Here is a 226,300-nt window from a genome sequence, read left to right on the forward strand (position 1 = left end):
GGCCGGCTGGGCGGCGGCCCTGCAGCAGCCGTCGGTCCGTGGCCTGGCGATCGGTCGGTCCCTGCTGTACCCCGCCGGGGGCGATGTCGCCGCCGCCGTCGACGCCGCCGTCTCCCTGCTCGGCACGGCGACCCCGTCCGAGGAGACGTCGACACGATGACCGACACCGACCGTTACGTGCGCCGCGCAGCAGACCCCTCGGGCGGTGCGCCGATCGCCGCCGTCACCCCGGAGTCCGCCGGCTGGGGCTACAGCGGCCTCGAGGTGCGCGAGCTGGGCGCCGGTGCGACGTGGAACCGGGAGCTCGCCGGTGAGGAGGCGGTGCTCCTGCCGCTGCGCGGTGGTGTGCACCTGCTGGTCACCGGGCCGGAGCAGTGCGAGGTGGACCTGGCCGGCCGTGCCGGCGTCTTCGCAGGTCCGTCCGACTTCGCCTACGTCCCGGTCGGCTCGCGCGTGACCGTCACCGCAGGTCCCGGCGGGGCACGGGTCGCCCTGGCCTCGTCGCGGGCCGAGCGCGTGCGGCCGTTGCGCGTCGTGCCGCGCGACGAGGTGCGGATCGACCTGCGCGGTGCCGGGTCGTGCAGCCGCCAGGTGAACAACTACACGATCGCAACCGACGTGGAGGTGGACCACCTGCTGGTCTGCGAGGTGGTCACCCCCGGCGGGAACTGGTCGTCCTACCCGCCGCACAAGCACGACGAGCACTCCGAGGCCGAGCGGGTGCTCGAGGAGATCTACTACTTCGAGGTCGCCGACGGACCGGACGGGCCCGGGACGGGCTACCACCGCACCTACGGCACGCCCGACCGCCCGATCGACGTCCTCGCCGAGGTGCGGACCGGCGACACCGCGCTGGTGCCGCACGGCTTCCACGGTCCGTGCATGGCCACCCCCGGCTACGACCTGTACTACCTCAACGTGATGGCCGGCCCGTCCACCGACGGTCGGTGGCTGGCCGTCGACGACCCCGCGGTGGCGTGGGTCCGCGGGACCTGGGTGAACCAGGCCGTCGACCCCCGGTTGCCGTGCTCCGTCACCAGCCCCACGCCCAGCCCCGCCCACGGCGTCCATGCCGACGCCCCGATCCACGAGGACCGCCGATGAACGCGACCGCCGATCCGCGGAGCCCACGGCCTGGCACGGTCCGGCTCACCGTCGGGCAGGCACTCGTCCGCTTCCTCGCGCACCAGTGGAGCGAGCGGGACGGCCACCGCCAGAAGCTGTTCGCCGGCTGCTTCGGCATCTTCGGGCACGGCAACGTCGCCGGGCTGGGCCAGGGCCTGCTGCAGGCGCACGCCGAGGCCGCCGACGCCGGCTACGGCCCCGGTTCGCCGCTGGGTGAGCACGGGCCCGACGAGCTGCCGTACCTGCTCGGCCGCAACGAGCAGGCGATGGTGCACACCGCCGTCGCCTACGCCCGCACCCGGGAGCGCCTGCAGACGTTCGCGGTGACGGCGTCGATCGGCCCGGGCTCGACCAACATGATCACGGGTGCGGCCCTCGCCACGGTGGACCACATCCCGGTGCTGCTGCTGCCGTCGGACGTGTTCGCCAACCGGGTCCCCGACCCGGTCCTCCAGCAGCTCGAGCACCCGCTCGGCCCCGACGTCACGGTCAACGACGCGTTCCGCCCGGTCTCCCGGTTCTTCGACAGGATCTGGCGTCCCGAGCAGCTGCTCGCCTCCGCACCCCAGGCGATGCGCGTGCTCACCGACCCGGCCGAGACCGGGGCCGTCACGCTCGCGCTGCCGCAGGACGTCCAGGCGGAGGCGTTCGACTGGCCGGAGGAGTTCTTCGCCGACCGGGTCTGGTACGTCGCACGGCAACGCCCGGACGCGTCGGCGGTCGCCCGCGCCGCCGAGGTGATCAGGTCGGCGGAGCGGCCCCTGGTCGTGGCGGGCGGCGGCGTCGTCTACTCCGGCGCCTCGGAGCAGCTGCGCGCCTTCGCGGCCGCGACGGGCATCCCGGTCGCCGACACCCAGGCCGGCAAGGGCGCGATCAGCTGGGACCACCCGCAGGCGGTGGGCGGCGTCGGCGCCACCGGCGCGGCATCCGCCAACGCGCTCGCCCTCGACGCCGACGTGGTGATCGGCATCGGCACGCGGTACACCGACTTCACGACGGCCAGCCACACCGTGTTCGGCAACCCCGACGTCCGGTTCGTGAACCTCAACGTGGCGGCGTTCGACGCGGCCAAGCACGCCGCGACGATGGTCGTCGCCGACGCCCGCGAGGCGCTGGTCGAGCTGACCGCCGCCCTGGACGGCTACCGGACCACGGACGCCTACCAGGCCCGGGCCGCCGCCGAGGTGGCGGCGTGGCAGCGGGTGACCGACGAGTGCTACCACCTCGGCCACGGGCCGCTGCCGGCCCAGACCGAGGTGTTCGGCGCGCTCAACGAGCTGATGGGCGACGACGACATCCTGATCAACGCCGCCGGGTCGATGCCGGGTGACTTGCAGTGCCTGTGGCGGGCCAGGACACCGGTCGGGTACCACCTGGAGTACGGCTACTCGTGCATGGGCTACGAGGTGCCGGCCGCGCTCGGCGCCAAGCTGGCACGCCCCGAGTCCGAGGTCGTGGCGATCGTCGGCGACGGCGGCTACCAGATGATGCCGACCGAGATCGCGACGTTGGTGTCCGAGCGGGTCAAGGTGATCCTCGTCCTGCTGCAGAACCACGGCTTCGCGTCGATCGGCGCGCTGTCGGAGTCGCGCGGCTCGCAGCGGTTCGGCACCCGGTACCGGATGCGGAACCCGCAGACCGGGCTTCTCGACGGTGAGCCGGTGCCGGTGGACCTCGTCAAGAACGCCGAGAGCCTCGGCGCCCGGGTGCTCGTCGCGCACGGCATCGACGACTTCCGTCGCGCGTACGCCGAGGCCGTCGCCTCGGACGTCACCACGGTGATCCACATCGAGACCGACCTGCTCGGGCCCAACCCTCCCGGCACGGCGTGGTGGGACGTGCCGGTCGCGGCGGTCTCCACCCTGGCCAGCACGCAGCGCGCGCGGGCCGAGTACGACGAGGCGCGCGTCCCGCAACGCCGCTACCTGTGACCCTCTCGACGGCAGTTCCGAGGAGTGAGCCCTGATGACGACCACCATCACGCACTGGATCGACGGAGAGCCGTTCGTGGGCGACCACGCCGCGACGTCGCCGGTCTACAACCCCGCGACCGGTGACGTCGTCGCCGAGCTGGCGCTCGCCGCCCCGGCGGACGTCGACCGGGTGGTCGCCAGCGCCGCCGCCGCGTTCGAGACCTGGTCGCAGGTGCCGCTCGGCAAGCGCAGCGCGATCCTGTTCCGCTTCCGCGAGCTCCTGGTCGAGCACACCGACGAGCTCGCGGCGATCGTCACGCGGGAGCACGGGAAGGTGATCTCGGACGCCAAGGGCGAGATCGCCCGCGGCCTGGAGGTCGTCGAGTTCGCGTGCGGCATCCCGCAGCTGCTCAAGGGCGAGTTCTCGGAGCAGGCGGCGACCGGCATCGACGTGTACTCCTTCCGCCAGCCCGTCGGCGTGGTGGCGGGGATCACGCCGTTCAACTTCCCGGTGATGATCCCGCTGTGGATGAGCCCCGTCGCGATCGCGACCGGCAACACGTTCATCCTCAAGCCGCCGGACCGCGACCCGAGCGCCGGCATGTTCATCGCCGAGCTGTGGAAGGAGGCGGGCCTGCCGGACGGCGTCTTCAGCGTGGTGCACGGAACGCCGGACGTGGTCGGCCGCCTGCTGACCCACCCCGACGTGGCCGCGGTGTCGTTCGTCGGCTCCACCCCGACGGCGAAGCACATCTACAAGACCGCGATCGAGCACGGCAAGCGGTGCCAGGCGCTCGGCGCGGCGAAGAACCACGGCATCGTGCTCGCCGATGCGGACCTCGAGAATGCGGCGAACAGCCTCGTCGCCGCCGCGTTCGGCGCCGCCGGCGAACGGTGCATGGCGCTGCCCGTCGCGCTCGTGCAGGAGGAGGTCGCCGACCAGCTGATCGCCCTGGTGGCCGACCGCGCCCGAGCGGTCCGGGTGCTGCCGGGCGACCACCCCGACTCCGACATGGGGCCGATCATCTCCGCGCAGTCCAGGGCCCGGATCACGTCGCTGATCGACTCGGCCGAGGCCGAGGGGGCGAAGATCCTGGTCGACGGCCGGGACACGGTCGTCCCGGGGTCCGAGGGCGGCTGGTTCCTCGGCCCGACGGTGATCGACGGTGTCCACCCGGAGATGACGATCAACCGGCAGGAGGTCTTCGGGCCGGTCCTGGAGGTCATCCGGATCTCGGGTCTGGAGGAGGGCATCGCGCTGATCAACGCGAACCCGTACGGCAACGGCACCGCGCTGTTCACGTCGTCGGGCGAGGCGGCCAGGACGTTCAAGCGCGCGGTGCAGGTGGGCATGGTGGGGATCAACGTGCCGATCCCGGTGCCCGTCGCGTGGCACTCGTTCGGCGGCTGGAAGGACTCGCTGATCGGCGAGAGCCACATGTACGGGCCGGAGGGCGTCCGGTTCTTCACGCGCGCCAAGGTGGTCACCGAGCGTTGGCTGCCGCAGCCCGACGCGGTGTCGTTCCACTTCTCGGGAGATGCGCAGAAGTAGCGGCTCACGCACGGGGCCGCAGGGCGGCCGACCGGCGGCCCCGTCGGGTCCGCCACCCCGGGTGCGCAGCCGCGATCGGAGTAGGGTCGAGACTGTAAATGTAAGGACAATTGCTTGACAGGTCATGTCCGCCGGCGCCACGATGGGCGCCGTGCAGGACGCGTCGCCCGCACCCGCACCCACCCCCTCGCACGTCTTGGAGCCGTCATGAGCAAGGCCCGCAACACCGATCCGCGGTACAGCAAGCTCACGATCGGCGTCTGCCCCGACCAGTGGGGTGTGTGGTTCCCGGACGACGAGAAGCAGATCCCCTGGGAGAAGGCGCTGGCCGAGATGGCGGAGGCCGGCTTCGAGTACATGGAGACCGGGCCGTACGGCTACTTCCCCAAGGACGCCCGGCAGCTGCAGAAGGTCATGGACGACAACGGCTTCACCGTGGTCGCCGGCACCGGCTGGGGCATCCTGCACAAGGCTGACGCGTGGGCCGAGACGGAGAAGACCTTCCGCGCGATCGCGGAGACCCATGCCGCGGTCGGCGCGGAGTACATCGTGCACCTGCCCCCGATGTTCCGGGACGAGAAGACGTGGGAGTTCACCGACGACCGCGTGCTCTCGCCCGAGGCGTGGAGCCTGTACGTCGAGAACGCCAACAGGCTCGGCCAGATCCTCAAGGACGAGTACGGCCTGAAGATGGTGCTGCACCCGCACGGCGACAGCCACATCGAGACGCCGGACGACATCCACCGGGTGTTCGAGGCGACGGACCCGACCTACGTGAACCTGTGCCTGGACACCGGCCACATCGTGTACGGCGGCGGTGACCCGCTGGAGATGATCAAGAGGTACCCCGAGCGCATCTCCTACGTGCACATCAAGGCGTTCGACGTGGAGCTCACGCGCGAGGCGCACGAGAAGGACTGGCCCTTCGGCGAGGCCGTCGCACGCGGCCTCTCGGTCCGGCCGCCGGCCGGCGCCCCGGACATGAAGAGCCTGGTCGACGCCCTCGCCGGCCTCGACAAGGAGCTGTACGTCATCTGCGAGCAGGACCTGTACCCCTGCGACCCGCGGCTCCCGCTGCCCAACGCCGTGATGACCCGCCAGTTCCTCGCGTCCTGCGGCCTCGGTCTGCTCTGAGCCGTCCACCACCCAGAAGGACTGACGAACATGCTCAGGTTCGCGATCATCGGCGCCGGTCGGATCGGTGTCGTGCACGCGCAGGCCATCGCCTCGCACCCCGACGCCGAGCTGGTGCTGGTCGCCGACCCGTTCGGCGACGCGGCCGCTCGGCTCGCCTCCGCGCACGGCGCCCGCTCCACGACCGTCGTCGACGACGTCTTCGCCGACGACAACGTCGACGCCGTCGTCGTCGGGTCGCCGACCCCGTTCCACGTCGAGCAGATCGTCGCGGGCGTCGAGGCCGGCAAGGCGGTGCTCGCCGAGAAGCCGGTCGACCTGGACATCGAGCGCGTGGACCGCTGCCTGGCCGCGGTCGGTGACCGCGCCGATCGCGTCATGGTGGGCTTCAACCGGCGGTTCGACCCGGGCTTCGCGGAGGTCAAGGCGCGGATCGAGCGCGGCGAGATCGGGCCGCTCGAGCAGCTGACGATCATCAGCCGCGACCCGCAGGCCCCACCGGCGTCGTACGTCGCGCAGTCGGGCGGGATCTTCCGCGACATGACGATCCACGACCTCGACATGGCACGGTTCATGCTCGGGGAGGTGGTCGAGGTCTCCGCGGTGGGCCAGAACCTCGATCCCGAGATCCAGGCCGCGGGCGACTTCGACGGGGCGGTGCTCACCCTGCGCGCCGCCTCCGGCGCCCTGGCCACGATCATCAACAGTCGGCACTGCGCCACCGGGTACGACCAGCGCCTGGAGGCGTTCGGGCCGTACGGGTCGTTGCGAGCCGAGAACCACACGGCGACCCAGGTGCGGTACTTCGGCTCTCGGACCTCCGATGCCGCGGGCCCCTACCTGGACTTCTTCCTGCAGCGGTACGCCCAGGCCTATCGGGCCGAGCTCGACCACTTCGTGAAGTCCATCGTGCAGGGCACCAGCCCGTCTCCGTCGCTGCTCGACGGGCGCGAGGCGCTGGTGCTCGCCGATGCGGCCACGTTGAGCGCCACCAAGGGGCAGCCGGTCAGGATCGACCGACGTGGGTGAGGTCGTTCGGCGCGGTGCCGAGTGGGCCGCGTTGCCGCCGGCGGTGGACGTGGCGGACAGCTCGGCGGGACTGGCGGCGGTGGACGCGGTGATCGCGGCCGGGCCGTTCCGGGACAGCTGGGAGTCGCTGGCGGCCTACCAGCCGCCTCGGTGGTACCTGGACGCGAAGTTCGGGGTCTTCCTGCACTGGGGCGTCTTCTCGGTCCCCGCCTTCCACAACGAGTGGTACTCGCGGGAGATGTACCGGGCGGGCACGCCGGAGTTCGAGCACCACGTGGCGACGTACGGACCGCAGGACGAGTTCGGGTACAAGGACTTCATCCCGTCGTTCACGATGGAGCAGTTCGATCCGGACGAGTGGGTGGCGTTGTTCCGCCGTGCCGGCGCGCAGTTCGTGGTGCCCGTGGCCGAGCACCACGACGGGTTCGCGATGTACGAGACGGACCGGTCCCGGTGGAAGGCCACGGCGATGGGTCCGCGCCGGGATGTGCTCGGTGACCTGCTCGATGCCACGCGGCGTGGCTGGCTGGTGGCCGGGGCGTCGTCGCACCGTGCCGAGCACTGGTTCTTCATGAACGGTGGTGCGCGGTTCGACTCGGATGTGCTGGACCCGGCGTTCGTGGACTTCTACGGACCGGCCCAGCGGGAGGAGACCGCGCCGAACGAGCAGTTCCTCGAGGACTGGCTGCTGCGGACGGTGGAGGTCATCGACCGGTACCGGCCGCAGGTGCTGTGGTTCGACTGGTGGATCGAGCAGCCGGCGTTCGAGCCCTACGTGCGCAAGCTGGCGGCGTACTACTACAACCGCGCCGCCCAGTGGGGCCGCGAGGTGGTCATCAACTACAAGTGGACGGCGTTCGCGGACGGAAGTGCGGTGTACGACGTCGAGCGGGGCTCGATCGCCGGGATCCGCCCGCAGGTGTGGCAGAACGACACGTCGGTCTCGCGCAGCTCCTGGGGCTGGGTCGAGGACCACGACTACAAGTCGGTGGCCGACCTGGTCGGCGAGCTGGCCGACGTCGTGGCGAAGAACGGGATCCTGCTGCTGAACGTGGGGCCCACCCCGCAGGGCACCATCCCCGCGGCCGAGCAGGAGCTCCTGGAAGGCGTCGGCGCGTGGTTGTCGCGCAACGGGGAGGCGATCTACGGCACGCGGCCGTGGGCGGTGGCCGGTGAGGGGCCCACGGCGGTGCCCGTCGGGTCGTTCGTCGACCACGAGGCCACGGCCTACACCTCGGCGGACGTGCGGTTCACCTCGCGCACGGACGTCACGGGCGACCACGTCTACGCCATCGTGCTGCGGCGGCCCGCCGACGGGACGGCGCGCATCGAGTCGTTCGGGTCCGGTCGGGGACTGCTGACCCGGGGGATCCGCGAGGTGACCGTGCTGGGCCAGGCGGGTGTGCCGCAGTGGCGGCAGGACCATGCCGCGCTGACCGTGGACCTCGGCCCTGCCCCCGACGGTGGGGAGCTCACCGATGTCGGCGTGGTGGTCAAGGTCTCCCTCGACGCGGAAGCCGCACGCCGGCGCACCGACGTGGTCCACGGCTGACGTCGTCGTCGTGGAGCGCGACCCCAAGGGGCGACGCCCTGGTCGGTGACCCCACGCCCTGCCGGGGATGAGCCGCGAGCCGGATCTGCACGCGTGCGGCGCCCTCCGATAGGATCCCGGCAGGTTCACGCCACCGTGGTGCGCGTCAGCACCGACCAACGTGACCCGTACGGCCCCACCGTCCGCGCCTGGCATCACCGGACAGCGTCTCGCTCTCCGCGCCAGTGCCCGCGGTTCTGATCTGCCCGAGCTGTCGGCGCCGGTCACCGAGTCCCTCGGTGGCAGCGGCGCACACCTGCGCGGCGATCGTCGGGCGCCGTGGGTCCGCGTCGGGTCGGCCCGTTGACCCACGTGTGGGTGCACCGCGAAGGAGGAGATGTGGCCCGAGCAGGCCAGCGCGGTCAGGGCGCCACCCGGAGCGATGCCGGACGCGCCCGCAACGACTCCGGTCGTCCCCGGACCGACTCCGGGGCGCCACGGCGCCGCGGCCCGCGCCCGGACCAGCAGGGGATCATCCCGGTGCTGGCGGAGGTGGCCGGTGAGGTGGAGCGCGCCGTGCAGCGGCCGCCCATCCGCCCGTCGACCCGCACCAAGTTCCAGGTGGTGGCGCTGCTGGTGCGCGAGGAGCGCGCTCGCACCATGGCCGACGCGACCCTGGGCCCGTCGCGACGCGGCGAGCAGCTCAAGCGCCTGGACGGGGTGGCGACGATGCTGGCCCGCATCGCCGCCCGCGACACCTCCCTGCTGCACCTGCTGGACGACGACGCCCGCGTCTCCGACGGCGCCCGCGCCTACAAGGCGCAGCTGATGCGGGCCGGTGGCCTCGAGGTGCCCGACGAGCCCGAGCCGACCCCGCCGCCCGCCCCGGCGCCGACCGTCGAGAAGCGGGTGATCCCGCAGTCGGTGCTGTCCCACCAGCTGTCCAACCCGTTCCTCGCTCCCGACTACTCGGCGGCCGCCCAGCGCATCGCCGTCAAACCGCGCCGGCTGGCCGGCTGGGAGCTGCTGGAGCCGCTGTTCCGCTCGTTCGAGGAGGCGTCGGCCGGCGCGCCCGCGTGCATGCCGCTGCCCGAGCCGCGGTTCGTGCCGCTTCCCCCCGGGCGGCAGCTGATGCCGCACCAGGCCGGGGTGGTCGCGGCCGCCGCCGGTGGGCACCGCACCTTCCTGCTGGCCGACGAGCCCGGCCTCGGCAAGACGGCGCAGGCGCTGGTCGCCGCGCAGGTGACCAACTCGTACCCGCTGCTGGTGGTGGTGCCCAACGTCGTCAAGACGAACTGGGCCCACGAGGTGGGCATGTGGACCCCGCTGCGCCGCGCGACCGTGGTCCACGGAGACGGTGACACGGTCGACGCCTTCGCCGACGTGGTGATCGTCAACTACGAGATCCTCGACCGGCACGTCGGCTGGATGGGCGACTTCGGCTTCCGCGGGATGATCGTCGACGAGGCCCACTTCATCAAGAACAAGGGCTCGCAGCGCTCCCAGAACGTGCTGGCTGTGTCGCAGCGCATCCGTGAACGCATCGCGCGTCCGCTGCTGATGGCCCTCACCGGCACCCCGCTGATCAACGACATCGAGGACTTCCGGGCCATCTGGCAGTTCCTCGGCTGGATCGACGACACCAAGCCGCTCGGCTCGCTGATGGCGGCGCTCGAGGAGACCGAGCTGACGCCGGCCGACCGCGGGTTCTCGTCCGCCGCGCGGACCGCCGTGATCGAGCAGGGCATCGTCCGACGCCGCAAGGTCGACGTGGTGGCGGACATCCCCGCCCGCCGGGTGGCCGACCTGCCCGTCGAGCTCGACGGGGCCATCGGACGGTCCATCCGCGCCGCCGAGGCCGCCCTCGCCCAGCGCATGGTGGCGCACTACCGGTCGGCGGTGGCGTCGCGCACCGTCGGCCACCCGGGACGCACCGTGGAGGGCCTCGACCTGGAGCTGGTGCGCCGCGTGGCCGCCGCCGAGCTCAAGGACTCCAGCGAGAAGTCCACCGGCGACAACGTGTTCACCATGGTGCGGCGCATCGGCCAGGCGAAGGCCGGGCTCGCCGCCGACTACACCGCACAGCTGGCCCGCAACGTCGGCAAGGTCGTCTTCTTCGCCAAGCACATCGACGTGATGGACCAGGCCGAGCAGACCTTTGCCGACCGGGGGATCCGCTACGCGTCAATCCGCGGCGAGCAGACGCCCCGGGTGCGCGCCAAGAACATCAAGGCGTTCACCGAGGACCCGGAGGTGCAGGTCGTCGTCTGCTCCCTGACGGCCGCCGGCGTGGGGATCAACCTGCAGGTGGCGTCCAACATGGTGCTGGCCGAGCTGTCCTGGACCGACGCCGAGCAGACGCAGGCCATCGACCGCATCCACCGCATCGGGCAGTCCGAGCCGGTCACCGCCTGGCGCATCATCGCCGCGCAGACCATCGACGCGAAGATCGCCGAGCTGATCGACCAGAAGTCGGGGCTCGCGGCGCGGGCGCTGGACGGGGCGGGGGAGCAGGAGGGCTCGGCGTCGGCCGACGTGCAGCTGGAGGCCCTGGTCAGCCTGCTGACGGACGCGCTGGCGGCGGAGGGGCTGGGCTGACGCCACGCCTCACGCGTGCCGGAACATCCGTTCGACGTAGGGCATCTCGAGCTTGTGGCAGGCGATGAGGATCCGGTCGTCACCGTCGAGGCACTCGAGCACCTCCGAGCCGGGCGGCATCTGCTTGTGGTCGTCCCGCCTCGCCGAGCGCCGCTCGCGGACCACGAGCCGGTCGATGGGGATATCCCGTCGTGTCACCGGCACACCACGGTCGGCATCGAAGCCAAGTGCGGTTGGGGTGACGACGAGGAAACCGCCCCCGGCTCGGCAGTAGGGCCGAGTTCCGAGCACCCAGCCGGGGAACACGGCGTCGCGCCGTGCGGCCACGGCCCGTGCCGTGCGTCGAGCGCGGGCCTTCACCTGCCAGCCCGTCACGGTCTGCCCGAACAAGAAGCCCGCCAGGAACTGCAGCAGCACGTCAACCACGGCTCACCTCGCGTCCACGGCGTTCATGCTCAGTCAGTCCGGAATGCCGAAGAGGCTGCGGAGCGGGTGGGCGGAACCCGGGCTAGACATAGGGCAACTCCCGACCTCCGATTGCCTTGCGCCGCCGATAGGAGCGCAGGAACACCGCCGCGACCGCAGCGGGCCAGAGCAGCACCCCGACCAGGCACATCCACCACCACCGGTGACCCGTCTGAAAGAAGAATGCCGCTGCAATGGTGAAAGCGGTTGCGCCCGTCGCACCGGCTCCCAGCCACAGCCGACCTTCCAGAAAACCCCGGAACTTCCTCGGTCGGAGCCGCAGAGCCAACGCATACTCATTGGCGCCGAGTGCGACCCAGACCGCTCGGGCCAGCTCCACGAGCTGGGGATCGTCGTCCAGCCGCATCAGCTGCACCGTCGTCTGCCACAGCGTCCACGAAGTGCCGAGGGCTGAGACTTCTAGAACGTCCAGACGCGCCCGCTGGTCGTCGTCCGCTCGACCTCGGACCTCGTCTCGCAGGGCCCGGTAGCGCGCCGACACCTCGCCAGCACCGAGGCCGTCGCGGGCTCGAGGAGAGGTCGCGCGGCCTTCCGGTCGGCCGTACGCCAGGGCGCTGCAGACCAGGACGTCAGAGCGCTGCGGGATCTCCCACCTCTCGACGGGCGGCACGACGAACACGCAGTCACGCTAGACGGCACAGCCCGCGTCAGCGGGGCTCGTCAGGCGCCTCGATGTGGTGATTCTTTGCTGCTAACCAGCAAACCGCCGCTGGATATCTGCGTAGCTCAGGGCGCCGTCGAGGAAGCCGAGGGTGCCGGTGTCGAGGAGCTCGCGGCCGGCGCGTTCCAGGAGGCTGTAGGCGGCACGCGCCAGGCTGCCGCCCAGGCTGATCCGCTTCACACCGAGCGAGAAGAGGGTCGGCGCGTCGATGGTGCTGGCCAGGCCGGCCACCACGTTGAGCGGTGCCGGGATGGCCGCGGCGAGGCGTCGGATCGTGTCGGCCTCGACGACACCGGGCACGAAGATGCAGTCCGCGCCCGCCTCGAGGTAGCGGTGGGCCCGCTCGACCGTCCGGTCGAACGGGTCGTCGGTGGCGCCGACGAAGTAGGTGTCCGTCCGGGCGTTCAGCACGAAGCTGCCGCGGGGAGCGGCGGCCCGGGCGGCGGCGACCCGCTCGACGGCGGGTTCGAGGTCGAACAGCCGGCCGTCGGCGGCGTCCTCGAGGTTGCCGCCCACAGCCCCGAGCTCCACGGCACGCGCCACCGTGGCGGCCACGTCGTCGGGCGTATCGCCGTAGCCCGACTCCAGGTCGGCGGTGACCGGGACGTCGACCGCTTCGACGATCCGGGCGACGTGGGTCAGCATCGTGTCCCGGTCGGTGGCGCCGCCGTCGGGCACCCCGAGCGACCAGGCGATCCCCGCGCTCGTCGTCGCGATGGCCGGGAAGCCCAGCTGGGCGAGGATGCGCGCCGAGCCGGCGTCCCACGCGTTGGGGAGCACGAAGCCCGGGCCGGTGTGCAGGGCGAGGAACGTGGCGGCCTTCTCGGCAGAGCTCTGGGCGGTCATCGCGCCATCGTCCGCGCCGGGGGCTCGGCGCGGAAGTCCCCGCAGGCGCGTCACAACCCGGAGTCCCGCCGACCCCTGTCCAGCGGCTTCGTCGTCCCGCATGCTGAGCCCATGCCGGACATATCGCCCCTGGTCGGACGGCAGGACACGATGCGCCGGCTGACCGCGCTTCTGGACGGGGTGCCGGAACGCGGCCGCATGGCGGCGCTGATCGGCGAGGCGGGCGTCGGCAAGAGCGCGCTGCAGGCGGCCACCGTCGAGGAGGCACGGGCTCGCGGGTTCCGGGTGCTGGGTGCGCGGGGCAGCGAGTCGGAGTCGCACCTGCCGTTCGCCAGCCTGCACCAGGTGCTGCGCCCGCTGCTGGGCGAGGCTGCGCAGCTGCCGGTGCGGCAGCGGGAGGCGCTGCTGTCCGGGTTCGGGATGAGCGACGTCGACGTGCCGGACCGGTTCCTCATGTCCCTGGCCGCGCTGGAGCTGGTCGCGGCGCACGCGCAGGACGCACCGGTGCTGGTGTCGCTGGAGGACCTGCACTGGATGGACGAGCCGTCGTTGGACGTCGTCTCGTTCATCGCCCGACGTATCGAGGGCGAGCCGGTGCTGATGCTGGCGTCGGTGCGCAGCGGCACCAGCCCCCTGGCCGACGACGCGTCGATCGAGTGGCTGCACGTCGATGGGTTGGACGACTCGTCGGCCGCCGCGCTGATCACGGCGCGAGCGCCGGGCCTGGACCCTGCCCTGCGCGAGCGCGTGCTGCGAGAGGCGGGCGGCAACCCGCTGGCGCTGCTGGAGTTCCCGGTGGCGATGGCGTCGGGGCGGTTCGGCTGGACGGAGCTGTCCGACGAGCTGCCGATGACCACCCGGCTCGAGCGGGCGTTCGCCTCTCGCGTGCAGCACCTGCCGGAGGTGACCCGCACGGTGCTGGCGGTCGCCGCGCTGGAGGACGGGACGGACCTGGTCGAGATCCTCGCCGCGGCGTCGGTGCTGACCGGGGCGCCGGTGGACGTCGCGGCGTGCGAGCCAGCGCTCGCGTCCGGGCTTCTGGTCTCCGACGGCACGTCGGTCGAGTTCGCACATCCCCTGGTCAGGTCGGCGTTGCGGCACGCGATGTCCCCGTCGCGCAGGCAGCAGGTGCACGGCGCGCTGGCGCAGGCGCTCCAGGGCCGCCATCGCGACCGGGCCGCCTGGCACCGGGCGTCGGCCGCGGGCACGCCCGACGAGCAGGTGGCCGGCGACCTTGTGCTCGCGGCCGAAGGAGCCGTGCGGCGCGGCGCGCTCGGGTCGGCGGTGACGTGGCTGCTGCGCGCAGCGACGCTCAGTCCCGACGACGCGCTGCGCGGGGCACGGCTGCTGCGCGCCGCCGAGCTCGCCTTCGAGCTGGGCCGGGCCGGTCAGGTCGAGGAGATCCGACGGCAGGTGGACCGGGAGTCACTGCAGCCGGGGGACCGGTCCCGGCTGGTGTGGCTGGAGGGGGTGTTCGACGACGGCGCCTCCGCCGATCCGGCACAGGTGCGCAGGCTGGTCGGGTACGCGCAGGAGGCACTGGCCGAGCACGACGTGGACCTGGCGTTCCAGCTGCTGCTCGGCGCCGGGCGCCGGGCGTGGTGGGGCGAGCCCGGTGCGGACGTGCGGCACGAGATCGTCGTCACCGCGCTGTCCGCCGGCCTGCCGGACGGTGACCCGCGGGTGCTGGCCGTCCTCGCGCTCGCCGAGCCGATCGAGCACGGTCCCGCGGTGCTGCGGCACCTGGCCACGATGGTCGACGACCCCGCGCAGCCGGACGTCGCGGCGACCCTCGCCATCGCCGCGTTCTGCGTGGGCGACCTGCGCCGTGCGCTGAGGCTGCTGACCGCACCCGTGGACGCGCTGCGCTCGCAGAGCCGGCTGAGCCTGCTGGCCGAGGCGCTCGCGATCCGCTCCTGGTCGGCGCTGTACCAGGGGGACTTCGACCTGGTCACCTCGGCGGACGAGGCGATGCGGCTGGCCGACCAGACCGGGCGCTCGCTGTGGGGCGCGGCAGGACGGATCGGCATCGCGGCCCTCGGTGCGGTGCGGGACGGCCTGCCGTCGGACGGCGCCGACGCCGCCCTGCTCGCCGAGGCGGAGGGGGTGGCGCTGCGGCCGGCGGTGCCGATGTCGACCCTGCTCGCGGCCGTCCAGCTGGCCCGGGGTGTGGCCGAGCTCGGCGCGGGACGGCACGAGCACGCGTATCGGCAGCTGCGACGGGTGTTCGAGCCGGGCGACCCGGCCCACCACCAGGTCCAGCAGATCTGGACGCTGGGTTACCTGGCAGACGCCGCGGTGACGACGGGTCACGGGGACGACGCCCGCAGGCTGCTCACCGAGCTCGAGGTGCTCACCGGTCACGACGCCTCGCCCGCCACGGCCGTCGCGCTGGAGTACTCCCGCGCGGTGCTGGCGGACGACGAGGCAGCCGACCCGCTCTTCCGACTCGCCCTCGAGGGCGCCGCCCGGGGGTCGAGGTGGCACCGGGCCCGGGTCGAGCTGGCCTACGGCTCCTGGCTGCGCCGGCAGCGGCGTGTGGTCGAATCCCGAACCTTGCTGCGCGACGCCCGGACCGCCTTCGAGGGGCTGGGCACGCGCGCCTGGGCCGAGCGTGCAGACCAGGAGCTGCGCGCCACCGGCGAGCCGGGCCGGCGGCCTGGCGTCGACGCCGCCGAGATGCTCTCCGCGCAGGAGTCCGAGATCGCGCGGCTGGCCGCCGAGGGCCTGTCCAACCGCGAGATCGCGCAGCGCCTGTACCTCTCGCACCGCACCGTCGGCTCGCACCTGTACCGGATCTTCCCCAAGCTCGGCGTCACCTCACGCGTTCAGCTGGGGTCGGTGCTCGCCGCGACGCGAGTTGGATGACGCAGGCACGGCCCGCTCCCGCCGGGTCCGATGCGGCCTCGGGTGCAGTCGTCTGACTGAAGCCCGGTCCGGTGCGCCGTTCCTAGCGTCGTCGCCATGCCCCGCTCGCGCGGAGCGGGCGATCGCAGGAAGGGCTGATCATGGCGACTCCGGTGCTGTTCATCCACGGGCTGTGGCTCCACGCGTCGTCGTGGGAGCCGTGGCTGCATCTGTTCCGCGACAACGGCTACGAGCCCCTCGCCCCCGGCTGGCCCGGCGACGGTGAGACGATCGAGGCGTCCCGCGCCAACGCCGACTCCATCGGCGACCACGGCATCGACGACGTGACCGAGCACTTCGCCTCGATCATCGCGACCCTCCCGGAGAAGCCGATCCTGATCGGCCACTCCTTCGGCGGGATGATCGCGCAGAAGTTGCTGGGCCGGGACCTCGGCGTCGCGGCCGTCGCCATCGACGCCGCGCAGATCAAGGGCGTGCTGCCCCTCCCGCTCTCCGCGCTGCGCGCCACCCTGCCGGTGTTCAAGAACCCGGCCAACCGGCACCGCGCCGTCTCGCTGACCAGCGAGCAGTTCCGGTTCGCCTTCGCCAATGCCGTCTCGGAGAAGGAGTCCGACGAGCTGTTCGCCCACTGGACCATCCCGGCTCCCGGCAAGCCGCTGTTCGAGGCGGCGTCGGCCAACTTCGACCCGCACTCGCCGGCCAAGGTCGCCACCGAGAACCAGAACCGTGGCCCCCTGCTGCTGATCACGGGCGGCAAGGACCACACGGTGCCCGAGGCCGTCACCCGCGCCACCCTCAAGCAGTACCGGCACTCCGACGCCGTCACCGACTTCCTCGAGTTCGAGGACCGGTCGCACTCGCTGACCATCGACTCGGGCTGGCGGGACGTGGCCGACGCCTCGCTGGCGTGGCTGCAGAAGCAGGGGCTGTGAACCTCGACCTGGCCGGCAAGGCCGTGGTGGTCACCGGTGCCAGCAAGGGGATCGGGTTGGCCGTGGCGCAGGCCTTCGCGGCGGAGGGCGCACGGGTGGTGGCGGGCGCGCGGTCGACGAGCCCCGAGCTGGCGGCCATCGGTGAGCAGGACGACGTGGCCGTGGTGCTGGGCGACCTCACCACCGTCGCCGGGTGCGACGCGCTGGTCGCGGAGGCCGAGCAGCGGTTCGGCGGGGTGGACGTGCTGGTGAACAACATCGGCGGCGTGCGTCCGCGCACCGAGGGCTTCCTGGCGGTGTCCGACGACGACTGGCGGTGGTCCTGGGAGATCAACCTGCTGTCCGCGGTCCGCGCAACCCGGTCGGCGCTGCCGGCCCTGCTGCGGCGGGCGCCCTCGACCGTGGTCACCGTCTGCTCGGTGAACGCCGCGCTGCCGGACCCGGGCGTCATCGACTACAGCGCCGCCAAGGCCGCCCTGCGCTCGTTCAGCAAGTCGCTGTCCAAGGAGCTGGGGCCGCGCGGGGTGCGGGTGAACACCGTCAGCCCGGGGCCGGTGGAGACCTCGCTGTGGCTGGGCACCGGCGGGGTCGCGGACACCCTGTCCCACGCGCAGGGGCTCGATCCGCAGGCGGTGCGCGCCGCGGCGGTGGCCGGGACGCCGACCGAGCGGTTCACCCACCCGGAGGAGGTCGCCGCGGTGGTGACGTTCCTGGCCTCGAGCGCCGCCGGCAACATCACCGGTGCGGACGTGCTGATCGACGGGGGACTGGTCACCACGATCTGAGCCGGAGCTCGGCCAAGCCGGCCGTCACGCCTCGTCGGCGGTGACGGCCGGCCCGGAGGTCTCGTGGATCGGCGGCCCGTCCACGGCGCAGCTGTAGCGCTCGTGCGCGACCGGGGCGGGCGGCGTGGCGCCGGCGCGGGGGTTCCGGATGGTCAGCGCGGCGGTCGCGCCGCCGACGATCAGCAGCCCCGCGCAGATGGCCATCGCCACACGGAAGCCCTCGTGGAACGACGCCGGGTTCGTGTAGTCGGCACCGGAGATGCCCGCCAGTGCCGGCAGCACGGCGATGGCCAGCAGGCCGCCGGTGCGGGCCACGGCGTTGTTCACGCCGGACGCGACGCCGGCATCGCGGTCCGCCGCGGCGGCCAGCACCGTGGCGGTCAGGGGAGCCACCATCACGGCCAGGCCCAGACCCAGCAGGGTCACCGCCGGCAGCACCTGCGTGAGGTAGGCGCTGTGCAGGCCGAGGCGCAGCATCAGCAGCACGCCCGCGGCCGCCACCAGCGGACCTGCGGTCATCTGCAATCGGGGGCCGATCTTCGTCGCCACCGCCCCGGACCTCGCCGAGAGCAGCAGCATCAGCGCCGTGACGGGCAGCAGCGCGGCCCCGGCCAGCAGCGGCGAGAAGCCGGCCACCACCTGCAGGTTCACCACCAGCAGGAAGAACACGCCGCCCAGCGCCGCGTAGACGGTGAAGGTCACCAGGTTGGCGGCGGTGAACTGCCGGTCGGCGAACAGCCGGGGCGGCAGCATCGGGTGGTGGCTGCGTCGTTCCGTCAGCCAGAACCCGACCAGGGCCACCAGCCCCGCCGCGCCCAGCAGCTGCACGCTGACCGACCAGCCGGCCGCTGCGCTGGTCAGGGCGTAGGTCAGCGCACCGAGTCCGACGGCGACGAGCACCGCGCCCTGCACGTCGAGCCGGGTGTCGGCATCGGGGTCGCGGGACTCCGGCACGTGCCGTCGCGCGATCACCACCACCCCCGCGGCGAGCGGCACGTTGATCAGGAAGATCCACCGCCACCCCGGCCCGGCCACCAGGTAGCCGCCGACGAACGGCGCCAGCGCGGCCGCCACCCCGCTGAACCCGGACCACACGCCGATCGCCTTGGCCCGGTCGTCCTGCACGAACGACGACGAGATCAGCGACAGGCTGCCCGGCGTCAGCAGCGCCGCGCCGACGCCCTGCAGCGCCCGCACCGCCACCAGCACCCCGATGTTCGGCGCCAGCGCGCACAGCATCGACGCCGCCGCGAACCACACGACGCCGATCAGGAACACGCGCCGCCGCCCGAACCGGTCCCCGAGCGCCCCGGCCAGCAGGATCAGCGCCGCCAGCGTCAGCGTGTAGGCGTTGACGGTCCACTGCAGCCCGCTGAACCCGGCACCGAGGTCGCGGCCCATGCGCGGCAGCGCCACGTTGACCACCGTCGCGTCGATCCCGGCCAGCGCCGAGCCGAGCACCGTGGCGACCAGCACCCAGCGACCGGCCGGCGCCGCGAGCGTGAGCCGGGTGGCGGCGGGCTGGTCCACGGACACGGTGCGAGCTCCTTCGGCTGAGGGTCGCTCCCATCGTGCGCGACGGACGCCTCGATGGACAGCAAATGGGAAGGCGATCCTTAGTCGGCTCGTCGTAGGGTGCGACGCATGGCGTCTCGCATCTCCGAGCTGGTCATCGACTGCCACGACCCCAAGCTGCTGGCCGACTTCTGGTGCCAGGTGCTGGGGTTCCGAGTGCTCGAGGAGGAGGACGGCTACGTCGAGATCGGCCCGGAGGAGGGGTTCGGCGGTCTGCAGCCGACCTTGATCTTCAGCCCGACGACGGAGCCGAAGACCACCAAGCTCCGCCTGCACATCGACGTCAACCCCGTCGGCGTCGACCAGGACGCGGAGCTGGAGCGGCTGCTGGCCCTCGGGGCGCGGCCGGCGGACATCGGCCAGACGGGCGAGGAGTCGTGGCACGTGCTGCAGGACCCGGAGGGCAACGAGTTCTGCCTGCTGCGCCGCCGGCTCAGCTGACGCACCGCCCAGCGGCGACCCGGACCAGCCTCAGTTCTCCCGCTCGAGCAGCACCACGCCATCGGCAGCATCGACAGTCCGATAGCCGTGAGCCCGCGCGGTCGCGACGAGCTCGACGAGCCCGTCACCGTCGACGGGGTACTGGCGAACGATCGACGTATCGGCCACGACGAACCGGGCCCGCGACTGCTCGAGCGGCAGGATGCCGAGCAGGCTCACGTCCGCGCGGCCGGTGAGCTGGGGGGCCAGCGAGTTGGACGCCGCAACCGTGACGCCGTCGGGGATGCGCGCGAGGAGGTCGCGCGCGGCGCGTTCATGGGGGCTCGGCCGCCACAGCCCCGGTGTGGTGAGCTGCATCAGCGGCGACTGCGTGAGCAGCACCGCCGTAGCGACGACGCTCGCCCACAGCACGCCCCGCTGGCGCGCGGCCGTCCACCGCGTGCCGCGTCGCAATCGCACGAGCCCGTCGACGAAGGCCGCCGTGACGACGGGCACGAGTACCGCGTCGTAGTGGAAGGCCGTCCCCCAGTACTGGGGATTGTCGGAAAGGAACCGCCACGCCAGCGTCGGCACGGTGATCAGCACGAGCGGTGAGCGCAGGGCGAGAAATGCGGTGGGCAGCAGAAGCAGCACCACCGTGGTGATCTTGAGATGGTTCGAGAACAGCGCGCCGGCCTGCGTCATCACGGTCTCGAGGTCGAGCTGCCGGGTGTATTGATTCACACCCGCCGGATTCATTTCCGGGATGACGACCAGGGTCTCCAGCGCCGTGGCGGCCACGCCGAACAGCGCCGTCCCCGTGCCGAGACGGCGACCATCGGCCCTGCGGCCGAGGACGGCGACGAGCACGCCGATTCCCGTGACGGTGAGTCCGAGGTCTTCCTTGACGAGCACAAGAGGCGCGGCCCACAGCGTTGCCGCCCGCCATCGGCCACGTCCCAGAGCGGTCATGGCGAAGGCGAGAAGCGGCACGGCGAAGGCGATCTCGTGGAAGTCGAACGCGACCGCGTGCCAGAGGCCGCATGCGAGTCCGTAGCTCGACGACACGACGATCGCGGCCGGCGCACCGAGGGTCTGCGCCGCCCAGCGCGCGAGCGGCACCACGCCCACGGCGAGCAGCACAGCCTGCGCGACGAGCAGGGTCTCGGCACGCGGCACCGCCGCGTAGACGGGAGCCAGCAGGACGAGGACCGGCGAGAAGTGGTCGCCGAGCAACGGGTAGTCCACGCCCTTGAGCAGCGAGGTGGGCAGCCGTCCCTCGGCGTACGAGCGCACGCCCTGCTCGAAGATGCCGAGGTCGTAGCCGCTGGTCCGCAGCCGCGCATGCCGCAGCAGCGCCAGCGTCGAGAACAGCCCGGCGAGAACAACCGCGCTCGTCCAGGCGACGAGCGCCGGCGCGCGGACCGATCGCTGCGCCGGGGAGCTGACCGACAGGGTGGACGCCATGACGTGCACGTTCCGGCCGGTGTGCTGTTGCCTGGCTGACGGTCCCTGACGTCGGCGTCAGGATCGCCCCTCGGCGCGGTGTCACACTGGGCTGTGCGCATTCTGGTCGTCGACGACGAGCGGGCATTTGCCGACATCCTGGCGACCGGCCTCACCGCCGAGGGCTTCGCGGTGGACACCGCATACGACGGACGTTCGGGATATCTGCTGGCCGCGACGGGCGCGTACACCGCCATTGTGCTGGATGTGATGATGCCGCAGATGAACGGCTTTGCCGTGTGCGCACGGCTGCGCGCTGAAGGTATTGCCACACCGGTGATCGTGCTCACCGCGAAACAAGGCGAGTACGACGAGATCGAGGCACTGCAGAGCGGCGCCGACGACTACCTCCGCAAGCCCTTCCGTTATCCCGTTCTGGTCGCCCGGCTGCACGCCCTGCTGCGGCGCCCAGCGGCGATCGCCGACGGGATCGTGACGGTGGGCGACCTCGTCGTGGATGCGGCTCGCCGCCGGGTGAGCCGGGGTGCGGATGCCATCGAGGTCGTCGGCCGCGAGTGGACCATCCTCGAGACGCTCGCGCGCGCCGCCGGCACGGTCGTGTCCAAGGAGGAGCTGCTGCTCGAGGCCTGGCCCGGGGAGGCCGACGACGTCAACCTCGTGGAAGCACGGGTGAGCTCGTTGCGACGCAAGATCGACGCTCCGTTCGGTCGCCAGTCGCTGCAGACCGTGCGCGGCGCCGGCTACCGGCTCGTCGACGACCGGGCGCAGCGGTGAGACGGCTCCGGCTGCCGATCGCCGCCCGGATCGCGCTGGCGGCCGGGCTGCTCGCGGCTGTCCTGCTGACGGCCGGCGCGTTCGCGGTGCGCGCCGCGATCCACGCGGCCCAGCTGCGGTCGACCCAGCAGCTCGCAACGGTGGAGGCCACGCAGATCACGGACGCCATCGGCACGGGCGTCCACCTGTACGGCCTGTTCGGCTCCTTGCCGTACCAGCTGGTCCGCAACGACGGGGCGGTGATCGCCGTAGCTCCCGAGGCCGAGAACGCGGTGGTCCCGCCTCCGTCCACCGAGTCCCCGCAGACGGCGGGCGAGGTGTGGCACGTCGACCCGGCGACCGCGGCCGGTGCCCGGGTCGCCGTCAGCAGCACGCTCCGCGCCTCGAGCATGACCGGCGTGGCCGACGAGGACCTGCCCGGTGGCGCCGCTGACAGGAGCACCACGGTGTACCGGGCCTACGTCTTCGTGACGCCGGCGGCGGCGAACCGGGTGGTGGCCTCGCTCGATCCGTTCCTCTGGGGCGGCGTCGTCCTCGCCGTGGCGCTCATCGCGGTGACCGCGGCAACCGCGACCCGGCGTGCGCTGCGCCCGGTGGAGCAGATGCGGGTCGTCGCCGACGGCATCGCCGGCGCGCCGGACGGCGCCCGCCTCACCGAGCCCGAGGCGCCCGACGAGCTGCGCGCCCTCGCCACCACCCTGAACGCGATGCTGACCCGCATCGACGACGCCACCGTTCGGCAGCAGCGGTTCATCGCGGATGCCGCGCACGAGCTGCGCAGCCCCCTCGCCGCTCTCCTCGCGGCGATCGAGGTCGGCCGTGCCCACCCCGACGCCCTCCCGCCCGAGCGCACCCTCGCCAGCGTCGAGACACAGGCCCGACGCCTCGCGGACCTCGCCGAGGAGCTCCTCGACCTGGCATCCGCGACCGGCGCGGCACAGGACAGCGGGGAGGTCTGCGACGCCGCGGAGGTGGTTCGCGACGTCGTCGCCGGACGGACGCTGCGGGTGCCCGTCGACGTCTCCGCACCGGAGACAGCCCCCGTGCGCATCGCGGCCGGCGCGCTGGCCCGCATCGTGGGCAACCTCCTCGACAACGCCGTGCGCCACGCCGCCACCCGCGTCGACATCGCCGTGACCGTCGACGATGCCGTACACATCGTCGTCACCAACGACGGCGAACCTGTCTCCGCTGCCGACGCGGAGCGGATCTTCGAACCGTTCGTACGCCTCGACGCCTCGCGCTCCCGCGACACCGGGAGCACAGGTCTGGGTCTGACCATCTCCCGCGAGCTGGTGACGCGTGCCGGCGGAACAGTGGAGCTGAGCCGGATCTCGCCCACCACGTTCACCGTCCAGCTGCCGCTCGCGCAGGACGGCTAGCCGGAGGGGCCGGGGCGCTGTCAGCCGGCCAGTCCGAGCCAGGCGGCGATCAGCGGGCCGGCCACGGGTGCGGAGTAGACGCTCTGGTGGCCGACGCCGGTCGGGTAGTCGGTGGTCACCGGGTGGCCGGCGCCGGTCAGCGCGGCGGCGAGCTGTTCGGTGGACGTGGCCGGGACCGTGGTGTCGGCGGTGCCGTGGATCAGCAGCACCGGCAGCTGGGGTCGCTGGGTGGCGAGAGCGACGGGGTTGGCGGCGGCGATCTGCGCGGCGGTGTGCCGGCCGGGGCCGAGCAGGTCGGACGCCAGGGCGCCGAGGTGGTCGACGTCGTAGGGCCCGGCCAGCCCGACGAGGCGGTCCGGCGCGACCGGCGGGTCGGCGCAGCCGGAGCCGAACGAGCCCGGCGTCAGCGCGACGACGGCCGCGAGCTGCGCACCTGCGGAGTGCCCGACGATCACCACGTCACCGACGTCCACTCCGGACCGGCGGGTGCGGGCGACCGCGTCGGCCACGTCGCACGCCACGTCCTGCGCCGGCACGGGGAAGTAGGCCCCGTCCGACGACGTCCGGTACGTCACCGTCACCACCGCGGCGCCGCGCTGGGACAGCCAGGTGGCCAGGCCGGTCAGCCCGGTCGGGTCGGCCGACGTCCAGCCGCCGCCGGGCACCAGGACGATCAGCGGCGTCTTCCCTGGTCGGGCGTTGGCGGGCGGGAAGAGGTGCGAGGACTGGGCCGGGTCGAAGGACACGGTGGGGGTCGGGGGAGTGGCGGGCCGGGAGCCGTCGTCGGACGGGCTGCACGCCGCGATGCCTGCCGCGACCAGCGCCAGTGCCAGCAATGCGCCAGTCGCGCGGTGACCGATCCACTTCTCGCGCGACGAGCGCACTGGCGCCCTCCGCCAAACCGCGGCGCTCGCGGACTCGATGCCCATCCGACCCACCGGCCTCCGGACGTCCAGGGCCTGCCGCGGACGTCAGACGGCGTCCGTCGACTCCCAGTCTGGCTGCTCCTGGCGCAGACCGGTGAGCAGCAGCGTGACGATGCGGCGCACGTCGTAGTCGGGGTCGCGGATGGTCCACGCGACCAGGTCGCCGACCGCCCGCAGCAGCTCGTAGGGCCGGATGTTGGCCACCACCTCGCCGGACTCGCGCGCCTCATCGAGCAGGTCGGACAGCACCGGCAGCAGCCGGTCCAGGAACAGCTGGTGCAGGGCTGTCAGCCCAGGGGCGTCGCCCTGCCACACGTTGCCCAGCCCGTGCTTGGTGCCCAGGAAGTCCACGTACCGGTGCACCCACGCCAGCAGCGCGACGAACGGTGACGGAGCCGATGCCAGCAGCGCCGGACCGGCGTCCGCGCACTCGTCGATCTGGTGCCGGTAGACGGCCACCATCAGGTCCGCCCGGGTGGAGAAGTGCCGGTACAGGGTCCCCATGCCGACGCCGGCTGCCGCGGCGACCTCGCGGACGGGGGCGTCGACGCCGGACGCGCCGAACACCCGGGAGGCGGCGTCGACGATCGCTCGCTCGTTGCGCTCCACATCGGCGCGGCGCCGAGGGGTCGCGGGTTCGGGTGTCGGGGAGGTCACGAGGTCATCGTCCCATGGTGCGGCGTCTGAGCGGAGCGACGCTCCGGATCGGCTTGCAAAGCGGAGCGGCGCTCCGTAACGTGAGCGGAGCGACGCTCCACTTCGCCGTCGCAATCCTGCTCAGCTCGGAGGAACGCTCATGTCCGCAGCCCCCACCGCCACCAGCCCGGCGGCCCAGACCATCTCCGTCAAGCCCGTCGTCCTGCCCGCGCCCGACCGTGGCGACGACGTGCAGGTGCGCGTATCCGCGCCCGTGACCGGCAGGGACCTGCCGGTGATCGTCTTCGCCCACGGCTTCGGCGGCTCGATGACCTTCTACGACCCGCTGGTCGACCACTGGACCGCCAGCGGCTTCGTCGTCGTCCAGCCGACCTTCCTCGACTCCGCGACGCTCGGCGTCACGCCCGACGACCCCCGGTACCCGGACATCTGGCGGATCCGGGTCGACGACCTCGAGCGCGTCATCGACCAGCTCGACACCCTGCTGGCCGCGGTTCCCGGCCTGCCGGAGCGCGTCGACACCGACCGCCTCGCCGCCGCCGGCCACTCGTGGGGCGGCCAGAGCGTCGGCATGCTGCTCGGCGCGCGCGTGCTCGGTGCAGACGGGCAGCCCGGCGAGGACCGCACCGACCCGCGGATCAAGGCGGGCGTGCTGCTGGCCACCACCGGCCTCGGTGGCGACGACCTGACGCCGTTCGCCCGGGACAACTTCGGCTTCATGAGCCCGGACTTCAGCGGGCTGGCCACGCCGTCGCTGGTCGTCTGGGGCGACCACGACCAGTCGGCCCTGTCGACCCGCGGCCCGGACTGGTTCACGGACGTCTACCGCCTGAGCCCCGGCGCGCGGAGCCTGCTCACGTTGTTCGGTGCCGAGCACTCGCTCGGCGGCATCCACGGCTACCGCGCGTCGGACACGACTGACGAGAACCCGGCGATGGTCTCCCTGGTCGCGCGCACCTCGGCGGCGTTCCTGACGACGGCGCTCGGCGTGGACCCCGCCGCGTGGGGCGGACAGGTCGCGGCGCTCGATGCCGAGGCGGAGCCGGTGGGCCGCATCGAGTCGAGGTAGCACCGCCGGAACGCGGCCGCGACCGATCCGCAGCTGCGATGTCCACATATGTAGTCACCGCAGCTGTGTCTACATATGTGGACATCCAGCGCGCCGTCCCCGCTCGGCTGTTGGAAGTGGCGTTCCCTACTGAGGAGGAACCTGCTCGCACGGGCGGCGCGCTGCGTGGGTCGTGCAGTTCGCCGGCTGACTCGCGGCGTCGAGAATCCGATAGGGGCGGCGGATCACGGCCGAACGGGTGATAAGGAGCAGTGTTGCTCTGACCGGAACGCCAAATTGGCCGAGATGCAGTGAAACGTGGCTAACGTGCTGATCGTGAGTGTGCCGACGCCGCCAAATTGGTACCCCGACCCTCAGAACCCGGCCCTCGTTCGTTGGTGGGACGGTCAGCGCTGGACCGAGCATGTGCAGCCAACGGCACCGGTGCCGATGCCGGCTCAGGCGATGCCGGCTCAGCCGGTGAGCCCGGCCCCAGCCTTCGCGCAAGCCCCAGTCGCAGCTGGAAGCGGCGCTGACGGTGCTCGCCGCAAGGTCGGACTCTTCGGGGCCAGGGCAGCCGCTCGTGATCTCGCCACGGAGAACGATCACCTCAGATCAGCGCTCGACGAGTGCGGCGGTCTCGAACTCGCCGAGATCCGTCTGCGAACTGCGCAGGAGCGGATGGAGCTCGAGCGCCTTGCAGCGCAGGTGAAGGGCGCGCAGGACGAGCTCGACCAGCTTCGGCGTCAGTTGGTGGACGTCCGCAACGCGATCGATGTGCAGGAGTTCGGGCTCTACGACTTCGAGCACCCAGCCGAGGCGTCGGCGCGGCTGGGTGCTGACCTCTCCGCAGTGCGCGTCGACATCCGCAACTGTGCCGTGGCGAAGCGGGCCACAAGTGCGGTGTCGAACTTCACGTTCAACAACTCCGCGGCGAAGGGACGGCAGTTCGTCAACGAGATGTCGAAGATGATGCTTGCCGCGTACAACGCTGAGGCCGAGAACGCGATCAAGACGGTCAGGGCCGGTGGCCTGAGCACAGCGAAGGCTCGGTTAGAAAAGGCCGCGGAACGGGTTGCCAAAAATGGCCAGATGATCTCCTTGCACATCACGCCGGAGTACCACCGGCTACGAGTGCGTGAGCTTGAGCTTGCTGCTCGACACATGGCCGCTCTGCAGGCGGAGAAGGAAGCGGAGCGGGCTCATCGTGAAGAGCTCCGCGAAGCAAAGCGCGCAGAGGAGGAGCTGCGTAGGGAGCGGGAAAAGCTCGACAAGGAGCGCGAGCACTACACCAATGCCCTGGCCGCGCTCATCGCGCGCGGGGACGAGTGGGTCTGCTGCACGGATAGGTGACAGCGGGTCTCAGGCGGCGAGTGCGACCTGAGTGTTCATGATGGTCTCGAACTCGATGGGTGTCAGGCGCCCGAGCCTTTGTTGGCGTCGGCGGCGGTGGTAGGTCCTTTCGATCCAGGTGATGATCGCGATGCGCAGGTCCTGGCGGGTGGCCCAGCGACGCCGGTTCAGGACGTTCTTCTGCAGCAGCGAGAAGAAGCTCTCCATGGCGGCGTTGTCGCCAGCAGAGGCGACCTGGCCCATCGAGCCGACCAGGTCGTGGTGAGCCAGGACGCGGGCCACCTTCCGGCTTCGAAACTGGCTGCCTCGGTCCGAGTGCACCACGCACCCAGCGACGTCGCGTCGCCGCTGCACGGCGCTGACCAGTGCATTCACCGCGATCTGGGAGGTCATGCGATCACTGATCGAGTACCCCACGATCCGGTTGGAGAACACGTCCTTGATCGCGCAGAGGTAGATCTTGCCCTCGGCGGTGGGGTGCTCGGTGATGTCCCACAGCCATAGCCGGTTCGGCCCGTCGGCTCGGAACTGGCGCAGCACGAGGTCGTCGTGGGCCGGCGGGCCGGCCTTCTTGCCGCCTCGGGAACGCTTCTTTCCGAACACGGACCACCAGCCATTGCTCGAGCAGATCCGCCACACCGTGCGGTCGCAGGCGACCATCCCGGCCCGGGCCGCCTCGTCGGCCAGGAGTCGGTGACCGAACTCCGGGTCGTCGAGGTGGGCGTCGAACAGGGTGTTGGCCAGATGCGCCTGCTCGAGCTCACGAGAGGTCACGGGTGCGGCAAGCCAGCGGTAGTACGGCTGCCTGGCGAGCTTGAGAACCCGACACGTCACCGCGACGGGCACCCCGTCGACGGCGAGCTCACTCACGAGCGGGTAGAGCCTTTTCCCGGCAGATTCGCCTGGGACAAGTACGCCGCCGCGCGGCGCAGCACCTCGTTCTCCTGCTCCAGAAGACGGATGCGACGGTTGGCCTCGCGCAGCTCGGTCGACTCCGACCGGGTCACGCCCGGACGGTTGCCGTCCTCGACATCGGCATCACGCAGCCAGTTGCGCAGACACGACTCGGCGATCCCGAAGTCGGCCGCGACCTGCTTGAGCGGAGCCTCACCGCGTCGGGCAACCGCCACGACGTCCCGGCGGAACTCCATCGGATAGGGCCTGGGCACGGTGCACATCCTTCCAGCGGGGACCCTCGTCCCCACAGGTCAGGTGTCACCTATCCGTGCAGCAGACCCAGTCGGGTGCCGCGGAGCTTCGCGCGAGGCTCGAGGAGATCGACAAGTCCATCGCCGACGTCGACTATCGAGCCGCGAACGTTCGCGCGGGCTACGTCTACGTGATCTCCAACCTGGGCTCCATGGGCGAGCGAGTCGTCAAGATCGGGATGACGCGGCGGCTCGACCCCATGGACCGGATCCGGGAGCTGTCTGACGCCTCGGTCCCGTTCAACTTCGACGTGCACGCACTCTTCTTCTCCGAGGACGCGTATGGCGTCGAGGCGATGCTCCACCGGCATTTCGCCGACCAGCGGGTCAATCGGATCAACCTGCGGCGCGAGTTCTTCTACGCGACGGCCGCCGAAGTGCTCGAGGCACTGCGTGAGCACAACGTCGCGGTCGTCGAGTACCGGACCGAGGCGGCTGCCGACGAGTTCCGGGCGTCGCGTGAGATCGCCATGAGCGAGGTGGCGGTGCGCTGAGGCGTCACGATGCCCCATGCACTAGTCCGATAGCTGAGCCTACTGCGGCCATCAGCGCACTGGTGGCCAGCAGTGCCCAGCTCCAGACGGCCCCGTAGACGCGCCCATAGGCGCGTGCTTCGGAGGGGCTCTCATGCTTGAGTTCATCCAGGATGCGTCGATGCTCTCTCCTTCGCATCGGGTGGAGCAGGGACGGCTGCGAATCATGCAATTCGCGAATCGCAACCGCCGATCGGAACTCCGAGTCGCGCTCGGAAAGCTCCCGAAGTGTCGACATTGCTTGCCGAATGGTTGCTATGAGAGCGAACACTGCCGCGACGAGGGTCCACACCGGGTTGACCTTTCCAGGGTGACGGCGCTATGCAGGAGCGGCTCGCCGCGCTCCGGCCTGACCTGGCGAGGTCGAGCGAGGGAGTAACGCTGCTCCTGTTGCGGCCTCCCCAGACCCCTCCGAGACTGGCGAGCGACGGCTGCGGTAACCGCGGGCCGTCGTCCCCCTCGCAGGACAGGCCCTCACAGGACGGGTAGGTGAGCCGTGGTCTCCAAGCAGACGGTCCTCGACCTGCTGGACAAGGGCCTCGACTACCACCAGATCGCGGCGCGCACCGGCATCTCGGCGGGGACGGCCTACCTGATCGCGACAGGCATGCCGGCGGACGGCGGCGACTCGTACACGCAGGAGATGCGCCAGCGGCCTGGGGCGTTCCAGTCCCGGAGCCAGCTGCTGGTGCACCAGGCGGAGGAGAACCCCACGACCAAGCCCGAGGTGGGGGAGTGGATCAAGGAGCGTCTGGCCGCCGACACGCAGATGCGTGCCGCCGGGCAGACCGCCACGCACGGCTGACCGCACGGCCCCACGTCGGCCGCGCAGCGGCGGGCGCCAGGGCGGGAACCAGAAGGAGACCGCAGTGAAGCAACTCCCGCTGATCCAGTCCTGGCCGGTGGTCCGGCAGCTCACCGGTGACGACCGCGCCGGCAAGGCGTCGGCCGCCAGGTCCGCGAAGACGGCCAATCTGAAGGCGCGCACCCAGACGGCCGACCGCGTCGTGAAGTCCGTCTGCCCGTACTGCGCCGTCGGCTGCGGTCAGAACGTGTTCGTCAAGGACGGCAAGGTCATCCAGATCGAGGGCGACCCCGACTCGCCCGTCAGCCGCGGGCGGCTGTGCCCCAAGGGTTCCGCGAGCCTGCAGCTGACCACCGGCGACGCCCGCCTGCACACCGTCCTCTACCGACCGCCGTACGCCACCGACTGGCAGCAGCTGTCCCTCGACGAGGCGATGCGCATGGTCGCCGAGCGCGTCGTCAAGACCCGGGCGGACACGTGGGAGGACGAGAAGGACGGCAAGAAGACCCGCCGGACGATGGGGATCGCCAGCCTCGGCGGCGCGACGCTGGACAACGAGGAGAACTACCTCATCAAGAAGCTGTTCACCTCGCTCGGCATCGTGCAGGTGGAGAACCAGGCACGCGTGTGCCACAGCTCCACGGTCGTCGGGCTGGGCACCAGCTTCGGCCGCGGCGGCTCGACGATGTTCCTGCAGGACCTGCAGCACGCGGACTGCATCGTCATCGAGGGCTCGAACTTCGCCGAGGCCCACCCCGTGGGCTTCCAGTGGGTGGTCGAGGCCAAGGCGCGCGGCGCCAAGATCATCCACGTCGACCCGCGGTTCACGCGCACGTCGGCGATGGCGGACCTGCACGTGCCGCTGCGGGTGGGCACGGACATTGCGTTCATCGGTGCGCTGATCAACCACGTGCTGAGCACGGGCTCGTACTTCAAGGAGTACGTCGAGAACTACACCAACGCGTCCACCCTGGTCAGCGAGGACTTCCAGGACACCGAGGACCTGGACGGGCTGTTCTCCGGGTTCGACGAGCAGAAGCGCTCGTACTCCTTCGAGACGTGGGAGTACGAGGGCGCGTCGGCGGCGCCGGCATCCGGGATGCGCGACAAGACGCCGGGCCAGGAGGAGGCCGAGGAGGGCGGCGGCTCCGACGGGTCCGCGCCTCCCGACATCCAGAGCGCCGGCCGCGGCGAGCAGCACGGCTCCGGCGGCACCGCGATGGAGGGCCAGCCGCACACCGACCCCACCCTGCAGGACCCGCGCTGCGTGCTGAACGTGCTCAAGCGGCACTACGCCCGGTACACGCCGGAGATGGTCGAGGAGGTGTGCGGCATCCCCAAGGAGACGTTCTTCGAGGTGGCGCAGGCCCTGATCGAGAACTCCGGCCGCGAGCGGACCACCTCGTTCGCCTACGCCGTCGGGTGGACGCAGCACAGCGCGGGCTCCCAGTTCATCCGGGCCGCGTGCGTGCTGCAGCTGCTGCTGGGCAACGTCGGACGTCCCGGCGGCGGGATCATGGCGCTGCGCGGGCACGCGTCCATCCAGGGCTCCAGCGACATCCCCACCCTGTTCAACCTGCTGCCCGGCTACCTGCCGATGCCGTACGCGCACCACCAGATCGACCTGAAGAGCTTCATCCAGGCCGACGCGGCCCGGAAGGGCTTCTGGGCCAACATGGAGAGCTACATGGTGAGCCTCCTCAAGGCGTGGTGGGGGCCCGCGGCGACACCGTCCAACGACTTCTGCTTCGACTACCTGCCCCGGCTGACCGGCAGCCACTCCACCTACGACACGGTGATGGAGCAGATCGCCGGACGGTGCAAGGGGTACTTCCTGCTCGGGGAGAACCCGGCGGTCGGGTCCGCGAACGCGACGATGCAGCGCCTCGGCATGGCCAACCTCGACTGGCTGGTGGTGCGCGACTTCTCGCTGATCGAGAGCGCGACGTGGTGGAAGGACGGGCCGGAGATCGCGTCCGGCGAGCTGACGACGACGGACATCGCCACCGAGGTGTTCGTCTTCCCGGCCGCCGCGCACACCGAGAAGGCCGGCAGCTTCACCAACACCAACCGGATGCTGCAGTGGCGGCACAAGGCCGTGGAGCCCGAGGGCGACGCCCGCAGCGACCTGTGGTTCATGTTCCACCTGGGCCGGATCATCCGGGAGATGCTGGCCGGCTCCACCGAGCAGCGCGACCGGCCGATCCTCGACCTGACCTGGGACTACCCGACCGAGGGCCCGACGGCCGAGCCGATGGGCGAGGCGGTGCTGGCCGAGATCAACGGGTGGGACTCCACCGGCAAGCAGCTGTCGACGTACATGGACCTGAAGGAGGACGGGTCGACGGCGTGCGGCTGCTGGATCTACGCCGGCGTCTACGCCGACGGCGTCAACCAGGCGGCCCGTCGCAAGCCCGGCAGCGAGCAGGACTGGGTGGCTGCCGAGTGGGGCTGGACCTGGCCGCTGAACCGCCACATCCTGTACAACCGCGCATCCGCGGCCCCGGACGGCACACCGTGGAGCGAGCGGAAGAAGCTCGTGTGGTGGGACGCCGACGCCGGGAAGTGGTCGGGGTTCGACGTGCCCGACTTCGAGCCGAAGAAGTCGCCGGACTACCGGCCGCCGGCGGGCGCGCAGGGCATCGAGGCGCTGTCCGGCATCGACCCGTTCATCATGCAGGCGGACGGCAAGGGCTGGCTGTACGCACCGGCGGGCGTGGTCGACGGACCGATGCCCGCGCACTACGAGCCGCAGGACTCGCCGGTGCAGAACGCCCTGTACGGGCAGCAGCGCAACCCTGCCCGGCTCGTGTTCCCCGCGGAGCACAACCGCTACCAGCCCTCCGGTGACACCCCGGGGTCGGACGTGTACCCGTTCCTGGTCACCACCTACCGGCTCACCGAGCACTTCACCGCGGGCGGCATGAGCCGGTGGCAGCCGTACCTGGCCGAGCTGCAGCCGGAGCTGTTCTGCGAGGTGTCCCCGGAGCTGGCCGCCGAGCGTGGGCTGACCCACGGCGGCTGGGCGACGCTGGTCACGGCGCGCGGCGCCATCGAGGCCCGCGTGATGGTCACCCACCGCATGCGACCGCTGCGGATCCAGGGCCGGATGGTCGACCAGATCGGCATCCCGTACCACTTCGGGCCCAACGGGCTGGTGGCCGGCGACGCGGTGAACGAGCTGTCCGCGATCGTGCTCGACCCCAGCTCGCACATCCAGGAGGTCAAGGCGTTCGCGGCGGACATCCGCCCGGGACGACGGCCGCAGGGCGCCGGACGGCCGGCGCTGGTGCGCGAGTACCAGGAGCGGGCGGGCGTCACCGCCTCGACCGGGACGGAGATCTGACATGGCGTTCGACCTGTCCGCGCTCGGCAGCTTCCTGCGCAGCGACGACCCGCCGCACGCCGGCGGGTACGAGGACCCGGCGCCGCGCGTCGGCTTCTTCACCGACACCTCCGTCTGCATCGGCTGCAAGGCCTGCGAGGTGGCCTGCAAGGAGTGGAACGCGATCCCGGAGGACGGGCTGACGTTCACCGGCATGTCCTACGACAACTCCGAGCACCTGGGCGCGAGCACGTGGCGGCACGTGGCGTTCATCGAGCAGCAACGGCCGATGGGCGCGCCGTCCGCGGGTGGCGGCGCGGGGACGACGACGGTGGACCTCGGGATGCCGACGATGCCGGCGGCCGCGGGGTCGTCGTCGGCCGACGAGGCGCTGGGCGGCGACGGCGACCGCACCGGGATGCGCTGGCTGATGGCGTCCGACGTCTGCAAGCACTGCACGCACGCCGCCTGCCTGGACGTCTGCCCCACCGGCGCGCTGTTCCGCACGGAGTTCGGCACGGTCGTCGTGCAGGAGGACGTGTGCAACGGCTGCGGCTACTGCGTCTCGGCCTGCCCGTACGGCGTGATCGAGACCCGCAAGGACGACGGCCGGGCCTGGAAGTGCACCATGTGCTACGACCGGCTCGGGGCGGGCCAGGAGCCGGCATGTGCCAAGGCGTGCCCGACGGACTCGATCCAGTTCGGCGACCTGGACGAGCTGCGGGTGCGTGCCCAGGCCCGCGTGGAGCAGCTGCACGAGGCCGGCGTGCCGGAGGCGCGGCTGTACGGGGCCGACCCGAACGACGGCGTCGGCGGCGACGGCGCGTTCTTCCTGCTGCTCGACGAGCCCGAGGTGTACGGGCTGCCGCCGGACCCGGTGGTCACCACGCGCGACCTGCCGGTGATGTGGCGCAACGCCGCGCTCGCGGCCGGGGCGCTGCTGACCGGCCTCGCGGCGACGTTCCTGGGGAGGAAGCGATGAGCGACGGCGGGTTCGGCGGGCGGTTCGGTGGCGGTGGCGGTGGCCGGCACAAGCGCCGCGGCGGCGGCCGTGGCGGCGAGGAGCTCATGGTTCCCGAGGCCGAGTTCACCTCGTACTACGGCCGTCCGATCCTGCACAAGCCCAAGTGGGAGCCGCTCGACATCGCCGGGTACCTGTTCCTCGGCGGGCTGGCGGGCAGCTCGTCGGTGCTCGCTGCCGGGGCGACCGCGACGGGCCGTCCAGCATTGGCGCGGGCCTGCAAGGTCGGCTCGCTGGTGGCCATCTCCGGCTCGGTGGTCGCGCTGGTGCACGACCTGGGCCGGCCCGAGCGGTTCACCAACATGCTGCGGACCGTCAAGCCGTCGTCCCCCATGAGCATCGGCTCGTGGATCCTGTCCGCCTACGGCCCGGCGGCCGGCATCGCCGCCGTCACCAGCGTCACCGGCTGGTTCCCGCGGATCGGTCGCCTTGCGACGTTCGCCGCCGCGGCAACCGGTCCCGCGGTCGCCGCGTACACCGCACCGCTGATCGCGGACACCGCGGTGCCGACCTGGCACGCCGGCCACGCCGAGCTGCCCTTCCTGTTCGTCAGCTCGGGCGCCACCGCGGCCGGCGGTCTCGGCATGCTGGCCGCGCCGGTGTCCCAGGCGGGTCCGGCACGTCGAGCCGCCCTGGTCGGAGGCCTGACCGAGGTGGCCATCACCCGCTACATGGAGCGGCGCATGGGACTGCCGGGGGAGACCCTGCGGCAGGGCCGGGCCGGCACGCTGATGCGCGCGGCCGAGGCGCTGAGCGTCGGTGGTGCGCTGGTGGGCGGGATCGGTGGGCGCTGGTCGCGGGCTGCGGCGGTGGTCGGCGGCCTGGCGGCGATGGCCGGGTCCGCGTGCACGCGGTTCGGGATCTTCGAGGCGGGGGTCGCCTCGACGCAGGACCCGAAGTACGTGGTGCAGCCGCAGCGGGAACGGCTCAACGAGCGTGCGGCGCAGGCGGCGGGCTCGTCGTCGGGCGCCACGCGCGCAGGTGGGAAGGCGGACGAATGGGCCGCCTGACCTCGCGGGTCCCCGTGGTGCGCATGACGGTCGGGGACGACGGCACGACGTCGATCGGCCGGCCCGACACCGTGGTCGCCGAGGAGCCGCTGGAGATCCGCGTCGGCGGGCAGGCCATCAGCGTCACCATGCGCACCCCCGGTCACGACTTCGAGCTGGTCGCGGGCTTCCTGGTCACCGAGGGGCTCATCAGCTCCGTCGAGCACATCCGCACGCAGCGGTACTGCGCCGGCGCGACCGACGAGGGCGTGAACACCTACAACGTGGTGGACGTCTCCGTCACCGTGCCGGTGGTCCCGCGGGACGTCGCCCGGTCCTTCTACACGACGAGCTCGTGCGGCATCTGCGGCAAGGCGAGCATCGACGCGATCCGCGCCCGGTCGGCCTTCCCACGGGTATCGCCCTCCGAGGGCGCGGCCCTGGACCCGGCGCTCGTCGTGACGTTGCCCGACCGGCTGCGCGCTGCCCAGCGCCTGTTCGACGACACTGGCGGCCTGCACGCCGCGGCGCTGTTCGCCCTGGACGGCACCCTGCTGTGCGTGCGCGAGGACGTCGGCCGCCACAACGCCGTCGACAAGGTGGTCGGCTGGGCGCTGCTCGAGGGTCGGCTGCCGCTGCGCGACACGGTGCTGCAGGTCAGCGGCCGCGCGTCCTTCGAACTCGTGCAGAAGGCGCACCTGGCGGGGATCCCGGTGCTGAGCGCGGTGAGCGCGCCGTCGAGTCTGGCGGTCGAGCTGGCCGACGAGGTGGGGATGACGCTGCTGGGCTTCGTCCGGCCGCCGACGTTCAACGTCTACACGGGCGCCGACCGCCTGCGCTCTGCCGGGAACAGCTCCACCGTGGCCACGGGTGCGGAGCTCCGGCCGGCGTCCTGACTGAACACCGGGTGTGAGCGGGGGTGTTGTTGAAGGCTCACTGCCTAGCCTTCAACAAGGGGTGCCGCTAGTGAAGGCTAGGCGAGCGCCTGCGTCCGGCCGAGCCCGCTATGCGCGGAGGCTTCGCAGGCCGGTGCGGAGCTCGTCGACCAGGATCTCCGGCTGCTCGAGGGCGGCGAAGTGTCCGCCCCGCTCGGCCTCGCCGAAGTGGATCAGGTTGCTGTAGGTGTCCTCGACCCACGTTCGCGGCAGTCGCGGGATGTCGCGCGGGAACACGGTGACCGCCACGGGCAGGGTCAGCTTCGGGCCCGCCATGGTCGCCGTCCGGTTCTCCCAGTAGATGCGGGCCGATGACGCCGCGCTGTTGGTGAACCAGTAGAGCGAGATCGTGTCGAGCATGGCGTCGACGCTCAGCGCGTCCTCGGCGAGCCCCTTGTTGTCCGTCTTCGACTGGAACTTCTCGTAGATCCACGCCGCCTGGCCGGCCGGCGAGTCGGCGAGTGCGAATCCCACCGTCTCCGGCTTGGTGCCCTGCACGTGGTTGGACCCGCCGAGGGGGCCGCTGTAGAACGCGAGCCCGTCCACCGCGCGGCGCTCTTCGGGGGTCAGCGTCTCGGGGATCGGGTCCGGGAACGCGTAAGGCGTGCTCAGGTGGATCCCGAGCAGGCCGTCCGGCTGCATCACGCCGAGCTCGGTGGTGACCACGGCTCCCCAGTCGCCGCCGTGCGCCGCCCAGCGCGAGTAGCCGAGCCGCCGCATCAGCTCGGCCCACGCGCGGGCGATCCGGGACGCGTTCCAGCCGGGTTCGCTCGGCTTGCCGGAGAACCCGCACCCCGGGAGCGAGGGGATGACGACGTCGAACGAATCGGCGACGTCGCCACCGAATGCGACAGGGTCCGTCAGTGGCCCGATCAGGCCCAGGAAGTCCGCGACCGTGCTCGGCCAGCCGTGCGTCAGCAGCAGCGGCAAGGCGCCGGGGTTCTTCGACCTGACGTGGAGGAAGTGGATGTCCAGCCCGTCGATGGTCGTCAGGAACTGCGGATAGGTGTTGAGCGCGGACTCGAACCGGCGCCAGTCGTACTCGTGCTGCCAGGCGGCGACGAGGGACCGGGCGTTGTCCAGGCGGACGCCCTGCGACCAGTCGCCGACGGTCTCCCGGTCGGGCCAGCGGGTCCGTGCCAGTCGCTCGCGGAGGTCGTCGAGCTCCGCGTCCGGGACGTCGACACGGAACGGGCGGACGTCGGCCGCTGCGGCAGGGGTTGTGGTCATCTGGCGGCTCTCCTCGACTCTGGTGCACGCCGGGACCGGCATTGCACACCGGTGTGCAGAGTAGGTCCGTTGCACACGGGTGTGCAATCCTTGAGCCGTGCAGAACGAGTCCTCGGGCCCTCGCCGCGACACGCGAGACCGGATCCTCGACGCGGCGGTCGAGGTGCTCGGCGCGAGCCCGGACGCCGGCATGGGCGAGGTCGCCTCGGCCGCCGGTGTGGTCCGGCGGACCGTCTACGGCTACTTCCCGTCCCGGTCCGACCTGGTGCTGGCGCTCGCGCGGCGCGCGGTGGACGAGATCGAGGCTGTCCTGGCCGAGGAGGCCCCGGCCGACAAGGCGGCTGACGTGGCGTGGGCGGACTTCGTCGCCCGCCTCTGGCCGTTGGTGCACCGCTACCGGGTGATGGTGGTGCTCCGGCGGGGCGAGTTCGGCGAGAACATCCACGTTCTCCTCGGGCAGGTGGAACGCGCACTCGCCGACCTGGTCCGACGAGGCCAGGACGCGGGGGTGTTCGGACACCACCTGCCGGCCGGCATCCTCAGCCAGACCGCCTGGTCCGCCGTCTTCACCATCGCCGACGACGCGCCGTCCCGGGACGTCGACGCCGCCGCGGTCACCGTGGCCACCCTGCTGCTGCTGGGAGTCCCACAGTCGCGCGCGACGGCCCTGGCCGCGCGCTCCGGCAGCTAGGCGAGCGTCTGCGTCCCCAGTACGATCGCCAGCTCCAGCCGCTCGGCATCGTCGGACCCCGGCTCGGCCGTGTAGACCATGATCCGCAGGTCGTCGCCGGCGACGACGAGGGTGTCGCAGTCCACCGTGATCGGCCCGACCGTCGGGTGGTCGATCACCTTGTGCCGGGAGCGCTCGGCCGGCATGGGGTCCGGGGCGGTGTCCCACAGCTCGACGAACCACGGGCTCGCGGCGCGCAGGTCGGCGAGCAACCGGCGAATCCCCTGGTCGGCGGGGTAGCGGGCGGCCGTCATGCGCAGGTCGGCGACGAGCCCGGCGACCTGCTCGTCGTGCTCGGCCTGCGTCTGGCGGGCGCGCGACGGCGGCCCGACGACGTTGCGCCACACCCCGTTCCGTTCGTTGCCGCGCAGCGCCGACGTCTCGCCCATCAGCGCGTCGTACGGTGCGTTCGCGACGACCAGGTTCCAGGCGGCGTCGTAGACGACGAGCGGGATCCCGACGAAGCGGTCCAGCAGCCGCTGCACGCTGGCGGTGATCCGCGTCGGGACTATGCCGGGGCCGGGGGCCGAGAGGCCGGCCAGGCGGAACAGCAGCTCCCGCTCCGCGTCGGACAGCCGCAGGCTGCGGGCCAGAGCCTCGACCACCTGGGACGACGGCGACGTCGCACGGCCCTGCTCGAGGCGCGTCAGGTAGTCGACGGAGATGCCGGCCAGTCCCGCGAGCTCCTCACGGCGCAGACCGGGCGCGCGGCGACGGCCGCCGAGCCGCACGCCGACCGACTCGGGTGCGACCCGCTCGCGCCACCGGCGCACCGCCCGGCCGAACTCCCACTCCTCCACGGTGCGAGTCTGGGCCTGCGGCGCTGCCCTGTCGTGGCCCTGACAGTCCTACGAACGCCAGGCGACTGCCTACCGGCGCACGCGGATCGCAGGCTCGGGGCATGACAACAACGCTCATCACCGGGGCCAACAAGAGCCTCGGCAAGGAGACCGCCCGCATCCTGCTCGACGCGGGCCACACCGTCTGGATCGGGTCCCGCGACGAGGCCCGCGGCCGCGCCGCCGCCGACGAGCTGGGCGCACGGTTCGTCCAGCTCGACGTCACCGACGACGCGTCGGTCGCGTCGGCGTTCGCGACGATCGCGGAGTCCGGCACCGGCCTCGACGTGCTGGTGAACAACGCGGGCATCGCCAAGCGCGTGCCCGGCAACCCCATGGAGGAGGCGCTGGACGGCCCCAGCGTGCTCGAGGTGTTCGACACCAACGCCGTCGGCATCGTCCGGGTGACGCAGGCGGCGCTCCCGCTGCTGCGGCAGTCTGCCAACCCGGTCGTCGTCAACGTGTCGAGCGCACTCGGCTCCTTCTGGGCGACGCACGAGCCGTCCCGGCCGGCCTCCCACTTCGTCTCGATCGCCTACGGCTCCAGCAAGGCGGCCGTCTCGATGCTCACCGTCCAGTACGCGATGGCCTACCCGGACATCAAGGTGAACGCCGTCGAGCCGGGCATCACGGCGACCGAGCTGGGCGGCGGCAGCGTCGAGGACCACCCGGGACGGCCGGCCACCGAGAGCGCCGCTGTGGTGGCGCGGCTGGCGATGATCGGCGCCGACGGGCCGACCGGCACGTTCCAGGAGGACCTCGGCGAGCTGGGCTGGTAGCCGCGGGCGGGGTGCCGACGGGCCCGGCTCGTCGGCGCCCCAGCCCGGCCACGTAGATTCGCCGGGTGCCATCCGCTGAGCGTCCCGAGCCGTTCGCCGCCACCGTCGTCCGCGCGGAGCAGCTGAGCCGCTCGATGCGTCGAGTGGTGCTGGGCGGTCCCGGCCTGGCCGGGTTCGCGCCGAACGGCTACGCCGACCAGTACGTGAAGCTGCTGTTCCCGCGGCCGGGTCAGGACCGGCCGGCGCGGCGGACGTACACGGTGCGGGCGTGGGACGCGGGCGCCGGCGAGCTGACCGTCGACGTCGCGGTGCACGGTGCCGACGGGCGGGCCGGGCCGTGGGCGGTGGCGGCGCAGCCCGGTGACCAGGTGCTGCTCACCGGGCCCGGTGGTGGGTACAGCCCCGAGCCGTCGACCGACTGGCACCTGCTGATCGGCGACGAGAGCTCGCTGCCGGCGATCGCGGTGGCGGTCGAGCGGCTGGCCGTCGGGGCGGTGGCACGCGTGCTGATCGAGGTGGACGGGCCGGACGACGAGGTGCCCCTGGCGGTGGCGTCCGGTGCAGACGCGCAGGTCGTGTGGCTGCACCGGGACGGCCGGCCGCGCGGCGAGCTGCTGGTCGAGACGGTGACGGCGATGGCGTTCCCCGCCGGTGACCCGCAGGTGTTCCTGCACGGGGAGGCCGGGTTCGTCCGCACGCTGCGGCGGCACCTGCTCGCCGACCGGCACGTGCCCCGCGAGCGGGCGGCGTCCGTCTCCGGTTACTGGCGGCTCGGCCGGGACGACGAGGGCTGGCGGGCCGAGAAGCCGCAGTGGAAGGCCGAGGTCGAGGCGGACGTCCCGACCAGCTGAGGGCGCCGCGCTGCTCGGCGCCTGTGCCGCCCCGCCCCGTCAGGCGAGTCCCGGCACCAGCAGCAGCTTGCCGCGCGCCTGGTTGCTGCGGCTCAGCTCCAGGGCGTCGCGCCACCGCTCGAGCGGGAACGTCCGCGCGATCGGCACGCTGAACCGTCCTTGCCCGGCGAGCCCGACGAACTCGGCGAGCCCGTCGACCGGGTGCGACCAGTCCTCGTGGAAGCTGTCCCGCACGCCGAGCGCGGGCGCGTGCTCGATGTCGGTGATGGTCAGCACGTGCTGCGGCTCGCCGCCCGCCGCCGCGACCAGCTCGGGCAGCACGCCAGTGACCGGCGCGGTGTCGAGCACCAGGTCGACGGGGCCACCCACCGCGGCCCGCACCCGGTCGGCCAGCCCGGGGCCGTACGAGATGACGGTGGCACCCAGCTGCTCCAGCGCGGGGGTGTGCGTGGGGCCGGCGGTGGCGACGACCTGCAGGCCGCGCACCAGCGCGATCTGCACGGCGGCGAACCCGATGGTGGTCCCCGCGCCGCTGACCAGGAGCGTCGTGCCCGGCTCGAGGCCGAGCAGCGACAGGTGCCGGTAGGCGGTGTCGATCGCCATCGGCAGGGCGGCGGCCTCCGTCAGGTCCAGGCCGGCGGGGACCGGCACCCAGCGGTTCATCACCGCGCGGTCGGAGGCCCCGGCGGTGGTGGACTCGCGCCAGTCGGCGGTGCCGACGACGAGGTCGCCGATCGCGACGCCGGTGACGTCCGGACCGACCGCGTCGACCGTGCCGGACACGTCGATGCCGATGCCGCGCGGCAGCAGGCTGGCGAACAGCCCGCCGCACAGCGCCCAGTCGGCCGGCGCCAGGCCGCAGGCGTGGACGGTGACGCGGATTCGACCGGGGCCGGGCTCGGGGACGGGCACCGTCTCCAGCCGCAGGACGTCGGCGGCGTCCCCGTACTCGTGGAAGCGCACGGTGCGCATGGTGCGTGCTGCGGGGGTGGGCTCGACGGGCATGGCGGTCTCGCTCTCGTCATGACGGGGACCAGTAAAGTGGAGCGCGTTCCGGTTGCACGACGAGCGTAGCGCATAAGTGGAGCATGATCCGTTTGAGTGAGAACCTCGGCCTGCGTGCCGATGCCGTCCGCAACCGCGACGTGCTGCTCCAGGCCGCGACCAGGGCGTTCGCCTCCGCCGACGCCGAGCCGTCCATGCGGGCGATCGCCCGCGAGGCCGGTGTGGGCATCGCCACGCTGTACCGGCACTTCCCGACGCGAGAGTCGCTGGTCGACGCGGTCTACCGCGACCAGGTGGACCGGCTGACCCGCGGCGCCGACCAGCTGCTCGCCGAGCACCCGCCGGCCGACGCCCTGCGCCTCTGGATGGACCTGTTCGGCGACTGGCTGGTCACCAAGCACGGCATGGTCGACACCCTGCGGGAGATGATCGACGCTGGCTCTCTCGCGCACGTCGAGACCCGCGACCAGCTGCTCGACGCCGTCACGACGATCCTCGACGCCGGCCGGGACGCCGGTGACCTCCGCGCGGACGTGCGCGCGGACGACGTGGCAGCCGCCCTGATCGGCGTGTTCACGGTGGTGGGCAGTGCCGCGCGGGAAGGGCAGGGCGCCCGGCTGCTCGACCTGCTGATGGACGGCCTGCGTCCCCACCGCGCGCCGTCGGCGCCCTCCGACTGACGGCGCCGGCTCCGCGCCGGCCGCCCTTCAGCGGTCCGTCAGACCCACCAGGTCGAGCCGGGCGAGGCGTTCCGGGTCCGCCAGGATGTCGATCTCGACGATCACGTCCCCCCGCACGGCCACGCTGAGCAGCGAGAACGGCGTGCCGTCCCGCACGCCGAGCAGTCCGGGCCTGCCGTTCACCAGCACCGGCCGGGCGTGCACGGCCAGCGAGGCGAACCGGAGCGCCTGACGCGCCACTGCGGGCGCGCCGTGCACCAGCTGCGACGGTCCCAGCGGCCCGCTGCCCGCGTCGGCACGGAGCACCACGTCGGGGTCGAGGACGGCGAGCAGCCCGTCGAGGTCACCCTCGCGGGACGCCGCGAGGAAGGCGTCGACCACCTGCCGGTGCCGTCGGAAGTCGACCCGCCCGCTCGGCTCGGCGCCCCGGACGCGTCGTCGCGCGCGGCTGGCCAGCTGCTTGGCGGCGGCGGGGGTGCGGTCGAGGATCGTCGCGACCTGGTCGAACGGCACGGCGAAGACGTCGTGCAGGACGAACGCGAGCCGCTCGGCGGGCGACAGGGTGTCGAGCACCACGAGCAGCGCGAGACCGACCGAGTCGGCCGCCACGGCCTGCTCCTCCGGACCGGTCCGCGGCGCCTGGGTGACCACCGGGTCGGGCAGGTGGACGTCGAGCGGGTCCTCGCGTCGGGTCTGCCGGGTCCGCAGCATGTCGAGGCACACGCGGCCGACCACGGTGGTGAGCCAGCCGCCGAGGTTGCGGATCTCGTCCGGGTCCGAGCGCGCCAGCCGCAGCCAGGTCTCCTGCACCGCGTCGTCGGCGTCGCTCAGCGAGCCGAGCATCCGGTACGCCACCGCGTGCAGGTGCCCGCGCTGCGCCTCGAAGGCCGCTGCCAGCCCGTCGCCGTCGTCCACCGTCACCTTCCTTCGTCACCTTCTCTCGTCACCGTCCGTCATCACGGTGACGAACCGCACGCCCTCAAGGTGACACCAAGGAGCCAGATGGACGAGAACCACACCGCCACGGACGACGCACCCGCCGCCGAGGTCCGGGCCCGGACGCTGCCGGTGCAGCGGCTGGTGAACCGCCTGGTTCGCGGGCTGCTGGCCACGCCGCTGGTGTGCCGGGTGGTGGGCCGCAGGCTGATCACGCTGTACGTGGTGGGCCGCAAGACCGGGCGCCGCTACACCGTCCCCGTCGCCTACGTCCCGCACGAGGGTGCGCTGCTGGTGGGCACGCCCTTCGGCTGGGCGCGCAACCTGCGCAGCGGCGAGACGGTCGAGGTCCGGCTGAAGGGCCGACGGCGGTCGGCGGACGTGGAGGTGGTCACCGACGAGCCCGGTGTGGTCGCCGCGTACGCGCTGATGGCCGGCCTCAACCACCAGTTCGCCTCGTTCAACCGCATCGGCCTCGACGCGGCCGGGAACCCCGACCCGGTGGACCTGCACCTGGCGTGGGCCGCAGGCGCACGGGCGATCAGGCTCACACCCACCCCGGAGCGGCGGCCCTGACGGCGGGCGCAGCCGGCGGTCGGCCGGGAGATGCCGCTCAGCGCCCGACGGGCCGGCGGCCGCGGGTGCTCTCCCGGACGACCAGGCGGTGGGGGATCACCACGTCGCGCGGCCCTTCGGCGGCGCCGTCGATCCGCTCGAGCAGCCGGTCGACCACCGTGGCGGCCAGCGCGCCCTTGTCCGGGGCCACCGTCGACAGTGACGGGATCATGTGCCGGGCCTCCGGGATGTCGTCGATGCCGATCACGGCCACGTCGCCCGGCACCGAGTAGCCGAGCTCGGCCAGCCGGCGCATCGCGCCGATCGCCAGCTCGTCGTTGAAGCACACCAGCGCGTCCGGCACCGTCTCGCGCTGCAGCAGGGCGTCCACCGCCGCCGCGCCGTCGGCCCACTCGTAGGTGTCCACCGCGACCGGCGCGGGCACCTCGAGGCCGGCGTCGGTCAACGCCGTGCAGAAGCCGCGGTAGCGCAGCTGCGACGTGCCGGCCAGCGGGTCGTCCTGGTAGCCGACGGCCGCGACGCGGCGGCGCCCCAGGCCGATGACGTGCGTCGTCGCGTCCCGCGCCACCGCCTCGTTGTCCACCGCGACGTGGTCGGCCGGCCCGTCCCCGATCCGCTCGCCGAGCAGCACGATCGGGCCGCGGGGAGCGGCGTCCCGGACGTCGTCAGCGTTGAGGGCGAGCGGGCTGATCACGGTGCCGTCCGACAGTCGCGGCGGAACGCCGTTGAGCACGTCGACCTCACGCGCGCGCAGGCCCTCCGTCTCCTCGATGAGCACGGTGTAGTCGCGGGCGGCGGCGGCCTCGATGATCAGGTGCGCCAGCTCGGCGAAGTACGGGGCGGCGATGTTGGGGATGGCCAGCGTCAGCAGGCCGGTGCGGCCCGAGCGCAGCGAGCGGGCGGTCAGGTTGGGCTGGTAGCCGAGCTCGGCCATCGCGGCCTGCACCCGCAGCCGGGTCTCGGGGGCGACCTTGGGCCGGTTGTGGACAACGTTGGAAACGGTCTTCGGAGACACGCCGGCCCGCGCGGCGACGTCCTTCACGCTGGCTGCCATCGCTGATCCGTCTCCTTCGACGCGCCCCTGGGAGCGGTCGGCGTCGTCTCTCCCCTGGTCAGGCGAGCGTAGCGCGCTCTTGGTCGTGCGGGGCCGCCGCCTCGCTGCCGGATCGTTATCTTCGGCCCGGTTGACCGATCGTCGGAGGTCAGTGCATCCTTGGTTCCAACGTTGGAACTGGTTCTCGATGAGGAGAGATCATGTTTGGACGGCACAAGGCCGTGGCCACCATGCTGGTCGGCGCGGCAGCGCTCGCACTCGCCGGCTGCAGCAGCGGCGGTAGCTCCGCCTCGTCGAGCAGCGGCAGCGCCGGTGGTGGAGGCACCACCGAGCTGACGTTCTGGACGGGCCTGACCGGCCCCGACCGCCCGGCGGTGGAGCACATCGTCGACGGGTTCAACTCGTCGCAGTCCAAGGTGCACGTCACCATGCAGATCACGCCGTGGGACGTGCTGTACCAGAAGCTGCTGCCGGCGTACGGCTCGGGCAACGGGCCCGACCTGATCGGCATCGACAGCAACCAGATCCCGGTGTACGCGAGCAAGAGCGTGATCCAGCCCCTGGACGCGCTGCTCGGCTCCGACGGAGTGGACAAGTCCACGCTGGTGGGCCCCGCGGTGGACGCCGGCAAGTACAAGGGCAAGATCTACGGCCTGCCCATCGAGAACACCCCCGTGCTCCTCTACTACAACAAGAAGGAGTTCACGGCGGCCGGCCTCGACCCGACCAAGCCGCCGACGACGTGGGACGAGTGGATCGCCGACGCGAAGAAGCTCACCACCGGCTCCGGTCCGGACGGCAAGCCGACCCAGTACGGCATGGCGCTCGGCGTGCACGACACCATCGAGGTGCTGCCCATCCTGATGTGGCAGAACGGCGGCGGCATCGCGTCGGACGACGGCAGCCAGGTGCTGCTCAACAGCGACGCCACCAAGAAGGTCGCCTTGCAGTGGGCCGGCCTGGTGGCCAACGACCACATCTCGCCCGTCGGCCTCTCGGGGGCTGACGCCGACAAGCTGATCTCCGCCGGCACGGCTGCGATGGAGGTCAACGGCCCGTGGGCCACCACCGGCTACAAGAACGCCGGCATCGACTACGGCCTGGCCATGGTGCCCACCGGCCCCAACGGCCAGCAGATCACGCTCGGCAACACGACGAGCCTCGCGCTGAGCGCCAAGGCGAACAAGGCGAAGACCGACGCGGCCACGCAGTTCTACAAGTACTGGACCACCGTGGACTCGCAGACCTACTTCGCGCTGAACACCGGATTCCCGCCGGTCACCACCAACGTGCCGGACTCGGCGCTGGCGTCGAACCCGGACGTCGCGATGTTCTCCAAGTACGCCAAGTACGCGCGCAGCCTGGCTCCCGGCCAGCCGAACTTCGCCTCGATCCAGGGCGAGGTGTTCGACCCGGCCATGGAGAAGATCGAGAACGACCCCAGCTCGGTCAACGCGACGCTCGACGCCGCAGCCGGTCAGCTGAAGTCGCTGCTGCAGAAGAACAGCTGACGCCCGAACCGTGACCCGTGGGGGCCGCCCGGCAGCGGCCCCCACGGGTACCGACCGCACGGGTCCGCAGCGGACCCGTCCTCGATCGCTGTCGCAAGGAGCACCTGCCATGACGTCGTTGCTCGGTGAGCGCCCGGCCGGGACCGGGACCGCAGCTCCGGTGCCGGTCCGCCGGCGCAACGGTCTGCGGCGACGGCAGGCGCTGCGCGCGTACGGGTTCATCGCCCCGTCCGTCGTGATCCTCGGCGCCTTCATGGCGTGGCCGTTGGTCTCGTCCCTGCGGCTGTCGTTCTTCGACAGCTCCCAGTTCGGCGCCGACACGTTCGTCGGCCTGGACAACTACCGCTCGCTGCTGGGCGACCAGGTGTTCCGCGGCGACCTGTTCCGCACGCTGCTGTACGCCGTCGTCGTCACCCCGGTGACCGTGGGGCTCGCGGTGCTGTTCGCCGTGATGCTCAACCGCAGGCTCGCAGGCCGGTCGTTCTTCCGGGCGGCGATCTTCGTGCCCGCCGTGCTGTCGCTCGGCGTGATGTCGATCGCGTGGGACTTCCTGTTCGACCCGAACATCGGCCTGCTGCCGCACTGGCTGGGGCCGCTCGGCGTCTCGTTCGGCAACGGCGCCGCCGACCCGCACCTCGCACTGATCTACGTGATGGTGGTCGGCATCTGGAAGAACGTCGGCTTCTACATGGTGATGTACCTGGCGGGCCTGGCGACCATCCCCAAGGAGCTGTACGAGGCGGCCGAGGTGGACGGTGCCCGGCCCTGGCAGAAGTTCCGGTCCATCACCTGGCCGCTGCTGGCCAACACGTCGGCCTTCGTCTTCGTCATCGCCGCGATCGCCTCGTTGCAGGCGTTCGACCAGGTGTACGTGATGACGCGCGGCGGCCCCTTCTTCCAGAGCGAGACGCTCGTCTACCTGATCTACCGCAAGGGCTTCCAGGACTTCCAGTTCGGGTACGCCTCGGCCGTGTCCTGGGTGCTGCTGGTGATCGTGCTGATCGTCAGCGTCGCGCAGAACGCCTTCTTCTCCCGCCGGCAGGTGACGTACTGATGACCGACGTGTCCGTGGACGCCCCCACGCTGTCCCTGCCCGAGCCCGGCCCCGTCGCCGAGCGCCGGCACGGCCTGTCCGGCACCGCCTTGCGCGTGCTGCTCTACGTCTCGCTCGCGGTGGTGGCCTTCGCGGTGCTGCTGCCGGTGATCTGGATGCTGCTCAGCTCCGTCAAGCCGGAGCACGACATCCTGGCGCACCCCGCGCAGCTGTGGCCGACGCACCTGACGTTCACCAACTACTCCGAGGTGTTCAAGCAGATCCCGTTCCTGCGGCAGTTCGGCAACACCGTCCTGTTCGCCGGCGCCGTGACCCTGTTCTCGCTGTTCTTCGACTCGATGACCGGCTATGCGCTGGCCCGCCTGGAGTTCCCGGGCAAGCGGCTGCTGTTCCTGGCGGTGCTGCTGTTCCTCATGCTGCCGGCTCAGGTGACGCTGGTGCCCGTCTACCAGCTGCTCAGCCACCTGCACCTGGTGAACACGTTCCCCGGGCTGATCATCCCGAGAGCCACCAATGCGTTCGGCATCTTCTTCATGCGGCAGTTCTTCCTCGGCATCCCCAACGACATGAGCGAGGCCGCGCGGATCGACGGCGCGGGGGAGTTCCGCATCTACTCGCGCATCGTGCTGCCGCTGGCCATGCCGGCGCTGCTGACGCTGGGCCTGTTCCACCTGATGTTCAACTGGAACGACCTGCTGTGGCCCCTGGTGCTCACCACCGACACCGCGATGCAGACGCTGCCCGCCGGCCTGGCGATGTTCATGGGCCAGCACGTGGTGGAGTACGGCCTGCTGATGGCCGGCGCGACCATGGCGATGGTGCCGATGCTGCTGGCCTTCGTGGTGGTGCAGCGCCGGTTCATCGAGGGCATCGCCACGACGGGGCTGAAGTGACCGGGGCTGGGGCCTCTTTCGGGGCCGGGGCCCGCGGCGCCGGGCGCGCGTTCGACGACGGCGCCCTGCACTTCGCCGTCGGCATCGAGGACACCTTCGTCCCGCAGGTGCGCCCTGGGCACCGCGCGCTCGACGAGTACGAGCTCACGGACCACTACCGGCTGTGGCGCTCCGACATCGACCTGGCCGCCGACAGCGGCGCGGACGCGATCCGGTACGGCGTGCCCTGGTACCGGGTGGAGCCCGAGCCCGGCCGGTTCGTGTGGGACTGGTTCGACCCGGTGGTGGACCACCTCCTGGAGCGCGGGCTGGTGCCGATCGTCGACCTGGTGCACTACGGCACGCCGCTGTGGCTGGACAACGCCGCGATCAACGCGTCCTACCCGGAACGCGTCGCGGCCTACGCGTACGCCGTGGCCTCCCGGTACGCCGACCGCCTGCACGTCTACACGCCCGCCAACGAGCCCGCGGTGAACGCCGAGTGGTGCGGCGAGACGGCCGCCTGGCCGCCGTACCTCACGGGTCCGGACGGCTGGACCAAGGTGGCGACGGGCGTCGCGCGGGGCATCGTGCTCACGCAGCAGGCCGTCGCCGCGGCCGTGGCGGCGCCGACGTTCGTGCACGTCGAGGCGGCGTTCCGCTACGAGCTGGCCGACGGCGCGCCGGACGAGGTGGTCGAGGCGACCCGGCTGCGCGCCCAGCGCGACCTGCTGATCGAGGACCTGGTGTGCGGCCTGGTCGACGGCGACCACCCGCTGGTGCCGTTCCTGCACCGGCACGGGGTCAGCGACGCCACCCTCGACTGGCACGGGGCCCTCCCGATGCCGCCGGACGTGATGGGCGTGAACTTCTACCCGCACCTGTCGACCGGCGTCGTCGAGGCGGACGTCAGCCGCGAGGCGCCGGCGCGCGGGCGCAGCGGCGCGGACGGGCTGGAGGAGGTGCTGCGGCGGTTCCACGACCGCTACGGCCGGCCCGTGTTCCTGACGGAGACCAGCAGCCGCGGGGACGCGGCCGCGCACCTCGCGTGGCTCGAGGAGTCGGTGACCCGCATCGTCGAGCTGCGGGCCGCCGGGCTGCCCGTCGTCGGCTACACGTGGTTCCCGCTGTTCGACCTGCTCGACTGGTCGTACCGCACCGGCACCGGACCGGCCGCCCAGTACCTGGAGCCGCTCGGCCTGTACCGGCTGTCGCCCGACCCCGCCGACGAGCTCCGCCGCGAGCACACCGCCGCCGTCGACCGCTTCCGGCAGCTCGCCACCACGTACGGCCCCGCCGGCCGACCCACCCCAGCCCACCCGACCGAGGGATCGAGAGCATGAGCAAGGCAAGGATCGTCGTCGACCCGCAGTTCACCGTCGCCCCCGTGGACCGGCGGCTGTTCGGCTCGTTCGTCGAGCACATGGGCCGCTGCGTCTACACCGGCATCTACGAGCCGGAGCACCCCTTGGCCGACCAGGACGGGTTCCGCAAGGACGTGCTCGCGCTGACCGGCGAGCTCGGCGTCTCGACCATCCGGTACCCGGGCGGCAACTTCGTCTCCAACTACCGGTGGGAGGACGGCGTCGGGCCCAAGGAGCAGCGGCCGGTGCGGCGCGACCTGGCGTGGCGGTCCATCGAGACCAACCAGTTCGGCATCGACGAGTTCGTCGACTGGTCCCGCCGGGCCGGAGTGGAGCCGATGGTGGCGGTGAACCTGGGCACGCGCGGCGTCGCCGAGGCCGTCGACCTGCTCGAGTACTGCAACAGCGAGCCGGGCACGGCGCTCGCAGACCAGCGGGTGGCCAACGGGCACGCCGAACCGCACGACGTGAGGCTGTGGTGCCTGGGCAACGAGATGGACGGTCCGTGGCAGATCGGCCACAAGACGGCCGAGGAGTACGGGCGGCTGGCGCAGGAGACCGGCAAGGCGATGAAGCGCCTGGACCCGAGCATCGAGCTGGTCGCGTGCGGGTCGAGCAACTCGCAGATGCCCACGTTCGGCAGCTGGGAGTCCACCGTCCTGGAGCACTGCTACGACGTCGTCGACTACATCTCCCTGCACGCGTACTACGAGCAGCACGGGGACGACGTCGCCAGCTACCTGGCCTCCGGCGTGGACATGGACCGGTTCATCGAGGCGGTGGCCGCCACCGCCGACGCGGTGGGCGCCCGGCTGCAGAGCCGCAAGCGGCTGCGCCTGTCCTTCGACGAGTGGAACGTGTGGTTCCAGGGCGAGTTCGGCGGCGAGGACTCCTTGGACTGGGCCGTCGCGCCGCAGATCATCGAGAACGACTTCGGCGTGGTGGACGCCGTGGTGGTCGGCGGCCTGCTCGTCTCGCTGCTCAAGCACGCCGACCGGGTGGGCGTCGCTTGCCTCGCCCAGCTGGTCAACGTGATCGCCCCCATCCGCACGGAGCCGGGCGGTCGGTCGTGGCGGCAGCCGATCTTCGCTCCGTTCGCGCTCACCGCCGAGGGCGCGCAGGGCGTGGTGCTGCGGACGGCGGCCGAGGGCCCGACGATCACGACGGCCGAGTTCGGCGAGATCCCGACGGTGGACACCGTGGCGACGTGGGACGCAGGCAGCGGCACCGTCAGCGTGTTCGCCGTCAACCGGTCGCCGGAGGAGTCGGTGCGGCTGACCGTCGCCACGCAGGGCCTGCCATCGGTGCGCACCGCGACCGCGGTGCAGATGGCGGTGGGCGGCGCCGGTGCCGCGGCAGGTTCGGACGAGTCCGCGTGGAGCCCGCGCGAGACGGCGGTCGAGCTGTCCGAGGAGGGTGCCGCGATCGAGCTGGCCCCCGGCTCGTGGACCCGGGTGACGCTGGTCGCCTGATCAGACGCGTGCCGGGCGGCGACACCTGGGCCGGCCTTCCCGCGGACGTCGTCGCCCACCTCTTGACGATCACCAGGAGGGACGGCGATCTTCAAGCACCGACCGACGTGCGAGGGGGCTCTGGTGATGGCCGACGTGCAGCTGGTGGACCGGATCAGGACGGCGCTGGCCGGGCGTGACGTCCGTGAGGTGCCGATGTTCGGCGGGGTCTCCTTCATGGTGGACGGCCGCCTGGTCGCGGCGTCGCGCCGCCAGGGGGACCTGCTGGTGCGGATCGATCCCGCCCGCCGCGACGAGCTGTGCTCGCGGCCCGGCGCCGCGCCGGCGGTGATGGGGACGGGTCGGCGCATGGGCGACGCGTGGCTGGCCGTCGCGGGTGAGCAGCTCGATGGTGACGGTCTGGACCAGTGGCTCGCCGTCGCCCTGGACGGGGGCGCCCGCTCCGCCGGGGCCTGAGGGGCGACGCGCCGCAGGTCAGCCGCGCGCGGCGACGATCCGGTCGAGCACCGCGTACGTGGCCGACGGCTGCTCGAGGTGCGGCAGGTGGCCTGCCGCGGGGACGACGACGAGCGCGGCGCCGGTGCCGAACGAGTCCGCGTACGCGCGGCCGTACGCCGGTGTGACGATCCGGTCGCTCTCGCCCCACACCACCGTGGTCGGTGTCGCGACGGAGCGGAGGCGGTCGCGCAGCGACGGGTCGTGCATGTAGGGGTCGCCGGCCAGGGCCTGCATCGTCGTCCGGTTGCCGCCCATCCGGGCGAGCTCCGCGGCCGGCAGCGTCGCCGGGTCGGTGAAGAACCGGTCGCTGTCGTGGAAGCTGTGCTCGGCCACGCCCCGGGCGTCCAGGGCGAAGAAGTCGGTGATCGGCTCGCCCGGGACGTCGATCCCCACGGCGTCGACCAGCACCAGATGGGCGATGCGCCCCTCGGCGTCGTGCGCCGCCAGCTCCGCACCGATCCACCCGCCGAGCGACGAGCCGACGACCACCACGTCGCGCAGGTCGAGTTGCCGCAGCAGGCCGCTGTACAGCAGGGCGATGTCGGCGAGCGAGGCGATGCTTTCCGGGCGCGGTGTCCCGTCCCAGCCCGGGTGCGTCGGCGCGAGCACGTGGGCGTGCTCGCCGAGGTGGGTGGCCAGGCCGAGGACCGTGGGCAGGCCGCCACCGCCGTGCAGGAGGAGCACCGGTCGCCCGCTGCCGGCCTCAGCGAGGCGGAGCGTTGCGCCGCTGGCGAGGGTGACCGTCCGCGACGGCACCAAGGTCGGCGCAGGGCTGCCCGGTGCCGCACCCAGTGCCGAGACGGAGGTGGACGGGGTGGTGGGGAAGGGCTGCGTCGTCATGCGCCGACCGTAAATCAACACATTGATATCAACAAGTTGATACTACGATCGTCCCGTGATCACGTCCCTCCAGCGGCTCGGCCAGAGCCTCAAGCGCGCGCAGTGGCGCGACCACCGGACCATGGACACCGCCCTGCGCGCGGTCGGCGTGAGCCTGGTGCAGTGGGACGTGCTGCGGGCGATCGACTCGAACCCGGATGCCTCGGGGCACGAGCTGGCCGGCATGACGTTCATGAGCGACCAGGCGTTCGCGACACTCTCGGCGCGGCTGCTGCGCGCCGGGCTGATCGAGCGCAGCTCGGGGGGAGGTCGTCGCCTGCACCACGCGCTGACGGCGGAGGGTCGCAGGCTGCTCGACGAGGGTGGCCGGGTGGTGGAGAAGGAGCTCGACGAGCTGTTCGCCCCGCTGGACGCCGCGCAGCGCAGCCAGCTCCAGGACCTGCTGGACGCGCTGACCGGCACGGGACCGGCCACCCGCTGATCTCCTACTACCTTCGAAGATAGTATCGTCAAAGGTAGTGACTCAGCGGAGGGGTGCGATGAGCGGCTTCGTCGGACGGACGCGAGAGCTTGGCCTGCTGAGCGAGCAGCTGGATGCGGTACGGAGGGGTGGCCGCGACGCACGTGGTGCCGCCGTGCTCCTCAGGGGCAGGCGGCGGGTCGGGAAGAGCAGGCTCGTCGAGGAGCTCGCCGCCCGGAGCGAGGTGCCGTACGTCGTGTTCCAGGCGGCGAAGGGTGCTGGTCCGGAACGCGAGTACGCCGAGCTGGCGACGGCCGTGGCAGCCTCGACGCTGCCCGACGCCTCACTGGCTGCCGACAACCGGCCGGCGACGCTCACCGCGGCGCTGACTCTGCTCGCCGCGGCCCTGCCGGACGATCGCCCGTCGATCGTCGTGCTGGACGAGGTGCCGTGGCTGCTGGAGGGCATCGCGGGCGGGGCCGGCGAGCTGCAGCGCGTCTGGGACCGGATGCTGTCACGCAAGCCGGTGCTCCTGATGCTGCTCGGGTCGGACCTGTCGATGATGGAGGCGCTCACCGCACCCGACGCCCCGTTCCACGGCCGCGGTACCGAGATGGTGCTGGAGCCGCTCAGCCCGGCGGACGTCGCCGGGATGACGGGGCTCGACGCGATGGCGGCGTTCGACGCGTACCTGATCACCGGTGGGCTGCCGCTGGTCGCTCAGGAGTGGCGCAAGGGCGAGTCGCCGACGCACTTCCTGCGGCGCTCGTTCGGCTCACCCCTGAGCGCCCTGGTCACCACAGGTGCACGGGTGCTCGACGGCGAGTTCCGGGAGGGTGAGCTGGCGCGCCGGGTGCTCTCCGCGATCGGCAGCGGCGAGGCGGCGTTCGGCACCATCCAGCGAGCCGCCGGCGGAGACGGACCACTGCAGCCGGGCTCGCTCGCGCGGGTTCTCGGTTCGCTGACAGCGCGGCGCGTGGTGGCGCAGGACCTGCCGCTGTCGACGGCGCGGAACAAGGATCCGCGGTACAGGATCGCGGACCCGGCGCTGCGCTTCTGGCTGCGGTTCGTCGAACCGGCGCTCGCCGAGGTGGACCGGGGCCGTCCCGACCTCGCAGCCGCTCGGGTCGGCGCCGGCTACGAGGCCTGGCGCGGCCGGGCGATCGAACCCGTCGTCCGGGAGGCGTTGCTCCGGCTGCTCGTCGGCACCCCGTGGGACGACGTGCACGAGGTCGGTGGTTGGTGGCCACGCGGCAACGTGCCCGAGGTCGACCTGGTCGGTGCAGATCGGCGGCCGGCCCGCAGCGTCCGGTTCGCCGGGACCGTCAAGTGGCGTCCAGGCCCGCTCGACCGACGAGACGTCGACGTCCTCGCTCGCGACGCGGTCGCGGTGCCAGGTGCGGATGCCGGCACGGCCCTGGTGGCCGTGTGCCCGGGCGGCGCCGTGGAGGATCGCCGACTCGCGCGGGTATGGACGGCGGAGGACCTCCTGGAGGCCTGGAGCTAGGGAGCTGCACGTGGATCGCGGCTGGCCCCGGCCGCGCCGCCCGGGCTGTTCCCGCGTGGTTCAGAAGCGGAACGGGACCGGGATGGGTCCGCAGCAGCAGACGCCCTCACCGTGCAGGCGGGCCGGCGTGATCATCAGCGCGGCGCGGTAGCAGAGCGCCAGCTGTGCCAGCGTCGGCAGGACGGCGCCGAGCGCGCCTCGGGTGCGGACGGCCTCCCGCGCCGCCGCCGAGCACGACCGGCCGCCCGTGACGACTCGGGCCGCGCACGACCAGCCCTTCCGCGGCGAGATCGAGCGCTGGTACCAGCCGATGGCGGCGTCTGCGGCTCGGGCGAGGGGACTCATCGTTCGACGGTACGGAGGTGGTGGCGACGACGCACCCGGACCGCGTCGACCGGCCGGGCCCGGCGGCTGGCCAACCACGACGCGCGACAGCGTGGGCGGGCGCCTGCAGAATCGCGACGTGATCTCCGACCCCACGTCATCCGCGTCCGAGGTCGAGGCCCTGCTGGTCGGCGGCCCGACCCTGCTCCTCCGACTGGGCGGCGTCACGCTGCTCACCGACCCGACCTTCGACGAACCGCGCACCTACGAGGCGCCGCGGCCGCTGACCAAGCTGACCGGCCCGGCGGTGGGCCCCGACGACCTCGGTCCGGTGGACGCCGTGCTGCTGTCCCACGACCAGCACTTCGACAACCTGGACGTGTCCGGCCGCGCCTTCCTCGACCGCGTCCCGCTGGTGCTGTCCACACCCGCCGCGGCAGGGAGGATCGAGCACGTCACCGGCCTGGCGCCGTGGGAACGAACGACGGTCGGTCCGCTCGCCGTGACGGCCCTCCCGGCCCGGCACGGTCCGGTTGGCGCCGAGACGCTGTCCGGCGACGTCACCGGCTTCCTGCTGCAGGGCGACGGCCTGCCCACGGTGTACGTGTCGGGCGACAACGCCGGGGTGGACGTCGTCGAGCAGATCGCCGGGCGCATCGGGCGGGTGGACGTCGCCGTGCTGTTCGTCGGCGCCGCCAACGTCGGTCGGTTCGGCGCCGAGCCGGTGACGCTGAGCGGGGAGCGGGCGGCGCGCGTCGCGGCCCTGCTGGACCCCTCCGTCGTGGTGCCGGTGCACGCCGAGGGCTGGGAGCACTTCACCGAGGGGGTAGGCGAGGTGGTGACGGCCTTCGAGGCGGCCGGCATCGGAGACCGGCTGCGGGTGCTGACCCCGGGAGCGCCCACCGCGCTGTAGCGCGGGACGTCAGACGGTGCTGGACTCCCGGACGACGATGCGGAAGTCCGGCGCCACCATGCGGCCGGGAGCGGCGTCGGTGGTGCCCATGATCCGCTCGAGCAGCATGGCGACGGCCAGCTCGGCGATCTGCCGGCGTCCGGGGTCGACGGTCGACAGGCTGGGGTAGGAGTAACGGCCCTCGTCGATGTCGTCGAACCCGATGACGGCGACGTCCGCCGGCATGCGCAGCCCCCGCTCGTGCAGGGCGCGCATCGCGCCGAGCGCCAGGTCGTCGTTCATCGCGAAGACGGCGTCGAACACCGTGCCCGAGCGCAGCAGCTCCCACATCGCCGCCGCCCCGTGGTGCCGGTCCCACACGTCGATCGGCACCACCAGCTCGTCCGGCGTCGCCAGCCCCGCCGCCTCGAGCGCCGCCCGGTACCCGTCCCGGCGCAGGGACGCCGTGGTGCCCTGCTCGGCCGGGTGGGCGCCGAGCAGCACGATCCGGGTGCGGCCGCCGTCGATGAGGTGGGTGGTGGCGGCACGCGCGGCGGCCTCGTGCTGCATGGTCAGGTGGTCCGCCTCGTCGAGCAGGGGCTGGCCGAGCACGACGACGGGGCGGCCGAGCGCGATGTCCTTCGCGTCGTCCCGGGTCAGTCCCAGGGGACTGATCAGCGTGCCGTCGGTGAGGGCCAGCCGAGGGTCGCGCAGCAGCTCGCGCTCCCGTTCCCGGCGGCCACCGGTCTGCTCGACCAGCACCACGTAGCCCTCGGCACCAGCCGCGCGGATCACGTCGTCCGCCAGCTGCGCGAAGTACGACTGGTTCAGCTCCGGCACGGCGAGGCCGATCACCCCGCTGCGTCCGGACCGGAGGTTGCGCGCGACGAGGTTCGGGCGGTAGCCCACCGCGGCGATCGCATCCATGACGCGCTTGCGGGTGGTCTCGCGCACGTGGGGGTGGTTGCGGATCACGTTGGAGACGGTGGAGAAGGAGACCCCCGCGGCGGCCGCGACGTCGTGCAGGGTCGGCGCGCCGTCTCCGGCTCGAGTGCTGTCTGTCACGCCCAGAGGTTATAACGTTGCAAGCCGTAGTGGCACCGGATCGCTGACTGAGCTCGTTGCCAGGGCGGCGGCCCTCCGTAGACCGTGGCCAGCTCTGTGGCCGAGGTGACATGCGGGAACGGCAAGCCCGCGCGACGATGAGGAGCACCTCGACCGCATAGCGTCCCGGCGCTCCGTTGACACCTCCCGAGGCGGTGGCTACAGTCCCGTTCAAACGTTGCAATTGCAACGTTGTAAACCGACGATCGACGAAGTGGTCGATCCGAGAGAGGCCTTCGATGAAGAACACCGTCGCGACACTCGCGGTCGTCACCCTCGGTGCGGCCGTCGCACTCACCGGGTGCTCGGGCCCGGCCGGCTCCTCCAGCACAGCCTCGGCGGGTCCCGTGAACCTGACGTTCTGGCACGGCTACACCGAGGCCGACGGCAAGGTCCTCGACAAGATCGTCCAGGACTTCAACGCGTCCCAGAGCGGCGTCAAGATCACGACGACCACCAAGACGTGGGCCGTCATCGGCGACACCCTGCTGCCCGCGCTCTCCGCCAAGCAGGGGCCGGACATCGTGGCCCTCCCGGCGGAGAACCTGCCCGTCTATGCCGCCAAGGGCGCCTTCGCCAAGCTCGACGACTTCTACTCCAGCGCCACCACCACGAGCGCGTCGCTCAACCCGAACGCGGTCGAGATGGAGAAGGTGAACGGCGCGTACTACGGCGTGCCCACCGGCTTCGTCCCCCTGTCGGTGATCTACAACAAGGCCCTGTTCGCCAAGGCGGGCATCAGCACCTTCCCCACCACGTGGGACGAGTGGGTGGCCGACGCCAAGAAGCTGACGGTCGACCAGAACAACGACGGCACCCCTGAGCAGTACGGGCTCGCGCTGCCGGACCACGCCACCGTCGGCAACGGCGTGTGGGCCAGCCTGTTCTACGGCAACGGCGGCGCCCTGGTGGACGGCACCAAGTCGGTGGTGGACTCCGACGCCAACGTGCAGACCCTGACCTACTGGGCCAAGGCCGTCACGCAGGACAAGATCTCGCCGACCGGTCTGGACGGCGTCGCGTCGGACAAGCTGTTCTCCTCCGGCAAGGCCGCGATGGAGATCGGGGGCCCGTGGATGGCGAGCGTCGCCACCGAGAACAAGATCGACTACGGCATCGCCGGCATCCCGGCCGGACCGAAGGGTCAGGGCGCCTCGGCCATCGGCATCTCCGCGGCGGTGACCACCCAGGCCGGTGCCGCCAAGAAGGCCGCTGCCGAGAAGTTCTTCGACTACCTGTTCTCCAAGGACGTCGCCACCCAGTGGTCGCTCGGCTCCGGCTGGCCCCCGCTGCGGACCGACATCCCGTCGAGCGCGGTCTCGTCCAACCCCGTCGTCGCCTCGCTCACCGAGATCGCCGGTACCGCCAAGCCGCTGCTGCCCGGCGTCGCCACCAGCAGCGACATCCTCAAGTCGGTGGACGAGGCCACCCAGAAGGCGTTGGCCGGAGGCGACCCCGCGGCTCTGCTGAAGACCGCCTCCACCGCTGTCCAGCAGTCGCTGGCCGGCTGAGCCGACGCACCCGCGGTGGCCGTCGTCCTGACGACGACGGGCCGGCGGCCACCGCCCCTCCCCAGGAGAACCACCATGGCCACATCCACCCGCACCCGCGGTCCACGGGTGTCCTACCGGGCACCCGCACCGCTCGGCGGTCGACCGGTCGCAGCCGGGCACCAGACCCGCGTCGCCGTGTTGTTCATGGCGCCGGCGCTGGTGATCCTGCTCGCGTTCGTCGCCTGGCCGATGATCTCCGCGCTGCGCCTGTCGTTCACCGACGCCAGCGGCTTCGGCGCCGAGAGCTGGGTGGGCCTGGCGAACTACGTCCGCATCTTCACGGACCACAAGATCCTGGCCACGCTCGGCAGCACGGCCCTCTACACGGTGCTGTTCACGCCGGTGGCCCTGGTCGGCGCCCTGGCGCTGGCCCTGCTGCTGACCAACCGCTCGCTGATCGGGCGCAACGTGTTCCGGACCGCGCTGTTCGTGCCGTTCATCGTGTCGCTGGCCGTGGCGGCGTTCGCGTGGAGCTACCTGCTCGACCCGCAGATCGGGCTGCTGACGTACTGGCTGCGCGGCCTGGGCCTGCACGTGGGCAACGTGCTGCAGGACCCGACGTGGGCGATGCCGACCGTGGTGCTGGTCGCCGTCTGGAAGAACGTCGGCTTCTACATGGTGATCTTCATCGCCGGCCTGCAGGAGATCCCGGTGGCGCTGTACGAGGCGGCCAAGCTCGACGGTGCCGGCGCCTGGCGGCGGTTCTGGAACGTGACGCTGCCGCAGCTGAGCAGCACCCTGGCCTTCGTCGTCGTCTTCGCGATGATCGCTGCCCTGCAGGCGTTCGACCAGATCTACGTGATGACCAGCGGCGGCCCCTACCGCAGCACCCAGACGGTGGTCATGGAGATCTACCAGGAGGGCTTCAAGAAGCTCGACCTCGGTATGGCGACGGCGCTGTCCTACGTGCTGCTGCTGGCGACGCTGGTGCTCTCCCTGGTCCAGCTCCGGTTCTTCGGCAGGCGCGAGAAGGACGTGGCCTGATGAGCGCCGTCACGTCCTCCCAGCGCCGGTTCAGCCGGCTCCAGTCGAGCCGCGCCGGCTCGCGCTGGCTGGTCCTCGCCGCGGTCAGCGTGCTGACCCTCCTGGTGCTGCTGCCCGTCCTGGTCATCGTCTTCACGGCGTTCAAGCCGACCGCGGAGATCAACGCGTTCCCGCCCACCCTGCTGCCGGGCTCGTGGACGCTGGCCAACTTCGGCCGCATCTTCACCGACCTGCCGTTCGCCCGGCTGTGCCTGAACAGCTTCGTGTTCGCCGGCGGGGTCACCGTGTTCGCCCTGGTGTTCGACTCGCTGGCGGCGTACGCGCTGGCGCGGCTCGACTTCCGCGGCAACCGGGTGCTGCTGGTGGCGATCGTCGCGAGCCTGATGATCCCGTTCCAGGCGACGCTGATCCCCGTCTACCAGCTGGTCGCCCAGCTCGGCTGGGTGAACACCTTCGCGGGGATGATCGTGCCGCGGGCGGCCGACGCGTTCGGCATCTTCTTCCTGCGGCAGTTCTTCGTCTCGCTGCCGCGGGACCTGGACAGCGCCGCGCGGATCGACGGCGCGAGCGAGCTGCGGATCTTCCGCTCGATCGTGCTGCCCAACGCCGTCCCGGCGCTGATGACGCTGGCCATCTTCACGTTCGTGAACAACTGGAACGACCTGCTGTGGCCGCTCGTGTTCACCACCACGCCGGAGATGGGCACCATCACCTCGGGGCTGACGCTGCTCACGGGACCGAGCGGGATCGTGCCCTACGGCACGATGATGGCCGGCTCGCTGATCGCCGTGCTGCCGCTCGCCGTGCTGTTCCTCGTCATGCAGCGCCGCTTCATCGAGTCCGTCGCCACCACGGGGCTCAAGTGAGCGCCCGCTGGTTCGCCGACGGACGGCTGCACTTCGCACTCGGGATCGAGGACACCTTCGTGCCGCAGAGCCGGCCGGGGGAGCGGGCGGTCGACGAGTACGTGCTCACCGAGCACGACAGGCGGTACGCCGCCGACTTCGCGCTCGCGGCCGGCGCGGGTGCGGACCTGCTGCGCTGGGGTGTGCCGTGGTACCGGGTGAACCCCGAGCGCGGCAGCTGGGACTGGTCGTGGACCGACCGGGCGGTGGACGCCCTGCTCGGCGCCGGGCTACGGCCGATCGTCGACCTGCTGCACTACGGCACGCCGCTGTGGCTGGAGGACCAGTTCGCCAACCCGGACTACCCCAAGCACGTCGCGGAGTACGCGCAGCGGATCGCCGAGCGGTTCGGCGACAGGGTCAGCGACTGGACGCCCGTGAACGAGCCCACGGTGCACGCCCTGTTCTGCGGGGAGTACGGCTACTGGCCGCCCTACCTGACCGGTGCCGACGGGTTCGCCACCGTGGCGCTGAACATCGCCCGCGGGTTCGTCGCAACGCAGCAGGCGATCCGGGAGGTCGCCGGGCCCGGGGCCACGTTCGTGCACGTCGACGCGGCGATGAGCTTCGTCGGCGATGACCATGCGCCCGAGCACCGCGAGGAGGCGACGCGGCTGCGGCACCAGGTGCACCTGGTCGAGGACCTGGTCACCGGCCGGGTGGACGACGCGCACCCGCTGCGTGGGCTGCTGGCGGCGGCGAGCGACGAGGAGCTGGCGTGGTTCACCGCCAACGCCGTCCAGCCCGACGTGATGGGCGTCAACTACTACCCCCGGCACTCCACCGAGCTGTTCGAGGCGGGGGTGCGGCACGTCGGCGGCTTCTCCGACCCGCGGCCGAGCGTGGACCGGGGGACCGACGGGCTGCGCGAGGCGGTGCTGGCGTACGCCGAGCGGTACGGCGCCCCGGTGATGATCACCGAGACGTGCGTGACCGCGACGGTGGCCGAGCGGCTGCGGTGGCTGGACGAGTCCGTCGCACTGGCCGACACGCTGCGCGACGAGGGCGTCGACCTCGTCGGCTACACGTGGTGGCCGCTGTTCGACATGTACGAGTGGACGTGGCGGCACACCGACCGGCCGCGCGCCGACCACCTGCTGACCATGGGGCTGTACGACCTCGTCGAGAGCGCCGACGGCCTGCTGCGGGTGCAGAACCCGGTGGCCGACCGCTACCGCGAGCACGCCCTGCGGCACTGAGTCGCGCTGCCGGTCAGAGGCCCTGCCAGTCCGGCTTCGCGGCGTACGTGCTGCGGAAGTAGTCGGCCAGCTGCAGCCGCCCGGCGGCCGCCGGGTCCACCAGCACGCTCACGTGGGGGTGGTGCTGCAGCACGGTGCCCGGCCACATGGCGCTGACGGGACCCTCGACCAGGTGGTGCACCGCCTCCGCCTTGGCGTACCCGGTGGCGATCAGCACGACGTGCCGGGCGGACATGATCGTGGCCAGCCCCTGGGTCAGGCAGTGCCGCGGCACCTGGTCGATGTCCCCGCCGAAGAACCGGGCGTTGTCGCCGCGGGTCTGCTCGGTCAGGGTCTTGATGCGCGTCCGCGAGGCCAGCGACGACCCCGGCTCGTTGAACCCGATGTGCCCGTCGGAGCCGATACCGAGGATCTGCAGGTCGACACCGCCCGCCGCGACGATCGCCGCCTCGTACTCGGCGCAGGAGGTCACGACGTCGGCCGCGAGCCCGTCCGGACCCCGCACCGCTCCGGGCGCGAAGTCGACGCGGGACACGATCTCCCGGTCGATCACGTTGCGATAGCTCTCCGGGTGGTCGGCCGGCAGGCCCACGTACTCGTCGAGAGTAAAGCCCCGCGCCTGCGCGAACGACAGGCGGCCGGCCTGGTACCGCCGCACCAGCTCGTCGTAGATGCCCAGCGGGCTCGACCCGGTGGCCAGGCCCAGCACGGCGGTCGGTTTGGCGGCCAGCAGCTGCTCGATCGCGTCGGCGGCCAGGCCGGCCAGCTCGTCGGGAGCGGCGATGACGACTTCCATGGCAGGTCTCTCTCTCGGCTCTAGGGGAGGGGTGGGCCCGGTCAGGGGGTGACGACGACGCCGGCGCGCCAGACGGTGATCGGCCGGAGCTGGTCGTCGACCACCACGACGTCCGCCCGCCGGCCCGCCTCGAGCGCGCCGATCGACGGGTCGCCGAGCACGGTCGCCGGCGTGGTGGACGCGGCGCGCACCGCGTCGACCAGCGGCACGCCGCCCGCCACGGTGGTGCGCACCACGTCGAGCAGGTGCGCCGTGCCCCCCGCGATCGACCCGCCGTGGGCCAGCCGTGCGACGCCGTGCTCCACCGAGACGTCCAGCGAGCCGAGGCGGTAGGCGCCGTCCGGCATGCCGGCGGCGGCCATCGCATCGGTCACCAGCGCGACGTTGTCGGCACCGACCAGGCCGATGATGCTGGTCACCAGCTCGGGCGCGACGTGCGTGCCGTCACCGATCAGCTCGAGCACCGCCTCGCCGCGCGCAGCCGCGAGCAGGTAGGCCGGGATCGGCCCGGGGTTGCGGTGGTCGAGCGGCCGCATGCCGTTGAACAGGTGCGTCACCGTCGGACGCCCGGACCGTGCCGGCCCGGCTCCCAGCCGCCGCCGCGCATCGTCGAGCGCGGCCGTCGTCTGCGCCCAGCTGGCGTCGGAGTGCCCGAAGCTCGGCAGCGCACCGTTGCTGACCAGCGCGTCGACCACGCCACCGTCGCCCGGGACGCCGGCCAGCTCCGGTGCGACCGTCATGGTGACCAGGTGCCCGCCGGCGAGCTTGGCCAGCTCGGTGGTCAGGTCGGCGTCCGGCGCCTGGATCAGCTCCGGGTCCTGCGCGCCGCAGCGCACGGTGGAGACGAACGGCCCCTCGAGGTGGATGCCGGCGATCTCCCCGGCGTCGGCCAGCCCCGCCAGCACCTCGACCCGCTGCCGCAACGTCTCCGGCGCAGCCGTGACCAGGGACGCGACCAGCGTCGTCGTCCCGTGGGCGCGGTGCTCGCGGACCGCCACCATCGCCTCCTCGGCCGTCGCCGAGTCCGGGAAGCTCGCGCCTCCGCCGCCGTGGTCGTGCACGTCGACCAGCCCGGGCAGCAGCGTGGCCGGGTTCGCGTCCGCCTCCGGGACGTCGGACCAGCCGGCCGCGGCGGCCGCCTCGGCCTCCCCGACCCAGGCGATCAGGCCGTCGCGCAGCACGACGAGCCCGTCGGCGATCACCTCCGCCGGGGTGACGACGCGGCCGCGAAGGAACGTCGGTGCGCTGGGCTCGGACCGGTTCTCGGACCTGTGCTCGGACATGGCGGGTGTCAGACCTCCGTGGTGACCGTCGGGACGACGCTCGTCTCGATCGTGGTGCTGAGGGTGTGGCGCTCGCCGGGGGCGAGCTCGATGGCTGCGGGGCCGACGTTGGCCGCCTCGACGCAGAGCATGCTCGTCCAGCCGTCGTCGTCGATGTCGGCCGTGGCTCGGGCGCCGTCCTGCCAGGGGTTCCACACGACGGTGCTCGCCGAGCCGCGCTTGGTCACCTGGGTCCACCGGCCGCCGGCATCGACGACCATCACCGGCTTCAGCGCGCCGGGGTAGATCCGGTCGGTCTCACCCGTCAGGCGCAGCGCGTCGGGGTCGCCGGGGCGCTCGGCGCCGTCGGCCGTCTTGTCGACGTACGGGACGTCCTCGAGGCCGGTGACCTCGGTCGTGGTGACGTCGGTGACGGCGAGGTAGGTGTGCAGCGCCTCCTCGTAGCGGAACGGCTGGTCGCCGGTGTTGGTCACCTCGAGCGCGACCGTCAGCCGCGCGCCGACCACCACCGTGCACACCGCCTCGAAGGGGTGCGGCCAGGCGGAGGACCGCGTCTGGTCCGAGTCGCGCAGCGACAGGCGGACCGTGACGTCGGCGCCGTCGCCCTCCGCACCGTCCAGCGTCCACAGGGCGGTGCGGGCGAACCCGTGCCGCGGCGCGTCCGGATGGTCGGCCAGCGGGCCGAACCACGGGAAGCAGACGGGGATGCCACCGCGGATCGCCGAGTCGGGGGTGAATCGGCTCAGCGAGCTCATCCAGAGGGCGGGCGGCTGACCGTGCCGTCCCCAGGCCGTGACGTGGGCGCCGTGCAACGAGATCACGGCCCAGCCGTCGGGTCCGTCGACGTGCAGCATCGGCAGCGGGCCGCTGGCGTCGAGCCGGACGGATGCAGGGAGGGTGGTCATGCGCTGGGCTCCTCGGTCGGGATGCGGGCGACGGCGTCGGCCAGCCCCGTGAGGTCGGGGACGGTCTGGTCGGCGCCGGCGGCCCGCAGGTGCTCGGACGGATGGCCCGTGGTCACCCCGATCACCAGGCCGACTCCAGCCTGCCGCGCCGAGGCGATGCCCGCAGGGGTGTCCTCGACCGCCACCAGCCCGGCCGGGTCGAGGCCCAGCAGCTGCGCGCCGCGGCGGAACGGTTCCGGGTCCGGCTTGCCGCTGGCGCAGTCCTCGGCCGTGACCAGACCGATGCCGGTCGGGTCGACCTCCAGCCACTCCAGCGCCGCGAGCGTCCAGTCGCGCCCGGCGGACGTGACGACGGCGACGGGGACACCACGGGACACGCAGGCCGTGAGCAGCCGGGCGGCGCCGGGGACCGCCTGGGGCTGGACGTCGAGCGTCGCGAGCACGTCGAGCACGTCCTGCCGCAGCCGCTCCGGGTCCTCGTCGCCCCACGGCCCGGCCAGGCTGGCGAACACCTCGTGCGCGCGGCGGCCGGCGAAGGCGCGAACGACGACGTCGTCGACCTGCCAGCCGCGGCTCGCGAAGTACAACCGGTACGCCTGCTGGTTGGCCGCCTCGGTCAGCACCAGCGTGCCGTCGAGGTCGACCAGCAGACCCGCCTGCGGTCCCGCCAGCCAGGCTGCGAGCCCGGCTGCGAGCCCCGAGGTGGCCGGCTCTCGGCTCAGCTCCACTCGAACAGCGCCGCCCCGGAGCGGATGTCGGCCCCCGCGGTAACCAGCTCGGTCAGCTGCTCACGCTTCGCGTCGAGCGCCACCACCGGGCACATCGGCGACCGCCCGCCGGCCTCCACCTCGGCCGGGTTCCAGCTGACCACCACGTCACCGGCCTTCACCACGTCGCCCTCCTTGGCGTGCAGCGTGAAGCCGGCGCCGCCCAGCTGGACGGTGTCCAGCCCGAGGTGCACCAGCGCCGAGTGCTGCGCGTCCGCGGTGACGACGAAGGCGTGGGCGTGCAGCTTGACGATCGTGCCGTCGATCGGCGCGATCGCGTCGACCACCCCGTCCCGCACCGGGTCGATCGCCAGGCCGGGCCCGACGAGCTCGCCGCCGAACACCGGGTCCGGCACGTCCGCCATCGCCCGCACCACGCCGCTGACCGGTGCGAGCACCGTCAGGGGCTCCGACATCAGCGCAGGTCCCCGATCTCGGAGGCGAGCGTGTCCGCCTCGGGGCCGACGACCACCTGCACCGCGTTGCCGGACCGCACCACGCCGTAGCTGCCGTTGGCCTTCAGCGCCGCCTCGTCGACCAGGGACGGGTCGACCACCTCGACGCGCAGCCGGGTGATGCACGGCTCCAGCTCGACGAGGTTGTCCGCCCCGCCGAGCGCCGCGAGGATGTTCTCCGCCTTGCTCATCTCGATCTCCTTGCTGACCGACTTGCTGGTGACCACGGCCGTGGGCCGCCTGTCCGGACTGTTCAGAGCAGCTCTTCGAGGTCCGACGCGATGATGTCGACGTTGGGCCCCATCACCACCTGCACCACGTGGCCGGAGATCATCACGCCGTGCGCGCCGGCCGCGCGCAGCGCCTTGACGTCCACGGCCGCGGTCTCGTGCACCTCCGACCGCAGGCGGGTGGTGCAGGGCTCGATCTCGATGATGTTGCCCACCCCGCCGAGCGCCGCGAGGATCTCCGCCGCCTGCGCCCGTTCGCCGTACCGCTGGTCGTCCGTGCCCACACTGCCCTCGCTCATGACAGGACCTCCGCCGTCGCAGGTTGTGCCGCTCGCTCCGCCGCGCCGCGCTTGGGGGTGAGCGCGGGCTTCGGTGCACGCAGCGGCACCCAGAGCACGTAGCGGTCGGCCCGGTAGGTCGACCGTGAGTACACGCAGGCCGTCTCGCCCGCGAAGGTCCGTCGGGTCACCCGCAGCACCGCGCGGCCGGTCGGCACGCCGAGCAGCTCGGCGTCGCCCGTGTCGACCTCCGCCGCCGAGACGACGTCCTCGCCCCAGTCCGGCTCGAGGCCGCGGCGGCGCAGCTCGCCGTAGATGCTCTCCGGCAGGGGGCCGTCGAAGAAGCCGGGCACCAGCTGGCACGGCAGCCACGACTGCTCGATCGCCATCGGCTCGCCGTCGGCCAGGCGCACCCGGTGCAGGGAGAACACGCGCTCACCCGGCAGGATGTCGAGGGCGTCGGCGATGTCCGGCGTGGCGGCGACCACCTCGGCGGACAGCACCTTCGACGCCGGCTCCATGCCGCGTCGCTGCATCTCCTCGCCGAAGGACGCCAGCCGCACCTCGAGGTCGACCTTGGTGGGGGCGACGAACGTGCCACGACCCTGCTCCCGGGCCAGCAGACCCTCGACGACGAGCGCGTCGACGGCCTGCCGCACGGTCATGCGCGAGACGCCGAACTGGTCGCACAGGATGCGCTCGGACGGGATGGCGTCACCCGGTGCGAGCTCGTGGGTGACCAGGGAGCGCAGGTAGTCGCGCACCCGCACGTACTTCAGAACGGAGCGACCCACCCTCGTCCCCTCGTCGCGACTGGTCTGGACGGTGCGAAGCCTGCCGCTCTTGACACCGTGCGCGCCATTCCATCATGGTTGCGGGCAACTGGTCCAGACATCTAGCGCACTAGTCCGGACGAGTGTCCCGTCGCCGACGACGGACCGCCGGCGCGACCGGCCACCCGCACAGCCACACGCACGGCCACACGCAACGACATGCACACGATGACGAGCACACGACGAGGAGTGCACCTGTCATGACAGCCACCACCGCCCCTGCGACCCGCGAGAAGCGCGGGATCCCCGGCCTCGCGCAGCTGCAGCGCGTCGGCCGATCGCTCATGCTGCCGATCGCCTCGCTGCCCGCTGCGGCGCTGCTGCTCCGGCTCGGGCAGCCGGACATGCTGGGTGCCGACGGGCTCGGCAAGCACGCGACCTGGCTGCAGCCCGTGGCCGACGTGCTCGGCGCGGCGGGCAACGCCCTGTTCGCCAACCTGGCCCTGCTGTTCGCGATCGGTGTCGCCGTCGGGTACGCCCGCAAGTCGGACGGGTCCACCGGCCTGGCGGCGGTGATCGGGTACCTGGTCTTCAAGGGTGTCACGGACGCCTTGTCGCCGTACATCCTCGGTAAGCCGAAGACGGGTGCCACGCAGGAGCTGATCAACTACAACGTCCTCGGTGGCATCGTGATCGGCCTGGTCGCGGCCCTGATGTACCAGCGATACTCCCGGATCAAGCTGCCGCCCTACCTCGCGTTCTTCGGCGGCCGACGGTTCGTCCCGATCGTGACGGCAGGCGCCTCGATCGTCGTCGGCGTCATCGCGTCGCTCATCTACCCGTGGTTCAACACCGGCCTGACCGCCGTCGGCAACTGGGTCACCGGCTCCACGATCCTCGGTGCCTTCGTCTACGGCACCGCCAACCGGTTGCTCATCCCGTTCGGCCTCCACCACCTGCTCAACTCGCTGCCGTGGTTCCAGTTCGGCTCGTACACCGACGCCACGGGTGCGGTGTGGAACGGCGACATCCGTCGCTTCCTGCACGGCGACCCGACTGCCGGCACGTTCATGACCGGCTTCTTCCCGATCATGATGTTCGCGCTCCCCGCCGCCGCCCTCGCCTTCGTGCACACCGCCAAGTCGAGCAAGCGCAAGGTGATCGCCGGCATCATGGGCTCGGCCGCGCTCGTCTCGTTCGTCACCGGCGTGACCGAGCCGCTCGAGTTCTCGTTCCTGTTCCTCGCCTACCCGCTGTACGTCATCCACGCCGTGCTCACGGGCACGTCCTTGGCGCTCGTCAACTGGTTGGGCATCCACGACGGGTTCGGCTTCTCCGCGGGCGCGATCGACTACCTGCTGAACTTCCGCATCGCGCAGAAGCCGCTGTGGATCATTCCCATCGGGCTGGTCTACGCCGTCATCTACTACTTCCTGTTCCGCTGGGTGATCACCAGGTGGAACCTGCGGACGCCGGGCCGTGAGGACGATGACGCGGTTGCCGACTCGAACAACATCCTGGTCGACCAGCCGGACGACGAGCCGGTGAGGAAGACGACCACCGCTGCGCCGGCCGCGCCGGCAGGGGGCGGCGCGACCGTCTAGCGAGGGCCGCCACAGACGAACGCCCGGCCGGGGACCGCTGCCCCGGCCGGGCGTCGTCGTGCGGGGTGCACCGGTCAGCCGGCGGACTCCAGGTACTGCACCAGCGCGTCGAGCGACGCATCGGCAGCTGCATCGTCGCTGGCCAGGATCACCTCGTCCCCGGGGCCTGCGCCCAGGCCCATCACGCTGAGGATGCTCGAGGCCGGCACGGGGTCGCCGTCGGCCTTGCGGATGGTGACCGCGACCGGCTGCTGCGCCGCGAGGTTGACGAACAGGGCGGCGGGACGGGCGTGGAGGCCTTCGGCGATGGCGACGACGGCACGGCGTTCGGGCATGGGCACCTCCGTTGGTGTGGTCCGGCGACGCGCCGGTGCGAGTGGTCTAGACCACCATAACGGACGGTGTCGCGGGTGACCACCGCGGGCTGACCACCTGGTCGGGCCCGCCGGGCGCGCTGTCGGTGGTGGCGCCTACGGTCGCGCCATGGTCTTCGCCAACGCAGGCACTCTCGGCACCGTCCCTGGCAGGCGCGACGAGCTGGTCGCTCACCTCACCCGGCGCAGCGATGCACTGGCTTCGCTCGGCTGCCTGCTCTACGAGGTGGGCGTGAACGACCAGGACCCGGACACCGTGTTCGTCGTCGAGCTCTGGGAGAGCGCCGCGGCGCACCGGGCGTCTCTGGAGCAGCCGGACGTCCAGGCGTCCATCGCCGCGGCGCGGCCGCTGCTCTCCGGGCAGTTCGGCGGCTTCGGGTTCGACGTCGTCGGCTCGCCTTTGCACGACTGACGCCCACCCGGTCGATCCAGGGTCAGTACTCGCCCTTGATGACGAAGAACGAGCCGCGGATGGTGCCCGCCAGCTTCGACCGCTGCCGCGCGAACTTGAACGCCGACAGCTCCTCGGGCACGTCCATGCCGTCGGACAGCTTGAAGCCGACAGCGCGCTTGCCGGCGTCCGCGACGGTCCACAGCACGTTGATGGACAGCCCCGACTCGTAGAAGACGTACGTCCAGCGGACGCCCTCGACCTCGAAGTCGGTGGCCTCGAGGGCGGGGGAGGCGATCACGATGCCGCGCTCGTCGGCCAGGATCCGTGCGACCCGCTCGACGGCGTCGTGCGCCTCGGCGGCGGGCTCGACGGTGAACACGTGCTGGTACTTGTTCCGGAAGTACCGCGCCTCGTTGGCGCGCAGCCCGGCGAGCGCGTCCGCCACCGGGGACGACTCGAGGCCGACGGTGGAGACGTTCTCGAAGTCGACGACGTACGGCACGGGTACCTCCGGTGGTGCTAGCGGTGAGGGCAGCCTAACGACCGCCGTACCGCCGGGGTGCCGAGCGCGCGGGCGCACCCGGAGGCCGTCACGCCATTCCGTAGCCCTCGCGGGGCACCGTGAGCGGCGCCGGGGCGACCGGCGCGGCGGGGCGCCGGCGGTGGGCGACGTGGACGAACCACAGCAGCACCGCCACGCCGGCCGTGGCGATCACCAGGTGGACGGTCACGGACGTCGAGCCGTCCCAGGTGGCCTGCAGCAGGACGGCGGCGACGAACGTGCCGACGAACGCCAGCACGGCACGCCCGCGGCGGGGCGCCGACGGGATGCGCCACAGCATCGCCACCACCATGCCGGTCCAGGCGATGTGGCAGGCCGGTGCCAGCAGGCCGCGCAGCAGCAGGGTGCTGTCCACCGCCGCGATGCTCCGGGCGGCGAGCAGCGTCTGGAACCCGTACCCCATCGTCTCCAGGGTGGCGAAGCCCATCCCCGACGCGATGCCGATCACCACGCCGTGGCGCGGGTCGTGGGGTCGCACGACGAGGAACACGAGGAAGGGCACGAGCAGCTTGGCCGACTCCTCGGCCAGCCCGACCGTGGTCATCGGCACGGTGCCGAGCCGCCGCAGGGCGCTGTACTCCAGGATCCCGGCGGTGACGGTGCCCGCGAGACCGCCGACGATTGCGACGAACGTCACCAGCGGGACGCGCACAGGTGGTACGCGACCGCCCTCGACGGCGAACACCAGCACGCTGATCGGCACCGTGATGGCGCCGATCAGCAGGAGCGACGGGAAGAAGTTGATGTTCTGGGTGGCGACCATGGTGCGCAGCACGATCACGTAGGCCACGACGCCCAGCACCAGGATGGCCAGCCACGACCAGCGGCGCAGCGCCGGCGGCGCGGTCCAGCCGCCGGTGGTCATCGGGGTGCGGCCCTCCAGCGGGACAGGGGCGATCCGGTCGTCGTCCGGTGCGGCCACGTCGTCCTCCAGTCGATCGACCGGTGCTCCTGCGTCGAGCGTGGTGACCCGGACGTCGGACGGCAAGCGCTGGCCTGCACAGCGCCCGCGACAGTCGCTCACCCGGTGGCGTAGGCGAGCTCGAGGTGGTCGTGGTGGTCGCCCCAGGTGAGGTCGAGCGACCAGCAGCCGGGGGCGGGCAGGTCGATGGTGGACGGTCCCAGACCGCCCTCGACCGCGCGGGTGGCCGTCATTCCGGTGGCCGTCAGGGTGGCGCGGATCTGCAGGGGTGTCCCGACGGGGGAGGCCACCCGGGGGACCCAGAGGATCTTGTTGTTCCGACCGGCCACCGGCGGGGCCACCAGCGGGTCGTGGGTCGCCCACAGGATCGCGACGATGTCCCCGGCGTCACTGAGCACGTACGGCACGGGGACGTCGGGCGGGGTGAAGCCGCCCCGCGCCCAGGTGGGCAGCGGCACCGGGGAGTAGTCGGTGCGGCAGCCGGCGTCGGACGGAACGGCTGACGCCGCGGCGGACGGCGCGCCGGCGCTGCCCGCCGACGGTGCCGAGGTCGCGGTCGAGGAACCGGCCGGCGGCGTCGGGGACGAGGTGGAGCCGCCGGCGGTGCAGCCGGCGAGCAGGAGCCCGCCCACCAGCAGGCTCGGCAGGAGACTGGACAGGACCACGGACGTCGGCCGTCCCATGACGGGAGGCTACGTCCGTCCCGTCCGGATCTCGATGGGCAGAGCACGCGCGGGGCGCTGCCCGGACTAGCCCAGCCGCGGCAGGGTCTGGTCGTGGAGCAGGACGCCGCGGAACGGGTCGCCGCGCTCGGCGATCCGGTCGAGCACCGTGCGGACGGTGAACGCGTCGGGGCGCAGCCAGTCCTCGTCCAGCTCGTCCCAGGTGATCGGCGTCGACACCGGGGCACCGGCCGCCGGGCGCGGGCTGTACGGAGCGACCAGCGTCTTGTTGATCGCGTTCTGGGTGTAGTCGAGGCGCGCCTTGCCGCCGCGCTCGCGGACCTCCCAGCGCCAGCTGACCAGGTCCGGGATCACCGCGCCGACCGTGCGGGACACCCGCTCCACCCAGTCGCGGGTCTCGTCGAACGACGGTCCCTCCGTGATCGGGATCCACACTTGGATGCCGCGCCGGCCGGTCAGCTTGGGGTAGGCGCGCACCTTGAGGTGGGCGAGGGCGTCCCGGTGCAGGCGAGCCATCGCCAGCAGGTCCTCCCAGCGCGTCGAGGTGCCGGGGTCCAGGTCGACCATCGCGTACGACGGGTTGTGCGGGTGCGACGTCGTCGAGGTCCAGGCGTGCCACTCCAGGCCACCGAAGTTGGCGGCCCAGACGAGGGCGGCGGGCTCGTCGACCACCAGGTACGTCGTCGTCTCGCCCTCGTCGGCCTCCGGGTTGTCCCAGCGGGTCAGCCAGTCGGGGGCGTGGTCGGGCAGCTGCTTGTGCCAGAAGCCCGGCTTGTCGGCGCCCTGCGGGTAGCGGTGCAGGTTGAGCGGCCGGCCGGTGAGGTAGGGGAGCACCACCGGGCCGATCCGGGCGGCGTAACGCAGCAGGTCGCGCTTGGTGACCGGCGGCTCGCCGGCGCGGCCCGGGAACAGCACCTTGTCGAGGTTGGTGACCTTCAGCGCGCGGCCGTGCACGTGCCAGGTGCCGCCGGTGCCGAGGGCGTCGAGCTCGGCGAGCTCGTCGGGCGTGGGGTGGGACAGGTCGACGGTCCGAAGGTCCACCTCGGCCTCCGCGGCGGGGACGCCCGAGCGCCACAGGCGGTCCGGGTCGGCGGCGACCTCGTCGTTGGTGCGGCCCGACAGCACCGAGGTGGGGTGGTCCTCCGCGTCCCAGCCGTCGGACGCGAACTCGTCGTGCTTGTGCAGCAGCAGCCACTGCTCCTTGCCGCCGGTGTCCGCGGCACCCGTGCGGACCAGGACGAACGTGCCGCGCAGCCGCTCGCCGTGCAGCGTGGCGTGCAGCTCGCCGGCGGCGACGGCTGCCACCGGGTCCTCGCCGGGGTTCGGCTCCCACGTGCCGGCGTCCCACACGATCACGTCGCCCCCTCCGTACTGGCCGGCCGGGATCACGCCCTCGAAGTGCTCGTACTCCATCGGGTGGTCCTCGACGTGCACCGCCATCCGCCGGACCCCCGGGTCGAGGGTCGGTCCCTTGGGCACCGCCCAGCTGGCCAGCACGCCGTCCATCTCGAGGCGGAAGTCGTAGTGGAGGCGGCGGGCGCGGTGGCGCTGGACGACGAAGCGGCGGGCGCTGGGCGCCGCGGCATCGGGTGTCGTGGCGGCAGACGCGTCCCGGCTGGTGTCGCCCGACGGCTCCGGCGTCCGGTCGAAGTGCCGCTTGGCGCGGTACCGGCCGAGCCGCTGCTCGGCGTCGTCGTGCGAGTCCGCGTCGTCGTGCGCGCGTGCCATCTGCCTCACCGCCCTGGTCAGCCGGGTTGCGGCACCAGGCTCGCGCCCGAGCCCGTGACCCGCACCCCGACACGTTCGCTGCTGGCACCACCGCACCGGCCCGACCCACCCCGGGTGGACACCGTAAGGTCGCGCCCGGCGCGGACGCAGCCGAGATGAGCACATTCGACGCGAGACGAGCACTTCGGTGTGCCCATCTCGCGTCAAAGTGCCCATCTCGCCCGGGGGCGTGGGGATAGGAGGTGGGGCGCGCGGGGCGGGTGCGCGGTCAGGCGGTGATGCGGCGGGACGGCCACCACATCGACCGGCCCAGCTCCTGGCCGAGCGCGGGCACCAGCAGCGACCGCACCAGCACGGTGTCCAGCAGCACGCCGAACGCGACGATGAACGCCAGCTGCAGCAGGAACAGGATGGGGATCACCGCCAGCGCGGCGAAGGTGGCGGCCAGCACCACGCCGGCGGAGGTGATCACCCCGCCGGTGATCGCCAGGCCGCGCGTCATGCCCGTGCGTGCGCCGGCGTGCAGCGCCTCCTCCCGCACGCGGGTCATGAGGAAGATGTTGTAGTCGATGCCCAGCGCGACCAGGAAGACGAACCCGAACAGGGGCACGGCGGGGTCGGCACCGGGCAGCTTCAGCACGTGGTTGAACACCAGCGCCGAGACGCCGAGGGTCGCGCCGAACGACAGCACCACCGTGCCGACCAGCAGCAACGGGGCGACGACCGCCCGCAGCAGCAGCACCAGGATCACCAGGATCACCACCAGGACCAGCGGGATGATCAGGTTCCGGTCGTGCACCGAGGCGTCGTCGGAGTCGACCGCGGTGGCCGTCGCGCCGCCGACCAGGACGTCGCCGCCCAGCGCGGTGCGCAGCTGGCGCACCGTGCGCTCGGCGGCGGCGGAGTCGGGGGCGTCCTTGAGCGTCGCCTCGAGCAGCACGTCACCGTTCGCCACCGTCGGCGCGGGCGCCGGCGTGCCGGGGATCACCGGCTGCACGCCGTCGGCCGTCACCGGCGCCTGACCGCTCGGCGAGGCGGCGCTCACCACGGCGACGGACTGCACACCGGGCGTGGCCAGCAGCGTCGCGGTGGTCGGCTGCAGCCGGTCCGAGGCGACGATCACCTGCACCGGGCTCCCGGAGCCGCCGGGGAAGTGCTGGGCGAGCTCCTGCTGACCGGTGCGCGCCTCCGAGTGCCCCAGCACCAGGTCGCTCGACGGGACGCCGGACGCCCGCAGCTGCAGCACCCCGGCGCTCGCGGCCAGCAGCACCACCACACCGACCACCCACACGGGCCGGGCACGCCGGACGACGAACCGCGGGACCCGCGCCCACAGGCCGCGCGTCGGCACGGGGTCGGCGCCGGCGGCGTCGGGCGCGTACCGCGGACGGCGCGGCCAGAAGGCGGCCCGGCCCAGCAGCAGGAGCAGCGACGGCAGCAGGGTGAACGCCGCGAGCATCGCGAACACGATGCCGACGGCCGCGATCGGGCCCAGCGCGCGGTTCGACTGCAGGTCGGACAGCAGCAGCATCAGCAGACCGGCGATCACCGTGCCGCCCGAGGCGAGGATCGGCTCGAACGCCCCGCGCAGGGCCGCCCGCGTCGCGTCCCACCGGTGCTCGTGCGCGCGCAGCGCCTCGCGGTAGCGGGAGACGTACAGCAGCGAGTAGTCCGTGGCGGCGCCGATCACCAGGATGAACAGGATCCCCTGGGTCTGACCGCTCAGCGGGAACACCCCGGCCTTGGCGATCCACCACACGGTGAACAGGGCGGCCGTCAGCGCGAACGTGCTGGTCAGCAGCACCACCAGCGGGAGCAGCGGCGACCGGTAGACCACCACCAGGATCACGAGCACGGCCGCCACGGCGACCAGCAGCAGGATGCCGTCGATCCCGCCGAAGGCCGTCACCAGGTCGCCGGTGAACCCCGCCGGTCCCGTGACGTACGCGGTGGTGCCGGACGGCACCAGGCCCGGCAGCGCCGACCGCATGGCGGCGACGGTGTCCGCGACCGCCGCCGACGCCTTGACCGGGACGAACAGCTGGGCCGCGGTGCCGTCCTGGGACACGATCGGCGGGCTCGGCTGGCCCGACACGCCCTGGATGCCGGCCAGGGCCTTCGGCACGGTGGCGAGCTGCGTCTTCTGCGCGTCGGTCAGCGGCGAGCCGGCGGTGACCAGCACCACCGCCGGGATGGTGTCGCCGCCGAGGAACTGCGGCAGCCGCTCCTGCACGCGGGTCGCCTGCGCGCTGGTCGGCAGGTACGCCGTCGGCTCGTTGGACGACACCTCGGCGATCCGGCCGAAGTACGGGCCGCCGACGCCGCCGACGGCCAGCCACACCAGCACCAGCACCACCGGCAGCACGATGCGCAGCGTGCGGGTGCCCCGGCCGGGACCGGTGGTGCGGGCGGACGTCATGCGGGTCTCCTCGGTGATGCCCTGGGCGCCCGATCGGGTGACGGGGCCGGGCGGTGGGGTCGAGCTCGGGGGCGGGGTCGACGTACGGACGCGGGTCATCGGTTCATCCCGATCGCGATGAGGATCAGGGTGACGGCGAACCCCACCAGGTAGTTCACCAGCAGGAACCGCCGCCAGCCACGGTTCGCGGTGCCGGACTCGCTGTCGGGAACCGAGCGGAACGGCCACGCCAGCGCCAGGTACGGGATCACCAGCGGAGCGGCCAGCACCCCCGGGAAGGGCTCGAGCAGCAGCAGCGCCCCGGCCGCCGCCCACAGCGTCAGCGACAGCCGGACCGTCCGGGCCGCACCGAGCACGGTGGCCACCGACCCGATGCCGGCCTCGCGGTCCGGCACCACGTCCTGCACCGCGCCGAACGCCTGCGCCGCGACGCCCCACAGGAAGAACGCCACCAGGGCCACCACCGCCGGACGGCTCCACGCGCCGCCCGCCAGCACCAGGCCGTACACGGCCGGGCTGGTGAAGTGGGTGCTCGACGTCAGCGAGTCCAGCACCGGCCGCTCCTTGAACCGGAGCCCCGGCACCGAGTACGCGGCCACCGCGAACAGCGACACCGCCAGCACCACCCACGACGCCGGCCCGCCCAGCAGCACCAGCGCGACGACGAACGGCACGCACGTCACCACGGCCGCCACCAGCGTGGCCCGGTGCACCCCCGGTTCGAGCAGCGCCCCCTCGACACCGCCCTTGCGGGGGTTCGCCGCGTCGGACGCGTAGTCGAACACGTCGTTGATCCCGTACATCGCCAGGTTGTACGGAACCAGGAAGAAGAGCGTGCCGATCACCCATCGGACGTCCACGTGCCCGCCGGCCAGCAGGTAGGCCGCCCCGAAGGGGTAGGCCGTGTTGACCCAGCTCAGCGGGCGGGACGCCGCCAGCAGCCGCGGCACCAGAGGTGGCAGCAGCGGTCTACGCGTGGTCAGCACGGGTCCTCCTGCGGGTCAGCTCCCACACGGCCGGCAGCAGCACGGCGGCGGCGAGGGGGTAGGAGAAGTCCTCGACGGGCGCGCGGCCGATCGCCAGCCCCGAGGCGTGCAGGCGGGAGTAGTCGTCGACGCCCGCAGCGAGCATCACGTTGTCGAAGACGGCGGTCAGCGCGACCAGCGCCACGGCGGCGACGAGGGTCGGGACGAGGGGGATGCGGCGGCCGGCTCGTCGGGCGGCCACGGTGGCGACCAGGCGCACGACGACGGCGAACGCGACCAGGCCGAGCGCCAGCTGGGGGTACGTCATGGCCGGCCCCCGGCGTGCAGTGCGGCGCTGCGCTCGCCGTGGGCGACCTGCGCACGGCCGGCGCGCACCCCGGTCCGAGCCCCCGCGACCAGCCGCTCCGAGCCGGTGACCAGCACCATCGCCAGGTAGCAGAGGAACGCCAGGAACACCGGTTCCTCCAGCGGCAGCTCCGGCGCCAGCAGCACGCCCGTCATCACCCGGGTGGGCGCCCGGAAGAACAGCCCGTTCGCGATGCCCACCGCGTCGGCCGCGAGCAGCACCACGAGCCCGCTGACCAGCACGATCGCCGCCCGTCGGGCGTCCTGCCACACGAACAGCCGCCAGCGCCGGTCCACCAGCGCGACGCCGGCCGCCGACACGAGCAACGACCCCAGGTACGCGAACCTCATGCCGGCACCCTCGCCGGCACGGGCAGCGGCGCGGCGGTCCGGTCCCCGCGCACCCGCTTGGCCACCAGCTCGGCGCTGATCAGGCACATCGGCACGCCGATGCCCGGGATGGTGCTGGCGCCCGTGAACAGCAGGCCGGACACCCGTCGGGACGCGTTCGGCGACCGGAGGAAGGCGCTCTGCCGCAGCGTGTGCGCCGGCCCCAGCGCGCTGCCGGACCACGACTGCAGGTCGGTGGCGAAGTCGCCAGGGGCGACGGTGCGCCGCACCACCACCCGGTCGGCGAGGTCGTGCGCGCCGGTCCATGTGGCGATCTGCTCGATGGTGCGGTCGACGAACCCCTCGACGCGCTGGTCACCGGCGCCCTCGATCCCGCCGTGCCCGATGCCCGGGTCGGCCGGGACCGGCACGAGGACGAACAGGTTCTCGTGGTCGGCGGGTGCCACCGTCGGGTCGGTGGCGCTCGGCTTGCCGATGTACAACGACGGGTTCGCGGGCAGGCCCCGACCGCGGGACAGAGCGGCGAAACCGCCGTCCCAGTCGTCCGCCAGCAGCAGCGTGTGGTGCGCCAGCTCCGGCAGCCGTCCGCGGACCCCGAGCATCGCCAGCACGGCACCGGGGCCGGGGTCCTTGTGCCGCCACCACCGCTCGTCGTGGTCCCGGTTCGGGGCGTCCAGCAGCATGGTCTGGGTGTGGTGCAGGTCGGCACCGGAGACCACCAGCTCCGCCTCCACCCGGTGCTCCACCCCGAGCCCGTCCCGGTACAGCACGCCGCGAACGGCGCCGTCCTTGACCAGGATCCGGTGCACCCGCGCGCCCGTGACCAGGCGCGCACCGGCGCAGGCCGCCAGGTCGGCGATCGTCTGGATCACCCGGGCGAACCCGCCGTCCGGGTACCGCACGTCGTCGTTCACGTCGAGGTGGCTCATCAGGTGGTACATGCTCGGCACCCGCATGGGCGACCCGCCGAGGAACACCGCGGGGTAGCCGAGCAACCGTCGCACGCGGGAGTCGCTGGTCCGGGTGCGGATCTCGGCGTCCAGCGACCGGGTCAGCAGGCGCGCCAGGCGCGGGAGCCGTCCGAGCAGTGCGGGGTCCAGGAACGGGCCCACCGAGTCGAAGGAGCTGTAGAGGAACTTCTCCAGCGCCAGCCGGTACGTCTCGCCGGCGGAGTCGAAGTACGCGTCCAGGCGGTCGGCCGAGCCGGGATCCAGCGCGGTGAGCGCCGCCCGTGCCTCCGGACCGCCGGCCGGCAGGTCGAACGGCACCGGGTCGCCCTCGAAGTACGCCCGGTACCCGGGGTCGAGCCGGCGAAGGGTCAGCTGCTCGTCGGCGGAGGTGCCCATCAGCCGGTAGAAGTGGTCGAACACCTCGGGCATCAGGTACCAGGACGGTCCGGTGTCGAACCGGAACCCTCCGGACTCCCACGAGCCGGCGCGGCCACCGAGCTGCGGCAACGCCTCGAGCAGCGTCACCTGGTGCCCGTCGGCCGCGAGCAGGGCAGCGGTCGCCAGCCCCGACACGCCGCCGCCGATCACGACGGTGTCCAGCGGCCGGCTCATGACAGCGCCCCGGTGTTCAGCGAGGGCGCGAGCGTCCACCGCAGGGCGAGCGCCAGCTTCACGGGCGCGGGGACGGACACTCGGGTGCTCGCCAGGCGGGAGGCGGGCGTCCGCTCGAGCCGACGCAGCAGCTCGCCGAACAGGGCGGTGGCCACCAGCACCGGGCGGCGGCAGTCGCCGGGCAGGTACCGGACCGCGGCGCGGGCTGCCCGCAGGTCGGCCCGGATGTCGTCGACGACGGCCGTCTTCTGCTCGTCCGTCAGGCCGGAGCCCGACACCCCGGGCAGGTACGAGCGACCCAGCTGCCCGCGGTCGTGCGCCACGTCCCGCAGGAAGTTCACCTTCTGGAAGGCGGCGCCCAGCCGGGCGGCACCCTCGTCGAGCCGCGCTGCGGTCTCCGCCGCCACCGGCCTCCCAGCCAGGAACACCCGCAGGCACATCAGCCCCACCACCTCGGCAGACCCGTGCACGTACGTCCGGTACTCGGCCTCGTCGAAGGCCACGTGGTCCAGGTCGCGCCGCATCGAGGCGAAGAACGCCCTGGTCAGCGCGGGTTCCATGGCGGCCTCGCGGGCGACCGCCGCGAAGGCGTGCACCACCAGGTTCGCGCTGAACCCCGTCGCCACCGCGCGCTCCGTCTCGCGCTCCAGCTCGTCGAGCACCCGTGCCCGGGCGGCGCGGTCCAGCCCCGCCTCGGCCGCCGTGCCGTCCACGATCTCGTCGGCGATCCGCACCAGCGCGTAGATCGAGGCGATCGCCGCCCGGCACCGGCGGGGGAACAGGCTGGTCGCCAGCCGGAACGACGTGGAGTACCGGCGGATCACCGGTGCCGCGGCCACGCGCGCGGTGCGGTCGTACAGCGCCAGGCCCGTCTGGCGGCTCATGACCGTCGCTCCGCCGCACGCTCCGCCTCGGCGGCGAGCAGCCGGGCCAGGGCGGCCGGCAGGTCGGCGCCGGCGATCAGGGTCAGCGCGGCGTCCCGCTCGTCGTGGACCTCCTGCTCCAGCCGGGCCCGCGCACCGGACGCCTCGAGAGCCGCCCGCAGCACCTCCGCACCGACCTCGTCCAGGTCCTCCCGGCCGAACAGGTGCGCTGCCGCCGACCACTCCGCGGTGCCGCGCGCGTACGCCACCAGCAGGGTCTGCTTGCCCTCCCGCAGGTCGTTCGAGCAGCTCTTGCCGGTCTCCGCCGCGCTGCCGAACACTCCCAGCAGGTCGTCGCGCATCTGGAACACCAGGCCCAGGCGGTGGCCGATCGCGCCGAGGCGGTCGCCGAGCCACTCCGGGGCACCGGCCAGCAGCGCGGCGGCGCGCAGCGGCAGCTCGAGGGAGTAGTGGGCGGTCTTGTCGGCCATCAGCCGGCGGATGTCCGACGGCGCCGGGGCGGCGAGCCCGGCGGCGTACGTCACGTCGGCCAGCTCGCCGGCGGCGGCGCGGTAGACGCTCTCGTCCACCAGCTCGACCAGGGCCGTGCGGCGGGCGTGGTCGAGCTCGAGCCGGGCGGTGATCCGCAGGGCCGACGTCAGCAGCAGGTCCCCGGCGAGCAGCGCCGCCTGCTCACCCCAGCGCCGGGCGGGGTGCTCGGGCAGCCCCTCGGCACGGGCGGCCTGCTCGAACGCACCGACCACGTTCAGCACGCCGCGCCGCTCCACGTCGCCGTCGATCACGTCGTCGTGCACCAGCAGGGCCGTGTGCAGCAGCTCTACCGCGACGGCGAGCTCGACGGCCGGCTCCAGCCGGGTGCCGCCCAGGTGCAGGAACGTCGCGAGCAGCAGGCGGGGCCGCAGCCGCTTGCCGCCCTGCGTCATGGTGCGCACCGCCCGCCACAGCTGCTCGTAGTGCGGCCCGTGCGCCCTGGAACGGCGCAGCGCCTCGTCGAGCACCAGGTCCAGGCGCCGCTCGACCTCCGCCATCGCCGCGGCGAGGTTGGGCAGCACCAGCGGGGCGGCCGGGCGTGCGACGGGCTCGACGAGCGGGGCGGAGGCCGCGAGGTCGTGGGTCATACCGGGTTCTCCCTGGTGAAGTTGTGCAGCTGGTCGATCTGCAGCGCGAACCACGGGCTGAAGGCCCAGGGCGCCAGGTGCACGGCGGCGGACAGGCGGGCGGGGTCGACCCACACCGCCTCCATCACCTCGTCCGGGTGCGGCACGACGAGGGACGACGTGACAGCCGAGAAGACGGGGCACACCTCGTTCTCCACGACGCCCGAGGCGTCCACGGCGAGGTACCGGAAGTCGGGGAGCTCGGCGTGGAGTCCCTCGACCTCCACGCCGAGCTCGAGCCGTCCGTGCCGGCGGACGGCGTCCTCGAGCTGCTCACCCGGCCCCGGGTGACCGCAGAACGAGTTGGTCCACACCCCCGGCCACGTCCGCTTGGACAGCGCCCGACGGGACACGAGCAGCCGCCCGGAGGTGTCGTACAGGTAGCAGGAGAAGGCCAGGTGCAGCGGCGTGTCGGCACCGTGCACCTGCGCCTTGGGCGCCGTGCCGATCGGGGTGCCGTCCTCGGACAGCAGCACGACCTCGTCCATCGTTCGTCTCATTTCGCTAGCCAGGTGAGAAGTAAGGTAGGCGAGATACTTCCATTCGGCTAGTGTTTCTCGCGTGCCGGATGACGAACCGATCACCGAGATCGCCCTCGGCTTCCACGACCCGCGCGTGGTGGACCGGGGTGGGCGGCTGGTGCACACGTCGGGGCTTCCCGATGCGGAGGTGGGTCAGGTGGTCCGGGTGATGGACGCGCTGTTCCGCTGGCGCGAGGCCGAGCAGCGGTCCAGCCGCGCCTCGCGGGCATTCATGCAGCTGGGCGAGACGGACATGAAGGCGCTGCGGTTCGTCATCGTCCGCACCGAGCAGGGGCACCACGTCACCGCCCGGGAGATCGCCGACCACCTGGGCATCTCCAGCGCGTCCACCACCAAGCTGCTCGACCGCCTCGAGGCGGGCGGGCACATCCGGCGCACGCCGCACCCGACCGACCGGCGTGCGATCGCGGTGGTGGTCACCGCCGAGACCCGTCGTGCTGCCGAGCAGACGGTCGGGCGGGAGCACGCGCGCCGGTTCCAGGTCGCAGCCGCGCTGACGCCCGACGAGCGGGAGACGGTGATCCGGTTCCTCGACGCGCTCAGCGCCACCACCACGCCGGACGAGGGGACCGGGGCGGAGGCGGACGGCACCGGACCGCCGGCCGAGGGCTGACCCGCCGGGGTGGCAGCACTGCAGGGCCTGCTCGTCTCCTGCTGACCGGGCGGATCCGACCGGCTGATCCCCCTGGTCGGGGGCTTGCGCCGCTGACCTGCACCGGTCGACGATCGAAGCGCCCGCCGACGGGCTCGCCGACGGTCTCTGTGCGGCAGTCGCGAAGGTGGTCGGCGTGGATCGCAGGGGCGCGTCCGTGCGCACGTTCGGCGTCGAGGAGGAGTTCCTGCTCATCGACCCGCAGTCCGGTTGCGCCGTCCCGGCGGCGCCCCAGGTGCTGGCGGGGGTGGACGACGTGCCGGCCTGGTCCGACGAGTCGGGGGACGACCCGCAACCGGGCGCCCCGCCGACCTGCCCCCGGCGCAGCGAGCTCACCATGGAGCTGCAGCAGCAGATGCTCGAGGTGGCCACGCCACCACGGACCGAGCTGGCCACGCTCGCGGACGATCTGCACCGGCTGCGCCGCACCGCCGATGCCGCCGCGCGCCGAGCCGGGCTCCGGGTGGCGGCCCTCGGCACGTCGCCGCTACCGGCGCGGCCGCGCATCAGCCCGTCGCCGCGGTACCAGGCGATCGGCCGTGCACTCGCCATCGCCTGCGACGAGCAGCTGACCTGCGGCTGCCACGTGCACGTCGCGGTCGGCTCGCCCGACGAGGGCGTCGCGGTGCTGGACCGCATCCGGCCCTGGCTCCCGGTGGTCGCGGCCGTCGCCACCAACTCGCCGTTCTGGAACGGCGTCGACACCGGGTACGCCAGCTACCGGACCCAGTCGTGGAGCCGGTGGCCGGGGACGGGGCCGACGGAGGTGTTCGGCTCGGCCGCTGCGTACCGCCGGCTGGTGGACGACATGATCGGCACGGGCACCCTGCTGGACGAGGGGATGGTCTACTTCGACGCCCGGCTGTCCCGGCGGTACCCGACGGTCGAGGTGCGCGTCGCCGACGTGTGCCTGGACGTGGCGGACGCCGTGCTGGTCGCGGCGCTGTGCCGGGCGCTGGTCGACACGGCGGCCGGCGAGTGGCGCGCCGGTGCTGCGGCGTCGGGCGAGCCCGCCGCGCTGCTGCGGCTGGCGTCCTGGCGGTCCAGCCGGTCCGGCACAGACGGCGACCTGGTGGATCCGCGCACCCACCGGCTCCGTCCGGCCGCCGACGTGCTGGTCGGGCTGGTGGGCCACGTCGAGGCCGCGCTGCACGCCAACGGCGACCTGGACGTGGTGCGCGAGTCGATCCGGCGCGTCGTGGCGCAGGGCACCGGTGCGCGCGCGCAGCGGGAGTCGGTGGCCCGGCACGGCCGGCTGGACGCGATGGTGCTGGAGGCCGTCGAGCGCACCTGCGCGTGAGGTGGGGCCCCGCCCACGCCACCGGTGCGCCCGCTCACTAGGCTGGAGCTGCGCTCCGGCGCAGGCGCCGGGTGCGAGCCGGCCGCTCGACCGACTCACCGATCGCCACAGGCGGGAGGACAGGTCGTGAGCATCTCCAGTGCCGATCAGAAGGAATCGTCCGGGCGGATCGTCGTCGGCGTCGACGGGTCCGCCTCCTCCAAGGCCGCGCTGCAGTGGGCGGTGGCCCAGGGCCGGCTCACGGGGCAGCCGGTCGAGGCGGTGATGTCCTGGGACTACCCGGTGAACTACGCGGTCGCCGCCCTCGGCACGTTCGAGTGGGCCGGCAGCGCGACGCTGGCCCTCGAGAACGCCGTCAAGGACGTGCTCCAGGGCGACGAGGCGGTGCACGTGCGGCAGCGGGTGGAGCAGGGGCACGCGGCACGGGTGCTGCTCGACGCAGCCCGTGACGCGGGGCTCGTCGTGGTCGGCAGCCGCGGGCACGGCGGGTTCACCGGTCTGCTGCTCGGTTCCGTGAGCCAGCACGTGGTCACGCATGCGCACTGCCCGGTGGTCGTGGTGCACGCGCCGGCCGTCACTCACGGGACGACGGAGGCCTGAGGCCCTCGCGGCCGGGCGGCCCTCCGGACCCGGCCGCCACCGGTCGCGGCCGGGTCCGGAGGGCTGATGCCGCTCGGGTGATTCGCCGCTGAGTGCCGCATCCGCGTGCGCTCGCCTGGCTAGGGTCGCGCCATGTCCGCGCCGCAGCCGCCTGTCGCCGAGCTGTCCGACGACGACGTCGTCCGTCTCTTCACCACTCTGACCGTCGGGTTCGCCGGCGGTCTGGTACTCGTCCTGGGGATCGGCGTGCTGTTCCTCGTGCCCGGCGCGCCGCTGGGCACGACGGGTGCCGCCGTCGGCGTCGGGCTCGCGGTCGTGTCGTGGTTCGGCAGCCGCTGGGTCGCGGGGTGGGCAGCCTCGAACGCCGCGCGCAGCGCCCGGCTGCGTTCGCGTGCCTCGAACGGCGAGCAGGCGACCCCGGTCGCGGGCCGCTCCGACGGTGCGAACGGCGTCGCCCGAACCATCGCCTTCATCGGGATCGGCGTCGCAGAGTTTCCCGGGCTCATCGGGCTCGTCATCGGCCTGCAGCTGCACGACATCGGGCCGTTCGTGATCGCGCTGCCGGTCGCGGTGGCCGCGGTGGTCCTCAACGCGTCCGGACCGGGCGCGATGCGGCGGCACCTGCAGCGGGTGCGCTCGGGGCGGACCGACTAGAGGTCGTTGCCGGCGTAGGACTGGTTGAAGCTCTTGTTGGCCAGGGGGAAGTCCGGGACGATCGTGTCCGCAAGCGCGACCGGCAGCGCCGGCCACGTGAAGAACGACGGGTCGACGATCGCGGCCCTGGTCAGCCGGCCGGCGGCGTCCAGCTCGACACGGTGGCACGCGGTGCCGCGCCAGGCCTCGACGAGCGCGAGCCCGTGGGCGGCGGGGGTCGGGACGTCGTCGTCGACCGGCTCTGCGCCGGCTGCGTACTCCGCGCCGGCTGCGTCGTCCGCGGGCGCCCGGAGGTCCGGGGTGGCCGCACCGGTGCCGAGGTGCCCGCCGAGCCTGTCGACGAGGTCGGCGATCAGGGCGGCGCCGACCGCCACCTCGTCGGCGCGCACCGTGAACCGCGCCATCGCGTCGCCGGTCTCGGCCGTGCACACCTGGAACGACGTGCCGAGATCGACGAACGGGTGGTCGCGACGAGCGTCCACGTCCAGCCCGCTGGCCCGCGCGACGTAGCCGAGCACGCCCATCTCGGCAGCCTGCTGGCGGTGCAGCACGGCCGTCCCCGTGAACCGATCCACCAGCACGGCAGTGCCCAGGGCGATGCGGACCAGCTCGGCCACCTCGGCGGCGACGGAGCGGACCAGCTCGACGTCCGGCAGCGCCCGCAACCCGGCCGAGCCGATCCCGATGCCGCCGCGCAGCAGCCGATGCCCGGTGACCAGGGCGTTCGACCGGAGCAGCTGCTCGCGCAGCCGCAGCGTGTGGGTCTGCAGGATGCCGAGGCCGACGTCGTTGGCCATCGCGCCGAGGTCGGCGACGTGGCAGTGCAGCCGCTCGAGCTCCAGCAAAAGCGCGCGCACCAGCCGGTCCTGCTCGCCGACCTCGATGCCGAGCGCGTCCTCCACCGCCATCGCGAACGTCAGCGCGTGCCCCACGGCGGTGTCGCCGCTGATCCGCTCGGTCAGGGGCAGCGCCTGCTCCGGCGTCCGTCCCTGCAGGTGCTTCTCCAGGCCACGGTGGACGAACCACAGTCGGGCCTTCATCCGGACGATGGTCTCCCCGACCACCGAGAACCTGAAGTGACCCGGCTCGATCATCCCGGCGTGCACCGGCCCGACTGGGATCTCGTAGACGCCCTGGCCCTCGACCGGCACGAAGGCGAAGCCGCTCTCGTCCGGACCGAACGCCGGGTCGGTCGCGGCGTCCCCACGCATCGGGTACCAGCCGGCGGGCCAGTGGGCGTGCCGGGTCAGGCGCCGGGGACGCACGTGGTCGCGGGGCTCGATGCCAAAGCCGTCGCGGATGGCGCGCTCGAACCGGCCGGCCGGGAACGAGATCGTGGACAGGGACGGGACCCACGCGTCGTCGCGCGGCACGGCGACGGTCAGCTCGGTGCGCCGGTCGGTGGCCGGGTCGGCGAACGCGTAGACCACGCGGAAGCCGGGGGCGCCGTCGTCGTGCGCGTCGACCAGGGCGAGGCGGTGGCCGGCCGCGAGGTGGGCCTCGACCTGGGCGGGCAGCTCCGCGCGGGTCACGGTGCGGGCGTCGCGCGCCGGGGCGGCCGGGTCCGGTGCAGCGGGGTCGAGTGCAGCGGGGTCGGGTGCGGTGGGGGAGGACGGCTCCACCGGGCTCGTCGGACGAGGCGCGGTCATGACAGCCCCAGCACGGCGGCCGCCCGCGTCAGCACGTCACCGACCGGCGTGGCGACGAACCCGATCACCGCCGTGGTGCCCAGCGCCAGGACCAGCGGCAGCACGGGGCCGCGGTCGGCGCCGTGGGCCTGTGGTGGGGCCGGCGCCGGGGCCAGCGTGGCGACCGCGACCGGCGCCGACCCGTCGGGTGCGGAGGTGGTCGTCGTCGTGCGCTCGTCGTGAACCGCGTGCGCCTGGTCGGGCGGGCGCTGCGCCGGACCGAGCGTCATCGCCGCCGTTGCGCGGACCAGGCCCGCGACCACCACCAGCAGCAGCGCCACGACCAGGGCCATCGCCCAGCCGAGCCCCGCCCGCCAGCCGGCCAGCACGATCGCGACCTCGGAGAAGAACAGCGCGAACGGCGGGAAGCCGAGCAGTGCGGCCATCCCGACGACCAGCGGCACCGCCAGGTCGGCACGGCGGCTCAGCAGGCCGCGGACCTCGGCGATCGTCGTCGTGCCCTCCGATGCCAGCATCCGCCCCGCCACCACGAACAGGCTCGCCTTGGCCAGGCCGTGCCCGATCAGGTGCAGCAGCACCGCGGCCAGCGCCACCGGACCGCCCACGGCGGCCCCCACCGCGAGGACGCCCATGTGCTCGATGCTCGAGTACGCGAGCATCCGCTTGTGGTCCCGCTGCCGCAGGATCAGCGCGCCGGCGACGGCGAGCGAACCGAGGCCGGCCGTCAGCAGCAGTCCCCGCACCAGTCCGGGCCCGATCACCACGGCGGCAATCGCGCGCACCCGCAGGATCGCGTAGAACGCGACGGCCAGCAGCACACCGGACATCAGCCCCGACACCGGCGCCGGCGCCTGGCTGTGGGCGTCCGGCAGCCACGAGTGCATCGGCGCCAGCCCCGCCTTGGTCGCGAACCCCAGCACCGCCAGCCCGGCGGCCACCTTCACCAGCGCGGGGTCCAGCGGCAGCTCACCGCTGACCAGCCGGGTCCAGGACAGGGTCGGCTCGCCGGCGCTGCGGCTCGCGGCGTACAGCAGCACGGTGCCGAGCAGGGCGATCGCGATGCCGACCGAGCCGAGCACCACGTACTTCCATGCCGCCTCGAGGGAGCGGGCGCCGCCGCGGTGGCCCACCAGGAAGGCGGTGGCGATGGTGGTCGCCTCGACGGCCACCCACAGCACCCCGAGGTTGTCCGTGGTGACGGCGATCGCCATCGCACCGAGGAACACGCACACCAGGGCGGCGTAGCGGCGCTCGCTGCGGGTGGCTCCGGACCCGTGCGCGGACGCCGCTGGGGACGTCCGCGGCTCCAGTCCCGCCCAGGTGGCGGTCAGGCCGACGGCGCCGACCACCGTGAGCATCAGGGCGGACAGCGCATCGGCGCGCAGCAGGTCGCCGCCGAGCGTCGGGACGGCACCGCGGTGCCGTAGCAGCGCGACGCCGGTCGCCAGCAGGATCGCGCTGACCAGCACGCCCGACAGGCGGGTGGTCGCCGCGGACAGCGCGGCGAGGGGACGCGCGCCGGGTCGCGGCCCAGCGAGGCTCGGCACGGCCGGTCGCGGTGCGGCGGCCGCCAGCCCCGCGAGGAGGGCCGCAACCGGTGGCAGAAGCAGGAGCAGACCCATCAGTCCCTCAGCTCCGTCATCGAGTCGAGCGTGGTGGACCCGACCTGGGCGTGGATGCGTCGGGACAGCACCGCGAGGATCAGCACCACCAGCAGCACGTCGGACGAGATGCCGAGCTCCACCGCGAACGGCACGCCCGCCGCCGTCAGGAACGCGACGGTCGCGATGCCGTTGTCCAGCACCAGGAAGCCGACCAGCTGCGACATCGCGCGGCGCCGGCCGACCAGCAGCAGGAAGCCGATCAGCACCATCGCGATGCCGACCGGCACGGCGAAGGCGGCCGGGCCGGCGGTCCCCGCGGGGGTCGGCGCACCGGTGTGCTCCGCGACACCCTCCGAGATCGGCCGGCTGACCAGGTACGCGACCGTGGTGAGCAGCGCGACCAGCACCAGGCCGGCCGTCGGGTTGAGGCGTGGACCGTCCTCCCGGGCCGCGTCGCCGGCCTCGATCCCGGCGCGCAGCCGGCGGCCGAGCACCCACGGCAGCAGCCAGCCGCGGAGCGCCAGCACCAGGACGGCGACCAGCAGCAGCTCGGCGCGGGACGTGCCGGGTCCCCCGGACAGGCCGATGGTGGTCGCGAGGGCCGCCAGCGCGACGCCCTGCAGCATCAGCAGGCGCACCTGTGCCGACAGGTCGCGCCGCCAGACCAGCAGCACGGAGGTGACCAGCAGGGCGCCTGCGGTCAGCGCCACCACCTGCGTGGCGACGGACCCGGACGGGGACATGGCGACCTCTCGGACGGCGTTCATGCGGCGGCGCTCATGCGACGGCGGCTCAGGCGACCAGGTACGACGCGGTGACGGCGAGGAAGGCCAGCACGAACGAGCCGGCCAGCAGCTCCGGCACCCGGAACAGGCGCAGCTTGGCCATGCCCACCTCGGCGGTGGCCAGCAGGGCGGCGAGCAGCGCGAGCTTGCCGGCCAGCGCCAGGGTGCCCAGCAGCAGCGGTCCGGCGCCGACCGTCGCCGCGACGCCCCACGGCAGCAGCAGGTTGCCGACCAGCCCCAGCAGCACCGACAGCCGCAGCCACGACGCGAGGTCCACCCAGGCCAGGTCGCGGCCCGACTGCTCCAGCACCATCGCCTCGTGGATCATCGTCAGCTCGAGGTGCGTGGACGGGTTGTCGATCGGCAGCCGTCCCGTCTCGGCGAGCACCACGATGCCCAGCGCCACCACGGCCAGCACGCCGGCGGGGGAGATGATGCCGGCCGGGTGGTCGCGGCGCGCCGCGACGATCAGCGGCAGCGCCGAGCTGCCCACCGGGATGGACAGGGCGTACACCGACACCAGCACGGTCGGCTCCACCAGCGCCGCGATGGTCATGTGCCGGCTGGACCCCATGCCGCCGAACGCCGAGCCGGCGTCGAGCCCCAGCAGCGCGATCGCCACCGTGCCGAGCAGCAGCACGGACACCACCACGAACAGGTCGCCGGGCACCAGCGCGACCGGCACCGCGCCGACCGACGGCACCAGCGCGGCCAGCAGCAGGCTCGAGACGAGCAGCACCAGCGGGGCGGCCACCGTGACGACGCTGGTGCCCGCGGCGCGCAGCGGCGTCTTGGCCAGCAGCTTGCGCAGGTCCCGCCACGGCTGGAGCACGCCGGGGCCGGCGCGGCCCTCGAGCCGAGCCCTCGTCTGGCGCGTCACGCCGATCACCAGGGGCGCGAACGCGACGGCGACCAGCACCTGCACCAGGGCGAGCAGCAGCGCGGTGCCGCTCATACGACCACCACCAGCAGCACCGCGACCAGGGCGGTGAACGAGAACGCGAGGTAGCGGTGGATCGACCCGTTCTGCACCCGGCGGGCGCGGTCGGCCAGGGCGTCCGCAGCGCGGACCAGGGGCCGGTACAGCCGCGCCTCCACCACGTCGTCCACGCGCTGGGCGAAGCGGACGCGCTCCGCCAGGTACGCCGACTCCGCGACGTGGGTGACCACCACGTCCCGGGAGGGCTGCAGCGCGTCGTCGAAGATGCGCATCACCGGCTCGGCGTAGGACGTGGCGTTGTACTGCATGCGGGGGCTGGTGCGGACGCCGCCGCAGCCCCAGCCGAGCACGTCGGTGGTGGCGGGCCGCCGCCGGGCCAGCACCAGCGTGACCACCAGCGCGGGCACCGCGACACCGACACCGAGGCCCAGCAGGGCGACCGGGCTCAGCACCGCGCCCACCCCGCGCAGCTCCACGCCACCCAGGCCCACGGTCCGCACGGCACCGTCCACGCCCGCCGCGGCCGCAAGCACCCGTGCCAGCGGCCCCGGCAGCACCCCGAGGCCGACGACGCCGACCGCGCCGGCCAGCATCGCGACCCGCATGCTCCACGGCCCCTCCTGCGCGCCGAGCACCGCCACCGACCGGGCGCGAGCCAGGAACCCGATGCCGAACGCCTTGACGAAGGTGACCAGCGCCAGCCCCGCGGTCAGCGCCAGTGCGGCGAGCGCCAACGGGATCGCGACGGCCACCACGCGGTCCGCCGGTCGAGCCGAGTGGATCAGCGCCTGCAGCAGCGTCCACTCCGCGACGAACCCGCCGGTCACGGGCAGCGCCGCCGCCCCGAGCGCGCCGATGCCGAACGTCGCCGCCGTCCACGGCATCGCGTGCACCAGGCCGCCGAGCCGGTCCAGGTCCCGTTCACCGGTGGCGCGCAGCACCGCACCGGCCCCGAGGAACAGCGTCGCCTTGAACGCGGCGTGGCTGACCAGCAGCAGCAAGGCCGCCAGCAGTGCGGCGCTCGCGGCACCGGGCACGTGGTGGGTGGTCAGCAGCATCGCGGTGCCGAGGGCGACGGCGACCAGGCCGAGGTTCTCCGACGTCGAGTAGGCGAGCAGCCGCTTGAGGTCGGTGGCGACCCCGGCCTGCAGGATGCCGTACACCGCCGAGACGGCACCCAGGCCGATCAGCAGCACGCCCCACCACGTCGGGCCGCCGGGCAGCAGCCGTACGCCGACCAGCAGCAGGCCGTACGCACCCAGCGACACCATCGCGGCGCTCATCAGGGCGGACGCGTGGCTCGGTGCCTCCGGGTGGGCGCGCGGCAGCCACACGTGCAGCGGCACCAGGCCGGCCTTCGCGGCGAAGCCGACGACGAGCAGGACGAACGCGCCGGTCGCCGCGGCGCCCGTCGGCCGCGCGGCCGCCATCGCGGCGAACTGCGTCGACCCGGTTGCGGCGGAGAGCGCGGCAAACCCGGCGAGGATCAGCACGAGGCTGAGGTGCGTCATCACGGCGTACCAGACGGCCGCGTCGCGCACGGTGGCGCGGTGGGCGTGCTCGGCGAGCACCAGGACGGTCGACGCCGCGGCCATCAGCTCCCAGGCGAGCAGGAAGCCGACGACGTCGCCGGCGGCCGGCACCAGCTGCATGCCGAGCAGGAACAGGGCGAGCGCGGCCCACTGGGTGCGCGACGCCGAGGCGCCGTGCGCGTAGCCGATCGCGTAGACCGAGGCGACCACTCCGACGGCGCCGACCAGCACCATCAGCAGCCCGCCCAACCGGTCGGGCGCCAGCACCATCGGCGGCAGGGGGAGTGCGGTGGCGACGTGCACCGTCACCGTGCGGCCGCCGAGCACCAGCGCGCCCGTCACCGCTCCGGCGGCTCCCAGGGCCGCGCACAGGGCACCCGCCAGCACGTTGCGGACGCGCCCGCGGGTGCCGATCGCCGCCACGACGGCGCACGCCGCCAGCACCACCTGCGCCAGCAGACCCCACGCCACGGCGCTCATCGGCCGGTGACCTGCCGCAGCGCGGCGACGATGTCCGCCGGGGCCGGAGGGCAGCCCGGCACCGACAGGTCGACCGGGACCACGTCGGATGCAGCCCCGACCACGCCGTAGGCGCCGCGGAACATCCCGCAGTCGCGGGCGCAGTCCCCGACGGCCAGCACCACGCGGGGCCGCGGGGTCGCCTCGACGGTCAGCCGCAGCGGCTCGGCCATGTTCCGGGTCACCACGCCGGTGACCAGCACCGCGTCGGCATGCCGCGGGGAGGCGACCAGGCGGGCGCCGTAGCGCTCGGCGTCGTAGACGGGGCCGAAGGCGGCGGCCAGCTCGATCTCGCAGCCGTTGCACGAGCCGGCGTCGACGTGCCGCACCTGGACGCTGCCGCGCAGCTCGCGGGGGAGGTCGCGAGCGGGGAGGTCGTCCGCCGACGCGGTCGGAGAGCCGTCGGCCCCCTGCGCCGACGGCTGCTCCGAGGGTGCGGCGGGCGCCGGCTCGGCGATCCGGCCGGTGCGCCGGATCAGCCGGGCCAGGTCCACCAGGCTCATGCGCGCACGGACCCCTGGTCGGTCGCCGGTGCCGCGCCGTCCTCGAGCTCCGCCTTGAGGTTCTGCTGCTCGGTCAGCAGGTCCGCCAGCAGCCGCCGGGCGATGCGCAGCAGCTCCGACACCGCCGGCAGGCTGGCGGCGTAGACCACCTCGCCACCCTCGCGCCGCTGGCTGACCAGGCCGGCCCGGCGCAGCACCGCGAGCTGCTGCGACAGGTTGGACTGCTCGATGTCGATGCTGGCCAGCAGCTCGTGCACAGGGCGGTCGCGCTCGGCAAGCAGCTCCAGCACGCGGATCCGTGCGGGGTGCCCGAGGGTGCGGAACAGCTCGGCCTTGACCTTGTAGAGCTCGCTCACGGCACCTCCTCGCTCGGGCGACGGCTGGACGACTCGCGCACGTTAGCAGAACAAAGAATCTTCAAGTCGCCTCGTCTCAGCAGTCCGCGTATCCACGTCAGCACCGGCCGGCTCCTTCCGAGCACCTGGACATCCGCTGCCAGGAGGCGTGCCGGTCGCGCCGGCACCGTCGCGGAGGACGGTTCCCATGCCCCTGTCCATGCAGGCCATCTCGATCATCGGGCGGCTGCACCCCGAGATCTTCGACATCCTCGGCACGCCGACCGCCGCGGTCGGCCGCTACCGCTCCCGCTTCGACCAGGTCGCGCTCAACCCCCAGCCGCTGCCTCCGGGACCGCCGGAGGCCCTGGTCACGGGCGTGCGCGCCGCCGCCGAGCTGGTGCGGCTGGCGTCCACGGCGCACCAGCTCGGGGTCGCCTTCGACGCCGACCCCGACGACTGGTGCGGCACCCCGCCGCACGTCCCGATCCCGTGGCCGTACCCGCCGATCACGCAGGACCCCGACCCGCACCCGTGGCTGGTCTACAACCTCGGCGTCGCGCTGGGGCTGGAGCTGTCGGCGTCCGTCTGGTCCGGGCTGCGCTCCGAGGCGGCGCTGAACGCCGTCCACGACGGGGCGCTCTCCTACGCGCAGAAGGCGGGGGAGCAGTCCCGGACGCTGTAGGGACGGCGGGCGGTGGCGCGGCGGCACGAGCCGCGTCACCACCGGCGTCGCCGGGGCCATCCCGAGGGGCGCTCGCTGCCGCCTGCGGGTGAGCGTGGGCGGCGATCGTTACCGTGCGCGCATGGCTGACGAGCTTCCGGAGCTGGTGGTCGCCGACCAGCAGGCGTGGCACGCGTGGCTCGCCGAGCACGCGGACGACGGGCGGGGCGTGTGGCTGGTGCTCGCGAAGAAGGGCAGCACCGCGCCGACGAGCCTGACCTACGACCAGGCGCTGGACGAGGCGCTGTGCCAGGGCTGGATCGACGGCCAGCTCAGACGGCGGGACGCCGCGACGTACCAGCAGCGGTTCACCCCACGCCTCGCCCGTAGCCCGTGGTCCCGGCGGAACACCACCCTGGTCGCCCGCCTGCTCGAGGAAGGCCGGATGCGACCGCGCGGGCTCGCCGAGGTGGAGCGGGCACGTGCCGACGGACGCTGGGACGCGGCGTACGCCGGTGCCGCCGGCAGCGAGGTCCCGCCAGACCTCGCGGCTGCGCTGGCGGCCGACCCCGACGCCGCACGCACCTTTGCCGGGCTGAGCAGCCAGAACCGCTTCGCGATCCTCTACCGCCTGGGCGCGGCCAAGCGCGCCGAGACGCGCGAGCGCCGCATCCGTGAGTTCGTCGCGATGCTCGCCCGCGGCGAGACGCCCCACCCGCAGGGGCGACGTGTCGGGGAGGCCAGCGCCGGCGCCCAGGACTGAGGCTGCCGGCCTCAGCCCACGCGGAACCGCTCGACGAGCCGGTCCATCAGCGCGTCCACGCGCTCGTCGACCACCCGGCGCGCCGGGTCCTCGTCGTGCCAGGCGACGATCTCGCGCGCACCCTGCTCGAACGGCACGGTGGTGACGAAGTCCGGCACCAGCGACCGCAGCTTGGACGTGTCGAACACGGACGACCACGTCTTGTCGCCCAGCAGCGACGCGCCCCACTCGGGGTCCACGGCGGCGATCTGGTCCGACGGCACGTGCACGATGCGCGCCTCGGTGCCGGCCGCCGTCGCGAGCGCCTGCGCGATCTGGTCCCAGGTCAGCACGTCGTCACCGGTGATGGTGAACGCCTCGCCCAGCGTGCGGGTGTGCCCCAGCAGGGGGACGAACCCACGGGCGAAGTCGGTGTGGTGCGTCAGGGTCCACAGCGACGAGCCGTCACCGTGCACCACCACCTCCTGGCCCCGGCGCATGCGCTCGACGAAGGTCCAGCCGCCGTCCATCGGCACCAGCGTGCGGTCGTACGTGTGCGACGGGCGGATCACCGTCACGGGGAAGCCGCGGTCCCGGTAGGCCTGAGTCAGCACGTCCTCGCACGCGATCTTGTTGCGGCTGTACTCCCAGTGCGGGTTGCGCAGCGGTGTGGACTCCCGGATCGGCAGGCGCAGGGCCGGCGTCTGGTAGGCCGACGCCGAGCTGATGAAGACGTACTGACCGGTGCGACCCTCGAACAGGTCGATGTCGGTGCGGACGTGCTCCGGGGTGAAGGCCACCCAGTCGACCACCGCGTCGAACTGCCGGTCGCCGAGCGCGTCGCGCACCGACTGCGGGTCGCGGATGTCCGCCACCACCGACTCGACGCCCTCCGGCAGCGGCCGCCGGCCCGTCCCGCGGTTCAGCACCGCCAGCTCGACGCCGCGGGCGACGGCCAGCTCGGTGCAGGCGGAGCTGATGACGCCGGTGCCGCCGACGAACAGGACGCGCAGCGCTGACATAGGGCTCTCCTCAGGGATGGTGACCGGTCCGGTCGACGCCTCGACGGCTCAGAACCTCGACGGCTCGGGACCAGTCTCCCGTACCTGCCGTGGCGCGCAGCCCGGCGTCAGTCGCGCTCCAGGCGCGTCACGCCCCGGCCGGGGTGCCACGACTCGACCGCCAGCCGCGTCCCCGTCTGGTCCATGCCCGTCCAGACGACCTCCAGCACGTCCGCGCGGAACAGGTCTCCCGGCAGGCCGTCGTCGGGCAGCGGACCCTCGTACACCGCCCGACCGGCGATCTTCGCCTCGCCCACCCAGCCCGCGGGACTCTCGCCCGGAGGGTCGATCGTCGGACCGTGCAGCGCGAAGCGCGGGTCCCGGCGCAGGTCGGCGCTCTTCAGGGAGCCCGGCATCGAGCCGAACCTCAGCTCACCGCCCTCGAACCAGCACTCGATGCCGCTGATCCGTGGGGACCCGTCGGCCCGCAGCGTCGCGATCGTCTTGTGCCGGCGCGCGCCCGTCGCCGTGTCCAGCGCCGCCCGCGCGCGGGCCGCCAGGGCCGGCGCCTGCTTCTCGATCTCGCTCCAGCTCGCCATCCCGGCAGCATGCCCGCGACCACCGACACGCCCCGACGCGCACCGTCGCGCGTCCCCGCGACCTGTCCGGGCGTCCGTCAGCGCGCGGCCCGCCCCGGTCCGACCTCAGCGCCCGGCCCGCCCCGGCCCGGTTTCAGCGTCCGGCCCGCCCCGGCCGCGGAAGCGGCGCGATCGCCGTGTTCTGCAGGTGCTCGTAGACCACCGACGTGCGCACGTCGGCCACCTCGGGCCGCTCGGTCAGCCGGTCGATGACGAAGGCGTACAGGCTCTCGTTGTCCGGCACGGCCACGTGCACGATGAAGTCCTCGGTGCCCGTGGTGACGAACACGCCCAGGGTGTCCGGCAGGCGGCTCACCCAGTCCCGGAACGCCTCGATGTTGCGGCGCGACGGCGGCCGGATGCGGACGGCGATCAGCGCCTGCACGCCGCGGCCGATCGCCGCGAGGTCCACGTCGAGGGTCGCGCCACGGATCACGCCGCGCTCGCGCAGCGCACGGGTGCGGTCCAGGGCGGTGGTCGGGGCGACGCCCACCATCGCGGCGACCTCCCGGTTGGTGCGCCGTGCATCGGACTGCAGCGCGGCCAGGATCGCCGTATCAAGTTCGTCCAGGTGCGGCTGTAGCGTCACCTGGCCGAGAGTAGTACGGATCACTCGCTCGCATGGCGTACATCTGCATACGCTTCGACGCCATGAGTGCAGATGCATCGGACGAGCAGCACATCACCGTCGGCTTCCGTCCTGGGGAGATCGACACCGCCGCCCCTACGCGGGCGGCCCGTCTCAAGTGGGTGATCGTCGTGGACGGGGCCCTCCCGGCAGGGCGCGCCGTGAACGCCGCCGCCTGTGTCGCAGCGGCCACCTCGCCGGCGGTCACCGGGCTGCTCGGCGGCCCCGCGGTGGACGCGGCGGGGTCCGAGCACGTCGGGCTGCCCTGGGCGGGGTGCTCCGTGCTGGCCGCCGACGGCGCGGCGCTGGTCCGCATCCGCGAGCGAGCGGCCGCGTCGCCGGACGTCTTCGTGGCCGACATGCCGGTGAGCGCCCAGCTGACCCGGGTGTACGACGAGTACCTCGAGGTCGTCGCCGCCCAGGCGTCGGAGGACATCGTCTACGCCGCCGTGGGCCTGGTCGGCCCGCGGAACCGCGTCGACCGCATCGTCGGCCGGCTGCCGCTGCTCTGAGCGAACGCCAGGCGGGCGCTTGCTGTGCATCGGCGACCTGCGGGAATGCACCGGCAGCCGGCCCGGTTGGCGCGAGTCGTGACAACTCTCGGACTCATCGGCTCCGGCCACATCGGTTCCCAGCTCGCCCGTCTCGCCGTCCGCAACGGCTACGACGTCGTCCTCAGCAACTCCCGTGGCCCGGCCTCGCTGGCCGGCCTGGTGCAGGAGCTCGGCCCGCAGGCCCGCGCCGGCACTCCGGACGAGGCGGCGGCCGCCGGAGACCTGGTCGTGGTGACCATCCCGCTGCACGCGCTCGACACCGTCCCGGTCGAGCCGCTGGCCGGCAAGGTGGTGATCGACACGAACAACTACTACCCGCAGCGCGACGGTCAGATCGCCGAGCTGGACGACGAGTCCACCACCGTCTCGGAGCTGCTGGCCCGGCACCTTCCCCAGTCCCAGGTGGTGAAGGCGTTCAACCACATTCTCGCCTCGGAGCTGACCACCGACGGCTCGCCCGCCGGCACGCCCGGCCGGCGTGCTCTGGTGGTCGCCGGTGACGACGAGGCCGCGCGGCGGCGGGTGATCGACCTGCTCGACGAGTTCGGCTTCGACACCGTCGAGCTCGACTCGCTGGCCGAGGGCTGGCGCATCCAGCGGGACACCCCCGGCTACGGGGCACGCCGGGACGCCGCGCAGCTGCGCGCGGACCTGGCCGCCGCCAAGCGCTACCGGGACATGTGACCCGGCGCTGACAGCAGCCCGCTGGCAGCAGCCCGCTCACAGCAGCCTGACGTGACGACGCCCGGTACCGAGAAGCTCGGTACCGGGCGCCGCGTCGTGCGGCCAGCTGCTACTGGCGAGTCTCCTGGACGTTCTCCTTGGCCTGCACGGCCTCGTCCTTCAGGTCGGATGCCGCCTGGCTGCCGTGCTCCCTCAGCTGTCCGGCCGCCTGCGTCGCCGCGTCCTTGACGGCCTGACCGGCCTCGAGCGCCGGGTCCTTGAGGTGCTGCGCCACCTCGCTGGCCGTGGCCTTGGCCTCCTCGGTCAGGTCCGCGGCCTGCTCCTTGACGGCGAGCGCCGCGCGCTGCTCCGGCTTGGTCGCGGGCACCAGGGAGGACGCGAGCCAGCCGACCCCGAAGGCGATCAGGCCGGCGGCCAGCGGGTTGCCCTCCGTCTGGCGGGCCACCGTGTGCGGCAGGCCGGTGACGGCGTCGCCGGCCGACGAGAGCGCGTCGCCGGACGACGAGGACACGTCCCCAGCGGTGTCGCTCACCTTGTGGGCGGCGTCGCGGGCGGTCCCCATCACGCGGGACTTCAGCGACGTGGCGCCGGCACGCACCCTGGTGGCCTGCCGGTGCGCGATGCTGCCGGGGCTCACCTTGTCGCCGAGTGCGTCGACGTCGTAGCTGAGCTCGGCGCGGGTGCGCTCGATGTCCGCGCGGATGCGGTCCGGGTCGTTGGTGGTCATCGGTTCTTCTCCTCGTGTCCGGCGAGAGCGTTCGGGATCTTCTTGGCCGTGTCGGTGGTCTGCTGCAGACCCGACATGCGGCGCAGCTCGGCGCGGCCGCGGGCCGCGAGCACCGCGCCGATCACCGCCCAGATGACGGCGACCACCACGGCGGCCCAGCCGTGGCCCATCGCGGAGCCGAGGCCCCACCACAGCGCGATCGACAGGAACAGCAGCACCATGTGGCCGGCGACGCCGGCGCCGGCGAACATGCCCGCGCCCTTGCCCGCGTTCTTCGCCGACTGCTGGAGCTCGGCGCGGGCGAGGGCGACCTCCTGGCGCATGAGCGTAGAGACGTCCCGGGTGATGTCCGACAGCAGGTCGCCGAGCGACGGGGCTGCGGTCGCCTCGGCCTCGGCGCGGGCCTGGGCGGCCTCAGCCTGAGCCTGCGCCGCGGCCTCGTCCAGGTTCATCGCCAGCCCTCCTCGTTCCGGGCCTGAGCCGCCGGGTCGACGGTGGGGTCGGTCGCCCGGTCCGCGCGCAGCGGCGCGTCGAGCGGGTCGGCCGTCTCCTCGGCGCCCGTGCCGTAGCCGGCCTCGTCGTAGCCGCGCTGGTCGTAGGTGGTCCGCTCGTCGCCCGACTCGTCATGGCCCGCCGCGTCGAGCGGGCCGCCGCTCGCCGCCGGTGCGGTCTCGTACGCCGTCGTCCCCAGGTCGGTGACGCCCGACCCGTAGCCGGCCGCGTACCCCGCGCCCTGCCCGTGGCCCGCGCCCTGCCCGTGGCCCGCGCCCTGCCCGTACCCGGCGCCCGCCTGCTCCACGCCGGTGGGCGGCCAGGCGGTGACCCGCTCCGGCACACCGGCCGCGCGGTGGCTGGGGGACGTGCGGCCGGCCGAGCCGCTCGTGGTGCCGCCGCCGGGCTCGTCCGCGTCCTTCAGACCGCGCGTCAGCCGACCCGCGAGCACGCCGGCGCCGGCCGCGATGGCCAGGAAGGCGCCGGGACGACGACGGGCGAACTCCTTGACCTCGTCGAGCACGCTGCCCGGCTCGCGGTCCTCGAACCACTGCGCCAGGTCGTTGGTACGCGACGCGACCTGCCGCGCCACGTCGGAGGCCAGGCCGCCTTCGGTGGAGCTGTCGGCCATCGAGCCGAGCTCCTGCCCGAAGCTGCGCAGCCCGCCGGCCAGGCGCTGCTGCTGCTCGTACGCCTGCGCCGTCAGCTCCACGCGCGCCTCGTCCATCAGGTCGCGCGCCTGCCGGGTGGCCTCGCCGGCCACCGACTTCGCCTGGTCCACGCCCTCGCCGACCAGGTTGCTGCCCTTCTCCTTCGCCGAGCTCGCGACGCCCATCGCCTCGTCCCTCGCGACGGCCGCCGTCTCGCCGCCGGCGCTGCCCGTCTCGCCGGAAGAGGCGACGGACGGCAGCTGGGTGGTGGGCTGGTCGTCGGCGGGCCAGCTGCCGCCGGACGACGCTCCCGTGCCCGGGGTCCCGTAGTCGTACGTCATGACATCTCCTCGCAGGTGGGCGAGGGCGCGCCGTAGGGACGGCCGTGCCCTCGATCGGTCGTGGAGGGGCTCGACGGAGGTGTCCGCGCGCTCGGCGGCGCGCCGTGTCCGTGAACCACCGGGCCGTCGACGGCTTTCCTGCGCCGACGCCCGCACCCCCGGCGGGGACGCCGGCTGGTCGTTTCACGGTAGGCACGAGCGTGTCGAGCCCGCCACCGGAACGGGGCACAGCCGGACGACCTCGCCGCCGTCGCATGGACAGGCCCGCAGACGGGTGGCGGGCCGGGCCGCCGGGCCGCACTGTGGTGCGATGCCGCCGCTCGCCGACGCCGACGACAGCCGCTGCCAGCCGTTGGCCGCGCTGAGCGCCGCGCTGCACGAGCGCGCCGCGGTGGAGCCGGCGCTGCAGGCGTGGGCCGCCGCGGTGCCGGCCTTCCTCCGGGTCCGGGTCGAGGTGCGGCTGCGACTGACGTGTCGGGACGGGCGCGTGGTGCAGGTGAGCAGCGGCGGTGACGAGCGGCGGTCGGCGGGCGAGCGCGGCGGAGACGGCTCGACGGTGGGAACCGAGCTGGCGCCGCACCCCGGCTGGCTGGTCGACGAGGCCCTGGGGGGCGCGGCGGCGCTCGCACCGCCCGGCTACCCCGCGGGTGCGGTCCTGGGTGGGCCGGTGGTCGGCGGTGGTGCGCTGCTGGTGATGCTGCTCGGCACCTCACCGGTGGACTGGGACCACGGCCTGGGCACGGTGGCGCGGGCCGCGGTCGACGACCTGCGGGCGGTGCTGGGCCTGGCCGTCGGCCTGGAGGAGGCGGTGCTGTCCGCCCAGGACGCGGACGCGGTGCTCCGCTCCCGCGCCGTGATCGACCAGGCGGTCGGCGTGGTGATGGCGCACCACGGCTGCGGTGCGGATCAGGCGATGGAGCGGCTGCGGCGGGCCTCGCAGCGCAGCGGCGTACCGCTGGCGAGGCTGGCCGCCCGGCTGCTCACGGACGTGTCGGGCAGCCCGCCCGCGGAGCCCGGAGGGTTCGAGATGCGACGCGCGGCGTCGGCCTGAACCGGACGCTCGGCGGACGGCCCGCGGCGTCCAGCGGTGGAGGGCCTGCCAGCGGGGGACGGCACACCCCCGACGTCTGCCGCGGTCAGCCTCGCGGGCGGTACGGCCCGGTGCTCGCGCGGACCTGCAGCGTGGTGCCGACCACCACGTGCTCGCGCGACACGTCGACGTGGTCGCGCACCTGCGCCAGCAGCAGGCGCACCAGCTCCGACCCGATGGTGCGGAAGTCCTGGCGCACCGTGGTCAGCGGCGGCCAGAGGAACTCGGTGAGCGCCGCGTCGTCGAACCCGACCACCGAGACGTCCTCCGGCACGCGCACCCCACGCTCGTGCAGCGCTCGCATCAGGCCGGCGGCCATCTCGTCGTTCGCGCTGTAGACGGCCGTGACGGACGGGTCGTCGGCGATCTGCGCGCCGAGGGCGTAGCCGGACTGCGGCGTCCAGTCACCGCGGAGCACGGGCGGCACCGGCCGGCCGGCACGGCGCAGCGTCTCCTGCCAGGTCTCCTCGCGCTGCACGGCGGGCGCGGAGTCCGCCGGTCCGGCGATGTGGTGCACCGTCGGGTGGCCCAGGCCGAGCAGGTGCTCGACCGCCGAGCGCGAGCCGCCGATCTGGTCCGACCCGACGGCGGCGTGGTGCCCGACGAACCGCGAGTCGGAGACCACCACCGGCATGCCGGGCGGCAGGGCGAGGTCGGTGGGGGTCGCCACCTCCGCTCGGATGACGATGAGACCGTCGACCGCCTGGTGCCGCAGGCGCGTCGCGGCCTCCGACACGTCGGCGGGGGAGACCACGTCGACCAGGGCGACCGTGTAGCCCTCGGCACGGGCGGCCTCGACGACCCCTTCGATGGTCCGCGACTCGCCGGTGCGGGCGAACCGGTGCGCGACCAGGCCGATCGTCTCGAAGCTGCCGTTGCGCAGCGCCCGGGCCGCTGTGTTGGGCGCGTAGCCGAGCATGGCCATGGCGGACTGCACGCGTTCGCGGGTCGCGGGGCGCACGGCGTCCGACCCGTTGGCGACGCGCGAGACGGTGATCGGGGCGACGCCGGCGAGGCGCGCGACGTCGCCGATGGACGCCCGCGGCGGCTGCGGTGCGCCGGCTGCCCCCTGAGGACCTGCGGCCATGCCGGGAGCATAGCCATGGTGACGTGCGCATCGCCGTTCCGGGGAGGGTGAGTCCGACGAAGCCGTTATCGCACCGTGACCGCAAGGGGGTTGCAGATGACAACGTGACCATCTAGGTTCGACCTCGCTTGGTAACGTCACCAATGTCGGTGACCGGCAGACCGGAGACAAAGGTGTCAGCAGCTGTCGTCCTCACGGACGTGGGCCCCGCGACGTCCCTGCCCCGCAGGCGGCGCTCCCTCGCGGGGCTGTGGTTCGTCGTCCCGTTCCTCGCGGTGTTCCTGTTCGTGCTCGTGGTGCCGGTGCTCTACTCGCTCTACCTGTCCGTGTTCCAGGACAAGCTGATCGGCGGCCGCAGCTTCGTCGGGCTCGCCAACTACTCGCAGCTGTTCTCCGACCCGAAGTTCTGGGACGGGCTCGGCCGGGTGGCGCTGTTCCTCGCGGTGCAGGTGCCGGTGATGCTGGGCCTGGCCCTGGTCGCCGCACTGGCGATCGACTCCGGCCGGCTGCACGGGGCGCCGTTCTTCCGCATGTCCGTGTTCCTGCCGTACGCGGTGCCCGGCGTCGTCGCCGTGCTCATGTGGGGCTTCATGTACGGCGACCAGTTCGGCCTGGCCGGGAACATCAACAAGCTGGTGGGCCACGAGCTGCTCACCCCGCTGAGCCCGCAGTGGATCCTCGTCGCGATCGGCAACATCGTGACCTGGGAGTTCGTGGGCTACAACATGCTGATCTTCTACTCGGCGCTGCGCTCGGTGCCGTCCGACCTCTACGAGGCCGCGGCGATCGACGGCGCCGGCGCCTGGCGCGTCGTGTTCAGCATCAAGCTGCCGGCGCTCCGGCAGGCGATCGTCATCGCGACGATCTTCTCGATCATCGGCTCGTTCCAGCTGTTCAACGAGCCCAACATCCTGCGCACGCTGATCCCGTCGGTGATCGCGACCTACTTCACGCCGAACATGTACGCGTACAACCTGTCCTTCGCGGGGCAGCAGTACGCATACGCGGCGACCCTCGCGATCGTCATGGGGGTGGTCACCGCGGTGATCGCCTACGTGGTCCAGCTGCGCGGCTCCCGGGAGGCGAACCGCTGATGGCCACCACGACGATCGACCCCACGGCACCCCGGACGGCCGGCACCGACGCCGGCTCGGCCCGCGCGCGGCGCGCCCGCCGGTCCCGCGCGGCGGGCCCCTTCGGCGGTCCGTCCGTCCGGCTGACGCTGGTGATGGTGCTGTTCGCGCTCTACGCGCTGGCGCCGCTGGCCTGGCTGGTGATCAACGCCAGCAAGACGCAGCAGTCGATGTTCGACTCGTTCGGCCTGTGGTTCGCCGGCAGGTTCGCGCTGCTGGACAACCTGCACCAGGTGCTGACGTACGACGGCGGCATCTACGTGCGCTGGCTCGCCAACACGATCCTGTACGTGGTGGTCGGGGCCGGCGGCGCGACGGTGCTGGCGACGCTGGCCGGGTACGGGCTGGCCAAGTACGACTTCCCCGGCAAGCGGGCGGTGTTCGCCACGGTGCTCGGCGCCATCGCGATCCCCGGGACCGCGCTCGCGGTGCCGACGTTCCTCATGTTCAGCCAGCTGCACCTGACCAACACGATCTGGGCGGTGATCGTCCCGTCGCTGGTCTCGCCGTTCGGGCTCTACCTCGTCTGGGTCTACGCGCTCGACGCCGTGCCGACCGAGATCCTCGAGGCCGCCCGGATCGACGGCTCCGGCGAGCTGCGCACGTTCCTGACGATCGGGCTGCGGCTGCTGACACCGGGTGTGGTGACCGTCGCGCTGTTCGCGGTGGTGGCCACCTGGAACAACTACTTCCTGCCGCTGATCATGCTCAACGACCCGAACCTGTTCCCGCTGACCATCGGCCTGCAGCAGTGGAACCTCCGGGCCACCGGCGTCAACGCGACGCCGATCTACAACCTGGTGATCTCGGGGTCGCTGCTGGCCATCGTCCCGGTCGTCGCGATCTTCCTGGCCCTGCAGCGCTACTGGCAGTCGGGCCTGGCCGCCGGGAGCGTCAAGGCCTGACCTGTCGCGAACCCGTCACGACCGCACGGTGCCCGACCCCCGGTCCTCGTGCGGCCGCACCTTCCCGCAACCCCGTCCCCGCAACCCCCTCCCGCAAGTCCCGCACGTCCCCTCGCACGACGATGTGAAAGGAAGTGTCATGTCCCTGCACCCCCGTCGCCGCCTGCGCGGCGCAGCCGTCCTCGCGGCTGGTGTCGTGGTCGGCCTCGCACTGGCCGCCTGCTCCTCCTCCGGTGGTTCGTCCGGCGGCAGCACGTCCGCCGGTGGCGCCGCTGGCGGCTCGGCCGCGCTGGACGCCGCCCTCTCCAAGGGTGGCGAGCTCACCTACTGGACGTGGACGCCGTCCGCCAAGGCGCAGGTCGCCGCCTTCGAGCAGGCGTACCCGAACGTCAAGGTGAACCTGGTGGACACCGGCGGTGCCGGCGACAACAACACCAAGCTGCAGAACGCGATCAAGGCAGGTTCCGGTGCGCCGGACGTGGTGCAGGTCGAGTACCAGTCGCTGCTGCAGTTCGTGCTGCCCAAGGACCTGGTCGACCTGACCAAGTACGGCTTCGGGGACCTGAAGAGCAAGTACTCGGCGTCGACGTGGGGCGCGGTCACCGGCGCCAACGGCATCTGGGGTCTGCCCCAGGACTCCGGACCGATGGCCCTCTTCTACAACAAGACGGTGTTCGACAAGTACGGCCTCACCGTGCCGAAGACGTGGGACGACTACATCGCCGAGGCGAAGAAGCTGCACGCGGCGGACCCGACCAAGTTCTTCGTCAACGACACCGGTGACGCGGGCATGACCACGTCGCTCATCTGGCAGGCCGGTGGCCGTCCGTTCAAGTCGGACGGCGAGAAGGTCTCCATCAACCTGCAGGACCCGGGCAGCAAGAAGTTCGCGGACATGTGGAACCAGCTCAACGAGGGTGGCCTGCTGGGCAACATCCCCGGCTGGAGCGACCAGTGGTTCAAGGCACTGGGTGACGGCACCATCGCCACGCTGGTCACCGGCGGCTGGATGCCCGGTGTGTTCGAGGCCAGCGTCCCGGCCGGCAAGGGCCAGTGGCGGGTGGCGCCGATGCCGACGTTCGGCAGCGACACCGCGACCGCGGAGAACGGCGGCTCGACGGAGGTCGTGGTCAAGCAGTCCAAGAACCCTGAGCTCGCCGCGGCGTTCCTGCGCTGGCTGAACTCCGACCCGGCCTCGGTGAAGGTGTTCCTCGCCTCCGGCGGCTTCCCGGCCACCACGGCGGACCTCGAGTCGGCCGACTTCCAGGGCAAGACCGACGACTACTTCGGTGGCCAGCAGGTCAACAAGGTGATCGTCGACTCGTCGAAGAACGTCGGCACCGGCTGGCAGTACCTGCCGTGGCAGTCGTACGCGAACAGCATCTTCAGCGACACCGTCGGCAAGGCGTTCCTGAACAAGTCCGACATCAACGAGGGCCTCAAGGCCTGGCAGGACCAGAACGTCACCTACGGCAAGGCGCAGGGCTTCACGGTGACGGCCGGCTGACCCGAGTCCGACCGGCGGGGGTGGGCCGGCTTCTCGGCCCACCCCCGCGCCCGTCCTTGATCAACTCCCCTCCAGCGACGGAGCACCCGTGCCCACGTTCACCATCGGCGACGCCGACTTCCTGCTCGACGGCAGCCCCGTCCGGCTGCTGTCCGGCGCGCTGCACTACCCCCGGATCCACCCGGGGCAGTGGCGGGACCGCATCGTCAAGGCCCGTCAGCTGGGGCTGAACACCATCGAGACCTACGTCTTCTGGAACGAGCACAGCCCCGAGCCGGACGTGTTCGACACCTCCGGCCGCCTCGACCTGGTGCGGTTCCTGCAGCTGGTCGCCGACGAGGGCATGCACGCGATCGTCCGGCCGGGGCCGTACGCCTGCGCCGAGTGGGACAACGGCGGCCTGCCGGCGTGGCTGACGTCGGACCCGCAGGTGGGCCTGCGCCGGTCCGAGCCGCACTACCTGAAGGCCGTCACCGAGTACCTGATCCGGGTGTACGACCTGGTCGCGCCGCTGCAGGTCGACCGAGGCGGCCCGGTGGTGCTGGTGCAGGTGGAGAACGAGTACGGCGCCTACGGGGACGACGCGGCCTACCTGCAGGCGCTGGTGGACGTGACCCGCGACGCCGGGATCATCGTCCCGCTGATCACCGTCGACCAGCCCGAGCCGGAGATGCTGCAGAACGGCTCGCTGCCCACGCTGCACCGCACCGGCTCGTTCGGCGGCCGCGCGGCCGAGCGCCTGGCCACCCTGCGCCAGCACCAGCCGACCGGTCCGCTGATGTGCAGCGAGTTCTGGTGCGGCTGGTTCGACCACTGGGGCGACCGGCACCACACCGCGCCGCCGGACGCCTCCGCCGCCGAGCTGGACGCGATCCTGTCCGCCGGTGCCTCCGTCAACGTCTACATGGTGCACGGCGGCACCAGCTTCGGGCTGACGTCCGGCGCCAACGACAAGGGCGTCTACCAGCCGACCGTCACCAGCTACGACTACGACGCCCCGCTCGACGAGGCGGGGAACCCCACGGCCAAGTTCTGGGCCTTCCGCGAGGTGATCGCGCGGTACGCGCCGGTGCCCGACGACGTGCCTGCGGCGGCCGTGCCGGCACCCGAGCTGACCGTGCCGCTCCGCCCGGTGTCCCCGCTGCGGACCGCCGCCGAGGCCGTCGGCCCGTGGCTGGTGGTCGACGCGGACCGGGACGCGCCGCCGACGTTCGACGAGCTGCGCCACTGGCGCGGCCTGGCGTTCCAGCGCGCGTGGCTGCCGAGGGCCGCCACCGAGCGCGTGCTGGCGGTCGGCGAGGTGCGGGACCGCGTCCAGGTGTGGCTGGACGGCCGACCCGTCGGCGTGCTCGCACGCGACCACCACGACCGGACGCTGGTGCTGCCCGCGGGCGGCGGCGAGCTGCTGCTGCTGGTCGAGGACCAGGGGCGCGTCGGCTACGGGCCGCGGCTCGGCGAGGTCAAGGGCGTGCTGGGGCCCGTGACGGTCGGCGGCGTTCCGGTACGCGGCTGGCAGTCGCTGGTGGTGGAGCACGACGCGCTCGCCGCGACGGTGTCGGCGCAGGCTGCGGGTGACGGCACGACGGTGGCTGACGGCACGACGGTGGCTGACGGCACGACGCTGGCGCCCGACCTGGCCGGCCCCGTGCTGGCGCACGCCACGTTCATGCTCGACGAGCCGGCCGACCTGTTCCTCGACACCACCGGCTGGGGCAAGGGCATGGCCTGGGTCAACGGCTGGCCGCTCGGCCGGTACTGGAGCCGCGGACCGCAGCACACCCTCTACGTCCCGGCGCCGGCCACCCGTGCCGGCCGCAACGACCTGGTGGTGCTGGAGCTCGGGATCGCAGCACCGGTCGCGCGGTTCGTCGCCCGTCCTGACCTGGGCCACACGGAGGCCTGACCCCCACCCTTCCCCGGCCCCGCGGGACCACCGACCTGAACGACGCACGAGGAGACACACGCATGGAGCTCACCCCCCGCCGCCTGCGGTTCGGCGGCGACTACAACCCGGAGCAGTGGCCGTCCGACGTCTGGGACGAGGACGTCACGCTGATGAAGCAGGCCGGTGTCACCACCGCCACCGTCGCCGTGTTCGCGTGGGCGCGCCTCGAGCCGTACCCGGGGCTGTACGACACCGCGTGGCTGGACGACGTGCTCGACCGGCTGCACGCTGGCGGGGTGCGCGTGCTGCTGGCCACCGCGACCGCGTCCCCGCCGGTGTGGCTGGCGCGGGACTTCCCGGACACGCTGCCCGTCTCCGAGAACGGGGTGCGGCTCGAGTTCGGCTCGCGGCAGCAGTACAGCCCCGCGTCGGCCACGTACCGCGAGCACGCGCTGCGCCTGGTCGAGATGCTGGCGCAGCGGTACGGCGAGCACCCGGCGGTCGAGGGCTGGCACGTGAACAACGAGTACGGCTGCCACGTGCCGTACTCGTACGACGAGGAGTCGGCGGCGGCGTTCCGCACCTGGTTGCAGGCGCGGTACGGGACCGTCGAGGAGCTGAACCGGGCGTGGGGCACCGCGTTCTGGTCGCAGCTGTACACGTCGTTCGACCAGGTGGAGCCGCCGCGCGCGGCGCCGACGTTCCGCAACCCCACCCAGCTGCTCGACTGGGACCGGTTCGGCTCGGACACGCTGCTGGCCCTGCACCGCGCCGAGCTGGAGGTGCTGCGCCGGGTCACCCCGGACCTGCCGGTGACCACCAACTTCATGGGGTTCTTCCCGCACACCGACTACTGGGCCTGGGCGCCGCACGTCGACGTCGTGTCCGACGACGCCTACCCGGACCCGGCCGACCCGCTCGCCCACGTCCGGCTGGCCGCGCAGCGCGACCTGGTGCGCTCGCTGCGTGCCGGCCAGCCGTGGCTGCTGATGGAGTCCGCCCCGTCGGCCGTGAACTGGCGCGGACGGAACCTGCCGAAGGCGCCAGGCCTGCACCGTGTGCACTCGCTGCAGGCCGTCGCGCGCGGCGCGGACGGCGTGCTGCACTTCCAGTGGCGGCAGGCGGAGGCCGGTGCCGAGAAGTTCCACTCGGCGCTGGTGCCGCACGCCGGCCCGGACTCGCGGTTGTTCCGCGAGTCGGTGGCGCTCGGTGCCGAGCTCGCCGCACTGTCCGACGACGTGGTCGGCACGCGGGTGCCGGCGCGGGTGGCGATGGTGTTCGACTGGGACTCCTGGCACGCGCTGTCGCAGCCGGCGGTGCCCGCGACGATCGACTACGTCGACACGTTCCTGTCCTGGTACGCGCCCTTCCTGCGGCGCGGCGTGACCGTGGATCTGCTGCCGCGCGATGCCGACGCGGCCCGGTTGGCGGCGTACGACCTGGTGGTGGTCCCTGCGCTGCACGTCGCGGCGGACGACGACCTCGGGGCGCTCGACGCGTACGTCCGCGGTGGCGGCCACCTGGTGGTCACCTACCTGTCCGCCGTGCTGGACCCGGACCTGCACGCCCGGCTGGGCGGGTACCTCGGGGCGCTGCGCGACACGCTCGGCGTGCGGGTGACCGAGATCGCGCCGGCCGGGCGCGCCGTCGCGCTCGTCGGTGACGTCGCCGGTGCCGCGGGGGAGTGGAACGACGCCGTCGAGGTGTCCACCGCCCGGGTGGTGGCCGCCTACTCCGACGGGTTCGCCGCCGGTGACCCCGCGGTGACGCGCAACGAGCACGGCACCGGCGTCGGCTGGTACGTCGGCACCCAGCCGTCCGTGGCGCTGCTGGACGAGCTGGCGGCGCGCTGGCTCGACGAGGCGGGCGTGCCCACGCTGCTGACCGAGCCGGTCGACGGTGTGGAGGCGGTGGTGCGAGGCGGCCTGCTCTTCGTGCTCAACCACACCGGTGAGGCGGTCGACGTGCCGCTGACCAGCGGCATCGTGCACGTGCCCGCCCGGGACGTGGTGATCCGCCCGGCCTGACCGGCCGAGCGGCGATGAGCCGAGCCGCTTCCTCGGGTCTACGTCGGGTGGGGCGGTGCACACGGCACCGTCCCACCGGACGAAGGAGCGGCGATGCCGTCGACGGTCGGCTCGGTCCGGACGCGGGACGGCGTCACGCTCGGCGTCGAGCAGCTCGGGGACCCGGCAGCACCGCTCGTGCTGCTCGCCGGTGGCCCGACGATGCTCTCGTGGCCGGACGCCCTGTGCGAGGCCCTCGCTCGCGGCGGGCGCCACGTGGTGCGCTACGACCTGCGCGACGCCGGCGCGTCGACCACCGTCGACCCGGAGGCGCCCGCCTACACGCTGCGCACCCTCGCCGCCGACGCCGCCGCGCTCGCCCGTGAGCTCGACGACAGGCCGGCCCACCTCGGCGGCATCGGCGTCGGCGGGATGGTCGCGCAGGTCGCGGCGCTCGACCACCCGGACGCATTCCGCGCACTGACGCTCGTGGGCACCCGGCCGGTCGCGCCGGGCCCGCCCGACGACGACCTGCCGGACCACGACGCCGGGACGACCACGCGACGGCTCTCGCTCCCCGTGCCCGACTGGTCCGACCGCGCCGCCGTCACGGACTTCGCCGCAGCCCGCGCGGCCGTCCTCGGCGACGACCCGGAGGCCGCGCGGGCGACCGCCGGGCGGATCTTCGACCGGGCGGCCAGCACGGAGCCTGCCGTCCAGCTCGCCAACCACCTCGGCACCGTCTTCTCCCGGCTCGACTGCCGGCCGCGCTGGCGCGAACGGCTCCCGGAGCTGGCGATCCCCGCGCTCGTGGTGCACGGGCGCCGGGACCGGTTCTTCCCGGTCGGCAACGGCGAGGCGCTCGCGCGCGACATCCCCGGCGCCCGGCTGCTCGTGCTGGACGAGGTCGCGACGGCCCTCCCGGACGCCGTCGCCGACGAGGTCGCCGCCGCGATGCTCGCGCTGGACCCTGCGTGACGCCTCAGTCCTCCCGGGACTCGCGCACGCTCAGTCCTCGCGGGACTCCCGCACGCTCAGTCCTCGCGGGACTCCCGCACCCGGGCGACCAGCTGCGTCGGGCTGACGAACCGCAGCGCCACGATCAGGATCACCATCATCGTCGCGGTGTAGACGACGGCCATCGCCGAGATCAGCTGCCGCGCCTCACCGCCGCCCGCGGCGGTCATGGCCCGGTAGATCGCGACCACCAGCGTGTCCGTCCCCGGACCGGACACCAGGAACGTCAGGTCGAACATGCCGACCGTCCGGACCAGCACCAGGATCGACGACGCGAGCACGCCGGGCACCAGCAGCGGGAACAGGATCTTGGTGAACACCTGCCGCATGCGGGCGCCGGACATCCGGGCCGCACTCTCGATCGCGGGGTTGATCTGCTCGATGAACGGCGTCATGGTCATGATCACGAACGGCACGGACGGCACCAGGTTGACCAGGATCACCGCGGTCAGCGTCCGGGACAGGTCCAGGTTGTACATCACGGTCGCCAGCGGGATGCCGTAGGTGATGGGTGGCATCAGCACCGGCAGCAGGAACAGCAGGGTGACGGCGCGCTTGAACGGGAAGTTGCGCCGCGCCAGCAGGTAGGCGGCCGGCACGCCGACCACCACCGAGACGACGATCACCGCAGCCGCGACGCCGAGCGTCACGCCGATGATCTGCGTCATTCCGTACTGGTCCCAGGCGCCCTTGTACCAGCTGCTGCTCCAGCTCTCCGGCAGCCAGCCGCGGAACCACGACTTGCCGAACGAGTCGACGACGACGCTGACCAGGATCCCGATCAGCAGCACGAAGAACGCCGCGGTGGCGGCCCACACCACCCATGTGGTGGGCGAGGCGACCAGCGACCGCTCACCGGGCACCCGGGCGGCGTCCCGTGCCTTCACCTTCTTGGTGGATGCGGGGTCGGTCCCCGGCGTCACCACGGTCTGGGCGGCCATCAGCCCTTCCCTCCGGTCGAGCCCTTGTAGAGGAACGACCTCCACAGCAGCACCAGCGCGATCACCAGCAGCTCGACCACGCCCATCATCAGGGCGATCGTCGAGGCCATCGGGTAGTCCGTCTGCTCACCGAACGCGCGGTAGGCCATCAGCGCCATCACGCGGGTGGCACCGCTGGCGTCACCGACCAGGCGGGCCGACGGGAAGACGCTGAACGCGAGGACGAACGTGAGGATGAACGTCGTCGCGAGCCCCGGGGCCAGCAGCGGAAGCACCACCCGCCGGAACCGCTGGCCCCAGCCCGCGCCCATCGTCTTCGCCGCCGCCTCGATCGAGGGGTCGATGCCGGACAGGTACGACGAGATCAGCAGGAACGCGAACGGGAAGCCCGAGATCACCAGCGACAGGAACACGCCGACGTAGTTGTTCACCAGGTGCAGCGGATCGTGGATCACGCCGACCTGGATGAGGAACCGGTTGAGCCACCCCTGCCGGCCGGCGAAGATCAGCAGGCCCTGCGCGGTGAGCACCGTGCCGAGCGTGATGGGCAGCACCAGCAGCGTGGTCAGCAGCTTCTTCCCGCGGAACCTCTTGCGCAGCTTGAACGCCATCGGCACCGACGCCAGCACGTTGAACAGGGCCGCGGGCAGCGCCAGCCGCATGGTCAGCCACACGGAGTTGAAGACGAACGGGTCCTTGAAGAACGCCAGGTAGTTGGCCAGGACCCCGCCGCCCCACTGCTCCTGGGTGGCGGGCGTCGGCTGGAACGTCAGGCCGATGCCGTAGGAGAACGGGTAGACGAACAGCCCGATCGCGATCACCAGCGCCGGCAGCAGCATCAGCAGCGACACGTCGATGCCGCGCTCGGCGAGCCGGTGCCGCAGGCTGGCCGTCGACCGGGTGCGCCCGGGCGGCCGTCCCGCGGTCGCGGAGCTCATCGGCGCACCTCGAGCAGCTCGCTCTCCTCCTCGGAGAGCCCGCCGGCGCCCTGCAGCGCCAGCGGGTAGACGAGCACGCGCGCCGGGTCGGCGGTGAGCTCGACGGTGCTGCCGACGGCCGGCGCGTGGTCGGACCGCACGTGCAGCAGCTGCCCGCCGGGGGTGGTGACCCCGACGGCGAACTCGCGGCCGTGGTACTCGACCACGGAGACGGTCGCCTTGGCGGAGTTGCCGCCGCGCACGGGCAGCGACGGTGACACCACCACGAGGTCCTCGGGCCGGATCGCCGCCCGCACCGCCGTGCCGGCTGCGACCGCGCCCACGGCCGTGCCGTGCAGCACGACCCCGTTGCCGGCCACGGTCACGTTCGGACCGTCCACCGACACCACGTCGAGGTCCACCAGGTTCCGGTAGCCCATGAAGTCGGCCACGTGCCAGTTCGCCGGGTGGTTGTGCAGCTCCTCGGGCGTGCCGATCTGCTGCACGCGCCCCTCACGGAGCACCACCAGCCGGTCGGCCATCGACAGGGCCTCCTCCTGGTCGTGCGTGACGTAGATCGTCGTCAACCCCAGCGACTGGTGCAGGCGGCGGATCTCGGTGCGCATCTCCAGCCGGAGCTTGGCGTCGAGGTTGGACAGCGGCTCGTCCATCAGCACCAGCCGGGGCTCCATCACCACGGCCCGCGCGATCGCCACCCGCTGCTGCTGGCCGCCGGACAGCTGACCGGGCAGCTTGGTGGCGTGCTGCTCGAGCTTGACCAGGGCGATCGCCTCGGCCACGCGGCGCTTCAGCTCCGCCTTGGGCACCTTGCGCATCTGCAGCCCGAAGGCGATGTTCTTCTCCACCGTCAGGTGCGGGAACAGCGCGTAGTTCTGGAACACCATGCCGAAGTCGCGGTTCTCCGCGGCGACGGTGTCCACCCGCGTGCCGTCCACCAGGATCTGGCCGTGGGTGAGCGGGAGCAGCCCCGCGAGGCAGTTCAGCGCCGTGGACTTCCCGCAGCCCGACGGCCCGAGCAGGGCGATGAACTCGCCCGCCCGGACCGTCAGGTCGAGGCCCACCAGCGCGTCCACGCCACCGAAGCTGCGACCGACACCTCGGAGCTCGAGGGACTGGAACTTGCTGGCAGTGATCGTCATGGTTACTTCGCCTTGAACTTCCCGGAGCCGACCTCGCGGTCCCAGATGTCGAACGCCTTGACCATCTGGTCCGGGGTGAGCGGCACGGCCTTGGGCATCTTGTCGATCAGGGCGTCGTACCAGTCACGGCCGAAGTCCTTGATGGTCTGCTGGCTCTTGGCGGGGGCCTTGTCGAGCGTGGCGCCCTTCACGGCGGGCCCGGGGTAGAAGTACCCGGTGTCGTAGGCCATCGCGTTGACCTCGGGCGTCAGCATGTACTGCAGCAGGTTGAGGATCGCGGACACCTTGTCGGCGCTCTGGCCCTTGGGGATCACGGCGTAGTGCGCGTCCGTCACCCAGGTGAAGCTGTCGAACGGCGCCGCGGCGATCGTCTTCGGCTCCTGGCCCAGGGCGCGGGGGTTGATGTCCCAGCCCGTGGTGGTGGGCACCATCGACCACGTGCCGTCGGCCATGTTGGAGATCACCTGGCCGGTGCCCGTCGGGTAGGTGCTGATCGTCGAGCCGAGGTCCTTCAGGTAGGCCCATGTCTTGTCCCAGCCGTTGACCGGGTCCGACGGGTCCTTGTCACCGAGCATGTACGGCAGGCCCATCAGGAAGGTGCGGCCCGGGCCGGAGTTGGCGGGGCGGGCGTAGCCGAACTTGCCGGGGTGCGCCTTGGCCCACGCGAGCAGCGCCTCCGGCGTCTTCGGGACGTCGGTGACGACGGCGGGGTCGTACTGCAGCAGCGGGCCCGACGGGTAGTACGTGGTGACCACGCCGAAGCCCTGCGCCAGGTCCTGCATCTTGGCGGCCGGGTCGAGGTAGTTCTTCATGTTGGACAGCTGCGACGCGTAGTCCTTGGCGATCGGGATCCACAGGTTCTGCCCGATGCCGGCGGACAGCCCGTCCGTCCCGGTCATCACCAGGTCGACCTTGAGGTTCTTGCTGTCGACCTGCGGCTTGATGGTGCCGACCAGGTCGGGGGCGCCGGCGCTCTCCCACTTGACCGAGCTGATGATGTCCGGGTGCGCCTTGACGAAGGCGTCGACCATCGGGCCGGTCAGCTTCTGGTTGCCGGCGACGTCGAGGATGTCGAGCGTCACCGGGGCGGACGGCTTGGCCGGCACGCCGCCGGCCGTGGCCGCCGCCGCCCCGGTCCCCGCCGAGGACGACCCGGTCTTCGGGGCGGCACAGGCGGTGAGTGCGAGCCCGAGGACCAGGAGCCCGGCACCGAGCCGGGCAGAGGTGTGCTTTCTCATGGACAGCCTTCTCTCTGGAGTAGACCGGGCCTCGTCGCCCGGATGCTGCCGTCGGTGTGGAACGAGCGGTCGAGCAGTCAGGCGGTGTCGCGCAGGCTCTCGCTGCTACGGCGAGGAGCCGTGGAGTCACGCACGACCAGCTGGAACGACAGGTCGTGGTGGTGGGTGGGCGGCTGGTCGGGGTGCCGCAGCAGGGAGACGAGCACGTCCGCTCCGGCGCGCCCGCAGTTGACCAGCGGGATGCCGACGCTGGTCAGCGCCGGCGAGCTCAGGGCGGACATCGGGATGTTGTCGACGCCGACCACCGAGATGTCGTCCGGCACCTGCACGCCGCGCTGCTTCAGCCGGTCGAGCAGGCCGAAGGCGACCAGGTCGTTGTACGCCAGCGCGGCGCTCGCACCGGACGCGATGAGCAGGTCACCGGCGGCGATCCCGCCGGAGACGTAGGGCTGGAACGAGCCGAGGTCCACCAGCTCGGTGTCCGGGTGCTCCGCGACGATGGCGCGCGCCGCGGTCAGCCGGGCCCGGTTGGACCACGACGCGGCCGGGCCGCCGACGTAGGCGATGGTGCGGTGGCCGAGTGCCCGCAGGTGCTCCAGGGCGAGCCGGACGCCCTCGAGGTTGTCGATCAGCACGGCGGGCAAGGAGCCGCAGCGCCGGTTGACCAGCACCAGCGTGGTCTCGGTGGCGAGTGCGGCCAGCACGTCGTCGGGGGAGCGCGGCGAGCACATGACCACGCCGTCGACCGTGCGGGACATCTCCCGCACCAGGTCCGCCTCCTGCGAGGGGTCCTCGTCGGAGTCGGCGATCACCACGCCGTAGCCGGCCGCACGGGCCCGGGCCTGCACACCCTTGGTCACCGAGGAGAAGAACGGGTTCTCCAGGTCGGGGACGATCAGCCCGATCGTGCCGGTGCGGCCCGTGATCAGGCCCCGGGCGGCCGGGTTCGGACGGTAGCCGAGCATGCGGGCCGTCTCGAGCACCTTCGCCAACGTCTCGGGGGCGAGGTCGTCCGGCCGCGAGAGGGCCCGCGACACGGTGGAGACGGACACCCCGGCCACCCGGGCCACGTCCCGCGCGCTGACCGCCACAGGCTCACCTCCGTTGGTGCCTCCCGCCACGGGTGTGGCTGCGCCGAGTATGCAAACGTGTTCATCACCACGTCAAGAGGTGACGTGCTAGTGACGCCCGAAACGTGACCTCCACGAAGGCGCGGCACTAAAGAAGCAGGTCAGAGGCCAATATGGGCACGAACCGTCGATCCGGTGCTACGTTCGCCGCTGTTGCACAACATGCGCATCGTGTTTCAACGAGGAGACGCCATGGCAGCGGATCGACTCCTGGTCCTGCGTCCGGACGACGACGTCGCGATCGCCACCGCCGACCTGCCGGCGGGGACCCGCCTCACGGTCGGGGACACCACGCTGGTGCTGCCCGGCGACGTGCCGCGCAGTCACAAGCTCGCGCTGCGCGCCGTGCCGGCGGGCGGCGTCGTGCACAAGTACGGGCAGTCCATCGGCCGGGCGACGGCCGACATCGCGCCCGGCGACCACGTGCACACCCACAACCTCGGCATGGACGACACCGTCCGCGCCCACGAGTTCGGCACGGTGCACGCCACGCTCCCCACCCCGCCGGAGGGTCGGACGTTCGACGGCTACCGCCGGGCCGACGGCCGCGCGGGCACCCGCAACTACGTCGCGATCGTCACGTCGGTCAACTGCTCGGCGTCGACGGCCAAGATGATCGCCGACCAGGTCCGCGGACCCGCGGCGCTGGCGGCCTACCCCCACGTCGACGGCGTGATCGCGCTGACCCACGGCAGCGGCTGCGGCCTGGTGCCCGGCAGCGAGGGGGCGAACGCCCTGGTGCGCACGCTGCGGGGGTACGCGCGGCACCCCAACGTCGGCGGAGTGCTGGTGCTGGGCCTGGGCTGCGAGATGGTGCCGGTTCAGTCGCTGGTCGACGGGCTCGACCTGCCGTCGGACACGCTGGTGCACACGCTGACCATCCAGGACACGGGCGGCGTACGGGCCACGGTGCGCGAGGGCGTGGCGCAGATCATGGCGATGCTGCCGGTGCTCGAGGAGCGCCGCCGGGAGCCCGTCCCGATCAGCGAGCTGGTGCTCGGGCTCAACTGCGGCGGCTCGGACGGCTACTCCGGCATCACCGCCAACCCGGCGCTGGGGCGCGCCTCCGACCTGCTGGTCGCCGCCGGCGGCACGTCGGTGCTCGCCGAGACGCCCGAGGTGTTCGGCGCCGAGCACCTGCTGACCCGGCGCGCGGTGTCCGAGCAGGTGGGGCGCAGGCTGCTCGACCGGCTGGACTGGTGGCAGGGGTACGCGGCGGCCGGCGGCGGCACGCTGGACAACAACCCGTCGCCGGGCAACAAGGCGGGCGGCCTGACGACGATCCTCGAGAAGTCGCTCGGCGCCGTGGCGAAGGGCGGCCAGGCCGACCTGTCGGCGGTGGTCGAGTACGCCGAGCCGATCACCAGCCGCGGGCTGGTGTTCATGGACACGCCGGGGTACGACCCGGTCTCCGTCACGGGCATCGTCGCCGGCGGCGCCACGGTGGTCTGCTTCACCACCGGCCGCGGGTCCGTGTTCGGCTGCCGTCCGGCGCCGTCCATCAAGCTCGCCACGAACACCGAGATGTTCGAGCGCATGTCCGACGACATGGACGTCAACTGCGGTCGGATCGTCGACGGCACCGCCACGCTGGAGCAGGTGGGCGACGAGATCTTCGAGCGGATCATCGCCGTCGCCTCCGGGCAGGAGACCGTCAGCGAAGGCCTCGACCTGGGGCAGGAGGAGTTCGTGCCCTGGCAGCTGGGCACCGTCACCTGACCGTCACGTCGTCGCCGGCCCGTCGTCGGCACCCTGCAGCCCCCCACCAGCCCTCCCGTGCGAAAGGCCGCACCGATGCCCACCCCCACCGCCGGCCTGGTCGTCCACCCCGACCGCCTGCTGCCCGTCGACCCGTCCGTCCGCGGCCTCGCCCGGACGCTGTACGAGGCGGTGCGCGACCTCCCGCTCGTCTCCCCGCACGGCCACGTCGACCCCCGGATGCTGCTCGACGACGTGCCGTTCGCCGACCCTGCGGCGCTCTTCGTCACCCCGGACCACTACGTGACGCGCCTGCTGCACGCGTCGGGCGTCCCGCTCGAGGACCTCGGTGTGGGCCAGGGACCGTTGGACGAGGCCGCCGCGCGGAACGTCTGGCGGCTGCTGTGCACGCACTGGTCGGTGTTCCGCGGCACGCCGGTGCGGTACTGGCTGGAGTCGGAGCTGTCGGAGCTGTTCGACGTGACCGTGCGCCCCTCCGCCGAGACGGCCGACGAGATCTACGACCAGCTCGCCTCGCGGCTGGCCACGCCGGGGTACCGGCCGCGGGCCCTGTTCGACCGGTTCCGGCTCGACGTGCTGGCCACCACGGACGACCCCTGCGACGACCTGTCGGTGCACGACGCGCTGGCCGCGGACCCGACGTTCCGGGGCCGCGTGATCCCCACGTTCCGGCCTGACCGGTACCTGGAGTCGGCCGAGCCCGGCTGGGCGGACGCCGTGCGTCGGCTGGGGTCGGTGGCGGACGTCGACACCTCCACCTACGCCGGGTGGGTCACCGCGATGGAGGCCCGCCGCCGGTACTTCGTCGAGCACGGCGCGCGCTCTGCCGACCACGCGCACGTCGACGCCGGCACGTACCCGCTGGAGCCGACGGAGGCGGAGCGGATCTACTCCGCGGCGCTCGCGGGCTCGGCGACGTCCGACGAGTCCGTCGCGCTGCGCCGGCACATGCTGCTGGAGATGGCCCGGATGGCCTGCGACGACGGCCTGACCATGACGCTCCACACCGGCGTGCTGCGCGGCCACCACACGCCGTCCAAGCTGCGGTTCGGCCCGGACACCGGCCACGACATCCCGCTGCGCGGCGACTTCACCGAGCCCCTGCGGCCCCTGCTCGAGCGGTTCGGCACGCACCCCGACCTCAACCTCGTGCTGTTCACGCTGGACGAGACGGTGTTCTCCCGTGAGCTGGCGCCGCTCGCCGGCTTCTACCCGGCGGTGTACGTCGGGGCGCCGTGGTGGTTCCTCGACGCCCCCGACTCGATCCGCCGGTGGCGGTCCGCGATCACCGAGACGATCGGCTTCTCGCGCACCGCCGGGTTCATCGACGACACCCGGGCGTTCTGCTCGATCCCCGCGCGGCACGACATGTCGCGGCGGCTGGACGCCGGGTTCCTGGCGCAGCTGGTCGCGGAGCACCGCCTCGAGGAGGACGAGGCGATGGACACCGCGATCGACCTGGTCGCCGGCCGGGCGCGCGAGGTGTTCAAGCTGTGAGCGAGCTCGTCCGCAGCACCCCGGCTCCGCCGGTGCGGCACGTGCACCTGGGGCTCGGCAACTTCTTCCGCGCCCATCAGGCCTGGTACACCGCGCACGCGAGCGACGGTGGCGAGTGGGGGATCGCGGCGTTCACGGGGCGGTCGCCGGACCTGGCGCGGGCCATGGCCGCGCAGGACGGCCTGTACACCCTGGTGACGCGCGGACCGGAGCGCGACGAGTTCGAGGTGGTGCCTGCCGTGGCGCGGGCACATGCGGCGGACGAGCACGACGCCTGGCTCGGCTACCTCGCGGACCCGACGGTGCAGGTGGTGACGACGACGGTCACCGAGGCGGGATACGTGCGTGACGCCGCCGGCGATCCCGACGTCGGCCGGCCGGAGCTGGCCGCGGACCTCGAGACGCTCCGCCGCGACCCGACCTCGCTGGTGCGCACCGCGCCCGCGCGCCTGGTCGCGGGGCTGCTGGCTCGTCGTCGGGCGGACGCCGGACCGCTGACCGTGGTGCCGTGCGACAACCTGCCGGACAACGGTGCCGCGGTCGCCCGCGTGGTGCTCGGCCTCGCCGAGCAGGTGGACCCCGCGCTGCGGTCGTGGATCGAGGAGTCGGTCGGGTTCGCGACGACGATGGTCGACCGCATCACGCCCGAGCCCACCGCGGCGGACGCGGCGGCCGTGGCCGCCGGCACCGGCGTGCAGGACCGGGCTCCCGTGGTCACCGAACCGTTCACCGAGTGGGTGCTCAGCGGCCGGTTCGCCGCCGGCCGTCCCGCCTGGCAGGACGCCGGGGCGACGTTCACCACCGACGTGGCGCCGTTCGAGCAGCGCAAGCTGTGGCTGCTGAACGGGGCCCACTCGATGCTGGCCTATGCGGCCTCGCTCCGCGGGCACGTCACCGTCGCCGACGCGATGCGCGACGAGGTGTGCCGCGCGTGGATCGAGGAGTGGTGGGACGCCGCCTCCCCGCACCTGACCCTCCCCGCCGCCGACGTCGCCGCCTACCGGACGGCGCTGACCGACCGGTTCGCCAACCCGCGGATGGCGCACCGGCTCGACCAGATCGCGTTCGACGGTTCCCAGAAGCTGCCCATCCGCACGCTGCCCGTGCTGCGCCTCGAGCTGGCCGCGGGCCGGCTGCCCGTCGGTGCCGTCCGACCGCTCGCCGCGTGGGTGTGCCACCTGCGCGGGCACGGTGCGGCGGTGACGGACGCCCGGCTCGAGGAGCTGTCGCCCCTGGTCGGCGGCACGCTGCGGGACGCGGCGGCCCGTGTCCTCGGTCTGCTCGCCCCCGACCTCGCGGCCCACGGAACGGTGGTCGACGCCGTCGTCGACCAGGCCCAGGAGCTGGAGTCCGTCGCGGTCGGCCGGCGGCCCGTCCCCGATCCCGCCCCGTGACGCCGGCTCATCCCCGAGGTGAGCACATCGCACTGAGGTGAGCACGTTGAGGTGCTCATCTCGGTGCGGAGGTGCTCACCTCGCGGGTTGGTGCTACGTGCGCGGCGCCGGCGGCAGGTCGACGCCGGCCGGGACCTCCTCCGGCCAGACGAGCAGTACCGCGCACGGCGCGTGGTCCACCACGTACCGGGTCACCTTGCTCAGGCTGTGCGGACCCCGTTCGGTGCGGACCCCGTCGCGGGCGCAGATCAGCAGGTCCGCACCGGCGCAGGCGTCCAGCACCGCCGTCTCGGTGCGACCGTGCAGCTGCAGCACCTCCGGGCCTGCGCCGGGGTCGCCCGCACCGCCGGGCCGGCCGCCGAGCCGGGCCGCCGCCGCGGCGAGCAACCCGCTCCCCGCCTCGTCGAGCGGGTTGCCGGTACGCCCGCCACCGGGCCGGTCGTCGGGCCGTCGTCGTCCGCGGCCCATCAGCCCCAGCGGGCCGCCCTCCCACCCGGCCTCGGTGTCCTCGTCGAGCACGTGCACCAGGCGCACGTCGGTGAGGCCGAGCCCCGCCGCCGCGTCGACGCACGCCTCCCAGGTGCCCTCCATCAGCCAGACGACCGCCCTCATCGCACGCCTCCGATCCGCACCGACACCCACAGCGCCACCACCGCCAGCACCAGCGTCACCGGCACGGTCGCCAGCCCCAGCCGCACGAACACCGACGTGGACGGCGCCTTGCCGTGGCCGTGCAGCACTTGCCGCCACAGCAGCGTGGCCAGCGACCCCACGTAGGTCAGGTTCGGGCCGATGTTCAGGCCCAGCAACGTCGCCAGCACCAGCGCCGGGGAGTGCGCCACCACGGGCACCAGCACCAGCGTCGCAGGCAGGTTGTTCAGCACGTTCGCCGCCACCGCCGCGAGCCCGGCCGCCAGCAGCAGCCCCGGCAGGTCGGCACGCGTCGGCACCAGGTGCGCCAGCCCGCTGCCGAGCGGCCCGAGCCGCACGCCCAGCACCACCACGCCGAGGGCCAGCACGAACAGCAGGAACACCGGGTTGGCCGCGTGCACCAGCCGACGCACCGTCGGAACCGGTGTGTGCCGCAGGTTCCGCGCCGCCAGCACGACGACGGCGACCACCGCGACCAGCGCCGGCGGCACGCCGATCGGCTCGGCGGCGGCGAACCCGACCAGCGCCGCGCCCAGCACCACCAGGGCGAACACCGGCGCCGGACCCACCTCGACCGGCGTCGCGTGCACGGGCGTGCGCAGGTCGGAGCGGAAGAACATCCGGAAGACGACGTACTCCGCGACCACCGTCACCACCCACGGCAGCGCCATCAACGCACTGAATCCCGCGAACGACAGCCCGGCGGCACCGAAGGCCAGCAGGTTGGTCAGGTTCGACACCGGCAGCAGCGTCGAGGCGGAGTTCGCCAGGTGGGTGGAGGCGTAGACGCCGGGACGCGGCCGTGCGCGGATGGCGGTGGCGGCGGCCAGCACGACGGGCGTCAGCAGCACCACGGTGGCGTCCAGGCTCAGCACCGCGGTGGTCGCCGCGGCCACCACGAACACGGCGCCGAGCAGCCGCGGCGCCGAGCCGTTCGACGCCCGCGCCATCCGTTCACCGGCCCACGTGAACACGCCGTGCGCGCGGGCCTGCTCCGCCAGCGCCAGGATCGCCGCGAGGAACCCGACGGTCGGCGCGAGCCCGGAGATCTCGTCCCACGCCGCACGCCAGGGCACCAGCCCGACCACCAGCACCAGCACCGCCGCCGGCACCGCGGCCACCGCCTCGGGAAGGCCGCGCGGGCGGCTGACGGCGAACCCGAGCACCAGGGCGAGGACGACGACGGCAGTCGTCGCGCCGAGCGCAGAGGCCGCTGTCACACCGCACACCTTCGCGGCATCTGGCGCGATCCGCACCTCCGTCCGCGGCGAGCCGCGGCACGCGGAGCACGCACCGCACCAGGGCCGATGCGGCGGGCCGCTCACTAGGGTCGGTGCATGGGCCACCGGCTCGTGCACCTGCTGCCCGGGGTGGGCGTCGCGCGGGGCTACCGGCGCGCGTGGCTGCGCGAGGACCTCACCGCCGGCGTCGCCGTCACCGCCCTGCTGATCCCGGCCGGCATGGGGTACGCGCAGGCCGCCGGGCTCCCACCGCAGGCCGGGCTGTACGCGACCGTCGTCCCCCTGCTGGTGTACGCGCTGGTCGGTCCGTCGCGCGTCCTGGTGCTCGGTCCGGACTCGTCGCTCGCGCCGATCATCGCCGCAGCGGTGGTGCCGCTCGCGCTCGGCGACGACCGCCGGTCGATGGCCCTGGGCGGCGCGCTCGCGCTCCTGGTCGGTGCCGTGCTGGTGCTCGGCGGCGTGCTGCGGCTGGGTCTGGTGACCGACCTGCTCTCCAAACCGATCCGCATCGGCTACCTCAACGGCATCGCGCTGGTGGTGGTGGTCGGTCAGCTGCCCAAGCTGCTCGGCTTCTCCATCGGCACGGACTCGCCGCTGCAGCAGGTGGCGGAGACGGCCCACGGGATAGCCGACGGCCGCACCGAGGCGACGGCGCTCGCGTTCGGTCTCGGTTCCCTCGTGGTGATCCTCGGCCTGCGGCTGCTCGCCGGCCGCCGGGTGGTCGGCCGGATCCCCGGCGTGCTGGTCGCCGTCGTCGTCTCGACGGCGCTGGTGGCCGCCCTCGGCTGGCGCGCTCGGCTGCCGGTGGTCGGGGCGCTGCCGGCCGGCCTGCCCGCACCGGCCCTCACCGGCATCACGTGGCACGACGTCGGCTCGCTGACCGGGCCGGCGCTCGGCATCGCGCTGATCGCGTTCGCCGACACCGGCGTGCTGTCCCGCACGCTGGCCGCCCGGCGGGGCGACTCGGTGGACGGCAGCCACGAGATGGGTGCGATCGGGGTGGCCAACCTGGCGAGCGGGCTCACCGGGGGGTTCCCCGTGTCGGCGTCGTCGTCGCGCAGCGCCGTCGCGGAGCAGGCCGGCGGCCGCACGCAGCTGGTCGGGGTGGTCGGTGCGCTGCTGGTCACGGCGTTCGTGCTCGCCGCGCCGCGCGTGACGAGCTACCTCCCGTCGGCGACGCTGGCCGCGGTGGTGATCGTCGCCGCGGCCGGGCTGGTGGACGTGCCGGGCTTCGTGCGGCTGCTGCGGACCAGCCCGGTGGAGGGGCTCCTGTCGCTGGCCGCCCTCGGCGGGATCGTCCTGGTCGGCGTGCTGCGCGGCATCGTCGTCGCCGTCGCGCTGTCGTTCCTCGCCTTCGTGCAGCAGGCGTGGCGGCCGTACCGCGCCGAGCTCGGGCTGGTGCCGGGCGTCCGCGGCTACCACGACGTCAGCCGCAACCCCGCGGCCGAGCGGATCCCCGGGCTGGTGATCGTCCGGTTCGACGCTCCGCTGTTCTTCGCCAACGGGCGGATCTTCGACGACTACGTGCGCTCGGTCGTGGACGGCGCGCCCGGCCAGGTGCACACGGTGATCCTCGCCGCCGAGCCGATCACCGACGTCGACGCCACGGCGGTGGACGAGCTGGTCGAGCTCGACGACCACCTCGCCTCCCGCGGCATCCGGCTGGTGATCGCCGAGATGAAGGACCCGGTCCGCGACCGGCTGCACCGGCTGGGGCTCGACCGGCGCTTCGGCCCGGACCGGTTCGCCCCGACCGTGGGGGCGGCCGTGGACGACGTCACCGGGCGGTTCCGCAACGACCTCGGCTGAGGCCTCTCGGTGGGAGGTCAGAACCGCCGGTCGACCCGGTCCGCCGGCGTCCGGCCGTCCGGGTCGTACACCCAGCGGTAGAACGGCTCGGCCCACAGCCGGTCCACCACGCTGATGTGCCCCGGCCGGTACGCGCGCACGCGTCCCGGCGGTCGCGGTCCTCGTCGTCCACCCGCGTACCAGCCGTCGAGGGCGCCGGCCGCCCGCCGATACGCCTCGAACCAGGCAACCGGATCGTCCAGGTCGTCGGGTGCCGCCGCGCCCAGGTGCTCCGCGGCGAGCTCCACCCGCAGCGAGCGAGCGGTGCCCGTGGTGGTGCCCTCCACGAAGGCGGCGCTGAGCTCGCTGTCGTGCGTCCACGACCGCCGGTTGGCGTTGTCCGACCCGATGCACGCCCAGGCGTCGTCCACCACGCAGACCTTGGCGTGCACGTAGATCGGCGTCCCGGCCTCGTTCTCCACGCCGTAGATCCCCACCCGCCGGCCGCCGGTCCGCCGCAGCAGCCGCAGCGCGTGCAGCCGGCCCAGCTCGGTGGGCACCTCGGCGTCGCGCCCGCCCTGGTCGGCGTGCAGGGGCACGATCACCACCAGCCGCAGGTCCGGCGACCGCCGCAGCGCCCGGGCGAACGCCGCCGCGACGTCCGCCGACCACAGGTACTGGTCCTCGAGGTACACCAGGCGACGGGCCTGTCCCAGCGCGGAGATGTAGCCGCGGGCCACCGAGCGCTCCCCGCGGCGGGCGAACGGGTAGGGCGGGAACCGCGGGGGATAGGTGCGCAGCAGCTGCACGGCCGCAGTGCCGCAGGGCTCCGGGTCCGGGTGCTGCGGGGGCAGCGGCCGCACGCGGGTGCGGGTGCCGCGCAGCAGGTCCTCGAGCCGGCGCAGCGGGTTCAGCGTCAGCGGTGTCGCGTCCTGCCAGCGCTCGCGGAACACCGCCTCGGCGTCGCCGACGGCCGGACCCTGGACCTGCAGCTGCACGTCGTGCCACGGCGGGGTCGGCCCGTACACCGGCGCCATCTCCACCGGCTGCGGGTCGCCGTGGTGCGCCTCGTCGTCGTGCCGGCTGTGGCACAGGTCGATGCCGCCGATGAAGGCGACGTCGTCCTGCGGCCGGTCGCGGTGCCGCAGCACCACCAGCTTCTGGTGGTGGGACCCCAGCGGACGCACCCGCATGTCCAGCAGGCACTGCCCGCCGGCCGCCTCGATCTCCTCACCGAGGTGCCGGTTCTGCGCCGCGCTGAACCGGAACCGGTCCCAGTGCGACCGCCACACCAGCCCGCGCACGTCCACGCCGCGTGCGGCGGCGGCCGCGAACACCGGTCCCACCTCGGTGCCGGGACCGCCCAGCCGCTCGTCCGGGTCGCCGCGCCAGTCGGTGAACAGCAGCAGGTCCCCGTCGCCCATCGCCTGGACGGCGGCGAGCAGCGCCGCGAAGTACGCCGAGCCGTGCACCAGAGGAGTCACCTCGTTGCCGAGGGTCCACGCGCGGCCGTCGGCGTGCCGGCTGTCCAGCACGGTATCCGGGTTGCCGCGGTCCTCCGCGGAGAGGAACCAGTGCTCCGGGTCGGTGCCCGGCTCCGCCTCGAACGCCGTCGACGGGCCCTGCTCACGCGACGTCACCGACACCGACCTCCTCGCCCCGAGCCTGGCGCCAGCGTAGGGAACCCGCCGCCGACCGGCCCGTCCACGTGCGAGCAGGGACCAACGTCCGTCCCGGGATCGCAACATGCGTAATACCTTACGTACATGACATCCCGGACCGACGAGGAGGCCGAGGTCTTCGGACGCCTCTTCGTGCTCGGCCAGCACCTCACCCGTCGCGCCGACGAGGCACTGCGGCCGTTGGGCCTCACCAGCAAGCAGTGGCTCCTGCTCGCAGTCCTGGTGAAGGGATTCCCCGGTGCGGCACCGACCCTGACCGAGACGGCCGCCGCCTATGGCACCTCCCGGCAGAACGTGAAGCAGGTCGCGCTCCAGCTGGCGGATCGGGGCCTCGTCGAGCTCGTCGCCGACCCCCAGGACGGTCGGGCCACCCGGCTCGCCCTGCTCCCTCGGGTGGCGATGCTGGACGAGCCGGCGGTGGCGGAACGGCACGCCGGTCTGCTGCGGGACATGTTCTCGGTGCTGGACGACGCCGAGCTGGCGACGCTGACCTCGATGGTCGGACGGTGCATCGACCACCTGGCCGGCACGGAGGTGGCCCGATGACGCACGCAACCGCGTCCGCGCGCCGCACCGATGTCCGGCCGCGTCCGTGGCTGGGTCGGGCTGTTCGCGGCCTCGTCGGCACCGCGCTCCTGCTGCACGGCGCGCTGCACCTGCTCGGTGCTGCGTCCGGCCTCCTCGGACAGCGCGTCGAGAGCCTGCATCGGGTGTCCGGACCCGCGGTCGGCGCGCTGTGGCTGGTCGCGGGCGCCCTCGTCATGGCGGCCGCGGTCGGGCTGCTCGCCGGTCGACGCCGCTGGTGGACGGTGGGCGCCGCCGCGCTGCTCGTCTCCCCGGTGGCGGTCCTCACCGACTGGTCCGAGGCGTCGTTCGGTACGGCGGCCAACCTGCTCCTGCTGCTCGCGGTGGCGCACGGCTGGGCTGCCGAGGGCCCCCGCAGCCGGCGCGAGCGCTTCCGCCGCGCGGCCGCATCGGCCCTGGCAGGACCGCCGGCTGCCGCGGGCGGTGACAGGAGGCCCGGCCCCGGCGTCCACCCCGGCGTCGTCGTCACCGAGCACGACCTCGCCGCCCTGCCGCCGGCGCTGGCCACGTACCTCCGCCGCTCGGGCGCCGTTGGCCAGCCTCACGTCCGTGCCGTCCGGGCGCAGCTGACCGGCCGCATCCGCGGGGGTCCGACGCACCCGTGGATGCCCTTCACCGTCGAGCAGGTCGACACCGTCGGTGCGTCGATGCAGCGCCACTTCCGCATGGACGCCGTGATGCGCGGCCTCCCGGTCGACGTGCTGCACACCTTCGCCGACGGGCACGCCGCGATGGAGGTCGCGCTGTGCTCGGTGCTGCCGCTGGTGAACCGGCACGGCCCGGACCTCGACCGCGCCGAGACGGTCACCCTGTTCAACGACCTGTGCGTGCTCGCCCCGGCCGCCCTGCTGGACGTGCCGGTCGTCTGGCGGCAGCGGGATCCGCACCGGGTCAGCGGCGTGTTCACCCACGGCAGCCACACGGTGCAGGCCGACCTGCTGTTCGACGCTGACGGCGACCTGGTCGACTTCGTCTCGGACGACCGTCTCGAGGCGAACCCGGACGGCACCTTCGTGCCCCGCGGGTGGTCCACCCCGCTGCGCGCCCACCGCGACTTCGGCGGGCGGCGGCTCCCGGCGACCGGTGAGGCGTGGTGGCACACCGCCGATCCGGACGGCTCGTTCTGCTACATCGAGCTGACGGTGCGCACGCTGGTCACGCTCGGCGCGGGCGAGACGGCCCACGTCCTGGTCGGCACGGGGGAGTAGCGTCGCCGGGCACGGCTGGCGGGGTCGACGCCGTGCCGCTCCCGCGGGACGCTCGTCGTGACCCCTCCTCGTCACCCCGCAAGGACCGTCACATGCCTGCCCTGCACCAGCGCTACCTCTCCGAGACCGTGGGCGCCGAGGGCCATCCCACCTCCTTCTCGCTGACCTGCCCGCCGGACTTCAGCTTCGGGTACGACGTCGTCGACGAGCTGGCGCGGCGCAGCCCGGACAAGCGCGCTCTGCGCTGGACCGACGACTCGGGCGCGGTGGCTGAGTACACGTTCGCCGACATCGCGCGGCTGTCCGACCAGGCAGCGTCGTACTTCCAGCAGGCCGGGGTCCGCAAGGGCGACCGGGTGCTGCTCATCCTCAAGCGCCACCCCCAGTTCTGGTGGGCGATCGTCGGTCTGCACAAGATCGGCGCGGTGGCGGTGCCGGCCACCAACCAGCTGAAGACCCACGACCTGCTCTACCGCCTGCGCAAGGCAGCGATCCGCGCGGTCGTCTGCACCCAGGAGGGCGACGTCGCCGCGGCGGTCGACGAGGCCGCTGCCGACCTGGGCATCGGCCTGATCCGGGCGGCGGTCCACGGGGCACGCGAGGGCTGGGACGACTTCGACGCCGGCGTCGCCGCCGCACCGCCGTTCGTCGCCCCGACGGGTACCGACCGCCCAATCGCGAAGGACCCGCTGCTGCTCTACTTCACCTCCGGCACCACCGCCGAGCCCAAGATGGTGCTGCACGACCACAGCTACCCGATCGCGCACATCCCCACGGCCAGGTACTGGCAGCACGTCGACCCGGACGGCCTGCACCTGACCGTCAGCGAGACCGGCTGGGCCAAGTCGGTGTGGGGCAAGCTCTACGGGCAGTGGCTGATGGAGGCCGCGGTCGACGTCTACGACTTCGACCGGTTCGACCCCAGGAAGATGCTCCAGCACCTGCACGACGCGCAGGTGACCACGTTCTGCGCCCCGCCGACCATCTACCGGTTCCTGGTCGCCGAGGACCTGTCCGGCTACGACCTGTCGAACCTGCGGCACGCGACCACCGCCGGCGAGGCGATGAACCCGGTGGTGGCCGAGAAGTTCCGGGGCCTGACCGGCCTGGAGCTCAAGGAGGGCTACGGCCAGACGGAGATGACGCTCGCGGCGTTCACCGCCTACTGGCAGCCGGCCCGCCCGGGCTCGATGGGCACCCCGTCGCCGGCCTACGACGTGGTGCTGCTCCGCGAGGACGGCACCGTCGCGGCACCGGGGGAGGAGGGCGAGATCTGCGTCCGGGCCGACCGCGACGCCCGCCCGCTCGGCCTGTTCCTGGGCTACGCCGACGACGACGTGATCACCGACACCGCCTGGCACGACGGGTACTACCACACGCACGACCTGGCGACGGCGGACGCCGACGGCTACCTCTGGTACGTCGGCCGCACCGACGACATGATCAAGACCTCGGGCTACCGCGTCGGCCCGTTCGAGGTCGAGTCGATCGTGCACGACCACCCCGCCGTCCGGGAGTGCGCCATCACGGGCGTCCCGGACGAGATCCGCGGCGTGGTGATCAAGGCGACCATCGTCCTGGCGGAGCCGTACACGGCGTCCACCGACCTGGCGCACGAGATCCAGCAGTTCGTGAAGTCCCGCACGGCGCCGTACAAGTACCCCCGCGTCGTCGAGTTCGTCGACGTCCTGCCCAAGACGATCTCGGGCAAGATCCGCCGGGTCGAGCTCCGCGGCCGCTGAGCGCGCCGGCGGGCGTGAGCGCGCCCGCCGCTAGGGTGTGCGCCATGCAGCCCGACGGCGTCGACGGGGACGCCCCCGCCAGCCGCGGCGCCGCGCGCCCGGCGCGCCTCTCCCCGCTGTCGGCCGTGCTCGGCGCCGTGCTGCAGGCCCGTGAGCCCGTCTCCCGCGCCCAGATCGCCGCCTCGCTCGGGCTGTCCCGCGGCACCGTCTCCGGCATCGCGGACCAGCTCCTCTCCGCCGGGCTGGTCCGCGAGCTCGATCCGGTGCTGGTCGGTCGTGCCGGCCGGCCGGCGGTGCCGCTGGCCGGTGCCCTCGGCACGGTGGCCGGCCTCGGCATGGAGGTGAACGTCGACTACTACGGCCTGCGCGCGGTGGACCTCGCCGGGCGTGTCCTGTTCGAGCAGGTGGTCGACGAGGACCTGCGCGGCAGCGACCCGGAGGTCGCCCTGGGCCGCCTCGCCGACCTGGCAGGAAGGGTGATCCTGGACCTGCAGGAGGCGGGGCTGCGCGTCGCGGGGACGGCGCTGGCGCTGCCCGGCCTGGTCAACCGGGTCACCGGTCCGTTGCGGTACGCGCCCAACCTGGGCTGGCGCGACGTGGACGTCGTCCGGCTGATGTCCCGGCACCCGGTGCTGGCCGCCTTCCCGCCCAGCCTGGCGAACGAGGCGAACCTGGCCGCCCGGGCCGAGGCGTGGGCACGTCGGGGCCGGGTGGCGCCGTCGTTCTTCTACGTCTCCGGCGAGCTCGGCATCGGTGGCGCGATCGTCCTCGAGGGCGAGATCTTCGCGGGCCGGCACGGGTGGAGCGGTGAGATCGGGCACGTGGTGGTCGAACCCGCGCTCGGTGCGGAGCGGGGTGGCCTCGAGGCGCTCGCCGGCCAGGCGCTGATGCTGCGGGCGGCCGGCATGCCGGTCGGAGCGACGATCGCCGATCTCGCGGCTGCTGCCGAGCGTGGCGAGGCCCAACCGTTGGCGGCGGTCCGGGACGCCGGTCGGATGCTCGGCACCGCGCTCGCGGCGGCGGCGAACATCCTCGACATCGGCGAGGTGGTGCTGGGCGGCAGCTTCGGTCAGCTGTTCGACCACCTGCACGGCCAGGTCGAGGACTGCCTGCAGCAGATGGTGATCTTCGCCCCCTGGTCCACACCGGCCGTGACGCGCGCCCGCGCCGGGGAGCTGCCCGCGATGGCAGGCGGCGCGCTGACCGTCCTGCGGAGCGTCGTGGACGACGCCGAGGCCTGGGTCGCCTGACCCCGTCGCGGCCACCGTTGCCGCATTGTGACCTTGGCGAGCCGTCGAAGCGTTGTCCGACCCTGTCCGACGATGGTTTAGTTCTGCCCGACAACAAAAAGGGGTTCCGGTCGGCACGCGCCGCCGAGCCCCCACGACGGCGGCCCGCGACGGAGCGGCGCCGTGCACCCGACCGGGGGGTCCGGTCGGTGTTGTGAGAGGTCAGGACGACGATGACGTTGACACGGACCAAGCTGGTCGCGGTCGTGATGGGTGCGGCTCTCGCGCTCGCCTCGGTCGCGGGATGCAGCAGCACCCGCAGCAACAACACTCCCGCCGGGGGCGCCACCTCGGCGAACGCGGCGGGCACCCTGGTCGGCATCGCGATGCCGACCAAGAGCCTCGAGCGGTGGAACCGTGACGGTGCCCACCTGGAGGACCTGCTGAAGAAGGCCGGCTACCAGACCAGCCTGCAGTACGCCGACAACAAGGTGGACCAGCAGGTCACGCAGCTGCAGAACATGATCAACCAGGGCGCCAAGGTCCTGGTCATCGCCTCCATCGACGGCAAGGCGCTCGGCCCGGTGCTGCAGCAGGCTGCGGACAAGGGCGCGAAGGTGATCGCGTACGACCGCCTGATCAACGAGTCCCCGAACGTCGACTACTACGCCACGTTCGACAACTACAAGGTCGGTCAGCTGCAGGGCCAGTTCATCGAGACGGCCCTCGGTCTGAAGGACGGCAAGGGTCCGTTCAACCTCGAGCCCTTCGCCGGTTCGCCCGACGACAACAACGCCAAGTTCTTCTTCTCCGGCGCCTGGGACGTGCTGAACCCCTACGTCCAGTCCGGCAAGCTCGTCGTGCCCTCCGGCAAGGCCCCGAAGACGGACGCCGACTGGACCTCGATCGGCATCCAGGAGTGGAAGTCCGAGACGGCTCAGTCCGAGATGCAGAACCGCATCAACTCGTTCTACGCGGGCGGCAAGAAGATCCAGGTCGTCCTGTCCCCGAACGACTCCCTCGCGCTGGGCATCGCCCAGGCCCTCGACGCGGCCGGCTACAAGCCGGGTTCCGACTGGCCCGTGCTGACCGGCCAGGACGCCGACAAGGCGAACGTCCTGAACATGCTCCAGGGCAAGCAGTCCATGACGGTCTGGAAGGACACCCGGGCGCTCGGTGACGAGGTCGCCAAGATGGTCGACCAGGTGGTCAAGGGCCAGACCGTTGACGTCAACGACACCAAGACGTACGACAACGGCAAGAAGGTCGTCCCGACCTACCTGCTCGCGCCGCAGGTGGTCACCAAGGACACGGTGAAGAAGTCGCTGGTGGACTCCGGGTTCTACTCCGCCTCCGACCTCGGTCTGTGACGTCGCGCGCCGCCGGTCCGCAGCACGCGGGCCGGCGGCGCCCGTCCGTCCCGGCAGCCCTACCGGAGTGAGGAACTCATGGAGCAGAGCACCATCCTCGAGATGCGCGGCATCACCAAGCGCTTCCCGGGTGTCATCGCGCTGAACGACGTCAACCTCGCGGTCACCCGCGGCGAGGTGCACGCGATCTGCGGCGAGAACGGTGCGGGCAAGTCGACCCTGATGAAGGTCCTGTCAGGGGTCTACCCGCACGGCAGCTACGAGGGCGAGATCGTCTTCGACGGCGAGCCGGTGGAGTTCCGCGGCATCCGCGACTCCGAGCGCAAGGGCATCGTCATCATCCACCAGGAGCTCGCGCTCAGCCCGTACCTGTCGCTCGCCGAGAACATCTTCCTCGGCAACGAGCGCAGCCGGCGCGGCGTCGTGGACTGGAACAGGACGAACTCCGAGGCGGCCCGGCTCCTGCGGCGCGTCGGGCTCACCGAGCCCCCGGACACCCGCGTCACCGACATCGGCGTGGGCAAGCAGCAGCTGGTGGAGATCGCCAAGGCGCTGTCCAAGGAGGTCAAGCTCCTCATCCTCGACGAGCCGACGGCCGCGCTGAACGACGAGGACAGCGACCACCTGCTCGACCTGATCCGCGGCCTGCGGGACGACGGCATCACCTCGATCATCATCAGCCACAAGCTCAACGAGCTCGAGGCGATCGCGGACTCCACGACGGTGATCCGGGACGGGCGCACCATCGAGACGCTCGACATGCACGGTGCGGAGCCGGTGACCCAGGACCGCCTGATCCGGGGCATGGTCGGCCGCGCGCTCGACCACCGGTTCCCGGAGCACACGCCGACGATCGGCGAGGAGGTGCTCCGCATCGAGGACTGGACGGTCCACCACCCGATCGACCGGCAGCGCGTCGTGGTGCGCAACGCGTCGGTGAACGTGCGGCGCGGCGAGATCGTCGGGCTCGCCGGGCTGATGGGTGCCGGCCGGACCGAGCTCGCGATGAGCGTGTTCGGCCGCCGGTACGGCGCCGGCATCTCGGGTCGGGTCTACAAGAACGGCGCGGAGGTGGACACCTCCACGGTGCCGGCCGCCATCCGGGCCGGCATCGCGTACGCCACCGAGGACCGCAAGCGGTACGGCCTCAACCTCATCGACACCATCCAGCACAACGTGAGCGCGTCGGCGCTGGGCAAGGTCGCCCGCTGGGGCGTCGTCGACAAGAACGTGGAGCTCGCCACGGCGGAGCGGTTCCGCAAGGAGCTGGCCGTCAAGTCGCCCACCGTGGCGGCCCTGGTCGGCAAGCTCTCGGGTGGCAACCAGCAGAAGGTCGTCCTGAGCAAGTGGATCTTCGCCGACCCGGACGTGCTGATCCTGGACGAGCCCACCCGCGGCATCGACATCGGCGCCAAGTTCGAGATCTACACGATCGTGAACCGGCTGGCGGACGAGGGGAAGGCCGTCATCCTCATCTCCTCCGAGCTGCCCGAGCTCATCGGCGTCTGCGACCGCATCTACACGCTCAGTCAGGGCAGCGTCACCGGCGAGGTCGCCAGGGCGGACGCGACCCAGGAGCACCTCATGCACCTCATGACCATGGACAAGAACGGGATCACGCGATGAGCACGCAAACGACGCCCCTGACGGGCGCGGTCGAGGGTGAGGCGACCCGGGGCTCGGCACTGGGCAGCAGCGTCCGGCAGTACGGGATCTTCGGCGCGCTCGTCGTCCTCCTGCTGCTGTTCCAGGTCCTCACGCACGGCAAGCTGCTGTTGGCCAACAACGTCGCGAGCCTGTTCCAGCAGAACGCGTACGTGATCATCCTGGCCATCGGCATGCTGATGGTGATCGTCGCCGGGCACATCGACCTGTCGGTCGGCTCGATGGTGGCGTTCATCGGTGGCGTGGTGGCGCTCTCCATGCGGGACCTGCACCTGCCCTGGCTGGTCGCGGTGCTCGTCGGCATCCTGGTGGGCGCCCTCGCCGGCGCCTGGCAGGGGTTCTGGGTCGCCTACGTCGGCATACCCGCCTTCATCGTCACGCTGGCGGGGATGCTGCTGTTCCGAGGCCTGGCCATCGTCATGGTGGGCGAGACCGTCGCGGGGCTGCCGAACGGCTACATCAAGATCTCCAACGGCTTCGTGCCCAACTGGCTCGGGTTCGCCGGCAACCTCGACGCGGTCACGCTGGCGATCGGCGCCATCGGCGTCGCGGCGGTGGTGCTCACGCAGGTGCGGTCGCGGATGGCCAAGCGCAAGCACGGGCTGCACGTGGAGTCCGGCATGGCATTCGTGGCCAAGAACCTCCTGGTGGCGGTCGCCATCGGCGCTCTGACCGTGGTGCTGTCGCTCAGCTCCGGCGGCACGCCCATCGTGCTGGTGATCATCGGGCTGCTGGTGATCGCGTACTCGTTCGTCATGGGCAACACCGTGTTCGGGCGGCGCATCTACGCGATCGGCGGCAACCGGCCCGCGGCGATCCTGTCCGGCGTCAACACGCGGGCGGTGGACTTCTCGATCTTCGTGAACATCGGCGCGCTGACCGGTATCGCGGCGATCGTCAACTCCTCGCGTGCGGGCGCCGCGGTCGCGTCGGCGGGCAACGGGTACGAGCTCGACGCGATCGCGGCCTGCTTCATCGGCGGGGCGGCGGTGACCGGCGGGATCGGGCGCATCTCCGGGGCCATCGTCGGTGCGCTGATCATGGGCGTGCTCAACATGGGCCTGTCGATCATGGCGGTGAACTCCGCCTGGCAGATGGCGATCAAGGGCCTGGTGCTCCTGGCCGCCGTCGCCTTCGACCTGGTCAACAAGCGGCGCGCAGGCACTCTGTAGCCGAGCGCAACGCGGCGGCGGTGCGCACCGGGGGAACAGCGGCTCCCGGTGCGCACCGCCGTTCGCTTTCACCGTCCGGTGCCCGTGGCTGAGCGCCGGACCGTCGGCGCCGCGCCGCGCCGGACGCGCGCCGCTGCGCCGGCTCAGTCGACGGGCGAGACGCGGATGAGGTTCCCGTCGGGGTCGGCCACGACGAAGGTGCGGCCGAACACGTCGTCGTGCGGCTCCTCCACCACGGCGGCGCCCTTCGCGGTCCACCGGGCGAAGAGCTCGTCGACTGCGGCCGCCGAGCCGGGCACCATCAGGCCGAGCTCCGACGTCCGCGGGGTGGCGGGCGTCGCGTTCTCGCTGCGTCCCGTCCACACCGCGAAGAGGACGCCGGGGGCCACGGGGAAGGCCACGTACCGCGGGCTGGTGAACACCGGCTCGACGTCGAACAGGTCGCGGTAGAAGGCCGTGGCGGCCGCGGCGTCGCGCACGTAGACGAGGAACAGGTTCGGTGCCGGCATCGGGACTCCTCGTGAGGGGTTCGGGTCATGCGCCAGCAGACCACCGAGCGACGACATCCGTCTGCCTGAGAAGCGGCACCGCTCTGGGGCCCGGCTCGTCGGAGTAGGGCTGTCGGCGACAAAATACCCCTGGGGGTATACTGGACTCTCGTCCACGTCGCCCAGGAGGACCGCCATGAGCTTCGCCCTCTCCACCACCGTCGACCTCGACTTCGACCGCACCGTCGCCGCGCTGCGCGAGGCGCTGGCCGCCCAGGGGTTCGGCATCCTCACCGAGGTGGACCTGTCCGGCACGCTCAAGGCGAAGCTCGACGTCGACGTGCCGCGGCAGCTGCTGCTGGGTGCGTGCAACCCCTCGTTCGCGCACCGCGCGCTGCAGGTCGAGGAGCACGTCGGCCTGCTGCTGCCGTGCTCGCTGACCGTGACGGCGGTCGCGGACGGCACGACGCGGGTCGAGGCCATGGAGCCGCAGGCGATGGTCCAGCTCACCGGCAACGCAGCCCTGCAGCCCGTGGCCGACGAGGTGCGGGACCGGCTCGCCGCGGTGCTCACCGTGCTGCCCACCACAGCAGGCCGCACCGTGTGACGCCGCGCCGGCGGGGCCGCGCCGACCGCGGCTCTCGCCCAGCAGTTCCCCAGGGTGCCGGGGTACCCTAGGAAGATTCGGGACCTTAGGCCCAACATTCTGTGGGGGTTGCCTCCCGTCGATCCGGAGGGGACTCCATGGACACCCAGATCATCGCGACCGCCGCACCGCCCGCGACCACCAACCGCGAACGGCAGCTGAGCGAGTTCACCGCGCTGGCCAAGTCCGTCCAGGAGTCCGGCCTGATGCGCCGTCGCCTGGGCTGGTACTGGACGCAGTTCGCGGTGCTGACCTTCGCGCTGCTCGGCACCGTCGCGGCGTTCGTGCTGATCGGCCACTCGTGGTGGCAGCTGGCGATCGCGGCCGCGCTGGCGGTGCTGCTCGGGCAGGTGATGTTCCTCGGCCACGACGCCGCACACCGGCAGATCTTCGCCTCGGGCAAGTGGAACGACTGGGGCAGCCTGGTCATCGCCAACCTCTACGCCGGCATGAGCTACGGCTGGTGGCAGCACAAGCACTCGCGGCACCACGCGAAGCCGAACCAGGTCGGCGCCGACCCGGACATCGAGATGGACGTGCTCGCCTTCCACAACGAGGACGGCCCGCGCCCCGTCCGCACCGGGCTGCGCCGCTGGTTCCGCGAGCACCAGGGGTGGTTCTTCTTCCCGCTGCTGCTCCTGGAAGGCCTCAACCTGCACCTGTCCGGCGTCAAGACGATCTTCGGCCGCGCGCCCGTGAAGCGGCGGCCGGTGGAGATCGCCTTCATCACGGCGCGGCTCGGCGGGTACCTCGGGCTCGTCTTCTGGTTGCTGCCGTTCGGGATGGCGGTCGCCTTCCTGGCCGTACAGCTGGGGCTCTTCGGCCTGTACATGGGCATGGTGTTCGCGCCCAACCACAAGGGCATGCCGATCGTGCCGCGCGACGCGAGGATCGACTTCCTGCGCCGCCAGGTGCTGATGAGCCGCAACATCCGCGGCGGTCGCATCACCGACATCGCGATGGGTGGGCTGAACTACCAGATCGAGCACCACCTGTTCCCGAGCATGCCGCGGCCGCACCTGCGCAAGGTGCAGCCGCTGGTGCGGGAGTTCTGCCGGTCGCACGGCATCCACTACACGGAGACGAGCGCCGTCCGCTCCTACCGGACCGTGGTGCAGTACCTCAACCGGGTGGGCCTGGGAGCGCGCGACCCGTTCGAGTGCCCCATGACGGCCCAGTTCCGGGTGGCCCGCTGACGCAGCGGTAGTCGACGGGCGGTCGCCCGGCTCGGCGTTCGGGTGAATCGCGCAGATCGCCCGTCGTTCGGGTCACTGAGCGGCTGCGTCGATGCCACGCTCTGCGCGTCAGCCGTGGGCGCACGGGCCCTTGCGGCGACGACCGTTCGCAGGGGGACCGCATGATCATCTGGGGCTGGCGCGCCTTCAAGGCGCTGATCGCGACCGGCGTCTTCTACTGCCCACGGTGCCTGGGGGACCGGACGTACCGGCACCTCGCCGCTCGTCGGTGGTTCACGCTGTTCTTCATCCCCGTCGTCCCGCTGGAGCGGCTGGGCACCTTCGTCCAGTGCGACGCGTGCCACGGCACGTTCACGGAGGTGGCCCTGGAGGCGCCGACCGTCGCCGTGTTCGAGCACACGCTGGGTCTGGCGGCGCGGGCCTCGGTGGCGCACCTGGTGTCCCGGCTGAGCCCGACCCCGCAGGTGGTCGCCCTCGCCTGCGCGGCCCTGCGCGACCGTCCCGGCGTGGCGCAGCCGTACGACGAGCACCGGCTGCGGGCCGACGTCAACGCCTTCGCCGACCGGCGGACGGCGCTGACCTACGTGGCACCGCTCGCGGCCACCATGTCGATCGACGGCCGCGAGGACTTCGTCCGGCGGCTGGTGCTGCTCGGCGCCCGCCTGTCGCCCACCGACCGGCTGCGCGAGCCGGTGTCCGCGATCGCCGCGGAGCTGCAGCTGAGCCCCGCCCATGTCGCGGGGATCCGCGAGCAGGTCGAGGCCGGGATGCCGACCGGGGGGCTGGCGTGATCACGGCGGCTCCGCCCGGCGGTGCGGACACCGTCTTCAACGCTCCGCCCGGGTGGCTGACGCCCGCCGGCTTCGACCCGCGACGGGGCCACCTGCCGGACCCGACCTGGCCGGCGGCCCCCGCCGGGTGGCAGTTCTGGGTCGCCCGACCGCAGCCGCGCGGGCTGGTGCCCGCCCTGAAGCGCGGGTGGTGGGGCCCCGCGGTGGGTGGTGCGGTGGTGGTGCTCCTCGTCCTGGTGGCACTGCTCCACGGTCCGTCCTCACCGACCGACGGGGTCGGGTCGTGCTGGACCGAGGGGAGCGGCGGCAGGCTGACCTCCGTCGACTGCTCCTCCAGCCGCGCGATGTACCGCGTGTCCTCGGTGGTCGCGCGGCCCGAGCTCTGCTCGAAGCCCTCGCCCGGCTACCTCGACGGTGCCACCGGGTTCGAGTGCCTCACTGCCATGTCCTGAGCCCCGGGTCAGCGGAGGGTGAGCCAGAGGCCGAGGCCCGCGGCGGCGAGCCCGAGCAGAGCCATGCCGACGGCGTGCAGCACCGCCTCGACCGCCGGGCGTGACCCCGTGGCCAGCCGGACCGCCTCGACGCTGGCCGTGCTGAACGTGGTGTAGCCGCCCAGGAAGCCGGTGCCGAGCACCACCTTCTCGTCCGACAGGCCGGGGTACCGCATCGCGAGGCCCGTCAGCGCGCCGAGCAGCAGCGCGCCCGACACGTTGATCACCACGGTGCCGAGCGGGAAGGGCAGGCGGTTGTGGCGGCCCACGACGCCGTCGACGACGAAGCGGGTCGCGGCACCCAGACCGCCCGCCAGCGCCAGCAGCACGGGGATCATGCCGGCCTCCGCACCAGCGCCCGCGCGGCGAGGATGCCGACCAGAGCCGCGAGCACCCCGGCGGCGACGCTGCCCGCGACGTACGCCGTCGCCAGCCCGACGCGGCCGGCCCGGATCAGCAGGTCCGACTCGACCATGAAGGTGCTGTAGGTGGTGTACCCGCCCATCACCCCGGTGCCGATGCCGAGCCGCAGGGCCCGACGCCAGCCGTGGTCCGGACCGCTGCGGGCCAGCGACTCGAGCAGCAGGCCGAGCAGCAGGGAGCCGGTGACGTTGATCCAGAACGTCGTCCAGGGGAACGTCCCGGTGGCGACGGGGTGCAGGCGGCCCAGTTCCCAGCGCGCGGTGGTGCCGACCGCTCCGCCCAGCACCACCAGTCCCAGCAGACCGGGCCGGCGGTACGCCGGCCGCAGGTGCGCGGGCGGCGTCACCTCCACAACGGCGTCTTCCAGTCGACGACGCCCAGCGGGACGACGAGCACGGGCCGGTGCTGGTGGTGGGACAGCTGCACGGCGACCGAGCCCTCGAGGAACTCCCGCACCCGCGCGCCGCGACCGGGGGCGCGCGTGCCGACCACGATCGCGGCGGCGTCCACCGCGCGAGCCAGGTGGGTCAGGGAACGGTCGGGCCGCCCGGCCAGGTACCGGAACTCCCACGGCACGCCGGTGCCGTCCATCACGCGGGTCAACGTCTCGACGATCTGGATCCGCCGGTCCTCCCAGCGGTCGTCGACGGTGTCCGGGTCCACCTCGCCGTGCCGCACGGTGCCGTCCGGGAACTCCTCGAGGACGAACCGGGTGGTGTCGACGTAGGCGAAGTACAGAGGCGGGTTGCCGGCCGCCTGCGACCAGGAGATGGCGGTCAGCGCCACCAGCTCCGGCTGGCCGGGCACGATCGCGACCACGATCGGGTGGCCGGCGAACGGCGTCATCCTCGACGGGCTCGGCTGCGGGACCTCGTGCGCGTTCATCGGCACCAGCCTGGCACTGCGCCGGGTCGGGGGCGACACTCGTCTGACCGGCGTCTTCATCGAATCTTCGCAATCGCGACCGGGCGGCCTTCGCGCACGGGGCGGACGCTGGACGTGGAGGACGGCCGACGAGCGCCGTCCGCGAGCACGACGGAGACCGAAGATGATGTGGTACGGAGGCGGCATGCACGCCGGGCTGTGGGTGGCGATGGGCCTGTTCTGGCTGCTGCTGATCGCGGCGATCATCTGGTTGGTGGTGCAGCTGGCGACGTCCGGCCGCCGCGGCGCGCCACCCGTGCACCGTCCGTGGGGGCCCGGTCCGTGGGGTCGCGCGCCGTACGGGCAGGCGCCGGGAGCGCAGGGGCCGTGGACGCAGGGGTCGGAGTCGCCGTTCGAGGTGCTCGACCGGCGCCTGGCCACCGGTGAGATCGACGTGGACACGTACCGGCAGCTGCGCGCGGCGCTGCTCGAGTCGCGGGGCGGCCAGCCATGAGCACCGTTCCTCCCACCGAGCCGGTGCCGACCACACCGGAGCCGGGCACGGCCCGGCCGGCTGCGGCGGGGCCGGCCGGAGCCGGCCCGTCGGCCGTTGGTTCGACGCCGACCGGTGCAGCGCCCGCGGCGGCGGGTTCCGCTCCGGCCCCGGCTGCGGCCGGAACCGGCCCCGGGTTCGGCCCGGCACGCCGGCGCGGTCCGCTGATCGCGGCCCTGGTCGTCGCCGTCGTCCTGCTGATCGGCTCGGTCGGCGCGACCGTGGCCTGGGCGGGCTTCAGCGCCGTGAGCGACCGGGGTGTGCTGCGCCCGTGGGACGGGATGCCCGGCATGCACCGTGGCTGGGACCGGGACGGGCAGCCGTACCAGGGCGTGCAGCCCGGTCAGCGCAACGGGCAGGGCGGTGGCTGGCGGGGAACCGGGCCGGGCGTCGGGCCCGGGTACGGTCCGGGGTCAGGTCGGGGGTCCGGTCCGGGCTTCGGTCCGGGCTTCGGTCCGGGCATGCACCGCGGCTACGGCCCGGCGCCCGTGCCCAGCCCGTCGGCGTCGCCGTCCAGCTGAACCGAGGGCCTTCGGCGCGCGCCGTCAGCGCGCCAGCGGCAGTCGCAGCGTGAAGGTGGATCCCTGGCCGGGTCCGGGTGAGGACGCGACCAGGGATCCACCGTGCGCGTGCGCGATGCCGCGGGCGATGGTGAGCCCGATGCCGGTGCCCGCCCGAGCGACACCGGGTCCCGCCGGACCTGGTGCCCGGTAGAACCGCTCGAACACCCGCTCGAGGTCGCCCTCGGCCAGCCCGACGCCGGTGTCGCTCACCTCGATCACCGCCTCGTGGCCCTCCGGTCGTGCGAGCACCCGTACCTGCCCGCCGGGAGGGGTGGCGGCCAGGGCGTTGCCGACCAGGTTGGTCACCACCTGGGCGATCCGGTCGCCGTCGCCGTCCACCAGCAGCGCCCAGCCGGCCGACTCGGTCTTCAGGTCCAGGCCGGCGTCGTGCAGCTGCGGCCGCAGCCGCTCGGCGGCCCCGATGGCGACGGCGGCGACGTCGACGCGGGTGACGCGCAGGCCGAGGCGGCCCTCCTCGGCCCGGGACAGCGCTCCGAGGTCCTCAGAGAGGCGCCGCAGCCGGCGCAGCTCGCCGGACAGCTCGGCGAACAGCTCCGGCTCGGGGGTGAACACCCCGTCCTGCAGCCCCTCGACGTAGCCGTCGAGCACGGTCAGCGGCGTGCGCATCTCGTGGGCGACCTCGCCCAGCAGGCGCATCCGGCGGCCCTCCGTCTCGGCCAGCCGTGCCGCCAGGGCGTTGACGTCGTTGGCCACCCGGGCCAGCTCCGCCTCGCGGGGCGGGGGCACCGGCTCGTCGTACCGACCGGCGGCGATGCGGTGCGCCGCCGCTGACAGGTCGTCCAGCGGACGCAGCAGCCGCCATGACGACCACGCACCCGCGGCGATCGCCACCGCGAGCGCCACGACGACACCGATGGCCAGGCCGTGGTTCGACGCCCCGACCGCGAAGTCCCGCGAGACGTGCGGGTCCCACGGCGGCATGCGGCCCGCCATCATGCCGACGCGGGCGTCGTACAGGTGCGGCGTCAGCACGCGGGTGACCAGGTACGCCGTCACGGCTCCGGTGAGCGCGACGAGCGTGTGGCTCAGCAGCAGGCGGGTGGACAGGCGCCTCATGACGGCCTCCCGACGAACTTGTACCCGACGCCCCGCACCGTCGCGATGAACCGTGGCGCGCTGACGTCGTCGGCCAGCAGCCGCCGCAGGCTGCGCACGTGCACGTCGACCACCCTCTCGTCCCCGTAGAAGTCGTCACCCCACACCCGTTCGAGCAGCTGCCGACGGGAGAAGACGCGGCCGGGGGAGCGTGCCAGCGCCCCGAGCAGGTCGAACTCGAGGGCCGACGGTGTCACCGGACGGTCGTCCACCGTCACCTCGCGGGCCGCGAGGTCCACGGTCAGCCGGTCGAAGCGCAGGCGCTCCGCGTCCGGCTCGTCGTCCCGCGCCCGTCGCAGGACGGCCTTGACGCGGGCCACCACCTCGCGGGGGCTGAACGGCTTGGTGACGTAGTCGTCGGCGCCGACGGCCAGGCCGACCAGCGTGTCCGCCTCCTCGGCACGGGCTGTCACCAGCACCACGCCGACGCCCGAGGTGGCACGGATGCGCCGCAGCACCTCGAGGCCGTCGACATCGGGCAGCATCACGTCCAGCAGCACCACGTCGGGCCGGTCCCGGCGCAGCTCGGCCAGCGCGTCGGTCCCCGTCCCGGCCTCGACCACGGCGAACCCGTCGGCCTCGAGGTAGGCGCGCAGCACCCGGCGGATGCCCGCCTCGTCGTCCACCACCAGCACACGCCTGGCCACGTCATCCTCCGGACGGCGCCGGCCGCCGGATGCGGAGGGGTGCCGTGCTGCCGAGCATGCCGGGCGCGGCCCCGGCTGACCAGGAAGCCCCGCTGTGAGCCGGGCGTCGACGTCAGTCGAGCACGCCCTCCAGGCCCTTCTCGTACGGGCGGATGTCGGCGGCCCGGCCCGCACCGACCTTCTTCACCCAGTGCGCGTCGGCCAGCACCGCGCGGCCCAGGCCGACCAGGTCGAGCTCGCCCCGCTCCAGCTCCTCGACCAGCGGCGCGAGGCTGAGGGTCTCCTGGCCCTCGGTCTCCGCTCCCATGAACGGCGCGGAGACGCCCACCGAGCCGAGGGCGATCACCGGCCGGCCGGTCAGCTCCTTGGTCCAGCCGGCGAGGGTGCGGCCCGACCCCTCGAAGGCGGGCAGCCAGTAGCGGCGGGTGGAGACGTGGAACAGGTCGACGCCGGCTTCCGTCAGCGGGACCAGCACCTGTGCCAGCTCGTCGGGCGTCGTCGCGATGCTCGCGTCGTAGTGCCCGCCCTTCCACTGCGAGAAGCGGAAGCTGATCGGGTACCCGGGGCCGACGGCGTCACGGATGGCCGCCACCACCTCGGCGGCGAGGCGGACCCGGTTGGCGGCCGGGCCGCCGTAGGAGTCGGTGCGCTGGTTGGTCCGCTCCCACAGGAACTGGTCCAGCAGGTAGCCGTGGGCGCCGTGCACCTCGACGCCGTCGAACCCGACCGTCTTGGCGTCCGCGGCCGCGCGCGCGAACGCGTCGACGACGGCGGCGATGGTGGCGGTGCTGGCCGGTTCACCCACGGTGCGTCCGGCGGCGTCGATGCCCGACGGGCTCACCACGGGGGCTGCCGGCACCGGGTCGCAGCCGGCCCGACGCGTCGCGCCGAGGTGCCACAGCTGGGGGAAGATGCGCGCGCCCTGCGCGTGCACGCCTTCGACGACGGCGCGCCACCCGGCCAGCGCACGCTCGCCGTACAGGTGCGGCACGCGGGACGAGCTGCCGGCCGACGGCTCGTCGACGTAGGTGCCCTCGGTCACGATCAGGCCGAGCGACGCCGCGCGGCGGGCGTAGTACGCGGCGACGTCGGCGCCGGGCACGCCCTCGGGGGAGAACGCCCGGGTCATCGGCGCCATGACGAAGCGGTTGCGCAGCGTCAGCCCGGGAACCGGCTCGACCGGGGTGAACAGGGGCCCGGGGTCGACGCCGTCCAGCAGGGTGCTGACCAGGGCGGACGGGTGGGACTGCAGCTGGGTCACGAGAGGTCCTTCGGACTCGAGAGGCGCCGGTGGGCCGGCGCGGGTCGTTCTGCCGCGGGCGCGGCCCGCGGATGGTGCTGGCTGGGCGACGCTAGTCCACGTCCGGGGCGGATCGGCCGCACGGTGCCGTCGCGGGGTGTGAGGTGCGTCTCAGCCACCACCCCGGCCGGGGCGGGGGACGGGTCGCGGCCCAGCCGGCTGCCCGGGCGGACGTCGGTGGGCGGTGCTTGGATCGCTGCCGTGAGGATCACGGTGACAGGCGCATGGGGCAAGGCGGGTCGCGCGGTGGTGGCGGACCTGCTGGAGCACGGCTACGAGGTGGTGGCCACCGACCTGGCGGGGGTGGCGGGGGAGAACGAGGAGCTGGGCACCGACCTGGTGGTCGCCGACCTGACCGACTACGGCCAGGCGCTCGAGGTGCTCGCGGGTTCGGACGCCGTCGTCCACCTGGGCAACATCCCGGCACCGGGCCGCGCCACCGGGCCGGAGACGCTCAACCGGAACACGGCGGCCAACTCCAACGTGTTCCTCGCGGCGGCCCGCCTCGGGCTGAGCAAGGTGGTGTGGGCCTCGAGCGAGACGACGCTCGGCCTGCCGTTCGACGTCCCGCCGCGTTACGCACCGGTCGACGAGGCGCACTTCCCCGTACCGACCAGCACGTATGCCCTGTCGAAGGTGCTCGGTGAGCAGACCGCCGAGCACGTGGCGGCGTGGTCGGGCATCCCCTTCGTCGGGCTGCGGCTGTCCAACATCCACCGTCCGGAGGACTACGCGCGGGTGCCGGGGTACTGGAGCGACCTCGGCTCCCGCCGCTGGAACCTGTGGGGCTACGTGGACGTGCGGGACGTCGCCGCCGCCTGCCGGCTGGGCATCGAGCGGCCGACCACCGGATCGCAGAACGTGATCATCGCGGCGGCCGACACGATCATGAACACGCCCTCGGCGGAGCTGATGGCGGCCGTGTTCCCCGAGGTGCCGCTGACCCGGCCGCTGGAGGGGTTCGAGACGCTCCTGGCGATCGACGCCGCCCGTGACCTGCTCGGCTACGCCCCCGCGCACTCGTGGCGCCACCACGTGGGCTGACGGGTCGGTCAGTCGGTCGGGCTGCCCGCCGGGACGGCGTCCTCGAGCACCAGCCGCTCGTCGACCAGCGAGTCGGCCACCAGCTCGTCGAGCGGCGGCTCCGCCTCGGCCGTCGGGTCCACCGCCGCCGGGGCGAGCCGGTAGGCGGCCAGGCCGGTCAGCAGCGCCACCAGGTGCCCGAGGTCGGTGAACGTCACGGGCGGGTGCCCCGGCGCCCAGAACGGGAACGTGAAGTCGGCCAGCGCCACGGTGACGTAGAGCGCCTGCCAGCGCGGCGGGAACCGGTGCGCCAGGATCCCGAGGGCCCCGGCCATCGCGTAGCTGACGCCGTAGTCGAGCACCACCTCGGCGCTGGCCGGCGCCAGCCCGTGCGCCACCTGAATCGCCACCACGCCCTGGCTGATCAGCGTTCCGACCACGTGGGCGCCGAACAGCACGGCGAACCAGCGAACGGTGCCCAGCCACCGCTCGACCGTCCAGCTGACGCTCCCCAGCACCAGCAGCAGCCACCACACCGCGTGGCCGTCCCACAGCGCGGAGTCGACCAGCACGCGCACGGGCTGGTGCGACAGGTTGGTCAGGTTGGTCGAGGCGGCCAGCAGCCGGTCGCCGAGCTGCTGGTCGCTCAGCTCCTCGCCGAGCACGCCGGTGACCACCAGGGCCGTGAGCCACAGCAGGGTCCCGGGCACGCGGAGCAGACCGCCGAGCACGGTGGCGACGGTCGGCGGCCGAGCGGCGAGCCGAGCCCGCAGGGAGCTCAGCACGTCGCGTCGGCGCGCACGGGGACGTCCGTCGCAGCCGGGTGCAGGTCGGTTCGGCGGCCGGGACCGCCGTCGGGAGCGGCCACCGGCCGCGTCAGCACGAGCACCAGCCGCACCATCGTGTCGCGCGCCTCCGGCTCCTCGTGCAGGGAACGGCCTGCGCGGATCGCTCGCTGCAGCATGTCCTGGTAGAGGTCGCCCAGCAGCCGGACGGCCACCCCGTCGGGCAGGACGAACCGCCGACCGGCCAGGTCGAGCGCGCGCCCGACGATCGCGAGGAGCGAGGTCTCGAACGCCTCCTCGTGCGCGGCGAACGCCCCGGCGACCTCAGGGTCGCGCAGCGACATCAGCCTGAACTCGTGGTCGATCAGGCACCAGGTCCGGTCGTCCAGCGGACCGGTGAAGAAGTCCAGCATCAGGTCGCCCAGACCGGCCTCGTCGATCGGGCCCGTCACCGCCTCGAGCCGCGGCCGGAGCCGGTCGACCTTCAGGGCGAGTGCGGCGAGCTGCAGGCTGTGCTGGCGCTCCATCAGGGCGGCGAACAGCTCCTCCTTCGTCGTGAAGTTGGAGTAGAAGGCGCCGCGCGTGAACCCTGCACGCTCGCAGACCTCCTCGACGGTGCTGGCGTGCACACCCTGCTCGGCGAACACCTCGTAGGCAGCGTCGAGCAGCCGGTCGCGCGTGCGCTGCCGGCGGGGGGTCAGCAGGACGTCGGCGGGGGTCGAGATGAGGGTCACCTCCAGCGGGCGTTTGGCGTGGAGCCAGTCTATCCAATACGTTGATGTATCGGATACATCGGCGTATCGATCCCTGCTCACCCGCCACCCAGGAGCCGTCGTGTCCTCGTTGCTCTACCGGCTCGGCCGCTGGTCGTTCGGCGCCCGCGTGCGCGTGGTCCTGGCCTGGCTCGCGATCCTCCTGCTGGCCCTGGGCGGCGCGAAGCTGCTGTCGAAGGGCACCGACAACACCTTCTCCATCCCGGGTACCGAGTCCGGCACCGCGATGGACGCGCTGAAGCACACGTTCCCGCAGGTCAGCGGCTCAACGGCGCGACTCGTGGTCGTCGCGCCGCCCGGCATGACGGTGCGGGACGACGCCGTGCGCAAGCCGGTCGAGGACGCGGTGACCACGCTCAAGACCATCAGCCAGGTCTCCGCCGTCAGCGACCCGTTCGGCACCCAGGTGACCGGCGGCGTGTCCGACGACGGGTCCGCCGCGGTGGTCACCGTGCAGATGGACGGCCAGAGCATCACCATCACGGACGCCACCCGCTCGGCGTTGATCGCCGAGGAGAGCGCGCTGCGCGCAGCACTGCCGGCCGGCTCGACGGCCGAGCTCGGCGGCGACATCTTCTCGGTGCGGCTGCCCACCGTCAGCTCGACAGAGGCGCTCGGCGTGCTGGTCGCGCTCGGCGTGCTGGTGGTGACCTTCGGCTCGTTCCTCGCCGCCGGCATGCCGCTGGTGACGGCGCTGCTGGGCGTCGGCATCTCCACGCTGGGCATCTCGATCGCGACGCGGTTCGCGACCATCTCCTCGACCACCCCGATGCTGGCGCTGATGCTCGGACTGGCCGTCGGCATCGACTACGCGCTGTTCATCGTGTCCCGGCACCAGTCGCAGCTGCGCGCCGGCATCGAGGCGCGCGAGTCGGTGGCGCGAGCGTTGGCCACAGCCGGGTCCGCCGTCGTGTTCGCCGGGCTGACGGTGATGATCGCGCTGGTGGGGCTCGCCGTGGCCGGCATCCCGTTCCTCACCGTGATGGGGGTGGCGGCCGCCGTCGCCGTGGGGCTCGCGGTGCTGATCGCGCTGACGCTGACGCCGGCGCTGCTCGGCTTCGCCGGCGACCGGGTGCGGCCCGGGTACCGACGGGAGCGGCGTGCCGCGCGGCGCGCGGCCAGGGCCGGCGCGACGGCGGGCGCGCCGGCGACGGAAGGGGCGACCAGCCACGGGACGACGGCCGACCGGACGACGACGGACGGCGCGGCCGCCGACCGGAGCACGGTGGCCCCTGCGGCCGCGCCCGGCCGGGCCGCCCACGCCGCGGCCCCCGAGCAGTCGGTCGCCGGCGAGCAGCCCGTCGCCACCGCGCACCTGGCCGGCGAGCAGGTGCACCAGAACCGCTTCTTCCTCGGCTGGGTGCGGGCCGTCACCCGCTTCCCGATCGTCACCATCCTGCTGGTCGTCATCGGCCTGGGTGCCGTCGCGCTGCCCGCCCTGGACCTGCGGCTGGCCCTGCCGGACGCCGGCACGCAGCCGAAGGACTCCCGCGGCCGGATCACCTACGACCTGCTTGCGGAGCACTTCGGTCCCGGCTACAACGGCCCGCTGATCGTGACGGGCACCATCGTCGGGTCCACGGACCCGCTGGGCCTGATGGCGAACCTGAAGAAGGAGATCGAGGCGCTGCCGGGCGTGGCCTCCGTCCCGCTCGCGACGCCCAACCAGGACGCGACCACGGGGATCGTCCAGGTGGTCCCCACCGGCGGGCCGGACTCGCAGGCGACCAAGGACCTGGTCGCGGCGATCCGCGCCAAGCACGACTACTTCCGCAGCACGTACGGCGTGGACCTGTCCGTCACCGGGGTCACCGCGGTGCAGATCGACATCTCCGACCGGCTGGGCCGGGCCCTGCTGCCGTTCGGCCTCCTGGTGGTCGGCCTCTCGTTCGTGCTGCTCACCATGGTGTTCCGGTCGCTGTGGGTGCCGCTGAAGGCGACGGCGGGGTACCTGCTCTCCGTGGTGGCCGCGTTCGGCGTGGTCGCGATGGTGTTCGAGAAGGGCTGGGGCGCCAGCCTGCTGGGCCTGGACCGGACGATGCCGGTGATCAGCTTCATGCCGATCGTGCTGATGGGCGTGCTGTTCGGCCTGGCGATGGACTACGAGGTGTTCCTCGTCTCCCGGATGCGGGAGGACTACGTGCACGGCGGGGACGCGCGCGCCGCGGTGCGCAGCGGGTTCACCGCCTCGGCCGTGGTGGTCACCGCCGCCGCGACCATCATGTTCTCGGTGTTCGCCGCCTTCGTCCCCGAAGGTGACGTCAACATCAAGCCGATCGCGCTGGGCCTGGCGGCCGGGGTGTTCGTGGACGCCTTCGTCGTCCGCATGACCCTCGTTCCCGCGGTGCTCCAGCTGCTCGGCGACCGGGCCTGGCACATGCCGCGCTGGCTCGACCGGGTGCTGCCGAGCTTCGACGTCGAGGGCGAGGGGCTCGCCTCCGAGCTCGCGCTGGCCCAGTGGCCGGAGCCGGGTGCCGACGACGCGGTGGCGGCCGCCGGGCTGCGGCTGGACCGGCCGGACGGGTGGCCGCTGTACGACGGCGTCTCCGTCCGGCTCGCCACCGGCGGTGCGCTCGTCGTCGCCGGACCGCACCGCAGCGGCCGCACCGCCTTGCTGCTCACCATCGCCGGCCGCGCGCACGCCGACGCGGGGACGCTCAAGGTGGCCGGTCTGGTCGCACCGGTGCGGGCCCGGGACATCCGTCGCGCCGTCGCGTTCGCCCGGCTGGCGCGAGCGACCGACCCGGTGGACGAGCTGCGCCAGGCGTTCGCGGCCCGCACGCCCGTCGTCGCGATCGACGACCTCGACGCCGTCGGCGACCCGGTGCTCCGCAGGGCGGTGCACGACGAGCTCGCGTTCGAGCTGCGCACGGCCGCCGGGGAGGGTCGCCCGCTGTCCCTGGTCGTCAGCGCGCAGACGGTCGACGCCGTCGGCGGGCTGCTGCCGATGCCGCCCACCGCCACGGTCACGCTGGCCGCCGCCCCCGAGCTTGCGAAGGTGCTCTGAGATGTCGAACCCCCTCGACGCCCTGCTGCGGCCGGAACGTGCCCGGACCAGCGGCCGCGCCACCTGGTTCACCGTGCTCGGCCTGGTGCTGGTGCCGCTGACGATCGGCGGGCTGCTGACCTGGGCGCTGTGGCAGCCCACCCAGCGGCTCAACCGGGTGCAGGCCGCGGTGGTGAACCTCGACACGCCCGTGACGATCAAGGGTCAGACGGTGCCGCTCGGCCGGCAGCTCGCCGCGGGGCTCGTCACGTCCGACGGGGCGTCGAGCCCCGCGCCGGGCGCCACCGGGACGCCGTCGCCGGCCGCCACCGCGAACCCGACGCCGAGCGCCTCCGCCACGCCGGGCGCCGTGGTCAGGAACGTCTCCGGCTCCGACTCGTCGGGCAACTTCACGTGGGTGGTCACCAACGCCGACGACGCCGCCGCCGGGCTCGCCGACGGCCGGTTCGCCACCGTGGTCACCATCCCGTCGAACTTCTCCGCGGCCGCCACGTCGACCGCCGACGCCGCCCACGCTGTGCGCGCCACCATCGACGTCAAGGTCTCCGACCGGTCCAAGATCGCCGACTCGGCCGTCGCGCAGGCGGTGACCAGCACCGCGGTGCGGGTCCTCGGCCAGCAGCTGACCACGGCGTACCTGCAGAACGTGCTGGTCGGGTTCAGCACGCTGCACGACAAGCTCGGCGAGGCGTCCGACGGTGCCACCAAGCTGGCGACGGGTGCGCAGAGCCTGTCCACCGGCGCGCAGCAGCTGGCGTCCGGCGCCGGCCAGGTGGGCACCGGGGCACAGTCGCTCGCCTCCGGGACGGCGCAGCTGGCGACGGGGATCGGCGCGCTGCAGACCGGTGCGGGCTCGCTGTCCGGCGGTGCCACCTCGCTGGCGTCGGGTGTGCGGCAGGTGTCGGGCGGGGCGTCGTCGCTGGCGTCCGGGCTGGACCAGCTCGCGGCGCAGACGTCGTCCGCCGCGGCGACCGCCAAGGAGGCCGTGCCGGGTGCTCAGGCGTTCGCGTCGGGGCTGCAGCAGCTGTCCGACGGGGTGAACGGGCCGACCGGGCTCGCGGCCGGGGCGTCGTCGCTGTCGACCGGGGCAGCGGGCCTCCAGTCGGGCTTCTCCGGGTTCCTGACCCAGCTCAGCGGTTGGGCGTCGACGTGCGCGAGCAGCACCGACCCGGTCGCCCGGGCCACGGCGTGCCAGACGCTGCAGGGTGCGATCGCCGCCCAGCAGAGCACGACGCCGCCGGCGACCGGCCAGCAGCCGTCCCTGACGTACTCGATCGGTGCTCTCGCGCAAGGGGCGGCGGGACTCGACGCTGCCCTCAACACCGGGGTCGGCGGCCAGCCCGCCCTGAAGACCAGCGTCCAGCAGCTGGCCGCGGGCGGCACGCAGCTCGCGGACGGTGCGGGGGCGTCCGCCAGCGGTCTGCAGACGATCGCCGGCTACCTCCAGCAGTCCGCGTCTGGCGCCCACCAGCTCGCATCGGGTGCCGCGCAGGCCGCGTCGGGTGCGTCGTCCCTGGCCAGCGGTGCGTCCCAGCTCTCCGCCGGTGCGGGCAAGGCCGCGGGGGCCGCCGGCCAGGTGTCGTCGGGCGCGAGCGCGCTCGCCTCGGGGGCGCAGCAGGTGTCCTCGGGTGCGGGACAGCTGGGCTCGGGTGCCGGCAGCCTCGGCACCGGCGCCAGCAGCCTCGCAACGGGCCTCGGGCAGGCGGCGTCGCAGCTGCCCACGCAGACGAGCGACCAGGCCAAGGCGCTGGCCGACGTCGTGGCCGACCCGGTGTCGACCACCGGCGCCAGCACCGAGCTGTTCGGCTCGAGCATCGTCCCGTTCCTCCTGGCGGTGGCCCTGTGGCTCGGCGGGCTCGCCACGTTCCTGGTGCTCGGCGCCTGGCCGGCGCGGGCGCTGGGCTCCACCCGCTCGTCGCTGGCGCTGGCGCTGCGCGCCTTCGCGCCGGGTGCGCTGATCGGCGTGGTGCAGGGCGTCCTGCTGACCGTCGCGATGGCCGGTGCGCTGCACCTGTCGCCCGGCCGGTGGGTCGCGCTCGGCGGCACAGCCGCGCTGGCCGGTGTCGCGTTCGCCGCGGTGAACCAGGGGCTGGTGGCGCTGCTGCGCGGCGTGGGCCGGTTCGCCTCGGTGGTGATCGCGGTGGTCGCGCTGGCCACCGTCGTGGTGTCCACCGTGCCGGCCGTGCTCGAGTCGCTGTTCGGGCTGCTGCCGCCGGCACCGGCGCTCTCGGCGATGCAGGCCGTGACCACCGGGTCGGGCAGCATCGCGGGACCCGTCGCGCTGCTGGTCGTGTGGACGGTGGTCGGCATCGGCCTGACGGTGTCCGCGATCGCGCGGCACCGTGTGGTGCCCGCCGGTCAGCTGGCGCGCTGGGCACGCGCCGCCTGAGCACACCGTCGGGCTCGCCGGGCGCGTCGACCCGGGGGCCGACGCCCCGCACGCTCAGCCGCGCGGAGGCGCCGCGTCTCCTCGAGCGGCCGGCTCAGCCGCGCCGGTCCCGGCGTCGGCGGTCCCACGCCTCACGCAACGGCGGCACCACGACGCCGCGAGCCGCCATCTCGGCGCGCGTGCGCGTGCGGGTGACCAGGACGCCGGCCAGCGAGACCGCCCACGGCACGGCGACGAGCGCGAGGCCGGCGCGGTAGTCGCCGAGGGTGTAGTGGCCGCCGGGGTTGCGGGCGTCGAGCACGATGCCGACGCCGAGCATCACCAGCACGCCGGCGATGAAGCCGCCCGCGTTGGCCAGGCCCTGCGCGCTGCCGAGCCGCTCCGGCGGGTTGGAGGTGGCGGCGAAGTCCAGGCCGATCACCGACGCGGGGCCGCCCAGCGAGATCAGGACGACGAAGGCCACCAGCACGGCGAACGGCCGCGGCGTGCTGGGCACCAGCACCAGCAGCCAGCCCGCGGCGACGCCACCCGCCACCACGAGCACGGCCCACGAGCGCCGCAGGGGGTGCCGTGCGGTGAACTCGCCGATCAGCGGCCCGGCGACGATGGCGACCAGCACGTTCAGCGCCAGCATCGAGCTCGCCTTGGTCGGGCTCAGCCCCTGTCCCTGCACCAGGAAGGGGTAGCCCCACATCAGGCCGAACACGTTGATGCTGAAACCGCCGAGCATGTGCGACCAGAAGCCGAGCCAGGTGCCGTGGGCGCGCAGCGTCGGCACCAACCCGGCCGCGGTCCCGGACCGGGACATCGGCGCGGACGTGCCGGCCGGCCGGTCCCGGACGCCGAGCACCGCTGCGACGACGCCGAGCCCGCCGAGGCCGGCGAGCGCGCCGAACGCCGGCTCCCACCCGTACCGGTGCAGCAGGAACGCGAAGGGGATGGCGGAGACGATCTGACCGAGCTGGCCGGCGATGCCGGTCAGCTGGGTGAGCAGCGGCACGAGCCGCCGGGGGAACCACGCGGCGACCAGCCGGACGGCCGAGACGAAGATCATCGAGTCGCCCGCACCGATCAGCACCCGGGCCGCCAGCGCGGTGGGCACCCCGTGGCTCAGCGTCATGCCGAGCTGGCCCACCGCCATGGTCACCGAACCGGTGGTGAGCAGCGCGCGGGGTCCGAACCGGTCGAGCGCGATGCCGACCGGCACCTGCGCGGCCGCGTAGACGCTGAGCTGGATCACCACGAACAGCGACAGCACCGTGGCGGCCACCCCGAACCGGCTCTGCGCCGCCAGCCCCGCGACACCGAACGACGAGCGGTGCGCCACGGCCACCACGTAGACCAGCAGACCGGCCGACCAGACGAGCCACGCGCGGCCCCTGCCGACGGTGGACCTGGCACCTGCAGCTGGTACGGACCCGGCCACGACCCACCCTCGTCTCGGAACGCGCCATGGTACCCAGCGGCCGGCGTCGTCCCCGGGGGAGGGCGTGCAACCGAACGATTCGGATGCATGGATCTCACCCGCACTGGACATTTGACCAACTGGCGCCCCGGGGCGCACACTCGTCCCTGACGGTGCGCATCGCCTGCCCCCTGCGCGGTGCGCACCGTCTCTCACGTCCGAAGAGCGGGACGGGCCCGGCAGCCCGTCCCGCTCTTCGCGTCTCCGGGCCCTGGACCCGCGCAGTCTCACCCGTTCCGGCGCCCGCACGCGGTCGGCGTGCCACCGCAGCGGGCCGCAGGCGCCGGGCTACCGTGCCAGCGTGACCGTTCCCGCGCGCACCCCCGGCACGGGCGCCGTTCCCGTCACCGGGCGGCCCGACGCAACCGACGGCTCCGCGGAGCCCTCGGTGGCCCTGGTCGCACCCCCGTCGCCCACCGAGCTGGTCGAGGGTGCCGTCGCGACGTGGCGCGCGGCGCTGGTGGACTCCGCAGGCGGCTCGACCCTGGTGGACGTCGAGGAGCTGGGCGACGCGGCTCTGGACCTGTCCGCCGCGCACCCCTCCGGGATGGCTCAGCTGTTCGCCGGACGCTCGACGCGGCTGTCCAACCTGGTGCGCGAGGGTGCCGCCCTGGCCGTCGCACGCCGTCGCGCCCGGGCGGTCAGCGCCCGCGCCTCCGTCTACGGCCAGCACTACGGCATCGCCGCGACGTCGCTGGCCATCGGCATCGCCACCTGGACCGAGCGCTCGGCACGTGACGTCGCGAACGACGACGTGGCCGCCCTGGCGGCCGTCACCCGCCGCATCCCGATCGCCGAGCGCACCGGCGGAGCCCGGCCGTCGACGGCCGAGCCGGCCGACGCGGCGACCACCGAACCGCCGCGGCCCCGCGTGGTGCGCGCGCCCGTGCTGCTCCGGCCGGTGACGCTGACCGCCCGCGGCGCGGGGGAGGCGGACTACGAGCTCACCCTCGAGCCGACGGTCGACGTCAACCCGGTGCTGGCCCGGGCGCTGCGAGCCCGCGGTGCCCTGCTCGACCCGGGCGCCGTCGCACGCGGCACCTTCGCCAACGGCGGCTTCGACCCCCGTGGCGCCCTGCACCGGCTGACGTCCCTCGGCGAGGCGGTGCTCGAGGGGTTCACGCTGACCGAGCGTGTGGTGGTCGGCACGTTCGTGCACCCCGGTCAGGTGCTGGTCGACGACCTCGACGCGCTGGCCGGCACCCTCGACCGGCACGAGCTGGTGGCGGCGCTCGCGGGGGTGGACGAGGACACGGCTCGGCTGCAGCGGCCGTTGCCGGCGCAGGTGCCGGGGGACCGGGACCCGCAGCTGGACCGCGGCGTCGGCGACCTCGACCCCGACCAGCAGCACGTGCTCGACGTCGTGGCCACCGGCGCCCACCTCTTCGTCGACGCCCCTGCGGGGGCCGACGTCACCGGCACGGTCGCGGCGCTCGTCGCCGACGCGGCTGCCACCGGCCGCAGCGTGCTGTACGTGCCCGGCCACCGCCGCGCGGCCGCTGCCCTGGGCCAGCGGCTGGCCGAGGTCGGTGCCGGCGACCTGCTGCTCGACGTGGCACCCGAGGCCGGCTGGCGCACCTCCGTCGCCCACCGGCTGCTGGCCGCCATGACGCTCGAGCCGCCGGCCGTCGACGGTGCCGCGGCACGGGAGCTGTCCGACGCCCTCGTGGAGCACCGGGAAGCGCTGCGCGGGTACGTCCGCGGTCTGCACGCGCCCCGCCAGCCGTGGGGCGTCTCCGCGTACGACGCGCTGCAGCACCTCGCTCGGCTGACCTCCAGCCGTCCGGCTCCGCGCACCACCGTCCGCCTGGCCCCCGAGGTCGCGCGCCTCCTGGACGCCGACGCCCGGGCGGCGAGCGGCACCGCGCTGGCGCGGGCCGCCGAGCTCGGGGCGTTCACGCTCCGACCCGGCGACACCCCCTGGTTCGGCGCCGACGTGCGCACCCCCGCCGATGCGCAGGTGGTGCTGCACCGTCTGGACCGGCTGCTGGACGGCACGTTGCCAGGAGTGCTGGAGCGCGCGGGGCAGGTGGCGGCCGAGACCGGGCTGACCCCGCCGGCCACCCTGGGCGCGTGGGGTGAGCAGCTGCGGATGCTCGACGAGGTCCGTGCCGCGCTCGACGTGTTCCAGCCGCTCGTCTTCGAGCGCACCGCTGCGGACCTGGTCGCCGCGACCGCCACCAAGCAGTGGCGCGAGGAGCGCGGCATCGAGATGGGCTACTGGCTGCGCCGTCGCCTGCGCAAGCAGGCCAAGGACATGCTGCGGCCCGGGCGGCCGGTCGCGGACCTGCACGCCGAGCTGATCGCCGTGCAGCGCCGCCGCGAGCTGTGGCAGACGCACTGCCCCGCCGGTGGGTGGCCGCGGCTGCCCGACGGTCTGGAGCTGGTCGAGGAGGAGTACGCCGCGGTCCGGGCCGACCTGGACGCGCTCGAGCGGGTGCTGGCCGGGACACCGGCCGGCGGGGGACTGCTCGACCTGCCCATCTCCGCCCTGGTGGAGCGGCTCGGCCGGTTGCGTGCCACCTCGGACGCGCTCGACAGCCTGCCCGAGCGGACGTCGCTGATCGCCGGCCTGCGCGGCGCCGGCCTCGGCGAGCTGGTGGACGACCTCTCCGCGCGTCGCGTCAGCGCGGACCTCGCGCCGACCGAGCTGGACCTGGCGTGGTGGAGCACCGTCTTCGAGCAGATCCTGGCGGCAGACCCGGCACTGGCCGGCTACGACGGCGCCACCCTCGGTGCGCTGTCCGCCCGGTACGCCGAGCTGGACCGCGCCCACGTCGCCGCTCTCGCGGCACCCGTCCGGGCGGCCGTCGTCGGCCAGATGAGCGCGGCGCTGCGCAGCTACCGCGACCAGGCCGAGGCGCTGTTCGGCGAGCTGGTCGAGGACCGGCTGACCTCGCTGCGCGACGCCGTGGTGCGGTTCCCTGACGTCGCCCGGCGGCTGCGGCCGGTGCTGGCCGCGAGCCCCATGCTGGTGCCGCAGGTGCTGCCGCCGACCCGCACCGTCGACCTGGTGGTGCTGGACGCCGTCGGGCACCTGCCGGTCGAGGCGACTCTCGCCGCGATCGGGCGCGGGCGTCAGGTGGTCGTCGTCGGCGACGCGCGGTGCGCCTCCGGGAGCGCCCTGCGCGAGCTGTCGCGCGTGCTGCCGTCCGTCGCCCTGCGCGCCGACGCCAGTCGTCGCGACCCCTGGCTCACCGCCTTCCTGGCGGGCCACGGCTACGCCGGCGTGCTGAGCCCGACGCCGCTGCCGGACGCGACGCCCCTGGTCGGCCTGCACCTCGTGGATGGCACGGCTCTGCCGGACGTCGAGTCGGGCATCGTCGACTCCACGCCGGAGGAGGTGCAGGCCGTCGTCGAGCTGGTGGTCGAGCACGCGCTGAGCCGGCCGGAGGAGTCGCTCGCGGTGGTCACCGTGACGCCGCGGCATGCGGACGCCATCCGCGAGGTGGTGATGTCCGAGGCGCGCGACAACCCGGCGCTGGCGGCGTTCTTCGGATCGGGCCGCCCGGAGCCCTTCGTGGTGGTGGACCTGGTGAACGTGGCCGGCCTTCGCCGTGAGGCCGTGATCCTGTCCGTCGGGCTGGGCCGCACCCCGCACCGGCGGGTGCTGCACTCGTTCGGCGCCGTCAGCGCTCCGGGCGGTGACGGGCTGCTGCTCGACGCCCTCGGCTCGGGGCGGCACCGGCTCACCGTCGTGTCCTGCTTCGCCGCCGCCGACCTCGACCCCGAGCGGGTCCGGGGTGCCGGACCGCACCTGCTCGCCGACCTGCTGGCGTTCGCGGACGCGCGCGGTCGGCGGGAGGCGGACCCGCTGGTGCCGTTCGGCGGCGCGCGGGTCGGGGACGACGAGGGCGCGGCGGTCGTGGCCGCCGACGAGGAGCACGGCAGCTCCGACGACGGTGGACCGACCGGCTCCGAGCCCGGAGCGGTCGGTGCCGAGAAGGGCGGTGCCGCAGACGAGCCGTCCGGCGACGCCGACCGGCTGGTGCTGGACCTGGCCGAGCGGCTGTGGCGGCACGGCCTGGTGGTCGAGGTCGACCACGGGCTGCCCGGCGGCGTCCGGCTGCCCCTGGCCGTCGGCCACCCGGCCGTGCCGGACCGGCTGCTGGTCGCCGTGCTGACGGACGACGAGGCCTACGTCGACGAGCCGAGCGTGCGGGTCCGTGACCGGCTGGTGCCCGAGCGGCTCGAACGCCTCGGCTGGTCGGTGCTGCGGGTGTGGTCCGCGGCCGCCTTCCTCGACCCGCAGGCCGAGGTGGACCGGATCCGTCGCGCCGTCCACGCCGCGCTGCCGGTCCCGGAGCAGCTGCCCACGTCCCCGCGGGTCGTGCCGGCCGTGCGTGACCAGGACGACGAGCCCGCGGAGCTGGCACCTGCGCCCACCGCGCCCGTCCCGGCGCCCGCGACGGGCGTCGACGACGCGGACCAGGGCGAGCCCGCAGCGCCCGTGACCGGCAGGGACGATGCAGCGGACCAGGCGCCGGCAGCGCACGAGGCTCCGGAGGAGGCTTCTGCGTCGGCCACGGCCGAACGGACTCCGGCCATCGAGCTTCCCCAGCCGTTCAGCCCGGACGGCACCGCACCGCGCACGGCGCCCGTCCGGGTCAGGACCGGTGTGCTGCACGCCGTGCCGGCAGCCACTCCGGTGCAGCTGGCGCTTGCCGTACCGAGCCGGCCTCGGCCGGACATCCGGCGCGGGCTGCCGATCGGCGCCTACAGCGACGACGAGCTGGACGAGCTGGTCGACTGGCTGCGCTCCGACGGCCAGGAGCGGAGCCGTGACGAGCTCGGTGACGCCCTGCGGGCCGAGCTGGGCATCACCCGACGAAACCACCGGATCGACACGGCGGTCCGCGCCGCGGTGACCCGCGCTCTGAGCTGACGGTCACGGCCGCCGTCACGGCGGGTGGGATCATCGACGGGTGGAGCAGCGACGGCGGACGGGCGGCCGCCGTGCCGTGCGCCCCGCCGGGACCGTCGGAGGCGACGAGCGGTGGCTGAGGTCCACCGTCCCGGCGCCGGCGGTGACATCGTCGGGTGCCCCGCCGGACCGGTCCACGGCAGTCCCGTCCACGGCGGACCCGTCCACGGTGGAGATGGCCACGGCGGAGACGGCCACGGTGGAGGCGGCCGCGGAACCGGCCCTGCCGCGGAGGTCGCTCGACGACAGCGACCTCGGTTGGGGTGACCGCGCGGACGACTCCAACGACGAACGGTTGCAGCAGAACCGTCCTCCGCACTGGTAGGCCGCGTCACCGCGTCACGGCACCACGACGGCTGACAGGTCGGCCGTCCCGGCCGCGCCGGCCAGTGCGGCCGCCTCCTCCGGCTGGACGGCGAGCATCAGCGGTACGGACGCCGACGCCTCACCCGAACCGCCGAGCAGCCCTGAGCCACGGTCCTGAGCCGCCGGCGCAGGGAGGACGAGCGCGCCCCTCGCGACCGCGCTGCCCGGCCCGGCCTGCGCCGAGGCGGCCAGCACGTCGACCCGGTCGCCGGGCTGCAGCAGCGTCGCGACGGCACCGTCCGCAAGGCGGACGGCGGCGACCACGGTGCCCGGTGGACCGGTCAACCGGCCGCCGGTCAGCACCCCGGGGACCAGCGGCAGGCCGGCCGGCACCGGTACGGCCGTGCGCTGACCGACCACCGAGGCATGCCCGGCGGCCCGGGCACCCGCCACCGCGGTGTCCGGGGGGACCGCCGCAGTCCGCACGTCGGCATCCGTCAGGACGGTGCCGGCCGGTACGTCGTGCGCCGCGACCAGCACGTCGACGGTGGCCGGTGGCTCCGGGCGGAGCTGACCGACCGCCACCGCCGCCGCGAGACCGAGCGCCACCGCGGCGAACGGGACGCGCGCCCGCCACAGCAGGATGCGCAGGCGCCGCCGCCAGGGCGGCCGGCGGAAGGTCAGTGCGGGTGGCGGTGGCAGGACTCGACGGGGCACGCGGCGACGCTAGGCGGAGCCGGTTGCGGTGCGGTGTGCAGGTGGCCGCCGTGCGACGGTGGCGGCCGCCAGGCGGGCTGTGGGTCGCTCGCTCCAGGTGCTCCGTGCTGGGCCGGCCGGGCGGTGGTCCGTCGGTCCGGCAGCGGTGCCGTCGGCCGGGACGTGGCGCCGCCGGTCAGGCCGCCGTCCCGCCGGTCAGGCCGTGCGGCCGAGGGTCACGCTGAGGCGGCCTTCGCCGTGCTGGACGTGCTGGACGTGCTGGACGGCGCGGGCGACGACGAGGCGCCGCCCGTCGAGCCACCGCTCGACGTCGTCGTTCCCGCCGAGGACGAGCCGCTGCCGGAGTCGGAACCGGCCGACGCGGAGCTGCCACCGGCCGACGCCCCGGCGCTCACCGGCTCCTTCGTCGTGCGTCCGCCCTTGCCGCCCGTCCGCGCGTCGTTGCGGTAGAAGCCGGAGCCCTTGAACACCACGCCGACCGGCGAGAACACCTTGCGCAGCTTCCCGGAGCACTCGGGGCACACGGTGAGGGCCTCGTCGCTGAACGACTGGTGGATGTCGAAGGCGTGGCCGCAGGCGGTGCAGGTGTAGGCGTACGTGGGCACTGGCTCGTCTCCCGGGGTCGAGGTCCCGATGGGAATGTGTCACCGACGGTCTCGGTGACACCCAGCAGAGCGCAGATCTGGCACTCCGCATTCCCGAGTGCCAGATTCTACCCCGGGTCGCCGAGCACGCCCGCGGGCTAACCTGCCCACGTGGCCCGTCCTCGAGTCGTCCGCACGGCACTCGTGACCGTCGCGGCGATCGTCGTGCTGGTGCTCGTGGCCGTGGTGGTCGGCGGCGTCGTGGTGCTGCGCCGACCGCTGCCCACGTCGTCGGGCACGCTCTCGCTGCCCGGGCTGACCAGGCCGGTCACCGTCACCCGGGACGCGCGCGGCGTGCCGACCATCACCGCGACCAGCGCGACGGACCTGTTCCGGGCGCAGGGCTTCGTCGCGGCGCAGGACCGGTTCTTCCAGATGGACTACCGCCGGCACGTCACGGCAGGCCGGCTGTCGGAGCTGGTCGGCGCGGACGCGCGTGCGCTCGAGGCCGACAAGGTGGTGCGGACGCTCGGCTGGCACCGTGTAGCCGAGCAGGAGTGGGGTCTGCTGGACGCGACGACCCAGTCGTACCTGACCGCGTACGCCGAGGGCGTGAACTCCTACCTCGCCAGCCGGGACCCGGGTTCGATCGCCGTGGAGTACACCGTGCTGGGGCTGCGCGTGCAGGTCGCGCAGCCCGAGCCGTGGCAGCCGGTGGACTCGCTCGCGTGGCTGAAGGCGATGGCGTGGGACCTGCGCAGCAACTACGAGGACGAGCTCGGACGGGCCCGGGCCTACCGCACCATCGGCGACGTCGGGAAGGTCGACGAGCTCTTCCCGCCGTACCCGCAGCAGCAGAACGCCCCGATCCTGCCCTCAGGTGGCGACGCGACCGTGGTCCCCGCGGTGGCACGCGCGCAGCTGCCGCTCGGCGACGGTCAGGCGCAGGACGCGTTCGCCGCGGCGGACCGGGCGCTGACGGCGGTCCCCGTGCTGCTCGGCACGGGCGCCGCCACGGGGTCCAACTCGTGGGCGGTGTCTGGTGCGCACACCGCCTCGGGCAAGCCGATCCTGGCGAACGACCCGCACCTCGAGCTGACCGCGCCGGGCATCTGGTCCCAGGTGGGCCTGCGCTGCCAGCAGGTGAGCGCGGACTGCCCGTTCGACGTCTCCGGGTTCGGTTTCGCCGGGATGCCGGGCGTGGTGATCGGTCACGACGCGCGGCTGGCGTGGGGCCTGACCAACATGGGCGCGGACGTGACCGACCTGTTCCTCGAGCGCGTCGACGACCGCTCCGGGACCCAGCTGGTGAACGGCGCGCAGGTGCCGCTGCAGGTGCGGCACGAGACGATCCGGGTCAACGGCGGCAACGACGTGGACCTCGTCGTCCGCACGACGACGCACGGCCCGATCATCTCCGACGTGCTCGACCTGTCCGGAGCCACGTCGGCGCCGACGCCCGACCGGTCGACCTCCGCCTTCCAGGTGTCGCTCGGCTGGACGGCCAGCACGCCGGGCCGGACGGCGGAGGCGATCTTCCGCCTCGACGCCGCCGCCACGGCTGCCGACGTCGCGGCCGCCGCCGCGCTGTTCGACGTACCGGCGCAGAACATCGTCTTCGCCACCACCGACGGGCACATCGGCTACCAGGCGCCGGGTCGGATCCCCATCCGCGAGACCGTGCCCGGTGACGTGCCGTCCGACGGCTCCTGGCCGCGCCCGGGCTGGGACAGCGCCTACGACTGGCAGGGCTGGGTGCCGTCGGCGCAGCTGCCGCACGTGCTCGACCCACCCGAGGGCTTCGTCGTCGCGGCCAACCAGGCGGTGCTCCCGCAGGGCACCGGTCCGTTCCTGACCGCCGACTACGACATGGGCTACCGCTCGCAGCGCATCCGCACCCTGCTGACCCAGCAGATCGCCGCCGGCAAGAAGATCGACATCGCCTCGACGCAGGCCGTGCAGGACGACACGCACAGCCCGATGGCCGACGTGCTGCTGCCGGCACTGCTCAAGGTCGACCTCGGCTCGGGCTTCGAGGCCGACGGCCAGCGCCTGCTGCGCACCTGGGACGGTTCGATGTCCTCGGACTCGGCCGCCGCCGCGTACTTCGCCGCGGTCTGGAACAACGTGCTGCGCCTGACCTTCGCCGACGACCTGCCCGACCACGACGCGCCGACCAACGACTCCCGCTGGATCGAGGTGATGCGGCACGTCGTCGACGCCCCCGACTCGCCGTGGTGGGACGACCGCTCCACCCTCGGCGTCGTCGAGGGGCGCGACGGGGTGCTGCGCAACGCGATGATCGCCGCACGGCAGCAGCTGACCGCGCAGCTGGGGGTGCGGGCGGACGAGTGGCGGTGGGGACTGCTGCACCAGGTGCGGCTGGAGCACCCGCTGCTCGGCGGTGCCGGTCAGCCAGGGGTGCTCCGCGGGGCGGTCAACCCGGCGGCGCAGCAGGTCGGCGGCGGCTCGTCGTCGGTCGACGCGACCGGCTGGGACCCGTCGACCGGGGGGTTCGCCGTCACCGCCGGCCCGTCGATGCGCATGGTGGTCGACCTGGCGGACCTGGACTCCTCGACGTGGGTCGACCTGACCGGCACCTCAGGGCATCCGGCCAGCCCGCACTACTCCGACCAGCTGTCCACCTGGGCCGCCGGGCGGCAGTTCCCGTGGCCGTTCTCGGCGGCCGCCACGCAGGCGGACGCGAGGTCGCGGCTCACGCTGCAGCCGTCGGCCTGACGAACCAGCGGGTACCGGTCGGCGTCGCGACCCCGTCCACCCGGCGGTCGTGCGCTGCGCGGGGGATCGGCTCGACGTCCGCGTCGTGCACCTCGTCGGCGTAGGTGAGCGCGATGACGGCGGCGTCCGGGCGCGCGTGCGCCAGCGCCCGGTCGTACCAGCCGCCGCCCTGGCCCAGCCGGTTGCCGTCGGTGTCCACCGCGAGCGCCGGCACCAGCACCACGTCGGCCTCGGCGAGCGCCTGCGCGCCGAGGGAGGGGCCGCTCGGCTCCGGCGGTCGCCCGGGCGCCCGCTCCAGAAGGTCGTCGGCTCCCGCGTAGTCCGCCCAGTCGCGCTGCAGACCCGTGCCCAGCACGGGCAGCAGCACCCGGACGCCCCGCTGCTCCAGCAGCTCGAGCAGCGGGCCGGTGCTGGGCTCGCCCGGCCGGGCGGCGTACAGCGACACGCAGCGTGCCGCATCGACCGCCGGGATGGCGACCACCACCTCGGCCAGCGCGCGCGCGTCCTCCTCGCGGTGCCGGGCGGACCGGTGAGCGCGCGCGGTGCGGATCCGCAGGCGCCAACGCTCCTTGAGCTGTTCGATCTCGTCCTCGTCCTCCGGCACGTGCAGTCCGGGCGAGGCGGCGTTGCTCATGACGACAGTGTCCCAAACCTGCGGCCGGACGAGTGACACCGCGCGGCGTCCCAGCCGTCGATCACCTGCGGTACCGGCGGTGGGCACCGGGGCGAGGTCGGACGCGGGGCAGAATGCCCCGCATGAGATCGGTCCAGGACCAGCTGGCTGCCGTGATGTCCGCGGTGGGACCGGTCGCCCCGCTCGACGTGGTGCTGCACGACGCGATGGGCGCCATCCTCGCCGAGGACGTCGCGGCGACGGTGTCCGTGCCGCCCGTGGCGGTGGCGGCGCTCGACGGGTACGCGGTGGCAGCCGCCGACGTGGCCCCCGGCGGGTCGGCGCTGCCCGTGGCGGTGGACCTGCGGGCGGCGTCCGTGCCGGGGCTGCGGCACGTCCAGGGGCAGGCGATACGGGTCGCGTCCGGCGCGCCGCTGCCGTGGGGAGCCGATGCGGTGGTGCCCGTCGAGGCGTCCGACCGGGGCACCGCGACCGTGCAGCTGGCGGGTGGCGTGCGGCCCGGGCAGCACGTGCGGCTGACGGGGGCCGACGTGCCGGCCGGCCAGGTGGTGCTGCGAGCGGGCACGCGGCTCGGTGCGCGGCAGCTGGCGCTCGCCGCGGCGATGGGACGCGGCCGGCTGCGGGTGCACCCGACGCCCCGCGTGGTGCTGCTGGCGGTGGGGGACGAGCTGGTCGAGCCGCCGACCAAGGGGCCGGCACCGACGTCGGCCGGGGACGGCCGCGTGTTCGAGGCCGACGGGCACGGGCTGGAGGCCGCGGTGCGGGACGCCGGCGCGCACGCCGTCCGCGTCGGGGTGCTGCCGGACGACCGCGCGCTCCTGCGCGAGGCGCTCGAGGACCAGCTGGTCCGTGCCGACCTGGTGCTGATCGCCGGCGGGCTGTCCGAGCTGGTGCACGACCCGGTCAAGGACGTGCTGGCCACGCTCGGCGGCGTCCGGCTGGACCACGTGGCCATGACGCCGGGCCCGCGGCACGCCTTCGGGTCGGTGGGCGGTGAGCTAGGGCGCGACCGGTCGATCCCGCTGTTCGCGCTGCCGGGTCACCCCGTGGCGGCGCAGGTGGCGTTCGAGGTGTTCGTCCGGCCGGCGCTGCGGCAGATGGCGGGGCACACCGAGGTGTTCCGTCCGTCGGTCGCCGCCGCCGTCGACACGGGGTGGACGTCGCCCCCCGGGCTGCGCCAGTTCGTGCCGGCCACCGTGCTCGGCGCCCCGGAGGAGGGGTACCGTGCCACGCCGCTGGGTGATCCGGCGGCTCCGTCGATCCTCGGTCTGGCGCAGGCGAACGCCCTGGCCGTGGTGCCGGAGGCGGACGTCGTCGTGCACCGCGGACAGGTGGTGCACTGCATGGTCCTGGAGGGTTGATGGCACCGGGGTGGCCGGCCGTGCTGACCGAGGGCGACGTGCGGCTGCGGCCGATGCGGCGTTCCGACCAGCGGGCCTGGATGAACCTGCGCGCGGTGAACGCCGGCTGGCTCGAACCGTGGGACGCGACCAGCCCCGTGCCGGTCCAGGGACCGCGGCCGACGTTCGGGCAGTTCGTCCGGTCGCTGTCCGCACAGGCACGGGAGGGGTCGGCGCTGCCGTTCGCGGTCGACTACGCCGGTGAGCTGGTGGGGCAGCTGACGGTCTCGTCGATCATCTACGGCTCCCTGCGCTCGGCGGCCATCGGCTACTGGGTGTCCGAGCACGTCGCCGGTCGGGGGATCACGCCGACCGCCGTCGCGCTGGCCACCGACCACTGCTTCACCGAGCTGGGCCTGCACCGCGTCGAGGTGAACATCCGGCCCGAGAACGGGCCGTCGCTGCGCGTGGTCGAGAAGCTGGGCCTGCGCGACGAGGGCCTGCGCAAGCGGTACCTGCACATCCGCGGCTCGTGGGCCGACCACCGCACGTTCGCCCTGACGGTGGAGGAGGTGCCCGACGGGCTGCTGGGGCGCTGGCGCCGCTACCAGGCGGCGCACCCGCGCTGACTGGCCCCGACGCGGGCCCCGACACGGGCACCGACCTGGCGCCGACACGCCGCCCGCGTGCCCGGCCGTCACGCGAGGGCCCCCTACCGTCTAGACGTGAACGATCTCGCAGGCCCGGTGGCGCTCGCGCTGGTGGGCCTGTGGGTGGCGTACCTGGTGCCGGGCAAGCTGCGGCACCGTCAGCAGCTGCTCGAGTCGCGGGTGGACGACCGGTACTCCGAGGCGCTCCGCGTGGTCGCGGTGACCGCCGGGGACGCAGGGGCCGACGACCGCAGGTCGACCCGGGTGCTGCGCACCGCGCGGGCGTCTGCACCAGGCACCGGGCACGCAGGCACGACGGGGTTGCTGACCCCGGGCAAGGGCACCCCGGCGCTGGTCGCCGGCGCAGGGACTGGAGGCAGCACCGTGGACCGACCGCACGCCACGCCGGAGCGCACCACCGCCGACGCCGCCCGCCGCGCCGCCCAGGCGCGCGCCGCGAGGACCGCCGCCGCCGCGCGTCGTGCCGCGGCAGCTCGGCGCCGTGCCGTGCTGGCCGGCGTCCTCGTCGTCGCCACCGCAGCGGGGTGGGGCGTCGTCGCGCTGGTGCCCTCGGTCGGCCTGCTGGCCGGTGCGGTGCCGACCGTGCTGCTGGCCGGCGTGCTGGGACTCGGTCGCCGCGCCGTGGTGTCCGGTCGGCGTGCCGATGCCGAGCTCGCCGGGCAGATCGCCGAGCAGGAGCGACGCGCGTCCGCGCCCCACAGCGGGGCGACCAGGGCAGTCGCCGCGGCGCGCCGAGCGGGTGCGACGACGGGTGCGCAGGCCGTGACTGCGGCCGCTGCGCCCGCCGCGCCGGCCCGGACCGCCCGCAGCACCGCCGAGCAGCCTGCGGTCACCGGACGTGCGGTGCACCCGTCGGACACCTCGACCCAGATGTTCTCCACGATCGTGGAGGACCGCGGGGAGCGGGGCCGGTCGGTGCGGCACGCGACCGGTGCCGTGCCCACGGTCGAGCCGGAGCCCGCGTCGGAGACCACGGACGCGTCCGACGACCGGTGGCAGCCCATCCCGGTGCCGCGACCGACCTACACGATGAAGCCCGCGGCCCCGCGCCGGGAGCCGGTGGCGCTCGGCGACGTCGAGGCGTCGACCGCCGTACGCCCGGCGGACGCGCCTGCGCCTGCAGTCGCTGGGACTGCCTCGACGGCGGACGACGGGGAGATCCGCACCCCCGTGGCGCCGGTGCAGACGACCGGCAGCATCGACCTCAACGCGGTGCTGGCGAAGCGGCGCGCAGCGGGGGAGTGAGCCCGCGGAACTGAGCTCCCCGGGCTCGGCGGCGCACCCCTGCGGCGGTGTTCGTCCGCCGCGCGGTGGGTGCTAATCTGTAGCCCGCTTCAAGGGGCTGTGGCGCAGTTGGTAGCGCGTCTCGTTCGCAATGAGAAGGTCAGGGGTTCGAATCCCCTCAGCTCCACCCCGACGCGGAACCCCGTCTGACCAGCGACAAGCTGACGGTCAGGCGGGGTCCTCTGCGTTCAGGCGGCCCTGCTCCGAGCGTGCACGTGCGGTCGTCGGCACGGTGCACGACCGTGTCGTTCACCGGCGGATCGTCCCGCAGAGGTGCTCGGCCGCATCCCGAACCGTCCGTCACCACTGACCGCTCCGCCCGGGCACGCAGCGCCGCGACGGACCAGTCGAGCGCAGGGGCCAGGGCCTCCGGAGCCGGCCAGCCGTTGACGACGGCGAGGAGCTCGACGTACCGGTCCCTGCGCGGGTCGTTGACGGTCTCCAGCCGATGCAGCAGCCGATCGCGCAGGTCCGCGTCGTTCGCACGGCCGCAGACCTGCGCGTACTGCGCCGCGAGCGCCGCGACGATCGGGTCCGCACCTGCCGAGGTCGGGTCGATGCCGGTTGCGAGGGCCGGGCGGACCAGGTCGCGCGCGACCGCCGCCGCGTCGCGGCGCGGGACCGTAGTACCCGTGAGCGCCCGGTCCGCCGCCAGCTCCTCCGCCATGCGTCGCAGGCCGGCGCGGAAGCCCGGGTCCAGCGCCAGCTCGGCCAGCTCGACCCACGCGCGAGCCTGCTCGACGTCGGGATCGTCCGGCAGGCCGGGGGTCATCGAGCGCCTGACTCCCGCGAAGACGGGGTCGGAACCCAGACCGCCGAAGACGGCGTCGAGGAAGCCGCCGACCAGGTCTCGGCGCTCCGCCTCGGAGAGGCGGACCAGCTGCTGCAGCACCGCGGCGTCCTCCGGACCCAGCCCCCGCTCCGCCACCACGCTCAGCACCGCCTGCCGCAGCCGCAGCACGCGGACCTGCACCGCCAGCGCCTCGGCGTGCGCCGCGGCCACCTCGGCCAGGGAGAGCTTGCGGTCGACGACCTCGTGGATGGTGGGCAGGTCCAGGCCCAGCTCGCGCAGCGTCCGCACGAGGTCCAGGCGCGCGACGGCGCCGTCGTCGTACCGGCGGTAGCCGGCGGCGCTGCGGTCCGTCGGTGGCACGATGCCGCGGTCGGAGTAGAACCGCACCGTCTTGACCGTGAGACCGGACCGCCGGGCGAGCTCGCCGATGGAGTGGAGCCTGTCGCCGTCCATGCCCCTACCTTGCGGTCTCCCCCTGCGGGAGGCTCAAGCCCTCCTTGCTCGCTGTCAGTCGGGGTGCTCGAGTGCAGCGCGCCGTCTGCGCGTCTGGCGGCGTGTGCCGCGCTGCTGGCTCAGGGAGCGACGCCGAAGCCGGCTCGGCGTGTGGGGCACCAGGGGTTGGTGCACTGGCGCACGCGCGGCGGCTCGGGTGCGGTGGTGTCGTCGTCGTCGGCGGCCGCGGACGCGGTCTGACGTGCCTCCGCGTCCGGGGCGGCGGGTGTCGCCTCCGGGGTGCCCGGCGGCGCGGGGACCAGACGGACCGGCCAGTGGCACCAGGAGCACGGCGGCGGCTTCGGTTCGGGGCCCATGCGCACGACGGTAGCGTCCGCAGCGGCGGCTACCGTGTGGTCCGTGACGGGCGCCGGGACGATCGCAGAGGTGCTGCGGGCTGTCGACCTGCTCGGTGTGGCGGCCAACGCGCTGCTCGGCGGGGCCGTCGCGCGGCGGCACAACCTGGACCCGGTGGGGTTCGCCGTGCTGGCCATCCTGTCCGGGCTCGGCGGCGGTCTGCTGCGCGACGTGCTGCTGCAGAAGGGGCCGCCGGTCGCGCTGACCGACTACTCGTACCTGGTGACGGCCCTGGTGGCGGCGGGCGTCGCCTTCGCCGTCCGGTTCGAGGGACGCACCTGGGACCGGGTGTTCCCGGTGGTCGACGCGCTGGCGCTGGGCGCATGGTCGGCGGTAGGTGCGCAGAAGACGCTGCTGAGCGGCCTGAGCTGGCTCCCGGCGATCCTGCTCGGCACGGTCACGGCCGTCGGCGGCGGTGCGATCCGGGACATCGCGGTGTCCCGCGTGCCGGCGATCTTCGGCGGGAACACGCTCTACGCGACGTGGGCGCTGGTGGGGTCCGCGGTGATGGTCGGGGTCCAGGGGTTGGGCCGTCCGGTGGTGGGGCTCGTGGCCGCGACCGTGGTGGCTGCCGTCGGCGTGCTGATCTCGAGGTGGCGCGGCTGGATGCTGCCGCACGGCGTGCTGTTCGACCGCAGCGGCCGGCCCCTGCGCCGGCGGGTGCGGCGCTGACCGGTCGTCCCGGTCGCGCTGCCCGGCAGTCACAGCAACGAGTCGTCGTACGGAGCGGTCAGCTCACCTCCGGCGTCGCCGGTGTTCACCACGCCGCGCGGCTCGAGCAGCAGGGCGTGGGTCTCCTCGTCGGCCACCGGGCAGTGCTCGACCCCCCGGGGCACCACGTACAGCTGACCGGGCCCGAGCTCCACCCCACCGTCGCGGAGCTGGATCCGCAGGTGCCCGCGCAGCACCAGGAACAGCTCGTCCGTCTCGTCGTGCCGGTGCCAGACGAACTCGCCGTGCATCTTGACCAGCTTGACCTCGTCGTCGTTCATGCGGGCGACGACCTTGGGCGACCAGAGGTCGGTGATCAGGGAGAGCTTGTGCTCCAGGTCGACGGCGGTCTCGACGGCGCTCATGCGCGCCAGCCTGCCAGCAGGCTCCGACACCGCCACTCGGACCGTCAGCCGGCGATGCCGTCGAGCACCGCCAGCTCGTCGGCCGGCAGCTGCAGGCCCGCGGCCGCTACGTTCTCGCGCAGGTGCGCCACCGTCGAGGTGCCGGGGATCAGCAGGACGTTGGGCGAGCGCTGCAGCAGCCAGGCGAGAGCGACGGCCATGGGGGTCGCCTCCAGCCGCGTGGCCACCTCCTGCAGCGCGGTGGACTGCAGCGGCGTGAAGCCGCCCAGCGGGAAGAACGGCACGAAGGCGATGCCCTGGTCTGCGGTCAGGTCGACCAGCGCGTCGTCCTGGCGCTGCGCAAGGTTGTAGAGGTTCTGGACGCACACCACCGGGACGATCTCCTGGGCCTGCGCGAGCTGCTCGGCGGTGACGTTGCTCAGCCCGACGTGACGGACCAGGCCCTGCTGCACCAGCCCGGCCATCGCCTCCACCTGCTCGGCGATCGAGCCCGCCTGGGTGCTCTCCGGGATGCCGACTCGCACGTTGACCACGTCCAGCACGTCGAGGCCCAGGTGCCGGAGGTTGTCGTGGACCTGGGCGCGGAGGTCCTCCGGCGTGCGGGCCAGGATCCATCCGCCCTGGTCGTCGCGCACGGCCCCGACCTTGGTGACGATGTGCAGGTCGTCGGGGTAGGGCGACAGCGCCTCGCGGATCAGCTCGTTGGCCACGCGCGGACCGTAGAAGTCGGCCGTGTCGATGTGACGGATACCGAGCTCGACGGCGGTGCGGAGCACGGCGAGCGCCTCCGCGCGGTCCCGCGGCGGGCCGACGACCCCGGGGCCGGGGAGCTGCATGGCGCCGTAGCCGACGCGGGTCAGCTCGAGGTCGCCGGCACGGTAGATGCCGCCGGGCAGCTGCTGCGGGGTGGGTGCGGTCAGGGACATGGTGCCTTCCTGCTCGTCCGCCGGTTGCGGCGAGCGGCACCACGGTCCGTGCGCAGCGCCCGACGCACCAGGGCCTCGGCCATCCGGGGATCGGCAGACCCACGGTCGGGGGACGCGGCCGCGCTCCTAGCATGGACGGGTGACCGGTTCGTGGTTGCCGACGTTGGTGGTGCTCGCCGCGCTCGCGTTCTGGGTCTACGCGCTGGTCGACTTCAGCCGCACGCCGGAACGTGACGTCGCCACGTTCCCCCGGTCCGTCTGGCTGGTGCTGCTGGTGCTCGGCAGCGTGGTCGGCGCCGTGGCCTGGTTCGCGGTCGGCCGGCCTGCGCCGCGACGCCCGCACTGAGGCACGTCCACAGGTTCCGTTCGTCGGACGTTCGGCTGCCGCTCACCTGTTCGTCTCCCGCTCGGCATTCGCTGTGCCGGTGCGGCCTGCGCGGCCGTACGTCCTTCGAGGGATGGAGCAGGGATGAACCGGACGACGATCGGCGGGGCCGCCGCGCTCGCGGTGGTGGCGCTCGTGGTCAGCGCCTCCGCCGCCAGCGCGGAACCGACCCGCGGTGGCCGTGCGCCGCAGCAGCACGTGCTGCTGCTCAGCGTGGACGGGCTGCACCAGAGCGACCTGGACTGGTACGTGCGGCAGCACCCCGGGTCGGCGCTCGCCCGCCTGGTGCACACCGGGACCAGCTACACCCAGGCCAGCACGCCGGTGCCGTCGGACTCCTTCCCCGGCATGGTCGGCCAGGTGACGGGCGGCAACCCGAAGACCACCGGCGTGTACTACGACGACACCTGGAACCGGGCGCTGCTGCCCGCGGGCACCACCAGCTGCACCGGCGTGGCGCCGGGCGCGGAGGTCTCGTACACCGAGGCCGCGGACCGCAACCAGAGCGCCCTCGACGCCGGTCAGGGCCTGTCCGGCCTGCCGGGCAGCATCCTGTCGATGACGGGCACGCCCGCCACGCTGCTCGACCCGGCGACGCTGCCGGTGGACCCGACGACCTGCGCGCCGGTGTACCCGCACCAGTACCTCAAGGTGAACACGGTGTTCGAGGTGGCCAAGCAGGCGGGGCTGCGGACCGCCTGGTCGGACAAGCACCCGGCGTACGAGATCCTGTCCGGCCCGTCCGGCAAGGGGATCGACGACCTGTTCACGCCCGAGATCAACAGCGACGCCACCGGCTACGCCGCCGGTGCCGACTGGACCAAGGACAACGCCGCGACGCAGCAGTACGACGGCTACAAGGTGCAGGCCGTGCTCAACGAGATCGACGGCTACGACCACGCCCGCACGACGAAGGTCGGCGCGCCCGCCGTCTTCGGCATGAACTTCCAGTCGGTGTCGACGGCGCAGAAGCTGCCGAAGTCCGACGGGCTGGCCGGTGGCTACCTCGCCGACGGCGTGACGCCCGGGCCGCTGCTGAGCAAGGCGCTCGACTTCGTCGACGCGTCGGTCGGGTCGTTCACGCACGAGATCGACCGGCAGGGGCTGAAGGGCAGCACCACGGTGATCCTGTCCGCCAAGCACGGGCAGTCGCCCACCGACCCGGCGGCGCTGACCCGCGTGCCGGACGGGCCGATCATCGACGGCATCAACGCCGCGTGGACGGCGGCGCACCCCGGTGCCGGTGACCTGGTGGTCTTCTCGACCGACGACGACATCATGCAGCTGTGGCTGTCCGACCGGTCGGCCGCCGCGACGGACTTCGTCAAGGCGTACCTGACCAGCCACACCGCGGCGGGGAACACGATCACGGGTGCCGCGCGGACGGTCTCGTCGTCCGGTCTGACCTCCGTCTACGCCGGTGCCGACGCCGCGGCGTTCTACGGGGTCGCGGTCTCCGAGGCGAACCACCCGGACGTCGTCGGCATCGTGCAGCACGGCGTCGTCTACACCGGCGGCAAGGGCAAGATCGCCGAGCACGGTGGCGCCGACGCGCAGGACCGGCACGTGCCGCTGGTCGTGTCCGGGACCGCGACGCGCCACGGGAGCAGCAGCGCACCGGTGGAGACGACGCAGATCGCGCCGACCATCCTCACGCTGCTCGGGCTCGACCCGGACGCGCTGCAGGCCGTGCGAGCCGAGCACACCGCGGTGCTGCCGGGCGTGGAGGGCGCTCGCGGCTGAGGGGTGTGCACGACGAGGGGCCCGCCGGGCGCAGGTCCGGCGGGCCCCTCCGTGCGTGCGGCGGTGCCGGCCCTCCCCGGTCCGCTCGCGCTCTCGTCAGCCCTCGGTGGCGGCCTCCTCCTGGGACGTGGCGCCCGGCAGCCGGGCTGCGGCCGCCCGCGTGGCACGGACGGCGTGGTGGATCAGGAGCGCCGCGAGCGGCAGCTCGAGCAGCGCGGCCGTCAGCACGGGGACCAGCAGACCGCCGGTGCCGGACGTCATCACGTCGAACCAGGCGTCCGCGACCAGCAGGGCGGCGGAGGCGAACGCCGCGGCCGGCCACAAGGGGTCGCGACGGCGCGCGAGCAGGCCGGTGGCGGCGAGCACGACGGTGAGGACGACGTCGAAGCCGACCCACGCGCTGCTCCAGCCGGTCAGCACGTAGCTCGCGGGCAGGGACCGGGCCAGGTGGGCGATCCACGGGACCAGGGCGACGGCGCTGGCGAGCGAGACGAGCGTGACGCCGGGGACGTGCAGCGCGCGGCGGAACCCGGTCCGCTCGACGGCGGTCCGCTCGACGGCGGCGGTCGGGGGGAGGGTCGCTGTGGTCACGACGACGACGATGCGCCCGGACGCCGACGCCGCGCTGTCGGACGGCTGTGGTGCCGCTGTGAGCGGCGGGGGAGTGCTGGTCGGGCTCGTGCCGTGCCGTGCCGTCCGGCGGCCAGCGGGCCGGGCGGCGGCCGTGGTCAGTGCGCGGCTCGGAAGTCGTCGGCGATCTGCTGCGCCTGGGCGCTGATCAGGCGGAACAGGTCCTGGAACAGGAGGGCGACGCGTGCGTCGTCGGCGTCGCCGTCACGTGCGGCGACCCAGAGGGAGCGGGCCGTGGAGATGTCCTGGTCGGTCACGTCCACCCGCAGGTTCTCGAGGTCGAGCTCGTCCATCGCGGAATCCCCTGTCCGTCGCCGTGGTGCTCGATCGGTCAGGAGCAAGGGGTGCCTCGGTAGATACGGCGGCGGGTCCGCGAGCGGAGACGCGGGGCGCGGACGCCGGCGTCGCCGAGCGCAGCGTCGCCGGCTGCAGCACGACGGCGGCTGCCCCAGAGAGGCAGCCGCCGTCGTGGTCCGGGCTCGGCCCGGGTGCTGTGCGGTGGGTGCGGGCCGTCAGATGCGACGGCGACCGGCGCCACCCGAGACCAGCGAGACGCCGATCGCGGCGAGCACCACCTGGATCAGCAGCTCGATCCAGTCGATGCCCGGCGTGTTGTTGACGTGCAGGAGGGAAGCGATCCAGCTGCCGATCAGGGCAGCGACGATGCCGACGAGGATCGTCACGAGGATCGAGATGTGCTGACGGCCGCGGACAAGAAGGCGGCCGAGGGCTCCGATGATCAGTCCGATGATGATCGCGCTGATGATGCCGGTCGCAGTCACTGTCGTCTCCTAGGGGGTCGTGAGGGGCGTGCTCCTCGGCCTCGAAATTAGGTCAGGGTGGCCCGCTCCGCCTGTCGAGCGATGGTCCGTGGGGTCGGCTGTGGTGGGGCAGGCACGTCACGGTCGCGAGGGCTCGCCGCCTGACGGATGCCAGGGCGACGAGTGCTGCGATGGCAAGCTGAGCCGTCCACAGGTACGTCGCTTGTGGATGTCCGTGCAGGTCAGGGCCTACTTCTCGGCGTCCGGTCGTGTCAGTGGTCGGTGGTGGGATGGGGTCATGGAGCTGCTGGCGGTGGGACGCGGACGTGACGTCGCGCCATTGCCGCTGCCATTGCCGCTGCCGGGCCCGATGGACGCGGTGGCGAGCGGCGCCGGTGCTCGGACGGTGGGCGGGGACCGGCCGTCGATGACGGCGACCGTCGGCTTCCTGTCCGGGGACCTGCTGGTCGACGAGTGGTCCGACCCACTCGGCCTCGAGCTGGCAACGCTGGTGGATCGGGCGCGAGACGTGACGGCGGCTGCGGCCCGGTTCGACGACAGGTTGGCGGCGACGTACCTGTGGGGGGCGGGCGAGCTGGCGGCCCGTTGCGGGGAGCGGGACGCGGTCCGGCGGCGGGAGTGGGGTGCGCGGGGGATGCTGGCCGAGCTGGCCGCCTCCTTGCACGTCCCGGAGGGCACGTTGGCGCGCCGGCTGACCCGGATCACGGTGCTGGCCGCGTTTCCCCGGTTGCACGCCGCGCACCTGGCCGGCAGCTGTCCGGCGCTCACGTCGGCGCCGTGCTGGACGTGTTCCACGGGGTCGAGGACCGCGAGGTCCTCGCTGCGGCGGATGCGGCGTTGGCCGGCCGGGCCATCGAGGTGACGGCCCCGCAGCTGCGGGCGGCCGCTCACCGGTGGCGGGCCCGGCATGCACCGCGCACACGTGAGGAGCGCGCCCGGGTGGCCGGTGACCGGTTCGTCGACGTCAGCCCCGCCGACGAGGACCTGTGCTGGTTGACCGCCCTGCTGCCGGCCGCCGCCGCGATGGGGGTGCTGCACCGCATCGACGACCTGGCCGCGGCCGTGACCGGCCCGGACGAGAGCCGCACGCTGCCCCAGCTCCGCGCCGACGTCCTGTGCGACCTGCTTCTGGCCCCCTGCACCCCCGACCGCAGGCCCAGCGACGGTGACCTCGCGGCAGCCGCGCACTCCGGCGACCACGTCGGGCACGCGGGGCCTCCTCATGCCGACGGGGCCAGTGAGGTCCCGGACGCCGGCACGGCCGGTGAGGTGGTGGCTGCGGGCGCGACCGAGGAGGCTCGCGGCGCGTCAGGTGGGGTCGACCGCGCGTGCGAGGTGCCCACCGGCACGAGCGTGCCGTCGTGGGTACGGGCGATCGTGCCGCAGGTGGTGCTCACCGTGCCGGTGCTGACCCTGCTCGGCCACGGTGACGAGCCGGCCGAGCTGGACGGGTTCGGACCCGTCGACATCGACACCGCCCGGGCGCTGTGCGCGAACGCTCCGACGTTCACCCGGGTGCTGACCCACCCCGAGACCGGGGCCGTGCTGTCCGTGGGCCGCCAGCAGTACACCGTCCCGGCCGACCTGCGCCGCGCCGTGCAGCCGCGCGACGCCACGTGCCGGTTCCCCGGTTGCCGGCGCCGCGCCGCACGCTGCGACATCGACCACTCCACCGCCTGGGCGCACGCCGGCGCCACCGACCTGACCAATCTGGCGTGCCTGTGCCGCAAGCACCACCGCCTCAAGCACCAGGCCGGCTGGCGGATCACCCACCATCCCGACGGCACCCTGGACTGGCACTCGCCCACCGGGCGGCACTACGCCACCCACCCCGCCACCACCCTGTGGCCACCACCCGCACCCGGAGCGGCACGACCACCCGGCATCGATCAACCACCCGGCATCGACCAACCACCCGGCATCGACCAACCACCCAGCATCGACTCACCACCTGGCAAGGGCGGACCACCCGGCGGCCACACCGCCGGCTACCCCGACACACCATCGTTCTGACGTGGTGCCACGCGCGACGCTTCGGGCACGGCCCTGGCCGCGGCGGCAGGTCACCGCGCCACGGTTCTCGTGAGGCGCTGAGTCGTCCCCATCGGCACGCCCGCGAACGGCGCGGCGCAGCTAGTGAGCCAAGTCCGACAGCTCGTCGGCCGGGGCCTGGACCGCCGCAGCGACAGGCACTCCGGGATCGGCGGGCGCGCAGACACCGTCGGCACACACCAACGCCGGCCCGTCCGTCTCGATCATCACGAGCCCGGCGCGGCTGCCGAGCAGCGACGAAGCCGAGGGCTCGGTGGCCGCGCCGCGCAGCTCCGACCCGCCGCTCACGCCGCGCGCTCCGCCGCGACCTGGCTCAACGCCTGCGCGAACACCTCGGCGGGCTGGGCGCCGGACACCCCGTACTTCCCGTCGAGCACGAAGAAGGGCACGCCGGTGATCCCGAGCTGCCGAGCGCGGTCGATGTCCTCCTGGACGTCGTCGGCGTACCGACCGGACTCCAGCGCCTCCCGGGCCGCGGACCCGTCCAGCCCGGCCTCTTCGGCCAGCCGGACCAGCTCGTCGAGCCGACCCACGTGCACGCCCTCGGTGAAGTACGCCCGGAACAGTCGCTCCTCGAGCTCCAGCTGCAGGCCGTGCGCCTTGGCGAAGTGCAGCAGCTCGTGCGCCTTGAGCGTCTTGGTGTGCTGCAGCCGGTCGAAGTCGTAGGTGAGCCCGGCCTCCGCCGCCACGCCGGTCACCCGGTCCAGCATCGCGAGCACCTGCTGGCGCGGCAGACCCTTGGCCCCGACGAGGAAGTCGACCTCCGACCCGGCGAAGTCCACCGGGGTATCGGGCGCGAGCTCGAAGGAGTGGTACTCGATCCGCACGTCAGGCGCATCGGCGCCGAGGGCGGCCAGCCCCTGCTCGAGGTGCCGCTTGCCGATGTAGCACCACGGGCAGGCGACGTCGGACCAGATGTCGATCGTCAGGGGTTCGTTCACGCCAGGCCCAACCCGTCGCCGACCAGGGGCTATTCCCACCGAGCTGGGAGCGAGCCGCCACCCGGCGGGGAGTGAGGCCTCGCCCGGCCGGGCGCGAGGCCTCACTCGGCCCGAAGCCGCGGGACGGCCGGCTCAGCGGCCGATGCGGACCAGCATCTTGCCGGTGTTCTCACCGCGCATCATCGCCAGCAGCGCGTCCACCGCGTGCTCGATGCCGTCGACGACGGTCTCGTCGTACGCGATCTTGCCCTCGGCGAACCAACCGGTCATCAGCCGCGAGAACTCGGGCGCGCGGTCGAGGTACCCACCGATGGTGAAGCCGCGCAGGGTCAGCCCCCGGGTGATGAGGTTGGCCATGTTGTCCGGCCCCGGCGTCCGCTCGGTGGCGTTGTAACCGGCGATCGCCCCGCACAGCGCGACACGGCCGCCCGGGTTCATCACGTCGAGCGCCGCCTCGAGGTGGTCGCCACCGACGTTGTCGAAGAAGACGTCGACCCCGTCCGGCGCCAGCCGGGGCAGCTGCTCGCGCACGGGTGCGTCCCGGTAGCAGAGCGCGGCGTCGTACCCGTACCGGCTGGTCAGCAGCTCGACCTTCTCGGCCGACCCCGCGGACCCGATGACACGGCCGGCGCCGAGCAGCCGGGCGATCTGCCCCGCCGCGGTGCCGACGGCCCCCGCCGCGCCGGACACGAAGACGGTGTCACCGGCCGTCAGCCCGGCGATGGCGGTGAGCCCGACGTACGCCGTCAGGCCGGTCATGCCGAGGATGCCCAGCCGCGCGGACAGCGGCACGCCGGGCACCTCGGGCACCACCTGGAAGGCGCCGGCGGCGTCCTGGGCCACGTCGCGCCACCCGAGCTGGTGCAGCACGACGGCCCCGACCGGCACCCGCTCGTCCGCGGACTCGATCACCCGGCCGATCGCGCCGCCGGTCATCGTCTCGCCCAGGGCGTACGGCGGGGCGTAGCTCTTCACGTCGTTCATCCGGCCTCGCATGTACGGGTCGACGGAGACGAACTCGTTGAGCACCCGCACCTGGCCCGGCTGGAGGTCGCCGTAGGTGACCTGGACGGTGCGGAAGTCGTCCGGGGTCGGCCAGCCGACGGGCCGGGCGACCAGCTGCACCTGGGTGGACACGATCGTGGACATGGGGACCTCCGAAGGTCGGTGGGAGCAGGGGTGGGAAGGGAGACGCGTCAGGCGACGAGGCCGACCACGAGCGCGACGATCCCGAGCAGCGGCGGGATCAGCTGGACGAGCGCGGCGCGGGCCTTGGAACGGTCGGACGCCAGCAGCACCAGCCCGGCGGCAACCATCGACCCGGCGCCGACCAGCACCAGCGTCGCCCCCACGGCGCTGTGGCCGGCCGCGACCAGCACCACGCCGAGCGCGATCTCGACTACCAGGAACAGGTTGTAGAAGCCCTGGTTGAAGGCGAGCGCCCGCGTGGCGGCCGCCTCGTCGGGCGTGGTGCCGAACGTGGCGCGGGCCCGCGGCCCGGTCCAGACGAGGGACTCGAGCACGAAGACGTACACGTGCACCAGGGCAGCGAGCGAGCAGAGGACGAGCCCGACGACCAGCATGGCGACCGCCTCCGTGCTTCCGTTGTTTGTGAACCGATCGGTACACAATATACTGGACCGATCGGTTCGGTATCGCCAGCGGCCCTGTGGGGTCCGTCACCGGCGCGGGGAGGTAGGGATGGGACGTCCCCAGACGTTCGAGACGGCTGCCGTTGTGCGCGCCGCCCGTGCGGTCTTCTGGCGGGACGGCTACGAGCTGGCCTCGCTGCCGGACCTCGAGGCCGCCACGGGCCTCAGCCGGTCGAGCATCTACCACGCCTTCGGCTCCAAGCGCGGGCTGTTCGACGCCGCGGTCAGCAGCTATCTCGACGAGGTGGTGCGCCCGCGGCTCCGTCCGTTGACGGCCGCCCAGGTCGGACCAGGGGCGATGGACACCTACCTGACGGGCCTGCGGGCAGCGCTCGCCCAGCCCGGTTCCCTGCCGTCGACCAGTGGGTGCCTGCTGATCAACGCCGCCGGCGCGCCGGTCGGCCGCGACGACGCGGTCCGCGACGTGATCGCGGGGTACCGCGCAGAGCTGCGCACGGCGTTCGGCCGTGGCGTCGCCGCGCACGTCGCGGCTCACGTCGCCGCGCATGTCGCCGACGGGCAGCGCGGGCAGCGCACGGAGCCGACCGGCGCCGCCGCCGCTCCGGGCTCAGGACCGGTTGACGTGGACGACGGACACGCCCGCGCCGCCCACCAGGAGGTTCTCGCCGAGACGCTCACGGGTCTGGTCGTCGCGGCCCTGGCCGTGGTCCGCGTCGACCAGCCCGCCGCGCTGCGGCTGGTCGACACCGCGATCGAGCTGCTCGGCGGCACGCCGGCCACCCCCGACCCGCACGCCACGAGCGGGCCCACCCCGAGCGCCCCCGTCGCATCCCACCGCGGCTGACCTCCACCACCGCGCGGCTGCGGCACGCCGACCGTCTCTCGTCGGTAGCGTGCCGCACGTGACCGGACCCGCCGTCGTCCCCCGCCCGCTCCGGCTGCAGCAGCTGTCCGACCAGCCGTTCGTGGTGGTCTCCGGCACCGTCGTCGTGGCCCCTGACCCCGCCGCCCGGCAGGCCGCGGAGCGCCTGGCCACGCTGGTCGGCGGGTCGGTGCAGGCCACCGCCGCACCCGACGCGGCGGCGTTCCGGCTCCGTCTCCTCGGGCCGGCCGACGACGAGCGGTACCCGCGCACGGGTCCGGCCGGCGGGGAAGAGGTGCCGCCGGCTCTCCCCGCGGGCGAGCCCGACGACACGCTGCCCACCGGTGACGAGGCGTACCGCCTGCATGTCCACGCCGACGGGGTGGACATGGACGCCCGCACCCCGGCCGGCCTCGGCCACGCCGTCACCACCCTGGCCCAGCTGCTGACCGGCACGTCCGGGGGTGCCCGGACCCTGCCGGCCGTGCTGGTCGTCGACTCCCCGCGGTTCACCTGGCGGGGCCTCTCCATCGACGTGGCCCGGCACTTCGTCCGTGTCGCCGACCTCGACGTCGTCATCGACCTGATGGCCGACCACAAGCTCAACGTGCTGCACCTGCACCTCACGGACGACCAGGCGTGGCGCATCGACCTGCCGTCGCGGCCGGAGCTGGTCCGCCGGTCGTCGGGCGCCTCGGTCGGCGGCGACCCGGGCGGCCACTACACCGCCGAGGACTACGCCCGTCTGGTGGCGCACGCCGCCGCCCGCGGCATCGTCGTCGTCCCGGAGCTCGACGTGCCGGGGCACGTCAACGCGGCGCTGCACGCCTACGGCGAGCTCTCCCCGTCCGGCCGGCCGGCCGACGAGTACCTCGGCATCGACGTCGGCTTCAGCCGCCTCACTGAGGCCCTGCCCGCCACCGACGCCTTCCTGCACGACGTGTTCGGCGACATCGCGGCCATGACACCCGGCCCGTACGTCCACATCGGGGGCGACGAGGTGCAGGGCATGGCGCCCGACGAGTACGCCGCCCTGGTCGGCACCGCCGCCGCGGCCGTCCGCGCTGCCGGCAAGCAGGTGGTCGGCTGGCAGGAGATCGCCACCACCCCGCTCGAGCCCGGCACCGTGGTGCAGTACTGGGACGTGCACGCCGATCCGGCACCGTTCGTCGCCGCGGGCGCGGCCGGCGCCCGCCTGCTGCTGTCGCCCGGGGACCGGACGTACCTCGACATGAAGTACCACCCCGGCTACCCGCTGGGCCTCGAGTGGGCCGGCCACGTGGAGCTGCGCGACTCCTACGACTGGGAGCCCGCCAGGCTGCTGCCGGGGCTGCCCGCCGAGGCGGTGCTGGGCGTCGAGGCGGCGGTGTGGACCGAGACGCTGCGCACGTTGGACGACCTGACCACCATGCTGCTGCCGCGGCTCGCGGCGGTGGCCGAGGTGGCGTGGTCGGCACCGGACCGGCGCGACTGGGAGGACTTCCGCACCCGGGTGGCCGCGCTCGGTGCCCGGTGGGACGCCGCGGGGCTCAGCTGGTACCCGTCCCCGCAGGTCGACTGGCAGCGCTGACGCGAGGCGAGCCGGCCCGCCCGGCGCCCGGCCCGGCCGGCCCGACGGCTACACCCAGCTCTGCAGCCACATCCGCAGGTGCCACTGGTCGTAGGGGATCACCCAGGCCGTCCACACCGGGTAGAAGAACGCGCCGACCGCCACCACCAGCGTGGCGAACGCGGACACCCACACGATGGCGAGCGACCTGCTGCGCTCCTCGCCGGGGGTCTGCGGTCCGATCAGCAGGCCGAGCAGGTACACGAGCGTCAGCACCACCCACGGCACGAACGCCACCGAGTAGAACGTGAAGATCGTGCGGTGCATGTACATGAACCACGGGAACCAGCCGGCGACGATGCCGGAGAGCACGGCCCCGGCCCGCCAGTCCCGGAACCGGATCAGCCAGAAGACGGCGACGAGCGCCGCGGCCGCCCCGCCCCACCAGATCAGCGGGTTGCCGAGCGCCGTGATCGCCTGGGAGCAGGCCTTGGCACCGCACGCGTGCAGGGCGGCGTTCCCCTGCAGCCCCGAGATGTCCGTCGGGTAGAAGTACGACGTGGCGCGCCACTGCACGATCCAGCCGAGCGGGTTCGCCTGGTAGGCGTGCGGCGTCTCGAGAGTCACGTGGAAGTGCCACATGTCCTGGTGGTACTTCCAGAGGCTGCGCAGCGCGGCCGGCAGCCACTGCACCCCCTGACCGGGGTTCTCGGCGGCCCACTGCCGGCCCCAGCCGTCCTTCGACAGGAACCAGCCGGTCCAGCTGGCCAGGTACACCGCCGCCGAGATCAGCACCATCGAGAAGCCGGCCACCACGCCGTCGCGCACGATGCCGGCCCGCACCCAGTGCCGCACCCCCGCGGCCCGGCGCGCGCTCATGTCCCACGCGACGGACATCAACCCGAACAGCGCCAGGAAGTACATCCCGGACCACTTGGTGCCGATCGCCAGGCCGAGGGACACCGCCGCGGCCAGCCGCCACCACCGGATGCCGAGCCCCGGCCCGTCCCCGAGCTGGCCGCCCGAGTCGAGCACCGCCGCCGCCCGCTCGGCCAACCGGTGCCGGGCCTGGTCCCGGTCGAGCAGCAGGAAGCCGAACGCCGCGAGGCAGAAGAACATGAGGAACGGGTCCAGCAGGCTGACCCGGGAGTGCACGATCGCCTGCCCGTCGACGGCGAGGAACAGCCCGGCCAACGTGCCGAGGGCCGTGGACGCGAACAGCCGCCGCCCGATCCGGGCGATCATCAGGATCGCCAGCGTGCCGCACACCGCCACCGACAGCCGCCAGGCGAACGAGCTGGTCACGCCACCGCCCAGCTGGATGCCGAGCGCGATCATCCACTTGCCGACCGGGGGGTGCACCACGTACTCGGGGTCGACCTGGAGCATCGAGACGTCGCCCGCCTCGAAGCGGGGGTTCGGGTCCTGGCCCCACGAGGCCTCGTACCCGCGGACCAGCATCGAGTACGCCTCTTTGACGTAGTACGTCTCGTCGAACACCAGGTTGTGCGGCACGGCGAGACGCCAGAACCGGATGATGCCGCCGAACGCCGTGACGGCGAGGGGCAGCAACCAGCCGAGCAGCCGTGCCCGGCGCGTGGCGTCGAGCGCCAGAGCCGCGTCGGAGAACAGCCGGCGCTGCAGGCGCAGGAGCGTCGGCTCGTCGTCGTCGGGGGCGTCCGTCTCGTCGACGGTCGCGTCGGACGCGTGCCGTCCGTGGTGCGCGGCAGCACCAACCACGGCGACGTCGGCCGCCCCCGCTTCGTGCGCGGGCAGCGGCGTCGCCGGTGCGTCGTCGGGCATGACCGCCCTGGTCCCGTGGGCGGGAGTGCCCGCCTCGTCACGTCCGGTGGTCGGCACGCGGTCATCGTAGGGGCCGGTGCTGAGCATGGGAGGCTGGGCGCGTGAGCGATCCCGACGGCCGCCGCCCGAACGCCGGAACCGGCGCTCTGGTGCTCGCCGCCACGCCGATCGGCAACAGCGAGGACGCGTCACCCCGCCTGCGCCGGCTGCTGGCGGAGGCGGACGTGGTGGCCGCGGAGGACACCCGGCGGACCCGCGACCTGGCCGCGCGGCTCGGCGTGCACATCGGCGGCCGGCTGGTCAGCCACCACGAGCACAACGAGCAGGGCCGCGCGGACGAGCTGCTCGAGGTGGTGGCGGGTGGCGGGACGGTGCTGATGGTCTCGGACGCGGGCATGCCGTCGGTGTCCGACCCCGGCTTCCGCCTGGTGAACGCCGCCGTCGCCGCGGGTCTGCCGGTCACCGTCGCGCCCGGGCCGAGCGCGGTGCTGACGGCGCTGGCGCTGTCCGGGCTGCCGACCGACCGGTTCACGTTCGAGGGCTTCCCGCCGCGCAAGCCGGGGGAGCGGGCGCGCGCCCTGGCGGCGCTGGCCGACGAGCGTCGCACGATGGTGTTCTTCGAGGCGCCGCACCGCGTGGCCGAGGTGCTCGCCGCGATGGCGGAGGCGTTCGGTGCGGACCGGCCGGCCGCGGTGTGCCGCGAGCTGACCAAGACCTACGAGGAGGTGCGGCGGGACATCCTCGGCGCGCTCGCGGCCTGGGCCGCGGAGGGTCAGGTGCGCGGCGAGGTCGTGGTCGTCGTCGGCGGGGCGCCGGCTCGCGCGGTCGCCACCACCGCGGAGCTGGTGGCCGAGGTGCTCGCCCGGTCCGACGCCGGGGAGCGGCTCAAGGACGCCGTGTCCGACGTCGCGGCCGCGGCCGGCGTGGGCCGTCGGGACCTCTACGCCGCGGCCCTCGCAGCCCGTTCACGGTGACGGACGGCCTCCTCCGACCGATGGAGGCGTCGCTCAGGCCTGCGCGCTGGTCACCAGCTGCGCACCGGCCGCGACCATCTCCTCGCGCGCTGCCGCGCCCTGCTCGGGGGTGACGGGCACGGTCAGGTCGGTCAGCAGCCGCGCGCGCAGCCCCAGGTCCAGGGCGTCGAGGGTGGTGGCCCGCACGCAGTGCGACTCCGCGATGCCCACCACGTCCACGTCCGTGATGTGGCCCTCGCGCAGGATCCGCGCCAGCGTCCGGCCCTCCTCGTCGGTCCCCTCGAAGCCCGAGTACGCGGCGGCGTAGGCGCCCTTGCGCACGCTGGCGTCCGGGTGCAGCCCGGCGAGCGCCGGGTGCAGCTCCGCCTCGGCGGTCCCCGCGACGCCGTGCGGCGGCCAGGTGTCGACGAAGTCGGGCGTCTCCGAGAAGTGGTGGCCGGGCTTCACGTGCCAGTCCTGCGTGGTGACCACCAGGGCGTACCGGTCGCGGTGGGCGGCGGCGTAGTCGGCGATGGCCTGAGCCGTCGCGTTCCCTCCCGTGACGGGCAGGGCGCCGCCCTCGCAGAACGTCGGCTGGACGTCGACCACGAGAAGCGCGCGGTGCGGCGTGCCGGTGACGGCAGACTCCGACATGGGGACCTCCTCGGGGATGCTGGCCGGTCCAGTACACACCCGGTGCGGAAGGGCGGCAGGATGCGTCACGTCGGGCACGTCACGGGCGCCGCCACCCGGCAGCGGGCCGCCGTGCCGCAGGGTCGGAGGTCGCGATGGACAGCCGCAGCGAGGTCGCGGGGCGCCGCGTCTCCACCGGGCCGACGGTGCCCGAGGCGGTCCGGGCCGCGGGCCGGCAGGCGCTGACCGGCGCGGACCCGGCCCTCCGGCAGACGTTCGAGCTGCGGCTGGAGCGGTGGTGGCCGGACCTCGCCTCGGGGATCGCCGAGGTGTACCCGGGCACGCCCGGTGAGCAGCTGCTCCTCCGGCTGGTCACCATGGCCGCCACGGCGGCCGCGCGCCGGGACCCGGACCTGCGCCGGATGGACGAGGAGCGCACGCTGCGTCCCGACTGGTTCCAGGCCCCCGGCATGATCGGGTACGCGTGCTACGCCGACCGCTTCGCCGGCGACCTGGGGGCCGTGCGCGAGAACATCGACTACCTCGCCGAGCTGGGCGTGACCTACCTGCACCTGATGCCCGTGCTGCGCCCGCGAGAGGGTGACAACGACGGCGGGTACGCGGTGGCGGACTACCGCTCGCTGCGGCCCGACCTGGGCACCATGGCCGACCTGCGGGAGCTCGCCGCGGCCCTCCACCAGCGTGGCATCAGCCTGGTGCTCGACCTGGTGCTCAACCACGTCGCGCGCGAGCACGAGTGGGCGGTGCGCGCCCGGGCCGGCGAGCAGCGCTACCGCGACTACTTCTACGTGTTCGAGGACCGGACGATGCCGGACGCCTACGAGCGCACGCTGCCCGAGGTGTTCCCCGACTTCGCGCCGGGCAGCTTCACGTGGGACGACGAGCTGTCGGCGTGGGTGTGGACGACGTTCAACACCTTCCAGTGGGACGTGAACTGGGCCAACCCGGAGGTGTTCGCCGAGTACGCCGACCTGGTGCTGTCGCTGGCCGACGAGGGTGTCGACGTGCTGCGCCTCGACGCCATCGCGTTCACCTGGAAGCGGCTGGGCACCTCGTGCCAGAACCAGCCGGAGGTGCACGCCCTGACCCGGGCGCTGCGTGCGCTGGCGCGCATCGCCTGCCCGGCGGTGGTGTTCAAGGCCGAGGCGATCGTCGGTCCCGCTGACCTGGTGCACTACCTGGGCCGCGGCGCCCACCACGGCCGGGTGAGCGACCTGGCTTACCACAACGGCCTGATGGTGCAGGTGTGGTCCATGCTCGCGGCGCAGGACGTGCGCCTGGCCGCGCACGCGCTGCGCGCCCTCCCACCGGTGCCGACCACGACCGCGTGGATCACCTACGTGCGCTGCCACGACGACATCGGCTGGGCGATCGACGACGCCGACGCGGCCGCCGTCGGGCTCTCCGGGTTCGCCCACCGCGCCTTCCTGTCCGACTGGTACTCGGGGCGGTTCTGGCAGTCGCCGGCCCGCGGGCTGGTGTTCCAGGCCAACCCCGCCACGGGTGACCGTCGGATCAGCGGAACGGCGGCGAGCCTGGTCGGGCTCGAGGACGCGAGGGAGCGCGGGGACGCGCAGGCCGTCGACGCGGCCGTCGCGCGACTGCTCCTGGCGCACGCCGTGGTGATGGGCTGGGGCGGCATCCCGGTGCTGTGGTCCGGTGACGAGCTGGGGCAGCCGAACGACCCCGCGTGGGACCTCGAACCGGGGCACGCCGACGACAACCGGTGGGCCGGGCGGCCTCGTCTGGACCCCGCCGCCCGGGCACGGCGGCACCAGGCGGGCGCCGTGGAGCGGCGTGTGTTCGAGGGGCTGGCCCACCTCGCCTCCGCCCGGGCCTCGCTGCCGCACCTGCACGCGTCGGTGCCGGCGCAGGTGCTCGAGGTGGACGACCCCGGGGTGCTGGCGGTGCTGCGCGAGCACCCGCTCGGGCCGCTCCTGGAGCTGGTGAACGTGACGACCAGCTGGCGCCCGTTCCCCGGACGGCGGCTCAAGGAGCTGGGGCTCGACGGCGCTCCCGACGCGCTGACCGGCGACGTGGTCCACCCGCAGAGCGACGACAACGTGTGGTTGGCGCCGTTGCAGGTGCGCTGGGTGGTGCGGCCGTGAGGCACGTGCCGCGCTGCTAGCGTCCGACGCGTGCCAGCCGGGGGACCAGATGCGGGTGCCGGCGTGGGCCGTGGGGCGGTCCCGGCCCTGTGGGCGGCCGGCTTCACGACGGCGTTCGGCGCCCACGGCATCGCGGCCGGCTTCGGCGCACAGGCGCAGCACCTCGGCCTCTCCTTCGTCTCCCTCGGCGTGCTGCTCGCGCTGTACGACGTGGCCGAGGTGGTGCTCAAGCCCGTCTTCGGCACGTGGAGCGACCGGATCGGCGTGAAGCCGGTGATCGTCGGCGGCCTGGCACTGTTCGCCGCCGCCTCGGCGCTCGGGTTCGTCTGGCACAGCATCACCGGCCTCGCCGTCGCGCGGCTGCTGCAGGGCGCGGCGGCGTCGGCGTTCTCCCCGGCGTCCTCGGCCGGGGTCGCCCGCCTCGGTGGCTCCCGGTCGCTCGGTCGTGCGTTCGGCTCCTACGGGTCGTGGAAGGGCCTCGGCTATGCGCTGGGACCCGTGCTCGGCGCCGGGCTGATCGCCGTGGGCGGGCTGCCGGCCCTCTTCCTGGCGCTGACCGCCCTGGCAGCGGCCGTGCTGGTGTGGGTAGCCGTCGCGCTGCCGGCCCTGCCGCCGACGCCGCGCCCGCGTTCCACGCTCCGTGACCTGGTGCACCAGCTGACGCGTCCCGGCTTCGTCCAGCCCACCGCGGCCCTCGCCGTCACCACCGGCACGCTCGGCGTCGCGGTCGGGTTCCTCCCGCTGGTGGGCCGGGAGCTCGGCCTGTCGGCAGCCGTCGCGATGGTGGCCGTCACCGTGCTCGCCGTCGCCTCGTCGGTCAGCCAGCCGTGGGTCGGACGGCGGCACGACGCCGGCCGGCTCGGGGAGCGGGCCGGCACGGTCACCGGGCTGCTGACGATCGCCGCCGGCGTGCTGCTGCTGGCCTGGGTGCGGTACCCGGTGGCGCTGTTCACCTCGGCGGCGCTGGTCGGCATCGGCATCGGCCTGGTGACGCCGCTCGCGTTCGCCCGCCTCGCCGCGTCCGCGCCCGAGGGCTCGCTGGGCCGCACGCTGGGCTCGGCGGAGGTGGGGCGCGAGCTGGGGGACGCCGGCGGACCGCTGCTGGTGGGTGCGGTGGCGACGGCGGCGGGGCTGCCCGTGGCGCTCAGCACGCTCGCCGGCATCGTGGCGCTGCAGTCGCTCGTCACCGGCGGGCGACGCCGGGGCTGACCCGCCGCACCGACTGGCGCCGAGCTGCGCCGCCCGACCGGCGGACACGACGGATATCGCCCGCGCAAACCCTGATCAGGGTGCCCTTCCCACCACTAGCGTGGCGCCGTGTCCAACGACCACACCGCTCCCGACGGCGAGCAGGTTCCCGCGTCCCCGTCCCCCTACACGCCGCCGACCGGTGGTCAGCCCGCCTACGGCCAGCCCCCGGCCTACGGCGAGCAGCCGGCCTACGGCCAGCAGCCGGCGTACGGCCAGGCCCCGGCCTACGGCCAGCAGCCCGCGTACGGCCAGCCTCCGGCCTACGGTCAGCAGCCTCCGACCTACGGCGACCCGCGCTTCAGCCAGCCCGGCTACGGTCAGCCCGCCTACGGCCAGCCGGCGTACGGCCAGCAGCCGTACGGCTACGCGGCCGAGTCGACCAAGTCGTTCGTCGCCACCTGGCTGCTGGCGTACTTCCTCGGCGTGCTCGGCATCGACCGGTTCTACCTGGGCAAGGTCGGCACCGGCATCCTCAAGCTCATCACCATCGGCGGCCTCGGCATCTGGGCCCTGGTGGACCTGATCCTGGTGCTGGCGGGCAAGACGCGGGACAAGAACGGCCTGCCGCTCGCCGGCTACGAGCAGAACAAGAAGGTCGCCTGGATCGTGACCGCGGTGCTCGTGGTGCTCGGCTCGTTCACGTGGCGGCTCCAGCCGCACAGCTTCACCATGCCGAACGCGGCTCCCGCGTCCGTCGTCGTCGTCACCGAGGCCCGCACGGCCCTCGTCTGACGCTCGCCGGACGCTCGTCCGGCACCTGTCATCGACGCCCCGGCGTCCGGCCCACCTGCGGCCGGACGCCGGGGCGTCGTACGTCGCCACCTAGGATCGTCGCCATGGCCCGCATCCTCTCGGCCGTCGCGTGGCCCTACGCGAACGGCCCCCGCCACATCGGACATGTCGCAGGGTTCGGCGTCCCCTCGGACGTCTACAGCCGCTACATGCGCATGGCGGGCCACGACGTGCTGATGGTCTCCGGCACGGACGAGCACGGGACACCGATCCTGGTGCAGGCTGAGCAGGAGGGCGTCACGCCGCAGGCCCTCGCGGACCGCTACAACCGGGTGATCGTCGAGGACCTGACGGCGCTCGGCCTGACGTACGACCTGTTCACGCGCACCACCACCCGCAACCACTACGCCGTGGTGCAGGAGATGTTCCGCACGGTGCACCGCAACGGCTACATGGTGGAGCGCACCACGCTCGGCGCCGTCTCCCCGAGCACGGGCCGCACGCTGCCGGACCGCTACATCGAGGGCACCTGCCCCATCTGCGGCTACGACGGCGCGCGCGGCGACCAGTGCGACAACTGCGGCAACCAGCTCGACGCGATCGACCTGATCAACCCGCACAGCCGGATCAACGGCGAGAAGCCGCAGTTCGTCGAGTCGAGCCACTTCTTCCTCGACCTGCCGGCGTTCGTCGACGCGCTGGGCGACTGGCTGCGCACGCGCACCGAGTGGCGTCCCAACGTCCTGAAGTTCTCGCTCAACCTGCTCGACGACGTGCGGCCTCGCGCCATGACGCGGGACATCGACTGGGGCATCCCGGTCCCGCTGCCCGGGTGGGAGGACAACCCGAACAAGCGCCTGTACGTCTGGTTCGACGCGGTGATCGGGTACCTGTCGGCGTCGATCGAGTGGGCGCGCCGCACCGGCGACCCGGAGGCGTGGCGCGGCTGGTGGACCGACCCGGCCGCTCAGTCGGCGTACTTCATGGGCAAGGACAACATCACCTTCCACTCCCAGATCTGGCCGGCGGAGCTGCTCGGCTACGCCGGGAAGGGCTCGCACGGCGGGACGCCCGGCCCCTACGGGGACCTGGACCTCCCCACCGAGGTGGTGTCCAGCGAGTACCTCAACGTCGACGGTCAGCAGTTCTCCAGCTCGCGCGGCGTGGTGATCTACGTGCGCGACATGCTGTCCCGCTACCAGCCGGACGCCCTGCGGTACTACCTGTCGATCGCCGGCCCGGAGACGCAGGACGTCGACTTCACGTGGGCCGAGTTCAAGCGGCGCACCAACGACGAGCTCGTCGCGGGCTGGGGCAACCTGGTGAACCGCACGGCGAGCATGGTGAACAAGAGCTTCGGGGCGATCCCCACGCCGGGAGCCCTGCAGCCGGTCGACCAGGCGCTGCTCGCGCAGACGAGCGAGGCGTTCGGCCGCATCGGCGAGCTGATCGCCACGCATCGGCACCGTGCCGCGCTGGGGGAGACGATGCGCGTGGTGCAGGAGGCCAACCGGTACGTCTCCGAGACGGAGCCGTGGAAGCTGAAGACGGACCCGGAGCGGCTGGCCACCGTGCTGCACACCACCACCCAGGCGGTCACCGACCTGAACACGCTGCTCTCGCCGTTCCTGCCGTTCTCGGCGCAGGCGGTGCACGAGACGTTCGGCGGGACCGGCACGGTCGCGCCGCAGCCTCGGATCGACGAGGTGACCGACCTGGACGACGAGTCGCGGCAGTACCCGGTGATCACGGGCGACTACCGGCTCGGCGAGACGCTCGCGGCCTGGGCGTCCCGTCCGGTGGTGCCGGGCACGCCCGTCGGCAAGCCGACCCCGGTGTTCACCAAGCTCGACGACTCGATCGTCGAGGAGGAGATCGCCCGCGCCCAGCGCGGCGCCTGATGGGTCGCAACCGGAACCGGGACCGCGGCTGGCCGCCGGTCCCGGAGGCGCTGGCCGTGCCGGTGGTGGACAACCACACGCACCTGGAGTCGGTGCTGCAGGTGCGGGCGGACGGCTGGGACGGGCCCGGCGAGCCGGCCGACGATCAGTCCGAGCGGTCCGTCACGCCGCCGGCCGGCTCGTCACCCGTCGGGCCCGACCTCGCCGGCCACCTCGCGCGGGCCGCGAGTGTGGGCGTGACCCGCATGGTGCAGGTGGGCTGCGACCTGGACGCCGTCGGCTGGACCGACGCGGTGGTGCGCACGCAGCCCCAGCTGCTCGGCGCGGTCGCGATCCACCCCAACGAGGCGGTACTGCACGCCGGCGTCCGCGAGGTCGCACCGGACGGTCTCGACCCGGACCCGCAGGCACGGCACGACGTGCCGCTCGACGAGGCCCTGGCGGCCGTGGCGCGCGTCGCCCGCGACAACCCCCGGGTGCGGGCGATCGGCGAGACGGGCCTCGACTTCTTCCGCGCCGGACCGGCCGGGCGGGAGGTCCAGCTGCAGGCGTTCCGCGCCCACGTCGCGCTGGCCAAGGAGCTCGGCCTGGCCGTGCAGATCCACGACCGGGACGCGCACGACGAGGTGGTGGACGTCCTCCTGCGGGACGGCGCGCCGGAACGCACCGTCTTCCACTGCTTCTCGGGCGATGCCGCGCTGGCCCGGCTCGCCGTCGAGCACGGCTGGTACTGCTCCTTCGCCGGACCGGTCTCGTTCCCCGCCAACGAGGAGCTGCGGGCGGCGGCCCGCGAGGTGCCGACCAGCCTGATGCTGGTCGAGACGGATGCGCCGTACCTGACGGTGCAACCGCACCGCGGGCGCCCGAACGCGCCGTACCTGCTGCCGGGCACCGTCCGTGCGCTGGCCACAGCCACGGGCAGGGACCTCGGTCCGTTGTGCGCGGGACTGACCGCCACGGCGGAGGCCGTCTACGGCCCCTGGTGACGCACGCGGGGTTTCGAATCACGTCACGGATCGGTTACGGTCGGACGCGTGTCCGGCTCGGTCGGCGCTCCAGGTGGGCGTCGCGGGTGCCGATGACATCCAGACGAAACCGAGCCAGGGCGCGGTGCTGCGGCACCGCGCTCGCCCGGTCCGCCCGACGTAAGGACACCGTGTGAGTCACCCCGGCGAGGACCGCGCGACGACGCGCGGGGCCGCCGGACGGCTGCCACGGCTCGCGGCGCAGGGCCTGGTCCTCGCGCTCGTCGCCGGTGCGACCTCCGCCTTCGCCGTGCTGCACAAGCAGGTGACGGTCGACGTGGACGGGACCTCGACCCAGGTGCAGGCGTTCGGTCGCACGGTGGGCGACATCCTCGGTGCGCAGCACGTGACGGTCGGCGACAAGGACCTGGTGGCCCCGGCGCTGGACGAGCCGGTGGCGCAGGGTGCGCAGATCGTGGTGCGGCACGGGCACCCGCTCGACCTCGAGATCGACGGCCAGCAGCAGCAGGTGTGGACCACGGCGCTCACGGTCGGCGAGGCGGTGGACGCGATGGGCCTGCACGAGGGTGTGCGGCTGTCCGCGTCCCGGTCCTCGACCCTCGGCCGCGAGCCCCTGCGGGTGTCCACCCAGAAGACCATCCACCTGGCGGTCGACGGTCAGGTGATCGACGGGGTCACCGCGGCGGGCACCGTCCGCGACGCGCTGAAGGACATCGGCCTGGTGCTCAACGAGGGCGACCAGCTGTCGGTCCCGCTGGACGCGGCCGCCGTGGACGGGCTCGTGGTGATGGTGAACCGCGCCGCGAGCGCCGGTCAGACCGTCGTCGAGGCGGTGCCGTTCGACGAGCAGGACGTCGACGACCCGACGCTGGTGACCGGTACCCGCAAGGTGCAGACCGCGGGACGTGCCGGGGTGCGCACCACGACGTACCAGGTGGACGTCGTCGGCGGCGTCGTCGTCTCCCGCACCCCGCTCGCCTCGGTCGTCACGACGGCGCCGGTGACCCAGGTGGTCCGGGTCGGCACCATGCAGCTGCCGAGCGGCTCGGCGGTCGCCGTCGACCCGGGCAGCGCGCAGGCCATCGGCCAGCAGCTCGCGGCCGCCCGCGGCTGGGGCGCGGACCAGTTCGCCTGCCTGCTGCCGCTGTGGAACCGCGAGAGCCACTGGAACGTGTCCGCGCAGAACAGCGGCTCGGGCGCCTACGGCATCCCGCAGGCCCTGCCCGGTTCCAAGATGGCGAGCGCCGGCGCCGACTGGCAGACCAACCCGGCGACCCAGATCACCTGGGGCCTGGACTACATCGCGGGGCGGTACGGCACGCCGTGCGCGGCCTACTCGCACAGCCTCTCGACCGGCTGGTACTGAGTCGCGGCACCGGGGCTGACCTCGACCGGGCGGTCCCACCGGCCCGCCACGAGGCTCCTGGGCGCGCGTCCAAGAACGTGACCTGAGGCACATCCGACCCTGCAGGGCTTGGCAGATCCGTCACGCTTCGGTTACGGTCACGTGTCGCGCTTGCGAGACAGAACCCGATGTGCTGGGTCTCGCGGCGCGATCGGAGGCTCCTGACGGGGCCGCCGTGACGGCCGGATCGGAGTCCGGGACCGACGCAGGGCCCCGCGGGGCCCGCAGCAGTGCCCCGCCGCGAGGCGAGCCTGCCTGCACGTCGTCGGGCGCCCACACGGGCGCACCCCGCACCCGTGCCCGGGCACCTCGACGTCTGGAGCGACGTGCAGTTCTCGACCCTCACCCCCGGTCCGTCCACGGACTCCCCGCTGGCTGCATCCCACGCCGCAGACCCGAAGGACCGGAGGTGGTGGCGTCGTGCGCGCACCGTCCCGGTGGTCGCCGCGACGGTCGGTCTGGTGGTCCTCGGCGGAGGTGGCACGGCCTACGCCTCGGCGCACAAGTCCGTGACCCTCGACGTCGACGGCAACGTCCAGAAGGTGTCCACGTTCGCGGGATCGGTGCAGGGTCTCCTCGCCGCGCGTCACGTCACGGTCGGTGACCGGGACCTCGTGTCCGCGACCGGTGCGCTCGGCGACGGGCAGCAGGTGGTCGTCCGGCACGCCCACCAGGTCACCGTCTCGGAGAACGGCACGCAGAAGACGGTGTGGACCACCGCGCTGACGGCCGACGAGGCGCTGGCGGACCTCAGCGCGCGCGGTGCCGTGATCAGCCTGGTGGCGTCGCGCTCGCAGGAGGGCGGCCGTCCCGAGCTGCCGCTGGACCTGACGCTGCACGGCCCCGCCGATGTGGTGGTGGACGGTGCGACCAAGCCGGTGCAGGACGCGACGATCTCCGTCGGCGACGCCCTCACGCAGCTCGGCGTCACGCTGAACCCCCTCGACACGGTGGAGGTCAAGCGGAGCGACGCCGGTCGCGTGCAGGTGGTGGTGCACCGGGTGGTGGTGCAGGACGTGACCACGACGAGCGAGGAGCCATTCACCTCGAGCACCGTGGACGACCCGACCCAGTACACCGGCAAGCGGACCGTGACCACGGCCGGTGTGGTCGGCGTGCGGACGATCGTCGACCGCGTGACCACGGTCGACGGGGTCGAGACCGCGCGCGACCACGTCTCCAACGACGTGACCACCGCCCCGGTGAACGAGGTCGTGGCGGTCGGCACCAAGGCCAAGCCCGTGGTTGCCCCGAAGCCGGCCCCTGCCGCACCTGCATCGGCACCGGCCGCGGCCAGCGCCACGTCCGGCTCGCTGAACTGGGCCGCGCTCGCGCAGTGCGAGTCCGGGGGGCGCGTCGACGCCGTGTCGTCGAACGGCATGTACTACGGCCTCTACCAGTTCTCGGTGTCGACGTGGCAGGCGATGGGCGGCTCCGGCCTCCCGTCCCAGGCGTCCGCGGCCGAGCAGACGGCCCGCGCCCAGGCGCTGTACGACCGGTCCGGTGCCGGTCAGTGGCCCGTCTGCGGCAAGAACCTGTTCAGCTGACGGCCGACGACGACGCCCGGGGTGCCACGCGCGCCCCGGGCGTCGTCGTCCCTGCGGTCGTCGGCTGGTTAGGCTCGCAGCCGTGCACACCGGCCCCCTGCTCGGACCAGCGGAGATCCGTGAGCTGGCGGACCAGGCCGGTGTGCGGCCCACCAAGACGCTGGGGCAGAACTTCGTCCTCGACGGGGGCACCGTCCGCAAGATCGTCCGCCAGGCTGACGTGGTCGCCGGTGAGCGGGTGGTCGAGGTGGGCCCCGGCCTCGGCTCGCTGACGCTCGGGCTGCTCGAGGCGGGCGCCGACGTGGTCGCCGTCGAGATCGACCCCGTGCTTGCGCGGCTGCTGCCGAGCACCGTCGCACGGCACGTGCCGGGCCTGAGCCTCGCGGAGCCGGAGCCGGAGCCGGAGCCGGAGCCGGAGCCGGAGCCGGCTACGGGACCGGCCCCGGACCGGGGCGCGCCCGTCAGCGTCCTGCGCGACGCCGCCGGCCGCGACCGGCTCACGGTCGTCACCGCGGACGCCCTGCGGGTGGAGCAGCTGCCGGGCCCGGCACCGACCGCCCTGGTCGCCAACCTGCCGTACAACGTCTCGGTCCCGGTGCTGCTGACGTTCCTCGAGCGGTTCGACAGCCTGCAGCGGGCGCTGGTGATGGTGCAGGCCGAGGTGGCCGACAGGCTGGCGGCACCGCCGGGGAGCCGCACGTACGGCGTCCCGTCGGCCAAGGTCGCCTGGTACGCGACCGCCCGGCGCACCGCGACAGTTGGCCGCGCCGTGTTCTGGCCGGTGCCGAACGTCGACTCGGCGCTGGTCCGCCTCGACCGCCGCAACGCCCCGCCGGCCGCCGTCGACCGCTCCGCCGTCTTCACCGTGGTCGACGCCGCCTTCGCCCAGCGCCGCAAGATGCTGCGGTCCGCCCTCGCCGGCCTCGCGGGCTCGTCGTCGGCCGCCGAGGTGGTGCTGACGGCCGCCGGCGTGGCGCCGACCGCCCGGGGTGAGGACGTCGACATCGCCGGCTTCTCCCGGATCGCCGCCCGGCTCGTCGAGGCAGCACCCGGCGGACCTGGCACAGTGGGCACGTGACCTTGACCCCCGTGGACCCGCTGCCCTCGCGGGAGGTCCGGGTCCGAGCGCCGGGGAAGGTGAACCTCTCGCTCCGCGTCGGACCACGGGACCAGACCGGCTACCACCCGCTCGTCACGGTGTTCCAGGCGGTCTCCGTGTACGAGGAGGTCGTCGCGGTCCCGGCGGACGGCATCGTGATCACCGCGTCGGGGCTGCAGGCCGAGGCGGTTCCGACGGACGCCTCGAACCTCGCGGCGAAGGCGGCACGGCTGCTCGCCGAGCGGGTCGGCGTGACCGACGGGGTGCACCTCCACCTGGTCAAGGGCGTGCCGGTGGCCGGGGGCATGGCGGGCGGCTCGGCGGATGCGGCCGCCGCGCTGATGGCCTGCGACGCCCTGTGGGGCACCGGCCTCAGCCGCGACGAGCTGCTGGACCTCGCGGCCCAGCTCGGGTCGGACGTGCCGTTCGTGCTCACCGGCCACACCGCCGTGGGCTCCGGTCGCGGCCACCTGCTCACCCCGGCGATGAGCCGCGGGGAGTTCCACTGGGCGTTCGCCGTCCGGGACCGCGGGCTGTCGACGCCGGAGGTGTTCGCGGCGTTCGACGAGCTGAACCGCGGCGTGCCGCACGCCGCCGACGCGGCGGCCGACGTGCCGCTGATGCAGGCGCTCCGGGCCGGCGACCCGGCGGCGCTGGGCGCGGCGCTGCACAACGACCTCGAGCCGGCGGCGCTGGAGCTCGCGCCGGACCTGGCGGAGCCGCTCGCGGTGGCTCAGGACGCCGGTGCGCTGGGTGTCGTGGTGTCCGGCTCCGGCCCGACGGTGGCGGCCCTGGCCCGCAGCAGGCAGCACGCGTTGGTGATCGCAGCGGCGTTCACGGCCGCCGGGGTGGCCGACCGGGTGCTGACGGCGCTCGGGCCGGTGCCGGGTGCCCGGGTGGTCGGCTCCGAGTAGGCGGGTCGAAGGACCGGCGCCGGGGGTCGACGCCGGTCCTTCGATGCCGTGCGCTCGGTCAGACGCTCGCGGCCGCCACAGGCTGGGCCCCCGGGGCATGGGCCTCGGCCGCCGGCTCGGCCCAGGCGCCACCCTCGAGCTCGCTGCCGGAGGAGAACGCGGCCTCGTCGAACGGGTCGCGACCGCTGAGCACCCGCTCGGCCTGCACCTTGTCGAACTCACCCGTCCAGCTGCCGACCACGACCGTCGCGACCGCGTTGCCGGCGAAGTTGGTCACCGCACGGGCCTCGCTCATGAACCGGTCGATGCCGACGATCATGCCGACGCCGTCGACCAGGTCGGGCCGGTAGGACTGCAGGCCGCCGGCGAGCGTGGCCAGGCCGGCGCCGGAGACGCCCGCCGCCCCCTTGGACGCGATGATCATGAACACCAGGAGCGAGATCTGCTCGCCGAGGGCGAACGGCTTGTGCAGCGCCTCGGCGACGAACAGCGACGCCATCGTCAGGTAGATCGCCGTGCCGTCCAGGTTGAAGGAGTAGCCGGTCGGCACCACGACGCCGACCACGGGGCGGGAGACGCCGAGGTGCTCCATCTTGCCGATCAGCCGCGGCAGCGCGCTCTCGGAGGAGGACGTGGAGACGATGATGAGGAACTCCCGGCCGAGGTACTTCAGCAGGCGCAGGATCGAGACGCCGGCGACGACGCGCAGGATCGTGCCGAGCACGACGACCACGAACAGCGCGCAGGTCACGTAGAAGCCCAGCATGACCTTGCCGAGGCTGAGCAGGGCGTTGACGCCGGTGGCGCCGACGACGGCGGCGATCGCGCCGAACGCACCCACCGGGGCGACCCACATGATCATCGCCAGGACCTTGAAGACGACCTTCTGGATGCTGCTGAAGGCGTGCAGGACCGGCACGCCCCGCACGCCCATCGACTGCACGGCGAAGCCGACGAGCAGCGCGACGACGAGCGTCTGGAGGACCTGGCCCTCGGTCAGCGCCGAGATCAGCGTCTTGGGGATCAGACCGAGCAGGAACTGGGTGGTGCTCTCACCCCCGGCTCCCGCCTGGGCCTGCCCTGCCTTGGCCACCGCCGGGGTCAGGTTCAGTCCGGCACCGGGCTTGACCAGGTTGCCCACGACGAGCCCGATCGCCAGGGCGAACGTCGACATCACCAGGAAGTAGCCGAGCGCGAGGCCGCCGACCTTGCCGACGCTCGCGGCCTTCCGGACCGAGCCGATCCCCGTGACGATCGTGACGAAGATGATCGGGGTGATCATCATCTTGATCAGGCTGACGAAGCCGGTGCCGAGCGGCTGGAGCTTGACCGCGAACCCGTCCTTCCCCGGGAACGCGAAGCCGACCGCGATGCCGAGCGCCACCGCGACGATCACGGCGAGGTAGAGGACGTGCGTCCTGTCGCGGGGCCGGCGGGAGCCGGAGCTGGTCGGGTCGGGCGACGGTCGCGACGCTGCGACTGAGCTGGTCATCATGAACCTCCGGGGCTGGGGTCTGGTGCCCCGAGGTTCGTACGGATGGTGATCTGGGTCACGATTGCGTTCATTGCGTCTACGGCCGGCGCTGCGCACGTGACGCACACTTTGGGCATGCGACGGCGCATGGACCCTCGGCGGTGGAGCCTGGCGTGGCAGGTGTTCACGCTGCAGCTGGTGGTCGTCGCGGTCGTGCTGCTCACCGGCGGGGCGGCGGCCTACCTGCAGGCCCGGCAGAGCAGCCAGGAGTCCACCCGGAGCCGGGTGCTCGCCGTCGCCCGGGCTGTCGCGGCGACTCCGGACGTGCGGGCCGCGCTGGCGACCCCCGACCCGTCGGCGGTGCTGCAGCCGCTGGCCGAGCAGGTCCGGCGCGACACCGCCACGGACTTCGTCGTGGTGATGGGGACGGACCGGACCCGCTACTCGCACCCCAACCCCAGCCTGATCGGCCAGCCGTTCATCGGCCACATCGACGCCGCGCTCGCGGGCGGCGTCGTCCTGGAGACCTACACGGGCACGCTCGGGCCCTCGGAACGTGCCGTCGTCCCGGTCAGGTCGGACGCCGGCACAGTCGTCGGGCTCGTCTCCGTCGGCGTCAGCCGCGGCACGGTCTCGCGGGCCCTCGCGCAGCAGGTGCCCCGGCTGCTCGGCGCGGGTGCGGTGGCGTTGAGCCTGGCGGCGTTCGGCGCCGTGCTGGTGGCACGCCGGCTCCGTCGTCAGACCCACGGCCTCGGGCCCGCCGAGCTCGGGCGGATGTACGAGTTCTACGACGCCGTGCTGCACGCGGTCCGCGAGGGTCTCGTGCTGCTCGACCCGCAGGGCCGGCTCGTCCTGGCCAACGACGAGGCGCGCCGCCTCCTGGACCTCGGTCCCGACTGGGAGGGCCGCCGCCTCGACGAGCTCGGGCTGCCCGCGCCGATGGCCGCGTCGCTGACCGGCGGCAGCACGGTCGAGGACGCGATCCAGCTGACCGCGAACCGGGTCCTCGTCGTCAACCGCGCGCCGGCACGCTGGAAGGGCCGTGAGCTCGGTGCCGTGGTCACCCTGCGCGACCACACCGATCTGCAGGCGCTGACCGGCGAGCTGAACTCGGCACGGGGGCTGGCGGAGGCGCTGCGCTCGCAGGCGCACGAGGCGGCGAACCGTCTGCACAGCGTGATCAGCCTGATCGAGCTGGGACGCACCGACCAGGCGCTCGACTTCGCCACGGTGGAGCTCGCCGCGGCGCAGCGGCTGACCGACCTGGTGGTCGGTGCCGTCGACGAACCCGTCCTGGCCGCGCTGCTGCTCGGCAAGGCGGCCGAGGCCAACGAGCGGGGCGTCGAGCTCGAGGTTGACGCCGCGACCTCCGTGCCGGAAGGCCTGCTGCCGGCCCGTGACGTGGTCACGGTGGTCGGCAACCTGCTGGACAACGCGATCGATGCGGCAGCCTCGACGCCCGGGCCGCGCCGGGTGCGGTTCAGCGGCTGGGTGGAGGACGCGCGTACCGAGAGGGGCATCGAGAGCGTCGTCGTGCTGCAGGTCGGCGACACCGGTCCGGGGTTGAGCGACGAGACGGCCGCTCGCGCGTTCACCCGCGGCTGGTCCACCAAGACGGACCAGCGACCGGCTGGGCACGGGCTGGGCCTGGCCCTCGTCGGCCAGACGGCCCGCCGGAACAACGGCACGGTCGAGGTCCGCGGCACCGGCGAGCCGCCGTACCCGGGTGCCGTGTTCACGGTCCGGCTGCCCGTCGCCGTCGAGGTGGCGCGATGACGGACATCGGCGTGCTGATCGTGGAGGACGAGCCCGTCGCGGCCGAGGCGCACCGGACCTACGTCGAACGCGTCCCCGGCTTCGTGGTCCGCGGCCTGGCGCACGACGGCGCCGCGGCGCTGCGCCTCCTGGCGTCCAGCGGCTCCGCGATCGACCTGGTGCTGCTCGACCTGCACCTGCCGCCGGGCCTCGACGGCCTCGGCGTCGTGCGGGCGATGCGGAGCACAGGGCATCGCGCGGACGTCATCGCCGTCACCTCGGCGCGCGACCTCGAGGTGGTGCGCGCGGCCGTCTCGCAGGGCGTCGTGCAGTACCTGCTGAAGCCCTTCACGTTCGCGGCGCTGCGGGACAAGCTCGAGCGCTACGCGGCGTACCGCGGCCGGTTGGTCGGGGACGTCGCGAGCGGGCAGCACGAGGTCGACGGGATCATCGCCACCCTGCGCGGGCACGACCCGTCGAGCCTGCCCAAGGGGATGAGCCGCGAGTCCCTCGACGCCGTGGTCGCGGTGCTGCGGTCGGCCGTCGAGGCCCGCTCGTCGGCCGAGGTCGCCGGACAGGTCGGCGCGTCCCGCGTGACCGCGCGGCGCTACCTCGAGCACCTGGCCGACGCGGGCCTCGTCGTCCGGCGTTCGCGGTACGGCAGTGCCGGGCGCCCCGAGGTCGAGTACCGCTGGGTGGGCGGCGCCTGATCACCGCCGTCCGCGTCGGATCGGCCGGATCGGCCGGGACCCGGGGCCCGGGTACCGTGGCGCCCCGTGGCTCATCTGCTCGGCGCCGACCGCGTCGCCCTCGCGCTCGGCACCCGACGGGTGCTCGACGGCATCTCGCTCGGCCTGGACGACGGTGCTCGGATCGGCGTCGTCGGCCCCAACGGCGCGGGCAAGTCCACCCTGCTGCGCGTCCTGGCGGGCACGCGGACGCCCGACGAGGGCCGGGTGACCCGCGCCGGCGGCGTGCGCGTGGCGATGCTCGACCAGCGCGACGACCTGGAGCACGGCACCGTCCTGGCGGCGGTGCACGGCGGTGCCGACACGCACAGCTGGGCGTCGGACCCCCGGATCCGCTCGGTGCACGCCGGCCTGCTGTCCGACGTCTCGCTCGACGCGGACGTCGCCACCCTGTCCGGGGGCCAGCGGCGCCGGGTGGCGCTCGCGGCCCTCCTGGTGCGGGACGACGAGGTGCTGCTGCTCGACGAGCCCACCAACCACCTCGACGTCGAGGGCGTCGCGTGGCTCGCCGAGCACCTCGTGCAGCGGTTCGGCCGCGGCTCCGGCGCGCTCGTCGTCGTCACCCACGACCGCTGGTTCCTCGACGCCGTCACCACCCGCACGTGGGAGGTGCACGACGGCGTCGTCGACCCGTACGACGGTGGCTACGCCGCCTACGTCCTCGCCCGCGCCGAGCGCGCCCAGAACACCGCCACCGTCGAGGCCAAGCGCGCCAACCTGCTGCGCAAGGAGCTGGCCTGGCTGCGTCGCGGCGCGCCGGCCCGCACGTCCAAGCCGAAGTTCCGGCTCGACGCCGCCGCCGTCCTGATCGCCGACGAGCCGCCGCCGCGCGACCGCCTCGAGCTGGCCCGCACCGCCACCGCCCGCCTGGGCAAGGACGTGCTGGACGTCGAGGACGTCTCGCTCGCGTTCGGCGACCACGTGCTGCTCGACGACGTCACGTGGCGGATCGGACCGGGGGACCGGTACGGCGTGGTCGGCGTGAACGGTGCGGGCAAGACGACGCTGCTCGGCCTGCTGTCCGGCCGCGTCACCCCCGACTCGGGCCGCATCCGCCGGGGGAAGACGGTCCGCGCCGTCGAGCTGCGCCAGGACATCGAGGACCTCGACACGATCGGCCACCTCACGGCGGTGCAGGTGGTGGAGTCGGAGCGCCGTCAGGTCGTCGTCGGCGGCAAGGAGCTGACCGCCGCCCAGCTGGTGGAGCGCCTCGGCTTCCCGCGGGAACGTGCCCGCACGCTGGTGCGCGACCTGTCCGGCGGCGAGCGCCGACGCCTGCAGCTGCTGCGCCTGCTGGTCGGCGAGCCCAACGTGCTGCTGCTCGACGAGCCGACCAACGACCTGGACACCGACACGCTGGCGGCGCTGGAGGACCTGCTCGACGGCTTCCCCGGCACGCTGGTGGTCGTCTCCCACGACCGCTACCTGCTGGAGCGGGTGTGCGACCGACAGGTGGCGCTGCTCGGCGACGGCACGGTGCGGGACCTGCCCGGAGGGGTGGAGGAGTACCTGCGCCTGCGCCGGGCGGCGATCGACGCGGCCGAGGCCGGTGATGCGGTCTCCACGCCCGCGGCGTCAGCGGGGGCGGACGACGAGGCCGCGCTGGCGCCCGCGCCGTCCCAGGCAGACATCCGGGCGGCCCGCAAGGAGCTGGCCCGCATCGAACGACGCCTGTCCCGGATCGCGGTGCTCGAGACAGAGCTGCACGAGAGGCTCGCGGCGCAGGCCACCGACCACCAGGCGGTGCTGGCGCTCGACGCCGAGCTGCGGGCGCTGGCGGACGAGAAGGACGAGCTGGAGAACGCCTGGCTGGAGGCGTCCGAGACCGCCGGCTGACGAACCTCGCTGAGCCCCGGCCTGAGCGTCCTCGGCTCAGCGCCCCCGGCTCAGGACGCGTCGAACGGCGCCACCACCGTGCGCAGCAGCTCGGCGAGCCGGTCCCGGTCGGGAACCGGCAGGTCGCCGAGCAGCTCCCGCTCCACCGCCAGCAGGTCGGCCATCGCGTCGTCCACCGTCCGCAGCCCGGCCGGCGTCAGCTGCACCAGCACCCCGCGCCGGTCGTCGGGCGACGGCAGCCGCTCCACCAGACCGTGCTCGGCGAGCCGGTCGATGCGGTTGGTCATGGTGCCGGAGGTGACCAGCGTCTGGGTGAGCAGCGCGCCGGGTGAGAGCCGGAACGGCGCACCCTCCCGGCGGAGGGCGGACAGCACGTCGAACGCCCACGTCTCCAGCCCGTGCCGGGCGAACGCGCTGCGCCGGGCGAGGTCGAGGTGCCGGGCGAGCCGGCTGATCCGGGACAGCACCGTCAGGGGCGAGACGTCCAGGTCCGGCCGCTCCCGACGCCAGGCGGCGACGATGCGGTCCACCTCGTCGACCGTGGGTGCCGTCCCGCCCGCGCCGAGCTCCGCACGGGCGTGGTCGCGGGGACCGGCATCGGACACGCCCGCAGATTACTCGACGTCGAGAGAGTTTCGGCGGCTCCGCGCCGTGGGAACGGGCGCCGGCGTGCGCGAGAGCAGCGGCCGTCGCTCCAGCCCCTGCAGGCCGTTCCACGCGAGGTTGACCAGGTGCGCCGCCACCTCGGTGCGCTTGGGGCTCTTCGCGTCGAGCCACCACTGCCCGGTCAGGGCGACCATGCCGACCAGCATCTGGGCGTACATCGGCGCGGTGCGCGGGTCGAGGCCGGTCTGCTTGAACTGGTCGGCCAGCAGGTGCTCCACCTGCGTGGCGATGTCCCCGATCAGGCTGGAGAACGTGCCGGTCGCCTGCGCGACGGGGGAGTCGCGGACCAGGATGCGGAACCCGTCCTCGGACTCCTCGATGTACCCCAGCAGCGCCAGGGCGGTGCGCTCGACGAGCACGCGCGGGTGGCCTCCGCCCTCCAGCGCACCCGTGAGCGCGGCGAGCAGCGCCTGCATCTCCCGGTCGACGACGACGGCGTAGATGCCCTCCTTGCCGCCGAAGTGCTCGTACACCACCGGCTTGGACACCTCGGCGCGCGCCGCGATCTCCTCGACGCTGGTGTTCTCGAAGCCCTTCTCGGCGAACAGGTGCCGCGACACGTCCAGCAGCTGCGCGCGCCGCTGCGTGCCCGTCATGCGCGAGCGCGCGGATCGTCTGCTGTCAGCGGCCATCGGGCCATTGTGCCGCCCGGCACCCACGCGGCGAGCGGGCTTGCCGGGCGATACCGCGCGACCGTGGCCCACCTACGACCGCGAGTCCCACCGTCGCTGCCGCTGCGCGCACCGCCACCGGCCCGTCACGGGCAGCCCGTCACCAGCCGTCCCGCCGCTGGCGCGCTCCGCCGGCTGGCAGACTTGCGCACCGACGATCGCGTCGGTCCGCCCTGGTGTAACGGCAGCACGCAGGCCTTTGGAGCCTTGCGGTCCAGGTTCGAATCCTGGGGGCGGAGCACGGAACGCACGGCCCGCAGCCCGGCACGGAGCCGCGCCCGGCCCGGCCGAGGTGAGCGCGGCCGGCGGTCAGCCCCAGTCGCGACGAAGACGCGCCTCGACGTGCCGCTCGAGCTGGCGCTCCTGCGCCTCGATGCCGGTGCCGCGATGGACCGCGATCGCCTCGAGCAGGTAGGTGCAGAGCGCCTGCTGCACCTCGAGGCCGGCGACCGAGCGGCCGTTCTCCCGGTACCAGCGGAGCTGGGCCGCGGCCCGGGCGTACTCGTCGACCGCGGCATCGACGGTGCGCAGCACCTGGCCGTCCGGCGTCAGGACGGGCTGTCCCTGCACGTCGGTGAACGCGAGCGCCGGTGCGGCCGTGGAGACCGCAGGGGCGACGCCGGTCGACTGCCACGTCGCCCGCTCCGCCGGCGAGAGGAGCCGGGTGGCGCGGGCGCGCCGGTGGTAGGGGACGTCGGGGTAGCACGTCGGGCACGCTCGCGCACCGGCCGCTTCCGCGACCTCGGCGACGGGCCGCCCCGACCACTCGGGGAGCCGGACGTGCTCGCGCCCCGCCGCGGCCGGGCACGCCATCGTCGCGTGCGCCTGCGCAGGACCGCCGGCCACCGTGAGGAAGACGCGGGTCCAGCCGCCGCGGCGGTCGTGCTCGGCGTCGAGCTGACCGATGCAGGCGCGCACCTCGTCGATCTTGCGCGCCTGCTCGCGCGGGCTGCCCTGCAGCAGCTGCATCTGGAAGTCGGAGGCCGCCCAGGCGGCGGCGACGCCGGTGGTCTGTCCGAAGATCTGCTCGGTGCGGCCGTGCTCGGAGGACAGCTCGACGACCTGCGCCTCGAGGCGGGTCGCGGTCTCGTCGATCTCCTGCGGCGTCATGCGGGCGATCTGGCGTGCGCTCGGCAGTCGGGCCATGGGTCCTCCACGTCGGCGTGGGTGGTCCCGATGGTCATCGGCGTACACATGAACGGACATGATCGGCCGTTCGAATGAATCCGGCTGTGCCCGGTTGTGCCCGGTGAGTGGGTCGGTCGCGCCGGCCACGAGGTCGCGTCGCGCGGCTGCCCGTCGGGGCTCGTCGGTACGCTGCGACGACGGGCCACCCCCGTAGCCGGCACAGCAGCCGGACACCTGACAGCTGGAGTTCGTGCGATGAGAGCTCTCTACAAGAGTGCTGCGGCGCCCGGTCTGACCCTGACCGAACGGCCCGAACCGACCCCCGGACGCACCGACGTCAAGATCCGGGTGCGACGCACCGGCATCTGCGGCACGGACCTGCACATCGAGGAGTGGGACAGCTGGGCCGCGGGGGCGATCGACGCGCCGCTGATCCCGGGCCACGAGTTCTCCGGCCAGGTCGTCGAGGTCGGGGCCGATGTCCACACCGTCGCGGTCGGGGACGTCGTGTCCGCCGAGGGGCACGTCGTGTGCGGCCACTGCCGCAACTGCCGCGCCGGCCGTCGGCACCTCTGCATCCGCGTCTCGAGCCTGGGCGTCAACCGCGACGGGGCGTTCGCGGACTACGTCGTCGTCCCGGAGAGCAACGTCTGGCACCACCCGGACGACATCGACCCCGACCTGGCCGCGATCTTCGACCCGCTGGGCAACGCGGTGCACACCGCCCTGTCGTTCCCCCTGGTCGGCGAGGACGTGCTGATCACCGGCGCCGGTCCGATCGGGCTGATGGCCGCGGCGGTCGCCCGCCACGTCGGCGCCCGGTTCATCGTGGTGACGGACGTGAACGAGGCCCGCCTCGAGCTGGCCCGTGCGATGGGCGTCGACCTGGCGGTCAACGTCGCGCACGACCGGATCGCTTCCGCCCAGGAGCGCCTGCACATGCAGGAGGGCTTCGACATCGGCCTGGAGATGAGCGGGAACGCCAACGCGCTGCCGGAGATGCTGGACAACCTGACCCACGGTGCGCGGGTGGCTCTCCTCGGGCTGCCGAGCCGGCCCATCGCCGTCGACTGGGCGAAGGTGGTGTCGCACATGATCACCATCAAGGGCATCTACGGCCGCGAGATGTTCGAGACCTGGTACACGATGACCGCGATGGTGAGCACCGGCCTGGACGTCACGGGCGTGATCACCGACCGCTTCCCGGCCTCCCGCTGGCAGGAGGCGTTCGCCGCCGCGCGCAGCGGTGACCGCGGCAAGGTCATCATCGACTGGGACGAGGACTAGACCATGTACTCCAGCGTTCGCGGCCAGCTCGAGGACACCCTGTCGGAGATCAGGGAGGCGGGCCTGTACAAGACGGAGCGCGAGCTCGCCTCACCGCAGGCGGCGCACGTGCGCTCGGCCGGCAGCGACGTGCTGAACTTCTGCGCGAACAACTACCTCGGGTTCGCCGACGACCCGCGGCTGGTCGCCGCCGCGAAGACCGCGCTCGACGAGTGGGGCTTCGGCATGGCGAGCGTGCGGTTCATCTGCGGCACGCAGACCCAGCACGTCGAGCTGGAGCGCAAGCTCTCCACCTTCCTGCGAACGGAGGCGACGATCCTGTTCCCGTCGTGCTTCGACGCCAACGGGGGAGTGTTCGAGGTGCTGCTCGGCGCCGAGGACGCGGTGATCTCCGACGAGCTCAACCACGCCTCGATCATCGACGGCATCCGGCTGTGCAAGGCGCAGCGGCTGCGCTACCGCAACCGCGACATGGCCGACCTCGAGGCGCAGCTGCAGGCCGCGAGCGGTGCGCGGCGCCGCCTCGTCGTCACCGACGGCGTCTTCTCGATGGACGGCTACCTGGCGCCGCTCGACGCGATCTGCGACCTCGCCGAGCGGTACGACGCGTTGGTGATGGTCGACGACTCGCACGCCGCGGGCTTCGTCGGCCCGTCCGGTGCCGGCACCCCGGAGCTGTTCGGGGTGCAGGACCGGGTGGACATCGTCTCGGGGACGCTCGGGAAGGCGCTCGGCGGCGCCTCCGGCGGCTACATCAGCGCGCACGCCGAGATCGTCGAGCTGCTGCGGCAGCGGGCGCGGCCCTACCTCTTCTCCAACGCCGTCCCGCCGTCGGTCGTCGCCGCCTCGCTCGTCGCGCTGGACCTGGTGGCGGACGGTGCGCAGCAGCGCGCGCGGCTGTGGGCCAACGCGGCGGACTTCCGCGCCCGGATGGAGGCCGCCGGGTTCGACCTGCTGCCGGGCGAGCACGCCATCATCCCGGTGATGTTCCCGGACGCCCACGAGGCGGTCGCGATCGCCGACGCCCTCCTCGAGCGCGGCGTGTACGTGATCCCGTTCTCCTACCCGGTGGTGCCGATGGGCAGGTCCCGGATCCGCGTGCAGATCTCCGCCGCGCACTCGCCGGAGGACATCGCCACCTGCGTGCAGGCGTTCGTCGAGGCGCGGGACGCGGTCCGGTCGACCCGGGGGTAGCCCGGCCGGACGTTCAGGCCAGCGGTGCGTCGACGTCCGGCTCCGGGCCCCACCACGCGGCGACGCCCAGCAGCAGGCCGCCGAGCACCAGCACGGCAGGCACGGCGGCGCCCCCGACCCTGCGTTGCAGCACGGGTAACCAGAGCGGGTAGAGGGCCGGCACCACCAGCGAGAGGCTGTACCCGACGCCGTACCCGCTGGCCCGCACGCCGGCGGGGAACCGCTCGGCGAGGTAGGCGCCGACCGGCGCGTAGCCGGTCACCGTCACCACCTGCAGCACCAGGGCCAGCACGGCGACGGCCACCAGCCCCCGGGCGGCGAGCACACCCGCCCAGGTCAGCGGGGCGGCGACCACCACGACGGCGGCGAAGCCGAGGAAGAAGCGTCGGCGCCCCAGCCGGGTCGAGGCGTGGCCCGCCAGGTGCATCGCGACGGCCGAACCCGCCGTCGCCACCAGCAGCGTGAACGACAGCTGACGCGCGTCGACGTGGCCGCCGGCCCGCAGCTGCGCGGTCAGCGTCGGCACCGCCATCTGGGTCAGCAGCCACAGGCCGCTCATCAGCACGAACACCTGCCACAGCGCACGGCGGTGGCTGCCCACCAGCACCTCCCGCAGCGGTCGGGTGCGGGGCGCCGCCGCGCGCCAGGAGTCGGACTCGGGCACCAGCGACCGGTAGTAGAGGGAGAGCGCGCCGGCCAGCACGGCGCCCACGACGAAGGGCACGCGCCACCCCCAGGCGGCGTACGCCCCGTGGGGCAGCACCGAGGTCAGCAGCAGCACCACCGCCGAGATCGTGGCGTTGGCCCACGGCGACATCGCCATCACCAGCCCGCTCAGCGCACCGCGCCGGCGCGGTGCGCTCCACTCCATCGCCAGCGGGATCGCGGCCGAGTACTCGCCTCCGACGAACACCCCGCTGAGGAACCGCAGCAGCACCACCAGGGCGATCGTGCCCGCGCCGAGCACCCGGTGGTCCGGCACGACGGCGACGAGAGCCGTGGTCAGAGCGATGCCGGCGAGCGCCACCTGGGTGGTCGCCGTGCGGCCGAGGCGGTCGGCGAGCGGCCCGAGCAGCACGGCGCCGAGCGGCCGGCCGAGCAGCGTCGCGACGAACACCCACCCGGTCGCGGCGACCACGTGCTGCGCACCGAACACCTGGTCCGCGACCGGCGTCATGGTGACGACCGGAAGCATGATGTCGAACTGGTCGACGTAGTTGCCGAGCGCGCCCCCGCGCACGGCGCGCCGGCCGCCGTCGGCCCGGGCCGACCCCTCGAGGCGTGCGTTGCTGTCCACGGCTGGACGGGCAGATGCCATCAGTCCCACTTCCTCCGCCGGCATGACCCGGGATCAGGTTCGACGGTCGTAGCGGCGTCGGCTACCTCTCAGCCCCTGCCGGGGCTCCCGTGTGTCGTGCGGAAGCGTAGCGGTGCTCGGGGGGAGCCTCCGTGCCTGCGGGTGAACCTCAGGGTCCGATGGGGGGAGAACCCGATGGTGCTCCGCACGCCGGTCCCGCCACGATGTCGGCATGGCGTTCGGCACCAGGACCCAGCCCCGTGCCCGATACTCGTCCCGGTTCCGAGGAACATGGCCGGTGCGACACCATCGAGGGCACGAGGGGCGGTTCACGGACGTGGTCAGGGTGTGGGTCTTCGCCGACCTGCCGCTCGGGCAGGCCGCCGGTCCGTCGTACATGGTGGAGTCGTGGCAGCGCGAGCTGCGGCTGCTGGGCCTCGAGCCCCGGACGTTCGCCCCGGCGGGCGGCATCGGGGGTCACCGCCGCGACGACGAGCAGGTGATCTTCCGCTCCCTGCACGACGTCGGGTACCCCGGCGACCACCACGCGCGGTACTCGGTGCTCGGCGAGCTGCTCCGGGCGCGCAAGGACCGTCCGGACGTCGTCGTCGTCTCGACCCTCGGCCGGGTCGGGGTGCTGGGGATCATCCTGGCGGCGTTCTACTCGATCCCCCTGGTGATGGTCGTGTCCACGGACACCACCGGTGCCACCGCGTACTACAACCCCCTGCGCGCGGTCTGGTCCGGCGGCGTCAAGCCGCTGCTGCTGCTGACCGTGTCCGCGCGTGCCCGCAGGGCGTTCCTGCGGCGGCCGACGGCCACGGGCGACCAACCCGACCGTCGGGCCGGCCGGCTGGTGGACCGGACGACCGCCGCACTGCACGCCGATGCGCGGGAGGTGGTGCTGCTGTCCCGCAAGGGCCTGCCCACCTACGGGGCGCTCTGCCCGGCCGCACACGTCACGGTCCTGCCGACGGGCATCGACCGGCTGCCCGTCGCCCCCGTGCCCAGCGAGCTCGTCTGGCGTCCGGGTGCCCTGCGGATGCTGTACGTCGGGCGGTTCGCCCCGGAGAAGAACCTGCCCGTGCTGCTGCACGCCGTGCGGCGCGCGGTCGACCAGGGCGTCGACGTGCACCTGGCGCTCGTCGGCGGAGGGCCGCTGCGCGAGCGGCTGGCCGTCGAGGCCGAGCGGCTGGGCGTCGCCGACCGGGTCACGGTGATCGGTCCCTACCCGCGGGGCGAGCTCGGGGGCGTCTACGCCAGCGCCGACGTGTTCGCCTTCCCCTCGGTGGTGGACACGCAGGCGTACGTGCTCAACGAGGCCGCCCACGAGCGGCTGGCGCTGCTGGTGTCCGACACCGCGAACGGCGTCGTCGAGGACGGCGTGTCGGCTCTCGTCGTGCCGCCCGACCCAGAGTCCTACGCGCGGGCCCTGGGCACGTTGCGGGACCGGGCGCTCCGCGAGCGCCTGGGTGCCGCGGCGCAGCTCCGCGCGCGGCAGCTCGGGGAGGGTCAGCAGTGCGCTCGGTTGGCCGACGTGATCCGCCGCGCCGCCACCGGCCCCGGCGCCGACCCTGTCGATGACCTGACCCCTGGTCCGGCCGACGGCCTCGCCGCAGGCCGGACCACGGCGCTCGGCGCGTCGGACCTCTGGGACGGCGCGGTGCCCCTCGCGGCGGCGGACCTCTGGGACGGCACCGTCCCGTCGGTGGCACGGCGTCCGGTCGACGCCGTCAGCGAGGCCGTACCGACCAGATGACGTCGCCGCCGCGCAGCCGGTGCGCGCGGCGCAGCATCGGCCCCAGCTGACACATCCCCCCCAGGGCCGGCGTCTGGCTGCGGTACTCCGCCACCGCGGCCACGTGGCGGTCCTGCGACCAGCGGTCCACCGGGTGCACCGTGCACCGCCAGCCCAGCGACGTCCACCCCGGCACGTACGCGTCGAGCGACGGGCCGACGCCGATCGCGGCGGTCCCGGCGAGCACCACGCCCTCCGCCGGACCCGCCCACCCGGGTGCCTCGCGCAGCCGGCGCCACAGGGGACCGGCGTGCTCCCGGGTGACCGGGTGCCGGTGGCGGGCGCCGTTGCCCAGCGCGTAGAAGTCCTCGTAGAAGCCGACCCGGTCGGTCGCCTGCAGGCGCACGGCGGCGGTGAGGGCTGCCACCGCGACCTCGACGTGGTCGACGTGGTGGCCGATCCCGAGCGGCGCCAGCACGCGCACCCCCGGACGGGCGAGCGCCTCGGCGACCACGTCCTCCAGGTGGCCCAGCTCCTCGAACCCGGAGGAGCCGGCGGGCGTACGGAAGGCGGCGCGCAGGCCTCGTGCCGGGGGCCGCCGCCACACGCGCTCCGGCAGGTCGAGGCGACGAGCACCGGCACCGAGCAGGGCCAGCGCACGGTCGTCCTCCGCCAGCCGGGTGGTGTAGTCGGCGAACCGCCGCAGCCCACGGGGAACGGCGGCCGCGGCCGGGGCGCGGGTGAACGCCGTCCAGACCTCCACGTGCTCGCCGGCCGCGGCCCGCCCCGCGATGAGCGCGCCGAGGGACAGGACGGCGTCGTCCAGGTGCGGCGAGACGACCACCAGCCCGCCGGTCGCCGCCACGGCGCCGATCATGCCAGGGCCCCCTCCGTGGACCCGGACCACGTCGATCGGCACCCGGTGGCGCCTCCCGCTGGCTACCGTCGGCTGGTGCCCTCCGCGATGGTGCCCATCGAGCTCGACGACGAGCGTGCGCCGGCGCCGGGTCCGCGGCACCGGCCGCCCTCAGGCCGCACCCGGGTGTGGCTGCTCGGGGGCGCTGCTGCGGTCGTGCTCGCACTGGTCGCCGGCCAGTGGGCCGCGGACGCCTGGGCCCGCGCCGGCTGGGAGCGCCTGTCCGACCGCACGGAGGTGGTCGCGCCGGTCGACCGGTCGCTGACGGTCCGCTGGTCGCTCGGCCCGTCCACGTTCGTGTCGGTCAGCCAGGGTGTCGCCTGGCGCGGGACGGTCGTCGGCCCCGTCCTCGGCGCGGACGGCTCCATCGGCGTCGTCGAGCTCGACGGCCGTGACGGCCACGTGCGCTGGACCAGGTCGGTGATCGGACCGGACACCGCCCGGAGCGCCAAGGAGGGTGCGCTCCGCCCGACGGGGTCCTGCGAGCGGGTCCCGGACGACGCGTCCCGGATCGTCTGTCTGCTCACGGATGCGGTCGTGCTGACCGCGGGGCCCTCGGTCAGCACCTCGCAGGCGACGCAGGCCCATCTCGTCGTGCTCGACCCGCGGAACGGCTCGGTACGGGCCAGCCATGCCGTCGCCGGCGACCTCTCGCACCTCGGTGTCGTTCTCCACAGCGGGCTGGCGGTCCTGGTGTCCTCCACCCGGCACCAGGTGGTGGGCGTGGACGCGGGCTCGGGCGTCGAGCGGTGGCGCACGGCGCCGTCCGTCCTGCAGGACGGGAGCGGCCACGGCGTGGTGCGCGTCGGGGAGCTGGTGGCGGTGGCCGGTGACACGGCACTGGACCTGCTCGGCCCGGACGGGAAGGTTCGCCGCTCCGTCGACCTGCGGGGCTACGCAGGTGCGCAGCCGCTGGCGGACGGCCGGCTGGTGCTGCCGGACGCGGCGGGCACGCTCGTCGTCGGACCCGACCGCGACCTGCACCTCGACGGCGTCCCGGTGGGCATCGCGTCCGACGACGGCAGTCTTCCCGGCCTCACGCTCCTCCGGAGCGGCGTCCTGCGGGCCTTCGACCCCGACGGCCGGCAGCTGTGGCAGCTGCCGGGTGCCTCCCCGGCGGGCGTCGTCGTGCTCGGCGGCGTCGTGTACGTCACCCGGGACGGGGGTGTGACGGCCGTCGACGGGTCGACCGGGGCGGTGCGATGGCAGGCCTCCCTGCCGGTCCAGCAGCTGCCCCCGGTCACCGACGGCCGCGTCCTGGTCGTCGCGCTGGGTGCAGACGTGGCGGCGCTCGACCTGCGGACGGGTGCGGTGCTCTGGCGCGCGCCGCTGCCTGCCGGCCACCCGCGGCTCCTCGGGTTCGACGGGCTGCTCCTCGCGATCGCCCAGGACGGCTCGGACATCGTCGTCGTCGGCTGATCGGACGCCCCTGGGGCGAGCGTCCGACGAGGTCTGCGCCGGTCCGAGGCGGCCGGGCGCCCGGTGCCGCGGCGGTAGACTCGGGTGCACGGTCCGCCCGCCCGGCGCGCGTCGCGCCCGGCAGATCCCGCAGAAGCCCGCGAGGAGCACCCTGAAGGTGACGATCCCCCGCCCCGCAGCCGTCGTCGTCCTCGCCGCGGGGGAGGGCACCCGGATGCGCTCAGCCGTCCCCAAGGTGCTGCACACGTTGGCCGGTCGTTCCATGCTCGGTCACGCGGTGACCACCGCCCGCGCGCTGGAGCCGGAACGCGTCGTGGTGGTCGTCCGGCACGGGCGGGAGGCGGTCGTCGAGCACCTCGCGCAGATCGACCCCGAGGCGCTGGTGGCCGACCAGGACGAGATCCCGGGCACGGGCCGCGCGGTCCAGGTGGCGCTCGCGGCGCTCGACTCGGCGCAGCAGGTGGACGGCTCGATCGTGGTGATGGCGGGCGACGTGCCGCTGCTGGACGCCGGCACGCTGCAGCAGCTGCTGCTGGCGCACCACGAGGACGCCGACGCGGTGACGGTGCTCACCACCGAGGTGGCGGACCCGACGGGCTACGGGCGCGTGCTGCGCGAGCCGGGCACCGGTGACGTCGCGGGGGTCGTCGAGGAGAAGGACGCCGACGACCAGCAGCGCGAGATCCGCGAGATCAACACCTCCACCTACGTGTTCGACGCGGCGGTCCTGCGTTCGGCGCTGACCCGGCTCGGCCGGGACAACGCGGCCGGCGAGGTGTACCTGACGGACGTCCTGGCCATCGCGCGTGGCGACGGCGGCCGCGTGCGGGCCCTGCGCACCGACGACACGCTCTCGGTGGAGGGCGTCAACGACCGCGTGCAGCTGGCCGTGCTCCGGGCGGAGCTGAACCGCCGCATCCTCGAGGACTGGATGCGGTCCGGGGTCACCGTGGTCGACCCGGCCACCACCTGGGTCGACGTGGACGTCGACCTCGCCCAGGACGTCACGCTGCTGCCCGGCACCCAGCTGTTCGGCGCCACCACGGTGGCGAGCGGCGCGACGATCGGCCCGGACACCACGCTGACGGACGTCGAGGTCGGCCCCGGCGCGTCGGTCGTCCGGTCCCACGGCTCGCTCGCGGTGATCGCCGCCGGCGCGACCGTCGGCCCGTTCTCCTACCTGCGTCCCGGCACGGTGCTCGGCGAGGGCGGCAAGATCGGCGCGTTCGTCGAGACCAAGAACGCGGTGATCGGCACGGGGTCCAAGGTGCCGCACCTGTCCTACATCGGCGACGCGACGATCGGCGACCACACCAACATCGGCGCGGCCTCGGTCACGGCCAACTACGACGGCACGACGAAGCACCGCACCACCATCGGCTCGCACGTACGCATCGGCGCGGACACGATGCTGGTCGCGCCGGTGACCGTCGGCGACGGCGCGTTCACGGGCGCCGGCACCGTCGTCCGCCGCGACGTGCCGCCGGGCGCGCTGGCCGTGAACGCCACCAGCCAGCGCACGGTGGAGAACTGGGTGCAGCGCACCCGCCCCGACTCGGCGGCGGCCCAGGCCGCCGCCCGCGCCCGCGGCCTGCGCCCACCTGACGACCCTGCTGCCCCTGCCGCCGACCCCACCGCTGCACCCGAGGACAAGGACACCGCCCGATGACCGGCATCATCACCACGGACGGTGAGAAGCGACTCGTGCTGGTCTCGGGCCGTGCTCACCCGGAGCTCGCGACCGACGTGGCGCAGCACCTCGGCGTCGAGCTGGTCCCGACCACGGCGTACGACTTCGCCAACGGCGAGATCTACACGCGGTTCGGCGAGTCCGTGCGCGGTGCGGACGCGTTCGTCCTGCAGTCGCACACCCGTCCGGTGAACACCTGGATCATGGAGCAGCTGCTCATGGTCGACGCGCTCAAGCGCGCCTCCGCCAAGACCGTCACCGTCGTCGCGCCGTTCTACGGCTACGCCCGTCAGGACAAGAAGCACCGCGGCCGCGAGCCGATCTCCGCCCGCCTGATGGCGGACCTGTTCAAGACGGCCGGCGCCGACCGGATCATGAGCGTCGACCTGCACGCCGCGCAGATCCAGGGGTTCTTCGACGGGCCGGTGGACCACCTGTGGGCGATGCCGATCCTGGTCGAGTACGTCCGGACCCGGGTGGACACCTCCAACGTGACGGTCGTCTCGCCGGACGCCGGACGCATCCGGGTCGCCGAGCAGTGGGCGGCCAAGCTCGGCGGCGGCCCCCTGGCGTTCGTGCACAAGACCCGCGACATCCGCCGGCCCAACCAGGCCGTGGCCAACCGGGTGGTCGGTGACGTCGAGGGCCGCAACTGCGTGCTGGTCGACGACCTGATCGACACCGCGGGCACCATCTCCGAGGCGGTCCGCGTGGTGCTGGAGGCCGGCGCCAAGGACGTGCTCGTCGCGGCGACCCACGGCGTGCTGTCCGACCCGGCCGTCGCGCGCCTCGAGGCGTGCGGCGCCCGCGAGGTCGTCGTCACCGACACGCTGCCGATCGCCGAAGAGGTGCAGTTCCCCAAGCTGACGGTGCTGTCCATCGCCCCGCTGCTGGCCCGCGCGATCCGCGAGGTCTTCGACGACGGCTCCGTCACGTCGCTGTTCGACGGGCAGGCCTGACCCTCGCACCACGCACCGGTCGGCCGGGGTTGGGAGCCACCCCCGGCGACCGGTAAGATCCTCGGGTTGCCTCGGCGAGGGATGTCGGACGGTCGGCCGTGGGACCCGCAGCGATGTGGGCCTCGAACGGGCGTCCCGGCTCCGTGATCGACTGGGTGCGGATGCCTCCGCCTGCCCGTCCAGCGCCCCGCGTCGAGGCCCACCGACCTGATCGCTCTACCCCGCTTCCGACTTCCGTCGTGCGCCTCGTGGCCGCGACACCGACCACGAGGAGACACCATGGCCGAGACCAAGCTCGTCGCCACCGCCCGCACGGAGTTCGGCAAGGGGGCCGCCCGTCGCCTGCGCCGCTCGCACCAGATCCCCGCCGTCCTGTACGGCCACGGCACCGCGCCGGTGCACGTCGCCCTGCCGGGCCACGAGCTGATGCTGGCGGTCAAGCACTCCAACGCGCTGCTGGCGATCGAGCTCGACGGCAAGACGACGCTGGCCCTGGCCAAGGACGTCCAGGTCGAGCCGGTGCACCAGGTCATCGAGCACGTGGACCTGCTGATCGTCCGCCGTGGCGAGAAGGTCACCGTCGACATCCCGGTGCACGTGGTGGGCGAGTCCGCCCCCGGCACCATCCACGTCGTGGAGACCCAGACGCTGTCCCTCGAGGCGGACGCGACGGCGCTGCCGGACCGCGTCGAGGTGTCCATCGAGGGTCTCGAGGACGGTGCCATCGTGCACGCCGGCGACATCACGCTGCCGGCCGGCTCCACGCTGCTGACGGACGCCGAGCACATCGTGCTGACCGTCTCCGTGCCGCGCGCCTCCGCCGAGGACCTCGCCATCGAGGAGGCCGCCTCCCAGCTGGCCGACAAGCAGTCCGCTGCCAGCGCCGCGGCCGCCGAGGCCTGATCGAGCGACGCTGCGTGACGCGCCCGGCACCGACACGGTGCCGGGCGCGTCCCACGTCCGGGCACGTGACGCGAGAGACGGGAGAGTGACCTGGTGACCGACTCGCCGTGGCTCGTCGTCGGGCTGGGCAACCCCGGATCCCAGTACGCGGGCAACCGCCACAACCTCGGCGCGATGGTGGTCGAGGAGCTGGCCCGCCGCACCGGGAGCACCCTGGGCCGCCCCGGGGGCCTCGCCGGCCGCCGGCCGCAGGCGACGGTCGCGGAGGCGCGGCTGGGCATGTCGGCCGGAGGAGCGCCCGGGCCCCGCGTGGTGCTCGCCCGGCCGACGACGTACATGAACGAGTCCGGTGGTCCGGTCGCGGCCCTCGCTCGCTACTACGGGGTCCCGGCGGAGCGGATCGTGCTGGTGCACGACGAGCTGGACATCCCGTTCGCCGACGTCCGCGTCAAGCAGGGTGGGGGAGAGGGCGGCCACAACGGTCTGCGCGACACCAGCCGGGCTCTGGGGACGCGGGACTACGTCCGCGTCCGCGTCGGCATCGGCCGGCCGCCCGGCCGGATGGACGCCGCCGACTACGTGCTGCACGACTTCGGGTCGGCCGAGCGGGCCGACGTGCCGTGGCTGGTCGACCGCGCGGCGGACGCCGTCGAGGCCGTCGTCCTCGAGGGCCTGCACGTGGCGCAGCAGCGGTTCCACACCAAGGACCCCGGCTAGATCACCCGCACGAAGAGGGTGAAAGGTCCCGAATCGGACAATTGGGTCTTATCGCCACAGAACATCCGCAATAGCCTCAACCCCGACACCTGATCGGGGGGCGGGGCATGACGGATCTTCGGGACTTCACCGTGACGACGGCCGAGCTGGCCGCGCTCACGGAGCGCCGACGCGCCGCGGGCGGACCGCGCCGGTCGTGGGCCTCGACCCAGCCGTTCGTGGCGGGCGAGCAGGTGGCTCTGCAGGGGGCCGAGGCGGAGTCCTGGCGACCGGCGTCAGCCCGCTACACCCGCCGCGCCGTGCTGCTCGACCTCGGCCTGACGCTGGCCTGCGCGACGTGGGCGGTGGTCCTGGCCCAGCTCGAGGTCCCCGCGCTGCCCGCGGTCGGTGCGGCCGTCGTGGCGTTCCTCGGCACGATCGTGCTCGGCCACGGGTACGACCGGACGGCCGTCGGCGACGGACCCCGGGAGTTCCAGGCGATCCTGTGGGCGGGTCTCGCCGCGGTGGTGGTCCCCGCGCTCGCCGGCGCCTTCGTCGGTGTGGCGTTCCCCCGCCTGCTGGTGCTGGTGCTCGCGGTCCTGCTGACCATGTCGGTGTCGGTCGGGCGCTACGTCCTGCGGCGGTGGCTGCACGGCAACCGGCGCGACGGCCTGGCGATGGCGCGCACCCTCGTCGTCGGCGACCCGTCATCCGTGCACCAGGCGATCACCGACCTGCGCGCGTCCACCCACCACGGGTACCGCGTCGTCGGCATCTGCCTGCCGTCGGTGACCGACGAGCCGCCGCAGGACGGCGTCCCGGTGCTGGGTGCCCTCGCGGACGTGCCGCAGGTCGCCTACGACCATCGGATCGAGACCGTCGTCGTCGCCGGGGCGGTGCTGACGGGAGACGCGCTGCGTCGGCTGTCCTGGGCGCTCGGCCGCACCGGTGCCGACCTCGTCGTGGCGCCGGGCCTGGTCGAGGTGCTCGGTCCGCGGGTCAGCGTGCGTCCGACCGCCGGGCTCTCGCTCCTGGAGGTCCAGACGGTGGCCCCGCGGCGACGGCTGCTGGTCAAGAGCCTGCTCGACCGGCTGCTCGGCACGGGGCTGCTGATCGCGGCCGCTCCGGTGATCGCCTTCGCGGCGCTCGGCGTCCGCCTGTCGAGCCCCGGTCCGCTGTTCTTCCGCCAGGAGCGGGTGGGCATCGACGGTCGGCCGTTCACCATGATCAAGCTGCGCAGCATGTACGTGGACGCCGAGGAGCGGAAGGCGGCGCTGCTGGACCGCAGCGACCGCGACGGCCTGATGTTCAAGATGCACGACGACCCCCGTGTCACACCGGTGGGCCGGATGCTGCGTCGGTTCTCGATCGACGAGCTGCCGCAGCTGTGGAACGTCGCCCGTGGCGACATGTCCCTGGTCGGCCCGCGGCCGCCGCTGCCGGAGGAGGTCAGCGCCTACCAGGACGCCGTCTTCCGTCGGCTGCACGTGCGGCCCGGCCTGACCGGCCTCTGGCAGGTCAGCGGCCGCTCGGACCTGTCCTGGGACGAGTCGGTGCGCCTGGACCTGCGGTACGTCGACAACTGGTCCGTCGCGATGGACCTGCTGATCCTGTGGAAGACGGGCCGTGCCGTGCTGGGCTCGGCGGGCGCGTACTGAGGGCTCCGTCCCGGCGGATCGGCACCAGCTGCCGGCGGCCGGTCCGCCGTCCGGACGGGCGACCGTAGCCCCTCACGGTCGCCCCACTGATCCGGGGCTCAGGCGGACCGGTCGACCGGCGTCAGGGTCTCTCCGTCCTGCACGTAGAGCTCGCCCGTCACCGGGCACCGCCACCGTCCCTCGCCCGCGTCCTCGAGCGGGTGCCCGGCGCGTCCCACCCAGCGGATCCGCCGGGCCGGCACCCCGGCGACGAGCGCGAAGTCCGGCACGTCCGTCGTCACCACGGAACCGGCCGCCACCAGTGCCCAGCGCCCCACGGTGACCGGCGCGATGCACACCGAACGCGCGCCCAGGGACGCCCCGGTCCGCACCGTCACGCCGACCGCGTGCCAGTCGTCGGCCGACTTCAGGGTGCCGTCCGGGTTGACGGCCCGCGGGTAGAAGTCGTTCGTCAGCACCACCGCCGGCCCGACGAAGGCGCCGTCCTCGAGCACTGCCGGCTCGTAGACCAGCGCGTGGTTCTGGATCTTGCACCGGTCGCCCACCCGGACGCCGGGACCGATGTAGGCGCCTCGGCCGACGATGCAGTCGGCCCCGACGACCGCGTTCTCGCGCACCTGCGCCAGGTGCCACACGCGAGTGCCGGCACCGACGGAGGCGCGCGGGTCGACGTCCGCGGTCGCCGCGATCGTCGGTCCGGCGGCGGCGTCGTGCTCGACGGACGCGGCTGCGGCGGGCTCATCGGACATCGGTGCCTCCAGCTGGCTCTGCGGCGGTGGCTGCAGCAGCCGCCGCGGTCATCATGCCGGGCCGGCCGGACCACCCACCGGTCACCGCGGGTGATCTTCGACGAGGACGTGTCCGCTGCCCGGTTCGGGCCCTATTGTCCGGATATGGACCGGTACAGCAGCCGGTCGTACGTCGCGCGTACCCGGAGTCGCCGGTGAGCGTGACGGTCAGCAGAACGGGACCGGAGCAGGTCATGGGTCGTCGCACCACCACCGTCCGCCGGGCAGTTGCTGCATGGACCGTCGCCGCCGTCGCGGGAGCCCTGGGGCTCGTGGCCCTCGCGGTGCCGGCCAGCGCCGCCGACCCGTGCGGCACCGGCAGCAACCCGATCGTGTGCGAGAACTCCAAGCCCGGCACCGACCCCTCGGTGTGGGACATCACCGGGGCCGGTGACGCGAGCATCCAGGGCTTCGCCACCGACATCTCCGTCAACGTCGGCGGGACGATCGGCTTCAAGATCGACACCGCCGCCACGGCCTACACCATCGACATCTACCGGACCGGCTGGTACGGCGGGCTCGGCGCCCGCAAGATCGCCTCGGTGACGCCGTCGGCCACGCTGCCGCAGAAGCAGCCGCAGTGCATCAGCGACGCCACGACGGAGAACTACGACTGCGGCAACTGGGCGATCTCCGCCACGTGGACCGTGCCCACCACCGCGGTGTCCGGCGTCTACGTCGCCAAGCTGACCGACCCGAAGCTCAACGACTCCAGCCAGATCACGTTCGTCGTCCGTGACGACTCGAGCCACTCGAGCATCGTCATGCAGACGTCCGACCCCACCTGGCAGGCCTACAACACGTACGGCGGGTCGGACTTCTACCAGGGCGCGGCCAACGGCCGGGCCTACAAGATCAGCTACAACCGCCCCGTCTCCACCCGGGGCCTGAACAGCGGTCGCGACTTCTACTTCAGCTCCGAGTACGCCACCGTGCGGTTCCTCGAGCAGAACGGGTACGACGTCAGCTACCTGTCCGGCGTCGACACCGACCGTTACGGGGCGCTGCTGAAGAACCACAAGACCTTCCTGTCCGTCGGGCACGACGAGTACTGGTCGGGAGCGCAGCGGGCCAACGTCGAGGCGGCCCGGGACGCCGGGGTCAACCTCGTGTTCCTCAGCGGCAACGAGGTGTACTGGCGCACCCGCTACGAGCCGTCGATCGACGGGACGTCGACCAGCTACCGGACGCTGGTGTCCTACAAGGAGACCTGGTCGGACGCGAAGATCGACCCGTCGCCGCAGTGGACGGGCACGTGGCGCGACCCGCGGTTCGCCCCGCAGCCCGAAGGGGGCGGGCTGCCGGAGAACGGTCTGACCGGCACGCTGTACATGTCCAACAACACGGACCTGGCGGTCCAGGTCTCCTCCACCGAGGGCAAGCTGCGGCTGTGGCGCAACACGTCGCTGACGTCGCTGGCCCCGGGCACGACGGCCACCCTCGCGGCCCACACCGTCGGCTACGAGTCCGACGAGAGCCCGGACAACGGCTTCCGGCCTGCAGGGCAGATCTTCCTGTCCACGACGGTCGGCGCCGTGCCGCAGTACCTGCAGGACTTCGGGACGGTGGTGCAGCCGGGCACCACCACGCAGCACCTCTCGCTGTACCGCGCCCCCAGTGGTGCGCTGGTGTTCTCGGCGGGCTCGATCCAGTGGTCGTGGGGTCTGGACCAGACGCACGACGGGGACGGCGCGGCGGCCGACCCGCGGATGCGGCAGGCGACGGTCAACCTGCTGGCCGACATGGGCGCCCAGCCGCTGACCCTCGCGGCGGGCCTGACGCCGGCAACCGCGTCCACCGACACGGTCGGACCGACCACCGTCATCACGTCGCCGATCGCCGGCGCCGCCGTGCCCAACGGCACGAGCGTCACGGTGACCGGCACGGCGTCGGACAGCGGCGGCGGGGTCGTCGCCGGTGTCGAGGTGTCCACCGACGGTGGGACGACGTGGCATCCGGCGACGGGTACGACGAGCTGGTCATACACCTATCAGCAGGCCGGACTGGGCAGCACCCCGATCCTGGCGCGGGCCATCGACGACAGCGCCAACATCGGGACGGCCGCCTCGGTGTCGGTCGGTGTCTCCTGCCCGTGCACGCTGTACGGGTCCACGGTCCCCGCGGTGCCGGCCGCGTCCGACACGTCGGCCGTCGAGCTGGGTCTGAAGTTCTCCACGACCACCGCCGGGTACGTCACCGGCGTGCGGTTCTACAAGTCCACCGCGAACACCGGGACGCACGTCGGCTCGCTGTGGACCAGCTCGGGGCAGCGGCTCGCTTCGGTGACGTTCTCCGGCGAGTCGGCCAGCGGCTGGCAGAAGGCGACGTTCTCCCAGGCGGTCGCAGTGTCGGCCGGGACCACGTACGTGGTCTCCTACACCGCGCCCGCCGGTGGGTACGCCGTGCAGAGCGGTGCGTTCTGGTACGCCGGTCGGACGCAGGCGCCGTTGGCGGCACCCGGCGGCTTCGGTACCTACGGCGGCGTCTACGCCGCGGCGGGCGCCTTCCCGACGCAGACGTACGGGGCCTCGCAGTACTACGTGGACGTCCTGTTCTCGGACGTGAACACCACCCCGCTGACGATCAGCGGTCAGACGCCGCTGCCGGGGTCGACCAGCGTGCCGCCGGGGACCCCGGTCCAGGTGACGTTCTCCAAGGACGTCACACCGTCGTCGGTGGCGCTCACCATGGTGTCCGGGAGCGGGACGTCGGTGGCCGGCACGACGACCTACGACTCGACCGCCCGCGTCGCGACGTTCACGCCCGGCGCCGCCCTGGCGGCGTCGACGAAGTACACCGTGACGGCCGCGGCCACGTCGAACACCGGCGGCGTGAGCGGCGGGGCGTCGTGGAGCTTCACCACGGCAGCGCCCGACCAGGTGGCCGGTGGCTCACCGGTCTCGCTCTACAACGACTCGGCGACCCCGGCCACGCTCGAGGTTCCCGACTACTCCGCGGTGACGCTGGGTACGCGGTTCGCGAGCAGCTCCGACGGCGTCGTCAACGGTGTGCGGTTCTACAAGGGGCCTAACAACGGCGGGACGCACGTCGGTGCTCTCTGGGCGGTCGGGTCGAGCACGCCGCTGGCCCAGGTGACGTTCACCAACGAGAGCACCGAGGGGTGGCAGACCGCGACGTTCTCGACGCCGGTCCACATCACCCATGACACCGAGTACGTCGTCTCCTACCGCACGACGGTCGGTCGCTACTCCGCCACCGCGGGCGCGTTCTCCGGCACGGGGGTGCAGCGTGCACCGCTCAGGACGGCGAGCGACAGCGGCATGTACTCGTACGCCGACGCGTACCCCGGCTCCACCACGTCCACCAGCTACCTGGTCGACGTGGTGTTCACCCCGGCGGTCCAGCCGCTCGTGGTGGTGTCGCAGACGCCGGCCGCCGGCAACGTCGGCGTGGCGACCGGGACGGCCGTCTCCGTCACCATGAGCGCGCCGCTCACCTCGGGCGCGACGCTGTCGCTCGCGGCCGGGTCCACCCCGGTCACGGGGACGAGCGCGCTGTCCGCCGATGGGCTGACCCTCACGTTCACACCCGCCGCCGCTCTGGCCGCCGGGGTGACGTACACGGCGACGACGAGCTCGCTCACCTCCACCGGTGGCGCGACGTCCGCACCGGTGACGTGGTCGTTCACCACCGCCAGCGCGGGCGGCTGCCCGTGCACGCTGTTCGGCTCGGTCGCACCGCAGACGGCAGCCGCCAACGACGCGTCCTCCGTTGAGCTCGGTGTCGCGTTCACGCCCACGCAGAGCGGGCTGATCACCGGCGTCCGGTTCTACAAGGGGACGGGCAACGGCGGCACGCACACGGGCACCCTGTGGAGCTCGACCGGGACGGCGCTGCGGACCGTGACGTTCACCGGTGAGTCGAGCAGCGGGTGGCAGACGGCGACCTTCAGCACGCCGTACGAGGTGACGGTCGGCACCACCTACGTCGTCTCGTACCTCGCGCCCCAGGGTCACTACGCGGTGACGTCGAACTTCTTCACCGCGGACGTCGTCAGCGGGCCGTTGACCGCACCGGCATCCGGCAACGGGCGCTACCTGTACGGCGGTGGCTTCCCGACCAGCACGTGGCAGCAGTCGAACTACTTCGTCGACGTGCTGTTCACCCTCGCGCCGCCCAGCCCGCCGACGGTGACGTCCACGGCGCCACCGGCCGGTGCGACCGGCGTCTCCACGGGCGCGACGATCTCGGCGACGCTGTCCAAGGCGCCGGCGTCGGGCACGCCCACACTGGCCCTGACCGGTCCGTCCGGTGCTGTCGCCGGTGCGGTGTCCTACGACAGCACCTCGCTGACGGTGACGTTCACGCCGTCGGCGGCTCTGGCGGCCGGCACGTCGTACTCGGCGGCGGTCAGCCTCGGCGGGACGGCCCTGACCGGCGGGTCGTGGACCTTCACCACCGCCGCGCCCGCGCCGACGGCCGTCACCATCTGGCCGGACAGCACCGTCCCGACGTACCCGTCATGGAACGACCCGGCCACGGTGCAGGTCGGCACCCGGTTCACCCCGAGCGTGGCCGGTTCCGTGACCGCGATCCGGTTCTACAAGGGAGCCGCGAACACCGGCACGCACACCGTGATGCTGTGGGGCCCGAGCCAGACGCTGATGGCCCAGGCGCCGTCGACGTCGGAGTCGGCATCCGGCTGGCAGACGGTTCCGCTCCCGGCGCCCGTCACGCTGACGGCGGGTCAGACGTACACGGCGTCGTACCTGTCCTCGACGGGTGGGTACGCCGTGACGCCCAACATGCTCGCGAGCCCCGTCACCTCCGGTGTGCTGTCCACACCGGCGGGCGCCGGTGCCTACGTCTACGGCTCCGGGTTCCCCGGTTCGTCGTCGAACGCCTGGTACGGGGTCGACCTGGTGTTCGTCCCGGCGGGCTGACGCGAGCCGCTCGACGCCGGACGGTCCGCGGACGGCACCGCGGGGCGTCCGGCGTCGCGCTGCTCCGATCGGGTTGTTCACCCCGCACCACCGGGGTGAAAACCCGACATACCGGGTCACAGCGGGCGCGTCGCCCGTGAGACTGGACGGACCGAGCGAATCGAGGGACGTCATGACCGACCAGTTGCGCGCCGCCGTGATCGGCGCCGGCTACTGGGGCCCCAACCTGGCCCGCAACTTCCGCACCAGCCCCGACTGGGACCTGGTGGCCGTGTGCGACCTGGACGAGAGCCGTGCCCGCCGCGTCGTCGGGGCCCGTTCGACGGTCGAGGTGATGACGTCCGTGGACGACCTGCTCGCCCGCGACGACATCGACGCCGTGGCGGTGGCGACGCCCGCCCGCACGCACGCCGCGCTGGTCACGGCGGCCCTGCGCGCCGGCAAGCACGTCGTCGTGGAGAAGCCGATCGCTGACGGCGGCGCGGCCGCGCGGCAGATGCGGGCCCTGGCGGCCGAGGTGGACCGCGTCCTCATGGTCGACCACACGTTCTGCTACACGGCGCCGGTGCTGAAGATCCGCGAGCTGATCGCCGACGGCGCGCTCGGCGACATCCACTACGTCGACTCGGTGCGCATCAACCTCGGCCTGGTGCAGCCCGACGTCGACGTGTTCTGGGACCTCGCGCCGCACGACCTGTCGATCCTCGACTTCATCCTCCCCGGTGGGCTGGTGCCGACCGGCGTCGCGGCGCAGGGCGCGGACCCGCTCGGTGTCGGCCAGGCCTGCGTGGGCTACCTGACGCTGCCGCTGCCGGACGGCGCCATCGCGCACGTGCACGTCAACTGGCTCAGCCCCACCAAGATCCGGCAGGTGGTGATCGGGGGCAGCAAGCGCACGATCGTGTGGGACGACCTGCAGCCCCAGCAGCGGGTGACGGTGTACGACCGCGGGATCGACCTGGTCGCGGGTGCCGGCGCCGATGCGGCGCAGAAGCAGGCCGTGAACATCTCCTACCGGCTCGGCGACGCCTGGGCCCCCGCGCTGCCCGAGCGGGAGGCGCTCGGCGTGATGGTCGGCGAGCTCGCGGCGGCCATCCGTGAGGGGCGCCCACCACGGACCGACGCGAGCGCCGGGATCCGGGTCCTGGACGTGCTCGAGGCGGCCTCGCTCTCGCTCACCGACGGCGGTCGGCTGACCCAGCTCCGCGACTCCGTGGCGCTGCCGATGGCGGGGGTGCGCGCATGAGCGCCCTCTCCGGAGCTCGTGTCCTGGTGACGGGTGGCGCGGGGACCATCGGCTCGACGATCGTCGACCAGGTGCTCGACGCGGGCGCCGCGCACGTCGTCGTGCTGGACAACCTGGTGCGGGGCCGCCGGGAGAACCTGGCGGACGCGATGGGCAGCGGCAAGGTGGAGCTGGTGGTCGGGGACCTGCGGGACCGGGACCTGGTGCACGACGTGACGGCGGGTCAGGACGTGGTGTTCCACCAGGCCGCCATCCGCATCACCCAGTGCGCGGAGGACCCGCGGCTGGCGCTCGAGGTGCTGGTCGACGGCACGTTCACCGTGCTCGAGGCGGCCGTGGCGGCCAAGGTCGACAAGGTCGTCGCCGCCTCCAGCGCGTCGGTGTACGGGCTGGCGGAGGAGTTCCCGACGACCGAGCGCCACCACCACCACAACAACGACACCTTCTACGGCGCGGCGAAGTCTTTCAACGAGGGGATGCTGCGCAGCTTCCGGGCGATGTACGGCCTGGACTACGTGGTGCTGCGCTACTTCAACGTGTACGGGCCGCGGATGGACGTGCACGGGCTGTACACCGAGGTGCTGGTGCGGTGGATGGAGCGGATCGCCGACGGCAAGCCGCCGCTGATCTTCGGTGACGGGAAGCAGACGATGGACTTCGTCTTCACCCGCGACATCGCCCGCGCGAACCTGCTGGCGGCCGCCAGCGACGTGCGGGACGGGACGTACAACATCGCGAGCGGGACGGAGACGAGCCTCCTCGAGCTGGCGCAGGCGCTGCTGCGCGCCATGGACTCCGACCTCGAGGTGGAGCACGGCCCGGAGCGGGCGGTCAACGGGGTCACCCGGCGGCTCGCGGACACCACCGCCGCGCGCGTCGACCTCGGGTTCGAGGCGACCGTCGGGCTGGAGGACGGGCTGCGGGAGCTGGTGGAGTGGTGGCGCCCGCAGCGCGAGCAGATCGCGGCGGGCCGCGCGCTGAGCGGGGCGGGTGCCTGATGTCGCGGATCAACGTGATGCAGCCGTGGCTGGGCCCCGAGGAGATCGCCGCGGTCACCGAGGTGATCTCCTCCGGCTGGGTGGCGCAGGGCCCGCGGGTCGCGGCCTTCGAGCAGGCGTTCGCGCAGGCGATGGACGTGCCCCACGCCGTCGCGACCTCGTCCTGCACCACCGCGCTGCACCTGGCGCTGGTCGTCGCCGGCGTGCAGGCGGGCGACGAGGTGGTGGTGCCGTCGTTCTCCTTCATCGCCACCACGAACGCACCGACCTACGTCGGCGCCCGGCCGGTGTTCGCCGACGTGGACCCGGTCACCGGCAACCTGACCGCCGAGACGGTGGCCGCCGTGCTGACCGACCGCACCCGCGCCGTCGTGGTGGTCGACCAGGGTGGCGTGCCGGTGGACCTCGACGCGATCCGGGCGGTCACCGACCCGCGGGGGATCGTCGTCGTGGAGGACGCGGCGTGCGGTGCCGGCTCGACGTACCGCGGGCGCCCCGTCGGTGCCGGTGCGGACGTCGCGGCGTGGTCCTTCCACCCGCGCAAGATCGTCACCACGGGCGAGGGCGGCATGCTGACCACCCCGCACCAGGAGTGGGCCGCGCGGGCACGCCGCCTGCGGGAGCACGCCATGAGCGTCTCCGCGGCGGCCCGGCACGCCAGCGTGCTCGCCCCGCCCGAGGAGTACCTCGAGGTCGGCTACAACTACCGGATGACGGACCTGCAGGCCGCAGTCGGGATCGTCCAGCTGGACAAGCTGCCGCAGGTGGTCGCGCGCCGCCGGGAGATCGCCGCGACGTACGCCAA

The 226,300-nt window shown here is 73.3% G+C and carries 208 protein-coding genes and 2 tRNA genes (2 of these 210 cut by a window edge); 118 read left to right on the top strand and 92 right to left on the bottom strand.

The window, feature by feature from the left end; translation table 11 throughout:
- From QMF98_RS03145 to QMF98_RS03180, 8 genes are all read left to right on the top strand, one after another.
- Positions 1 to 160, top strand: the final stretch of a protein-coding gene (locus QMF98_RS03145) for a Cgl0159 family (beta/alpha)8-fold protein (RefSeq protein ID WP_490715658.1). The gene continues 710 nt to the left of window position 1, outside the view; 160 of the gene's 870 nt are visible here — the last part of the coding sequence; the start codon falls outside the window, past its left edge; its stop codon occupies positions 158 to 160.
- Positions 157 to 1,104, top strand: a complete 948-nt coding sequence (iolB, locus tag QMF98_RS03150; protein WP_337974622.1) for a 5-deoxy-glucuronate isomerase — start codon at positions 157 to 159, stop codon at positions 1,102 to 1,104. The genes QMF98_RS03145 and iolB overlap by 4 nt, the downstream gene beginning before the upstream one ends.
- Complete coding sequence (gene iolD / locus QMF98_RS03155; RefSeq protein WP_337974623.1) at positions 1,101 to 3,056, top strand: 3D-(3,5/4)-trihydroxycyclohexane-1,2-dione acylhydrolase (decyclizing); 1,956 nt, start codon at positions 1,101 to 1,103, stop codon at positions 3,054 to 3,056. The genes iolB and iolD overlap by 4 nt, the downstream gene beginning before the upstream one ends.
- Before the next feature lie 34 nt (positions 3,057 to 3,090).
- Entirely contained in the window at positions 3,091 to 4,590 is a 1,500-nt protein-coding gene (locus QMF98_RS03160; protein WP_337974624.1) for a CoA-acylating methylmalonate-semialdehyde dehydrogenase, read from the top strand.
- Between the two features lie 207 nt (positions 4,591 to 4,797).
- Complete coding sequence (locus QMF98_RS03165) at positions 4,798 to 5,724, top strand: TIM barrel protein (RefSeq protein ID WP_337974625.1); 927 nt, start codon at positions 4,798 to 4,800, stop codon at positions 5,722 to 5,724.
- Between the two features lie 30 nt (positions 5,725 to 5,754).
- Positions 5,755 to 6,753 (top strand): inositol 2-dehydrogenase, encoded by a 999-nt coding sequence (gene iolG, locus QMF98_RS03170; protein ID WP_337974626.1) that lies wholly within the window; start codon positions 5,755 to 5,757, stop codon positions 6,751 to 6,753.
- A complete protein-coding gene (locus QMF98_RS03175; RefSeq protein WP_337974627.1) occupies positions 6,746 to 8,305 on the top strand; it encodes an alpha-L-fucosidase in 1,560 nt (519 codons plus the stop codon). Before iolG ends, QMF98_RS03175 begins: the two co-directional genes overlap by 8 nt.
- A 378-nt stretch (positions 8,306 to 8,683) precedes the next feature.
- A complete protein-coding gene (locus QMF98_RS03180; protein ID WP_490715640.1) occupies positions 8,684 to 10,882 on the top strand; it encodes a DEAD/DEAH box helicase in 2,199 nt (732 codons plus the stop codon).
- A gap of 9 nt (positions 10,883 to 10,891) precedes the next feature.
- Here the strand turns inward: QMF98_RS03180 and QMF98_RS03185 are convergent, their stop codons facing one another.
- The 3 genes from QMF98_RS03185 to QMF98_RS03195 form a co-directional block, all read right to left on the bottom strand.
- Positions 10,892 to 11,308, bottom strand: coding sequence for a hypothetical protein (locus tag QMF98_RS03185; RefSeq protein ID WP_337974628.1), 417 nt, complete (start codon positions 11,306 to 11,308; stop codon positions 10,892 to 10,894).
- 82 nt (positions 11,309 to 11,390) lie between these two features.
- On the bottom strand, positions 11,391 to 11,987 hold the full coding sequence (locus QMF98_RS03190) for a hypothetical protein (RefSeq protein WP_337974629.1): 597 nt from the start codon (positions 11,985 to 11,987) through the stop codon (positions 11,391 to 11,393).
- A 72-nt stretch (positions 11,988 to 12,059) separates the two neighbouring features.
- Positions 12,060 to 12,875, bottom strand: coding sequence for an isocitrate lyase/PEP mutase family protein (locus QMF98_RS03195; RefSeq protein WP_337974630.1), 816 nt, complete (start codon positions 12,873 to 12,875; stop codon positions 12,060 to 12,062).
- A 111-nt stretch (positions 12,876 to 12,986) separates the two neighbouring features.
- On the opposite strand from QMF98_RS03195, the gene QMF98_RS03200 reads away from it, so the two are divergent.
- The 3 genes from QMF98_RS03200 to QMF98_RS03210 all read left to right on the top strand — a co-directional run bounded on the left by QMF98_RS03200 (position 12,987) and on the right by QMF98_RS03210 (position 17,460).
- Positions 12,987 to 15,743, top strand: coding sequence for an ATP-binding protein (locus QMF98_RS03200; protein WP_337974631.1), 2,757 nt, complete (start codon positions 12,987 to 12,989; stop codon positions 15,741 to 15,743).
- A gap of 140 nt (positions 15,744 to 15,883) precedes the next feature.
- Positions 15,884 to 16,675: an alpha/beta hydrolase gene (locus tag QMF98_RS03205; protein WP_337974632.1), complete on the top strand. Its 792-nt coding sequence runs from the start codon at positions 15,884 to 15,886 to the stop codon at positions 16,673 to 16,675.
- Complete coding sequence (locus tag QMF98_RS03210) at positions 16,672 to 17,460, top strand: SDR family NAD(P)-dependent oxidoreductase (RefSeq protein ID WP_337974633.1); 789 nt, start codon at positions 16,672 to 16,674, stop codon at positions 17,458 to 17,460. Before QMF98_RS03205 ends, QMF98_RS03210 begins: the two co-directional genes overlap by 4 nt.
- A gap of 24 nt (positions 17,461 to 17,484) precedes the next feature.
- On the opposite strand, the gene QMF98_RS03215 is transcribed toward QMF98_RS03210, so the two are convergent.
- Positions 17,485 to 18,996, bottom strand: coding sequence for an MFS transporter (locus tag QMF98_RS03215; RefSeq protein WP_337974634.1), 1,512 nt, complete (start codon positions 18,994 to 18,996; stop codon positions 17,485 to 17,487).
- Between the two features lie 108 nt (positions 18,997 to 19,104).
- Here QMF98_RS03215 and QMF98_RS03220 point away from each other — a divergent pair, with 108 nt between their 5' ends.
- The gene (locus QMF98_RS03220; RefSeq protein WP_337974635.1) at positions 19,105 to 19,476 is read left to right on the top strand and encodes a VOC family protein; all 372 of its coding nucleotides are present in this window, start codon (positions 19,105 to 19,107) and stop codon (positions 19,474 to 19,476) included.
- A gap of 30 nt (positions 19,477 to 19,506) precedes the next feature.
- Here QMF98_RS03220 and QMF98_RS03225 read toward each other — a convergent pair whose 3' ends face one another.
- Positions 19,507 to 20,922 (bottom strand): DUF2079 domain-containing protein, encoded by a 1,416-nt coding sequence (locus QMF98_RS03225; protein WP_337974636.1) that lies wholly within the window; start codon positions 20,920 to 20,922, stop codon positions 19,507 to 19,509.
- 93 nt (positions 20,923 to 21,015) lie between these two features.
- Between QMF98_RS03225 and QMF98_RS03230 the strand changes: the two genes are divergently transcribed.
- Positions 21,016 to 21,696 (top strand): response regulator transcription factor, encoded by a 681-nt coding sequence (locus QMF98_RS03230; protein WP_337974637.1) that lies wholly within the window; start codon positions 21,016 to 21,018, stop codon positions 21,694 to 21,696.
- A complete protein-coding gene (locus QMF98_RS03235) occupies positions 21,693 to 23,078 on the top strand; it encodes a sensor histidine kinase (RefSeq protein WP_337974638.1) in 1,386 nt (461 codons plus the stop codon). The genes QMF98_RS03230 and QMF98_RS03235 overlap by 4 nt, the downstream gene beginning before the upstream one ends.
- A gap of 20 nt (positions 23,079 to 23,098) precedes the next feature.
- Here QMF98_RS03235 and QMF98_RS03240 read toward each other — a convergent pair whose 3' ends face one another.
- Both QMF98_RS03240 and QMF98_RS03245 read right to left on the bottom strand, forming a co-directional pair.
- The gene (locus tag QMF98_RS03240; protein WP_337974639.1) at positions 23,099 to 23,962 is read right to left on the bottom strand and encodes an alpha/beta hydrolase; all 864 of its coding nucleotides are present in this window, start codon (positions 23,960 to 23,962) and stop codon (positions 23,099 to 23,101) included.
- An 87-nt stretch (positions 23,963 to 24,049) separates the two neighbouring features.
- Positions 24,050 to 24,661: a TetR/AcrR family transcriptional regulator gene (locus tag QMF98_RS03245; protein WP_337974640.1), complete on the bottom strand. Its 612-nt coding sequence runs from the start codon at positions 24,659 to 24,661 to the stop codon at positions 24,050 to 24,052.
- Positions 24,662 to 24,800: 139 nt separating this feature from the next.
- Here QMF98_RS03245 and QMF98_RS03250 point away from each other — a divergent pair, with 139 nt between their 5' ends.
- Together QMF98_RS03250 and QMF98_RS03255 are read left to right on the top strand one after the other, a co-directional pair.
- On the top strand, positions 24,801 to 25,730 hold the full coding sequence (locus QMF98_RS03250; protein ID WP_337974641.1) for an alpha/beta hydrolase family protein: 930 nt from the start codon (positions 24,801 to 24,803) through the stop codon (positions 25,728 to 25,730).
- Between the two features lie 297 nt (positions 25,731 to 26,027).
- Positions 26,028 to 27,062, top strand: coding sequence for an SNIPE associated domain-containing protein (locus QMF98_RS03255; protein WP_337974642.1), 1,035 nt, complete (start codon positions 26,028 to 26,030; stop codon positions 27,060 to 27,062).
- 9 nt (positions 27,063 to 27,071) lie between these two features.
- On the opposite strand, the gene QMF98_RS03260 is transcribed toward QMF98_RS03255, so the two are convergent.
- Positions 27,072 to 28,231, bottom strand: a protein-coding gene (locus QMF98_RS03260; RefSeq protein WP_337974643.1) for an IS3 family transposase whose coding sequence is annotated in 2 segments (ribosomal slippage) — positions 27,072 to 27,950 and positions 27,953 to 28,231 — 1,158 coding nt in all. Because the reading frame shifts where the segments join, the coding sequence is not laid out codon by codon here.
- A 56-nt stretch (positions 28,232 to 28,287) separates the two neighbouring features.
- Here QMF98_RS03260 and QMF98_RS03265 point away from each other — a divergent pair.
- The 6 genes from QMF98_RS03265 (at position 28,288) to fdhD (ending at position 35,839) form a co-directional block, all read left to right on the top strand.
- Entirely contained in the window at positions 28,288 to 28,764 is a 477-nt protein-coding gene (locus QMF98_RS03265) for a GIY-YIG nuclease family protein (protein ID WP_348773392.1), read from the top strand.
- A 535-nt stretch (positions 28,765 to 29,299) separates the two neighbouring features.
- Complete coding sequence (locus QMF98_RS03270) at positions 29,300 to 29,608, top strand: helix-turn-helix domain-containing protein (protein WP_337974644.1); 309 nt, start codon at positions 29,300 to 29,302, stop codon at positions 29,606 to 29,608.
- Positions 29,609 to 29,672: 64 nt separating this feature from the next.
- Positions 29,673 to 32,954, top strand: coding sequence for a formate dehydrogenase (gene fdh, locus QMF98_RS03275; protein WP_337974645.1), 3,282 nt, complete (start codon positions 29,673 to 29,675; stop codon positions 32,952 to 32,954).
- A 1-nt stretch (position 32,955) separates the two neighbouring features.
- Positions 32,956 to 33,915 (top strand): 4Fe-4S dicluster domain-containing protein, encoded by a 960-nt coding sequence (locus QMF98_RS03280; RefSeq protein WP_337974646.1) that lies wholly within the window; start codon positions 32,956 to 32,958, stop codon positions 33,913 to 33,915.
- Positions 33,912 to 34,964 (top strand): NrfD/PsrC family molybdoenzyme membrane anchor subunit, encoded by a 1,053-nt coding sequence (gene nrfD / locus QMF98_RS03285; protein WP_337974647.1) that lies wholly within the window; start codon positions 33,912 to 33,914, stop codon positions 34,962 to 34,964. The genes QMF98_RS03280 and nrfD overlap by 4 nt, the downstream gene beginning before the upstream one ends.
- Complete coding sequence (gene fdhD / locus QMF98_RS03290) at positions 34,952 to 35,839, top strand: formate dehydrogenase accessory sulfurtransferase FdhD (RefSeq protein WP_337974648.1); 888 nt, start codon at positions 34,952 to 34,954, stop codon at positions 35,837 to 35,839. The genes nrfD and fdhD overlap by 13 nt, the downstream gene beginning before the upstream one ends.
- Positions 35,840 to 35,947: 108 nt before the next feature.
- On the opposite strand, the gene QMF98_RS03295 is transcribed toward fdhD, so the two are convergent.
- Complete coding sequence (locus tag QMF98_RS03295; protein ID WP_337974649.1) at positions 35,948 to 37,108, bottom strand: epoxide hydrolase family protein; 1,161 nt, start codon at positions 37,106 to 37,108, stop codon at positions 35,948 to 35,950.
- Positions 37,109 to 37,205: 97 nt separating this feature from the next.
- On the opposite strand from QMF98_RS03295, the gene QMF98_RS03300 reads away from it, so the two are divergent.
- Positions 37,206 to 37,799 (top strand): TetR/AcrR family transcriptional regulator, encoded by a 594-nt coding sequence (locus QMF98_RS03300; RefSeq protein WP_337974650.1) that lies wholly within the window; start codon positions 37,206 to 37,208, stop codon positions 37,797 to 37,799.
- Here QMF98_RS03300 and QMF98_RS03305 read toward each other — a convergent pair.
- Entirely contained in the window at positions 37,796 to 38,638 is an 843-nt protein-coding gene (locus QMF98_RS03305) for a helix-turn-helix transcriptional regulator (protein ID WP_337974651.1), read from the bottom strand. The two genes, QMF98_RS03300 and QMF98_RS03305, sit on opposite strands and share 4 nt — an antisense overlap.
- Positions 38,639 to 38,739: 101 nt before the next feature.
- On the opposite strand from QMF98_RS03305, the gene QMF98_RS03310 reads away from it, so the two are divergent.
- Together QMF98_RS03310 and QMF98_RS03315 are read left to right on the top strand one after the other, a co-directional pair.
- A complete protein-coding gene (locus QMF98_RS03310; RefSeq protein ID WP_337974652.1) occupies positions 38,740 to 39,456 on the top strand; it encodes an SDR family NAD(P)-dependent oxidoreductase in 717 nt (238 codons plus the stop codon).
- A 65-nt stretch (positions 39,457 to 39,521) separates the two neighbouring features.
- Positions 39,522 to 40,307, top strand: coding sequence for a siderophore-interacting protein (locus tag QMF98_RS03315; protein ID WP_348773393.1), 786 nt, complete (start codon positions 39,522 to 39,524; stop codon positions 40,305 to 40,307).
- Positions 40,308 to 40,346: 39 nt separating this feature from the next.
- On the opposite strand, the gene QMF98_RS03320 is transcribed toward QMF98_RS03315, so the two are convergent.
- On the bottom strand, positions 40,347 to 41,312 hold the full coding sequence (locus QMF98_RS03320) for an NADP-dependent oxidoreductase (RefSeq protein WP_337974653.1): 966 nt from the start codon (positions 41,310 to 41,312) through the stop codon (positions 40,347 to 40,349).
- 83 nt (positions 41,313 to 41,395) lie between these two features.
- Between QMF98_RS03320 and QMF98_RS03325 the strand changes: the two genes are divergently transcribed.
- Positions 41,396 to 41,992 (top strand): TetR/AcrR family transcriptional regulator, encoded by a 597-nt coding sequence (locus tag QMF98_RS03325; RefSeq protein WP_337974654.1) that lies wholly within the window; start codon positions 41,396 to 41,398, stop codon positions 41,990 to 41,992.
- Positions 41,993 to 42,019: 27 nt separating this feature from the next.
- On the opposite strand, the gene sigJ is transcribed toward QMF98_RS03325, so the two are convergent.
- The gene (gene sigJ / locus QMF98_RS03330) at positions 42,020 to 42,913 is read right to left on the bottom strand and encodes an RNA polymerase sigma factor SigJ (RefSeq protein ID WP_348773394.1); all 894 of its coding nucleotides are present in this window, start codon (positions 42,911 to 42,913) and stop codon (positions 42,020 to 42,022) included.
- Between the two features lie 81 nt (positions 42,914 to 42,994).
- On the opposite strand from sigJ, the gene QMF98_RS03335 reads away from it, so the two are divergent.
- The gene (locus QMF98_RS03335; RefSeq protein WP_337974655.1) at positions 42,995 to 43,504 is read left to right on the top strand and encodes a nitroreductase family deazaflavin-dependent oxidoreductase; all 510 of its coding nucleotides are present in this window, start codon (positions 42,995 to 42,997) and stop codon (positions 43,502 to 43,504) included.
- 37 nt (positions 43,505 to 43,541) lie between these two features.
- Here the strand turns inward: QMF98_RS03335 and QMF98_RS03340 are convergent, their stop codons facing one another.
- The gene (locus QMF98_RS03340; RefSeq protein WP_337974656.1) at positions 43,542 to 44,558 is read right to left on the bottom strand and encodes a LacI family DNA-binding transcriptional regulator; all 1,017 of its coding nucleotides are present in this window, start codon (positions 44,556 to 44,558) and stop codon (positions 43,542 to 43,544) included.
- Between the two features lie 200 nt (positions 44,559 to 44,758).
- Between QMF98_RS03340 and QMF98_RS03345 the strand changes: the two genes are divergently transcribed.
- The 6 genes from QMF98_RS03345 to QMF98_RS03370 all read left to right on the top strand — a co-directional run bounded on the left by QMF98_RS03345 (position 44,759) and on the right by QMF98_RS03370 (position 51,287).
- Positions 44,759 to 46,069, top strand: a complete 1,311-nt coding sequence (locus tag QMF98_RS03345) for an ABC transporter substrate-binding protein (protein WP_337974657.1) — start codon at positions 44,759 to 44,761, stop codon at positions 46,067 to 46,069.
- A gap of 109 nt (positions 46,070 to 46,178) precedes the next feature.
- Complete coding sequence (locus tag QMF98_RS03350; protein WP_337974658.1) at positions 46,179 to 47,123, top strand: carbohydrate ABC transporter permease; 945 nt, start codon at positions 46,179 to 46,181, stop codon at positions 47,121 to 47,123.
- A complete protein-coding gene (locus QMF98_RS03355; RefSeq protein WP_337974659.1) occupies positions 47,123 to 48,016 on the top strand; it encodes a carbohydrate ABC transporter permease in 894 nt (297 codons plus the stop codon). Before QMF98_RS03350 ends, QMF98_RS03355 begins: the two co-directional genes overlap by 1 nt.
- The gene (locus QMF98_RS03360) at positions 48,013 to 49,338 is read left to right on the top strand and encodes a family 1 glycosylhydrolase (RefSeq protein WP_337974660.1); all 1,326 of its coding nucleotides are present in this window, start codon (positions 48,013 to 48,015) and stop codon (positions 49,336 to 49,338) included. The genes QMF98_RS03355 and QMF98_RS03360 overlap by 4 nt, the downstream gene beginning before the upstream one ends.
- Positions 49,335 to 50,831: an arabinosylfuranosidase ArfA gene (gene arfA, locus QMF98_RS03365; protein ID WP_337974661.1), complete on the top strand. Its 1,497-nt coding sequence runs from the start codon at positions 49,335 to 49,337 to the stop codon at positions 50,829 to 50,831. The genes QMF98_RS03360 and arfA overlap by 4 nt, the downstream gene beginning before the upstream one ends.
- 126 nt (positions 50,832 to 50,957) lie before the next feature.
- Complete coding sequence (locus tag QMF98_RS03370) at positions 50,958 to 51,287, top strand: TfoX/Sxy family protein (protein WP_337974662.1); 330 nt, start codon at positions 50,958 to 50,960, stop codon at positions 51,285 to 51,287.
- An 18-nt stretch (positions 51,288 to 51,305) separates the two neighbouring features.
- On the opposite strand, the gene QMF98_RS03375 is transcribed toward QMF98_RS03370, so the two are convergent.
- The gene (locus QMF98_RS03375; protein ID WP_337974663.1) at positions 51,306 to 52,169 is read right to left on the bottom strand and encodes an alpha/beta fold hydrolase; all 864 of its coding nucleotides are present in this window, start codon (positions 52,167 to 52,169) and stop codon (positions 51,306 to 51,308) included.
- A gap of 55 nt (positions 52,170 to 52,224) precedes the next feature.
- Between QMF98_RS03375 and QMF98_RS03380 the strand changes: the two genes are divergently transcribed.
- Together QMF98_RS03380 and QMF98_RS03385 are read left to right on the top strand one after the other, a co-directional pair.
- Positions 52,225 to 52,650, top strand: a complete 426-nt coding sequence (locus QMF98_RS03380) for a MarR family winged helix-turn-helix transcriptional regulator (RefSeq protein ID WP_337974664.1) — start codon at positions 52,225 to 52,227, stop codon at positions 52,648 to 52,650.
- Between the two features lie 58 nt (positions 52,651 to 52,708).
- Complete coding sequence (locus QMF98_RS03385) at positions 52,709 to 54,136, top strand: ATP-binding protein (RefSeq protein ID WP_337974665.1); 1,428 nt, start codon at positions 52,709 to 52,711, stop codon at positions 54,134 to 54,136.
- A 60-nt stretch (positions 54,137 to 54,196) separates the two neighbouring features.
- Here the strand turns inward: QMF98_RS03385 and yidD are convergent, their stop codons facing one another.
- Complete coding sequence (yidD, locus tag QMF98_RS03390) at positions 54,197 to 54,481, bottom strand: membrane protein insertion efficiency factor YidD (RefSeq protein ID WP_337974666.1); 285 nt, start codon at positions 54,479 to 54,481, stop codon at positions 54,197 to 54,199.
- A gap of 118 nt (positions 54,482 to 54,599) precedes the next feature.
- On the opposite strand from yidD, the gene QMF98_RS03395 reads away from it, so the two are divergent.
- Positions 54,600 to 55,373, top strand: coding sequence for an MBL fold metallo-hydrolase (locus QMF98_RS03395; protein WP_337974667.1), 774 nt, complete (start codon positions 54,600 to 54,602; stop codon positions 55,371 to 55,373).
- A 9-nt stretch (positions 55,374 to 55,382) separates the two neighbouring features.
- On the opposite strand, the gene QMF98_RS03400 is transcribed toward QMF98_RS03395, so the two are convergent.
- Positions 55,383 to 56,417 (bottom strand): LacI family DNA-binding transcriptional regulator, encoded by a 1,035-nt coding sequence (locus tag QMF98_RS03400; RefSeq protein ID WP_337974668.1) that lies wholly within the window; start codon positions 56,415 to 56,417, stop codon positions 55,383 to 55,385.
- A gap of 278 nt (positions 56,418 to 56,695) precedes the next feature.
- On the opposite strand from QMF98_RS03400, the gene QMF98_RS03405 reads away from it, so the two are divergent.
- The 4 genes from QMF98_RS03405 (at position 56,696) to QMF98_RS03420 (ending at position 61,097) form a co-directional block, all read left to right on the top strand.
- Positions 56,696 to 57,967: an ABC transporter substrate-binding protein gene (locus tag QMF98_RS03405; RefSeq protein WP_337974669.1), complete on the top strand. Its 1,272-nt coding sequence runs from the start codon at positions 56,696 to 56,698 to the stop codon at positions 57,965 to 57,967.
- Between the two features lie 75 nt (positions 57,968 to 58,042).
- Positions 58,043 to 58,993 (top strand): carbohydrate ABC transporter permease, encoded by a 951-nt coding sequence (locus QMF98_RS03410; RefSeq protein ID WP_337974670.1) that lies wholly within the window; start codon positions 58,043 to 58,045, stop codon positions 58,991 to 58,993.
- Positions 58,993 to 59,859, top strand: coding sequence for a carbohydrate ABC transporter permease (locus QMF98_RS03415; RefSeq protein WP_337974671.1), 867 nt, complete (start codon positions 58,993 to 58,995; stop codon positions 59,857 to 59,859). The genes QMF98_RS03410 and QMF98_RS03415 overlap by 1 nt, the downstream gene beginning before the upstream one ends.
- Positions 59,856 to 61,097, top strand: coding sequence for a family 1 glycosylhydrolase (locus QMF98_RS03420; protein WP_337974672.1), 1,242 nt, complete (start codon positions 59,856 to 59,858; stop codon positions 61,095 to 61,097). The genes QMF98_RS03415 and QMF98_RS03420 overlap by 4 nt, the downstream gene beginning before the upstream one ends.
- A gap of 13 nt (positions 61,098 to 61,110) precedes the next feature.
- On the opposite strand, the gene nagB is transcribed toward QMF98_RS03420, so the two are convergent.
- Genes nagB through QMF98_RS03460 form a run of 8 tightly spaced genes read right to left on the bottom strand, consistent with a single transcriptional unit; the run spans position 61,111 to position 66,605 of the window.
- Positions 61,111 to 61,893: a glucosamine-6-phosphate deaminase gene (gene nagB, locus QMF98_RS03425; RefSeq protein ID WP_337974673.1), complete on the bottom strand. Its 783-nt coding sequence runs from the start codon at positions 61,891 to 61,893 to the stop codon at positions 61,111 to 61,113.
- A gap of 41 nt (positions 61,894 to 61,934) precedes the next feature.
- The gene (locus tag QMF98_RS03430) at positions 61,935 to 63,176 is read right to left on the bottom strand and encodes an N-acetylglucosamine-6-phosphate deacetylase (protein WP_337974674.1); all 1,242 of its coding nucleotides are present in this window, start codon (positions 63,174 to 63,176) and stop codon (positions 61,935 to 61,937) included.
- An 8-nt stretch (positions 63,177 to 63,184) separates the two neighbouring features.
- A complete protein-coding gene (locus QMF98_RS03435) occupies positions 63,185 to 64,081 on the bottom strand; it encodes a D-hexose-6-phosphate mutarotase (RefSeq protein WP_337974675.1) in 897 nt (298 codons plus the stop codon).
- A complete protein-coding gene (locus QMF98_RS03440) occupies positions 64,078 to 64,809 on the bottom strand; it encodes an HAD family hydrolase (RefSeq protein WP_337974676.1) in 732 nt (243 codons plus the stop codon). The genes QMF98_RS03435 and QMF98_RS03440 overlap by 4 nt, the downstream gene beginning before the upstream one ends.
- A complete protein-coding gene (locus QMF98_RS03445) occupies positions 64,800 to 65,264 on the bottom strand; it encodes a PTS sugar transporter subunit IIA (RefSeq protein ID WP_337974677.1) in 465 nt (154 codons plus the stop codon). Before QMF98_RS03445 ends, QMF98_RS03440 begins: the two co-directional genes overlap by 10 nt.
- Complete coding sequence (locus QMF98_RS03450; RefSeq protein WP_263732152.1) at positions 65,264 to 65,530, bottom strand: PTS sugar transporter subunit IIB; 267 nt, start codon at positions 65,528 to 65,530, stop codon at positions 65,264 to 65,266. Before QMF98_RS03450 ends, QMF98_RS03445 begins: the two co-directional genes overlap by 1 nt.
- A gap of 26 nt (positions 65,531 to 65,556) precedes the next feature.
- Positions 65,557 to 65,832 carry a PTS sugar transporter subunit IIB gene (locus QMF98_RS03455; RefSeq protein ID WP_337974678.1) on the bottom strand — a complete coding sequence of 92 codons (276 nt, stop codon included), beginning with the start codon at positions 65,830 to 65,832 and terminating at the stop codon, positions 65,557 to 65,559.
- Positions 65,829 to 66,605: a GntR family transcriptional regulator gene (locus tag QMF98_RS03460; protein ID WP_337974679.1), complete on the bottom strand. Its 777-nt coding sequence runs from the start codon at positions 66,603 to 66,605 to the stop codon at positions 65,829 to 65,831. Before QMF98_RS03460 ends, QMF98_RS03455 begins: the two co-directional genes overlap by 4 nt.
- Positions 66,606 to 66,844: 239 nt before the next feature.
- Here QMF98_RS03460 and QMF98_RS03465 point away from each other — a divergent pair, with 239 nt between their 5' ends.
- Complete coding sequence (locus QMF98_RS03465; protein WP_337974680.1) at positions 66,845 to 68,188, top strand: PTS transporter subunit EIIC; 1,344 nt, start codon at positions 66,845 to 66,847, stop codon at positions 68,186 to 68,188.
- A 74-nt stretch (positions 68,189 to 68,262) separates the two neighbouring features.
- Here QMF98_RS03465 and QMF98_RS03470 read toward each other — a convergent pair whose 3' ends face one another.
- A complete protein-coding gene (locus QMF98_RS03470; protein ID WP_337974681.1) occupies positions 68,263 to 68,523 on the bottom strand; it encodes an HPr family phosphocarrier protein in 261 nt (86 codons plus the stop codon).
- Between the two features lie 148 nt (positions 68,524 to 68,671).
- Here QMF98_RS03470 and QMF98_RS03475 point away from each other — a divergent pair, with 148 nt between their 5' ends.
- On the top strand, positions 68,672 to 68,974 hold the full coding sequence (locus tag QMF98_RS03475) for a putative quinol monooxygenase (RefSeq protein ID WP_337974682.1): 303 nt from the start codon (positions 68,672 to 68,674) through the stop codon (positions 68,972 to 68,974).
- A 22-nt stretch (positions 68,975 to 68,996) separates the two neighbouring features.
- On the opposite strand, the gene QMF98_RS03480 is transcribed toward QMF98_RS03475, so the two are convergent.
- The 12 genes from QMF98_RS03480 to idi form a co-directional block, all read right to left on the bottom strand.
- Positions 68,997 to 69,458: a DUF8821 family protein gene (locus tag QMF98_RS03480; RefSeq protein ID WP_337974683.1), complete on the bottom strand. Its 462-nt coding sequence runs from the start codon at positions 69,456 to 69,458 to the stop codon at positions 68,997 to 68,999.
- A gap of 88 nt (positions 69,459 to 69,546) precedes the next feature.
- Entirely contained in the window at positions 69,547 to 70,440 is an 894-nt protein-coding gene (locus tag QMF98_RS03485; protein ID WP_337974684.1) for a PrsW family intramembrane metalloprotease, read from the bottom strand.
- 98 nt (positions 70,441 to 70,538) lie between these two features.
- A complete protein-coding gene (locus QMF98_RS03490) occupies positions 70,539 to 71,123 on the bottom strand; it encodes a hypothetical protein (RefSeq protein ID WP_337974685.1) in 585 nt (194 codons plus the stop codon).
- A gap of 66 nt (positions 71,124 to 71,189) precedes the next feature.
- Positions 71,190 to 72,851 carry a non-homologous end-joining DNA ligase gene (gene ligD / locus QMF98_RS03495; RefSeq protein ID WP_337974686.1) on the bottom strand — a complete coding sequence of 554 codons (1,662 nt, stop codon included), beginning with the start codon at positions 72,849 to 72,851 and terminating at the stop codon, positions 71,190 to 71,192.
- A gap of 268 nt (positions 72,852 to 73,119) precedes the next feature.
- Positions 73,120 to 75,270, bottom strand: a complete 2,151-nt coding sequence (locus QMF98_RS03500) for an MMPL family transporter (protein ID WP_337974687.1) — start codon at positions 75,268 to 75,270, stop codon at positions 73,120 to 73,122.
- 95 nt (positions 75,271 to 75,365) lie between these two features.
- Positions 75,366 to 76,256, bottom strand: coding sequence for a prenyltransferase (locus tag QMF98_RS03505; RefSeq protein WP_337974688.1), 891 nt, complete (start codon positions 76,254 to 76,256; stop codon positions 75,366 to 75,368).
- Positions 76,240 to 76,563 (bottom strand): lycopene cyclase domain-containing protein, encoded by a 324-nt coding sequence (locus tag QMF98_RS03510; protein ID WP_337974689.1) that lies wholly within the window; start codon positions 76,561 to 76,563, stop codon positions 76,240 to 76,242. The genes QMF98_RS03505 and QMF98_RS03510 overlap by 17 nt, the downstream gene beginning before the upstream one ends.
- Complete coding sequence (locus tag QMF98_RS03515) at positions 76,560 to 76,952, bottom strand: lycopene cyclase domain-containing protein (protein ID WP_337974690.1); 393 nt, start codon at positions 76,950 to 76,952, stop codon at positions 76,560 to 76,562. Before QMF98_RS03515 ends, QMF98_RS03510 begins: the two co-directional genes overlap by 4 nt.
- The gene (crtI, locus tag QMF98_RS03520) at positions 76,949 to 78,514 is read right to left on the bottom strand and encodes a phytoene desaturase family protein (protein WP_337974691.1); all 1,566 of its coding nucleotides are present in this window, start codon (positions 78,512 to 78,514) and stop codon (positions 76,949 to 76,951) included. Before crtI ends, QMF98_RS03515 begins: the two co-directional genes overlap by 4 nt.
- Entirely contained in the window at positions 78,511 to 79,398 is an 888-nt protein-coding gene (locus QMF98_RS03525) for a phytoene/squalene synthase family protein (protein ID WP_337974692.1), read from the bottom strand. Before QMF98_RS03525 ends, crtI begins: the two co-directional genes overlap by 4 nt.
- Positions 79,395 to 80,516: a polyprenyl synthetase family protein gene (locus QMF98_RS03530; protein WP_337974693.1), complete on the bottom strand. Its 1,122-nt coding sequence runs from the start codon at positions 80,514 to 80,516 to the stop codon at positions 79,395 to 79,397. The genes QMF98_RS03525 and QMF98_RS03530 overlap by 4 nt, the downstream gene beginning before the upstream one ends.
- The gene (idi, locus tag QMF98_RS03535) at positions 80,513 to 81,043 is read right to left on the bottom strand and encodes an isopentenyl-diphosphate Delta-isomerase (protein WP_337974694.1); all 531 of its coding nucleotides are present in this window, start codon (positions 81,041 to 81,043) and stop codon (positions 80,513 to 80,515) included. The genes QMF98_RS03530 and idi overlap by 4 nt, the downstream gene beginning before the upstream one ends.
- Before the next feature lie 73 nt (positions 81,044 to 81,116).
- Here idi and QMF98_RS03540 point away from each other — a divergent pair, with 73 nt between their 5' ends.
- The 4 genes from QMF98_RS03540 to QMF98_RS03555 all read left to right on the top strand — a co-directional run bounded on the left by QMF98_RS03540 (position 81,117) and on the right by QMF98_RS03555 (position 84,303).
- Positions 81,117 to 81,710 carry a MarR family winged helix-turn-helix transcriptional regulator gene (locus QMF98_RS03540; protein WP_337974695.1) on the top strand — a complete coding sequence of 198 codons (594 nt, stop codon included), beginning with the start codon at positions 81,117 to 81,119 and terminating at the stop codon, positions 81,708 to 81,710.
- Positions 81,711 to 81,885: 175 nt separating this feature from the next.
- Positions 81,886 to 83,049, top strand: a complete 1,164-nt coding sequence (locus QMF98_RS03545; protein WP_337974696.1) for a carboxylate-amine ligase — start codon at positions 81,886 to 81,888, stop codon at positions 83,047 to 83,049.
- Between the two features lie 126 nt (positions 83,050 to 83,175).
- Entirely contained in the window at positions 83,176 to 83,649 is a 474-nt protein-coding gene (locus tag QMF98_RS03550; protein ID WP_337974697.1) for a universal stress protein, read from the top strand.
- A 132-nt stretch (positions 83,650 to 83,781) separates the two neighbouring features.
- Positions 83,782 to 84,303: a hypothetical protein gene (locus QMF98_RS03555; protein WP_337974698.1), complete on the top strand. Its 522-nt coding sequence runs from the start codon at positions 83,782 to 83,784 to the stop codon at positions 84,301 to 84,303.
- On the opposite strand, the gene QMF98_RS03560 is transcribed toward QMF98_RS03555, so the two are convergent.
- From QMF98_RS03560 to QMF98_RS03590, 7 genes are read right to left on the bottom strand one after another with little or no spacing between them, the layout of a single operon-like run.
- Entirely contained in the window at positions 84,300 to 85,952 is a 1,653-nt protein-coding gene (locus QMF98_RS03560) for a hydrogenase large subunit (protein ID WP_337974699.1), read from the bottom strand. The genes QMF98_RS03555 and QMF98_RS03560 overlap by 4 nt on opposite strands.
- A complete protein-coding gene (locus tag QMF98_RS03565) occupies positions 85,949 to 87,574 on the bottom strand; it encodes a proton-conducting transporter transmembrane domain-containing protein (protein ID WP_337974700.1) in 1,626 nt (541 codons plus the stop codon). The genes QMF98_RS03560 and QMF98_RS03565 overlap by 4 nt, the downstream gene beginning before the upstream one ends.
- Positions 87,574 to 88,323 (bottom strand): hypothetical protein, encoded by a 750-nt coding sequence (locus QMF98_RS03570; protein ID WP_337974701.1) that lies wholly within the window; start codon positions 88,321 to 88,323, stop codon positions 87,574 to 87,576. The genes QMF98_RS03565 and QMF98_RS03570 overlap by 1 nt, the downstream gene beginning before the upstream one ends.
- A gap of 25 nt (positions 88,324 to 88,348) precedes the next feature.
- Positions 88,349 to 89,296, bottom strand: a complete 948-nt coding sequence (locus QMF98_RS03575; RefSeq protein WP_337974702.1) for a respiratory chain complex I subunit 1 family protein — start codon at positions 89,294 to 89,296, stop codon at positions 88,349 to 88,351.
- Positions 89,293 to 91,293: a proton-conducting transporter transmembrane domain-containing protein gene (locus QMF98_RS03580; RefSeq protein WP_337974703.1), complete on the bottom strand. Its 2,001-nt coding sequence runs from the start codon at positions 91,291 to 91,293 to the stop codon at positions 89,293 to 89,295. Before QMF98_RS03580 ends, QMF98_RS03575 begins: the two co-directional genes overlap by 4 nt.
- Positions 91,290 to 91,835 carry an NADH-quinone oxidoreductase subunit B family protein gene (locus QMF98_RS03585; protein ID WP_337974704.1) on the bottom strand — a complete coding sequence of 182 codons (546 nt, stop codon included), beginning with the start codon at positions 91,833 to 91,835 and terminating at the stop codon, positions 91,290 to 91,292. Before QMF98_RS03585 ends, QMF98_RS03580 begins: the two co-directional genes overlap by 4 nt.
- Positions 91,832 to 92,191 (bottom strand): ArsR/SmtB family transcription factor, encoded by a 360-nt coding sequence (locus QMF98_RS03590; protein ID WP_337974705.1) that lies wholly within the window; start codon positions 92,189 to 92,191, stop codon positions 91,832 to 91,834. Before QMF98_RS03590 ends, QMF98_RS03585 begins: the two co-directional genes overlap by 4 nt.
- Positions 92,192 to 92,378: 187 nt before the next feature.
- Here QMF98_RS03590 and QMF98_RS03595 point away from each other — a divergent pair, with 187 nt between their 5' ends.
- Positions 92,379 to 92,855 carry a hypothetical protein gene (locus tag QMF98_RS03595; protein ID WP_337974706.1) on the top strand — a complete coding sequence of 159 codons (477 nt, stop codon included), beginning with the start codon at positions 92,379 to 92,381 and terminating at the stop codon, positions 92,853 to 92,855.
- A 121-nt stretch (positions 92,856 to 92,976) separates the two neighbouring features.
- Positions 92,977 to 93,597 carry a YdeI/OmpD-associated family protein gene (locus QMF98_RS03600; protein ID WP_337974707.1) on the top strand — a complete coding sequence of 207 codons (621 nt, stop codon included), beginning with the start codon at positions 92,977 to 92,979 and terminating at the stop codon, positions 93,595 to 93,597.
- Positions 93,598 to 93,608: 11 nt separating this feature from the next.
- Here QMF98_RS03600 and QMF98_RS03605 read toward each other — a convergent pair whose 3' ends face one another.
- The 3 genes from QMF98_RS03605 to QMF98_RS03615 form a co-directional block, all read right to left on the bottom strand.
- On the bottom strand, positions 93,609 to 94,598 hold the full coding sequence (locus QMF98_RS03605; RefSeq protein ID WP_337974708.1) for an SDR family oxidoreductase: 990 nt from the start codon (positions 94,596 to 94,598) through the stop codon (positions 93,609 to 93,611).
- A 107-nt stretch (positions 94,599 to 94,705) separates the two neighbouring features.
- Complete coding sequence (locus QMF98_RS03610; RefSeq protein ID WP_337974709.1) at positions 94,706 to 95,176, bottom strand: pyridoxamine 5'-phosphate oxidase family protein; 471 nt, start codon at positions 95,174 to 95,176, stop codon at positions 94,706 to 94,708.
- Between the two features lie 133 nt (positions 95,177 to 95,309).
- The gene (locus QMF98_RS03615; RefSeq protein WP_337974710.1) at positions 95,310 to 95,804 is read right to left on the bottom strand and encodes an Lrp/AsnC family transcriptional regulator; all 495 of its coding nucleotides are present in this window, start codon (positions 95,802 to 95,804) and stop codon (positions 95,310 to 95,312) included.
- A 62-nt stretch (positions 95,805 to 95,866) separates the two neighbouring features.
- Between QMF98_RS03615 and QMF98_RS03620 the strand changes: the two genes are divergently transcribed.
- The gene (locus QMF98_RS03620) at positions 95,867 to 96,355 is read left to right on the top strand and encodes a DUF2000 domain-containing protein (RefSeq protein WP_337974711.1); all 489 of its coding nucleotides are present in this window, start codon (positions 95,867 to 95,869) and stop codon (positions 96,353 to 96,355) included.
- A gap of 78 nt (positions 96,356 to 96,433) precedes the next feature.
- Complete coding sequence (locus QMF98_RS03625) at positions 96,434 to 97,081, top strand: NADPH-dependent F420 reductase (protein ID WP_337974712.1); 648 nt, start codon at positions 96,434 to 96,436, stop codon at positions 97,079 to 97,081.
- A 109-nt stretch (positions 97,082 to 97,190) separates the two neighbouring features.
- Here QMF98_RS03625 and QMF98_RS03630 read toward each other — a convergent pair whose 3' ends face one another.
- Genes QMF98_RS03630 through QMF98_RS03640 form a run of 3 tightly spaced genes read right to left on the bottom strand, consistent with a single transcriptional unit; the run spans position 97,191 to position 99,291 of the window.
- Entirely contained in the window at positions 97,191 to 97,808 is a 618-nt protein-coding gene (locus QMF98_RS03630; RefSeq protein WP_337974713.1) for a DUF3618 domain-containing protein, read from the bottom strand.
- Positions 97,805 to 98,260 carry a phage holin family protein gene (locus QMF98_RS03635; protein ID WP_291763654.1) on the bottom strand — a complete coding sequence of 152 codons (456 nt, stop codon included), beginning with the start codon at positions 98,258 to 98,260 and terminating at the stop codon, positions 97,805 to 97,807. Before QMF98_RS03635 ends, QMF98_RS03630 begins: the two co-directional genes overlap by 4 nt.
- Positions 98,257 to 99,291, bottom strand: a complete 1,035-nt coding sequence (locus QMF98_RS03640; RefSeq protein ID WP_337974714.1) for a hypothetical protein — start codon at positions 99,289 to 99,291, stop codon at positions 98,257 to 98,259. Before QMF98_RS03640 ends, QMF98_RS03635 begins: the two co-directional genes overlap by 4 nt.
- A 310-nt stretch (positions 99,292 to 99,601) precedes the next feature.
- On the opposite strand from QMF98_RS03640, the gene QMF98_RS03645 reads away from it, so the two are divergent.
- Entirely contained in the window at positions 99,602 to 100,342 is a 741-nt protein-coding gene (locus tag QMF98_RS03645; protein WP_337974715.1) for an ANTAR domain-containing protein, read from the top strand.
- 85 nt (positions 100,343 to 100,427) lie between these two features.
- Here the strand turns inward: QMF98_RS03645 and QMF98_RS03650 are convergent, their stop codons facing one another.
- Complete coding sequence (locus QMF98_RS03650) at positions 100,428 to 101,468, bottom strand: LacI family DNA-binding transcriptional regulator (protein WP_337974716.1); 1,041 nt, start codon at positions 101,466 to 101,468, stop codon at positions 100,428 to 100,430.
- Between the two features lie 143 nt (positions 101,469 to 101,611).
- Here QMF98_RS03650 and QMF98_RS03655 point away from each other — a divergent pair, with 143 nt between their 5' ends.
- The 6 genes from QMF98_RS03655 to QMF98_RS03680 all read left to right on the top strand — a co-directional run bounded on the left by QMF98_RS03655 (position 101,612) and on the right by QMF98_RS03680 (position 109,882).
- A complete protein-coding gene (locus QMF98_RS03655; protein ID WP_378100147.1) occupies positions 101,612 to 102,562 on the top strand; it encodes a carbohydrate ABC transporter permease in 951 nt (316 codons plus the stop codon).
- The gene (locus QMF98_RS03660) at positions 102,562 to 103,506 is read left to right on the top strand and encodes a carbohydrate ABC transporter permease (RefSeq protein WP_490715641.1); all 945 of its coding nucleotides are present in this window, start codon (positions 102,562 to 102,564) and stop codon (positions 103,504 to 103,506) included. Before QMF98_RS03655 ends, QMF98_RS03660 begins: the two co-directional genes overlap by 1 nt.
- A gap of 139 nt (positions 103,507 to 103,645) precedes the next feature.
- On the top strand, positions 103,646 to 105,013 hold the full coding sequence (locus QMF98_RS03665; RefSeq protein ID WP_291763638.1) for an ABC transporter substrate-binding protein: 1,368 nt from the start codon (positions 103,646 to 103,648) through the stop codon (positions 105,011 to 105,013).
- Positions 105,014 to 105,101: 88 nt separating this feature from the next.
- Entirely contained in the window at positions 105,102 to 106,916 is a 1,815-nt protein-coding gene (locus QMF98_RS03670; protein WP_337974717.1) for a glycoside hydrolase family 35 protein, read from the top strand.
- Positions 106,917 to 106,978: 62 nt separating this feature from the next.
- Complete coding sequence (locus QMF98_RS03675) at positions 106,979 to 108,925, top strand: beta-galactosidase (protein ID WP_337974718.1); 1,947 nt, start codon at positions 106,979 to 106,981, stop codon at positions 108,923 to 108,925.
- A 93-nt stretch (positions 108,926 to 109,018) separates the two neighbouring features.
- On the top strand, positions 109,019 to 109,882 hold the full coding sequence (locus tag QMF98_RS03680; protein ID WP_337974719.1) for an alpha/beta fold hydrolase: 864 nt from the start codon (positions 109,019 to 109,021) through the stop codon (positions 109,880 to 109,882).
- Positions 109,883 to 109,938: 56 nt separating this feature from the next.
- Here QMF98_RS03680 and QMF98_RS03685 read toward each other — a convergent pair whose 3' ends face one another.
- From QMF98_RS03685 to QMF98_RS03705, 5 genes are all read right to left on the bottom strand, one after another.
- Positions 109,939 to 110,862 carry an ABC transporter permease gene (locus tag QMF98_RS03685; RefSeq protein WP_337974720.1) on the bottom strand — a complete coding sequence of 308 codons (924 nt, stop codon included), beginning with the start codon at positions 110,860 to 110,862 and terminating at the stop codon, positions 109,939 to 109,941.
- Positions 110,862 to 111,800, bottom strand: coding sequence for an ABC transporter permease (locus tag QMF98_RS03690; RefSeq protein WP_337974721.1), 939 nt, complete (start codon positions 111,798 to 111,800; stop codon positions 110,862 to 110,864). Before QMF98_RS03690 ends, QMF98_RS03685 begins: the two co-directional genes overlap by 1 nt.
- The gene (locus tag QMF98_RS03695; protein WP_337974722.1) at positions 111,797 to 112,939 is read right to left on the bottom strand and encodes an ABC transporter ATP-binding protein; all 1,143 of its coding nucleotides are present in this window, start codon (positions 112,937 to 112,939) and stop codon (positions 111,797 to 111,799) included. The genes QMF98_RS03690 and QMF98_RS03695 overlap by 4 nt, the downstream gene beginning before the upstream one ends.
- Before the next feature lie 2 nt (positions 112,940 to 112,941).
- The gene (locus tag QMF98_RS03700; protein ID WP_337974723.1) at positions 112,942 to 114,177 is read right to left on the bottom strand and encodes an extracellular solute-binding protein; all 1,236 of its coding nucleotides are present in this window, start codon (positions 114,175 to 114,177) and stop codon (positions 112,942 to 112,944) included.
- A 77-nt stretch (positions 114,178 to 114,254) separates the two neighbouring features.
- Positions 114,255 to 115,268 carry a LacI family DNA-binding transcriptional regulator gene (locus QMF98_RS03705; protein ID WP_337974724.1) on the bottom strand — a complete coding sequence of 338 codons (1,014 nt, stop codon included), beginning with the start codon at positions 115,266 to 115,268 and terminating at the stop codon, positions 114,255 to 114,257.
- Between the two features lie 231 nt (positions 115,269 to 115,499).
- Here QMF98_RS03705 and QMF98_RS03710 point away from each other — a divergent pair, with 231 nt between their 5' ends.
- The 3 genes from QMF98_RS03710 (at position 115,500) to QMF98_RS03720 (ending at position 119,917) form a co-directional block, all read left to right on the top strand.
- Positions 115,500 to 117,026, top strand: coding sequence for a UxaA family hydrolase (locus tag QMF98_RS03710; protein ID WP_337974725.1), 1,527 nt, complete (start codon positions 115,500 to 115,502; stop codon positions 117,024 to 117,026).
- Positions 117,027 to 117,101: 75 nt separating this feature from the next.
- Positions 117,102 to 118,523, top strand: coding sequence for a glucuronate isomerase (uxaC, locus tag QMF98_RS03715; RefSeq protein ID WP_337974726.1), 1,422 nt, complete (start codon positions 117,102 to 117,104; stop codon positions 118,521 to 118,523).
- A complete protein-coding gene (locus tag QMF98_RS03720) occupies positions 118,520 to 119,917 on the top strand; it encodes a mannitol dehydrogenase family protein (protein WP_337974727.1) in 1,398 nt (465 codons plus the stop codon). Before uxaC ends, QMF98_RS03720 begins: the two co-directional genes overlap by 4 nt.
- Positions 119,918 to 120,010: 93 nt before the next feature.
- Here QMF98_RS03720 and QMF98_RS03725 read toward each other — a convergent pair whose 3' ends face one another.
- Both QMF98_RS03725 and QMF98_RS03730 read right to left on the bottom strand, forming a co-directional pair.
- A complete protein-coding gene (locus tag QMF98_RS03725) occupies positions 120,011 to 120,529 on the bottom strand; it encodes an adenine nucleotide alpha hydrolase family protein (RefSeq protein WP_337974728.1) in 519 nt (172 codons plus the stop codon).
- Positions 120,526 to 121,788 carry an ArsB/NhaD family transporter gene (locus tag QMF98_RS03730; protein WP_337974729.1) on the bottom strand — a complete coding sequence of 421 codons (1,263 nt, stop codon included), beginning with the start codon at positions 121,786 to 121,788 and terminating at the stop codon, positions 120,526 to 120,528. Before QMF98_RS03730 ends, QMF98_RS03725 begins: the two co-directional genes overlap by 4 nt.
- A gap of 117 nt (positions 121,789 to 121,905) precedes the next feature.
- Here QMF98_RS03730 and QMF98_RS03735 point away from each other — a divergent pair, with 117 nt between their 5' ends.
- Positions 121,906 to 123,618, top strand: coding sequence for a SulP family inorganic anion transporter (locus QMF98_RS03735; protein WP_337974730.1), 1,713 nt, complete (start codon positions 121,906 to 121,908; stop codon positions 123,616 to 123,618).
- Between the two features lie 17 nt (positions 123,619 to 123,635).
- On the opposite strand, the gene QMF98_RS03740 is transcribed toward QMF98_RS03735, so the two are convergent.
- On the bottom strand, positions 123,636 to 125,237 hold the full coding sequence (locus QMF98_RS03740; protein ID WP_337974731.1) for a phospholipase D-like domain-containing protein: 1,602 nt from the start codon (positions 125,235 to 125,237) through the stop codon (positions 123,636 to 123,638).
- A gap of 126 nt (positions 125,238 to 125,363) precedes the next feature.
- On the opposite strand from QMF98_RS03740, the gene QMF98_RS03745 reads away from it, so the two are divergent.
- From QMF98_RS03745 to mmsB, 7 genes are all read left to right on the top strand, one after another.
- A complete protein-coding gene (locus QMF98_RS03745; RefSeq protein ID WP_337974732.1) occupies positions 125,364 to 125,825 on the top strand; it encodes a MarR family winged helix-turn-helix transcriptional regulator in 462 nt (153 codons plus the stop codon).
- Positions 125,822 to 127,072 carry a DUF6544 family protein gene (locus QMF98_RS03750; protein ID WP_337974733.1) on the top strand — a complete coding sequence of 417 codons (1,251 nt, stop codon included), beginning with the start codon at positions 125,822 to 125,824 and terminating at the stop codon, positions 127,070 to 127,072. The genes QMF98_RS03745 and QMF98_RS03750 overlap by 4 nt, the downstream gene beginning before the upstream one ends.
- Positions 127,073 to 127,164: 92 nt before the next feature.
- The gene (locus QMF98_RS03755; protein WP_337974734.1) at positions 127,165 to 128,814 is read left to right on the top strand and encodes an AMP-binding protein; all 1,650 of its coding nucleotides are present in this window, start codon (positions 127,165 to 127,167) and stop codon (positions 128,812 to 128,814) included.
- Positions 128,815 to 128,858: 44 nt separating this feature from the next.
- Positions 128,859 to 130,064 (top strand): ROK family transcriptional regulator, encoded by a 1,206-nt coding sequence (locus QMF98_RS03760; RefSeq protein ID WP_337974735.1) that lies wholly within the window; start codon positions 128,859 to 128,861, stop codon positions 130,062 to 130,064.
- Positions 130,065 to 130,276: 212 nt separating this feature from the next.
- Positions 130,277 to 131,413: a multiple monosaccharide ABC transporter substrate-binding protein gene (gene chvE / locus QMF98_RS03765; RefSeq protein ID WP_337974736.1), complete on the top strand. Its 1,137-nt coding sequence runs from the start codon at positions 130,277 to 130,279 to the stop codon at positions 131,411 to 131,413.
- A 78-nt stretch (positions 131,414 to 131,491) separates the two neighbouring features.
- A complete protein-coding gene (gene mmsA / locus QMF98_RS03770; protein WP_337974737.1) occupies positions 131,492 to 133,039 on the top strand; it encodes a multiple monosaccharide ABC transporter ATP-binding protein in 1,548 nt (515 codons plus the stop codon).
- A complete protein-coding gene (mmsB, locus tag QMF98_RS03775; RefSeq protein ID WP_337974738.1) occupies positions 133,036 to 134,250 on the top strand; it encodes a multiple monosaccharide ABC transporter permease in 1,215 nt (404 codons plus the stop codon). Before mmsA ends, mmsB begins: the two co-directional genes overlap by 4 nt.
- A 143-nt stretch (positions 134,251 to 134,393) precedes the next feature.
- On the opposite strand, the gene QMF98_RS03780 is transcribed toward mmsB, so the two are convergent.
- On the bottom strand, positions 134,394 to 134,759 hold the full coding sequence (locus QMF98_RS03780) for a VOC family protein (protein WP_337974739.1): 366 nt from the start codon (positions 134,757 to 134,759) through the stop codon (positions 134,394 to 134,396).
- A 175-nt stretch (positions 134,760 to 134,934) separates the two neighbouring features.
- Between QMF98_RS03780 and QMF98_RS03785 the strand changes: the two genes are divergently transcribed.
- The 4 genes from QMF98_RS03785 (at position 134,935) to QMF98_RS03800 (ending at position 137,823) form a co-directional block, all read left to right on the top strand.
- On the top strand, positions 134,935 to 135,345 hold the full coding sequence (locus tag QMF98_RS03785; protein WP_337974740.1) for a DUF302 domain-containing protein: 411 nt from the start codon (positions 134,935 to 134,937) through the stop codon (positions 135,343 to 135,345).
- Between the two features lie 137 nt (positions 135,346 to 135,482).
- On the top strand, positions 135,483 to 136,580 hold the full coding sequence (locus QMF98_RS03790) for a fatty acid desaturase family protein (RefSeq protein WP_337974741.1): 1,098 nt from the start codon (positions 135,483 to 135,485) through the stop codon (positions 136,578 to 136,580).
- Positions 136,581 to 136,741: 161 nt separating this feature from the next.
- Positions 136,742 to 137,371 carry a zinc-ribbon domain-containing protein gene (locus tag QMF98_RS03795; protein ID WP_337974742.1) on the top strand — a complete coding sequence of 210 codons (630 nt, stop codon included), beginning with the start codon at positions 136,742 to 136,744 and terminating at the stop codon, positions 137,369 to 137,371.
- Complete coding sequence (locus QMF98_RS03800) at positions 137,368 to 137,823, top strand: hypothetical protein (protein WP_337974743.1); 456 nt, start codon at positions 137,368 to 137,370, stop codon at positions 137,821 to 137,823. The genes QMF98_RS03795 and QMF98_RS03800 overlap by 4 nt, the downstream gene beginning before the upstream one ends.
- Before the next feature lie 8 nt (positions 137,824 to 137,831).
- Here QMF98_RS03800 and QMF98_RS03805 read toward each other — a convergent pair whose 3' ends face one another.
- From QMF98_RS03805 to QMF98_RS03815, 3 genes are read right to left on the bottom strand one after another with little or no spacing between them, the layout of a single operon-like run.
- Complete coding sequence (locus tag QMF98_RS03805; RefSeq protein ID WP_337974744.1) at positions 137,832 to 138,200, bottom strand: fluoride efflux transporter FluC; 369 nt, start codon at positions 138,198 to 138,200, stop codon at positions 137,832 to 137,834.
- On the bottom strand, positions 138,197 to 138,637 hold the full coding sequence (locus QMF98_RS03810; RefSeq protein WP_337974745.1) for a fluoride efflux transporter FluC: 441 nt from the start codon (positions 138,635 to 138,637) through the stop codon (positions 138,197 to 138,199). Before QMF98_RS03810 ends, QMF98_RS03805 begins: the two co-directional genes overlap by 4 nt.
- Positions 138,628 to 139,170, bottom strand: coding sequence for a universal stress protein (locus QMF98_RS03815; protein WP_291763580.1), 543 nt, complete (start codon positions 139,168 to 139,170; stop codon positions 138,628 to 138,630). The genes QMF98_RS03810 and QMF98_RS03815 overlap by 10 nt, the downstream gene beginning before the upstream one ends.
- Before the next feature lie 184 nt (positions 139,171 to 139,354).
- Between QMF98_RS03815 and QMF98_RS03820 the strand changes: the two genes are divergently transcribed.
- On the top strand, positions 139,355 to 139,663 hold the full coding sequence (locus QMF98_RS03820; protein WP_337974746.1) for a hypothetical protein: 309 nt from the start codon (positions 139,355 to 139,357) through the stop codon (positions 139,661 to 139,663).
- Positions 139,660 to 140,223 (top strand): hypothetical protein, encoded by a 564-nt coding sequence (locus tag QMF98_RS03825; RefSeq protein ID WP_337974747.1) that lies wholly within the window; start codon positions 139,660 to 139,662, stop codon positions 140,221 to 140,223. The genes QMF98_RS03820 and QMF98_RS03825 overlap by 4 nt, the downstream gene beginning before the upstream one ends.
- A 24-nt stretch (positions 140,224 to 140,247) precedes the next feature.
- On the opposite strand, the gene QMF98_RS03830 is transcribed toward QMF98_RS03825, so the two are convergent.
- The 3 genes from QMF98_RS03830 to QMF98_RS03840 form a co-directional block, all read right to left on the bottom strand.
- Positions 140,248 to 141,342 carry a sensor histidine kinase gene (locus QMF98_RS03830; RefSeq protein ID WP_337974748.1) on the bottom strand — a complete coding sequence of 365 codons (1,095 nt, stop codon included), beginning with the start codon at positions 141,340 to 141,342 and terminating at the stop codon, positions 140,248 to 140,250.
- On the bottom strand, positions 141,339 to 142,028 hold the full coding sequence (locus QMF98_RS03835) for a response regulator (protein WP_337974749.1): 690 nt from the start codon (positions 142,026 to 142,028) through the stop codon (positions 141,339 to 141,341). Before QMF98_RS03835 ends, QMF98_RS03830 begins: the two co-directional genes overlap by 4 nt.
- Positions 142,029 to 142,140: 112 nt before the next feature.
- Positions 142,141 to 143,289, bottom strand: a complete 1,149-nt coding sequence (locus QMF98_RS03840) for an oxidoreductase (protein ID WP_337974750.1) — start codon at positions 143,287 to 143,289, stop codon at positions 142,141 to 142,143.
- A 240-nt stretch (positions 143,290 to 143,529) separates the two neighbouring features.
- Here QMF98_RS03840 and QMF98_RS03845 point away from each other — a divergent pair, with 240 nt between their 5' ends.
- Positions 143,530 to 144,372 (top strand): NAD-dependent epimerase/dehydratase family protein, encoded by an 843-nt coding sequence (locus tag QMF98_RS03845; protein ID WP_337974751.1) that lies wholly within the window; start codon positions 143,530 to 143,532, stop codon positions 144,370 to 144,372.
- A gap of 8 nt (positions 144,373 to 144,380) precedes the next feature.
- Here the strand turns inward: QMF98_RS03845 and QMF98_RS03850 are convergent, their stop codons facing one another.
- Together QMF98_RS03850 and QMF98_RS03855 are read right to left on the bottom strand one after the other, a co-directional pair.
- A complete protein-coding gene (locus tag QMF98_RS03850; protein WP_337974752.1) occupies positions 144,381 to 145,136 on the bottom strand; it encodes a rhomboid-like protein in 756 nt (251 codons plus the stop codon).
- Positions 145,130 to 145,870 (bottom strand): TetR/AcrR family transcriptional regulator, encoded by a 741-nt coding sequence (locus QMF98_RS03855; RefSeq protein ID WP_337974753.1) that lies wholly within the window; start codon positions 145,868 to 145,870, stop codon positions 145,130 to 145,132. Before QMF98_RS03855 ends, QMF98_RS03850 begins: the two co-directional genes overlap by 7 nt.
- Positions 145,871 to 145,970: 100 nt before the next feature.
- Between QMF98_RS03855 and QMF98_RS03860 the strand changes: the two genes are divergently transcribed.
- Both QMF98_RS03860 and QMF98_RS03865 read left to right on the top strand, forming a co-directional pair.
- Positions 145,971 to 148,916 (top strand): MMPL family transporter, encoded by a 2,946-nt coding sequence (locus QMF98_RS03860; RefSeq protein WP_337974754.1) that lies wholly within the window; start codon positions 145,971 to 145,973, stop codon positions 148,914 to 148,916.
- 1 nt (position 148,917) lies between these two features.
- The gene (locus tag QMF98_RS03865; protein WP_337974755.1) at positions 148,918 to 151,305 is read left to right on the top strand and encodes a YhgE/Pip domain-containing protein; all 2,388 of its coding nucleotides are present in this window, start codon (positions 148,918 to 148,920) and stop codon (positions 151,303 to 151,305) included.
- Positions 151,306 to 151,399: 94 nt separating this feature from the next.
- Here QMF98_RS03865 and QMF98_RS03870 read toward each other — a convergent pair whose 3' ends face one another.
- On the bottom strand, positions 151,400 to 152,731 hold the full coding sequence (locus tag QMF98_RS03870) for an MFS transporter (protein ID WP_337974756.1): 1,332 nt from the start codon (positions 152,729 to 152,731) through the stop codon (positions 151,400 to 151,402).
- Positions 152,732 to 153,071: 340 nt separating this feature from the next.
- On the opposite strand from QMF98_RS03870, the gene QMF98_RS03875 reads away from it, so the two are divergent.
- Both QMF98_RS03875 and QMF98_RS03880 read left to right on the top strand, forming a co-directional pair.
- Complete coding sequence (locus tag QMF98_RS03875; protein ID WP_337974757.1) at positions 153,072 to 157,655, top strand: PDDEXK-like endonuclease domain-containing protein; 4,584 nt, start codon at positions 153,072 to 153,074, stop codon at positions 157,653 to 157,655.
- Positions 157,656 to 157,695: 40 nt separating this feature from the next.
- Positions 157,696 to 158,019, top strand: a complete 324-nt coding sequence (locus tag QMF98_RS03880; protein ID WP_337974758.1) for a hypothetical protein — start codon at positions 157,696 to 157,698, stop codon at positions 158,017 to 158,019.
- A 14-nt stretch (positions 158,020 to 158,033) separates the two neighbouring features.
- Here QMF98_RS03880 and QMF98_RS03885 read toward each other — a convergent pair whose 3' ends face one another.
- Both QMF98_RS03885 and QMF98_RS03890 read right to left on the bottom strand, forming a co-directional pair.
- Entirely contained in the window at positions 158,034 to 158,717 is a 684-nt protein-coding gene (locus QMF98_RS03885; protein WP_337974759.1) for an SAF domain-containing protein, read from the bottom strand.
- A 215-nt stretch (positions 158,718 to 158,932) separates the two neighbouring features.
- A complete protein-coding gene (locus QMF98_RS03890; RefSeq protein WP_337974760.1) occupies positions 158,933 to 159,322 on the bottom strand; it encodes an FmdB family zinc ribbon protein in 390 nt (129 codons plus the stop codon).
- A 150-nt stretch (positions 159,323 to 159,472) separates the two neighbouring features.
- Between QMF98_RS03890 and QMF98_RS03895 the strand changes: the two genes are divergently transcribed.
- Positions 159,473 to 162,040, top strand: a complete 2,568-nt coding sequence (locus tag QMF98_RS03895) for a penicillin acylase family protein (protein ID WP_337974761.1) — start codon at positions 159,473 to 159,475, stop codon at positions 162,038 to 162,040.
- Here QMF98_RS03895 and QMF98_RS03900 read toward each other — a convergent pair.
- Positions 162,018 to 162,674, bottom strand: coding sequence for a 5-formyltetrahydrofolate cyclo-ligase (locus QMF98_RS03900; RefSeq protein ID WP_291763533.1), 657 nt, complete (start codon positions 162,672 to 162,674; stop codon positions 162,018 to 162,020). The two genes, QMF98_RS03895 and QMF98_RS03900, sit on opposite strands and share 23 nt — an antisense overlap.
- Before the next feature lie 122 nt (positions 162,675 to 162,796).
- Here QMF98_RS03900 and QMF98_RS03905 point away from each other — a divergent pair, with 122 nt between their 5' ends.
- From QMF98_RS03905 to QMF98_RS03920, 4 genes are all read left to right on the top strand, one after another.
- Positions 162,797 to 164,035: a molybdopterin molybdotransferase MoeA gene (locus QMF98_RS03905; RefSeq protein ID WP_337974762.1), complete on the top strand. Its 1,239-nt coding sequence runs from the start codon at positions 162,797 to 162,799 to the stop codon at positions 164,033 to 164,035.
- Positions 164,035 to 164,643, top strand: a complete 609-nt coding sequence (locus QMF98_RS03910; RefSeq protein WP_337974763.1) for a GNAT family N-acetyltransferase — start codon at positions 164,035 to 164,037, stop codon at positions 164,641 to 164,643. The genes QMF98_RS03905 and QMF98_RS03910 overlap by 1 nt, the downstream gene beginning before the upstream one ends.
- 96 nt (positions 164,644 to 164,739) lie before the next feature.
- Positions 164,740 to 165,930, top strand: a complete 1,191-nt coding sequence (locus QMF98_RS03915) for a hypothetical protein (RefSeq protein WP_337974764.1) — start codon at positions 164,740 to 164,742, stop codon at positions 165,928 to 165,930.
- Positions 165,931 to 166,023: 93 nt separating this feature from the next.
- Positions 166,024 to 166,096, top strand: a tRNA-Ala gene (locus tag QMF98_RS03920).
- Here the strand turns inward: QMF98_RS03920 and QMF98_RS03925 are convergent.
- Both QMF98_RS03925 and QMF98_RS03930 read right to left on the bottom strand, forming a co-directional pair.
- On the bottom strand, positions 166,088 to 167,215 hold the full coding sequence (locus QMF98_RS03925; protein ID WP_337974765.1) for a MerR family transcriptional regulator: 1,128 nt from the start codon (positions 167,213 to 167,215) through the stop codon (positions 166,088 to 166,090). The genes QMF98_RS03920 and QMF98_RS03925 overlap by 9 nt on opposite strands.
- 119 nt (positions 167,216 to 167,334) lie before the next feature.
- Complete coding sequence (locus QMF98_RS03930; RefSeq protein WP_337974766.1) at positions 167,335 to 167,571, bottom strand: hypothetical protein; 237 nt, start codon at positions 167,569 to 167,571, stop codon at positions 167,335 to 167,337.
- A 43-nt stretch (positions 167,572 to 167,614) separates the two neighbouring features.
- Between QMF98_RS03930 and QMF98_RS03935 the strand changes: the two genes are divergently transcribed.
- Positions 167,615 to 168,283, top strand: coding sequence for a trimeric intracellular cation channel family protein (locus tag QMF98_RS03935; RefSeq protein ID WP_337974767.1), 669 nt, complete (start codon positions 167,615 to 167,617; stop codon positions 168,281 to 168,283).
- 29 nt (positions 168,284 to 168,312) lie between these two features.
- Here QMF98_RS03935 and QMF98_RS03940 read toward each other — a convergent pair whose 3' ends face one another.
- The gene (locus tag QMF98_RS03940) at positions 168,313 to 168,687 is read right to left on the bottom strand and encodes a cupin domain-containing protein (RefSeq protein WP_337974768.1); all 375 of its coding nucleotides are present in this window, start codon (positions 168,685 to 168,687) and stop codon (positions 168,313 to 168,315) included.
- A 44-nt stretch (positions 168,688 to 168,731) separates the two neighbouring features.
- Positions 168,732 to 169,613: an oxidoreductase gene (locus QMF98_RS03945; protein ID WP_337974769.1), complete on the bottom strand. Its 882-nt coding sequence runs from the start codon at positions 169,611 to 169,613 to the stop codon at positions 168,732 to 168,734.
- Between the two features lie 139 nt (positions 169,614 to 169,752).
- Here QMF98_RS03945 and QMF98_RS03950 point away from each other — a divergent pair, with 139 nt between their 5' ends.
- Together QMF98_RS03950 and QMF98_RS03955 are read left to right on the top strand one after the other, a co-directional pair.
- Positions 169,753 to 169,959, top strand: coding sequence for a PLDc N-terminal domain-containing protein (locus tag QMF98_RS03950; protein ID WP_337974770.1), 207 nt, complete (start codon positions 169,753 to 169,755; stop codon positions 169,957 to 169,959).
- A 123-nt stretch (positions 169,960 to 170,082) separates the two neighbouring features.
- Positions 170,083 to 171,741: an alkaline phosphatase family protein gene (locus tag QMF98_RS03955; protein ID WP_337974771.1), complete on the top strand. Its 1,659-nt coding sequence runs from the start codon at positions 170,083 to 170,085 to the stop codon at positions 171,739 to 171,741.
- A 96-nt stretch (positions 171,742 to 171,837) separates the two neighbouring features.
- Here QMF98_RS03955 and QMF98_RS03960 read toward each other — a convergent pair whose 3' ends face one another.
- From QMF98_RS03960 to QMF98_RS03970, 3 genes are all read right to left on the bottom strand, one after another.
- Positions 171,838 to 172,332 carry a hypothetical protein gene (locus QMF98_RS03960; protein ID WP_337974772.1) on the bottom strand — a complete coding sequence of 165 codons (495 nt, stop codon included), beginning with the start codon at positions 172,330 to 172,332 and terminating at the stop codon, positions 171,838 to 171,840.
- A 137-nt stretch (positions 172,333 to 172,469) separates the two neighbouring features.
- The gene (locus tag QMF98_RS03965) at positions 172,470 to 172,664 is read right to left on the bottom strand and encodes a hypothetical protein (RefSeq protein ID WP_337974773.1); all 195 of its coding nucleotides are present in this window, start codon (positions 172,662 to 172,664) and stop codon (positions 172,470 to 172,472) included.
- 219 nt (positions 172,665 to 172,883) lie between these two features.
- Entirely contained in the window at positions 172,884 to 173,153 is a 270-nt protein-coding gene (locus tag QMF98_RS03970; protein WP_263731830.1) for a GlsB/YeaQ/YmgE family stress response membrane protein, read from the bottom strand.
- 277 nt (positions 173,154 to 173,430) lie between these two features.
- Here QMF98_RS03970 and QMF98_RS03975 point away from each other — a divergent pair, with 277 nt between their 5' ends.
- Both QMF98_RS03975 and QMF98_RS03980 read left to right on the top strand, forming a co-directional pair.
- Positions 173,431 to 174,015 carry a hypothetical protein gene (locus tag QMF98_RS03975; protein WP_337974774.1) on the top strand — a complete coding sequence of 195 codons (585 nt, stop codon included), beginning with the start codon at positions 173,431 to 173,433 and terminating at the stop codon, positions 174,013 to 174,015.
- Positions 173,931 to 175,166: an HNH endonuclease signature motif containing protein gene (locus tag QMF98_RS03980; RefSeq protein WP_337974775.1), complete on the top strand. Its 1,236-nt coding sequence runs from the start codon at positions 173,931 to 173,933 to the stop codon at positions 175,164 to 175,166. The genes QMF98_RS03975 and QMF98_RS03980 overlap by 85 nt, the downstream gene beginning before the upstream one ends.
- 120 nt (positions 175,167 to 175,286) lie before the next feature.
- On the opposite strand, the gene QMF98_RS03985 is transcribed toward QMF98_RS03980, so the two are convergent.
- The 4 genes from QMF98_RS03985 to QMF98_RS04000 all read right to left on the bottom strand — a co-directional run bounded on the left by QMF98_RS03985 (position 175,287) and on the right by QMF98_RS04000 (position 177,729).
- Positions 175,287 to 175,493, bottom strand: coding sequence for a hypothetical protein (locus tag QMF98_RS03985; RefSeq protein WP_337974776.1), 207 nt, complete (start codon positions 175,491 to 175,493; stop codon positions 175,287 to 175,289).
- The gene (locus tag QMF98_RS03990) at positions 175,490 to 176,146 is read right to left on the bottom strand and encodes a DsbA family oxidoreductase (RefSeq protein ID WP_337974777.1); all 657 of its coding nucleotides are present in this window, start codon (positions 176,144 to 176,146) and stop codon (positions 175,490 to 175,492) included. The genes QMF98_RS03985 and QMF98_RS03990 overlap by 4 nt, the downstream gene beginning before the upstream one ends.
- Before the next feature lie 132 nt (positions 176,147 to 176,278).
- Complete coding sequence (locus QMF98_RS03995; RefSeq protein WP_337974778.1) at positions 176,279 to 177,295, bottom strand: NADP-dependent oxidoreductase; 1,017 nt, start codon at positions 177,293 to 177,295, stop codon at positions 176,279 to 176,281.
- Positions 177,296 to 177,342: 47 nt separating this feature from the next.
- Complete coding sequence (locus QMF98_RS04000; RefSeq protein ID WP_337974779.1) at positions 177,343 to 177,729, bottom strand: DUF1304 domain-containing protein; 387 nt, start codon at positions 177,727 to 177,729, stop codon at positions 177,343 to 177,345.
- Positions 177,730 to 177,847: 118 nt separating this feature from the next.
- Here QMF98_RS04000 and QMF98_RS04005 point away from each other — a divergent pair, with 118 nt between their 5' ends.
- Both QMF98_RS04005 and QMF98_RS04010 read left to right on the top strand, forming a co-directional pair.
- Entirely contained in the window at positions 177,848 to 178,603 is a 756-nt protein-coding gene (locus QMF98_RS04005) for a TetR/AcrR family transcriptional regulator (protein WP_337974780.1), read from the top strand.
- A gap of 58 nt (positions 178,604 to 178,661) precedes the next feature.
- Positions 178,662 to 180,191 carry a beta-N-acetylhexosaminidase gene (locus QMF98_RS04010; RefSeq protein WP_337974781.1) on the top strand — a complete coding sequence of 510 codons (1,530 nt, stop codon included), beginning with the start codon at positions 178,662 to 178,664 and terminating at the stop codon, positions 180,189 to 180,191.
- A 48-nt stretch (positions 180,192 to 180,239) separates the two neighbouring features.
- Here QMF98_RS04010 and QMF98_RS04015 read toward each other — a convergent pair whose 3' ends face one another.
- Positions 180,240 to 182,030 carry a dolichyl-phosphate-mannose--protein mannosyltransferase gene (locus QMF98_RS04015; RefSeq protein WP_337974782.1) on the bottom strand — a complete coding sequence of 597 codons (1,791 nt, stop codon included), beginning with the start codon at positions 182,028 to 182,030 and terminating at the stop codon, positions 180,240 to 180,242.
- A 44-nt stretch (positions 182,031 to 182,074) separates the two neighbouring features.
- Here QMF98_RS04015 and rsmI point away from each other — a divergent pair, with 44 nt between their 5' ends.
- Entirely contained in the window at positions 182,075 to 182,947 is an 873-nt protein-coding gene (gene rsmI, locus QMF98_RS04020; RefSeq protein ID WP_337974783.1) for a 16S rRNA (cytidine(1402)-2'-O)-methyltransferase, read from the top strand.
- Positions 182,948 to 182,980: 33 nt separating this feature from the next.
- On the opposite strand, the gene QMF98_RS04025 is transcribed toward rsmI, so the two are convergent.
- Entirely contained in the window at positions 182,981 to 183,580 is a 600-nt protein-coding gene (locus tag QMF98_RS04025) for an isochorismatase family protein (RefSeq protein ID WP_337974784.1), read from the bottom strand.
- Between the two features lie 134 nt (positions 183,581 to 183,714).
- On the opposite strand from QMF98_RS04025, the gene QMF98_RS04030 reads away from it, so the two are divergent.
- The 9 genes from QMF98_RS04030 (at position 183,715) to QMF98_RS04070 (ending at position 195,523) form a co-directional block, all read left to right on the top strand.
- Positions 183,715 to 185,688: an alpha-amylase family protein gene (locus QMF98_RS04030; protein WP_337974785.1), complete on the top strand. Its 1,974-nt coding sequence runs from the start codon at positions 183,715 to 183,717 to the stop codon at positions 185,686 to 185,688.
- A gap of 30 nt (positions 185,689 to 185,718) precedes the next feature.
- Positions 185,719 to 186,897, top strand: a complete 1,179-nt coding sequence (locus QMF98_RS04035; protein ID WP_337974786.1) for an MFS transporter — start codon at positions 185,719 to 185,721, stop codon at positions 186,895 to 186,897.
- Between the two features lie 108 nt (positions 186,898 to 187,005).
- Positions 187,006 to 187,671: a TM2 domain-containing protein gene (locus tag QMF98_RS04040; RefSeq protein ID WP_337974787.1), complete on the top strand. Its 666-nt coding sequence runs from the start codon at positions 187,006 to 187,008 to the stop codon at positions 187,669 to 187,671.
- Between the two features lie 104 nt (positions 187,672 to 187,775).
- Positions 187,776 to 189,572, top strand: a complete 1,797-nt coding sequence (gene metG / locus QMF98_RS04045; RefSeq protein WP_337974788.1) for a methionine--tRNA ligase — start codon at positions 187,776 to 187,778, stop codon at positions 189,570 to 189,572.
- Positions 189,572 to 190,558, top strand: coding sequence for a TatD family hydrolase (locus QMF98_RS04050; protein ID WP_337974789.1), 987 nt, complete (start codon positions 189,572 to 189,574; stop codon positions 190,556 to 190,558). Before metG ends, QMF98_RS04050 begins: the two co-directional genes overlap by 1 nt.
- 172 nt (positions 190,559 to 190,730) lie before the next feature.
- Positions 190,731 to 191,924 carry a resuscitation-promoting factor gene (locus QMF98_RS04055; protein ID WP_337974790.1) on the top strand — a complete coding sequence of 398 codons (1,194 nt, stop codon included), beginning with the start codon at positions 190,731 to 190,733 and terminating at the stop codon, positions 191,922 to 191,924.
- Positions 191,925 to 192,259: 335 nt separating this feature from the next.
- The gene (locus QMF98_RS04060; protein WP_337974791.1) at positions 192,260 to 193,510 is read left to right on the top strand and encodes a resuscitation-promoting factor; all 1,251 of its coding nucleotides are present in this window, start codon (positions 192,260 to 192,262) and stop codon (positions 193,508 to 193,510) included.
- Between the two features lie 82 nt (positions 193,511 to 193,592).
- Positions 193,593 to 194,588, top strand: coding sequence for a ribosomal RNA small subunit methyltransferase A (locus tag QMF98_RS04065; protein WP_337974792.1), 996 nt, complete (start codon positions 193,593 to 193,595; stop codon positions 194,586 to 194,588).
- Entirely contained in the window at positions 194,585 to 195,523 is a 939-nt protein-coding gene (locus tag QMF98_RS04070; RefSeq protein ID WP_337974793.1) for a 4-(cytidine 5'-diphospho)-2-C-methyl-D-erythritol kinase, read from the top strand. The genes QMF98_RS04065 and QMF98_RS04070 overlap by 4 nt, the downstream gene beginning before the upstream one ends.
- Before the next feature lie 58 nt (positions 195,524 to 195,581).
- Here QMF98_RS04070 and QMF98_RS04075 read toward each other — a convergent pair whose 3' ends face one another.
- Positions 195,582 to 197,015 carry a cation:dicarboxylate symporter family transporter gene (locus QMF98_RS04075; protein WP_337974794.1) on the bottom strand — a complete coding sequence of 478 codons (1,434 nt, stop codon included), beginning with the start codon at positions 197,013 to 197,015 and terminating at the stop codon, positions 195,582 to 195,584.
- Between the two features lie 117 nt (positions 197,016 to 197,132).
- Between QMF98_RS04075 and QMF98_RS04080 the strand changes: the two genes are divergently transcribed.
- From QMF98_RS04080 to QMF98_RS04090, 3 genes are all read left to right on the top strand, one after another.
- Complete coding sequence (locus QMF98_RS04080) at positions 197,133 to 198,773, top strand: sensor histidine kinase (RefSeq protein WP_337974795.1); 1,641 nt, start codon at positions 197,133 to 197,135, stop codon at positions 198,771 to 198,773.
- Positions 198,770 to 199,462 carry a response regulator gene (locus tag QMF98_RS04085; protein ID WP_337974796.1) on the top strand — a complete coding sequence of 231 codons (693 nt, stop codon included), beginning with the start codon at positions 198,770 to 198,772 and terminating at the stop codon, positions 199,460 to 199,462. Before QMF98_RS04080 ends, QMF98_RS04085 begins: the two co-directional genes overlap by 4 nt.
- A gap of 66 nt (positions 199,463 to 199,528) precedes the next feature.
- A complete protein-coding gene (locus tag QMF98_RS04090) occupies positions 199,529 to 201,337 on the top strand; it encodes an ABC-F family ATP-binding cassette domain-containing protein (protein ID WP_337974797.1) in 1,809 nt (602 codons plus the stop codon).
- A gap of 50 nt (positions 201,338 to 201,387) precedes the next feature.
- On the opposite strand, the gene QMF98_RS04095 is transcribed toward QMF98_RS04090, so the two are convergent.
- The gene (locus QMF98_RS04095) at positions 201,388 to 201,867 is read right to left on the bottom strand and encodes a MarR family winged helix-turn-helix transcriptional regulator (protein WP_337975537.1); all 480 of its coding nucleotides are present in this window, start codon (positions 201,865 to 201,867) and stop codon (positions 201,388 to 201,390) included.
- Positions 201,868 to 201,951: 84 nt separating this feature from the next.
- Positions 201,952 to 202,599, bottom strand: a complete 648-nt coding sequence (locus QMF98_RS04100) for a TetR/AcrR family transcriptional regulator (protein ID WP_337974798.1) — start codon at positions 202,597 to 202,599, stop codon at positions 201,952 to 201,954.
- A 242-nt stretch (positions 202,600 to 202,841) separates the two neighbouring features.
- On the opposite strand from QMF98_RS04100, the gene QMF98_RS04105 reads away from it, so the two are divergent.
- A tRNA-Gln gene (locus QMF98_RS04105) sits at positions 202,842 to 202,913 on the top strand.
- A gap of 70 nt (positions 202,914 to 202,983) precedes the next feature.
- Here the strand turns inward: QMF98_RS04105 and QMF98_RS04110 are convergent.
- Positions 202,984 to 203,820: a hypothetical protein gene (locus QMF98_RS04110; protein ID WP_337974799.1), complete on the bottom strand. Its 837-nt coding sequence runs from the start codon at positions 203,818 to 203,820 to the stop codon at positions 202,984 to 202,986.
- A gap of 237 nt (positions 203,821 to 204,057) precedes the next feature.
- On the opposite strand from QMF98_RS04110, the gene tdh reads away from it, so the two are divergent.
- Both tdh and QMF98_RS04120 read left to right on the top strand, forming a co-directional pair.
- Positions 204,058 to 205,089 carry an L-threonine 3-dehydrogenase gene (gene tdh / locus QMF98_RS04115; RefSeq protein WP_337974800.1) on the top strand — a complete coding sequence of 344 codons (1,032 nt, stop codon included), beginning with the start codon at positions 204,058 to 204,060 and terminating at the stop codon, positions 205,087 to 205,089.
- Positions 205,090 to 205,092: 3 nt separating this feature from the next.
- Positions 205,093 to 206,283, top strand: a complete 1,191-nt coding sequence (locus QMF98_RS04120) for a glycine C-acetyltransferase (RefSeq protein WP_337974801.1) — start codon at positions 205,093 to 205,095, stop codon at positions 206,281 to 206,283.
- A gap of 13 nt (positions 206,284 to 206,296) precedes the next feature.
- On the opposite strand, the gene QMF98_RS04125 is transcribed toward QMF98_RS04120, so the two are convergent.
- On the bottom strand, positions 206,297 to 207,601 hold the full coding sequence (locus QMF98_RS04125) for an MFS transporter (RefSeq protein WP_337974802.1): 1,305 nt from the start codon (positions 207,599 to 207,601) through the stop codon (positions 206,297 to 206,299).
- Between the two features lie 277 nt (positions 207,602 to 207,878).
- Here QMF98_RS04125 and QMF98_RS04130 point away from each other — a divergent pair, with 277 nt between their 5' ends.
- Positions 207,879 to 209,339, top strand: coding sequence for a glycosyltransferase (locus tag QMF98_RS04130; RefSeq protein ID WP_337974803.1), 1,461 nt, complete (start codon positions 207,879 to 207,881; stop codon positions 209,337 to 209,339).
- On the opposite strand, the gene QMF98_RS04135 is transcribed toward QMF98_RS04130, so the two are convergent.
- Complete coding sequence (locus QMF98_RS04135) at positions 209,314 to 210,195, bottom strand: PIG-L deacetylase family protein (RefSeq protein WP_337974804.1); 882 nt, start codon at positions 210,193 to 210,195, stop codon at positions 209,314 to 209,316. The genes QMF98_RS04130 and QMF98_RS04135 overlap by 26 nt on opposite strands.
- A 75-nt stretch (positions 210,196 to 210,270) precedes the next feature.
- Between QMF98_RS04135 and QMF98_RS04140 the strand changes: the two genes are divergently transcribed.
- From QMF98_RS04140 to QMF98_RS04165, 6 genes are all read left to right on the top strand, one after another.
- Positions 210,271 to 211,653, top strand: a complete 1,383-nt coding sequence (locus tag QMF98_RS04140; protein WP_337974805.1) for an outer membrane protein assembly factor BamB family protein — start codon at positions 210,271 to 210,273, stop codon at positions 211,651 to 211,653.
- A gap of 157 nt (positions 211,654 to 211,810) precedes the next feature.
- Positions 211,811 to 213,322: a bifunctional UDP-N-acetylglucosamine diphosphorylase/glucosamine-1-phosphate N-acetyltransferase GlmU gene (gene glmU / locus QMF98_RS04145; protein WP_337974806.1), complete on the top strand. Its 1,512-nt coding sequence runs from the start codon at positions 211,811 to 211,813 to the stop codon at positions 213,320 to 213,322.
- Complete coding sequence (locus tag QMF98_RS04150; RefSeq protein WP_291763428.1) at positions 213,319 to 214,302, top strand: ribose-phosphate diphosphokinase; 984 nt, start codon at positions 213,319 to 213,321, stop codon at positions 214,300 to 214,302. The genes glmU and QMF98_RS04150 overlap by 4 nt, the downstream gene beginning before the upstream one ends.
- Before the next feature lie 279 nt (positions 214,303 to 214,581).
- Positions 214,582 to 215,205 carry a 50S ribosomal protein L25/general stress protein Ctc gene (locus QMF98_RS04155; protein WP_337974807.1) on the top strand — a complete coding sequence of 208 codons (624 nt, stop codon included), beginning with the start codon at positions 214,582 to 214,584 and terminating at the stop codon, positions 215,203 to 215,205.
- A gap of 93 nt (positions 215,206 to 215,298) precedes the next feature.
- A complete protein-coding gene (gene pth, locus QMF98_RS04160) occupies positions 215,299 to 215,922 on the top strand; it encodes an aminoacyl-tRNA hydrolase (RefSeq protein ID WP_337974808.1) in 624 nt (207 codons plus the stop codon).
- A gap of 107 nt (positions 215,923 to 216,029) precedes the next feature.
- Entirely contained in the window at positions 216,030 to 217,559 is a 1,530-nt protein-coding gene (locus QMF98_RS04165) for a sugar transferase (RefSeq protein ID WP_337974809.1), read from the top strand.
- Positions 217,560 to 217,657: 98 nt separating this feature from the next.
- Here QMF98_RS04165 and QMF98_RS04170 read toward each other — a convergent pair whose 3' ends face one another.
- Positions 217,658 to 218,308 (bottom strand): acyltransferase, encoded by a 651-nt coding sequence (locus QMF98_RS04170; protein WP_337974810.1) that lies wholly within the window; start codon positions 218,306 to 218,308, stop codon positions 217,658 to 217,660.
- A gap of 233 nt (positions 218,309 to 218,541) precedes the next feature.
- On the opposite strand from QMF98_RS04170, the gene QMF98_RS04175 reads away from it, so the two are divergent.
- From QMF98_RS04175 to QMF98_RS04190, 4 genes are all read left to right on the top strand, one after another.
- The gene (locus QMF98_RS04175; protein ID WP_337974811.1) at positions 218,542 to 223,251 is read left to right on the top strand and encodes a DUF4082 domain-containing protein; all 4,710 of its coding nucleotides are present in this window, start codon (positions 218,542 to 218,544) and stop codon (positions 223,249 to 223,251) included.
- A gap of 172 nt (positions 223,252 to 223,423) precedes the next feature.
- Entirely contained in the window at positions 223,424 to 224,497 is a 1,074-nt protein-coding gene (locus QMF98_RS04180; RefSeq protein WP_337974812.1) for a Gfo/Idh/MocA family protein, read from the top strand.
- Positions 224,494 to 225,495, top strand: a complete 1,002-nt coding sequence (locus tag QMF98_RS04185) for an NAD-dependent epimerase/dehydratase family protein (RefSeq protein ID WP_337974813.1) — start codon at positions 224,494 to 224,496, stop codon at positions 225,493 to 225,495. Before QMF98_RS04180 ends, QMF98_RS04185 begins: the two co-directional genes overlap by 4 nt.
- Positions 225,495 to 226,300, top strand: partial view of a DegT/DnrJ/EryC1/StrS family aminotransferase gene (locus QMF98_RS04190; protein WP_337974814.1) — the 5' portion only. 331 nt of this gene lie beyond the right edge of the window; 806 of the gene's 1,137 nt are visible here — the first part of the coding sequence; the start codon lies at positions 225,495 to 225,497; the stop codon falls past the right edge of the window. The genes QMF98_RS04185 and QMF98_RS04190 overlap by 1 nt, the downstream gene beginning before the upstream one ends.

This window comes from Cellulomonas sp. NTE-D12, assembly GCF_027923705.1.
GTDB lineage: Bacteria > Actinomycetota > Actinomycetes > Actinomycetales > Cellulomonadaceae > Cellulomonas.

Excerpts from the sequence above, each read along its gene's own strand:
- QMF98_RS03805 (WP_337974744.1), bottom strand. The coding sequence starts at position 138,200 with ATGATCCCCGTGCTGCTGGCGCTGGCGGGCGGTCTGGGTGCCGCGACC.
- QMF98_RS03250 (WP_337974641.1), top strand. The coding sequence starts at position 24,801 with ATGTCCGCAGCCCCCACCGCCACCAGCCCGGCGGCCCAGACCATCTCC.
- QMF98_RS03340 (WP_337974656.1), bottom strand. The coding sequence starts at position 44,558 with ATGGCAGCCAGCGTGAAGGACGTCGCCGCGCGGGCCGGCGTGTCTCCG.
- QMF98_RS03995 (WP_337974778.1), bottom strand. The coding sequence starts at position 177,295 with ATGTCCACGATCGTGTCCACCCAGGTGCAGCTGGTCGCCCGGCCCGTC.
- QMF98_RS03955 (WP_337974771.1), top strand. The coding sequence starts at position 170,083 with ATGAACCGGACGACGATCGGCGGGGCCGCCGCGCTCGCGGTGGTGGCG.
- QMF98_RS03645 (WP_337974715.1), top strand. The coding sequence starts at position 99,602 with ATGCCGCCGCTCGCCGACGCCGACGACAGCCGCTGCCAGCCGTTGGCC.
- QMF98_RS03635 (WP_291763654.1), bottom strand. The coding sequence starts at position 98,260 with ATGAACCTGGACGAGGCCGCGGCGCAGGCTCAGGCTGAGGCCGCCCAG.
- QMF98_RS03640 (WP_337974714.1), bottom strand. The coding sequence starts at position 99,291 with ATGACGTACGACTACGGGACCCCGGGCACGGGAGCGTCGTCCGGCGGC.
- QMF98_RS03725 (WP_337974728.1), bottom strand. The coding sequence starts at position 120,529 with ATGAGGGCGGTCGTCTGGCTGATGGAGGGCACCTGGGAGGCGTGCGTC.
- metG (WP_337974788.1), top strand. The coding sequence starts at position 187,776 with ATGGCCCGCATCCTCTCGGCCGTCGCGTGGCCCTACGCGAACGGCCCC.
- QMF98_RS04005 (WP_337974780.1), top strand. The coding sequence starts at position 177,848 with ATGGGACGTCCCCAGACGTTCGAGACGGCTGCCGTTGTGCGCGCCGCC.
- QMF98_RS03200 (WP_337974631.1), top strand. The coding sequence starts at position 12,987 with ATGCCGGACATATCGCCCCTGGTCGGACGGCAGGACACGATGCGCCGG.
- QMF98_RS04110 (WP_337974799.1), bottom strand. The coding sequence starts at position 203,820 with ATGGCCCGACTGCCGAGCGCACGCCAGATCGCCCGCATGACGCCGCAG.
- iolB (WP_337974622.1), top strand. The coding sequence starts at position 157 with ATGACCGACACCGACCGTTACGTGCGCCGCGCAGCAGACCCCTCGGGC.
- QMF98_RS03665 (WP_291763638.1), top strand. The coding sequence starts at position 103,646 with ATGTCCCTGCACCCCCGTCGCCGCCTGCGCGGCGCAGCCGTCCTCGCG.
- QMF98_RS04075 (WP_337974794.1), bottom strand. The coding sequence starts at position 197,015 with ATGACCAGCTCAGTCGCAGCGTCGCGACCGTCGCCCGACCCGACCAGC.
- QMF98_RS04120 (WP_337974801.1), top strand. The coding sequence starts at position 205,093 with ATGTACTCCAGCGTTCGCGGCCAGCTCGAGGACACCCTGTCGGAGATC.
- QMF98_RS03225 (WP_337974636.1), bottom strand. The coding sequence starts at position 20,922 with ATGGCGTCCACCCTGTCGGTCAGCTCCCCGGCGCAGCGATCGGTCCGC.
- QMF98_RS03575 (WP_337974702.1), bottom strand. The coding sequence starts at position 89,296 with ATGAGCGGCACCGCGCTGCTGCTCGCCCTGGTGCAGGTGCTGGTCGCC.
- QMF98_RS03925 (WP_337974765.1), bottom strand. The coding sequence starts at position 167,215 with ATGGACGGCGACAGGCTCCACTCCATCGGCGAGCTCGCCCGGCGGTCC.
- QMF98_RS03605 (WP_337974708.1), bottom strand. The coding sequence starts at position 94,598 with ATGTCAGCGCTGCGCGTCCTGTTCGTCGGCGGCACCGGCGTCATCAGC.
- fdhD (WP_337974648.1), top strand. The coding sequence starts at position 34,952 with ATGGGCCGCCTGACCTCGCGGGTCCCCGTGGTGCGCATGACGGTCGGG.
- QMF98_RS03160 (WP_337974624.1), top strand. The coding sequence starts at position 3,091 with ATGACGACCACCATCACGCACTGGATCGACGGAGAGCCGTTCGTGGGC.
- QMF98_RS03815 (WP_291763580.1), bottom strand. The coding sequence starts at position 139,170 with ATGAACGCGCACGAGGTCCCGCAGCCGAGCCCGTCGAGGATGACGCCG.
- iolG (WP_337974626.1), top strand. The coding sequence starts at position 5,755 with ATGCTCAGGTTCGCGATCATCGGCGCCGGTCGGATCGGTGTCGTGCAC.
- QMF98_RS03195 (WP_337974630.1), bottom strand. The coding sequence starts at position 12,875 with ATGACCGCCCAGAGCTCTGCCGAGAAGGCCGCCACGTTCCTCGCCCTG.
- mmsB (WP_337974738.1), top strand. The coding sequence starts at position 133,036 with ATGAGCACGCAAACGACGCCCCTGACGGGCGCGGTCGAGGGTGAGGCG.
- QMF98_RS03560 (WP_337974699.1), bottom strand. The coding sequence starts at position 85,952 with ATGACCGCGCCTCGTCCGACGAGCCCGGTGGAGCCGTCCTCCCCCACC.
- QMF98_RS03650 (WP_337974716.1), bottom strand. The coding sequence starts at position 101,468 with ATGGCCGCAGGTCCTCAGGGGGCAGCCGGCGCACCGCAGCCGCCGCGG.
- mmsA (WP_337974737.1), top strand. The coding sequence starts at position 131,492 with ATGGAGCAGAGCACCATCCTCGAGATGCGCGGCATCACCAAGCGCTTC.
- QMF98_RS03660 (WP_490715641.1), top strand. The coding sequence starts at position 102,562 with ATGGCCACCACGACGATCGACCCCACGGCACCCCGGACGGCCGGCACC.
- QMF98_RS03790 (WP_337974741.1), top strand. The coding sequence starts at position 135,483 with ATGGACACCCAGATCATCGCGACCGCCGCACCGCCCGCGACCACCAAC.
- QMF98_RS03795 (WP_337974742.1), top strand. The coding sequence starts at position 136,742 with ATGATCATCTGGGGCTGGCGCGCCTTCAAGGCGCTGATCGCGACCGGC.
- QMF98_RS03930 (WP_337974766.1), bottom strand. The coding sequence starts at position 167,571 with ATGGGCCCCGAACCGAAGCCGCCGCCGTGCTCCTGGTGCCACTGGCCG.
- QMF98_RS03655 (WP_378100147.1), top strand. The coding sequence starts at position 101,612 with ATGTCGGTGACCGGCAGACCGGAGACAAAGGTGTCAGCAGCTGTCGTC.
- QMF98_RS03780 (WP_337974739.1), bottom strand. The coding sequence starts at position 134,759 with ATGCCGGCACCGAACCTGTTCCTCGTCTACGTGCGCGACGCCGCGGCC.
- QMF98_RS03525 (WP_337974692.1), bottom strand. The coding sequence starts at position 79,398 with ATGAGCCGCCAGACGGGCCTGGCGCTGTACGACCGCACCGCGCGCGTG.
- QMF98_RS03610 (WP_337974709.1), bottom strand. The coding sequence starts at position 95,176 with ATGGCGAGCTGGAGCGAGATCGAGAAGCAGGCGCCGGCCCTGGCGGCC.
- QMF98_RS04030 (WP_337974785.1), top strand. The coding sequence starts at position 183,715 with ATGGACAGCCGCAGCGAGGTCGCGGGGCGCCGCGTCTCCACCGGGCCG.
- QMF98_RS03490 (WP_337974685.1), bottom strand. The coding sequence starts at position 71,123 with ATGGGACGGCCGACGTCCGTGGTCCTGTCCAGTCTCCTGCCGAGCCTG.
- QMF98_RS03475 (WP_337974682.1), top strand. The coding sequence starts at position 68,672 with ATGGTCTTCGCCAACGCAGGCACTCTCGGCACCGTCCCTGGCAGGCGC.
- QMF98_RS03445 (WP_337974677.1), bottom strand. The coding sequence starts at position 65,264 with ATGTCGGAGCCCCTGACGGTGCTCGCACCGGTCAGCGGCGTGGTGCGG.
- QMF98_RS03455 (WP_337974678.1), bottom strand. The coding sequence starts at position 65,832 with ATGAGCGAGGGCAGTGTGGGCACGGACGACCAGCGGTACGGCGAACGG.
- QMF98_RS03370 (WP_337974662.1), top strand. The coding sequence starts at position 50,958 with ATGGCCGACGTGCAGCTGGTGGACCGGATCAGGACGGCGCTGGCCGGG.
- QMF98_RS04135 (WP_337974804.1), bottom strand. The coding sequence starts at position 210,195 with ATGATCGGCGCCGTGGCGGCGACCGGCGGGCTGGTGGTCGTCTCGCCG.
- QMF98_RS04050 (WP_337974789.1), top strand. The coding sequence starts at position 189,572 with ATGGGTCGCAACCGGAACCGGGACCGCGGCTGGCCGCCGGTCCCGGAG.
- QMF98_RS03900 (WP_291763533.1), bottom strand. The coding sequence starts at position 162,674 with ATGAGCAACGCCGCCTCGCCCGGACTGCACGTGCCGGAGGACGAGGAC.
- QMF98_RS04155 (WP_337974807.1), top strand. The coding sequence starts at position 214,582 with ATGGCCGAGACCAAGCTCGTCGCCACCGCCCGCACGGAGTTCGGCAAG.
- QMF98_RS03630 (WP_337974713.1), bottom strand. The coding sequence starts at position 97,808 with ATGACCACCAACGACCCGGACCGCATCCGCGCGGACATCGAGCGCACC.
- crtI (WP_337974691.1), bottom strand. The coding sequence starts at position 78,514 with ATGAGCCGGCCGCTGGACACCGTCGTGATCGGCGGCGGCGTGTCGGGG.
- QMF98_RS04165 (WP_337974809.1), top strand. The coding sequence starts at position 216,030 with ATGACGGATCTTCGGGACTTCACCGTGACGACGGCCGAGCTGGCCGCG.
- nrfD (WP_337974647.1), top strand. The coding sequence starts at position 33,912 with ATGAGCGACGGCGGGTTCGGCGGGCGGTTCGGTGGCGGTGGCGGTGGC.
- QMF98_RS03510 (WP_337974689.1), bottom strand. The coding sequence starts at position 76,563 with ATGACGTACCCCCAGCTGGCGCTCGGCCTGGTCGCGTTCGCCGTCGTC.
- QMF98_RS03735 (WP_337974730.1), top strand. The coding sequence starts at position 121,906 with ATGGGCCACCGGCTCGTGCACCTGCTGCCCGGGGTGGGCGTCGCGCGG.
- QMF98_RS03600 (WP_337974707.1), top strand. The coding sequence starts at position 92,977 with ATGGCTGACGAGCTTCCGGAGCTGGTGGTCGCCGACCAGCAGGCGTGG.
- QMF98_RS03755 (WP_337974734.1), top strand. The coding sequence starts at position 127,165 with ATGCCTGCCCTGCACCAGCGCTACCTCTCCGAGACCGTGGGCGCCGAG.
- QMF98_RS03570 (WP_337974701.1), bottom strand. The coding sequence starts at position 88,323 with ATGAACGCCGTCCGAGAGGTCGCCATGTCCCCGTCCGGGTCCGTCGCC.
- QMF98_RS03585 (WP_337974704.1), bottom strand. The coding sequence starts at position 91,835 with ATGAGCCTGGTGGACCTGGCCCGGCTGATCCGGCGCACCGGCCGGATC.
- tdh (WP_337974800.1), top strand. The coding sequence starts at position 204,058 with ATGAGAGCTCTCTACAAGAGTGCTGCGGCGCCCGGTCTGACCCTGACC.
- QMF98_RS03465 (WP_337974680.1), top strand. The coding sequence starts at position 66,845 with ATGACAGCCACCACCGCCCCTGCGACCCGCGAGAAGCGCGGGATCCCC.
- QMF98_RS03745 (WP_337974732.1), top strand. The coding sequence starts at position 125,364 with ATGACATCCCGGACCGACGAGGAGGCCGAGGTCTTCGGACGCCTCTTC.
- QMF98_RS04175 (WP_337974811.1), top strand. The coding sequence starts at position 218,542 with ATGGGTCGTCGCACCACCACCGTCCGCCGGGCAGTTGCTGCATGGACC.
- QMF98_RS03685 (WP_337974720.1), bottom strand. The coding sequence starts at position 110,862 with ATGGCCGCCCAGACCGTGGTGACGCCGGGGACCGACCCCGCATCCACC.
- QMF98_RS03385 (WP_337974665.1), top strand. The coding sequence starts at position 52,709 with ATGAGCGGCTTCGTCGGACGGACGCGAGAGCTTGGCCTGCTGAGCGAG.
- QMF98_RS03555 (WP_337974698.1), top strand. The coding sequence starts at position 83,782 with ATGTCCGCGCCGCAGCCGCCTGTCGCCGAGCTGTCCGACGACGACGTC.
- QMF98_RS03595 (WP_337974706.1), top strand. The coding sequence starts at position 92,379 with ATGCCCCTGTCCATGCAGGCCATCTCGATCATCGGGCGGCTGCACCCC.
- QMF98_RS03325 (WP_337974654.1), top strand. The coding sequence starts at position 41,396 with ATGATCCGTTTGAGTGAGAACCTCGGCCTGCGTGCCGATGCCGTCCGC.
- QMF98_RS03410 (WP_337974670.1), top strand. The coding sequence starts at position 58,043 with ATGGCCACATCCACCCGCACCCGCGGTCCACGGGTGTCCTACCGGGCA.
- QMF98_RS03975 (WP_337974774.1), top strand. The coding sequence starts at position 173,431 with ATGGAGCTGCTGGCGGTGGGACGCGGACGTGACGTCGCGCCATTGCCG.
- QMF98_RS03430 (WP_337974674.1), bottom strand. The coding sequence starts at position 63,176 with ATGTCCGAGCACAGGTCCGAGAACCGGTCCGAGCCCAGCGCACCGACG.
- yidD (WP_337974666.1), bottom strand. The coding sequence starts at position 54,481 with ATGAGTCCCCTCGCCCGAGCCGCAGACGCCGCCATCGGCTGGTACCAG.
- QMF98_RS03820 (WP_337974746.1), top strand. The coding sequence starts at position 139,355 with ATGCACGCCGGGCTGTGGGTGGCGATGGGCCTGTTCTGGCTGCTGCTG.
- QMF98_RS03320 (WP_337974653.1), bottom strand. The coding sequence starts at position 41,312 with ATGCCCGTCGAGCCCACCCCCGCAGCACGCACCATGCGCACCGTGCGC.
- QMF98_RS03470 (WP_337974681.1), bottom strand. The coding sequence starts at position 68,523 with ATGCCCGAACGCCGTGCCGTCGTCGCCATCGCCGAAGGCCTCCACGCC.
- QMF98_RS04085 (WP_337974796.1), top strand. The coding sequence starts at position 198,770 with ATGACGGACATCGGCGTGCTGATCGTGGAGGACGAGCCCGTCGCGGCC.
- QMF98_RS04080 (WP_337974795.1), top strand. The coding sequence starts at position 197,133 with ATGCGACGGCGCATGGACCCTCGGCGGTGGAGCCTGGCGTGGCAGGTG.
- QMF98_RS03905 (WP_337974762.1), top strand. The coding sequence starts at position 162,797 with ATGAGATCGGTCCAGGACCAGCTGGCTGCCGTGATGTCCGCGGTGGGA.
- QMF98_RS03825 (WP_337974747.1), top strand. The coding sequence starts at position 139,660 with ATGAGCACCGTTCCTCCCACCGAGCCGGTGCCGACCACACCGGAGCCG.
- QMF98_RS03205 (WP_337974632.1), top strand. The coding sequence starts at position 15,884 with ATGGCGACTCCGGTGCTGTTCATCCACGGGCTGTGGCTCCACGCGTCG.
- QMF98_RS03310 (WP_337974652.1), top strand. The coding sequence starts at position 38,740 with ATGACAACAACGCTCATCACCGGGGCCAACAAGAGCCTCGGCAAGGAG.
- ligD (WP_337974686.1), bottom strand. The coding sequence starts at position 72,851 with ATGGCACGCGCGCACGACGACGCGGACTCGCACGACGACGCCGAGCAG.
- QMF98_RS04180 (WP_337974812.1), top strand. The coding sequence starts at position 223,424 with ATGACCGACCAGTTGCGCGCCGCCGTGATCGGCGCCGGCTACTGGGGC.
- QMF98_RS03565 (WP_337974700.1), bottom strand. The coding sequence starts at position 87,574 with ATGGGTCTGCTCCTGCTTCTGCCACCGGTTGCGGCCCTCCTCGCGGGG.
- QMF98_RS03580 (WP_337974703.1), bottom strand. The coding sequence starts at position 91,293 with ATGAGCGCCGTGGCGTGGGGTCTGCTGGCGCAGGTGGTGCTGGCGGCG.
- QMF98_RS03345 (WP_337974657.1), top strand. The coding sequence starts at position 44,759 with ATGTTTGGACGGCACAAGGCCGTGGCCACCATGCTGGTCGGCGCGGCA.
- QMF98_RS04025 (WP_337974784.1), bottom strand. The coding sequence starts at position 183,580 with ATGTCGGAGTCTGCCGTCACCGGCACGCCGCACCGCGCGCTTCTCGTG.
- QMF98_RS03500 (WP_337974687.1), bottom strand. The coding sequence starts at position 75,270 with ATGACGTCCGCCCGCACCACCGGTCCCGGCCGGGGCACCCGCACGCTG.
- QMF98_RS03760 (WP_337974735.1), top strand. The coding sequence starts at position 128,859 with ATGCAGCCCGACGGCGTCGACGGGGACGCCCCCGCCAGCCGCGGCGCC.
- QMF98_RS03220 (WP_337974635.1), top strand. The coding sequence starts at position 19,105 with ATGGCGTCTCGCATCTCCGAGCTGGTCATCGACTGCCACGACCCCAAG.
- QMF98_RS03435 (WP_337974675.1), bottom strand. The coding sequence starts at position 64,081 with ATGACCACCCTCCCTGCATCCGTCCGGCTCGACGCCAGCGGCCCGCTG.
- idi (WP_337974694.1), bottom strand. The coding sequence starts at position 81,043 with ATGGACGAGGTCGTGCTGCTGTCCGAGGACGGCACCCCGATCGGCACG.
- QMF98_RS03910 (WP_337974763.1), top strand. The coding sequence starts at position 164,035 with ATGGCACCGGGGTGGCCGGCCGTGCTGACCGAGGGCGACGTGCGGCTG.
- QMF98_RS03530 (WP_337974693.1), bottom strand. The coding sequence starts at position 80,516 with ATGACCCACGACCTCGCGGCCTCCGCCCCGCTCGTCGAGCCCGTCGCA.
- QMF98_RS03690 (WP_337974721.1), bottom strand. The coding sequence starts at position 111,800 with ATGAGCTCCGCGACCGCGGGACGGCCGCCCGGGCGCACCCGGTCGACG.
- QMF98_RS03940 (WP_337974768.1), bottom strand. The coding sequence starts at position 168,687 with ATGAGCGCCGTCGAGACCGCCGTCGACCTGGAGCACAAGCTCTCCCTG.
- QMF98_RS04000 (WP_337974779.1), bottom strand. The coding sequence starts at position 177,729 with ATGCTGGTCGTCGGGCTCGTCCTCTGCTCGCTCGCTGCCCTGGTGCAC.
- QMF98_RS04125 (WP_337974802.1), bottom strand. The coding sequence starts at position 207,601 with ATGGCATCTGCCCGTCCAGCCGTGGACAGCAACGCACGCCTCGAGGGG.
- QMF98_RS03830 (WP_337974748.1), bottom strand. The coding sequence starts at position 141,342 with ATGAGGCGCCTGTCCACCCGCCTGCTGCTGAGCCACACGCTCGTCGCG.
- chvE (WP_337974736.1), top strand. The coding sequence starts at position 130,277 with ATGACGTTGACACGGACCAAGCTGGTCGCGGTCGTGATGGGTGCGGCT.
- QMF98_RS03350 (WP_337974658.1), top strand. The coding sequence starts at position 46,179 with ATGACGTCGTTGCTCGGTGAGCGCCCGGCCGGGACCGGGACCGCAGCT.
- QMF98_RS03700 (WP_337974723.1), bottom strand. The coding sequence starts at position 114,177 with ATGAGAAAGCACACCTCTGCCCGGCTCGGTGCCGGGCTCCTGGTCCTC.
- QMF98_RS03750 (WP_337974733.1), top strand. The coding sequence starts at position 125,822 with ATGACGCACGCAACCGCGTCCGCGCGCCGCACCGATGTCCGGCCGCGT.
- QMF98_RS03785 (WP_337974740.1), top strand. The coding sequence starts at position 134,935 with ATGAGCTTCGCCCTCTCCACCACCGTCGACCTCGACTTCGACCGCACC.
- QMF98_RS03355 (WP_337974659.1), top strand. The coding sequence starts at position 47,123 with ATGACCGACGTGTCCGTGGACGCCCCCACGCTGTCCCTGCCCGAGCCC.
- QMF98_RS03165 (WP_337974625.1), top strand. The coding sequence starts at position 4,798 with ATGAGCAAGGCCCGCAACACCGATCCGCGGTACAGCAAGCTCACGATC.
- iolD (WP_337974623.1), top strand. The coding sequence starts at position 1,101 with ATGAACGCGACCGCCGATCCGCGGAGCCCACGGCCTGGCACGGTCCGG.
- QMF98_RS04150 (WP_291763428.1), top strand. The coding sequence starts at position 213,319 with ATGACCGGCATCATCACCACGGACGGTGAGAAGCGACTCGTGCTGGTC.
- QMF98_RS03620 (WP_337974711.1), top strand. The coding sequence starts at position 95,867 with ATGAGTGCAGATGCATCGGACGAGCAGCACATCACCGTCGGCTTCCGT.
- QMF98_RS03945 (WP_337974769.1), bottom strand. The coding sequence starts at position 169,613 with ATGTCCCTGACCGCACCCACCCCGCAGCAGCTGCCCGGCGGCATCTAC.
- QMF98_RS03515 (WP_337974690.1), bottom strand. The coding sequence starts at position 76,952 with ATGAGGTTCGCGTACCTGGGGTCGTTGCTCGTGTCGGCGGCCGGCGTC.
- QMF98_RS04100 (WP_337974798.1), bottom strand. The coding sequence starts at position 202,599 with ATGACGGGCACGCAGCGGCGCGCGCAGCTGCTGGACGTGTCGCGGCAC.
- QMF98_RS03405 (WP_337974669.1), top strand. The coding sequence starts at position 56,696 with ATGAAGAACACCGTCGCGACACTCGCGGTCGTCACCCTCGGTGCGGCC.
- QMF98_RS03695 (WP_337974722.1), bottom strand. The coding sequence starts at position 112,939 with ATGACGATCACTGCCAGCAAGTTCCAGTCCCTCGAGCTCCGAGGTGTC.
- QMF98_RS03680 (WP_337974719.1), top strand. The coding sequence starts at position 109,019 with ATGCCGTCGACGGTCGGCTCGGTCCGGACGCGGGACGGCGTCACGCTC.
- QMF98_RS03375 (WP_337974663.1), bottom strand. The coding sequence starts at position 52,169 with ATGACGACGCAGCCCTTCCCCACCACCCCGTCCACCTCCGTCTCGGCA.
- QMF98_RS03295 (WP_337974649.1), bottom strand. The coding sequence starts at position 37,108 with ATGACCACAACCCCTGCCGCAGCGGCCGACGTCCGCCCGTTCCGTGTC.
- QMF98_RS03415 (WP_337974671.1), top strand. The coding sequence starts at position 58,993 with ATGAGCGCCGTCACGTCCTCCCAGCGCCGGTTCAGCCGGCTCCAGTCG.
- uxaC (WP_337974726.1), top strand. The coding sequence starts at position 117,102 with ATGCCCACCCCCACCGCCGGCCTGGTCGTCCACCCCGACCGCCTGCTG.
- arfA (WP_337974661.1), top strand. The coding sequence starts at position 49,335 with ATGAGCAAGGCAAGGATCGTCGTCGACCCGCAGTTCACCGTCGCCCCC.
- QMF98_RS03965 (WP_337974773.1), bottom strand. The coding sequence starts at position 172,664 with ATGGACGAGCTCGACCTCGAGAACCTGCGGGTGGACGTGACCGACCAG.
- QMF98_RS03675 (WP_337974718.1), top strand. The coding sequence starts at position 106,979 with ATGGAGCTCACCCCCCGCCGCCTGCGGTTCGGCGGCGACTACAACCCG.
- QMF98_RS03335 (WP_337974655.1), top strand. The coding sequence starts at position 42,995 with ATGGACGAGAACCACACCGCCACGGACGACGCACCCGCCGCCGAGGTC.
- QMF98_RS03710 (WP_337974725.1), top strand. The coding sequence starts at position 115,500 with ATGGCAGCGGATCGACTCCTGGTCCTGCGTCCGGACGACGACGTCGCG.
- QMF98_RS03280 (WP_337974646.1), top strand. The coding sequence starts at position 32,956 with ATGGCGTTCGACCTGTCCGCGCTCGGCAGCTTCCTGCGCAGCGACGAC.
- QMF98_RS04170 (WP_337974810.1), bottom strand. The coding sequence starts at position 218,308 with ATGTCCGATGAGCCCGCCGCAGCCGCGTCCGTCGAGCACGACGCCGCC.
- QMF98_RS04185 (WP_337974813.1), top strand. The coding sequence starts at position 224,494 with ATGAGCGCCCTCTCCGGAGCTCGTGTCCTGGTGACGGGTGGCGCGGGG.
- QMF98_RS03865 (WP_337974755.1), top strand. The coding sequence starts at position 148,918 with ATGTCGAACCCCCTCGACGCCCTGCTGCGGCCGGAACGTGCCCGGACC.
- nagB (WP_337974673.1), bottom strand. The coding sequence starts at position 61,893 with ATGGAAGTCGTCATCGCCGCTCCCGACGAGCTGGCCGGCCTGGCCGCC.